Genomic DNA, 229,959 nt, shown 5'->3' with positions numbered 1-229,959 from the left:
TGCGGCACTTCAATGCCGAGCGCCGCGCACACGGTGCGAATGAACAGGTGGTCGGTGAAGGGTTTGCGCAGATAGGCAACCGCGCCCGCGGCAAGCGCTGCGTCGCGCACGCCGGCATCGTCGTGCGCCGTGATGAAGACGATTGGCAACGCTTCGCCCGCCAGCCGGCGCTGGACTTCGAGTCCGCTCGAACCCGGCATCTGCACGTCGAGTATCACGCAGCCTGGGCGATACGACGGCATGGACGACAGCGTGTCCAGAAATTCGTCGCCGCTCGCGAACGTGTCAGCCGCGATCCCGACGGAGCGCAACAACCGCTTGATCGCCCGGCCCACCGATGCGTCGTCGTCAACCACTACAACGAATGGTTTGGCAGTGCCCATTGTCCTCAGTCCGGTGACCGGCAACGCATGCAGCCTTCTGCAAGCGTTCCCTGCCATAGACTAAGAGACGCCACGCCGCGGCGATATTGGACCTTGGTCCCGTACGCGAATGTCGTGCTACTGAGGCACAGGCTTGGGCGACATGCCAGGTTGCGCAACCTTGTCGGCCACGCGCACCAGTTCCGCCAGCGAGCTGACTTCCATCTTCTGCATCACGCGCGCGCGATGCGCCTTGACGGTCTTTTCGACGGTACCGAGCTCGCATGCCACCTGCTTGTTCAAGCGGCCCAGTACGACCAGTTGCATCACTTCGCGCTCGCGCGGCGTGAGCCGTTCGAGGCGGCTTTGCAGTTCGCGCAGTTCGTGCTGCTGTTGCACCGCTTCGGCGGAATGCGCCAGCGCCTGGCTGATCGCATGGAGCAGGTCTGCGTCGCGCACCGGCTTGGTCAGGAAGTCGGCGGCGCCGGCCTTCAGCGCGCCGACCGTCATCGCGATATCGCCGTGGCCGGTCAGAAAAACGGCCGGCAGCGTCGCGTCGAGTTCGCGCTGCAACTCGAGGCCGCTCAGGTCCGGCATCTGCACGTCGAGCACGACACAAGCCGGCTCCGGCACGCTGTGCGGCAGCGCCGCGCAACGCTGCGCCGCGACCTGCGCCAGAAATTCTCGCGCGAGCCCATACGCCTCGACCCGATACCCTGCCGCGTGAATCAGCCGCGACAGCGCGCGGCGCACGCACTCTTCGTCGTCGACCACGTAGACGGTTGCGCCCGGCTCGCGCTGTGCGGGGTTCATTCTGCGGCTCGCGCCGTTTCCGGCTCGCTCCACGGTGGCAACGTCACGTGGAAGGTCATGCCCTGATCGCTATTTTTTTCGGCCCACAAGCGGCCGCGATGCATCTCGACGATCGAGCGGCTGATCGACAGCCCAAGCCCCAGGCCCTGCGCCTTCGACGTGACGAACGGCTTGAAAATGCGCTCGAGACGATCGGCGCTCATGCCATGGCCGCGGTCGCGTACTGCCACGCGGATCATGCCGTCGCGGTCGCGCCCGGCAAATGCCGTCACCACACGATCGAGCAGATCGACGTCGCGCACCGCATCGAAGGCGTTGACGATCAGGTTCAGCATCACCTGCTGCAACTGCACCTTGTCGCCGCGCACAGGCGGCAGATGCTCGTCGACGTCGAGCGACAGATGCACGCCACGCACGATCGCATCGCTGTGCACCAGTTGCACGACGTCGCGCAGCACGCCGCTGATATCGAGGCGCACCAGTTCGAGCTCTTCCTTCTTCACGAAGGCGCGGATGCGGCGTATCACTTCGCTCGCGCGGCAACTGTCGTCGACGATATCGTTCAGGATGTCGCGCACTTCCGCAAGATCGGGCGGATCGTGCTCGATAAAGCGCTGCGCCGCCTGCACATTGCTCAGGATCGCGGTGAGCGGCTGGTTCAGTTCGTGAGCGAGCGAGCCCGCCAGCTCGCCGAGCGTCGACACGCGCGTCAGATGCGCGAGCTCCTGGCGGTCGCGCTTGAGCTCGTAGCTTTCGGTGCGGTCGCAGACGAAACCCAGTGTCGCGGAGGCGTCGTGCCACGCGATCGGATGCAGCACGACCTGCGCCGGGAAGTCGCTGCCGTCGCGCCGCTTTGCGCGCGTTTCGCGCGTCAACGCGGGGGCAGGCGCAGGTGCGGGTGCAGATGGATGTGCCCGAAGCAGGTCCGCCGGCGCCGCCGGTTCGACCGGCAGGCTTTGCGCATCGCGCTGCATGGCACTCCACAGATGCGGCACGAGCATGTCGATGCCAAGGCCCGACAACTGGCCCTGCTGACTACGAAATAGCCGTTCCGCGTGCGCATTGGCGCACATCACCTGCCCTTGCGCATCGAGCACGAAAGCGGCAACCGGTGCGCAATCGAGCAGGCTGAAGCTGTCGAGATACGCATGCGTGCGCCGCTGCGCATGGGGCACGCGCAGCACATGCGCGAGCCATTCCTTCCAGCGCACTGCGCGCAACGCATGCGACGTGACGGCGGGAACGGAAGCGTCGGAGGCGTCGGAAGAGCCGGAAGCGTTGGAGATGCCGGCAGGACTGGAAGAGCGGGATGCCACCGATAGTTGCACCGGGCCGGCGGTGCCGGCAGGTTCAAGCGCCTGCGCAGCCGACTTCGCGCGCCACAGCAGGCGCCGGGTTGACCGATGCAGCGCCGGCCGGTTGGACAACGGATCGAAGCGCGGCGGCAAACCATCGTGCATAGCCCTGCGCGGCGGGCTGAGCAACCTGGCGAAGCAGGCTGCGACTGCGGCGGGGACGGCAAGTATGGCGATGTTCATGGCTTACGTTCCTCGTCGACGCTCGCACAAGACAATCTGATCTGCCTTCCTGACGACAGTGCGCGCGCACCGTCCCAAAGGACGATCTCGCATAGGCGGCAACCGCCGCACGACGCATCTGCCGTTTGAAACAATGACGGCTTGAACCACTTGTTCTGATTGCGCTTAACAGGAAATTCGGACAATGCGCGACAACCGCTGTGCACATCTTATGAACGTTCGCTATCGGCGTATGTGCGATAACGTCGGGTTTTACATCTGTTATCAATTGCACCCGGCAAAAAGTGCAACTTAATCGTAGGCACAAAGCCAGCGTTAGTAAAGGGGTTTGACAGGATAAAACGCCAGACGATTAGAGAGTATCCCTATCTTTACATCACCTCCAGCCTGTGAATCTTAAGAGACGTATTTTGAGACTTATATAATCTTAAAAGAGACGCGCAGATTCGAGAATATTCTTAATACACGCGCCCCGCATAAGTCAAATATCGAGGCCTGCAAAATACCGCTGCATCATTGAACTGGACCAGGCCACGATGCCGTATCGAGCAGCGCGTTCAATACGGCGATCTCGATCGGCTTCACCAGATGCGCATCGAAGCCCGCAGCGAGCGACTGTTCGCGATCGCTCGCCTGGCCGAAGCCCGACATCGCGACCACACGCGTCAGCGACAGCAACGGGTTCGAGCGTAATTCGCGCAGCAAGCCGAAGCCGTCGATATTGGGCATCGCCAGATCGGTCAGCACCAGCTGCGGCAGAAAGGCACGGGCCGCGGCCAGCGCACTCTCGCCGTCGTATGCGACGCGCGCGTCGTGGCCCTTCATTTCGAGCAGCATCGCGAGGCTGTCGGCGGAATCGCGGTTGTCGTCCACGACGAGCACCCGCAGGCCGCCGCCCACGGCAGGCGCAACCGGCAGCGGCGCAACCTCGTCGTGCTCGCCGTGCGCCCCGGCGGCAAGCGGCAGACGCACCGTGAAAGTGCTGCCGCGGCCGCGCCCCGCACTGAAGGCCTGGATCGCGCCGCCATGCAGTTCGACCAGCGACCGGCACAGTGTGAGACCGATACCCAGGCCCGTGTCAGTCGGATTCTGCGCATGCCCTTCCTGCACGAACAGATCGAAGATCGCATTGATTGCGTTGGCCGGAATGCCACGCCCCTCGTCCTTCACGCGAATCACCAGCGAACGCCGCTCGGTCGCGACGTGAATCGAGATCTGTGTGCCGTTCGCCGAGAATTTGGACGCGTTGTTCAGCAGGTTCTGCAACACCTGCACGAGCCGCGTCTGGTCGCCGTCCACCTGCAGCGGCGTAGCCGGCATCACCACGCGGATGGTCTGCGCGCGTGCGTCGGTAAACGGACGCGCGGCCTCGACGCTGCGCGTGACGACCTCCTGGATATCCAGCTGCGCGATGCGCAATTCGATCTTGCCGGTAGTGATGCGGCCGATGTCCAGCAGATCGTCGACGAGGCGAGTCAGATGGCCGATCTGCCGGTCGATTACATCGCGACACTGCAGCAACAACGGATCGGCGTGCGGCACCATCTGCATCGCGCTGACCGCGTTGCGCACCGGCGCGAGCGGATTGCGCAGCTCGTGCGCGAGCGTGGCGAGAAACTCGCTCATGCGGCGGCTCGATACCTCCAGCTCTTCGAGACGCTTGCGCTCGCTCATGTCGCGGGTCACCTTCGCGAAGCCGAGCAGACGCCCGGCACTGTCGCGCACCGCGGTAATCACGACATTCGCCCAGAACATCGAGCCGTCCTTGCGCACCCGCCAACCTTCGTCCTCGATGCGGCCGAGCTTCGCGGCAATCTCCAGTTCGCGCTGCGGCTTTTGTGCGGCGTTGTCGTCGGCGCTGTAGAACACCGAGATCGGCCGGCCGACGATCTCTGCGCGCAGATAGCCCTTGATCTGCATCGCGCCGGTGTTCCACGTCGCGACGTTGCCCTGCGGGTCGAGCATGAAGATCGCGTAGTCCTTCACGGATTCGACCATCAGCCGGAAACGCTCTTCGCTTTGACGCAGCTTGTCCTCTTCGGCGCGCCGCGCGGTCAGGTCGCGCGTGACTTTTGCGAAGCCCCGCACGCGGCCGTCGTCGCTGCGCAGCGCAGTGATCACGACGTTTGCCCAGAACCTGCTGCCGTCCTTGCGTACACGCCAGCCTTCGTCTTCGACGCGGCCGAACTGCTCGGCAAGCTGCAGTTCGCGTGCGGGCTTGCCGGCGGCGTTGTCTTCGTCGGTGTAGAAGGTCGAGAAGTGGCGGCCGATGATCTCGTCCGGTTCGTAGCCTTTGATGTGTTGCGCACCGGCGTTCCAGCTGCGGATGTGGCCTTCGCGGTCGAGCATGAAGATCGCGTAGTCCTTGATGTCCTGGACGATGCGTGCGAAGCGTTCGGAGCTGGCGTCGATCGGGAGCATGCCGGCGTTATCGGCGGCGGCCGGTGCGGTGTCTGATGCGGGGCGGGCGGTGAAGATGCAGTTGTAACCGGCGAGTGTGCCGTTCGGTGCGTGCACCGCGCGCAGCGATACCGTGGCTTCGAGTTCGGCGCCGCTGCGGGTGGTCAGCCGGCGCTCGCTGTCGCAGCGGTCTGCGCGTGCGGCCGCTTCGAGATCGCGGGTGGCTGCGGCGGCCGCATACAGGAACGACAGAGGACGGCCCTCTACGTCTTCGTCCGAATAGCCCGTCAGTTGATGTGCACCCGAGCTCCACGCGATCACGAAGCCGTGCGCGTCCAGCATCGCGAGCGCGGTGTGGTCGAGCGCGACGATAAAAGCTCGCAGAGACTCGCTGTGCGACGCGGCCGCTTCGCTGGAAGCGCCGCGCGAGTCGCCGTCACCGCGTGGCGCGGATTTTCGGTCGCGGGTGTTCATCGGGTGTCGGGCCTAAAAGTCTGAGCTGGGGAAGTGGAAGCTGATGCGTATCTTATTCCCGATTTGAACGGGAGCTGGAATGGGTGGGTAAGGCGGTGCGGTTTTCGCTTACCTGGAGCGGTGAGCAGGTTGTGTACCTGAGCGGTGCGACGGCGTTGCGGATGGGCTCATCATGCAACTGGTACGCAGCAGCTTCATACGGCCAAACTTTCCGAACAGTTGTGCCGGACTGTCATCGAAGTTCAAGCCATGCGGTAATTCGCCCGTCGATTGCCGCATATCGGTCACTTTCCTCGTTGGCGCCGGGCCGACGCGTCAGGGAGCGTGATTAGCGTCCACTATTCGGAGTTGAACAAACGCTGGCGCTAACGCGTTCACATATTTCCCGGCGCGGTGGTTTGCCAGCCAATAACTCGCTGCCACCCGCTGCAGCTGAAATCCACTACGTAGTACCGTCATCGCATGAGGCACGGTCACTTTGCCGCCATCCCAGGCGCAGATCTGCGTTGTGGCGTCATTAGCGGATGCTATTCGTTCGTCATCGGATCGATGATGGTTTTCAACACGAAAGAAGAAAAACTCCGGCGCGTCCCTGTGGCTATAGTGTTTGGATCATGCTGATAAGTGCCTGCCGGGATTGTCCCGGCATTGGCCGGATCGTCACCCGGTGGCGCGAATCCGCTTCGCATGACGACATCAGACCATATTTCAACTGCGGCACAAATCGCGGTCGCGCCGTCTTTCGTGAGTTCACGCTCGAATTCGATCTGTACGTCACACCCGTGAATAGAATCTTCCGGATCGAGTTCCTGCTCGAATTCGAATGGTGGCTGCGTGGTACGGGCTGGCCAGTCGCCTTGCTCGATTCCGAGAAGATGTTGTGTACGTTGGCCGTTCTTTTCCTCCACCAAAGCCAACTCAGGAGCGATGTCAATTGCGAGAAGAAGATTAGCCGCAATGCGGAGCTCTTCGATATGCGAGTCGTCGATATCTAACGCCCAGTGTTGCGTGCCACTCGCATCGTCAAATATCGAAGACACCAGTTCCATGCTCGCCGCGCCCCCACCTCGGGCGTTCGAGGTCGAGAATCCGGCATTGATGTATCGAATGAATAACTCGATTGGGTCCGACATGGTTCGCTCTTCAGACTCACGTGACGTGCCTGCCGCATTTTGATCGAGATAGGCGACTTGCTCGCCGCTTCCGATTATTCGAATCCGCTTCATGCGTCCCCCGTATTCGCGTGCTCGAAGGCGTCGAGCCATTGCTGTGCACCGTGTTCCCGGAAGTCGAATGGCAAGAGTCCGCCTGCAATCGTGTCTATCCGAACCGGTCGAACCAATCTCGCTACTGGCAGGTAGGCTGGCACGTAGTCCGCACGCGAAGTATCTCCTAGTTGCGGGGCAGCACCGGCTTGCAAACAAATCCCATGCTTGAACTTTCGGATCTGCACATCACTACCTTTGAGTCGGTCTTCGATCGCTGCCATCCCACCAATCCAATCGACTTGATCCTCGCTCAGGAATGTGAGCCAATTTGCGCGTTTCAGATACGGTCGCGCTTTTGCTGCCTGATGCCGTTCGATAAATTCAGGATCTCGTCGCCATAGACTGGTTCCGATACCAAGGGAGAGGCCAGCAACATCCAAACCCGGATGACGTTGCAGCAGCGCTGCCACACGTCTATGCGTTTCGGAATCCAGGTCCGGGGTGGGGAAATTTAATGGGAAATTCAGTCCCAATGCGCACGTCCCCGAAATGAACCGGCATTTAGCAACGATGTCAAAGTTGTAAAGCCACTCCGCGACACCACCGTCCTTAACCAGTGGATGATCCAGTGGTAGCGTCAACCTCAATACCGTGTGCGCCGGCAATGAACGCTGATCTGACAATTTCCATTGCTTCAACATCGCCGCGTCCGGTTCTTTGTATGGACGGTGCGCAAGATCGATGCGCATGCTGCTTGCGGTAGCGCCAGCTCCAGCACCATTTGCTAGAAAGCAATAGAACTTTTTCGGAAACGGTATTGGATTCTCACACCACGTGGGCACCAACGTTTCCGCTCGCTTGTTCAGGGGCTTCCAGCGCCCATCTCCCGTGTCGTAGTGAGTAAGCCGATCCGCGAGCACCTCGCGCCCTCTGCGGTAGAAGTCGAGAATTTCAGACCCATCGTCGAACTCCATCGACCACTCAAACAAATAACACGGGCTGATAAGTGCCACCCCGTCTTCTTCAAAGCGAATGTTCTGTATATCTTGCATGCTGGTTATCTGATCCTCTTCACGTTCGCTCCTTTTGATCACGGTCGAACGCGTCAAGCCAGTCCTGTGCACCGTGCGCCCTGAAGTCCGACGGCAGCGAACCGCCGCTTACCGCATCGATACGAACTGGCCGCACCAACATCGCGATGGGATGATACGCATCGACATAGTCATCCCGCGATGTATCGCCGATCTCAGGAGTTGGACAAGCCTGAATGCAAACCCCATGCGCAAATGCGCGTATCCGCGCTTCTGTGCCCGCGAGTTGATCCCTTATTGTTGCCACGCCGCCAATCCAGTCGACCTGATCTTCGCTCAGAAAGGTAAGCCAGTTCACGCGTTTCAGATACGGGCGCGCCTTTGCAGCCTGATGCCTGTCGGCGAATTCGGGGTCGCGTTGCCGCAACTTGTTGCCGACGCCGACCATGATGCTTCGGATATCCAGGCCCGGATACCGCCTCAACAGTGCAGCTACTCGATTTCGACTTTCCGCGCCGACTTCTGATGTCGCAAAATTGATGGGGAAGTTGAGCCCAATTCCGCAAGATCCTGAAATAAATCTGCGCCGCGCAACAATGTCGAATTCGGAGAGCCAATCCACGACATCGCCGCTTTCGACAATTGGGTGATCGAGTGGCAGCGTCATGGAGAGCATGGTGTGTGAAGGCAACGATCGTTGATCGATTGATCTCCACTGCTTCAATGCGGCAGCATCCGGGTCAACGTAAGGTCGATGTGCAAAGTCGATGCGCATGCTGCTCGCTGTCGCTCCAGCATCGGCACCGTTCGCCAAAAAGCAGTAGAACTTTTTCGGGAACGGCGTGGGGTTCTCACACCAGGTGGGTACCAGCGTCTCTGCCCGCTTATTGAACGCTTTCCAGCCTCCTTCGCCGGTGCTGTAGTGAGTTAGTCGTTCACCAAGAGCCTCGCGAGCTCTACGGTAGAAATCAAGAATTTCCGCGCCATCGTCGAACTCAATTGCCCATTCGAACAAGATGCAAGGGCTTATCAGCGTGACACCGCTGTCTTCATAGTTAAGCTTCGCGGTTTCTTGCAGGTAAGTGGTCATGCCACAGCCCTCAACACGCGAACATGGTTCGCATAGTGCCAATATGCCTGCATCAGGCGTTACCACCCGCTCCCGCTACGCGTCACTAAGCTCCGCCGCTTCCGACCAATACCCCGGCGCCATCAATGTGATACGTTGCAGCTGATTATCCAAATTGCTGTAAAGAACGTGCAGACTCGCTTCGTCAAAATGCCAGAGCGCGAAGCCAGTCAAACGCCCGTCCTGATGTCGGTCAGGAGCACGGCCGAGTTTCTGGAAGAGTCGCTCCGGGCTGTCCTCAAAAGCCAGACCATAAGGCAATTCGCCAAGCCATTCGCGCGCCTCGCGATCGCGTGCCCTGAAGAATTTGACTGCACCAAGGCCCAGACCTTGCCCAGCGGTTCGCGGCAGGCGCAACTGCCGGAGGTCCTCGAAGTACAGTTCCAAACCACATTCCAAGGTGAAATCGACCTCCCGCTCTTCTTCCTGCTCTTGCATGCGCGCATCCACGTCCAGTGGCGCAAGGGCTTGCGCGAGAACCGTTGAAGTCGGAGCTTCGCCGAAGAGCTGATGCCAGCGCGCAATCGGCATCGATAGTGCCGTCCGGCTATCCTCCGACCATGCATGAATCGGCAGTGCAATGACGACGCTGTCGATCGCATCGTTCGACGCAGCGTACCGCACATGCAACTTACCGGTGGGCGTATCCCATCGATCGGTTTGCACCGCACTGCGCACCGCGAAATTGCTCAGCTTGCTACGCACCACATCTCGCGAGTCCGTAAAGCTGAGCCCATATGGAAGTGCGCCGCCATACCCATGAATATCCAGACGACCATTGAAGCCCGCCCGATAAAAATACACCTGACAACATATCAGCGGCCCCCGTTTCCAGTCGTACCGGGGCTGAGCCTCGAAATATGGCTTGCTAACGAAACCGAGTTCGATCCCCTGCTTTTTGATCAGCAACCAGTCGTACCACCGGTCCTCTTCCTGGCTATCCAGTTCAGGCCGCTGAAAAGTGGCGAGGTTGTCGAAAAACCGTTCGGCTTCGACGGAATCGGCAGGCACGCCGAGAAATTGCTCGAGACCGGGCACGGACATGAACGCTTCTCCCGCTTCGTCAGGCCGCTGGCGTAAGGCCGATTTGAATCAGCTTGACCTGCTTTCGGTCATCATCATAGTCGACGAAAACTCGCACCCCGCCTGCTATATCCCACGCCTCGGTGTTGAACTCTTCGTCGAACAAAATAGATTGCCCCATGCGTTTACTAATTTCTGCCCGCCCCATACTGAAAGACATGCCGCTAATCAGCGCGCCCTGGAAAGGCGAAAACTCGTCGTCGTCGGGGCCATACAGAAAAATTGCAGTGAGGACCGGCGCATCGCCCTCGATTGTCAAACCATGCTCTTGCGCCGCGTAGTCAGCCTCTTCGAACAGCGCGCTAAAACCGTCCGATTCTTTGTTGAGATATACGCTTGGATCGGAGCGCGGCAACTTGGGCCTCGCTGGAAGTTGCGCAAGCGACAAGAACTGCTGCACGGCCGGGTCGTTTGCCTGCTTGCCGACGAGTCCCACCAGTTTTTCCATATCGAACATATCCTCTCCTACATGTCTTGAACATCAAGCGTAGTTGAATCGACTTCACTCGCTCGCGGTTGCTGTCGTAATCGATAAACACGCGTACGCGCCGGCCAATGTCCCAGGCTTCGGTGTTGAAATCTTCGTCGAATAGCGCTGACGGACCCATGCGTGCAGTGATTGCACTTCTGTTCATATCGAAGGAGATGCCGTTGGGCAATTCGCCTACACTCAGATTTTTTCGGGAGACACGACTATATATCGAACAACTGACGGATTTTTGAGAAACATGATCGTAACCGAAAATCCATTGACGTTTTCCCATGCGTATTCGATTGTGTTCGGTCGCCCAAATTGATCATTTCCATCACGAATAAGTGATGGCGAACCAAATTTCACCAGCACCTCGTCCTGACGAATATCACTCGACAGATCCGGTAGTATTTTTCCAGAATATGGAGCAAATCCCTCCTCTGAGCGGAGGTAGAGGAATATCTCCGAGAATATCATCTCTCCGTCTTCACGAACGCTGCCATGCATTGCCCGATACGAACCGGGTTGAACGAATTCAAGAAACATCCCTTGATCTGGCAGCGAGATGATCTCCGCCGGGTTCTCCGTATCCAGATCGAATACCGGTCGATCCTCGATATTATTTTCGGCTAGAAATTTATCAAACTCTAAATTTTGAGACGGCAAGCCAAAGAATCGCACCAGCTTGGGAATTTCCATTTCACCTCCAAATTGGCACGCTTCCTGGATTTAAATCTGCGGATCGGTAATGCGATGATCTATAAGAAAACTGGCCGAGTGATAGGGATGAAACATCACCGTTACTCTATCCACTCGCTGCTCCTGGATGCTGTAGTACACGTGCAGCAGATAGTCTGGGAAATTCCAAACGTAGTATCCTGACCATTCTTTGACATCTCCAGTCACCGGATTGCCTAACAACTGCAGCAATTCCTCAGGCTTGGAGGAAAATTTGATTCCATGTGGCAATCGACCAGTAAATCCTGGAGAATCAAAAATTCCGCGTCGAAAGTACTTAATACCGGAAAACAAATAAGGACCTGGAGGATCGGGTTTGCGAGGGTCATCAAAGAACAACTCGATGCCCTTGTCCGAGGTGTGGTCAACCACGACGTACCAGTCATCTGGCTTCGCCTTTTTCACTTCTGACAGTCTAAAACGGGACAATGCGTTGACAACAGCCGGATCAGTAATGGATTTTCTAAAGAGCGGGCGAATGAGGTCGAAATCCGGGTAGCCGTAAAGGCTAATTCTTAGATCGGTGGGTACGGGAGAAGTGGGCGGATTCCAGCCAAACTGAACGTGCTTGATCGCACCGTTGGTATCATTATAAAACGCCACAATCCATGTATGCCCGCTATCCCATCTGGCGCACACAACTTTTCCATTCTGGACAAAGCGCCACTGCGGCATACCGAGCCGGCCAACTACAGATTGATGATCATCCGAGAATGAAATATTGGCTGGCAAATTACCTTCATATTTTTTGTGATGATAATATTCCTCGTCATTATAAAATAAAATCGTCGTCAGAATTTTCTCTTCGCCGATATTCGAATTGTCATCGCAATAGAAAGCCTTGTCGCAAAAACAGATGGCGAATCCTTGCTTATAAAAAAACGAGCACCCGAGCCACTCACCATCAAACTTGAATACCGGGTCGCTGCCGAGTGAGGCATCGACTTCCAGCAACCTCAATGCTTGCGTCACCTCCATACCTAGCGCATTTTCAATTTTCAAGATATTCACAGATATCCCTCGACCCTATCACTCAAATTTCCAGTAGCCTGATGACGACAATACCTGACCGCTGATGGCATAAATCCGCGCAATGCCGATCAAATTTTCTCAGGAGATATCACAATATGCCTGGCCGCAGGCGGATCTTTGATGAACCTGATAAATACGCCCAAACCATTGACGTTGTTCCACGTGTATTCGATATTATTGGGCCGACCAAATCGATCCCCTTCATCGCGAGTTCGTGAGGGTGACCCAAACTCTGCAAGCGCTTTTTCCCGCGTAATATCCGACGAAATACCCGGCAACACCTCGCCCGAGTACGGTTTGAACCCTTCCTCGGCAACGATGTACAAGAAAATCTTTGAAAAAATCATTTCACCGGCTTCTCTCGGATTTCCGTACTGCTTCTCATAGTCGTCAGGTTGATCAAACTGAAGCATGAATCCCTGCGCTTCCAGTGTAATAATCTCGAAAGGATTTCCTGACTCGACGTCAAATACAGGCCTCTCAGAAATTCCGTATTCCGTCAGAAATTTGTCAAATGCCAGATTCTGAGCAGGCAGTCCAAAAAATTTCACCAAATCCTGAATTTTCATTTCACTTTCTCTCAGAAATTACTTTTTCAATCAATTTGCCAATATCTCGCACGTAATCTGCATGCGTCCTTTCGACAATCTCTGCAGCCCACTTCTCATACTTCTCCTTACATCTTTCGCCCCATCGCGACGCGTCGTCCAGAAGTTTCTTCGTATCCTTTCTGGCAGCGGCTTGAGCGTCTTTCGCGTCTTCCGCGATCTGCTCCGGATTGTTTCTTCTTCCGTAGGTACGGCTTTCCTGTTGATGATCCGCCTTGTCGATCGCAATAGCTTTGCCTTCGTTGGCAATTAAACCTAGCGTATTCTTGTCGCCGAATAGTCGGAGCAGTTCTTCCTTTGTTAAATCGAGCCCTTCGTCGGCAAGGATTTGCCGCCCAATCTTGTTCAACGCCGCCTTCGACGGCACATGATCACGGTCAAACTTGTTCCCACCGCTCTGCTTCAGCAAATCCCCGTACTTCCCCGAGTCCCCGCACTTCAGCTCGTCTTTCCCCTCGGACTTCGCCCCGTCCTCACCCTCTTTCGCTGCGTCCTTCTCGGCATTTTCGGCCGCTTCCTTCTCCGCCTTTTCAGTAGCCTCTTTCGCAGCCTTCTCCTCCGCCTCTTTCGCTACCTGCTCAGCCACCTTTGCCGATTCTTTAGCCGCCAGCCGCTCCCCTTCCTTGGCGACCAATTCTCCGCCCTTGACCGCATATTTGCCAGCAAGAGCCGCATCGCCCACCACCGGAATCGCAGCGACCGCGGATATCCCGGCATTCACATAGTCGCCTTCGACCGCATAAATGCCCGCATTGAGCAAATCCGGCACCGCGCCGAGCCCTGGAATCAATCCGGCCGCATCAAGCCCGCCATGCACCCATCCGCCGACAGCGCCCCAAAATCCGCCTTCAGCAGCGGTCTCCGGCTTGACCGGCGCATTCGCCGTCACCGTGATCGTAGGCAAGGTAATCGAAGACTTCCCCACCACCTTGCCAACCGTATTCCCACTCTTCGGCGGCGACAAATCGGGCAAATGCAGATCAGGTTTTTGCAACCGGTATTGCCCATACTGGTCGTAGTCGAGCGTCTGCTGCGACAACAAATCGCCTTTGCCGTCCTGCCCCGCCCACTCCTGCATGACCACGCCGTCGGATTCGGGCCAGAAGCCCAAGGTATTTCCGTCCGGCAGCTTGCGGAACCCCTTGGTTATCGTGATATTTAACGGGTCTTGTGCCATGTCGTTAAGGCCCGTTCATCCAGAACAGGTCGTCGTGACGGATAACGAGCTTGCCTTCGGCACGTACCGTCGAGCTGTGCGATTGCGGATAGCAGTTTCCCTTGTCGGTATTGCTCTTCACGCCCATTGCCTTGCCAGCCTCATCGCCCTTGGTTGTCGGCACCTTGCTCATGTCGAACACCACCACGGGGTGACCGTTGGACCGCACGGTGCTCGCCACCTGTACCGCTTCGGACAGGTCTGCAGTCACCGGGTAAGGCACGGGCGGCGTCGCGCTGCCCATCGGCGTTTTGCACACGTCGGGCACGATGCTCACGACCTTCCAGCCGTCCTGCTGACGGGCTATATAGTTCTGCGCCATCGCTACACAGTCTCCTCGCCAGTCACAGCCGCAGGTTCTTCAGATGGAGGAGCGACGAGCGGAGCATTGGCATCGGCCTCATAGCGCGCCTCCACCACGCGCACCGGCGCATCCGCAGGAACACGAATCCGGTAAGTACACGCAAGCACCATCTGCTCCGTATCGAACACCACCGTATCCAGCACCATCCGGAACGGCAGCATGTAGCCGTTGTCGAACCGCATCAGCACAAAAGGCCTGTGCCCCGGCAACGCGACGGACACGTAACCATTGGTAGTCGCGCCCGGCTCAACCAGATTCCACAACTCGATACGCGCCTCAGGCGACAGATAAGCAACCTGCTGATCCGCCGGCGCAGCGCTCCAGTAGCCGAAGTCGAAGTCCTTCGGCAGATACGGCCAACGGTTCTTCAACCACGCATCGTCGTAGTTCCCTGCCTGCGCGAGCCGAGGCGCCCAGGCACGCCCGACAACACCGAAGCCCGCAGGAGCCGCGCCATAGTTGCGCGCGATTTCAGCCATTTGCACCGCATTCGGATTGCCCTTCGGATGCTTGCAGAACACCAGCCTCTGCACAGGTGCATCCACCGGTTCGATCTGCGGTGCAGGCAAACTCGTTGGCTGCGCCTGCCCGGCTTTGCCAAGCCGCCTGAAATAACGCTGGTCAACCCAGCCGCGTCCAAGCGGATTGCTGAAACAGACTTCGTTCAGCAGATGCTCAGGCTGGTCCGCATCACGTTTGTGTTCGGGATTCGGAACCACACTGCGGCCGCCGAACGCATGCTCCCAGTTCATCGTCACGGTCGCGGCCGCCTCGGGCTTCGTCAGCCGCCATCCCCGCCACAACGTCAGGAAGTCCCGCTGAAAATGGCGTGGGCCGGTCACGCGCAGTGTCTTGTCGAACAGCGGTCGAAAGCGGGACGCTTCGGAGCGTCGACGTTGCGCATCGGCTCGCGCAGCCGCCAGTTCCTCGCGTTGCCGCTCGTTAAGCGCCATGCCCAGCGCTAACGGATGCGGCCCGTCAACCGGCACCTCAACCTCAGGCACCGGCTCGCTCACGCGGATGCGTACCGCCCAGTGCGGCGCAGCCACACCGCCTGGCGCGTGAGCCAAGCCGCGCAACAGCACATCGCAACGCGGCTTATACGGCGCAAGATCGCTCTCCTCCCGCACGCTGGATTCGCCCACTTCGCCGACATATTCATCGGCCATACACAGCGGCACCGGTTCGTCGTCGATAGCCACCGCTTCGAAGTTCGAACCCTCGCGGCGCACGAGGCGATACCCGACCTTCATCGCGATGACGCGATGCTCGCGGTCCTCGACGTCGAGCGCGCTGAAGCACAACGCGTCGAACGGCGTGAGATTGCGGAATTCCATGCGCGGGCCGTTTAGTTGATGTCGACGTCTTTGCCGCTGATCTGCACCGGCCCGCTCGCCGAGAACGCGAATGTGCTGCCGTTGATCGTGACGGTGCCATCCGACGTCATCACAAGCGTGGATTTGCCGACGCGCACTTCGAAGCGGTCGCCGGCCTCGATCACATACGTCTTGCCGACCATCGTCTGCTTGCTGAGCCCGACCTCTTCCCCTTGCGCGAGCCCGACGCTGGTATTCATCCCGCCGACCACGGTGACCTGATAAGCGCCGCCGACGGTCAATGCTTTCGCAAGCCCAATCGTTTCCGCTGCGGCAAGAAGAACCGTCTCGGCTTTGGCGCCGTCAATCATCACGGTCTCGTTGCCGCCGACCGTTTCGCTGCGGTTCGCGCCGATCGAAATGGTTTCGTTCAGATCGACCCGCTCGGTGCGGTTCTGGTGAACCGTGATGGTCTCGTTGCCGTCCACGGTCTCGGTGCGGTTGCGGTGCACCTGTGTGGTCTCGTCGCGATCGATGGTCTTCGTCCGGTCATTGCCCACCGTATGCGACTCATCGTTCTCCACCTCGATGCGCTGATCCTTCTCCGCGTGAATCCAGACCTCCTCCGCGCCCTTCTTGTCCTCAAAGCGGATCGCATTCGCGTTATCCGCGCTCGCCCCTTTGCTCGAGCGCGTCAGAATCCCGCTCTGCGTCGCATTGCCCGGCAGCCCCCACGGCGGCATGTTCTCGGCGTTATAAACACGCGACGTAATCAGCGGCCTGTCCGGGCTGCCATCCAGAAACGTCACCACCACCTCGTCGCCGATGCGCGGAATCTGCACCATCCCAAAGCCGCGCCCCGCCCACGGTTGCCCCACGCGCACCCAGCACGAACTGCTGGCATCGCGTTGCCCGAGCCGGTCCCAATGGAACTGCACTTTCACCCGGCCAAGCGAATCCGTGTAAATCTCCTCGCCCTTGGGACCGACCACCACCGCCGTCTGCGGCCCCGCGATAATCGGCTTGACGGTCGTCAGCGCAGGCCGGAACGGAATCTTCTTGCGGATGCACACGAAGCTGTTCGAATACGTCGCCGCGCCCTCGGAGCTCTGATAGTTATTCGCGCCGTGATGACTCACCGACAGCACCAGAAACTCCCGGTCCGAAGCCTGGCCATTGTCGTGGTCGTAATGCCCGCTCAGCGTGAAGGTACGGCCAGCGCTCAGCGTGCGGCAGTTGCTGGTGCCGATAAACGACTTGCCTTCGGCTTCCAGCGCTTCCAGCCGGAAGCGCGCGAGTTCCTCGCCACGGTTGGTCGAATCGAAACCGTGCGCGCCGAGGTAATCGTAGATCTCGTATTTCTGCGCATCGCCCTGGTCCGTCGACGTCTCGCCGGACACATAGCGCCGCGCGCCCGGCGACTTGTAGTCGGCCGTTTTCAGACTGACGCGCCCAGACTCCAGCTTGCGGTCTGCGCGAAACTGCGTGACGACGTTCTCTTCATCGAACATCTCGCCGGTCGCGAAGTTCAGCTGCGATTGACCGTCGATTGGTTTGGCCGTCGTCGAGTCGTCGGTGATGATCAGCGTGTGGCCTTGCTGCGTGTGTTCGAAATAGAAGAACAGGCCATCCTGCTCGAGCAGTCGCATCGCGAAGTTCAGATCCGACTCGCGGTATTGCGTGCAATAGCTATACGGCTTTAAAGCCTGGCGCAGACGGAATTCGTATTTCGCCATTGCGCCGTATTGCGAGAACACCTGACGCAGGATGTCCTGGGAGGTCTTCTCCTGGAATATCCGGATGTCGTAGCGACGGCCAAGCATCCATAGCCATGGGCGCAATGTCGCCGAATACGTAGCCAATCCACCATCGGTTCCGAGGTGAATGAAGCGCGTGACATAACCGTGAAAATATCGCGAGGTGCCATCGGCAAGCGTCAATTCTACCGAGACATCCTTCGCAATCAGATCTTTCAGTTCGATCGTCGCGTCTTGTGACGCAAGCCCCACTTCGATCGTATAGACCTTCGACAGCTCTTCGTAATAACCAAAGTCGTTGACCAGCACCTGCGAGCGGCCCGACAACGGCGTCTTCACCGAGAACAGCCGGTGATTCTGCAAGCTTAGGATCTGAGTGAAATCAGACATCTCCATGACATCCCCCTGGCACACGCACCTTTACAATACGGGCGCGAAATCATGATTTTTCAAGCTTCAGCTTTAGCGGTTAAAATTTGCCCAGCGATTATAGTCGGACTTGTTGGCGCTTCGAACAGTTATCAGAATGCGATTTAAAAGGTTTACCCATTACAGCAATGTGAAATGCATATTCGGTAATTTTTGTCCGCTTTAACGTGGCCTTACCCGAACGATGTAAAAATGGCTCAAACGAATTTCATGCATGCCGTGGGCTGATAAGGAACATATGCAACAGCCTGTCGAGCAGGCGCTCATTCGCTCGCCAATTGTTCTATTCGTCGCCACGGCCGTCACGTGCGGCTTCGTAGCAGCCGGTTTTCCTCAGATCGCCTGGCTGCTCCTTCTTGTCGTGATCGTCGCGCTTGCCAACGCAATATCTGCAGCCTTCTTTGTGACGCGATACACCACCTGGCAACTTGGCACGGCCTGGATGTTCATGCTTAACTTCTGGCTGTTCATTGCCATCATGATCCAGGTTGCACTTGACGCATGGGTGTCGCGACGCGTGCTGATTGTTGTCACAGTGGTTTATTTTGTGCTGCTAGAAATCGTCTATCTGCTTCGCTGCCGGGTAGAGGCACGGCAGAACTGGAAAGACTTCGGAAGTACGCTTACCAGCCTGGTGGTTCGAAGTGGCGAGGTCCGGCGAGTCCGTGCTGCCGGCAAGCCCGCGAAGAGCAAATCATCGTCCGGCATCGCAAGCATGGCCGGAGGATCAGGGGTTGCGGCGCTCGGCCTGGCAGGCGCAGTGTTCGGCCCCACCGGCAAGCAGGCGCTGTTGTTGATCGTCGTCGTTGGCTTTATGGCCGCGCCATTTTTTGTGATGCGATACCTCGCGGTCTACGGCGTGGGCATTCGTGAGGTTCGCAAAGCCGAACGGCAACGCGGCGTGCACTTTAGCTTCGACAATGTCGATGCCCTGCAGGAAGCGCGACGCAAGATTCTGATCGCCCGCTGGCTGAACCCTCGCCTACGCGAAGCTAAGCCAACTCGCGCGCAGCGCCGTTAGCCCTAAACGAAAAACCCCTCGATCTCTTAACGAAATCGAGGGGTTTTGTATAACTGGCGGAAAGGGTGGGATTCGAACCCACGGTACGGCATAACCGTACACCGGATTTCGAGTCCGGCGCATTCGACCACTCTGCCACCTTTCCTAAATTTGTGGCTTACTTCTTAGCCGCTTTACAACTGCGCTTTTACAGCCGCTTCCACGACTTCCAAGGTGACAGCTTTACTGCGTTCAGCGCTTCGCCAAGCGGGTCGCTGCTTGGCGAAGCGAAGATTATAGAACAGTTGAATACGCTTTCCAAGCCCTTTTTGCACAACCATTGATGGGCCGGAAAACTAACCTGCCATCACATCCTGTCAGCTCGCCGCCGCCACTTCGAGCCGCTCGACGCCGCCCAGATACGGCCGCAGCGCCGCCGGCACCGTCACCGATCCATCGGCGTTCTGGAAGTTCTCCAGCACCGCCACCATCGTGCGCCCTACCGCGAGACCCGAGCCGTTCAGCGTATGCACCAGCTCCGTCTTGCCCTGCGCGTTGCGGAAGCGCGCTGCCATACGGCGCGCCTGGAAGGCCTCGGTGTTCGAGCAGCTCGAAATTTCGCGATACGTGTTCTGCGCCGGTAGCCACACTTCGAGGTCGTACGTCTTCGTTGCGGAGAAGCCCATATCGCCGGTGCACAGCGTGATCACCCGATACGGCAGTTCCAGCTTCTGCAGGATCGCTTCCGCATGTCCGACCATCTGCTCGAGCGCGTCATACGAGGTTTCCGGTGCGACGATCTGCACCATCTCGACCTTGTCGAACTGATGCTGGCGAATCATCCCGCGCGTGTCGCGGCCGTATGAACCGGCCTCGGAACGGAAGCACGGCGAATGCGCGGTCAGGCGAATCGGCAATGCGCTCAATTCGACGATGCTGTCGCGCACCGTGTTGGTCAGCGAGATCTCCGATGTGGAGATCAGATACTGCGTGATCGTGTTCTCGCCGCCGCCCTTCTCGACACGGAACATGTCGTCAGCAAACTTCGGCAACTGGCCAGTGCCGTACAGGATCTCCGGGTTCACGATGTACGGCGTGTAGATTTCCGTATAGCCGTGCTGCTGCGTGTGCGTGTCGATCATGAACTGCGCGAGCGCGCGGTGCAGCCGCGCAATCTGCCCGCGCAGCACCGTGAAGCGCGCGCCCGACAGCTTCGCGCCGGTTTCGAAGTCGAGGCCGAGCGGCGTGCCGACGTCTACGTGGTCTTTCACGTCGAAGTCGAACTGGCGCGGCGCGCCCCAGCGGCGCACTTCGACGTTAGCCGTTTCGTCGCGGCCCGCAGGAACGCTATCGTGCGGCAAATTCGGCACGCCGAGCGACAGTTCTTCGATACGTTTCTGAATGACGTCGAGCCGCTCTGCCGACGTCTTCGTCTCGTCGGCGATGCCGCCCACTTCGGCCATCAGCGCCGATGCGTCCTCGCCGCGCCCTTTCATCGCGCCGATCTGCTTCGACAGGCTGTTGCGGCGCGCCTGCAGTTCTTCGGTGCGCGTCTGGATGGCGCGGCGTTCCGCTTCGAGCGCAGAGAACGCTGCGACGTCGAGGGTATAGCCGCGGTCGGCGAGGCGCTTCGCGACGCCGTCGAGGTCTTTGCGCAGCAGCTGGGTGTCGAGCATGACGAGGGGGAAGTTCGTTGTATGAAGCCGCAATTTTAGCGCACCGCGGTGCGCCGCCCATCGATAAACGGCGTCTCATGTCATCCGGCCAGGTCTAGCCTAGTTTTTCTTAGGTTTGTGCTCGGCACGCCACTGCGCATCGAGTTCGGCTAACCGCGTCATCTTCTCGCCGATCTTGCCTTCCAGGCCGCGCGGTGTCGGCTGGTACCAGTGCGGCTCGCGCATGGTGTCGGGCAGGTAGGTTTCGCCGGCCGCATACGCGTCCGGCTCGTCGTGCGCGTAACGGTACTCGTGGCCATAGCCGAGTTCCTTCATCAGCCTGGTCGGCGCATTGCGCAGATGCACCGGCACCGCGCGCGACTGGTCCTTGCCGACGAACGCCCGCGCCGCGTTGTACGCCATGTAGCCCGCGTTGGACTTCGGCGCGACCGCCAGGTAGATGATCGCCTGCGCCAACGCCAGCTCGCCTTCCGGTGTGCCGAGCCGTTCGTACGTCTCGGCCGCGTCGAGCGCGATGCGCCCCGCGCGCGGGTCGGCAAGGCCGATGTCTTCCCACGCCATGCGCACGATGCGCCGCGCCAGATAGCGCGGGTCGGCGCCACCGTCGAGCATCCGGCAGAACCAGTACAGCGCGCCGTCCGGATTGCTGCCGCGCACCGACTTGTGCAGCGCGCTGATCTGGTCGTAGAACGCGTCGCCGCCCTTGTCGAAGCGGCGCAGGTTCTCGGCGAGCGCACTGCCGAGCAACGCGCCGTCGATCTCGGTGGTCTTCTGCTGCGCGGCCGCGCGCGCGACGATCTCGAGGTTGTTCAGCAGCTTGCGGCCGTCGCCGTCGGCCGAGCCGATCAGCGCGTCGCGCGCTTCGTCGGTGAAGGTGAGGCCGCCCAGTTCCTGTTGCGCGCGATCGAGCAACAGGCGCTGTTCGTCTGCATCGAGGCTTTTCAGCACGTACACCGCCGCACGCGACAGCAGTGCGCTATTCACCTCGAACGACGGGTTCTCGGTGGTCGCGCCGACGAACACGAACAAGCCCGATTCGACGTGCGGCAAGAACGCATCCTGCTGGCTCTTGTTGAAGCGATGCACCTCGTCGACGAACACCAGCGTCTGCCTGCCGTGCGCGCGATGCACCTGCGCGATCTCGACCGCCTCGCGAATGTCCTTGACCCCCGACAGCACCGCCGACAGCGCGATGAACTCCGCGTTGAACGCAGCGGCCATCAGCCTCGCGAGCGTGGTCTTGCCGACGCCCGGCGGCCCCCACAGGATCATCGAATGCGCCTCGCCGGATTCGAACGCGACGCGCAGCGGCTTGTTCGGCCCGAGCAGATGCTTCTGGCCGATCACGTCATCGATGGTGCGGGGCCGCAGCCGTTCGGCGAGCGGGATATTGGCACGGGGTTCTTCGAACATGGCGTTTTTGGGGATAATCTCGGCTTTCGGGCGCAATGCGACGCCGCGGCTTCGGCTGCACATGCGGGACGACAGGGGACTGCAAGGACTGCAGGACTTCGGCAGCAGGCCGTGCCACAGCACGCGATCGGCTGCGTGGTTCGGCACGTGATTCGCCGCGTGGCTCGGCAGGCAGTTGCCATGCTGTGCCACACGCGGCTCGTCATGCGGTTTGCCACTGCGGTTTGCCATTATGACAGCCAAGGCAGCCAGTCGAACCGACACAGGCGGTGCATACGGCGCGCGCGAAACGCAACGCCCTATTCCAACACACCTGACGCAGACACAGAGGACGACACCCGATGGCTCAAGACCCGCTCGCCGGCAGCTCCCGCTCCGCCTACGCGCCGCTCACCCCGGTTCCCGAAGCGCGCCGCGCCTTTCGCACCGGCGATGCGTTCGCGCTGTGGTTCTCGCTCGGCATCGGCCTCTTGGTCGCGCAAGCCGGCGCGTTGCTGGTGCCCGGCCTGTCGCTGCCGCATGCGCTGACGGTGATCGTCATCGGCACCGTCATCGGCGTCGTGCTGCTGGCGCTGGCCGGCGTGATCGGCACCGATACCGGGCTGGCGGCGATGTCGTCGCTGCGGCCAACACTTGGCGTGCGGGGCGCGTCGGTGCCGGCGGTGCTGAACGCAATTCAGCTGGTCGGCTGGGGCGCATTCGAAATAATCGTGATGCGCGATTCCGCCGATGCCCTCGCGCAGCAAGCCTTCGGCCTGTCGGCGCCGCTCGTGTGGACGGTCGGGTTCGGCGTGCTCGCCACGCTGCTCGCGATCAGTGGCCCGCTGTCGTTCGTGCGGCGCTTCTTGCGCAGCTGGGGTATCTGGCTGTTGCTGGCAGGCGCAGGCTGGCTGACGTGGAGCGTGCTCGCGCAGCATGACGTCGGCGCGCTGCTGCGGCGGGCCGGCACCGGCGAGATCTCGTCGGGCGTGGCACTCGATCTGGTGGTCGCAATGCCGCTGTCCTGGCTGCCGCTGATCGCCGATTACACGCGTTTTGGCCGGCGCGCCGGCGAGACCTTTCGCGGCACGCTGTTCGGCTATGGCATTGCCAACCTCTGGTTCTACGCGCTCGGCGCGATCTACGGCCTCGCGGCGGGCGGCGGCGATGCGCTGCTGACCACCGCGCTGGCGCGCGCCGGCGGCGGCCTCGCGCTGCTGCTGGTACTGATCGACGAGATCGACAATGCCTTCGCCGACGTGCACTCGGCGGCCGTGTCGACCGGCACGTTCTGGCCGCGTGCGAGCGTGCCGTGGTTGTCCGCCGGGTTCGGCGCACTGTGCACGCTGATCGCGCTGGTCGTGCCGATGGCGCGCTATCAGAACTTCCTGCTGCTGATCGGTTCGGTGTTCGCGCCGTTATTCGGCGTGGTGCTGGCCGATCACTTCATTGTCCGGAAACGGCGCATCGAGGTGGCGGTGCTAGCCGATCCGCAGGGGCGCTATGGGTTTTCGGCAGGCTGGCACGTGAGCGCGTTTATCGCATGGGCGGTCGGCATCGCGTCGTATCAGGCGATCAACCAGTGGCTGCCCAACCTGGGCGCGACGCTGCCCGCGCTTGCGATCGGTGCGTTGTGTTATCTCGCACTGGTGTCGCGTCGCAGGCAGGCGTTCGCCCAGTGATGCGGCAGTAGAGCCGGCGGTAAAGTCGGCAGTAAAGTCTCATTACCCACGCGCGGCGCAATCGCTTTCTCACGACGTCTGGTTCGCACCCGACGATGCCGCTTCCGCGCGGCGCGTGGTCAGGAACTGGCCAAGCAGGATGGTGCGGCGCTCGATCACGTAGTGCGTCAACGCCGCCACCGGAATCACCAGTGCCGCCGCCAGCACGATCGCGTACCACCGCATGTCGGCCGACGGCATCAGATGCACGACGGTCAACAGCACGACAGCATGCGTCAGATACAGGCTGTAGGAGATCTCGCCGAGAAAGGCGATGGGCCGCAGCTTCAGCAGCCGCGCAAACTCCGTCGAAACCAGCGCGCACGCAATCAACCCCGCACTACCCAGCGCGATGCACCAGTCGAAAAAGAACTGCCCAGCGGCGCCGGAGTTGATCGACATCACCGAACGCGACACGAAGTACAGCACCAGCGAAACCCCCAGCACGATGCGCACGCGGCCCGGCTGCATCAGCCATTGCCGCCAGCGCGCGCGATGCGCTGCGAGCAGCGAGCCGACCACGAAGATCGCGAGGTAATGCAGCGTCATCGCCCAGTCGCTGCTGAAGTTGGCACTGCTGGCGCCGGCGCCTTCCACCATCACCAGCGCGAACGCGAGCGCGGATGCGCACAATGCGACGCCGAGACAGGTCACCGCGGGTACCCAGACGGTCCACAGCACGACCAGCGGCATCACCAGCGAGATGCGCATTTCGTAGACGAGCGACCAGATCACCGGATTCATCTGATTCGCCTTGAACTGTCCGATGAACAGCAGGTGATCGGCGATTTCAGTGCCGGTGAATGGTCCGCTCCACACCGCATTGAACCAATTACCGGCCCACCCGACCGGCTGGACAATCATGGCATCGACAATCGAGAAAGTCGCGACCAGCACCGCCAGATACGGCAAATAAATCCGACAAATACGCTTAACGAGGTAATCCCGATACGAGATACCGCGGTTCGAACGTAACTGCAATGTCAAAACGAAACCGCTCAATACAAAAAACAGAATAACTGCCTCATGCCCGAGCGCGAATATCCGCAATGGTGTTTTCGGCACCCAGGCCAGCGGCCCAAGCAGCACAAAATGGTTGACGACTACCATCAGCGCCGCGACGCCGCGTAACGCATCGAGCTGATGATAATGCTGACGATTCGACAAGGTCATTTCTTCCTTCCGATGAATATCCCGCGGCGACGAGCCGGCGAAAGGGGGTCAGGAGTAATCCCCGGCTCAGGAGTCGGTAAGGCTATATTTAATTGGTCAGAGGTTTTATTTGAAGCGCTGAATAACTTTCTAACACTTTTGTTTTTTTATCTTTTTGTCCGGCGACTTTCTGACTTGCAGGTCTGCTTTTTGCGGGCCGCCGCACGTTTGCACAATTAATCGGGGACAAGACAGGCACAGGTAAATGTGGCGGATATACGGCAATCAGGCGATACCAATCGCCGGATGGTTTTGAATATTTTTGAATTACTTCCGCTTTCGTCACACCTTATTTACCGCGTATGGTGGGCGGCCAACCTGTGAATCCGCTGCCCTCGATGAAAGCATTCCGCGCACCCCGCCGGCCCGCGAAACGAGCGGGATGGAAACTCTGGTTTCGCTTCGCTATCGCGTTGTCGAGCGGCGCGCTCGCCTGTGTCGTCGCATGCGGCGCCTCTGCCGCGCCGACCCTCGACGCCCGCACCTCATGGATCGGCAACACCTACGGCTTCGGCGACGGAAGGTGGGCGCAGATCGACATCACCGCGCTTGCGGTCGCCGCCGACGGTACCGTCTATACCAACGCGCCGTGGGACGAAAGCGGCGCGGAAGCCAGCGCCTACAAGGACGGCCACGTGCTCGGCTTCGCCGGCGGCACGCATGGCTGGGGCAACGGCGGCGGCAATGCGGTCGCGATCAACAGCCGCTATGTGTACTTCGCAGTGGCCGTCGACAACGAGCGCGGCCGCCTCGTCGGGCAAGGCATCTGGCCGCAGCCGGGACGCAAATGGTTCGGCATCTCGCGCCGCGAGCGCGCGGACCCGAAGCGCAGCGCGCCGTTCGAGCCGCCGGTCAATCGCACCGATCCGCGCGCGCGGCTTGCGGCGAGCTTTCTGATGGTCAATGAAGTGCCAGGCGGCACGAGCGCGGAGGTCACCGGTCTGGCGGCCACCGATACGCGGCTCTACGCATCGAACCGCGCGCACGACCGCATCGAGGTTTACGACGCGCAATCGATGATGCGCAAGTCGAGCTGGCCGGTGCATGAGCCCGGTCACCTCGCGCTGGATCGCGACGGTACGTTATGGGTGATCACCGATACGCGCAGCGCGCAGCCGCACGTCGCGCATTTCAGCGTGGACGGCACGCGTCTGGACGATACGCTGCCGCTAGCCGACGATACGGTCGCCACCGACGTCACGGTCGACCTGCAAGGACGCGTGCTGATCGCCGATAACGGGCCGCGCCAGCAGGTGCTGATGTTCAGCAAGAGCGCCGGGCGCTACGGGGCGTGCGGCACGCTCGGCGAGCGCGGCGGCATTTACTCAGGCGTCGCCGGACGGCCGGGGCCGCAGCGGTTCAATGGGCTGACCGGCGTGGGCGTCGATGCGCGCGGCAATATCTATGTGGCGAGCAACGGCCTCGGGCCGCGCTACGACGCCCCCGGCCTCACGTTCGGCGCGACGCTCGAAAGCTACGCGCCGGATGGCCAGCGGCGCTGGCAGGTGCAAGGTCTGCTGTTCGTCGACGGCGCGTGGATGGACCCGTCGCGGCCCGACAGCGTCTATACCGGCAACAAGCGCTTCACGCTCGACTTCTCGCAGCCAGCCGGACACGAATGGACGTACGCGGGCTTCCTGTCGAATCGCTTCCGCTATCCCGACGACCCGATTTTCTATGCAGAGCGCTGGCCGCCGGGCTTGCCGTTCGCGCGCAAACTCGCCGGCCACACGTTTCTGTTCACCACCGATATGTACGCGGACCACCTGAAGATCTACCGCTTCGATCCGGCGCGCGAAGGCGAAACCGCGATCCCGTCCGGCTTCGTCGCCACCGACGAACGCGCGGTCGCGCAGGTGCCGAATGCGCCGGGCGGCGGCGAATGGATCTGGCGCGATGCGAACGGCAACGGCACATTCGACAGCAATGAATTCGAGGTCAACTCGACCGGCAAATTGCTGGCGGGCGGCTGGGGCTGGTACGTCGACAGCGCCGGCGACCTCTGGCGCGCGCGCAACGGCACGGGGCTGTACCGGCTGCGTTTCGGCGGGCTGGATGCGGCCGGCAATCCGCTCTACTCGTACGCAAAGATGGATGCGTGGCCGGTGCCGCAGCCGTTCAACGACGTGCGCCGCGTGGTCTACGAACCGGCCACCGATTCGCTGTACGTGACTGGCTACACGCCGCAGGCGGGACCCGATCAGGCTTACTGGAAGGAGGCTGGGCGTGTGCTGGTGCGCTACGACCGATGGTCGACCGGCAAGCCTGTGGCGCGCTATACGGTCACGCTGCCGTGGCAAACGAAATCGAAGCCGGGCTCGACCATCATCGGCATGACGGTGGAAGGCCAGTACGTGTTCGCGGTCGAGCCGGTGGGCAACGTGCACGTGTACGACAAGGACAGCGGCGCGGAAATCGGCGTGCTGAAGCCGGGGCCCGAAGTAGGGCGCACGTCGGGGTTCGTCGATGTATCGAATGGCGTCAGCGCATACCGGCGCAGCAACGGCGAGTATCTGGTGTTCGTCGAGGAAGACGCGCGCGGCAAGGTGACGATGTACCGCTGGAAGCCGGCGCGCTGACCGGTGCTGCCGGCCGCGCGCCCGTTAGCCGTTAGCTTGTTAGCCGTTGATCACATCGGCGCCCTTCGGCACCGTGAACTTGAACGCATCGGCCGGCAGCGGCGGGTTCTTCTGGATATTCGAGAACTTCAGCAGCGTCACGTTTCCGAATACGTCGTGCAGTTCCATCGCTTCGAGGTTGCCGTCGCGAAAGCCGATGCCGACGCGCTGGAACTGCGTGTCCTTCGCCTTGGGCACCAGTTCGAGCCAGTCGATGCCGCCCTTCACGCCCGCGTCCTTCAGCGTGAAATTCTGCTCGAGGTCGTTGCTGCCGAACAGGATCGCCGCCGGGCTCGCGCCGAGCGCGCCGCCGAGCTTGCGCACCGTCACCTGGTTCAGGTCCTTGTCGTACACGTACAGCTTGTCGCCGTCCGCCTGCAGCAGCTGCTCGTAGGGCTTCTGGTATTGCCAGATGAACTTGCCGGGCCGCGCGAATTCGAAGGTGCCGCTCGATACGGTGTTGCCCTTCATGGCCTGGGTCGACAGCGTGCCGCTCGCCGGTTGCGCGTTGCTCGGCGCGCGCACTTCGGTCTGCACGAACTCGCCGCGCGCGGCGTGCACTTGCGCGACGAACTGCCGCAACTGCTCGGCGCCGCTGGCGAACGCCTGCGATGACGCCAGCAATAGCGTCGCGCCGGCCGCCGTGCTGGCAACGCAACGCGCCAGCGTGCGCAACAGGGCGCCGGAGCGGCTCGGGAAGCGGGCTGAAAAGCCGCTTGCGAGGCGGCTAGCGAGGCCGCCCGGGAGACCGCCTGAGAGGTGGTCTGAAAAGCGGCCCGCGAGGTGGACTACGAAGTGGCCTGAAGAGCCGCTCGAATCGGCGAAGCGGGCTGTCTGCCCGTCGACGTAATGCTGCATAGGATGCTCCCCGTGGAATTGGATCAAAAGCGGGATCAGAGACGCGCGGCGGGGCTGTTCGCGGGCTTGGGGGCCGGCCTCTTGGCCCTGGGCCCGACCGGCCAGCAAGCCGCGGAGCCACGAGCCTGAGCCCGACACGCACGGCGCGCCGTCGCCCGCCCGCGCCGCCGCATGTGTCAATCAATCGGCCTCGCGCGCCGGCACCAGGATTTCGCGGTTGCCGTTGGACGACATCGCCGACACCAGCCCCGACTGCTCCATCTGCTCGAGCAGCCGCGCCGCGCGGTTATAGCCGATGCGCAAGTGCCGCTGCACCAGCGAAATCGACGCGCGCCGGTTCTTGACGACGATCTCGACCGCCTGATCGTAAAGCGGATCGGACTCGCCGCCGCCCGCGCCGGTTCCCGCACCGTCGGCCGAACCTTCATCGCCGTCGCCGGCGGTGCCGCCTTCGAGAATGCCCTCGATGTAATTCGGCTCGCCCTGCTCCTTGAGCTTGTTGACCACACGATGCACTTCTTCGTCGGACACGAACGCGCCGTGCACGCGCACCGGCAGCCCGCTGCCGGGCGGCAGATACAGCATGTCGCCCATGCCGAGCAGCGACTCGGCGCCCTGCTGGTCGAGAATCGTGCGCGAGTCGATCTTCGACGACACCTGGAACGCCATGCGGGTCGGCACGTTGGCCTTGATCAGGCCGGTGATCACGTCGACCGATGGACGCTGCGTCGCGAGAATCAGGTGGATGCCGGCCGCCCGCGCCTTCTGCGCGATGCGCGCGATCAGCTCTTCGACCTTCTTGCCGACCACCATCATCAGGTCGGCCAGCTCGTCGATCACGACCACGATATGCGGCAGCCGCGACAGCGGTTCCGGCTCGTCCGGCGTCAGGCTGAACGGGTTCGGGAGTTTCTCTTCGCGCTTGGCCGCTTCGTCGATCTTGTTGTTGAAGCCGGCGAGGTTACGCACGCCGAGCTTGCTCATCAGCTTGTAGCGGCGCTCCATCTCGGCGACGGTCCAGTTCAGCGCATGGCCGGCCTGGCGCATATCCGTCACCACAGGGCACAGCAGATGCGGAATGCCCTCGTAGACGCTCATTTCGAGCATCTTCGGATCGATCAGGATCATCCGGACCTGGTCGGCGCTCGCCTTGTACAGCAGCGACAGGATCATCGCGTTGATGCCGACCGACTTGCCCGAGCCGGTCGTACCCGCCACCAGCAGGTGCGGCATTTTGGCGAGATCGGCGCACACCGGCTTGCCGCCGATGTCCTTGCCGAGGCCCATCGTGAGCGGCGACGCGCCGTCCGCATACACGGCCGAGCCGAGAATTTCGGACAGCCGCACCGTCTGGCGGCGCTGGTTCGGCAGCTCGAGCGCCATGAAGTTCTTGCCCGGAATCGTCTCGACCACGCGAATCGACACCAGCGACAGCGACCGCGCGAGGTCTTTCGCGAGACCGACGATCTGGCTGCCCTTCACGCCGGTGGCGGGCTCGATCTCGTAGCGCGTGACCACCGGCCCCGGATATGCGGCCACCACGCTGACTTCGACGCCGAAATCCTTCAGCTTCTTCTCGATCAGGCGCGACGTGAATTCGAGCGTATCGGCGGAGATGGTTTCCTGGGTGGCGGGCGCCGCATCGAGCAGCGCGATCGCCGGCAGCGTCGAATCGCCGGGCAGATCCTTGAAGAGCGGTACCTGGCGTTCTTTCTCGACGCGCTCCGACTTGGCCGGCGTGACCACCGGCGGCACGATCATCACCGGCTCGTGCTCCTCGATCTTGACGCGGCCCTGCTCGACCTTGCCCTCGCGCTTGACCGCCGCCACCTCGCCGAGCTTGCGGTCGCGCCCGGCCTCGCGGCGCAGCTTGGCGAACGTAACCGCGGAGATGATCGATTCGCCGAGCTTCTCGGCCACCGACAGCCACGAAAAACGGAAATACAGCGACAGCCCGATGCCGAGCGTCAGCAGCAGCGCGAGCGTGCCGCCGGTGAAACCGAGCGCATGCGACACGCCGCGCGCGACCGCCTCGCCGACCACGCCGCCCGGCGCGCGCGGCAACTGCACTTTCAGCGACCACATGCGCAATGCTTCGATGCCGTCGCACGACAGCAGCACCAGCACGAACGCGCCGGCCTCGGCGATCCACGTGGCATCGCGCGGCGCGTCTTCTTCGAGCGCTTCGTTGCGGGTGATACGGCGATAGTTGGCGGAGATGCGCCGCGCCAGCAGTACGACCCACCAGTAGGCGGACAGGCCGAACAGCAGCAGCAGGATATCGGAGGTATAGGCGCCGACGCGGCCGGCCCAGTTCGAGATGTGGTCGACCAGCGCCGAGTGCGTCCAGCTCGGATCGCGCCGGCTGTAGCTGACGAGGGCCATCACCAGGAAGACGCCGACGGCGACCTGCAGAATCCAGCGGATTTCGGTGAAGAGGCGCGACATGCGATGAGGCAATGCCTGCGCGTTCGCGGAATAAGTAGCTTTTGCCATTGATCCTTAGCGTGTGCGGCCGGCAGCCGGCATGCGCGGTGCGCCTGCTGCGCGGTGGCGGGCCCGCCGGGTGCCGCCGGGGCCGCTGGATCGCGCAGCGCCGCGCGCCGTGGCGGCCGCCGGTCGTTCGATCGGGGCTATTGTAAACGTACTGTCGCACGCGAGGCTGTAAGTGACGGTAACGGGCAACAGTCGCCCGCGCGGGCAGCGGTAAATCCGTCCGTGCAGAGCCGCCGCCGCGCGTTCCGCCCTATCGGGCCGATCACAAACCTTGATGACGCCGGGGTTAAGCCTGCCCTTTATAATGCCGGTCTATCACCTCACCTAGTGCGTCATGGGTACTCCACGGCTCGCAGTCAGTGGCCAGACGCTTTTAAGGATTCGATCATGCCAGCAACCCCGACCAAACACGCCAAGGTTCTGATTCTCGGCTCCGGCCCTGCCGGCTACACGGCCGCCGTCTATGCGGCGCGCGCCAACCTGGCGCCGGTGCTTGTCACGGGCCTCGCGCAAGGCGGTCAACTGATGACCACCACCGACGTCGAAAACTGGCCAGCCGACCCGCTCGGCGTGCAAGGGCCCGAGCTGATGGAGCGCTTCCAGAAGCATGCGGAACGCTTCAACACCGAAATGATCTTCGATCACATCCACACCGCGAAGCTGCAGGAAAAGCCGATCCGGCTGATCGGCGATTCCGGCGAATACACGTGCGACGCGCTGATCATCGCCACCGGCGCTTCCGCGCAATACCTGGGTCTGCCGTCCGAAGAGAAGTTCATGGGCCGCGGCGTGTCGGCGTGCGCCACCTGCGACGGTTTCTTCTACAAGCAGCAGCACGTGGCGGTGGTCGGCGGCGGCAACACCGCGGTGGAAGAAGCGCTGTATCTGGCCGGCATCGCGAAGAAAGTGACGGTGATCCATCGCCGCGACAAGTTCCGCGCCGAGCCGATCCTGATCGACCGCCTGCTCGAAAAAGAGAAGGAAGGCGTGGTCGACATCAAATGGAACCACACGCTCGACGAAGTGAAGGGCGACGATAGCGGCGTGAACGGCCTGCGCATCAAGCATGCGCAAACCGGCGCCACCACCGACATCGAACTGCAAGGCGTGTTCGTCGCGATCGGCCACAAGCCGAACACCGATATCTTCGCCGGCCAGCTGGAGATGAAGAACGGCTACATCGTCACGCAAAGCGGCTTGACGGGTAACGCGACGGCAACCAGCATTCCGGGCGTGTTCGCCGCGGGCGACGTGCAGGATCACGTGTATCGCCAGGCGATCACCAGTGCCGGCACCGGCTGTATGGCCGCGCTCGATGCACAGCGCTACCTCGAAAGCATCCACGAATCGATCGGCGAACACGCGATGAGCGCGGAAGCCGAGCGTTGATCGAAACGGTTGTTCGCGGCCGGCGCGGCTAGCCGGTTGCGACGCTGCATCAGACAAGGCCGCTGCGTTTTGCGCAGCGGCCTTTTTGCTGGTTCCCTGTTCTGCTCAAGCGCGCCCGTCCAGGCCGGCGAGCCGGAATACGCTCACCACCCCGTTCATGCGTTCGGCCTGCTCGCGCAGCGAAGCAGCCGCAGCCGCCGCCTGTTCGACCAGCGCCGCGTTCTGCTGCGTGACCGAATCCATCTGCGTGACCGATTGCGCAACCTGCTCGATGCCTTCGCTCTGCTCGGCGGACGCCGCCGAAATCTCGACGGTAATCTCGGTGACACGCCGCACTGCTTCGTTGATCTCGCTCATGGTTCGGCCTGCGCGACCGACCAGTTCCGTGCCGTTGCCCACGCGCTCCACCGAGCGGACGATCAGCGCCTTGATCTCCTTGGCCGCCGCGCCGCTGCGCTGCGCGAGCGTACGCACTTCGCCCGCTACCACCGCAAAGCCGCGCCCTTCTTCACCCGCTCGCGCGGCTTCGACTGCCGCGTTCAGCGCGAGGATATTGGTCTGGAACGCGATGCCTTCGATCACGCCAATGATGTCGGCAATCTGCTGCGAGCTGCCGTTGATCTCGCCCATCGTCGTGACCACCTGCGAGATCACGTCGTTGCCCGTCTGCGCGACGCTGGCGGCTTCGCGCGCGAGATTGGTCGCCTGGCGCGCGTTATCGGTGTTCTGCCGCACCGTCGAGGTCAGCTCAGTCATGCTCGACGCAGCCTGGCCGAGCGACGCGGCCTGTTCCTCGGTGCGCTGCGACAGGTCGATATTGCCGGCGGAAATCTGCTTGGTGGCCGTCGCGATCGACTGCGCGCTGTCGCGCACCGAGGTGATGGTGGTGGTCAGGCGCCCCTGCATCGTGCGCAGGCCTTCCATCAGGCGGCCCATCTCGTCGTGCGAGCGCACGTCGATGCGATGCGACAGATCGCCGTCCGCAATCGCGTCGAAGTGCCGCAAGGCTTCGTCGAGCGGTCCGGCAATCGACTTCTGCAGCGTGTACCACGCGAACGCCGCCATGCCGAGCCCCACCACGAGGCCTACCGCGGCCAGCACCAGAATCTGATGGAAGCGGTTCTGCGCCGCCTCGTACAGCGCGCGCGCCTGCTCGGCCTGCATCGCCTCGAGGCGCGCGGTGCGGTCGGTCACTTCATTGAACGGCGCGGTCATTTTCTTCGCGATCAGCTCGCCGAGCCCCGCGGTGTCGTGCTTGTCGATCGCGGCATAGACCTGCGCGACCGGTCCCGACATCACGTCGGCACGCTTCGCGTCGACCTCTTGCGTCACACGCAGTTCTTCGTCGCCGGCCGGCAACGCGCGATAGGTCTGCCACGCCTTGTCGGCAATGCCGAACTGCTCGCGTGCGCGGGCGACGAGGGTCGCAGCGTCGGGACTGTCCGGCTGCGCCGCGATGCGGTCGAGCACGAGCCGCCCGCGAGAGGTGAAGAAATCCACCTGACCCAGCGCGATCGCCGACGCCAGCTGGTCCGTATAGAGCTCTTTCTGATCGGCGTTGCTCAACGCGATACCAGCCACGCCGAGCGCCGCGCCGACCAGCATCAGCAAACCAAGAAAACCCATCGCCAGAGCGAGGCGAATACGAATGGTGATATTTCGGAACATGAGTACCTCGAACGGGAAAGCGCAATGAAAGCTCGCGCGTGACCGGATGCACGCGGTCAGTTCGGGTTTACGGCAGTACGCGGCAGATATGAAGGTTGACGCGGCAAGTTGCCGCGCGGCATCGCACTGTGCACTTGCACGCTTGTTTGCATAAATGCACGTAGTTTTCGCGAGCGAGCCCCATTACGCGCGGAAGCAATCCCATTTCGAGGTGTTGTGAGTAATGCCGCGCTATCGGGCCTTGTAGCACCATCAGCCGGCTGGGTGAGCTTTGCCTGTTGTGTTCACAACTGTATTAACGTTTGGAACTGGAGAAACAGAACATGAAGATCCGTCTCGCAGCTGCTGTATCCGTGTCCGCGCTAGCCTTCGTTTCGTTTGGCGCGCACGCGCAGATGAGCCATGTCACGCGCGCGCAGGCCAATGCGGAACTGGCGCAATTGCAGGCCGCTGGTTATACCGGCGAAAAAGTGACTTACCCGACGAAACTGCAAGCGCTGCAAACGCGCATCCAGGCAGCCGGCGCCGCAGCGAATGGCGGCACGGGCGCTTACGCCAACCCTGCAGCAAGCGGCATGACTCAATAAGCGAAGTAGTCTTGATTGCAGGCAGCGGATGCGTAGCGCGATGCGCGCGGCTGCCTGCGGCGCCGGTGCATCATATTGCGCATGGTATTGCGCTATGAGCTTCGCGTTGCGTTGCGTTGCGTTGCGTTGCGTTGCAGACAACACAGCCGGCACGAAGCTGACGCGTCAGGAATCGATCAGTGATCCTTGCGGGTTGTGCGCACCACGGATGCGCTGGCTGGCGCACCTGTTTGCCCATCTGCACGCTTCTTCCTGCCCGTGAACATTGCGCCGATCAGATTCTCGCGCGTCCACAGGCTCATGACGATAGCCGCGCCGATATGAATGCACACGCACACTTCGAGCGCAATCGACAGCGCGGTGTGCAATGCTTGCGGCCAGTCTTCGCCCCAGAAGCGCTCGGTGCGCATCAACCAGCCGCTCGCGGCCAGCGCGAAGATCAATCCCCACAGCAGCACCGCCATCAATGCACCAAGCGGATTGTGCGACACATGATGCAACGGCTGGCCGCGCGCCAGCGAACGCAGATAGTCTGCTGTATGAGGCCACGACGGCCACCACACGGAGAAGCGCGCGTAGCGCGTGCCGACGAAGCCCCACACGATGCGCAGCGCCGCAAGCGCCGCCGCCGCGTAGCCGAGCCAGCGATGCAGCGGGTCGGTCGGGCCGAACAGGTTCCACACCACGATGCCCGCGATCGTCCAGTGCGTGAGCCGCACCCACAGGTCCCAGACCTTGATTCGCGCAGTGGACGGGGCGGACATGGTGTGTTCGAACTTCGACCGTGTGCTTCAGTCGACCTCGGACTTCACGACGTCGAGCGTTTTCGTATCGAAGTAGATCTCGACCTTCTTGCCCTCCTTGTTGGTGCCGTAGATCTCGTAGCAATTGCCGTCGACCTTGAATTTCTTGATCTTGTAGCCCTGCCCTTCAAGTTGCGCGCGCGCGTCGGACTCCTTCATCCATTCGCTCTTCGGATGCGCGGTGCAGTCCGCCTTTGCGAATGCGGCTCCGGGGACAGCAATCGCCGTAACGGCAGTAACCGCGGCAACCAGCGTAGTCAGCTTGAGCATCTCGACACCTCGTTTGTTGTAGGGGAAACGAAAGCAACTCTGCCACAAACGAGAACGTCTCTCAACTTCATCTGAACCGCTTCGCAACTTTTGACATCTTCCGAGGGCGCGCCGGACCAACCGCGAAAGGCCCGCAGCACGGCGAATCATCGGATCCCGAAACACAGCCAGCGGTTTTCGCGCCGACCATTTGCCACTATCATGGCGGGACTTTTGCCGAAGTCGCGTCGCCCCCGCCTTACCTTTCCCCCGGTTTCAAGCAGCGCGCCTTTCGGTCAGCCAACGCTGCGCTGACGACTCCCCGTCGATTGGCGCCACCCTGTCAGATGAACAAAGATTCCACGCACACCGCGTTGTTGTGGATCGTCGCTACCGGCTTCTTCATGCAAGCGCTGGATACGACGATCGTCAACACCGCCTTGCCTTCGATTGCCCATAGCCTGGGCGTTCCCCCGCTCGCGATGCAGCCGATCGTCGTCGCGTACACGCTGACGATGGCGCTCATCACGCCGGCCTCCGGCTGGCTAGCCGACCGCTTCGGCACGCGGCGCGTGTACTTCACCGCGATCCTGCTGTTCGTGATCGGCTCGCTGTGCTGCGCCGGCGCGCATACGCGCGGCCAGCTGATCCTCGCGCGCGTGCTGCAAGGTGTCGGCGGCTCGATGCTGCTGCCGATCGGACGGCTCGCGGTGTTGCGCGCGGTCACTGGCGAGGCCTACGTATCGGCGCTCGCGCTGATTTCGGTGGCGGGCCAGGTCGGCCCGATCCTCGGCCCGACGCTCGGCGGCTGGTTCGTCGAAGCGCTGACATGGCACTGGATCTTCCTGATCAACATCCCGATCGGCGCGGTGGGTCTGCTGGCGGTGAACCGCTATCTGCCCGACGCCGCATCGCGCGACGCGCCGCCGTTCGACCTGATCGGTTGCGGTTTGCTGTCGCTGTGCATGGTCGCCTGCTCGCTGGCGATCGACGTGCCGATGCATACGCATCGCGTCGCATGGTCGGTGGGTTTGTTCGTGCTCGGGGTCGCGGCCGCGCTGGTCTACATTCCGTATGCGCGGCGCGCGCCCAAACCGCTGTTCCGGCTGGGCCTGTTCCGCGAACCGAACTTTAGCGTCGGGCTGATCGGCAACCTGATCGCACGGGTCGGCGCAAGCGCGGTGCCGTTTCTGGTGCCGCTGCTGCTGCAACTGCAGCTCGGCTATACGCCGTTGCATTCGGGCTTGATGATGTTGCCCGCCGCGCTGGTCGGCACCGTCGCGAAACGCTGGATCGCACCGCTGATCCGCCGCTACGGCTATGAGACCTTCCTGTTCGTCAACACGATCGTGGTCGGCGCGTCGATCGTTGCGTTCGCACTCTTTTCGCAAGGCACGCCGCTGTGGGTGGAAATCGCGGTGCTGGGCATTTTCGGCGGCGCCAACTCGATGCAGTTCGCGGCGATGAACAGCGTCACGCTCAAAGGCCTGTCGATCGAGGATGCCGGCAGCGGCAACAGCCTGTTCTCGATGGTGCAGATGCTGGCGATTGGGTTGGGCGTGTCGATCGGCGGCGGGCTTGTGAACCTGTTCACCGACGAGTGGCATTCGGCGGGGTTGGCGTTCCGGCTCAGCTTTACGTGCGTCGGGCTGATCACGTTGCTGTCGGCGCTGGTGTTCCGGCGCCTCGACGACGATCCGGGTCGGCCGGTGCCGGCGGCGCCACGCGCCGTGCAGTAGCCGGTTCGCCGCGTCGCGGCTGGCCGTGCGCCGCTGGCCGTGCGCCGCTGGTCGCGCGCTGCTGGCCGCACGCCGCTGGTCGCACGCCGCTGGTCGCACGCCGCTGGTCGCACGCCGCTGGTCGCACGCTGCTGGTCGCACGCTGCTGGTCGCACGCCGCTGGCCGCGCGCTGCTGGTCGCACGCCGCTGGCCGCGCGCCGCTCAATCCGCTGGTCGCGCGCGGGCCTACCGTGTGCACCGGTCCGCGGCAGACACAGGCCGCAGCGCGGACAGGTCGAAGTCCGCTTCCTTCAGGCCCTGCTGGGTCAACGCGACCCAGTGCAGGCTGGTCGGCGATCTGACCAGCCCCATGCTGCCCACCTCGCCCCATTTGATCGGCGAAGGCAGCGTGCCCGCCAGTTCCAGCGATGCCGCGCCGAGCTGCAACGCGAGCAGCCGGCCGTCGCGCGACGGCGTGAAGGCACGCTCGCCGATCACGGTGATGCTGGCTTCGCGCACCGTGGCCGGCATGCAGGCAAGCGTCGCGGTGGTCGCGCCGCTCGCATCGAGCAGTTGCGCGAAGCCCTTGCCGTCGTCGCCGGTTGCGACTACCAGAAAACGTTCGAGTGCAGGCACATACGCGACCGCGTACGTGTAGTAACGCAGCCGCTGCGCCAGCACGCGCGCTTCGGTCAGGCTCCCGTCCTGCGGATTGAAGACAGCTGTCTTGAGCCGCGCATAGGAGGTGCCGCTCACGTATTGCTGCCAGACTAGCAGCGCGCGCGTCGGCGAGCCGGCAATCAGCGGCCACCATTCGCGCACGCGCGGCGCGACGTCGACTGCTTGCAGTTGCTTGCCGTCGGCATCGTAGGTTTTCAGGTACACGCCGTTGCCGGTGCCGAGATTGTCCTGGCCGCCACCGTCCACCCAGTCGTCCGAATAGAACACCACGAAGCGCGTGCCCACTGCCGCGACGTGCCCCGAATGGCCGCCCGATTTGACGTCGTTCGGATACGGCAGCACGCCTTGCAGATCGGACGTATAGACGCCGTAGCGCTGGCTCACTTCGTCGGGCGTATTCCAGCCGTCTTCGAAACTCACCATCACGTGGCCGCTGTCGTTTTCAGCCACCGATACGGGCTCTTGCGCTTCGCCGCGGCTGATGAAAATCCGCGGCTTGTCGAGATTGGCCTGTTGCGGCGACCAGTGCGCGACGTACACGTCGTGGGTCCAGTTGCGGTCGCGGCCCGGCCCGCGCGGCGGCAGACCCGAACTGCTGAAGAACACGTTGGCGTCGCCATGTGCGTCGGCCGCGGCGCCGATGCCGTGCATATAGGCGCGCGGGTCGATCGTGCGCGAGCGGCTCGCGCCCTTTGCCGCAGCGCTCGCCGACAGCGGGCATAAGCACGCATGGGCGCCGAGCAGCGCGGCGATCGCCAGCACAGTTCGCATCATGTTTTCTCGTTCGATGGATAACGGACTTCGCTGCGTTGCGACGTATGTTGAGTTCTTCGCACGACACCCGCCCGCATTCGAGCGTCCTGCCGATGATCGCCCGGCTGGGCACGCCGGCACCGTTATCGAACGCACAGGCGCCCGCACACGCATACGTCGGACACCCGATGATGCGTTGCGCGCTGCAGCCGGGAAAGGAAGGCGGCCACATTCAATGGCGGTCGGTGCGGTAGGTATCAGCCGGTCGCTCCCGGTTGCCATGCGCGCGCGCGGCGTACCCCTTTGCGGGCAAATCGCGCGCAAAGCGCTCATTCAGGCCTAATTCGCGGCGCCGATCATCTGCACATGGCCTGGACACACCGTCGAGCCAACCCACCGATTCAAGCCGTTCGATACCGTCAAGCGAGGCTCAACATGTACACGCACATCCTGGTTGCAGTCGGCACTCAAACCGATTCGGTCACACTGGAAGCCGCTATCCGGCTCGCGCGCGAATGCGGCGCGCGGCTGACCACGCTGCATGTCGTCGATCCGATGCCGGGCCAGGCGCTCGCAGCGGATTGCAATTTCGGTTACACGCGCGACGTGTTCGAAGCGTATGGGCGCGAGCTTGCCGCGCACAACCTCGCGGCAATGCGCGAAGCCGGCTGCGACGGCGAAGCGCACACGCTGACGTTGCCGATGTGCGGCGGCACGATCGGCTGTGCGATCGCCGGCCACGCGCGGCAAATCGGCGCGGATCTGATCATGGTGGGCAAGCCGCACCTGTCGTGGATCAGCCTGTTCGAGGAGAACGTGTACAAGCAGGTGCTGCACTATGCGCAGGTACCGGTGCTGATCGCATCCGACAAGATGCCGGCCGCGGCTGGCCGCACGCTCGCGCTGCGCCAGCCGATGATCGAAACGACCGGCGCATGACGCAGGCAGGGCGAGTCAGGCAAACCGTCGAATTCGACTGTAGTGAGCCAGCTCGTCCGCTCGTCAGGCATCAGGCGCGACCAGACCCGGCCGCTACGCCATGGCCGCAGCCGCAAGCATCAGCCCGCACCGCACGACTCAAGCGCGGTATTCGAGCTTCGGATACCAATCCGTGCCGCGCCCTTCCGGCGTCAGATCGAGAATCGTCCAGAGCGGCATCGGATCGGGCGCACCGCGCGGGTCCTGGCCGGGGTCCGCTGTCTCGAAGCCCATCTCGGCGCCCCAGAAATGGCGGATCGCGCCGTTGCGACGCGTGAACACATTGAGCGCCGGGTCGTCGCCGCCTTCCCGCGAGATCGCGTAATAATCGCGGCTGAACAGCCCGTTCAGATCCGAATACAGCCGCAGGTCGCGCCAGCCGCGCTCCTTCTTGAAAGCCACCAGCCGCTCGAGCGGCGAGCGCGCAATCACCGCGAGCGCGACGCGCTGCTCGATATCGCGCGCCTCGCCGTTCCATGCGCCGAGCAGCGACGTGCACATCGGACACGGCCGCTCGCGCTGCGGCCCGAACATGTAGCTGTAGACCACCAGCGTGTCTTTGTCGCCGAACAGGCCCGCGAAATCGACGGGCCCTTGCTCCCCCTCGAAACGATAGTCGCCACCTACGGTGCCGCCGGGCGGCAGCGTGCGGCGCAACGCGGCCACCTGCTCGATATGGCGGCGCAGTTCGATTTCCTCAGCCAGCAGCGCATTGCGCGCGCGACGATATTCGGCGCTCTCGTTCGGGAACGTGAACGTATTGCGCTGCGCGAGTTCTAGAGCGGGAACCAGCGGGTGGGTCAGTGCCATGACAGTCTCCTTTTGAATGAGGGCTGTGGGTGACGCTTGAAGCAGGGGACAACCGAACACAAAGCACAACCAGACCGTTCAATCGCGATCCGGCGCACCAGGCGGGAAAAACGAGCGAAACGGCCGCGCTTCGTCGACCGCGCGTGCAAACGAAGGCCGCGCCAGCAAGCGCTGCCGGTATGCGCTCAGGTGTGCAAGGCCGGAATCGATGCGATGTACCCAGTCTGCATAAAACAGCGCGGGTGCCGCGGCGCAATCGGCAACACTGAAGCGGTCGGCGGCGGCCCATTCACGCTCTGCCAGCGTGCGTTCGAGCCAGCCATATGCGTTGTCGAGCATCGCGTGCGCTTCGGCCACGCCACGCACATCCCGCTCATCGAGCGGACGCATGCTGTCGAAAACGATCTTCTGCACCGGTATCGACACGTAGTTATCGAAAATGCGTTCCATGTGGCGCACTTCCAGCGCCACGCGCGGGTTGTCCGGCACCAGCTGCACCGGGCCCGGATGGTACAACCCAAGATATTCGATGATGACCGTCGATTCGGTGACGACACGCTCGCCGTCCATCAGCAATGGAAAGCGCTTGAACGGCCATAACGCCGCGAATTGCGCGCCGTTTTGCGGATGCTCCGGGGATAGCGTGCGCCACTCGAACGGCGTGGCGTTTTCGTACAGTGCGATCAGCACCTTCTGGCAGAACGACGAGAAGGGATGGCCGTAGAACTTGAGTGTCATTGCGTGTCACCTCCGGTGAAGCGGTCTGGTTCGGGTATTTATAACCACGACGAACCACCTCGGCCGGAATCGACACCTACGACACGTACGACGGAAAATTTATCGAATCGCCGATACCGCGGGCAACTGGGACTAGCGCTGCGCCGCAGCCGCGCCCGCTTCCAGCAAGATCGACGCAGCTGCGGCGGCCGCCACCTGAGCCCCCAGCACGAGATGCGCTTCGGCCGTATCTTCGATGAAATCGTGGCTCACGCCGCCGATGCTCGGCACGAACAGCATGCAGGCCGGCATATGCTGCGCGATCAGCTGCGCGTCGTGCGCCGCGCCGCTCGGCATATGCACCCACTGCCCCGCCGCCAGCGACTGCGCCGCACGCGCCAGGTGCTGTTGCAGCGCGGCATCCATCGTCACCGGCTCCATCGGATCGTCGAAGCTCGACAGTTCCGTGCGCACCGGGCCGCGCGCGTCGAACTCGCGCACCAGTTCCGCGAGCGCCGCATCCATCGCCTGCAGGCGCTGCGCATTGCTGTCGCGAAACTGCACGAACAGGCTCGCCTCGCCGGGCACCACGCTCAGCGAGCCGGGCTCGAGGTCGATGCGCCCGACCGTCCACACGGTATCGGCGTCGGCCAGCGCGCGAAATGCTTCGTCCATGCGCGCAATGAACGCAACCAGCGCCGCACCCGCATCGCGCCGGATCGACATCGGCGTGGTGCCCGCATGGTTGCGCTGGCCGACGAAACGCACGCGCATCTCGCGCATGCCGACGATGGTCGTCACCACGCCGATGGCATTGCCGCTCGCCTCGAGGCGCCCGCCCTGCTCGATATGCGGCTCCAGATAGCCGGCGTAGCGCGCCCGCTCGAGCCGCACGCGCGGCGCATCGGCGAGCCCGGCTGCGGCCAGCGCATCCTGCAGACGCTGGCCGGTGCGGCTTTGCGCACTGTGCAGCGCCTCGTCGACCGGTTCGCCGACGAAGCTGCGGCTGCCGAGCAGCCCGGAAAACGTGCCCTCTTCGTCGCTCCACGAAGCAACGTCCACCGCGAGATGCCGGGTCTCGTCGGCTTCGGCGAAGGCGCGCGCGATTTCCAGCCCGCAGATCACGCCGAGCGCACCGTCGAGCCAGCCGCCGGTCGGCTGGGTGTCGGTATGCGAGCCGATCAGCAGCGCCGGCCCGGCGTTGCGCGAGCGGCCGAACACCGTGCCGACCCCGTCGATCGTCGCGTCGAGCCCTGCCTCGGTCATCCGGCCGGCCAGCCAGCGGCGCGCGTCGATATCGACCGGCGAAAGCGCGAGGCGCACGACGCCCGGCCCGGTCGCACCGAAGCTGCGCAGCCGCTTCAGGTCGTCGAGCAGGCGCGTGGGGTTGATGTTGGGCACGATGGGGTTCTCCTTCGGAAGGCGGGAAGCGGGAAGCGGAGCGCAACGGGTGAAACGCTGCGGCGCACGGAACCCCGCAGCGGGTGAACGCGCCGGCCTCGAACGAGCCAGCCCGCACGCCGCGCAAAACGCGCAAGCTTACACGTCGCGCGCGCGCACCGCCTGCCCCTGGCGCTTTTTCGCACGGCGGCGCGCGACCATATTCATCGCTTCGACAAACGCCGAGAACGCCATCGCCGCATAGATGTAGCCCTTCGGCACGTGCGAGCCGAAACCTTCCGCGATCAGCGTCATGCCGATCACCAGCAAAAAGCTGAGCGCCAGCATCACGATGGTCGGATTGTGGTCGATGAAGCGCGACAGCGGCCCCGATGCGAACAGCATCGCCGCAACCGCGACGATCACCGCCACGAACATGATCGGCACGTGTTCGGTCATACCCACCGCGGCGATGATGCTGTCGATCGAAAACACCAGGTCGAGCACCAGGATCTGGCCGATCGCAGCCCACGCCGACACGCTCTTCGTCGCGCCGTCCGCTGCGACGCCGCCTGCGTCATGCATCACGTGATGATGCATTTCGCGGGTCGCTTTCCACACCAGGAACAGGCCGCCGCCGATCAGGATCAGATCGCGCCACGACAGACCGCGGCCGAACACGTCGAACACCGGCTCGGTCAGGCGTACGATCCACGCCACCGCGCCGAGCAGCCCGAGCCGCAGCACCAGCGCCAGACCGATGCCGATGCGCCGCGTGCGGCCACGCTGTGCTTCGGGCAGCTTGTTGCTCAGGATCGAGATGAAGATCAGGTTGTCGATGCCGAGCACGACTTCCATCACGATGAGCGTCGCGAGCGCGGCCCATGCGGCAGGATCGGCGGCCAGAACGAGCAAGGTATCCATGCGCTTTACGCCTCCATCACGCGACGATTGCGGGAATTGCAGGCACTGCGCCGCGCTTTACTCCAGCGCGGTCTCGACTTGCAAGGCGGCCCAGCTGATGCTCGACACGCCCTTTTCCATGCTGAGCCGGCTCGCCATCAGTTCGAGCTTGGCCTGATCTTTCGGATGCATGCGCACCGTTGCGGTCACTTCGATGCGCGGCGGCTCGCCTTCGACGTCGCGGCTCGTCAGGCTCTGAAACGACAGCGGTTGCGAATACATCGAATTCGACAGCAGCGTGCGGATATGAATCTCGTCGTGCTCGCGGCACACGACGGTAATCACGTATTCGCGCACGAGATCCGCGCTCGACACCGGCGTTGCGTTGATCGCGCGGCTGAGCTCGCGCAGCAACGTATTGGCCGCCAGCACCGCGAGCGTGCCGGCCAGCGCCGGGCCGTAGTGCCCACTGCCGCACAGCACGCCGACCGCCGCTGCGCACCACAGCGTGGCTGCTGTATTGATGCCCTGAATCGAGCCCTTGTCGCGCATGATCACGCCGCCGCCCAGAAAGCCGACGCCCGACACCACATACGCGGCGATCTGCGTGACGCCCGCGGTGCCGTTACCGGACAGCACGCCGAGCGTGACGAACAGGCACGCGCCGGTCGCCACCAGCGTGATGGTGCGCAAGCCCGCGCTGCGCTGCCGCAACTGCCGTTCGAGGCCGATTGCGACACCGCAGGCAAATGCGGCCAGCAGCCGCCAGACGAAATCGGCAGTCATGGTTGAAAGCGGAAAAGAAGGGAGTGCGACGATTCAGGCCGAACGATAGCCCGAAGTCAGGGGTTTGCGCCAGTGCGGCGGGCGCGGCGGGCGTGGCGGGTGTGGCGGGTGTGGCGGGTGTGGCGGGTGTGGGCAGGCGTGCGTTGAGGTCCGCCGAGGCTGCCGCCCGATGAAAGCGCGCTGCGCTATGCATGCTCCCTAAGCGCGTGGCGATACGCCGTCGCGTGATGCACGGCCATAGGGCCGTGCATCACGCATCGATCGCTGTCGGCCCGCTTGTCGGCCCGCTTGTCAGCCCGCCTGCTTGACGAACGCGTCGAACGCCGCCGCATACTCCGGATGCCAGCGCGACAGCGCAGGCCGGTTCTCGACGATATCGCCAGCCGCCCACAAGATGCGCCGCTCGTCGAGCGAGCGCGCCACGTCGTTGTCCGGGCACAGGATGTAGAAGTCGCCTGCGGTGAGCCGCTCCATCATGAAATCGACTGTCTGCTCCGGCGTCCATGCGCCGGCCGGCTTCTCGGTGCGATCGCGCCGCGTCAGTTCGGTGAACACGAAGCCCGGAATCAGCAGATGCGCGCTGATCTGGCAGTTCGCGGTATTGCGCAGCTCATGCTGAAGCGCCTCGGTGAACGCCTTCAACCCCGCTTTCGCGACGTTGTACGCCGGGTCGCCGGGCGGCGTCGTGATGCCCTGCTTCGAGCCGGTGTTGATCACGAGCCCGGGGCGGCCGCGTTCGATCATCTCCGGCACGAAGGTCTGCGTGCCGTGGATCACGCCCCACAGGTTCACGTTCAGCACGCGCTGCCAGTTCTGGTCGGGACCGAACATGCTGCTGCCGGGCTGGATGCCGGCGTTGTTCATCAGCACGTCGGTGCCGCCGAAGCGTTCGCGCACGACTGCCTGCAGACGGCCGACGTCGTCGACGCGGCTGACGTCGGTGGGTTGTGCGAAGACATCGGTTGCGCCGTTGGCGGCATGTGCGGCGACCTCTTCGACGGCGCGCGCGAGGCGCTCGGCGCCAAGATCGGCGATGCATACGCGCATACCCAGTTGCGCGAAACGCCGTGCGGCGGCCAGACCAATGCCGGAGGCGCCGCCGGTAATCACAGCGACGGCGCCCGAAGTGAAGGCGGGATGAGTCATCGGAATCCTCGTTGACACGGGGGCCGCGACGTCATTGCCGCGGTCCCGGTTGATGTGGACCATGCGGCCGACGATGCTAGCACGAAGCAATGACACCGGTTGGCGGCGCGGGCAGCGACACGCAAGCTCGCAACGCTGCTTTCAGCGTGCCGCCCATCACTCCGCATTGCGCGTGCTTTCCACCAGCTTCACCAGCGTATGCAGCACACGATTGGCCGGCGTCGGCACACCCAGCGCTTCGCCGCGCCTGACGATCAGCCCGTTCAGATGATCGATCTCGCTGCGCTTGCCGCGCGCCATGTCCTGTGCGGTCGACGAATACTGCGTGGGCATCGTCTCTGCAATGCGGCGCACCGCGAGTTCGACGTCACCGGGAATCACAACACCATCGGCCTGCGCCACCGCGACGCATTCCGCCACCACGTCGCGGATCACCGCCGGCACGCCGCCGCGTTCGACCAGTTGGCCATATGGCAGCTGCGCCAGCGCCGACAGCGCGTTATACGCACAGTTGAGCACCAGCTTCGCCCACAGCGCGCCGCGCACGTTATCGGAGATTTCGGTCGGCACCTGCGCTTCGATGAACGCGCGCGCCACCGTCTGGCTGGCAGCCGCAGGCTCGATCACGAGTTCGCCGCGCCCGTGGTGCCGTACATGTCCGGGGCCGGCCATCCCGGTTGCCACGTACACCACCGCGGCCGCCACCGGCTGCGGCACTTGCATGCGCAGGCGGTCGGCATTGTCGACGCCGTTTTGCATCGTCAGCAGCAGCGTATCGGCTGCGAGATACGGTTTGAGCTGCTGGCCTGCGCTTTCGGTATCGGTGGATTTCACGCAGAACAGCACGAGTTGCGCGCCCTGCGCGGCGCTGGCTTCGGTGCTCGCCTGCACTTTCAGGTACTCGTCGAAGTCGTGTCGCTCCAGCCGCAGGCCCGCGCGCCGGATCGCGTCGACGTGCTGCGCGCGGCCGATCAGCACGACTTCGTGGCCGGCCCGCGCCAGCATACCGCCGTAGTAGCAACCCACCGCGCCCGCGCCCATTACCGCCACTTTCATTGCTTGTCTCCCGGAGTGGTTTGCGTGGTGGCCGCCGCGCCTGACGCACGTGCGTCGCGCTGTGCGTCGATCCGCGCGATATGCATCGATGAGCGGCCACCCGAGTCCGGAACGGTAGCACGAAGGCTTGCCGCGCATTTGCAGCGGCAGCGGCGCAGCACCGGCGCCGCGCGTTGCGTGTTGCCGTTGTCTCGTTGCGACCGGCGGCGCGGCGCCGCGCTATCCCGTCCTGAGCGGCTGCGGGCTCGGCAAGCTACCCGTCGCATTGAGCCGCTCATATTCGGCGATCAGCTGCGCGCCGAACAGCAGCAGCGTGGCGAGCGCTTCGAGACTGAACAGCACGACGATCGCGGTGGCGAGCGAGCCGTACACGACGTTCACCTGCGACAGCGTCGCGAAGTACCACACCAGCACGTGCCGGGTGATTTCCCACAACAGCGCAGCGGCCAGCGCCCCCATCAGCGCATGCCGCGGCGTGGGCCTACCGACCGGAATCACCAGATAGATCGAGGTCAGCACGAATACCTCGCCCGCCACGCCGAGTACATACAGCACCGCGCGCACGGCGCCGGTCAGCGAAATCGGCTCGCCGAACAGCACGATGCCGTCGCTTGCCACTACCTGCAGGCTGCTGGTAACCAGCGTGACGATCAGCACGCCGATACCGAGCGACAGGCTGAAGCAATACGGCACGATCGCCGACACCATGAAATGCCGCCGGCGGATCGCGACGCGATGCACGAAAATAATCGACAGCGCATTTTCCAGCACGGTAAACGCCAGCGAACTGAAGAAGATCATCGTCAATAGCAGCAGCCAGCCGACCACGTCGCGATGCGCGAGAAAATTCGCGAGTTCGCGAACCAATGCTTTCGATTGCCCGGGTATCAGCCATTCGAGCAGGCGCGTCAGCGTGTCGAGCAACAACTGCTCGCCGACGAAATGCGAGAACGCGATCGCCACCAGAATCAGCAGCGGCACGATCGACAGCAGCGCGTAATACGCCACCGCGCCCGCCAGCAGCAGGCCCTGATTTGCGCGAAACGCCTTCAGCGCCTGCAACAGGAAGCGGCCCGGATGGGCCGCGACGAAATGCAGGGCGGGGTTATGGATCGTCGTCATCGTGTGGGTCTGCCGTCACTGGCTCGTCACTGGCCGTTAGCGTCCGGCGACACGCCGCACGGTACGCGCGATCCATGCGGTCAGGCCGTTGCGCACCACCAGCGAAGCAATGCGTCGCGGCCCGAGAATCAGCGAGCCGAGCAGAATCGCCGCCAGCAGCGTGACGTTCGGCGCGGTGCTGACCAGCGCCGGCAGGTTGGCCGGTGCAAACGACGAGCGGCGCGGCGCACCCGCCTTCGCCGCAGCCGCCTCGCGCGCAGCCAGCAGATCCGCGCGCGACACGGCCATGCGCGCGAGTACCGCGGCGTGCAGCACCTTGTTGTCCGAGTTTGAGTGCGAGCTCATTTGAGCGCCTCCTTGACCGCATCGAGATCGTTGTGAATTTCGTGCTGCAACGCCTGAAACGACCACACCGGCCGCTGCATGCTGAACACCACGAACGCCGCCACCGACAGCACCAGCCACCCGATCGCCACGCCCCACACCGCGTGAATGAAATAAGGCGTGGCCCAGAAGGTCGCGATAATCGCGATGCACACGAACGACAGCGTCAGCAGCCCCGCGACCGCCAGCGCAACCAGCGCGATCACTTCGCGCAGCAGGCGGGTGCGCGTCTGCGCGAGCTCCAGCGACAATAGCTCGCTATAGTCGGCGAGGCGCTCGACGCAAAAACGGCTGACGTTGCCCCATTGGGTCACCTTCGAATGGATCGACATGGCGATGCTCCCTCGCGTGCCTCCTGTGCTCGCGCCGGCGCGGCGTGACGATGCTCGATGCGGGTAGCCGAAACGCGTGCCCGGCGTGGCACGCGGCCCTGTCCCCACCACGCCCGCGAGGTTCAGCGACGCGCGTCAGCATCGTCGCCGTGATTCCACGACCACAGCGCGCCGAGCGCGAAGCCGACCGCGGCGGTCACCGCGAGCGTCGTCAGCGGCTTCTCGATCATCGAGTCGCGCGCGATCTCCGCGGTATCCGCGCATAACTGCTGCGCCCTGCCGCACAATTCCTTCGCCTTGCCGGACATCTGCATGCCGGCATCGCCGAGCGCGCCGCCGATGGCATCCTGCGCAGTACCGACAGCTTCTCGAATAACCCCTTCCGTCTTTGACGTTTCCATCTGCGCAGCTCCTGTTGATCTGGGTGACCGGAATAAGCGGACCGCGGCCGGTTGCCGGGCGACGCAAAGTGTGTGATACGGCCGGCGCACGTCAGCAAGCGCGCGTCGCCGGCAAGCATGCTGCGCAATATCTGCGCCACCGGGTGCAAGAGAAATGCGAGGCCGTTTGTGCCCCATGACGTGCTCCCCATCACGCTGCACGCGCTGCAAACACTGGACACAAGCGAGCCGATTAAACAGTGGAATGCGAGCCGCGCGGAACAACGGCCCTGGCACGCCATTGCGCCGCTGAAGCTCATCGATGCGCAACGCTGTTCGAGACGACGGCCGTCGCCGCGCTTTCATGCCGACAGGCTCGAAATAGTCCGCGCGCGCAGTTCCAGCCGCAGGCAGGGCGCGCGATACGCGGCAGGCGGTGCCAACGCAGACGCATCGCGTTTGTAAGGCTTACGTGTGCCGCATGAACAAGCGCATCGCGAGAGCGCGCGCCGCTAGCGCGCCCGCTTCGCGCGAGGCGCGCTGGCCTGCGCGTCGTCGACGTCCTGCGGCACTTCGTCTTCGAGACGGCGCTTGCTCGATTGATCAGCAGAAAAGGCGGGCTCGTCCGGCTGATCCGCGCCTTCGGCGACCATCTGGCGGCGCGCCTTGTCCCAATACTCGTCGGCGCGGCCCTCCGGTGCGCCGTCCTGCTCCCACAGCTGGTACGCGCGTTCGCGGATGCTCTGTTCGTTGAAGTCGTCGCTCATGATCGCCACACTCCTGTCACGTTGGTCGGGAAAGCTGGTGCTGGCATGTGGCGGGAACGCGCTGTCCGCAACGCTTCATCGCAGACGCTGTCGACATTTGCCGCTCGACACCGCTGATCGACGTCACGCGCGTCGGTCGCGCACGCGCCACGCGCAGGCACTCACAGCGTCACAGCATCCGTTGTGCCCACGTGCGGCAATGCAACAGCCGCAGCGGCATGGCGGCGCTCGAACGGCCTGCGCACGGCCCGGCCCGCGTGCGACAAATTGCCTGCACGATCTTGCGAGCCCGCGCACGCTATGCGACGCTGCCGTTATCGCGGTACAGCGACGCGGCAACGCACGGCGTGTCACGCACCGCGTGTCACACACCGCATTCGTGCAAACCGGAAAAAACCAGTTCACCAGGGCACACGTGCGTGCCCGAAACAGGCGATGCTGCAGAGTCTCGCGCGCCACGCCCACCGTCGTGCAGTGCACGACGGCGCCGCCGCCGCGTTCATCCAACCTTGTACAACTGGAGGTACATCGACATGTCGCATGGTGACAAGCACAACAAATCGCAGCTATCCACACCGTCAGGCCTTTCGCAGGAAGCCGTGACGAAAGTGTCAGGTGCGCTGAACCTGCTGCTGGCCGATACGTTTGCGCTTTATCTGAAGACCAAGAATTTTCACTGGCATATGTCCGGCCCGCATTTCCGCGACTATCACCTGATGCTCGACGAGCAGGGCGAGCAGGTGTTCGCGATGACCGACGACATCGCCGAGCGGGTGCGCAAGGTGGGCGGCATGACGCTGCGCTCGATCGGCCATATCGCCAAGCTGCAACGCATCCGCGATAACGACGCGGACTTCGTGTCGGCTCAGGAGATGCTGTCCGAGCTGCGCGACGACAATCTGAACATGGCGGCGCGGATGCGCGAAGCGCATGAAGTGTGTGATGACGCAGGCGACGTCGCGAGTGCGAGCCTGCTGGAGAACTGGATCGACGAAGCGGAACGCCGTGCGTGGTTCCTGTTCGAATCGACCCGTAACAGCTGATTGCGGGTGAGCGGCGGGCGGTACACGCGCCGCCGCAACACCATCATTTCGATTACTTCGCGTCCGGCGTAGCCGCGGCCACCAGCGCCGGCGCCGTCGCCGCGTGCTCGAGTTCGCTCGCCGACCAGCCACCGCCCAGCGCGTGAATCAGCTGGACGTTCGCGCTCAACTGCCGCGTCTCGATCTGGATCGACGCGCGCTCTGCATCGAGCGCGGTGGTCTGCGCAGTCACCACGTCGAGATAGCCGACCGCGCCTTGCTTGTATTGCGTGGTCGCCAGCGACAACGCGTGCTCAGCCGCTTCGGCGGCATCGTGCTGCTGCTGCAGCGCCGTGCCGAGATCGGACAGCAGCGACAGGTTGTCTTCCACCTGCTGGAACGCGCTCAGCACGACACCGCGATAACGCGCGCCGGCTTCGTCGGTGGCTGCTTTCGCCGCATCGAGCTGACCGCGCCGGAAGCCGCCGTCGAAGATGTATTGCGCGAGTTGCGGCCCGACCGCCCAGAAGAAGTTCGGCGCACTGAAAAAGCTCGCATACACCGAGCTTTGCAGGCCGCCCTGCGCGCTCAGCGTGATCGACGGGAAATACGCGGCCCGCGCCACGCCGATCTTCGCGTTCGCTTCCGCTACGCGCCGCTCGGCGGCGGCGATGTCCGGCCGCCGTTGCAGCAAGACTGAAGGCACGCCCAGCGGAATCTGCGGCAGCGGGATATCCGCGGTCGATTCGGGCAGCGTGAATTCGGATGCGGACGTCCCCACCAGCACCGCGATCGCATGTTCGAGCAGCGCGCGCTGCGCGAGGTTCTGCGACAGCTGCGACTGCGCGGACGACAGCTGCGTCTGCGCGCGCGCCACATCGAGGCCGGCGACGATGCCGCCGCCGTGCAGCGCCTGCGTCAGCTGCAGCGCCTTCGTAAATGCGACCACCGTCTCGCGCAGCAGGCGCGTCTGCTGATCGAGCCCGCGCAGCTGGATGTAGCTGTCGGCCAGTTGAATCTGCAAGCTCAGTTGCACCGACGCGAGATCCGCCTGCGACGCCAGCGCTTCGTACTTGCCGGCCTTCACTGTGTCGCGGACGCGGCCCCACAGGTCGAGGTCATAATCGATTTCGGCGCCGAGCGTGATCGAGTTGTAATTGTCCGGGCCACCGCTACGCAGCGGCCGCGTCGCCGATTGCCGCTCACGCAGCGGCGCGGCATTGGCGGACAGATGCGGATACAGATTCGCGCTGACCTGCTCGACGAACGCGGTCGCCTGCAGGTAGTGCGCATAGGCCGCCTGCAGATCCGTATTGTTCGCGAGCAGCTGCTTTTCCAGATCGTCGAGATGGGTGTCGCCGTACATCTGCCACCAGCCATCGCGGCTCAGCTGGTCGGCAGGTTTGGCGCTGACCCACGGGCCGGTCGTGCGGTACTCGGCCGCAACCGGCGATGGCGGCACCTTGTAATCGGGTGCCAGCGAGCAGCCGGCGACCAGCGCCGCAGCGGCCAGCGCAAACGGCGTAACAAGCGGCACCGACCACCGTCCGACGGCACGCTGTGCGGTCGAGCGCCGCCCAACCCGCTCCGATAACGCGCGCCGCGCACGCAGTGCAATCGCGTTAACCATGTGCCGGCGCCGCCTTCTTGCCGTTCGTCGCGATCTCTACCGGGTCGCCCTCGGCGAGCCCATCGGGCGGTGCATCGATCACGCGATCGGTCGACGCGAGGCCCGAACCGATCTCGACCGAATCGCCGAGATCGCGTGCGATCGTCACGCGTTTGAACGCCACGTGACCGCCTTCGCCCACCGTCGCGATACGCAGCCCGTGGCTGTCGAATACCAGCGCACTGGCCGGCACGCGCAGCGCATTGGGCGCCACCGGCAGCTTGAACTGCACGCTTGCGAAGCCGCCCGGCAGCAGCTTGCCGTCGGCGTTGTCCACCAGCAGCTGCACCAGCGTCGAGCCGGATTGCGCATTGACCGAGTCGGCCGACGCCACCACGTGCGCGGTGAACTGCTGATCCGGGTACGCCGGCACGGTCAGCGCCGCGGCGGTGCCGGTGTGCACGATCGGCGCGTAGTTCTGCGGCATCTGCACGTACACGCGCAATTGATGCACGTCCGACACCTGGAACAGTTCCTGGCCGACGCCGCCGCTGCCTGCATTGATCAGCGCGCCGATATCGGTATCGCGTGCGGTGATCACGCCGTCGAACGGCGCGACGATGCGCGCAAAGCCCTTGGTGGCGATCAGCCGGTCGAGGTTGGCCTTCGCCGCATCGACCAGCGCCTTCTTGGCCGCAAAGTCGCCGTTGCGCGTATCGACGTCCTGCTGCGCGACCGCGTCGGTGCCGAGCATCGCGCGCCAGCGTTTCGCGGTGGTTTCCGCGAGCGCCGAGTTAGCTTGTGCGGTGGCCAGATCGGCCTTGGCCTGCACCAGTTGCTGGTCGAGCTCCGGCGTTTCGATCACCGCGAGCAGCTGCCCCGACTTCACCTTGCCGCCAATATCGACGTTCCACGACTTCAGATAGCCGCTGACGCGCGCGAAGATCGGCGCACGCGAATACGCCTGCATCTGCGCGGGCAGCGTCAACGACGGGCCGGCCGCATCGCGGATCGGTGTGACGACCGCGACGGTGGGCACCGCCTGGGCGTCGGTCCAGGTCTTCAGCTTGTGCGAGTCGGCCGCGCGGACCGCGAGGCCCGCACCCACCACCACGACCACCAGCACCACGCCGACAATGCCGGCCGTGACGAGCCGGCGGCGCGGCGGACGACCCGCATATTTGGATTCGAAACCGGGTTCAATAGATTCAGACGACATGAGCAGGACCTCCCGAGGCTGGCGCCGGGCTTGCCGCGCGGCCATCGCGCGCGTGAATAATGCTGAAAACGACAGGAACGAAGAAAAGCGATGCGGTTGTCGCGAAGATCAGGCCGCCGATCACCGCGCGGCCGAGCGGCGCGTTCTGCTCGCCGCCTTCACCGAGCGCGAGGGCCATCGGCAACATACCGATGATCATCGACAGCGCAGTCATCAGCACCGGGCGGAAGCGCGTGAAGCCCGCTTCGATCGACGCCTTGACCGCGTCGCCGTGTTCGGCGAGCCGCTCGCGACAGAAGCTGACCACCAGAATCGAGTTCGCGGTGGCCACCCCCATACACATGATCGCGCCGGTCAGCGCCGGCACCGACAGCGTGGTGTGGGTCGCAAACAGCATCCACACGATGCCCGCCAGCGCCGCCGGCAGCGCCGACACGATCACGAACGGGTCGGCCCACGACTGGAAGTTCACCACGATCAGCAGATAGATCAGCACGATCGCGCCGAGCAGGCCGAACAGCATGCCGGCGAACGCGCTGTTCATCGTCTGCACCTGGCCGAGCAGCGCGACTGTCGAACCCTTCGGCAATTCCTTCGCGTGCGCCGCGACGATCTTCTGGATATCGGATGCCACCGCGCCGAGATCGCGGTCCTGCGTCGTCGCGAAGATCTCGACCATCGGGATGATGTTGTACTGGCTCACCACCGAGCTGGTGCTGGTCCGGTCGAAGGTCGCGAGGCCGCCCAGCACCTGCGCGTTCAGCGGCTGGCCCGCGGTGATCGGAATATTACGCAACGCCGACAGCGAATCGAGCGTGTATTGCGGCGTCTGCATCACGATCGGATACGACACGCCGTTCGCGTTGTTCAACCAGTAAGTCGGCGCCACCTGGCTCGAACCGGCGAGGTTCACCACCAGGCTGTTGGTGACGTCGCGCTCGGTGATATTGAGCAGCTGCGCGCGCGTGCGGTCGACGTTTACGTTGAAGCTCGGAATCTGCTGCGACTGCTGGATGCGCGCATCGACCACGCCCGGCACGCGGCGAATGTCGCGCAGCACCGCATTGGTGTACACGTAATTAGCCGACAGGTTGTTGCCGCGCACCTGCAGGTCGATCGGCGCCGGCGAACCGAAGTTCAGGATCTGGCCGATGATGTCCGCCGGCGGGAACGAGAACGTCATGCCCGGATAGCGGCGCGGCAGTTCTTCGCGCATCCGGCGCACGTATTCGTCGGTGGGCGCGTGGCCTTCCTTCAGTTCGATCTGGATGTCGCCGTCCTGCGAGCCGATCGTGCCGGTATTGTTGTACGCGGTATTGATACCGCTGACCGGCTGGCCGATATTGTCGACCACCGTGCCCAGCTCGTCCGCCGGAATGATGTTGCGGATGGTGTTTTCGACGTTGGCGAAAATCTCCGAGGTCTTCTCGACCCGCGTGCCGACCGGTGCGCGCACGTGCATCAGGATCTGCCCGGCGTCGACCGACGGGAAGAAGTTGCGGCCGAGAAACGGTACCAGCGCGAACGACACCAGCACGAAACCGAGAAACACCACAATGAAAGGCTTGCGGTTGTCGAGCGCGAGAATCAGCAGGCCGCGGTAGCTGGCGCGGATTTTCTCGAAGCGCGCCTCGAAGCCCTTCTGGAAGCGTCCAAGCGGACCGGGCTTGCGCGCGTTTTCGCCATGCTCTTCGCTATGCGGCTTGAGCAGGTAGTTCGCCATCGTCGGCACCAGCGTACGCGACAGGATGAACGACGACACCATCGCGAAGATCACCGCCTCGGCCATCGGCACGAACAGGAAGCGCGCGACGCCGGACAGGAAGAACATCGGCACGAACACGATACAGATACACAGCATCGACACGAAGGCGGGCGTGACGATCTGCGCGGCGCCGTCGAGAATCGCGTCTTCCACGGCCTTGCCGTGCTCGAGGTGCCAGTTGATGTTCTCGATGGTCACGGTTGCGTCGTCCACCAGAATCCCGACCGCGAGCGCGAGGCCGCCGAGCGTCATGATGTTCAACGTCTCGCCGAGCGCGGACAGCGTGATGATCGAACCGAGAATGGCGAGCGGAATCGACGTCGCGATAATCACCGTTGAGCGCCAGCTACCGAGGAACAGCAGAATCATCAGGCTGGTCAGCACCGCGGCGATCACCGCTTCGCGCGCCACGCCGCTCACCGCCGCGCGCACGAACAGCGACTGGTCGCCGATCGGCGCGATCTGCAGGTTGTCCGGCAGCGCCGCGCGTGCGTCTTCGACGTGCTGCTTGATGCCGGAAATAATCGCCAGCGTCGACACCGAGCCGTTCTTCAGCACCGACATCAGCACCGAACGGTGACCGTCGACGTGCACGATGTTGGTCTGCGGCGGCGCGCCGTCGCGCACGCTCGCGACGTCGCGGATATATACCGTGGTGCCGTTCACTGCCTTGACCGGCAGGTCGCCCAGTTCGCGGATCGCGGAAGGCGCGTTGTTCAGCTGCAGCACGTACTCGTGGTCGCCCATCTTCGCGGTGCCGACCGGGGTAATCAGGTTCTGCGTGGCGAGCGCGGTGGCCACGTCCTGCGCCGACAGCCCACGCGCCTGCAGGCGCGCCGGATCGACGTCGATCTGCACCTGGCGCGTCTTGCCGCCGAACGGATATGGAATCGATGCGCCGGCCACCGTCACCAGTTGCGGACGCAACTGGTTCAAGCCCAGGTCGCCGAGGTTCTGTTCGCTCAAGCCCTTGCCCGACAGCGCGAGCTGGATGATCGGCACCGTCGACGCGTTGTAGTTCAGGATCAGCGGCGGCGTGGTGGCGGGCGGCAGCTGCTTCAGCTGGGTCTGCGCGACGGCCGTGACCTGCGCATTCGCGGTCGCGACGTTCACACCCGGCTGGAAGAAGATCTTGATGACCGCAAAACCGTTGATCGACTCAGCCTCGATGTGCTCCACATCGTTCACGGTGGTCGTGATCGTGCGCTCGAAAGTCGATGTGATGCGGCCGGCCATCTGGTCCGGCGGCAGGCCCGTGTATTGCCACACGACGCTGATCACCGGAATGCGGATGTCGGGGAAGATGTCGGTTGGCGTCTTCAGCGCGGACAACGGCCCGATGATGAAGATGGCGATCGCCAGCACGACAAAGGTGTAGGGCCGTCGAAGGGCGACACGTACCAGGCCGAGCATGTGAATTCCTGGGTAGAACGGTAACGGTTACAGGGAAAAGCGCCCGATTTTCCAGCGCAATCCGTCGCGGCGCCGAAAACGATGCCTTCGCATCGCAGCGATTATCGCTACGGCGCAGGGCAATTTGATTTCGGCTTCGCGCGGCCGCCGCGTGATCGCCGCGGTTATCGGTAACGCGGCGGACGGCGGATCGAGAGCACGGGGTAATGCGCTTCACTTCTTCGAACGATGCTGCCGGCGCGCCTTACACGGTTCGGCCAGCGGCTGGATCGGGTTCAGATGATTCGCGGCTCAATACCAGTCTTTCCTTCTCCTTACTGCCTGATTGGCTTCATGCACAACCCGCTGCGTGACCTGCTCACGAGCCGCAGACGCGGCCCCGGCAACGGCCGTGCTGCGCTGCCGCACCGCTCGCAAATAGGGGTATGCCGATAGCCAAAGCGCGAATGTACACAAAGGCACGCGATTTTGCAGGGGCTTTGAACGTGAGCGGTACCACGACGGATGCTACTGCAATCAATTTTCGCCAGGGCACCAATTGCCGCAAAGATCGCAAATCCTTGGCTGGACAGCGGGTTGCGCCGCTTTGGCAGCATGCCGCGGGGGACCGATCCTGCCGCGGCACGCAATAGAGTTTTTTTATTACCGTTTATTTTTTCAGCTTTGCGCGGCCTGGCGGCGCGGCGCGGCCTGCTCCGACAGGACGTTACGCTCTGTGGCGCCGGCGCCGGCTAGATAAAACAGAAATAAACCGAAAGCATTTAGAAATGAAGGCGCATTTAAAACTAATGCCTGATTGGTTCAGCGCGTGGTTTAACAGCGCGGTTTCATTTCGGCAGACAACAGGCTTGCAGTTGCTTACTGAACCTGAAGAAGATATCTGTTCCTGCAGACAAGGCGGCGCCAGCGCTTTTTTATTTGCCCGGACTGATGGCGCATGCCTCGCTCCCCCGCATCGCACGTTACGTATACCTGTGCGCTGCGATGTTCAGCACTTCGGCAAGAATCATTGCGCTCGCATTGAGCGGCGCCGGCCGGCAACGGCGCGGCTTGAACACTTCGTCGCCGATGCGGATCGCGCGGCCGCTCATCGCGCACACGCCGCTGACCCGCGCGCGCGCCGCATGCCACAACTGGTCGCCGTACGAGCAGTGCGTCGCATCGTGCCACGCAATGGTCGCCGTGGCCGAACTCGGCCGGTCGATCAGGCAGACCTTCGCGTCGACCCGTTCGCCGGACAGCATCAGCCGGCTGGTCTTGCGTTCGAAGCGCACGTGCAGCGCGGCAAGCCGCGTCACCCACGGGTCCGAGCGGCCTGACATCACCGACAGCATGCCGATGGTTTGCCGCCACGGGTCGCAGATATTCGTTTTTGCGAGCATCGCTCACCTCATCGGTTGGGATATGGGTTAGCCGAACTTGCGCCACATGCCGATCACGCAGCGGTGCAGGCATTGCGCGTGACGCCGCGCCGCCGCGCGCGGCGACAACGTATAAAGCGGTGCCATGTCGGCCGCCGCGGGCCGGCTGTAGACGATCGGACTGACCGTATTCGTCCACACGGCCGTCTCCGGCCACCCAGCCGCTTGCTCGAGCGCGTCATCCGCGCCGGGCGTCCACTCAGGTTTGCGCATCTCCAGTGTCTCCGTGGCGTCGCCCCTCGCCCGCGCGCCAACGCCTGCTAGCGTGCGCACGTGGCAGGAGCGCCGTGTCATTGATTGACGTTCGTCTTTACTTTCCAGCAATACGGCGTATCGCCGACGAAGCGCTTGAATACCGCCGTGAAATGCGACTGCGAGCGAAACCCGCAACTCAGCGCGACGTCGAGCATGCTGTGCCGGGAGCGGGTCAGCAGCTGCTGCGCATGCTCGATGCGCCGGCGCAGCAGATATTCATGGGGGCGCAAGCCGGTGGCGCGGCGGAATTGCGCGGCGAAATGCATGCGCGTCAAGCCCGCGCTTTGCGCCATTTCGGCAAGACCGATCGCATCCGACAAGTGCGCTTCGATATATTCGATGGTGCGGCGCATGCGCCACTGCGGCAGCGCCGACGCTTCGCGGGCCGGGCGCGCGGCAGCCGTGAAGTGACGCGACACCAGCCGCGACACGATGGCGAGGCTCACGCTGTCGGTAAACAGCTTGCCCGCCGCGGCATCGGCGGAGTGCGACACGGCCAGCGCCTGCGCGAGCCGCTCGAGGGTCGGGTCGCGCACGATGCGCGGATCGGCCAGCACGACCTCGCCGGCATGCGCATGGCCGAACAGATCGTCGAAGCACTCGGCCAGCGCCGGCTGCGACACGAACAGATGCAACGCATCGACCGGCGATTCGAAGCGCACCGCCACTGGCACGTCGGGTGCGGTCACCTGCACCGCGCCGGCCGTCACGCGGCCCGACACGATAGTGCGGCCGGCATGTTCGAACCTCAGCGTGGTGCACTTCAGGTTCAACGCGATGCAATGGTAGCCAGGCTGCCCGCGCTGCACCGCTTCGAACGGCTCGGTTTCGGCACGTGTCCAGCGTGTGACAAGCACTTCGCCATACGGCAGCGCTGCGGCGGCCGGTTCGACCGCCGGACTGCGCCAGTGCTGCTCGATCCGGATCGGATTGCCATGTTTGCGGTTCGCCGAGTGCGCGGCAAATCCGGTCTGGCTATACGGTAAGACAATCATTGGAGGGCCTGCATGCGGTGGGTGTCATGCGATTCGGAAACAGACGTTCCCGCGGTCTCTCAAAGGTATCCGAAGCGACTGCCCCCAACCAGCCCTACAAAGGCATGCAAGAAGCCACTGTTGGTTTGGTCAGCTCATCTGCTGGTTTAACTGTTTGATCCATTTGCCTATTGGCGACACGCGAATCGGTTTACGCTGATAGCCTGCGCGTCAGGCCGCTACGGCACGCAACGGCCAGCCGCTAGCGGCCGTCGATGTGGAAATGCTCGATATTCTGTCCGGCCGCAACTGCGCGTTTCAGCCACGGCGGCATGTCGCCCGCGCCGCTCCATGTGTTGCCGTATGCATCGGCATAGCGCGCCGCGTGGCGCGCCCGCACTTCGCCGGCGAGCGCCGCTTCGAGCGCTTCGAGCGAGATGCCCGCGTGGTCCATGCGCCGGTGAATCCAGCGAATCAGGCGCTCGCGTGCCTCGCCGTCCAGTTGTCTTGCTACGCTCGCCATGCATACTCCTGCTACTGTCGAACCACGGCCGCACCGGCATGCCAGGTCCATGCTGGCCAGGGTGCGCGTCCGCGAGGTTATCGATAACGGCCGCACCGCATGGGCGCGGGCCGAACGCCGGATGTCGGACGCCCGCTTGCCGGATTGCCGGGTTGCCGGATGAGGCAAGCCGTTGCGCGTCTTCGTCATCGGTGAGAGTAGCGGCAGTTGCACCCGCTGCCTTTGTCGAACAGCACGAGCCGCTCCAGATATGCACGCCACTTTCCTGAAGTCGCCGCGGCGAGCGTTCGCGCGCGGGCAAGTGCCGTGCGAATTGCACAAAGATGCGCGCGCGATTGCGGCACGCGACACGCGCAGCACGCGCCGTCGGGCATGTCGTGTGCTGCGCCGTGCGATTTCAACAAATCGGGCGTAGCGCTAAAAGGTCGCCGGCCTGCTGTGACTACACTGAATGCCGTGCATTCGCACCACAGGCGCAACCCGGCACCGCGGACCTGCGTGCCAGTCCGACAAAACGATTACGCTGACTTTGAAAAGCCCCCTGCAGGAGGACGCACCCGCTCGTTCGTTGCTTGCCGGGTTCTCGGCTATGTTATATATCGCGCTCTCGACAGAAAGCGAAGCCGGCCGTCGCTGCACGAGGCCGGCCTTGATGACTTCCATTAGATATTGCACTGTGGTGCTGCCCAAGGCAGTGCTGCGGGACGTTCTTCCAGTTGCCGTGAAAGTCCTCAGACGCGCATTAGAACAGGTGCGCCGCCCCGACGCTCGCGCACTCAGGATTCTCGCCGCGGCACTCGCAGGCGCCGTGTTCTTCGCCGATGCGCTGACCCCGCTCGACGCCGCGCTTGCCGTGCTGTACGTACTGGTCGTCATGCTCGCGGCCACGACCGGCTCGCGCCGCGATACGCTGCGCGCCGCATGGCTGTGCGCGGCGCTGACTCTTGCCGCGTATCTGATGACGCACGCGACGCACACGACCGGCAACGCAGCCGCGCGCTGCGCGATCAGCCTGCTGGCGATCGCCGTTACCGCGAAGATGGCGCTGCGCTATCAAACGAGCAGCGCGCGACTCTCCGAGCAGTACCAGTTGCTGAACCTGTCGCACGATGCAATCGTCGTGTACGACATGCAGGAGCGCATCGTGTTCTGGAATCGCGGCGCGGAAAAGCTATACGGCTGGTCCGCGCCGCGTGCGCTCGGCCAGCGGATTCACGCGCTGACGCAGACCCGCTTTCCGGCGGCAGCCGCCGACGTGCAGGACGCGCTGCTCGCAGAGGGTCAGTGGGACGGCGAGTTGCGGCGCACGCGCCGCGACGGCAGCGTGGCGATCATCGCGAGCCGCCTCGCGCTGTTGCGCGACGAGCACGGCGAACCGCGCGCAGTGCTCGCCACCGATAGCGACATCACCTGCCGCACGCATCTGCAAGCCGAACTGCGGCGCAGCCGGGATGAACTGAGCGCGACCATCGAGGCGCTCCCCGGCCTGATCTGGAGCGCCGCCAACGACGGCGAACTGGAGCTCGTCAACCGCCGCTGGGAAGAGCTCGACCTGCCGCGCGGCGGCGCGCTGCGCGGCGCGCGCTACGCATGGCGCACGCTGGTGCATCCGGTCGACCTGCCCAAACTCGAACGCGACTGGCGCGCCGCACGCGCGCAGGGCACGCCGTTCGAAAGCGCGGCGCGCATGCGGCGCCGCGACGGCCACTATCGCTGGATGCAACTGTGCGCGGTGCCGCTGCGCGAAGCCAACGGCACCATCGTGCGTTGGTACGGCATCAATACCGATATCGAGGAGCGCAAGCGTGCCGAGGAAGCGCTCGAGCGCAGCGAAGCGTTACTCGCCTACGGCCAGCGCCTCACCAAAACCGGCAGCATCGCACTGCATGTGCCGGACGGCCAGATGATGTGGTCACAAGAGGCTTTCGGTATTTTCGGCTATCCTGCGAACGTCGTTCCAAGCCTCGAGCTGATCCTCGCGCGCACCCATCCGGACGACGTCGCGCTGGTGCGTCAGAGCTACCGGCAGGTGCTTGCCGAAGTGCAGGGCATCGATATCGAGCACCGCCTCGTGATGCCGGACAACAGCGTCAAACATGTGCACTATGTCGCTCACCTGCGCACCCGCAAGTCGGGCCGCTACGAGTACGTCGGAGCGTTGATGGATGTGACCGCCACCAGGCAGACCGAGGAGGCGTTAAAGCGTTCGATGACCGAGCTGTCGCACGTCACGCGGGTCACGATGCTCGGCGAGCTGACGGCTTCGATCGCCCATGAAGTCAGCCAGCCGATCGCGGCGATCGTCACCTTCGGGCACGCCGCGTTGCGCTGGCTCGAGCGGCCGCAGCCGGATCTCGACGAAGCGCGCGAAGCGGTCAACAAGGCGATCCGCAGTGCCAAACGCGCGAGCGACATCGTCTGGCGGATCCGCTCGATGGCGCAAAAGCGCGAGCCGACGCACGCGCCGCTCGCGCTCAATACGCTGGTCGACGAAGCGGTCGAACTGCTGTGGCGCGAGCTGATCGACGCGCGTGTCGAGCTCGAACTCGACTACGTCGATCCGCCGCCGCAGATCAGCGGCGACCGCGTCCAGCTGCAGCAGGTGCTGATCAACCTGATCATGAACGGGGTGCAGGCAATGGCAGGCGTCGCCGGCCGCGCGAAGCAGATGCGCATCGCGACCAGCCTGTTCGACGAACAATACGTGCTGGTGAGCGTGGCGGATTCCGGCATCGGCATCAGCAGCGATCACGCCGGCAAGCTGTTCGAAGCTTTTTTTACGACGCGATCGGACGGCATGGGCATCGGTCTGTCGATCTGCCGCTCGATCGTCGAAGCGCACGGCGGCCGCATCTGGGCCGAATCGCCTGCGGCGGGCGGCGCCGTGCTGCAATTCATTTTGCCCGTATCCGATGGGAGACAGCAATGAGCAGAGAATCCGCCAACGATGCCGCGCACGTCGCGCACAATGCGATCGACAACGCCATCGTCTATGTGGTCGACGACGACCTGTCGATGCGCGAGGCCGTCAGTACGCTGCTGCGCTCGATCGGCCTGTGCGTGCAAACATTCGCGTGCGCGCAGGAGTTTCTCGCCGCGCCGATGTCGGACGTGCCTGCATGCCTGATTCTCGATGTGCGCCTGAAGGGCCAAAGCGGGCTCGCGGTACAGGAGCAGATCGCCGCGCATCAGATCCGCATGCCGATCGTCTTTATGACCGCGCACGGCGATATTGCGATGTCGGTGAAGGCCATGAAAGCCGGCGCCACCGATTTTCTCGCCAAGCCGTTTCGCGACCAGGACATGCTCGATGCGGTGGCGCACGCGCTCGCGGCCGATGCCGAGCGGCGCCTCGCCGACCGCTCGTTCGCCGGTTTGCGGCGCTGCTACGAATCGCTGACGCAGCGCGAACGCGAGGTGATGGCGCTGGTGGCGAGCGGGCTGTTGAACAAGCAGATTGCCGCGGAGATGAAGCTCAGCGAGATCACCGTGAAGATCTACCGCAGCCAGGCGATGAAGAAAATGGAGGCGCGCTCGCTGGCGGACTTCGTACTGAAGGCGGAGGCGCTCGGCGTGAAGTCCGAGTTGGGTGTGCCGGCGTACGCCGGTTCGCGGGCGATACCGCCGCGGCACTGAAACGCGCGCGGCCACGCTCAACACTCAACACTCGCTGACGACCTTCTTCGCGCGCAAGATCGCCGCCGGGCTCATGCTCAGTTCGTCGACCCCCAGCCCGAGCAGCAGCGGAATCAGCGCCGGCTGCGCCGCCGCTTCGCCGCACACCGCCACGCCGATGCCCGCCTCGTGCGCCGCGTCGCACACCATCGCGATCGCGCGCAGTACGGCAGGATGATCGGTGCGATAGAGCGGCGCGAGCTTCGGGTTGGCGCGATCCACCGCCATCACGTACTGCGTGAGATCGTTGGTGCCGATCGAAAAGAAATCGACCTCCGGCGCCAGCAGGTCGGCGGTCAACGCGGCGGCCGGCGTTTCGATCATGATGCCGAGGCGCGGCAGATCGAACGCGATGCCCTCGCCGGTCAGCTCTTCCGCGCATTGCGCGATCAGCGCCTTCACGCAGCGGATTTCGTCGAGTTCGTCGATCATCGGCAGCATCATCTGCAGATTGCCGCAGACCGCCGCGCGCAGCAACGCACGCAGCTGCGGCTTGAAGATGTCGGGACGGTCGAGGCACATGCGCACGCCGCGCCAGCCGAGAAACGGATTGTCCTCGGCGGGAAACGCGATGCCCGGCACCGGCTTGTCGCCGCCGATGTCGAGCGTACGGATCACCACCGGCTCCGGATCGAACGCCTGCGCGACGCGTCGATATACGTCGTATTGCTCGTCCTCGCTGGGCAGCGTGCGGCGATCCATAAACAGCAACTCGGTACGGAACAGGCCCACGCCCATCGCGCCCGCTGCATGCGCGGCGTCGACTTCGCCCAACGAACCGAGGTTGGCGGCGACGCGGATCGGCCGGCCGCTGCGCGTGAGCGGCGCGACGTCGCGATACACGTGCAGCGTGCTGTGCTGCGCGCGCGCGTCGGCGATGCGCGCCGCGAACTCCGTTTGCAGCGCGTGCGGCGGGTCGAACCAGACGAGGCCCTGGGCGCCGTCTACTGCGACCTGATGGGCGCTGCGCAGGCGCTCGTCGGACACCGGCAGGCCGAACACCGCGGGAATGCCGTGCGAGCGCGCGATGATCGCGAGGTGCGAGGTGGTGCTGCCGCGCGTGCACACCAGCGCGACGATGTTGGCGACGTTCGCGCGCGCCAGATCGGGCGCCGTCAGATCGGCGGCCAGCACCACGCACGGACGGCTCAGGCCGGCGAGGCTCACGTTGTCCTTGCCGAGCAGCCGCAGCGCGACCTGGCGCGTGATGCCGTGAATATCGTCGGCGCGGCTGCGCAGGTATTCGTCTTCGATCGTATCGAACGACGCGGCGAGTTCGGCGCCGACCTGCAGCGTCGCCGCGGCGGCGTCCGCGCCAGCGGCGATGCGCGCTCTGACCGCGCCCGCGAATTCGTCGCTTTGGGCGACGCCGGCCAGTGCCTGCGCGATGTCCTGGTTGCCGCCGATCGATTCGAACGGGTGGCCAAGCGCCGCCAGCGCATCGGCGAAGGCGCGCTCGAAGCGCGCGAGTTCCGCGCCGGTTTCGTGCGCGGCGATCACCTGGCGTGTCGCGCGCAGCGGCTCGGGCAAGTAGACGAAGGCCTCGCCGTACGCGAGGCCTTCGCTGGCGGGCACGCCTTGCAGCGCCTGGGCGACGGCGGGTGCGGCGGCGTGCAAAGCCAGCGCGGTGGGCGACGAAGGCGACGTGGTCGATGCTGAAGCCAAGACCGTTGCGGCACCCGATGCGGCCTGCGCGATGACGGTGACGACGCTAGCGGGCAATGCTGCCGACGTAGCGGCCGGAATCGCGGCATCGAACCTTGCAGTCGGGTCAGTGGCTGCAGCAGCAGGCGTTGCGGTTGACGAAACATCGGCCGTTGCCGCTGCGGGCACGACGGCCACGACATTGGCAATTGCAACAGCGACTGACCGCGCGGCCGGCACTTCCGCAGCATCAGTACCGGCTGCTGTGTGCGGCGCAGCCGCCTGCACGTCCGGCGTCACAGAAGGCGGCATCGCCGGCGCATCCGCCGCGGCCGCCGAGGCCGGCGTCACGCCCGCCGCCGGCTCCGACAAAAACGCGAGCATGCGCGCCACCGCCGCGCGCTCATCCGCGCCGTCCGCGCGCAGCACGATCTGATCGTGCTCGCGAATGCCGAGCAGCATCAGCTTCACCGCGCTCTTCGCGTCCGCGCACGTATGCCCGTGCAGCACCTGCAGCGAGCACGAGAACTGCTTGGCCAGCTTCGCGAATTGCGTGGCCGGCCGCGCATGCAAACCTTCAGTGACCTTCACCACCACTGCTGCTTCAAGCATCCGTGCCACCTTGCGTCATAACCAGCCGCGGCGCGCCGCCGTTGCCTCGCGAGCCTGTCGCCGGCTCAATCAACGATCCGCGATCTCGATCACGGTGCCGCTGCGCATGCACGCCAGCAGCGCGCCGGCATCGACCGGCTGCGCGCAGATCTCGCCGGGCCGTCCGGCCTCGGCGGCGCCATTGAAATTGATCACCACGTGGCCGAGTTCGTTGACCTTGTGCCACGCGCTCGGCCCAACCGCGGTGACGCACGCGCTGACTGCGCCGATGCGCAGTTGCGCACCCACCTGCGGCGCCTGCGCGCGGGCCTCCTCGACCCGGTGCAGCACCGACACTTCGGCCAGTTCCGGCGGCGCGCCGTCGGCGTACAGGATCAGCACACCGCCTTCGAGCAGATCCGCAACTTCCGGTCCGACTACCGAGATCACCGTCTTGTAGTAATGCATCGTTGGCTTTCCTGAAACGGGAATGGCACGGCCACCGCAGGCCGCGCCGCATTCACAGCGCGAAGCTCGCAGCCCACGCGATCAACACCGAAACCGGCCCCATGATCTGCCGGCTGATCAACACCGCCGGCACGCCGACGCGAATCGTCTCCGGCTTCGCTTCACCGAGCGCCATGCCGACCGGCACGAAATCGCAGCCGACCTGCGTGTCGTATGCAAACAGCGCGGGCAGCGCCATCTGCGGCGGAATCGTGCCGTTGCCGAGCGCCGGGCCGATAATCGCCGCGCCGATCACCTGCGCGATCACCGCGCCGGGACCCAGCACCGGCGACAGAAACGGCAGCCCGCAAATCGCCGACAGCACGACCAGCCCGACGATGTTGCCGGCCAGCGGCTCGAGCAGATGCGCGAGGCCGGTGCCGATGCCGGTCGCGTTGATGATGCCGATCAGCATCGTGACGAACGCCATGAACGGCAGCACGTTGCGGATCACCGTGTCGATCGCCTTGCGGCCGCTGTTGAACAGCACGTTGACCACACCGCCCATCGCGCGGCCGATCGACGTGATCAGGCCGACCACGCCGCGGCTTTCATGCTCGCCGGCGGCGGCTGCGGCACCACTGCCGCTGCGTGCGGCCATCGCAAACGCGTCGCCGTGGCTGACCGGCGCGGCCGGACTCACGGCGCGCGCCGACGCCGCCGCACCTGCCGCGGAAGATGCCGCCGCGCCATCGTCTTCGACCAGCGTCAGGTTCTCCACCTGCACGCCCGACACATACAGGTCTTCGGTGATGAACTGCGCAAGCGGCCCCGACTGCCCGACCGGCGTCAGATTGATGGTCGGGATCTTCTTGCGCGGATATACGCCGCAGCGCGCCGTGCCGCCGCAATCGATCACCACCGCGGCCATCTCCGATTCGAGCGGCGGCGTGCGAAAACCGTCGACGACCGTCGCGCCGGTCAGCTCCGCGAGGCGCAGCGCGAGCGGCGGAATATCGCCGCCCGTTACCGCAACGATCTTGTTGCGTTCAGGCGTCGGCGTAATGAAAAGCGGGCCGCCCCAGCCGTTCGGGCCGCGTTCGACCTTGACGGTGCGATAGGCTCTCGTGTCCATGCGTTGTCCCCTTGTGTGTCGGGTCTGAGCGAACGTCGGATGTGACGCGGCCGGTCACAGCTGGATGTTTTCGCGGCGCGCGATGACCCGCGTGATCGCTTCGGTGAGGACGCCCTTCAGCAGGTTCACGAACAAACCCACGATCAGGTAGAACAGCGCGAGCTTCGGAATCGAGAACGGCAGCGGATGGCTTTCCGCGAGTTTGGTGAGCCCGGCAGCCACGCCGAGCCAGACGAATAGTTCGCCGGGGTTGCAATGCGGAAACAGGCCGGTAATCGGATGGCATAGCGACACCGCCGAATCGTAGAACGCGGGCTTGTGGCGCTCTTCGAGAAATACGCCGAAGGTGTAGGCCATCGGGTTGGTCAGGAAGAACATCGCCAGCAGCGGCAGCAGCGTATAACGCGTGATCACGTTCTTCGAGAAGAAGCGCGCGAGGCCCTGCACACGGTGCTCGCCGATCAGCGCGATCAACGTATAGACGGCGGTGAGCAGCACGATCAGCGTCGGCAGGATGCCGGTCACGAAACCGATAAAGACCTTGCCGCCCGCATTGAACACGCCGATAAACGCTTCGGCGAAGTGCGTAAGCCAGTCGAGGATGAACACGGCGACTCTCCCAGTGGGTCCAACACCATCACAGGAAGCTCGGTCGCGTAGCTCGACCGAGCGGGCGGCACAACTCGCAACGCGGCCGCGACAGGTTCTATCGCTGTGGGGTGCGCGGCCGCGCGCGATCGGTATCCGGCAATCTTCGACAGGCAGTGGCGCTCACGCGCATTCAGGCGGCCAGACCTTCGAGCGGCGCGGCAGGCGGCGCGTGCGCGGCGTCGGTGGCTTCGGCCACGCGGTCTGCGCGCTCGAGGGCGGCACGGCGCGCGCGTTCGAGCGCATCGGTGGCGGCCAGCGCCACGCTGCGGCGCAGCCGGCTCGCGGCAAGCCGCGCGATAAATTCGTCGATGGAAAGGTCGGTAAAAAAGCCGTCGTGCGCGCGGAAGCGGCTGAACACGGTGATGCCCGACATGCTGAGGAACTCGCGAATGCGCAGGTCTTCGGTGAGCACCACGATGGCGAGCGCGCCACGCCCCAACGTGACCTTGCACGCGCCGACGCCCAGGTATCCGCTTTGCGAGCGGCGGGCGGCGTCGCGAATCGCGTCGCCGCAGCGGCGCATCTGAAACCATGAACCGACCAGTTGCAACGCCCAGAACACGGCTAAAGCGAGCAACGCTCCACGCACATAGTCCATTGTCGTCTCCGGATTGTTCTGGCGGAGCCCTGGCTGCGCTTTGCCGCGCGTTGCACGTTTTGCACGCTCTGTTGTGCTTTGTCGCGCTACGGCAGGCGTCGCGTGGCCGGCTCTCTACGCATGCATGGTTCGTGTCGCGAGGCGCGCTGCCTGTTAATCGGCATGTGCGATGCGTGCGCCTCTGCACTACTGAACATCATGCCTTTTCAATAATACAATTGTTCACCCCAGACTGAATCGGGGAAAACGCCAGTGGGATGCATTGTCACTCCAAACGCGGGTTACGTGCATCCTTTTCTGTGGTTGCGCTTGCAATGTTATGCGCGACGATCAAAGCTGCATCGTCGCGCGCCTCGACATGCGGCAGGTGTCCGACCTGCGCGAAACGGTGCACCGCCACGCGGCCCGGCAAACCGTCCGCGTGGCGCGGCGGCAAGATGCGGTCCTGCATGCCCCACACCACGCGTATCGGCAGCGTCAGTGCCGCCAGCGCCGTCACCGCGACCCGCAGGTCGAGGCTTTGCGCGCCGTCGGGAAAGAAGCGCTCCGCGAGCGCCGCGAGACGCGCGCGCACGTCGGGGCTCGACAGTTGCTGCTCGGCGGTCGCGACGAACATTTCGTCCATTCGCGCCGGGTCCGCGAATAGCTCTTTGAGCCAGGCGGCAAAGCTCGCGCGACGCGTGGCCTGCGTGATGCCGCGGATGAAGGCGGCGTTGCTGTCCGGACCGAGCCCGGCCGGCGCGAACAGCGTCAACGAACGGATTCGCGTTTGCACCAGCGGACCATAAGCAGCGGTGGCAAGCGCGAGTGCGCCGCCCAACGAGTGGCCGATCAGATGACAAGCTGTAATGCCTTCGGCCGTCAGCGTCGCGTCGATCGATGCGACGATTTCGTCGAGTGAGCCGGCCTCTACCTGCGATTTGCCGTGCGACGGCAGATCGAGTGCGAGGATGCCGGGGTCGGGCGGAATCACGCGGTTCAGTGCGTGGCAGAACGGGCGCCAGCTGTTCAGCTCGGCGGCAAAGCCGTGCAGCAGCACCAGCGGCACGGCGCCCGGCGTGTGCGGACGCAGCCATAGGCGATGCAGTTGGGGGGCGGATTGTTCAGCATGTGGGTCGACCGTGCGTGCGCGCGACGCGTGCGTGATGGATGCGTGCGCAACGTCTTTTGCTTCGATGCGGCCCGACGGGCCTGAGCCGGCGACGTCCTGCAACGGCATGCGCTGCTCGCGCGCGATGCGGCGCGCGGCGGGCGTCGCGCGCAAATGCGTGACGTTCGCTCGCGCTTCATCGGCTGCTTGCGGCGGCACCGCCTCCGCCTGCGCCGCCGGTTCAACGCTCTGCGCGCCCAGGCTGCTCTGCTCGCGCTGCCCTTGCTGAGCATCTAACCCGCCCGCACCGGCCTGCACCACCGCCTGCGCCAGATCAGCCGCGGCCTCGCCATCCGCGTAGATCCACGCGACCGGCGTGCCGACCGGCAGCGACTGCCCGACCGGCGCGCAGATGTGGCGAATCACGCCGCTTACCGGCGCATCCACTTCCATCGTCGCCTTGCTGGTCTCGATCTCGAAGATCACGCTGCCCGCGCGCACTGCCTCGCCTTCGCACACATGCCATGCGGCAATCATGCCTTCGGTCATGTCCATGTCGACGCGCGGCAGGATCACTTCGGTCGGCATCTCAATGTCTCCCGCCGATAGAGCGGTGCGCCGCCGCAACGATATCCTCGACTTGCGGCACCGCGGCTCGCTCGAGTTCAGGGTTATACGGGATCGGACAATCCGCGCCGCCCAGACGAATCACCGGCGCATCGAGATAATCGAAAGCCTCGCTCTCGCACGCAATCGACGCGATCTCCGCACCGATGCCAAGCTGCTGCACGCCTTCGTACACGCAGATCAGACGCGAAGTCTTCTTCACGCTGTCGACGATCGCGCGGCGGTCGATCGGCCGCACGCTGCGCAAGTCGATCACTTCCGCGTCGATGCCCTGCGCGGCGAGCAGGGCGGCTGCTTCGAGCGAACGGATCGCCATCATCGACGTCGCGACGATCGTCACGTCGCGCCCCGCGCGGCGCAATGCGGCCTTGCCGATCGGCTCGGTGTAATAGCCTTGCGGCACCGGGCCTTTGCTTTTGTACAGCAGCTTGTGCTCGAAGATCAGCACCGGGTCCGGGTCGTCGAGTGCCGCGAGCAGCAAGCCTTTTGCATCGTGCGGCGTGCTCGGCTGGACCACCTTCAGGCCCGGCACATGCGCGAACCATGCTTCGAGGCTCTGGCTGTGCTGCGCCGCCGCACCCGTGCCCGAGCCCGCCGGAAAACGCATCACCAGCGGCACCGATACCTCGCCGCCCAGCATGAAGCGCATCTTCGCGGCCTGATTGACGATCTGCTCCATCGCGAGCGTCGCGAAGTCCGAGAACTGGAATTCGTAGATCGGCCGCGAACCGGTCAATGCCGCGCCCACCGCGATGCCCGCGCCGGCCAGTTCGGAAATCGGCGTATCCATCACGCGCCCGGTGCCGAAACGCTGTACCAGATCGCCGGTGACCTGAAACGCGCCACCGTATACGCCGATGTCCTCGCCCATCACGAATACGCGTTCGTCGCGTTCGAGCGCAATCGCGATGCCTTCCTGAATCGCCTGCGCATAGGTCAGTTCACGCACGTTGTCCGTCATCGCTCGCTCCGGCGCCTTGCGTGTAGACGTAACGGGTGAGTTCCGCACGCACGGGCGCAGGACTTTCCTGCGCAAACGCGATGCCTGCTTCGATCTCCTGTTCGACCTGCGCGCGGATCGCGTCGACGGTGGCCGTATCGATCAGGCCGTAGCGAAGCAGTTCGTGTTCGAAACGCTGGATCGGATCGCGTGCGCTCCATGCGTCGATTTCTTCGCGCGTGCGGTAACGGTTGCGGTCGCTCTTCGAATGGCCGCGCAGCCGGTATGTCTCGCATTCGATCAGGCTCGGGCCGTTGCCGCCGCGCGCTCGTGCGATCGCCAGTTCGCTTGCGTCGAGTACGTCGGCAAAGCTGTTGCCGTCGACGGTGACGCCGGGCATGTCGTAGGCCGCTGCGCGCTGCGCGATATGCGGCACTGCGGTCGAGCGTTCGACCGACATCGACATGCCATAGCGGTTGTTCTCGCAGACGAAGATCACCGGCAGCTTCCAGATCGACGCGAAGTTCAGCGACTCGTGAAAGGCGCCTTCGTTGTTCGCGCCATCGCCGAAAAAGCACAGCACTACGGCCGTGCGGCGCTGCTTGTGGATCGACAGCGCCGCGCCGACTGCAATCGGCAGCCCGCCGCCGACGATGCCGTTCGCGCCGAGATTGCCGCGCTTCACGTCGGCGATGTGCATCGAGCCGCCGCGGCCGCGGCAATAGCCGGTTTCCTTGCCGAAGAATTCCGCGAACATGCGTTTCGGGTCCGCGCCTTTGCCGATGCAATGGCCGTGGCCGCGATGCGTCGACGTGATGTAGTCGGCATCGGTGAGCGGCAGCGTCGCGGCGATCGCACTCGCTTCCTGACCGATCGACAGGTGCATCGTGCCGTGAATCAGGCCGCGCATGTAGGCCTGTTCGGCACTTTCCTCGAAGCGGCGCACGAGGATCATCTTGCGCAGCGCGTCGCGCAATATCGCGGGATCGTGACGGCGATATACGGCAGGCGTTGAACTGGCCGATTCCGCGAGCTGCTGCATATATGCCTCCTTGGGATGCATTGCACTGCGTTGTTGCTGTGCCGCTGTGCCGCTGTGCCGCTGTGCCGCTGTGCCGCTGTGCCGCGTTGCCGTGTTGCCGTGTTGCCGTGTTGCCGTGTTGCCGTGTTGCCGTGTTGCCGTGTTGCCGTGTTGCCGTGTTGCCGTGTTGCCGTGTTGCCGCGTTGCCGCGCTGCGCATGTCACGCGCTATCGCGCGTCATGCCGCCGCGATCGCCGCGCCCAGCACCATCTCGTCCTGCTTGCGGCGCAACGCGACGATTGCCGCGCCGCTATCCACCGCGCAATTGCGATACGTCAGCAATTCACCACGCGCGAGCGGCTGCGTCACGACACCGCGCTCAAGCAGCCCGCACGGCACCGCCTGCTGCGCGCGCGCGTCGCCAACCGTCATCGCCCACGCGCGGTACGTGTATTCGCCGATCGCATCGAGCCGCTCGCCTGGCCGCAAGTCCTTCTTCGCGACCGCGCACACTTCGACGCACGGCACCGGCAACGGCTGCATGTCGGCACGGCCGTACAGCACGGCGCGCGCGCAGGTCAGCGGCACTTCGAGGCTAGTCAGGTGGTACGGGCGATAGAACGTGTAGTACGGCCCGTTACCGAGCTTCAGGTCTTCCATCCGCTCGCGCAGACGCGGATGCGCCAGTTCCGCGACGACGAATACGCCCGGCGCGACCCCCTTGCCGATCGTGTAATCAACCACCCCCTTGCGCGACAGGATGCCGCCATCCGCCTGCGGACACAGCACGCTGTGCAGCACGTCGAGCGTGGCGCTCGGACCGTGCATGCCGGGCACATCCGGCGTCAGCCCGGTTGCATTGCCGATCGCGGCCATCTCGACCGCGGTCTTCGAGCCGTCGACGAATTCCACCAGCATGCGCGGGTTCATGTTGCGGCGCTGCGCTTCTTCGAGGTAGGCATCGGGCGTCGCATCGATGTTGAGCGGATTGTTCTTGCCCTTGCCGGCCGCGATCACCGGATAGCCGAGCGCACTGACGAACTGGATCAACTCGATCGTCGAACTCGGCTCGTCGCCTGCGCCGAGCGAATAGACGACGCCGAGGCGTTCCGCTTCGCGCCGCAAATAAGCGCCGATCGTCACGTCCGCCTCGACGTTCATCATCACCAGATGCTTGCCATGCTCCATCGCGGCGAGGCCGATTTGCGCGCCCACCGCGGGCTTGCCGGTCGCGTCGATCACGACGTCGATCAGGCCGCTCGCGCACACTGCTTGCGCATCTTGCGTAATCGCAATCTGACCCGCCTCGATGGCCTGCGCGAGCGCAGCCGGTGTTTGCGCCACGCGATAGCCGCTATCCGCGCGGTTCGCGACGCGCACCGCCTCACACGCCGCATCGACGCGCAATTCGGCAATCGCGCCGATCTCGAGGCCGTGCATCTGGCGCACCTGGGTGACGATATCGGTGCCCATTTCCCCGCAGCCGATCAGGCCGATGCGAATCGGGCGGCCGCTGGCAGCGCGCTTTTCGAGGTCGGCGGCGAGGCCGCTCGGCGTGATGTTGTGCATGGACACGTCTCCTGACAGGGTTCGTGAAACGGCAATGCGTACCGTCGTACGGAATGCTCTTGCACGGCACTTTTGTATTTTATGTTAGCAGTATGTTCATCAAAGGTACAAGGCGGGATCGACGCGAAAATGCGTGCCGAGGGTTGGGACTAACCCCTGGATCACGACGCGCGATGCACGTGACGGTGCAGTGCCGCATGAGCGCGCGCAGCGGCAGGCAACAAGAAAACACGGGGAAAATGAAGGTGTGGAGCGCTACAGCAACGAGGCGAGGAGCACAGCGCGGATGCTTTTCGGTGCGCCATCCAGTCTGGCAGGCATGCTAATTAACGAACGTAATCAGCCAGGAAACCTGCCGAAGAAAAGCGGCCTGCACCGGCGCACATTTTCAGGCCGTCAGCTTCAGCACATCTTTTGCGGTGTATTCGTCGGTGATCAGCACGGTCGGTTTGAGCAGCTTCAACGCACCCGCCAGCGCATGCACCTTGTTCGCGCCACCCGCCGCCAGCACGCGCACCGGCACTTTCCTGATGATGTCGAGCGGCACCGACATCACGCGCTCGTTGATCGGATGATCGACCAGCTTGCCGTTCGCATCGAAGAAATTGAACAGCATGTCGCCCACCGCGCCGGCCTTCACCACCGACGCGCGGTCCGCATTCGAAATGAATTTCGATTGATGCGAGGTCTGGTCGGCACCGGTTCCCGCCGCGCCGAGCAGTACCGCATCGAGCGATTTCGCGAGTTCGAAGATATCGGCCAGCCCGCAGCGCTCGATCAGCGTCTGCCGCGTCGCCGCGCTATCCACCAATAGCGGCGCGGTCATCAGATAGCAGTCGGCCTGAAACAGCGACGCGAGCCGCCACGCGAATTCGGCGGGATTGAACTTGCGCGCCTTGATGATGCCGCCCAGCAGCGACACCACCGACAAGCGCTCGACCGAACGCTCTTCAATGTACGCAAGCGCACTGACGAGCGTACGACCCCAACCGACGCCGATGCGCATATCTGCGCGCACCAGCGACGAAACATAAGCGCCGGTCGCCGCGGCGATCGGCCCGGTCGCATCGGCGCCGCGCGCCGATAGCGGCACGACGATCGCTTCGCCGATACCGAAGCGGCTTTCCAGCGCACGCTCCGCTTCCACACACTCGGCCAGACGGTCGCCGATCGAGATCCGGACCTCGTTGCGTTCGCGCGCAGCGGCGAGCAGACGCACCACCGTCACGCGTCCGACCCCCAGCTTCTGCGCGATTTCGTTCTGCGTCATTTCTTCGACGTAGTACATCCACGCAGCACGCAAACGCAGGCGCCGCGTGGGGTTCTGCTCGTCGATTTCGACACTGGCAGGGGAAACATTCGCCTTCGGCAAGCGCAACTCCTATTATTGAATAGTCGGTATCGACGCTGAACAGTTGTGCTATCTTAACTTCAAATGTTGCATCACTGAGACACGCCATGGAGACGAAATCTCTATTGCCGCAACAGCTCTCGCGCGACATCAGCCAGCTCGGCATCGCGCTGAAGGATTGCGCGCGGCAGCTGCGCTACGCGGCGCGCAATGTGCCCGGTCCGATGCGCGGCGAAGGGCCGGGTCTCGCGCATGCTTCATCGCACATCGCACCCGCGCGGCTTGTCTCGCCACTCTCGCTGGAATCCGTTGCACATCTCGCCGACGATCTGCTCGAAAGCGCCGAATCGTTCGCCGGCCATGCCGTGCCGCCGCTGCAAGACCACTGGAAATCGCCGGTTCCGCTGGCCACGCTCAGCAGTTATCTGCGCACGCCGCGCGACGATACGAAGGCGCAGCGCAAGTTCTCGATGTCGTATTACGCGGCCGCCAAACGCATGATCATGCAATGCGGCGCCACCGATGTGCTGATCTTCGAGCACCGCGTGAGCAGCGCGCTCGACGATGCGCGCACCGCGCTTGCTGTGGCGGGCGAAGCGGCGTTGCCGTCGTACGCCGGTTCCGCCGATGCGCTTGCCGCACTGTGCCGGCCCTGCGCGCAACTCGCGCTGTCGCTGATGGACCAGCAGCCGATCCGCAGCACGCGCTTCGATACGCTGCCTGACGTCAGCGCGCCGTGGTGGCTCGTCACCGAACCGAACGCGTATATGTTCGTGCTGCTGCCGCTGGCATCGCTGTGCAAGGAGGCTTGCGCGAACGCCCTCGTCACCGAGCCCGATGCGGTGCTGCGCTTTTTCTCCGACGTGATCGGCGCGCGCGAAGTTGCGCTGCGCGCCGCACTGAAAGAACGCGACCGCGTCGACGCGCTGGCGCGGGAAATCGAACATATCGTTTCGCATCTGTGCTGAGGCTGCCGCGGCGTTGCCGATCGCTGCGCTGGCATCAGGGTCCGCACCCATGCTGTTATTTGTGCCGCTAGCGGGCGGCATGCTCAAAGGAGCCGCGTCATGTTGCAAGCGCCGCGCAACAGCCACGTTCAACCGCTGCACGTGTGGGAGCATATGCAGAAGCTGACGTTATGCCGGCAGCTGCTGCAGCAATGCTGCGACGAGTATGGCGCGCGGCACGGCATTCGCATCGAGATCGACAGCCGTCAGTTCACCCGCGCGTACTTTGTGTGGATCGACGCGGTGTCGCATAACGACGATTATCGCCGGCGCAATCCGCGCGATTTCTATCAGTTCGCGTACGGTGCGCTGCTGCGCGAACTGCTGCACGAAAAAGCGGTGCGCTGCGCCGAGCATGCGCCGTTGCAGGCGCAAACACCCGTCGACGTCGCGAGCTGGTGGCCGGTCGGCTACATGCTCACGTATTTCTGCATTGGCTTGTTGAAGCGCACATTGCGTGAAGAATGCGGGCTCGACGTCGAGCCCGCCGACGCGCTGTCGCAGCCGGAAGTGTGGCAGTCGTTCCGCGAAAATCTCGTTGAGGAGCCGTCGCTCGCGATTGCGTACTTCGACAAGTTCATGGGCGTCGAGCCGAACTGGCGCGAACCGGGGTTCGTGGCGAACCGCCCGGCGTCCGCGCGCGTCACGCGAATCATGCGACCGGTTTGAGCGCGGCGCGCGGCCGCGCGTGCACCCGATGTGCACCCGGCGTGCAGATTGACTTACGCAAGCACCGCCTTCAACCGCGCGCCGGCCAGCGGCAAATCGCGAATCCGCGCGCCGGTTGCATCGGCAATCGCATTGGCGAGCACGGCCGCAGCCGGCCCTTGCGCCGCTTCGCCGACGCCGAGAAACGGCAGCCCCGGCCGGTCGATCAGATGCACGTCGACCTGCTTCGGTACCGACGAGAAACGCATGATCGGATAAGTGCTCCAGTCGTAACTCGTGATGCGCTGCGTATCGAACTGGGTCTGTTCGTATAGCGTCCAGCTCGCGGTCTGCAGGATGCCGCCCTCGACCTGGTTGCGCACGCCGTCCGGATTGACGATCTGCCCGCAATCGATTGCTGTCACCACACGCTCGATGTCGATCTGTCCGGTGTTGCGATCGATGACGATCTCCATCGCGATCGCGCAATACGCCATCAGGTTCTTGTACTTCGCGAACGCAAAACCGACGCCGCGCAAACCGCCCGCATCACGCCGCCCTTGCGCACTGTCGCGCACGCCGCTGCTGCGCGCACCGCCGCGCTTCTGCCAGCCAAAGCGCTGCGCCGCCAGTGCGATCACATCGCGCGCACGCGGATCGTCGAGATGCTTCAGGCGAAACTCCACCGGATCGGCCTGCGCCGCCAATGCGAGCTCGTCGATAAAACTCTCGATCGCGAAGATGTTCATATGCGCGCCGAGCGAACGCATCGCCGACACGCGGATCGGCATGTCCGGCAGAAAGTGATATTGCACGTGCAGGTTCGGCAGCCTGTACAGCGGAATGCTGTTGCGGTCGCCATCGCCTTCGGGCATCGGAATCGGTTTCGGCGGCGCCGGCTTGAATGGTTGCGCGAGCAACCACGTCGGCATCAGGCGGCCGGCGTTTTCGATCCGGTTGTTGTGCGTGTTGCTCCACATCTCGTAGTTCCAGTCGACGATCGTGCCGCTCGCATCGAGCGACGCGCGCACATGCGCGCTCATCGCCGGGCCGAACGGCTCCCACGTGTGCTCCTGCTCGCGCATCAGCTGCACGCGCACCGGCCGCCCCGGCATCGCGCGGGCGATCAGCGCGGCATCCGCGGCGACGTCGTCGGCACCGTTGTGGCCGTAACAGCCGGAGCCTTCGACGTGAATGCAGCGCACCTGCCCGTTCGGCAGCGACAGCATTTCCGCCAGCCCCGCGCGCAGCGGATAGACGCCTTGCGTGTGCGTCCACACCGTCAGCGCGCCGTTGTCGAACTGCGCCACCGCGCAGGACGGCCCGATCGAACCGTGCGTCATATACGGCTTGCTGTAGCGCGCTTCGAGCGTGCGCACCGCCGTGCCGGGCTGCGCGCCGGCTTGCGGGTTGCCCGGTACCGCGTGCCGATCCGCTACTTCGATTTCCTGTGCGGGCAGTTTCATCAGCGTCGCGTGGATCGTCGCCGGATCCGGCAATGGCGGCCCCGCATGCCATTGCGCGGCGGCCATCAGTTCGCGCATCGCGACGATCGCGCGCCATTCGTCGTCGGCGACCACCGCGAGGTAGCTGCCGTCGCGCACCACTTTCAGCACGCCGGGCAGCGCCTCGATATGCGTCGTATCCAGCGCAGCCAGCGTCGCGCCATAGGCCGGCGGACGCACGACACGCGCGTGCACCATATGCGGCAAACGCAGGTCCTGCACATAGCTTTGACCACCGCTGACCTTGCCCGGAATATCCACGCGCGGCAGCGTGCGCCCGACCACGCGAAATTGCGCAGGCGGCTTGAGCGGCACGCCGGGCCGCGCGGACTGATGCAGATCGACACCGCTCACTGCTTCGCCATACGACAGGAGGCGCCCGTCCGCGGCGACGATGGTGCCGCCCTGCGTGGTCAGCGTCGCGATGTCGACGTTTAGATGCGTGGCCGCGCTTTGCAGCAGCAGCGCGCGCACTTGCGCGGCCGCGTTGAAGATCGCGGTGCCGCTGTCGGCTACCGAGTGGCTTCCTGCGGTATAGCCTTCGTTCGGCGTCTCGCCGGTATCGGCGGTGATCAGCTTGATCTGGTGCGGCTCGACGTCGAGCTGCTCGGCGGCCAGTTGCAGGAACGCAGTGCGGATGCCAGTGCCGAGTTCGGCCTTGCCGGTGCAAACGGTCACGCCGCCTTGCGCGTCGATCCTGATCCACGCGTCGAGCTGCGGCGATGTTTTCAGGCTGCCGGGCAACAGCGGCGCGGCGGCGGTGAAGGTGCCCGCTTCGGTGGTGGTCGTCTGCGCGATCGCGCGTGTGGGCGGCAGCAGCGTGAAGCTGACCAGCAGCGAGCCGGCCGCCAGAAAGCGGCGGCGGTTCATGTCGACCGTTGTTTCGACGTCGGCTTTTACTGGGGCTTCATTCGATCCGCGCCCGCTCATGAATGTGCCCCTGCGCTTGCGGCCGCCTCGAGCCCACCCGCGCCCGCCACTTCGCGGATCGCCGCGACGATCCGCATATGCGTGCCGCAGCGGCACAGGTTCGGCTGCAGATGCGCGCGAATCTGCTCGTCGCTCGGTGTCTTCACACGCTCGAGCAGGCTCTGCGCGCGCATGATCATCCCCGCGATGCAGTAGCCGCACTGCGCCGCCTGCTGGTTGATGAACGCGCGCTGCAACGGCCCCGGATGCGCAGCGCTGCCGAGTCCTTCGACGGTGCGCACCGGCCGCTCGCCGCACGCAACCGCCGGTATCAGACACGAGAATACCGGCTGGTTGTCGACCAGCACCGTGCACGCGCCGCATTGGCCGAGACCACAACCGTATTTCGCACCGTTCAGCTGCAACTGGTTGCGCAGCACGTAAAGCAGCGGCGTCGACGGATCGATGTCGAGCGTATGGCGCACGTTATTGACAGTCAGCGTAATCATGGCTCGACGCCCTCCTTGCGTATCTTTGCGACGGCTGCGGCGTCGAGGTCGGGCCACGGTCCATGCTTGCTGAAACGGGCCCGCGTGTAGTTGGCGAGATCGGCGATCTGCGCGTCGCTGAAGGTTTGCGCGAACGGCGGCATGAAATGCGCGGCCTCGCTGTGCTGCCAGCCGATGCCGTCCAGCATCATGCGCACCGTATTGCGCGGGCTGTCCGCATTCACCGCGGTACCTTGCGCAAGCGACGGCCGATCGCCGAAGATCGACATCGGCGCCACCACGCTATGGCACGACGCGCATGCCGCATTGAATAGCGTCGCGCCGTTGGCGAGCGCCGCGGGCGGCGCCAGTTGCGTCAGGTTCACCGCCTGGTTGTGCGGACCTGCACTCGCACTCGCACCCGCACCTGCACTCGCTGCAACTGCGCCCGCGTTCGCCGGTGCTGCCTGTTGCAGCGACATCAGATAGGTCGCCATCGCTTCGACATCCGCCTGCGGCGCGTTCTCCAGCGACTGCGTGACCGGCAGCATCGGGCCCGCCGCCGCACCATGCTGGCTCGCAAAGCCGGTACGCAGATACGCGACCAGTTGCGCGCGGGTCCACGGTGTCGGCGCGTTCAGCAACGTGGTCAGCGGCGGCGCGTCCCAGCCGTCGATCACGCCGCCGGCAAACATCTGCTCGTGCTTCTCCGCACCAAGCTGGCCAAGCGGCGTGTGGCATGCGCCGCAATGGCCGACGCCATCCACCAGATAGCGGCCGCGCTGCCATTCGACGGTCTGCGTCGGGTCGGTCGTGCCCTCCGCTTCGGCGTTGACAGGCGTGCCCGGCATGGGCCCGCGCTGCAGATACAGCAGATTCCAGCCCGCCACCAGCGGCCGGAAATTCAGCGGAAACACCAGCCGGTTCGCCGGCGCGCTCGCCCGCACCGGATCGCGCGACATCATGAACGCGTAGACCGCGGCGATATCCGCGTCGGTCATATGCGTGAAGTGCGGATACGGAAACGCCGGATACAGATGATGCCCGTCGCGCGACACGCCGTTGCGCATCGCGCGCGTGAACGCCGCGAGCGACCAGCGGCCGATGCCGGTGTCGGTATCGGGTGTGATGTTGGTCGAGTAGATCGTGCCGAATGGCGTGACGAGCGGCAAGCCGCCGGCGAATGGCTTGCCGCCCTTCGCGGTGTGGCAGACGACGCAATCGCCGAGCGCAGCGAGATGCGCACCGCGTTCGATCTGTGCGGCATCCGCTGCAGCCGGCGCCTGCGCAGCGACGGGATCGATCGATCGCTCCCATGCCTGCGAGAGCCCAGCGGCCGCCGCAAGCACGATGGCAACCACGACGATCTTCCCTTTCATCCCGCCTCCAGCGTCGAGTTCACGACGCACCATTGCGATTACGATTACGCAGCGACGCAATGCGCATTTCTTTCAGCAAGCATCCATCACAGCAGCACTACGCGGGCGGCACATCCACAGTGATCTGTGCTTGCCCGCGCAGTGCTCCGTATGATGCGTGCGCTGAAAAAAAGTTGCCAGTGCAAGATGAGGCTAAAGCACGTGATGGGGTGAAGCGATGAAGCGCGCATATCGCGTTGCCTGTCAGCCGCGATATGCGCGTTGCTGCGCGCGTGAGCGTGAGCGTTATCGTGACCTACCAGCTATAGCGATACGCCGCCTGCCCGAACACCTGGCGCCGATAGTCGCCGCCGATGTTGCGCGCATAACTGACGTTCGCATAGAGCAGCGATGCCCGGCCCAGGCTCGCCGATACGCCGACGCCCAGCTCGTACCACGTCTTCGCCAGATGATCGTCGAAGCTTGTGCCCGCCACCGTCGTCGTGCCCGGCGAGAAGAAATCGTGCAGCACGTTCGCCGAAAAATACGGCGTCGCGCTGCCGCTCTTCGTATCGTTCGACAGGTTCGCGTCGAACAGCCGGAAGCCGATCCGGCCGCGCAGCGCATTGGTCGTGTTCCCCGAGATATCGGAGACGCCGTCGCCGAAGTCGTTCAGATGCAGGTACTGGTACAGCAGCTGCACTTGCGGCTCGATCGCGAGCGGTGTCGAAGCGATCGCGAACGGCTTGCCCACCTCGCCCGATGCACCCGCGCCGAAACCGTTCTGCGTCGCGCCATCGCCGAAGATGTCGCCGTACTTGTTGCGGTAGTGCGTGAACTGGCCGACGCCATCGATATAGGTGCCGTCCGGCAGATACTTCGTCCAGTAACCGCCGAGCGTCTGCGCCTGGGTTTCGACCGAGCCGGTGCTGGTGCTCAGGTTGGGATTGATGCTGCGGAAGCTGTCTTCGAAGGTGCCCGACGAAGAGCCGAAGGTCAGCGTCACGCCGGCATGCGTGCTGCCGCCCTTCTCGCCATGCGCGAGGGTCCAGTCCTTGCCGAACTCCGCGAAGAAGGTCCGTTCGTCGGCGGAGAAGCGATCGGAGCTGTTCGCATCGACGTTCGCGCCACCCAGGCGCGCCCAGACGCCATTGCGCTGCTGGTTGCGGTTTTGCGGGTCGCCTTGTCCGGCGTTCGCGATATCGCCGACGCGATCCTGCAACTGGCCCAGCATCGTGAAGCCGTAGTCGGCGTTCAACAACGGTGTCATCGAATAGCCGACCACACCTGGCCGGAACGCGACCGGGCCGCTGCTTGCATCGGTGCCCGGCGCTGCTGCGGCAAAGCTGCTTGCGACGCCCTGTGCCTGCGCCGCCGCCGTGGCGCTTGCCGCAGCCGGCGTGCTGCCGTCTTCGAGCGTGGTGCGCAGGAACCAGCTGTTTGCGCCCGACGCGCCGCCCTTGTACAGCAGGTATTGATACGCGCCGCTTTGCACCGGGCTGGTCAGATGGAACGCGTTGCTCGTCGACGTGCCGTTCACCTGCACCAGCTGGACGCCGTCGCCGCTGGTTGCGACGCCGTTGCGGGTCACGCGCACCGTCAACGCGGTACTGCCCGTGACATTGCCGCCGACCACTAGCTGCGAAGCCGTCCCGCCCGCCTGCAGCTGTTCGTTCATCACCAGCTGCGCATTCGCGCCGCCCGTATAGTTGCCGCCGATCGTAAAGCTGCCCGGCCCCATGCCGGTGAACTGCGGCAACGCGGCGGCCACCGCCAGCGTGCCATTGTTGTTCACCGAGCCGAGCGCCGCGCCATAACCGCCGAGCACCGCGCCAGCGGCCACCGTGGTCGTACCGCTACCGAGCGTCGCGCCGCGGTGCGATGCATCGCCGACGGCGACCGTTGCGCCCGCATCGATCGTGGTCGTGCCGGTGTACGTACTGGTGCCGTTCAGCGCCACATTGCCCGCGCCGATCTCGACGCTCGCGAAATTGCTGATCGCGCCGGCGTAGTTGAATTGCTGCCCCACGCCCGGCGCGATCGTCAGGCTGCTGGTGCCGGTGCCGCCCGAGATATCGCCGTTGATCTGCGCCGCGCCGCCGAGAATCTGCAGGCTGCTGTTGCCGCTGCCGAGATCGACCGCGCGACCGCTCGAATCCGCGGTGATCGTGCCGTAGTCGATCACGCTCGCGTCGTTCGCGCCGGTGAACACCGCCGCCGCGGTCGCACCGCCCCCTTCGAGCAGGCCGCCCGGCAGGTTCACGATGCTCACCGTAAAGCTGTTGCGCGCGCCGGTCACCGCAATCGCCGAATCGGTCTGGCCGCGAATCACACCGCTGTTAACCACCGACGTATTGCCGAAAATCCCTTCGATCGGAATTGCCGCGCCGCTCACCGGATCCTTGTCGATGCCGGCCAGCGTGATGCCGCGACCGACGCCGCCGTTGATGTTGTCGCCCTCGATACGCCCCGAGTTGACGATCGTGCCGCCGCCCACCGTCACGCCTTCGCTGGTGTCGTTGAGCGCCTGCGTCGACAGGATCGTGCCGGTGTTGGTGAGGTTGACGAGGCCGTCCACGTCGACGCCATCGCCGTCGCCGTTAATGCCGTTGCCGACGATCATGCCGTGGTTGACGATCGTCACCAGCTCGTTGGCATTGAAGCCGTCGATGTTGATACCCGAACCGTTGCTGCCTTCGATCAGACCGCCCAGGTTGTTCGTCACGCTGAGTTTGAAGGTGCCGTCGGTGGTGGTATCCGTGTTGCCGCCGGTGATACCGTGCCGCGCGCCGATGATCGAACCGGTGCCCGCCGTGCTTGCGGTGCCAGTGGTTGCGTTCACAACGGTAATGCCGCTGTTGCTCTGCAGATCGACGCCGTCCGAGCTGTCCGTGCTGCCCGGGTTGTTGGTCGACTTGATCAGGCCGTCGTTGTAGACGAAGCCGTTCACGCCGGGGCGCACCGCATCGGCTTCGTTGGCGAGAATCTGGCCTGACGCGAAGTTGTACAGGACGTTGCGGCCGGTCGTGATCGCGTTGAAGTCGATCGCCTGCGAGCCGCCCGCCGATGCGTTGTTCGAATTCAGCGTGCCCGCGTTGAAGAAGACGATGTTGCTGTTCGCCTTGTTCATCTGGATCACGTCCGAATCGTTCGTGAAGATCGTCGCGCCCGCGTTGTTGAACACGCTCAGCGTCAGGCCGCCGGTATTGTCGCGGATGGCGCGGCCGGTATCGGCATCGATCGTGCCGTTGTTGACGATCGTCGCATTGCCGGTAACCGCGATCGCGGTCGTGCCGCCGGTGACATTGAGCGTACCGCCCTGCTCGACCCTGCCGGCGAGGCCATTGGCGAGCACCTGGGCGGTGCCGAGCGTCTGGCCGCTTGTTACATCGAAGGCGGCCGGCGACGGCGCTGCCCATGCCTGGCTTTGATCGAACAACGCCAGGACCCCGAGAACCACGATTGTTTTTTTCATGTAGCGTGCTGTGACGGAGAGGGAGCCGGCACTTCAAGGCGAATTAAAGCGATTTAAATCGATTTAAAAGCCGGCTGAAATGAACAGCCAGCCATTCTTCGGCGCATCCGTGACGGTTCTGTTACAACGCGGCGGGTTATGCGAAAACCGGCGGGGTTGCCGGTTACGGTTGATTACCGGTGGTCTGACCGGTAGTGCGTGACGGGCTGCGGCGTGGGACGCGCTACGCGTCGGGCTGAATCGCCCGCAGCGGAAAGATAAACATCGCGGCCACCAGACCCAGCGCGCCGCCGATCAAGGTCTCCCACGCGCGCGCGAACAGAAACTCGACCGAATGAATGCCGTTCATCGCGAGCGTGACGATCAGCACGAACGCGAACGCGCCGCACGCGACGTCGTAGCGTTCGGGCAGCGCCATCGCGTAGATCACCATCGCGAGCGCGGCGACGGCCCAAGCCACCAGCGGCGCGTGCTCGGCAAGCGGCAGGAATACCAGCCCGAGCGGCACGCCGACCAGCGTGCCGAGAATGCGGCGCCGCACGCGCTGCATCGTGCCGGATGCGGAACCGGCCACCACATAGACCGCCGCGGTAACCGCCCATACCGATTCTTCGAGCCCGATCAGCGCATTGAGCGCCACCACCACGGCAGACGCGGTGGCCGCCTGCAGGCCCATCACGAACTCGGGCTGCCAGCGTCTGGCGACGCCCGCCGGCACCGCGGACAGCGCCGCGAGCAAGGCCGGCCGCTCGGCGGGCCCGCTCAGCATGCGCGGCACGATCGACGCGAGCGCGGCGATCAGCACGGCCACGCCGATCGCCGACAGATCGGCCGGCGTCAGATGGACGCTGTACGCGTACAACTGCCCGATAAAGAACATCGAGCCGAGGCCCGCGCCGAGCACACCGAAAAAACGCTTCATATAGCCGACGAGGAACGCGCCGATCACCAGCGTCGCTTCGTGGCCGCTGCGGCCGAAGTTGTTCGCGAACGGCGACAGCACGACGTACACCGCCGCGCCCATGCCGATCGCCACGCACAGCAAGGCCAGATCGCGGCTCGATTCGCGCCGCGTGGTGCGCGCTTCGTGCACGCTCGCCCATAGCGCGAAAGCGGCAGCGAGCGTGCCGAGCACCGCACCGCCCGGCACGTCGCGCGTGATGTCGTGCAGTGCGCCGAGCGCGGCCGCGATGCCGTAAGCGGTGATCAGGCGCAGCCCTTTGACGCGCCGGTGCGTGCCGGGATCGACGCGGGCCAGCCAGTGGCCAACCGCGCGCAGCGGATGCGCCGCCTGGTGGCGGTAGCGGGCGAGGCCGGTGGGCGCGCGCAGGGCGGCGCGCTCAGGCGTCGTATCGGGTGGCTGGTGGTCATCCATGTGGCCGGCACCGTCGGTTCGTGACACTTGCGACACGGGTCGCACAACAGTGTCTTTATAGACGGTTTTCGGCGCACTGCGCAGTCCGGCGGAATCTGCGCACGCAATCCAGCTACGGCAACGCTGCGCCTACGCGCCGAGCGCCGCCGGATTCAACTCGACATGCAGAATCACCAGCCAGCGCTTCGGGCACCCCGCATCGATCATCAGCACGCGTGTGGTCTTGTCGCCGGCCAGCTCGACGAAACCCTGCTTGCGCGCCGCCGCGAACGCGCGGCGCGCGTCGGCCTGCAGCCACAGTGTCAGCAGCCCGCAGGTCATGCAGCTGAACAGCCACACCATCTGATGCGGCAAGCCCGGATCGACCTGTTGCGCCACGTACTCGAAGATGGTGGTCAACACCTGGTTCACCGCAAAGGCGATCGCAATCACCTTGCACATGCCGCGCAGCATCATCAGCGGCCTCGAGTACAGCATCGGTACCGGCTGGCGGCCGGTGCGCTTAGGTGTGTTCATGCGGCACGCGGAATGGTGGGCGGCAATTCGAGGCGGCGCGACCAGTTCGCGAGCGTGCGCGCGGCCACCGGCGGCTTGCTGAGAATCGCGCTGTCGTAGTCGCGACCGTCGAAACGCTGCACGTCGATGATGCGGAAGCCCTGGCCGCGATAGAACTCGAGCAGATGCTGCGCCGGGTACGGCGTATCGAGCGCGAGTTGCGCATGGCCGCGGATCGCGGCCCAGTGCTCGGCCAGCGCGATCAGCGAAGTTCCGATGCCGCGGCTCTGCCATGCCGGATCGACGCCGAACTGGCGCAGCGTCGCGACATTTTCGACGCGGTAATGTTCGCAGGCGGATTCGGCATCGCGCGCATACAGCGTCATCGTGCCAACCAGATCGTTGCCGCAGGCCGCGACGAAGCAGTCGCCGCCACGCGCGCGCTCGCGTGTCGCCGGCTCGGTCTGGTCGACGCACAGGCAGTTGAGCCCCATCGTGCCGAGCCGCGCGAACGCACGATGCAGCATCGCTGTCAGCTGCTGGTACGAATCGCGCGCCGGATCGAAGCGGCGCAGCGTGACACTGCCTGCGCCGCGCGGCGCAGCGTCGCTGCGTGCGGCGGGTTTAACCGCCGGGTATTGCGTGTACATGCATTCCTTCAGGCGCGGTGTCGCCAGCATCGTCTGCGTGCGGTCGTCGTGCGCCTGCCTCAAAGTCATGGTTGTGATGAGATCGGAGTTCACCGGGCGCTGCGCACTGCGCCCGGCGTTCTGTCTAGCTGGCCGCGCCCACGCATTCGGCACGCAGGTCCTGCAAACGGTCGCGCGCCTGCGCGAGCCGCTCGACCAGTTCGGCCGAAGCACGCGTGATCGGCATGCGGGTCTCGTCGGTCACCGGATGATCGAAGGCGAGCATCGCCTTGATCGCCGCCGGATTCGGCGCCGCGAACAACAGCCGCAACAGCGGCAGCAGGTTCGAGAACAGCGCGAGCGCGTGATCGTCGCGCGCCGCGCGCATCAGCTCGCGCACTTCGACGAGCAGATCCGCGCACACATGCGCGCTCGCCAGCACGCCACCCGCGCCGCCGGCGCGCAGGCAGTCGACGTAAGCATCGTCGCTGCCGCACAGCACGTTCAGCGACAGGCCGCGCAGTTTGTCGAAGTTATCTTTTACGCATTCCTTGATCGCCACCACGTTGTCCAGCTCGAGCAGGCGCTCGACCGTGGCCGGCTCGATCTTCACGCCTGTGCGATGCGGCACGTTGTACAGCACGATCGAGCGTTCGGTTGCGTTCGCAACCTGTTCGAAGTGCCATTGCACGCCGGCCTGATCGGGGCACAGATAAGCCGGCGCCGATACCAGGTAGCCGGCGCAGTTCCAGCGCTCGTAGCGGCGGATTTCCCGCACGACTTCACGCGTGTCCGAGCCGCCTGCGCCGACCAGCACCGGCAGACGCGCACCGACCACGTCGCACAGCGCCTGCAGCACGGTGACGCGTTCGCTTTCGCTGAGCAGCGCCGCCTCACCGGTGGTGCCGAGCGCGACGAAGCCGCTGATCTCGGTACGCAGATAGTAGTCGGCCAGACGCTGCAGGCCTTCGATATCGACTTCGCCGTTGCGAAACGGCGTGACCAGCGGCAACCAGATACCGGAGTACATCAGCGTGCCTCTTTCAGCGAGGCGGTGCGCCTGAGCGAACCGATCAGTGCCTGCGGCACCGAGGCAATCAGCGTGTGCATCGTGAAATCGAGATCTTCGGGCGCAATCGAGAATGTGATGCGCACACCGTCGCGCACGATTTCGGTGCCGACCGCGTACACGCCAAGCGGGGAATGCAGCAGGGACTTGAGTTGCGCACGTGCAGCCTGTTCCGAATCGTGCATCAGGGTGACCGGTAACAGCACACGCGACAGCGGGAAGGGAATGACGTTGTTCTTGAGGACGGGGCGCGCGATCTGTCGCGTGGCGTCGGGGACTTCGGACAGTTGTGTGAGGGCCATGATGGGCATTTACCCCTGCGGGGGTGGTCAAGACAGTTACGAGATTAGTCCTGCGGGTATAAATGCGGTGCAAAAATGCGGCGCATGCGCGAAAAAATTACGTGCCGATGCGCGACGCGAAAGCGCCGTGCAAAACAGCATGCGAAGTGTCGCGCAAGCGCCGCAACAGCCCTCTGCAAGCGACTCGCAAGGCACCGCCAGGCGTGCCTTGCGAGCGACTGCACAACGGCCGCAAAGAGGCGCAGACCGCCGGCCTTGCGGCCGCTGCGCCCGGTTTGCCGTGATCGTCTCAGCGTGCGTCATGGCGCCGTGGCCTCAACAACGCTTCATCTTGATCACGCGCGAAAGTTGTCCTACGGTAAAGCTCGTGTTGCGCGCATACGGCGCGGTTTCGAGCGGTGCGGTTAGCGACTCGTCAGGCGCGTACTGGCCGACGTAGCGAAACCGGTCGGTTTCCGAGCGGATAAACACCGGGATCGGATAATCCTGCCGTGACAGCGTGCGGCCAGCCGCGCGCGAGGACGCGGCGCTGTTGCACAGGATCACGTCCGGCGCCTGCGGGTTCAAGTCCATGCGCAAGCAGGCGGCGACCACCTTGCCTTGCTTGGTCGGCAGAAACGACTGCTTGTTGCCGCCGCACACGGTGTGAATAAATTCACGCGAATAATCTTTGCCGACTTCGAATTCGTCCATAAAGGCCTCCAGAAAACCGCCCTTGGCGATGCCATTGGAGCGGAGACCAGGACGATAGCGAATCGCGCCTAAAACACCTGTAAATTCCCTGCACGGCGCAATAAAGGCCGAGTATTTATTCGTTGCGTGAGCGACGAATCGCGGCGCGTCACTCCGGCTCGCAAACCCGTGCGAGCGCGCGGTCCATCGCCAGTGCATAGAGCGGGTCTAGCGCATGGCTTGCCGCATAGGCTTGCGTGGTGCGCGCGAGTTGCACGCTGCAATCCGTCTGGGCACGCAACGTCTGGGTATCGGCTAGCGTCTTGATGAAGCCTTTCTGCAGGCGGTCGAGTTCCGGACGGATGTCTTTGGCGAGATCCACGCGCTTTTCGTCCGGTGCGCGGCCGTCGCGGTGCCATTGTGCAAGCAGCCCGTATTGCACCAGCTTGTTGGCTTCGATCTGATCGGCGAAGAAGTGCGTGGCGAGTTGCGGCGGCACGCCGAGCGCGCGCGCATCGTCGGCGGCGGCCTTGATCACCTGCGCTTCGCGCGGCAGATCTTCCACCGGCTTGCGCGAATCCCATTTCGACAACGCGACCTGCCGGGCGATGTGCAGACGCGCGACGGTCAGATCGAGCAACGGCAGGAATGCGTCGCCGTCCGCCGGCGCGCTGTTTGCAAGCGGCGCGGCAAAGAGCAGCGCGGCGGCCAGCGGTGTGACGAGGAAACGCGACTTGTAAGAACTGAACCTCAACATCGATGGATCCTTTGCGTGTAAGACAGCCGCGGCGACGGCGACGGCGTTCGTGGGGGCGGATATGCGAGGCTGCGCCCGCATGCAAATAACACCCGGCACACAGGCGCTATTCCCCTGCCCACAAAATTTTCATCCAGCCTGCAGCGGGCCCGGCCCGCGCAGCGGATGTTCGACACGCGTGTCGACGATACGTTCAGAACCGGTAAGCGAGCTTCACGCTCGCCGCCTGCGCCGATGCATGGCGCGTGGCGATCAGCGCGTCGTAGCCAAGCGATACGCTGAGCGCTTTCACCGGCTGCAGACCGATGCTGACGCCCGTGGTCAACAGATTGCGCGGCAAGCTGGTGCCCGGAGCAGCGAACAACGTGCCGTCCTGCGCGCCGACCGTCACCGTGCGTCCGGTGCCGAGCAACTCGTGCGCGTAGCCGACCCGCAGCTCGACGTTCACCGGCCTGAGCGAATCGCCGAAAGCCCTGTCGAATGCGATTTGCGCGTAAGGCTGCAGGCTGCGCAGATTATCGGTGCCGACCGTCAGGTCCTGGCCGTTCGCGCCGCTTTCGCTAAAACCGTTCGCGTGCAAATACGAAAAGCGCAGGCCGATGCGCGGCGTCACGATCACGCCACCCATCGATAGCGGCAGCGCAGCCTGCGCGGCGGCCGTCGCTTCCTGACCGAGATGGTCGCCCTCGGCGGTGCCGGCCGCGCCGAACGGGCGCTTTTGCGACAGGAAATCGAGGCCCGCGCCGACGGTTGCGGACACCTCGACCGGGCCGAGCGTGCGCGCGCCGTAGAACGCCGCGCGCAGCGTATCGGTCGTGCCGGAGTCACCGGTGCTGTCTTCGCTGATGTCGCTATGGTTGTAGCTGCCGGAGAAGCCCACCGTATACGATCCCACCCGCTGATCGGCGCCCGCGATGAAGCCGTAGTTGCGCGCCTCGAAACCGGGCGCGCTGCCGCTGCCATGCACCTTCGTCTGCGAGCCGGTTGCTACGGCCCAGACCGACGCGCGTGACGAGATGCGCGGAGCCGATGCGGCAGCAGCCGTGCCGTCGGCGAACGGCACACGCTCGAGCAGCGCCGCATTGGCCATCTGCGCAGACAACGCGAGCGTCGTGCCGAGCGCGGTATAGATGCTGATGCCGGTCGGCGCGACCACCACTGGCGCGCCGGACAGCGTGCTGCCGTCTGCGCTGCCACCCGTGCCGCCCGTGTCTGCGCCCGGCTCCTGCTGCGCCAGCCCACTCAGCACGAGGTCGACTTCGTTCGCACCGTATGTGACAGCCTGCTGCAGCGAGCCCAGTTGCGCCCCCGCGGCAAGCGTGCTCGACACGTTCGCGAAGCGGCCGCTGACGCCGCCCGCCGCGGCCACGATTGCATAGCTTTTCGGCTGATACGTGCCCGGGTCGTAGACGATCTGCAGACCGCCGTTCAGCGCAGCCGCGCCGCCCACATGCAGTTGCGACCCCGAGGTCGGGCTCACTTCGATCGACAGCGTCGCACCGCTGGCCTGCGCGAAGTTGCCGCCCACGGCGAGCGTGCCGACCGAGCCGCCCGGCATCACGAGCCCGTTGTTGGTCAGATTGCCGACGATCGTGCCGTGGCCGCGCAGCGTGCCCGGCGCGTCGACCAGCACATTGCCGCCCAGTTGTGCGCCGGGATGGTCGCTGTCGCCGACCGCCAGCGTGCCGGACATCACTTCGGTGAGGCCGCTGAACAGATGACTGTCGCCGTTCAGCACCACGGTGCCGACGCCTTCCTGCTCGATCGTGCCGGCGCCGCTGACGTTGCCGCCATAGGTGATCTGATCGGGCCGGTTGAACACCAGCAGGCCGTCGTTGGCCGTATTGCCGACCAGGTCGCCGGCCGCGGTGCCCTGGCCGATCGTCAGCGTGCCGCCTGATGACACGACCGGATTCGTCAGCGATCCGAACAGATGCTGCGTGCCGCCGGACAACACCTGGGTGCCGCTGACGGCCGCGCCGCTCGACACGGTCTGTACGCCGCCGCTCGCGACCACCGAGCCGTTTGCGGTGCCGCCGGACAACACGTCCTGGGTGCCGCCAGAAGCGACCAGCGTACCGGACGTGATACCGCCCGCGCCGACCGCCTGGATGCCGCCGGAGGCCACCGAGGTGCCCGACGCAAGGCCGCCCGAACTGACCGTCTGAGTGCCACCCGATGCGACCGAGGTGCCCGACGTCACGCCGCCCGCGGCGACCATCTGCGTCGCGCCGGAGGAAACCGATGTACCCGACGCGAGACCGCCGGAGCTGACCGTCTGCGTACCGCCCGAAGCGACCGACGTACCCGAGGTCGCCGCGCCGGCCGCGACTGTCTGCGTGCCGCCGGAGGCCACCGAGGTACCCGATGCGACACTGCCCGCGCCGGTCACCGTCTGCGTCGCGCCCGATGCCACGGAGGTACCGACCGTGGTACCGCCGGACTGCACGATCTCGGCGCCACCGCTTTGCACCGTAGTACCGCTCGCCGCGCCGCCGTTCACCACCGCCGTGCCGCCGCTCGACACTGTCGTGCCGCTGGCGGAGCCGCCCGCATTCACGATGCTGGTGCCGCCGCTGTCGACCGATGTGCCACGCGCCGCGCCACCCGACGAGACGGTTTGCGTGCCGCCGCGCACCTGCGTGCCGCTCACCGTGCCGCCCGCGGAGATGTTTTGCATGCCGCCGCTGCTGACCACCGTGTTGCTCGCAGTACCGCCCATCGCGATTTGCTGCGTGCCGCCGGACACCACCTGCGTGCCATGCGTCGAACCGCCCGATGCAACCGTCTCGACGCCCCCATTCACGAGGGTGCCGCTGGTCGCGCCACCGGACACCACCGTCACGCTGCCGCCCGCCTGCACCTCCGTGCCGCTCGCGACGCCGAGCACGGTCTGGCTGCCGTTGCTCGCCACCGTCGTGCCGACGGCCGTGCCGCCGGACGACACGACTTCCGCCCCGCCCGCGCTGACCTGCGTGCCGCTCGCACTGCCGCCGGACGACACGATCTGCGAGCCGCCGCTGCTGACTGCCGTGTCGATTGCCGCGCCGTTGGCCGACACCACCAGCACGCCGCCCTGCGTCACTACCGAATCGATCGAGCTGCCGCCCGACGACACCGTCTCGAGCCCGCGGCTGCCGACGGTCGTACCGCTTGCCGTATCGCCGGTGAGCACCGTCAGCTGGCCGCCGTTTTCGACCAGCACGTTGAGCGCGTTGCCGTCGTCGATCGCGAACATGCCCAGGCTGTTGCTGCCGGTGAGCGTCGCCGACGTATTGGTGATCAGCGCGCCGCCGGACGATTGCACGATGCCGGTGGCCGTGCCGCCACCGGACACGAACAGCGCGCCGCCGCCGTCGACCGTGGTGCCGGCCGCCACAGCGCCGCCCAGCACGACCTGCGAGCCGCCGCTTTGCACCAGCGTCGCGCTGGTGCTCGCGCCCGCTTCGACGGTAATCGTGCCGTTGCTGCCGGCAAACGACGAAAGCGCGGAGGTCCCCGACAGCACGTCGAGCGCACCGCCGTTCTCGACGAACACCCCGTTCGCCACGCCGCCGGAAATATCGAACGCGCCATGCGTGTCGCTGATGCCGCTGACCGTGGCCGACGTATTGGTGACGAGCGCCGCGCCCGCATGCTGCGTCACGTCGATCGCCGTGGCGCCGGCCGACACCGTCAGGCGCCCGCCGCTGCTGACGCTCGCGCCGTCCTCGACGCCGCCGCTTTGCACGATCTCGGTGCCGCGATTGCCGATCTGCGTACCGTTCGCCTGCGTGCCGGACAGCACGGTCAACTGGCCGCCGCCTTCGATCAGCACGTTTTGCGCGACGCCGCCGGCAATCGAAAAGGGATTGGTCGATGCACCGTTCGCGGTGTTCGTGCCTTGCACGGTTGCCGAGGTATTGGTGATCAGCGCGGCGCCTGCCAGCTGCGTGACGCCGGTCGCGCTGCCGCCGGCCGATACGTTCAGCGTGCCGCCGTTGGCGATCGTCGTCGAAGTGGCCGAGCCGCCGGCGAGCACCACCGCCGAGCCCTGGTTGACGATGTGCGTGCCGCTCGCCGCATTGCCCGACAGCACGGTCAGCGTGCCGCCGTTTTCGAGCAGCAGGTTGGTCGCCGTGCCGCTCGAGATCGAGAAGTTGTTGCCATCGCCGTTGATGCCGGTGAGCGTGGTCGACGTGTCGGCGCTCAGTGCCGCGCCGCTCGACTGCACGATGCCGGTTGCGATGCCGCCGCCGGACACCGTCAGCGCGCCGCCTGACAGCACGGTGGTCGCGCTCGCGGTGCCGCCCGACGAAACGGTTTGGCGGCCGCCGTTGCTGACGGTGGTGCTGTTCGCGGTGCCGGCCGATGCGATCGACTGTTGTCCGCCGTTGCCGACCGTCGCGCTGTTTGCAATACCGCCGCTCAGGATGTTTTGCGTGCCGCCCGCCCGCACCGACGTGCCGTTTGCGATACCACCGGCGGATAGATTCTGCTGTCCGCTGTTGCCGACCGTGGTGCTGCTTGCGACGCCGCCGGCCAGCACGTTCTGCGCGCCGCCAGCCTGCACCGACGTGCCGCTCGCGACACCGCCTGCCGATATGTTCTGCTGCCCGCCGGCACTGAGCGTCGCGCCACGCGCCGTGCCGCCGTTCGACACGTTTTGCGTGCCGCCTGCGGACACCGTCGTGCCGCTCGCGACACCACCTGCCGATATGTTCTGCTGGCCGCCATTACTGAGCGTCGCGTTGCTCTCCGTGCCGCCGCTCAGCACGTTCTGCGTGCCGCCCGCGCCGATGCGCGCAGCGCTGTCGTTGCCCTGCAGATTCTCGATGCCGCCCGCCGTGAGCGTCGCGGAAACCGCGCTGCCGCCAGCGGACACCGTCAGCGTGCCGCCGCTCACCACGGCGCTGCTGGCCGAGCCGCCGCTACTGATCACCACATCGCCGCCGGCCGCCACCGTCGTGGTACGCGCGACACCACCGGAAACCACGCTCAATACGCCGCCTGCCGCAACCGTCGCCGACGTGTCGGTGCCCGCCACGCTGTCGACGCCGCCGGCATCGACGCTCGTGCGGGTCGCACTGCCGCCCGCGGAAACATCGATGCGCCCACCCGAGCCGATCGCCGCGCCGCTCGCGATGCCACCGGACGATACAGCGACCACGCCGAGCGCACCGACGCTGGTGCTGCTCGCGATGCCGCCCGCGACGACCTGCTGTGTCGCACCCGTGACCGTGGTGTCGAACGCCATGCCGCCGGACGACACGACTTCGACGCCGCTGCTCTGCAGCGTGGTGCCGCTCGTGACGCCGCCGGCAAGCACCGTGTCGACGCCACCGCTCACCGTCGCGCTGCGCGCGATGCCGCCCGACGAAACCACCAGCGAAGCGCCGGCCGCCACCCCAGTGCCTTGCGCGACACCGCCCGCCTCGACCGTCTGCAGGCCGCCTGCCGCAATGCCGGTGTCAAGCGTCATGCCGCCCGACAGCACATGCTGCGCGCCGCCCGATGCCACAGTGTCGCCGGTGGTCGTGCCGAGCACGTTCTCGCTGTTGTCGATCGTCGCGTTGGTTTCGGTTGCACCGGCGGCAACCGTGGTCTGTGCATGCGCGCCGGCTGCGAACCACGGCGGCACGCTCAGTGCGGCCAGCAGCATGCCCAACAGCCGCGACGCGCAGCGATGGCGCCGGCCGAACGCGCGCAGCGCGCACACGCGGCGCCACGTGAATCGTTTCATGGTGTTCCCCGAATTCCTTGCTGCTTTTTTTGTTGCTTTGTTTTGTGTTGCTTTGTTTTGTGCTGCGTTACTGCGTGTTTGTGCTGCCCGTCATGCAAGCGCGACCGCCGGGTTGGCGGCCGCGAACGCCGGAATGCGCCGGATCGTGTTCATCACCTGTTCCGCGGTGATCAGCCGCGTGCATTCGAATTGCCGCGGCGTGCCCGCATGGCGCGGACACCACAGGAAATCCCCATGATCGAACTGCACCCGCACGTCGTTCCAGCAGCTATTGCACGTGTGGTAATTGATCACGCGGTACGGCGTATCGAACTCGTTGGTCGGATGCGTGAAACCGCTGATCATCACCACCGGCGTGCGCATCGCCCACGCCAGCCACGCAAGGCCGCTGCTCAGGCCGACGAAAAACTCCGCATGCCTGAGCCAGCGCGCACGCTCCGCGAGCGGTTGCTCACCGGTGAAATCCTCGCAGCCGTAAGGTATGTGATTCCACACGACACCGCTGCCGTGGGTCGCCTTTTGATCGATGCAAATTACGCGGTAACCGTGCTGCTTCAGGAATTGCACGATCTCGCGCCAGCCGGTCGGGTTGTTCCAGTATTTGCATTGCGTGGTGCTTTGCGCGGCGATGCAGACGTATTTGTCGGCGATCGGGCGCGTCTGGTCGGGCAGCACGATGTCGGGTCGCGCTTCCTGCGGGTCGACGCCGAGAATGTAGCCGGCGGTGCGGTGCAGCCCGACCAGGCGGAAATCGCAAGGCTGTCGCACGTTCGCGTCATCGGTGAAAAACAGGCCGATGTTGTAGGTCGCGTAGAACTCGCCGGCGTCGATCTCGTCGGGCGTGGCGAATCGGATCGACGGATACGCATCGCTGAATAGCGGGATCAGCGGCGCGCCCATCACGCAGGTCAGCCGGCAGCGGTGCTGCTGCTCGAACTTCGCCACATACGGAAACCAGCCGAGCGTATCGCCGAGCGTGCCGACCGGCAGATGCACCAGCACCTCGCGGCCGCTCAGGTCGAGGCGATGACGGAAGACCTCTTTGCCCTGCGACCAGACTTCGATCTCGAACGGCACGTAATACTTCTTGCTGCTCGCTACGGCGCCTGCCGCCAGTTGAGTTTCGAACAGCGGGTTCGCGGTGGCCGTGTCGCGCAGCACCACGCGCCATTGCCCATCGCCGGCGGGCAGCGTGACGCGGCAGCCGTCGTTGAAGTCGAAGCGGATGCCGGCGGGCCCTAGCTGGGTGGGTATCGCGGGCGGCGGTTGCAGGCTCTGGCCGTGGCTGGACGAGGCGCTGGACGAGGCGCTGGATGAAGCGCCAGGAGCCGCGACAGAAGCCAGCGACGGGTTGTCGGGCTCGGCTGCGGCGGCTGAAATAACCGCGCTGCTGTGCGCTTCAGCGGTGTGAGTGGCTTTAGCGGCGTCAGTGATGTCTGCGCGCTGTGTTGCCGGGCTACCGGCGGACCCCACCGCCGCGCATGCCTGCGTGCCTGCATTGGACATAGTCGTTCCGAAAGGTCACGCCGCGCGGGCGCGGGCATTGGCCTCATATGTTCTTGTTGATCGTATAGCTGCGTATGTGCGGGCCTTTCTTGCACTGCCTTTGCGCTTCTCAACCTATCAAGCGACATCCGGCGGCAAAAAAAGCGGCTCATTTAACCATCGGCTGCGCGCAGCGGCAATAGCCGGCGGCACAGCGTCGCGGGCCGCCCGCCGACACCTTGCCACCCGCTTGACGCCATTGGGCTCAGCGCGCCGCGCAAACAGGCAGGCGCGCGAGAGCGTATAAAGCAATGACGAACACGGGCCCGAAGCAAGCGTACCTATAGACGCTAACGGCACCGTTTCAGGATCCTTCAGCAATAGCCGCCGATCCGGCAAATCAAGGAGATGTCGATGAGCGTAAGCATCGTTCAACTGGGATCGGACCGCGCGCCCGACGAAGGCCTGCGCATCGGCACGGTGCGGCGTCCGCCGCGCGGCGTGCCGAAGAGCGAATTCGGCCCGCGCAACTACTACGACGTATGGCTGCCGATCCTGTCGCCGACCGCGGATCTCGTCGGCGAAGCGCTCGCAGCTGCGACCGAACACGAATGGCAGGCGTTTGCGCGTAAATTCCGCGCGGAGATGAAGCACGGCGACGCGCCGAAAGTGCTGGACCTGCTCGCGGCCATGTCGCAGACCACGAACTTCGCGGTCGGCTGCTATTGCGACGACGAAAACCGCTGCCATCGCGGCATCCTGCGGGAGTTGCTGAAGGAGCGCGGCGCAGCGATCCGCTAGCTGCCGCGCAGGCCGTGCCTGGGGTTGCGCGCAGGCCGCATTCGGGCTGCCCTCGCGTCACACCGGGCGCGCTCAGGCGGGTTGAACCACGCACGCAAATCAAGTCCGCGACACCGGCCGCTTCACATACAGGCTCAGCACCTGCGCCGCCGGCACCGGCCTGCCGAACAGATGTCCTTGCATCACGCTCGCGCCCAGTTCGCGCAGCGCATCGGCCTGGGCCTGGGTCTCGACGCCTTCGATCACACAGGTGAGCCCCAGGTTATCGCACAGATCGACAATGCTCTTGACGATCGCGCGCGCAGTCTGTTCGCGGTCGATATTCACGACGAAGCTGCCGTCCACCTTCACCTTGTCGATCGGCAACCGGTGCACGCTGTTCAGGCTCGAAAAGCCGGTGCCGAAATCGTCGAGCGAAATGCGCGCGCCAAGCTTTCTCAACGCTTCGAGCGCGCTACGCGCCTGCACGAAATCCTGGATCAACGCGGTCTCGGTAATCTCGAAGTCGATCCGGTGCGGCGCCACGCCGCTCGCCAGCGTGGTGCGGATCACGCGCTCGAGCGCACCGCTGGTGGTCAGGTCGCGCGCGGACAGGTTGAACGAGATGCGCATCTTGTCGGGCCAAGTCTTCGCCGTATCGAGCGCCTTGCGCAGCAGCACCTCGGTCAGCGCGTGGATCAGGTCGCAGCGCTCGGCCACCGGAATGAACATCGAAGGCGTCACGACACCGAGCGTCGGGCTGGTCCAGCGCGCGAGCGCTTCGAACGCCATGATCTCGTGCGACTCCGTATCGAGAATCGGCTGGAATTGCAGCGAGATCTCGCGTTCGAAATCCGCGCGCCGCAGCGCTTCTTCGATCTTGTTCAGATAGCGGATCTGCGTTTCGTGCTCCGGCGAAAAGATCACCGTGCCGCCGCGCCGGTGCTCCTGCGCAAAATAAAGCGCGTAGTACGCGCGCTCGACCAGCTGCGTGGCGCTCGCGCCGGCCTCCGGAAAATGCGCGAAGCCGACCGACGCCGACATCCGCGCGGAGCCATCCGGCAACACGTACGGGCGCTCGATAGCGTTGCACAGCGCCGCACCCAGCTCGAGCAGGTCGCGATACGCGGTGGTGCCCGCCACCAGCAGCGCGAACTCGTCGCCGCCGACACGCGCCACCGTGATCTGCGGGCTTGTCAACGTGGCGAGGCGCTGCCCGGTTTCCTCCAGCACGCGGTCGCCGAATACATGGCCATACATATCGTTGATGCGCTTGAAGCCGTCGAGATCGATGATGCCGATTGCAAGACCCAGGGGCTCGCCCGCCTGCGTTTGCGCCTGCATCTGCAGTTGGGCCGTCAATTGCGCGCTCAGGTCCGCGAAGAAGCGGCGCCGGTTCGGCAGGCCGGTCAGCGTGTCGCGGTTGGCCAGCCGGAAGTTTTCGTCGGATAGCTGTTGCGTTTCGAATTGCTTGGCGCGCAACTGGATTTGCGATTCCACCAGTTCGGTAAAGCCGCGGTAATAGATCAGCAGGATCAGCACCATCGCCACGGCGACCAGCACCATGTTCACCGCAATCGCGATCAGTACCGGGTTATGCGTGGCCGCAAAAAATATCGCAAACGGCACGATCACGACGCAGGTCAGCAATAGCGCGGCGAGCCGCATATGCATCAGGCAGAACGCGCAACCGATCACGGTGACGATCATGTAGAGCGCCACATGGCCGCGCGCGTACGCATCGCCATACTGATACAGCGACAGCGCCCACCCGGTGAACCCGGCGCCCATCACCGAGACCATCCAGACGGTCGAGCGCAGGCGCCGCGCCAGCGCGGCGTCGCTTAGCGTCAGATGCCGCGAGCGCAGCCACAACGCAACCCGCGCCGCGCAGAACAGGCACAGCAGCAGCGGCACATACAGCGACAGATAAAGCGGCGCGACTGCAAAATGAGTAATCGCGACAGCCACTGTATTGACGATCAATACCGCATACAGCAAAGGCACCTGCTGTAAAAACGCGCGATATTGCGAGCGTCTGAGTTCAATTCGAGCCGCGGGCGTAGTACACGGACAAGATAATCTTTCGATAAAAGACATACTTATCTCTTGGTGCATTTTCGCAACGTGTCGTGAGAGGTCTCCGTGTACAGGCACGTGGCGGATGGAAGCGCTTGCATGTTTTCCGCATCAGGCCACGCGTGTCTGCGTTCTTTTGAAGCAGCCGCAGTTCGAAATACTAAGCCTATTACGCGTTAAACCGTCAGCAAAATTTGATCCTTGTGCGGGTAATATTTTTCCGGCAATGCGATTTAATACGCCGTTATTACCGCGGAGATTCGTAACGCATGAAAAGCGCTATAAAGACGTCCGGGATTGCCCGCACGTCGGCGGGCGTATGCCGGAATCAGGCGCCCGTTGCCAGGTCGCCGTCGGCGCCGCCGAGCGGCAGCAGCGCGGGGTTTTCCATCATGAAGATGTGCGGCGCGACCCGATGGCGCGCCTTGAAGAGACGGATGAAATGCGCATCCATGTGGATGCTTTGGATGCCGATGTAGAGACACCGCGCATATCGCGGGCGCGCGGCCACCCGCATCCTTACGCTCCGCTATCGGCGCGCACACCACCGGCGCGCAACGACTGCGTCGCAACCGGCTCGGCCACCATGCGGCCTTCGGCCGGCAGCGCCCATTCGAGCCAGCGGGCACGATGCAGCACCACCAGCAGGAACGCCAGCGCAGCCAGCGCGCCAAAGGTCGCGAAACCCATCTGGTAGCTGCCGGTACTTTCCTTCGCCATCCCCATGATTACCGGCAGATAGAAACCGCCGATGCCGCCCGCTGCGCCGACAATGCCCGACATCAGCCCGGTCTTGCCCTTCCAGCGTTGCGGCACCAGCTGGAACGTCGCACCGTTACCGAGGCCAAAGCACAGATACATCGCCACCAGCAGCACGATGCCGGCGCCGAGCGGCGGCATCCACGCGGCGAACACGAAGTCGAAAAGCGAGATCGCAGCAAGCAGCATCACGAGTGCGCGCACACCGGAGATACGGTCGGCCACCAGCCCGCCGAGCGGCCGCACCAGCGCGCCGATAAACGCCAGCAGCGACATGAACAGGCCTGCTTCGAGCGCCGGCATCTGGTACAGCGAGATCAGCAGCGTCGTCACATACGACGACATACCGACGAAACCGCCGAACGTGATGCTGTACACCAGCATCACGACCCACGTATCGCCTTCGACCAGCACACTGCGATAGTGGCGCGGCAGCACGAAGATCGCGAGCAGTGCGCCGAGCACCGGCAGCAGCAGCACGCCGGTCTTGCCCGCACCGAAGAGGCCCGCATGCACCGCGAGCACCAGCGCGACGAGGCCGCCCAGCGTGATGAAGAAGCTGCCGAACGCGCGCCGCGCGCTGCCTGCCTTCACACCGAGGTCGTGCGCCCAGAAGAACAATGCCGTGGCCGCCAGCGCCAGCAGCGGCAGCGCCGCGCCGGCCGCCGTCGCCCAGCCGAAGCGCGCTGCGAGCCCCGGGAACATGAAGCCGTCGAGCACCGCGCCGATATTGCCGGCCGCAGCCAGACCCAGCACCAGCCCCTGCACCTTCGGCGGATAGTTGCTGCCGGCCATCGGCAGCGCGACCGCGAAGCTCGCACCGCCGACGCCGAGGAACACGCCGAGCACCAGCAGCAGCGTGTACGACGGCGCGCCCGGCATCAACAGCAGCACGACCGACGGCACGGCCGACAGCAGCACGCCCATCAGCGCGATGCGGCGCCCGTCGCAGGCCTGATACAGATTGCCGAGCGTCACCCGCAGGATCGCCGCGGCCAGCACCGGCACCGCGACGAGGAAGCCCAGCTCCGCGGGCGACATCGCGATGTCCTTGTGAATGAACGGCGCGAGCGGCCCGAGCATCACCCACACGGTAAAGCCCGTATCGAAGTAGAAGAAGCACGCGAGCAGCGCGCGCCAGTTACCGCTCGTCAACGAATTCAAAAGATTCTTCATGGTCTCTCTCAGAGGGCGGATGCGAATCGAAAAGCGCCGGCGGATCGACCGCTTACCGCGCTTACCCGTTTAACGAGCGCCCAAAAACAAAAGCGTCCCGAACCCCGTGCGCACGATCGCTTTCGCGTTTCGCGCTGCACGTGGTTCGGGACGCCGTTGCCCCTGATGGTCCGCCCTACGCGAACGGACCTGCTCGAACTGGAAAAATGGAAGCCGCCGTTGGCCTCGGAGGCGTTAAATGCAATAGGTATGCCATCGAGGCCGCAGCGCTATGCGGCGGCGTGCGGCGAGCGCCGGTGTGCGGCCCGCGCGCTATGCGCAATCGCTTGTCAGGCGGGGCTGTGCGCGGAGAAGTTCAAGCGCAGGGACAAGCCGGAAAAAATCGCGGCGCGGCGGCAATGGCGCCCGCTCGCACGGAATGGGGCCGCCTTCACGCGGCGCACGCGCGCACGCTGTCGAAGCGCTTTCGTGCTGCGCCGTGGTGCACCGCACCACGGCCGTGCGCGGTGCGAGCGGGCCATGCCGGGGCGCGGCGGGCCCTGCTTCGCGCAGCGTGCCGCGACTGCGGAATCAGCGCTGGTTCGAACCCGAAATCACGTCGATCCACACGGCCAGCACCAGAATGCCGCCCTTCACGATCATCTGCCAGTACGAATCGACGTCGAGCATCGACATGCCGTTGTCGAGACTCGCCATCACCAGGGCGCCGATCAGCGCGCCATATACGGTGCCGGAGCCGCCGCGCATCGACGTGCCGCCGATAAAGCACGCGGCAATCGCATCGAGTTCGCCCATCGTGCCGGCCGACGGCGAACCGGCCGCGAGGCGCGCGGTGTTGACGAGCCCGCCAAACGCGCACATCAAGCCCATCAGCGCGAAGATCGCGAGCTTCACACGGTTCGTGTTGACGCCCGACAGGCGCGTCGCTTCCAGATTCGAGCCGACCGCATAGATGCGTCGGCCGAACACCGTCTGCGTCGCGATATACGTGAAGATGCCGAGCAGCGCGAGCAGCAGCAGCACTGGCACCGGAATCCCGCCGTAACGGTTCAGCGTCGCCACGAAGCCGAGCAGGATCAGCCCCGCGGCGACGATCTTCACGCCGTCCTGCCACACCGGCACCACCGGCAGCTTGTACTGCAGCCGGCTGCGCCGGTGCCGCACGGTCAGCAACGCAAGCAGCACGAACAGCACGACCGCGAGCGTATCGCCGGCCACGCGTGGCAAATAGCCCTGGCCGACGAACACCAGGTTGTCCGACACCGGTGCGATGGTCGAGCCGCCGGTCACGCCGAGCAGCACGCCGCGATACGCGAGCATGCCGCCAAGGCCGACGATGAACGACGGCACGCGCCGATAGGTCGACCACCAGCCGTTGAACATGCCGACCGCTACGCCGAGCAGCATCACCGCGGGCAAGGTCGCCGCGAGCGGCCAGTGATAGGTGACGTCGAGAATCGCCGCCACGCCGCCGAGCAGACCGAGCAGCGAACCGACCGACAGATCGATTTCGCCGGCGATGATCACAAACACCATGCCGCACGCGAGCATGCCGGTGATCGACATTTGTCGCAGCAGGTTCGACAGGTTGCGCGGCGTGACGAACGCGCCGTCGGTCAGGAACGAAAAGAAAATCCAGATCGCGGCGACGGCGGACAACAGCGCCAGCAGCTTGTAGCGCGCGAACAGCTGCTTGATGCGCTGGCCGGACGCCAGCGACGCGCCGTGCGCCGCGCGGTTTTCTGCGGATGTGACATCGGGAGTCATGCGACGCTCGCAAGGTTGGTTGGATCGTTGCGCCCTGCAGTGGGCTCTGCGGTGAGCGCGGCCGCGAGGATGTGCTCCTGCGTCAGCCCGTCGTTGACGAAGTCGCCGCGCAGGTGGCCTTCGCCGATCACCAGCACGCGGTCGCTGACGCCCAGCACCTCGGGCAATTCCGACGACACGACGATGATCGACACGCCGCGCCGCGCGAGCGCGAACATCAGCTTGTAGATTTCGTATTTCGCGCCGACGTCGACGCCGCGGGTCGGCTCGTCGAGAATCAGCACGTCGGGGTTGGTCAGCAGCATGCGCGTGAGCACCGCCTTTTGCTGGTTGCCGCCGGACAGGCTCGAGATCGGCAGCATCGGGTGCGCGGCGCGCACCGACAGGCGCTGCATTTCGGCACGGATCGTGTCGTGTTCGGATGCGGCATCGATTCGGCCGCCCTTCGCGAAACGCGCGAGCACCGCCAGCGTGATGTTGTGGCCCACGCCGAGCTGCGGCACGATGCCGTGGCGCTTGCGGTCTTCGGGCACCATCGCGATGCCGGCGTCGATCGCATCGGCCGGCGTGCTGATTTTCAGGCGCTTGCCGTTCATCCACACTTCAGCCGAAGCGGGGCCCGCATAGGCGCCGAAAATCGCCTGCATCAACTCGGTACGCCCGGCGCCCACCAGCCCGGCGACGCCGAGAATTTCGCCTTTGCGCAGCGTGAACGACACGTCGTCGACACGTTTGCGGTTGGTATTGGTGACGTCGAAACAGGTCACGTGACGCGCTTCGAACACCACCTCGCCGATATCGTGCGGCTCGCGCGGAAACAGGTTGGTGATCTCGCGGCCCACCATCATCGCGATGATGCGGTCGGTGTCGATCTGGGCCATCGGCTGGGTCGCGACGTGCCGGCCGTCGCGGATCACGGTGACCGTGTCGCAGACCGCTTCCACTTCGTCGAGCTTGTGCGAGATGTACACGCAGGCCACGCCGCGCTTTTTCAGGTCGCGCACGATGTCGAGCAGGATTTTCGTTTCCGCCGAAGTGAGCGACGAAGACGGTTCGTCGAGAATCAGCAGCTTCGCGCGCTTGTTCAGCGCCTTGGCGATTTCGATCAGTTGCTGATGGCCGCCGCCGTAGTTCATCACCGGTTGCGCGACGTTGATGCCGTCGATGTTCAGCTCGCGCAGCAACGCGTCGGCGCGCTGGTACATCGCCGCGTAATTCATGCGGCCGCCCGGCAGCGTGATTTCGTTGCCGAGGAAAATATTCTCCGCCACCGACAGCTGCGGCACCAGCATTAATTCCTGGTGAATGATCACGATGCCGGCGTGTTCGGTGTCGCGAATGCTTTGGGCCTGCAGCGGCTTGCCTTCCCACAGGATTTCGCCCTGCCAGTCGCCGTACGGATAGACGCCGGACAGGATCTTCATCAGCGTCGATTTGCCGGCGCCGTTTTCGCCGCACAGGCCGACGCATTCGCCGGGTGCGACGACCAGATCGATGCCGTCGAGCGCCCGTACACCGGCGAAAGATTTGGCGATGCCGCGCATTTCCAGCAGCGCTTGTGCCATGTCTCGTCCTGGATGCGTGGATGGATCAGGGACGCACGCGCACCTCGCGATGAGATGCGCGCGCTCTACCGGGGCTCGCTTGCTGACTCGCTTGTCGACTCGCTTGCTGACTCGCTTGTTGACCCGCTAGCCAGCGGCCCCGGTTTTCAGCCTCAGTTGCCGGCCAGCTGCGCCTGCGTGTAGAAGCCGTCCTTGATCACCACATCGACATTGCTCTTGGTCAACAACGTCGGCTGCAGCAGCACCGTGTCGACCTGCTTCTTGCCGTTGTCGTACTTCGCATTGAACGACGGCTGGGTGCCCTTCGCCAGCGCGACCGACAGCTTGGCCGCTTCGCCGGCGATCAGCTTCAGCGGCTTGTAGACCGTCATCGTCTGCGTGCCCGCCACCAGCCGCTTGACCGCCGCGAGGTCCGCGTCCTGACCCGACACCGGCACCTTGCCCGCCAGATGCTGCGCCGCCAGCGCCTGAATCGCGCCGCCCGCGGTGCCGTCGTTCGATGCGACGATCGCGTCGATCTTGTTGTTGTTCGCAGTCAGCGCATCCTCGGTGATGCGCAGCGCCGTCGACGCGCTCCATTCCGGCACCCACTGCTGGCCGACGATCTTCACGTCGCCGCGATCGATGGCCGGCTTCAGCACTTTCATCTGGCCTTCGCGCAGCATCTTCGCGTTGTTGTCGGTCGGCGCGCCGCCGAGCAGGAAGTAGTTGCCCTTCGGCTGCGCGTTGAAGACGCCCTGCGCCTGCAGTTCGCCGACCTTCTCGTTGTCGAACGAGATATACGCGTCGACGTCGGCATCGAGAATCAGGCGGTCGTACGACACCACCTTGATGCCGGCCTTATGCGCCTCGGCAATCACGTTGCCGAGCGTCTTCGAATTGAACGGCACGATCACGATCACATCGACGCCGCGCGAGATCAGATTTTCGATCTGCGAGATCTGACGCGCTTCGCTCGCATCGGCCGATTGCACCGATACTTTCGCGCCGAGCTTCTGCGCGGCTTCGACAAAGTAATCGCGATCGCGCGACCAGCGTTCGACGCGCAGATCGTCGATGCAAAAGCCGATTTCGGGTTTGTCCTTGCTTGCATGCGCGAGTGGCGCAAGCGCGGTGAGGCCGGCAAACATCGCGGCGCAAACCAGCGAATTGACAACGGAACGACGCATAGCAGATTTCATGTCTCACTCCTTTTATGGTTGGTTGCCGGCGCATTCCCAATATGCGAGAGAAGGAAGGTGCCAGCGAAAACCTGTGGATGCGCCGCGAATTCGTGTTCGCGGTCGTCGGTTGTAAGAAGCTGCCTGCTGAAACTGCCCCGGGAGTTGCCCGCTCGGGCGCGCTCGTAGCGTGGGCTGCACAGGCGTGCCGGGCAATTGCGAAATTGACCGGCCCTGGTAACGTTTTTTACCGACCTGAAGCGATCCACTCGCGACCGGCTCGCGGGTATGCGAGCCGGCTCGCGCGGGGGTCGTTCAGTCAGGCGCCGTCAGTCAGGTGCAGTTAGCGCACCGGGTCGTAGATCGCCTGGTTGACGACGCTTTCAAGCCGCTCCTGCTGGCCGCTCAAATGCCGCGGTGCGATGCCGCGCGTGGTCGCATCGTGCGCCAGCGTTTCGAGCGTGAAGCCACCGGCGAGCACCTTGCGGCCGAAGTCGGTCTCCCATCCTGCATAACGCTGCTGCTTGAACGCTGCGAGCGTATCGCGTTCGACGAGGCGCGCGGCACGCTCGAGCGCCACTGCAATCGTATCGACCGCGCCGATGTGCCCATAAAACAGGTCATCCGGGTCGACGCTCTGACGCCGCACTTTCGCATCGAAATTCATGCCGCCGGTCGTAAAGCCACCGTTGCGCAGAATTTCGTAGAACGCCAGCGTGAGTTCTTCGACGCTGTTCGGAAATTGATCGGTATCCCAGCCGTTCTGCGGATCGCCGCGATTTGCATCGATGCTGCCGAACACGCCGAGCGCGAATGCCGTGGCGATTTCATGGTGGAACGAATGCCCCGCCAGCGTCGCATGATTGGCCTCGATATTCACGTGAATCTCGTCCTGCAAGCCGAATTGCGTCAGAAAGCCATGCACGGTGGCGACGTCGTAGTCGTATTGATGCTTGGTAGGCTCCTGCGGCTTCGGCTCGATCAGCAGCGCGCCCTTGAAGCCGCGCTTGTGCTTGTGCTCGACCACCATGCTCATAAAGCGGCCAAGCTGCTCGCGCTCGCGCTTCAGGTCGGTGTTCAGCAGCGTTTCGTAACCTTCGCGGCCGCCCCACAGCACGTAGTTTTCGCCGCCCAGACGCTGCGTCGCTTCCAGCGCTTCGAACACTTGCGTGGCCGCAAACGCGAACACGTCGGGGTTCGGATTGGTCGCCGCACCCGCCGCATAACGCGGATGCGAAAACAGGTTGGCCGTGCCCCACAGCAGCTTCACGCCGGTCTCCTGCTGCTTGCGTCCCAGATAGTCGGCGATCGCGCGAAAGTTGCTCACATATTGGCCGATGCTCTCGCCTTCCGGCGCCACGTCGTTATCGTGAAACGTGTAGAACGGCGTGCCGAGCTTCGCGAACAGTTCGAACGCGTGATCCGCCTTCAACTGCGCGCGTTTCATCGCATCGCCCGCGCCGTGCCACGGGCGCTCGAAGGTGCCCGGGCCGAACATGTCGGTGCCGGCCCAGCCGAAGGTATGCCAATAGCAGACGGCGAGCCGCAAATGATCTTCCATCCGCTTGCCGAGCACCAGCTTGTCGCGATCGTAGTGGCGATAAGCGAACGGGTTTTCCGTGTGCGGGCCTTCGTAGCGCACCGCGGGCAGATGTTCGAAATAGGACACGCGCGTCTCCTTGTTGATATGTTGCGTGCGTATCGTTTGGCGACAAGCGGTTTGGCGACAAGCGTTGGACGACAGCACGAGTGACGTCATGCTGCCAGCCTCGTGCATCGCGCGGCAATTGCGAAATCCGCCAGCGCGCTTGGTGATTCTTGCGGTCGGGTAAAAACGGCTGGCGGCCGTAGCGCGGCAACGCCTAGAATAAGCAACACACTTAATAACGAAGCGGCGCCGCGCAATGCGCCGCTTCGCATCAGGAGACGACGGTGCGGCGGCCTTCATGCGGCGCAGCATCGTGCGGAGAAGCAATGACACGCCAGCAAACCGCTCAACGGTCGCACCGGATCGCGTTGCTGTTCAATGCGAACAAGGTCTACGACCGCGAGATCATTACCGGGATCGGCAAATATCTGCTGTCCACGCGCGTCGCATGGGACCTGTTTCTCGAAGAGGATTTCCGCGCGCGGCTCGACGGCATCGAACACTTCGAAGGCGACGGCATCATTGCCGACTTCGACGACCCTGCCGTGTGCGCCGCGTTGAGCGATTGTCCGCTGCCGGTGGTCGCGGTCGGTTCGTCGTATCAGGACGAAGCGAAGTATCCGACCAATCTGCCGTACATCGCAACCGACAACCGCAAGCTGGTGTCGCTTGCATATTCGCATCTGATCGGCGCCGGCTTGCAGCGCTTTGCGCTGTACAGCCTGCCCGAATCGCCGACCAACCGTTGGGCGCAGGAACGCGAACTGGCCTTCAATGCGCTGCTGGCCGCCGACGGTATCAGCGGCGACGTGCATCGCGGGCTGCCGACCAGCGCGCCGGTATGGAACCAGGCGAGTGCGCAACTCACTGCGTGGCTGCAAGCGCTGCCGAAACCGGTCGGCGTGATCGCCGTCACCGATGCGCGCGCGCGGCAACTGCTGCAGGTGTGCCTGATTTCCGGCATCGCGGTGCCCGAAGAAGTGGCGATCATCGGCATCGACAACGATCCGCTCACGCGCTCGCTCACACGTATTCCGATTTCATCGGTGATCCAGGGCACCGAGGAAATGGGCCGCACTGCCGCGCATTTGCTGCATCAGATGCTGGGCGGCGCGCGCTTTGCCGGGCGGCGCATCCTGGTGCCGCCAGTCGGAATCAACGTGCTCGAGTCGACGCGCCATCAGCCGGTGTCGAGCCCGTATGTGATGCGTGCTCGACACTACATCCGTCAATACGGTTGCCAGGGCATCAAGACCGAACAGGTGGCCGATTACGTCGGCGTGTCGCGGTCGTCGCTCGAAGAACACTTCCGGCGCGAGCTCGGCTGCACCGTGCATCAGGAGATTCTCAATCACAAGCTCGAGGTCGCGAAACAGTTGCTCGCGCAACCGGATGTCTCGAGCAGCGAGGTCGCGATCCGCTGCGGCTTCACGTCGCTGCAGTACATGTACGCAGTGTTCCGCCGCGAACTCGGCTGTACCCCCCGCGAGTATCATGAGCGCCTGCAGGCCGCGCAGGCAACGCAACCCGGCTGACGCCCCGAACCCGATCCTTCACCCATGAATCTTGCAGAATCGCGCAGCTCCGATCGCGTCGCCCAGGCACGCATCACCGTCGATCGCTGGGGCTCGCTGCCCGGCGGCGACGCCGTCCGTCTCTTCACGCTGCGCAACGCGCACGGCATGCGCGTTACGCTGAGCGATCTCGGCGCGACGCTGGTGTCGTGGCATGCGGCCGACCGCGCCGGGCGCATCGCCGATGTCGTGCTCGGTCACGATACGCCCGCCGAATATCTGGCATCGACGTCGTTTTTCGGCGGCACCATCGGCCGCTGGGCGAACCGCATCGCGCACGCGCGTTTTGCGCTCGATGGCGTCACGTATCAGCTCGATCGCAACGAAGGCGACAACCTGCTGCACGGCGGCGCGAGCGGTTTTCACCGCGCGCTGTGGGAGGTGCGCGAAGTGGATGGCGCGCTGGTGTTTTCGCACGAATCGCCGGAGGGCGACGCGGGCTTTCCGGGCACGCTGGCGGTGACGGTGCGCTACGCGCTCGACGACGACGGTGCGCTGACGATCGACTACGACGCGAGCACCGATGCACCGACGCCGGTCAATCTGACCAATCATGCGTATTTCAATCTGGCCGGCGTGCCGGTCGAGCCGGCTCTCGATGTGCCGGACATTCGCGGCCATCTGATCGAAATCGACGCAGACGCGTTCCTCGAAGTCGACGCCGCGCTGATACCGGTTGGGCACACCAGCGTATCCGGCAATGCGTTCGACTTTCGCACCGAAGCGCCGATCGGCACGCGGCTCGACTGGCCGCACGCGCAGCTCGCGCGGGCGACGGGCTTCGATCATTGCTACGTGCTGAACCGCGCGGACGGCACGGTGCGGCGCGTGGCCGTGCTTTACGATCCGGGCAGCGGCCGCGAGTTGAGCGTCGAAACCGATGCGCGCGGCCTGCAGTTCTACTCGGGCAATTTTCTGCAAGGCGTGGTGGCGCGCGGCGGCAAGACGCTGCGCAAGCATGCGGCGCTGTGCCTCGAAACCGGCGGCTTTCCGAACCAGATCAATATGGACGATGCCGCCGACGTCGTGCTGCGGCCCGGCGAGCGGTACCGGCACACCACCGTTTATCGGCTCGGAGTGCGATAGATCGGCAGTGGCGCTGCACGTGGTTGCACGAACCGCTGCACAAGCCGCTCGCGCGCACCCGATGCGCGCACGGTAACCCTTCGAAACATTACAGGATGCTTCGAACACCTTGCGAAGATTGCGGCATTCGGATTGGCGTGAAATGATAGCGACTCTCATCTGAGTCATCTGAGCGCCAGCCAGCCCACCGCTCGCGTTTCCGCCTTCGGCGCAAACCGCGGCTAGCCAGCCGGACAGCCATCGAAGCGCGACGTACCTGCGGGTGGTTTGACACCCGACACCCGGTACGCCATGCGCCGCCGGTGGCGTCTTCATTCGTGGCAGTACGGCCCGCACCCCCTGCGTTGCGCGCACGAGCGCGGGCGCCGCGTGCCGTCTAGCCCGTTCGTCATCCACGCTGTCCAGTTTGCGGAGCCACCCTTGAATACCACCGACACGCTCGCGTCGGGCGCACCGCCCGTCACCCGTCTCGCGACTGCCGAAGGCACCGGTCAGTACGCGCAGCAACCCCGTTTGCGCCGCCTCACGTTCATTCGCTGGCTGCGCAAGATTCACGGCTGGATCGGCTTATGGGGCGCAGCTCTCGGGCTGTTGTTCGGCACCACCGGCTTTTTTCTGAATCACCGCGCCGGGCCGTTGCGCGTGTCGACCGGCACGCCGCAGGTCGAGGAGTTGCAGGTGCAAATGCCGAAGCCCGCGCCGAAATCGCCGCGCGAGCTGGCCGAATGGTTGAAGCAGGATCTGAAGATTGTGGGCAAGCCCGGCCGCGCGCAGAAAGAGCCGGCGCATCCTGTCGCATGGGGCGACCGCAGCGCGGTTCAGCCCGAACACTGGCAACTGTCGTTCGCTTCGCCGCAGCAGATGACGTCCGCCGACTACTGGGTCGGCAACGACTACGTCACCGTCAAGCGCAACGGCAACAGCTTCCTCGCCACGCTGACCAACCTGCATAAGGGCGTGGGCATGAGCGTCGGCTGGGTGTTGCTGGTCGATACGCTGGCGGGCAGCATCATTTTGCTGTCGCTCTCCGGCGTGCTGTTGTGGACGCAACTGAATACGCGGCGCACGATCGGCGCGGTGCTGGTGCTCGGCTCGATCGTCGCCGCGGTGTGCGTGGGGCTTGCCTGAGCGAGCGACGCTCGATGCGTGGCCGCCTGATGCCTGCGGCTTCCGACACCGCAGGCATATCCGCGATTTGCTAGCGGACGGCGCCATGCAACTGGCCGCCCGCGCTAGCCCGACGCGTCGCTCAACTCAATGGCTCAGCTAGCCGCGCGGTACATCGGCGCGCCGTTACGCGCACCCAGCAAGCCACCGTCCACCACCATTTCCGTCCCGGTCATTCCCGATGCGTCGTCCGACGCGAGGAACACCACTGCGGCCGCCACTTCTTCCGGTTCGGACAGACGGGCCATCGGAATCGTAGGCGCCAGCGCCTTTTCGGTCGCGTCGAGCGTCGCGCCTTCACGGGCGCCACGGGTCCAGATCGACGTGCGGGTGGCGCCCGGAATCACCGTATTCACGCGAATCCCACGCTCCACCAGTTCCGCGGCCAGCACGCGCGCCATGCCAGTCACGCCGGCCTTCGACGCCGAATACGCCGACGAGCCCGGCATCCCGAGTTCACGCATCACCGAGCCGTTCAGCACGAACGAACCACCTTCGCGCATCAGCGGTAGCGCGGCTTGCACGGTCAGGAACACGGCGGTCAGATTGGTGCGCACGATCAATTCGAACGCTTCTGCCGCGGTGCTGCCGACCGGCGTCGGGCCGCTGATGCCGGCGTTCGCGAACACCACGTCGAGCGAACCGAAGGCTTCGGACACTTGCTTGACGATCGTGTCGAGTGCGGCCGGGTCGTTCAGGTCCGCCTTGATACCGATCGCATTCGGGCCGAGTTCGCGGACCGCTTCGTCGAGCTTGTTGCCGTCGCGGCCGGTAATCGCGACGCGCGCGCCTTCCGCGATCAGCAGTTTTGCAGTCGAAAAGCCGATGCCGCCGTTGCCGCCCGTGACCAGTGCAGTTTTGTTCTGAAAACGCATGATGACCTCCAATCAGGTTGATGTGCCGGCCGCAGCACGCTTGCCGCGGCGGTTAATGATTGCGGTTGCAATCTTTGACGTAATGATATCGATCGCAATCAATATCTCCAAGCGCAATTTTTGCAACACTCTGTCTGGTCACATGATCTGAACGTCGAACCAGATAAAGGGGCTTATCAGTGGGCGTTGCGCGCCGGGGCAAGCGATCGCGTGCGTGGGTGCCGATCGGGTCTGGGGCCAGATGCCACGTGTTGCCGCGGCGGCTTCAACGCAACAGTATTTTTGAGATTTGCGCCTGCGCATCCCTGTCACAGAGGTTTTATAATTGCGCGTGCAATGAATTTGCAGCTGCCCTCCTACGCTCAGCAAACGCGTCGATGGCGCTGCCTGGAGTCAGGCGATGAAAGTCAGCAAGGAACAATCGGCGTTAAACCGCGCGAAGCTGGTCGAGACAGCCGCGCGGCTGATCCGCGAGCGCGGCATCGACGGCGTCGGTGTCGCGGAGATCGCCAAGGAGGCCGGTTTGACGCATGGCGCGCTGTATGCGCATTTCGCGTCGAAGGAAGCGCTGGCGGCCGAGGCGCTGTCGTTCGGGCTGGAGCGCGGCCACAGGCGCATGAGCGTCGCGCGCGAAGGCCGTCACCCGGGCTTTTCCGAGCTGCTCGACAGCTACCTGTCGGAGCGCAGCCGCAACGATATTGCGGAAGGTTGTGCGATGGCCGCGTCGATCAGCGAGATCTCGCGGCAGGATGTGTCAGTCAGTGCGCGCTTTGGCGATGGCTTCGAGCGGATGTCCAGGCTGATCGGCTCGAAACTCGACGCCGGCTTGCCCGACGCGGAACGCCGCGAACGCGCGCTGGCGGTGACGGCCGCGATGATCGGCGCGATTTCCGCGTCGCGCGCGGTGATGAAGGCGCGGCCGGAACTGGCCGACGAGATTCTGCGCGCAATGCGGCACGCTGTGGATCTGGTGGCTGGCGAAACGCGCGGGGACAAGAAAGACGGCAAGAAGGCAATCGCGAAAGCGTCAGCGTGAACATCGGCGCGCGTGTGGGCACGCGCCGCCGTGTCGCCAGTCGCCGGTCGCTACAGCAAACCTAGCGACGAAGCCTTCAACGTCGCCGCCGCCCGTGTCGAACACGCGAGCTTGCGGAACACGCTCTCGACATGCGTGCGCACCGTGCTCGGGCTCAACTCCAGTTCGCGCGCCGCTTCCTTGTTGCTGGCGCCGCGGCTGATCGAACGCAGCACGTCGATCTCGCGTGCGGACAGCACGGTCAACGCTCGCGCGCGCGCCGGCACCGCACGCGTCGCCGCAGCGTCCGGTGCATGCAGACACGCCAGCAACGCCGCTACCACGTCCGCGTCAAAACGCCCGCGCGCCGCCTCGTCGCGCAGAATCTGCGACGCTTCGCTCTCCGGCAGCGCGGCGCGCCACGGCCGCGTGGCACGCAGCGCGGTCCATGCGACTGCCGCCGCCAGCACGCGCGCTTCGAGCGGCAACGCGTCACGCCCGAGGCCACGAAAGTAACCCGAGCCGTCCGCGCGCTCATACGCATACGACGCGAGCTCCGCCGCGTCGGCGAGCGCGCCGGTCTGCTTGCCCGCGCGCGCGGTCCAATACGGCACGAGCCGCACGCGCTCCCACGCGGAGGCCGACAGTTGCGCCGGCGCATTCCACAGCGCATTCGGCACTGCCGCGCGGCCGATGCCGTGAATCAGCCCGGCCTGATACGCGCGGCGCTGCGCGAGCGGATCGGCGCCAAGCTGCGCGCAAACCCGCGCGGCGAGCGTCGCAACCGCACGCGAATAGCCGGTCATCCACGGCAGCTTCAGGTCGATCACATCGGCGATCAGCTCGGCCGCGGTTGCATTGGCCATCGCCGGCGTTGCCAGCGCCGCATCGAGTTCGGCCGCCGGCATCCGGCCAAGCGTGTCGAACCACTGCGACGCATGCGTCGCGGCCAGCGTCACCAGCGCTTGCGGATAGCGTGCACCGCCGCGTTGCGCGATCAGTTGCTGCGCACCCTCGAGCCCATGCACGCGCGCGAAGATCTCCAGATCGCACGCAATGCCGATCATATAGACCACCGGTGGCACTGCGTCGCCGGCCAGCACGCCCGGCACGCCGCCGCCGTCCCACGCTTCGAATACATGCCGCAACGCGGTTTCGGTGGTGCCTGACAGACCCAGCGTGCGCGCCACTTCGCCCGACACCTCACAGTGAATCTGCGCGAGCGGCGTCAACGCGGCGTGGGTGCCGCCAAGCGCGGCGAGCGGTTGATCCCATTGCGGCTCGGCTGCCAGCATCGCAGCACGGCTGCCGATGTCGTCGCCGAGTACATCCGCGAAGCCGGCTGCGTTCGCGGTACAACCCGACCAGCGCAATAGCGAGGCCTCGACCACCGCGCAGCACAGCGCATCGTCGGCGCCGGCCGCGCGTGCGAGTTGCGTGGCGAGCCACGCGGCGCGCAGCGAGTGATCGGTCGGCTGCCCCATGCTGAGATCGCCGATGAATGCCAACGCCTTGACCGCATCGAACACGCGGATCTCGGCGCCCGGGTGTTGCGGACAGGCCGGTGTGTTCATGAAAAGCTGGCCCTCGGGCCGGATGAAATGGAAGAACCAGCGAACTATACCGGAGCGGTCCGGCGCGCTTCGCCCCGGATACGCGAAAGCATTCAATCTGCTTACGTTGCGCGCCGATGCCCGGGGTCGGTCATCCGACCGATACCGCCCTTTTCGTGTGGCTGCGATGCTTACGTCCATCCCAACCCGTTAAGGAAACCGAGATGAAAACGCTGCTGAAGAAGACCGTTGCTTCCGTGCTGATGATGGGCGGCCTGTTCGCGATGCAAGCGTCGCACGCTGCTCAACCGCAGGACCTGAAAGGCAAGAACGTGGTGCTGGTGCATGGCGCGTTCGCCGATGGCGCCGGCAGCTGGGACAAGGTGATTCCGCTGCTCGAAGCGCGCGGCCTGCATGTGGTGGCGGTGCAAAACCCGCTGAGCTCGCTGCAATCGGACGTCGATGCGGCAAAGCGCGTGATCGACCAACAGCAGGGACCGGTCGTGCTGGTCGGCCATTCGTGGGGCGGCACGGTGATCACCGAAGCCGGCAACGACGACAAGGTCGACGCGCTGGTGTACGTCGCCGCGTTCGCGCCCGACAACGGCCAGTCGATCAACGACATGGTGAAGGGTCAGCCCGCACCTTCGTGGGCGAGCGAGCTGCAGAAGGATTCCGCCGGCTACCTGACGCTGTCGACCAAGGCCGTGCTGAACGACTTCGCGCAAGACCTGCCGGTGCCGCAACGACGCCTGATCGCGGCCACCCAGGGCCCGCTGAACGCCGCCTGCTTCGACGACAAGGTCAGCACCGCGGCATGGCATAACAAGCCGACCTCGTTCGTGATTCCCGGCCAGGATCATATGATCGATCCGCGTCTGCAAGAGGCCGAAGCGCAGGCGATGCACGCCAGCGTCACGCACGTGAACGGCAGCCACGTCGTGATGGTCAGCCAGCCGCAAGCCGTGGCCAACGCGATCATCGCGGCCGCCAGCAAGATCCAGTAAGCGTTGCTGCTGTCAGCGCTCGCGCCGTGCCGCGCGGGCGCTTTTACCGTTGCGGCTTTGGCCGATAAAAGGTGCGCCCGCAATCATGCCGGCGCACTTCGCACAACAAATCTCAAAAGCGCAGCGCGCGCATTGCACTCCGGCGTGTGATCGTCTTTAGTAAAAGAAGCTCGGCGCTCGTGACGTCCGATGCCTTCCACGTGAAAAGGAGCAGACCGTGCACAAACTGAATGCCACACTGGGTTTCGCCGCCGCGCTGACGCTCGCGCTCGCCGGTGCTGCCGGCTCTGCGCAAGCGCAGGGCCTGTCCGTGCAGGACGACGTGCACGCGCCGCAAAACAGCACGAAGCTGATGCCGAATGCGGCGCTCGGCAGCGAGTATCCGACGCATGGCAATCGCCAGGCCGGCGAACTCGAACTGAACCCGACCGATCCGCGCGCGCAACTGGTGAATGGGCAGCCGAATAACGCCGGGGCCGGCGGCTATGGCTCACCGTTGGCCGGGCGGCGCGATAACGTGATGCCGATGCAAGGCGCGGTGCAGCAGATGCCGACGCCGCGCAATACGACCGACTGAGCGACCGACTGAGCGGGTGAACGAGCGGCCGGCTCAGCGACCCACCGCGCGACCAACGAAAAAAAGCCCGCGCTTTTGCGCGGGCAACCTTCCTGCGGAGAACCCTGTTAGCCGCGATGCAGCAGCATCGGCATCATTTCTTGTAGATCCGTTTGCGCGTCTCTTCGAGCTGCGCCAGGATCGCATCGAGTTTGGCCGGATCGGAGATGAACTGCTGCATGCCCTTCATCCCTTCGTCGGCCATTTCCTTCGTCATATCGCGGTCGTAGAACTGCGCGATACCGCCTTTGGTGTTCGCCAGAATCTGAAAGCCGATCTTCGAGATCGGGTCTTCCGGCTCCGGCGATTTGCTGTTCGCCGATAGCGAGCCGAGTCCCTTCGCGAGTTCTGCACCGATTTGCGGCGTCTCGACGAACGCGAGGAACGCGTGCGCATCGGCCTTGTTTTTCGCGCGCGACGGAATGTGCAGCGATTCGACCGGACCGTCTTCGGCGGTCGGCACGTTCGGGTCGATGATCGGGAACTGGAAGAAGCTCATATTCGGCTTCACGTTGGCCGGAAAACCGCTGGTGATAAACGTGCCCATCAGCATCATCGCGGCCTTGCCCTGGAACAGGAACGGTTGCGCGGCGTCCAGATCGTACGACAGCGAGTTGTCGATGAAGTCGTGATCGTCGATCAGCTGCTTCCACGTGGTGTAGACCTTTTTCACGCGCGGATCGGTGTACGGAATCTCGCCGGCCATCAGTTGCTGGTGGAAGGCGTTACCGTTCAGACGCAGGTCCAGATAATCGAACCAGCCGGCCAGCGTCCATGCATCGCGCCCGGCCACCGCGAACGGCGTAATGCCGGCGGCTTTCAGCTTGCGGCACGCGTCCTGCAGCTCAGCCCAGGTTTTCGGCTCGGACGTAATGCCGGCCTTCTGGAACAGGTCCTTGCGATAGAACATGCCCCACGAGTAATAGACGGTCGGCGCCGCATACTGCTTGCCCTGATACGACGACGCCTCTTTGGTCGACGCATACATGTCGTTCCAGCCGTTCTTCGCCCAGTCGCCGGACAGGTCTTCGAACAGGCCGCGCTTCGCGTAGTACGCCATGCGCTCACCGTTGTGCCAGTTGACGATATCCGGCGCGACGGTGGTCAGCCAGCCGGGCAGCTGCACCTTGTAGGCTTCCTCATCGACGAACGATGCCTTGATGTCGACGCCCGGATGGGTCTTCTTGAACTGGTCGAGAACCGACTGCCACACCGCGCGCTGGCTCGCGCCTTTGAACGCGATGTTGATGGTCAGCGTGCCGGCCGCGGCGCTGGCGGGAAACGACAATGCAGCCGCGCTTGCCGCGGCCGCTATCGCGATCGCGGCGGCTGCGCGCACGCTGCGTGCCTTCAGTGCTTTTAGGGTCATGCGTTGTCTCCAATGGTTTTTGCTTTCTGGGGCACTGCTATTGAGCTGCGATTTCAGCTCCGGTATGCGGCCACGCCTTGCGGTTCCACTTCGCGCGCGCCGATCACGAACGCCGCCGCGTCGACGCCATCGATCGTATGTGCCTGCGCGCCGTAATTGAACACGTAGGTCAAGCCGCCGCGCCGGCTCACGCGCAGGCTGTCGCCAAGCGCGAGCGGCACGAGACCCGCTTCCAGCGCGATGCGCGCAAGCAGTTGCTCAGTCAACTGCGCATCGAACACGCTCGCGAAATAATGCGCCGCACCGTGCCGCACGTACGCAGGGTGACCGTCGGCAAAGCGCGCGCGCACGTCGATCACGCTGTCGCCGGTGTCGATCAGGTCGCGCCAGCAGCGTCCGTGACCTTCGAGCGCGGCATCCACGCGCACGCTCTCGGTCACGTTCGGCCGCAGCGATTCGACGCGCCACACACGCATCGGCAACAACGCGGCAAGCGGGCCCGGCGGCAGGTTCGCGGGAATCTGCAGATCGCGCGTCTTCGAACCGCTGCGCGGTCCGAACACCACATGCGCCTGCGACGCCGCCACGCGCGTGGCGAAATCGTCCGGCACCACCGGCAGCGGCGGCACCACCACGAGCTTGTATGCGTCTAGCGATGCCGTCGCCGGAATCACGTCGACATCGAAACCGAGTGCACGCAGCGCCGAGTAATACTCGAACGCGAGCCGCGGATAATGGAAATCGGCGCCCTGTGGATGAATCTCGAACAGCCACTTCGCTTCATAGTCGTAGACCAGCGCGACTTTGGCGGGCACTTTCGCATCGGCACCGGCATCCACCGCCGGCACCGCACGAATTTCCTCCGCCACGCGCGCCGCTTCGCTGCCGCCGATATCGAGCCGGTTGTCCGGCGTATTCAGCCCCGCGTGCATCTGCTCCTGCGCGAACGGCGCCTGGCGCCATCTGAAATACGACACGCAACCCGCGCCGTGCGCGAACGCTTCCCAGCTCCACAGCCGCACCATGCCCGGCAGCGGCGCCGGATTCCAGTGCGCCCAGTTGACCGGCCCCGGCTGCTGCTCCATCACCCAGAACGGCAGCTTCGACATGCCGCGGTACACGTCGTGATTGAACGACGCGAAATCCGGATGACCGGTGCGCAGCCATTGCGCCTTCAGTTCCGGCGCGAACCATTGCTCTTCGAGTGCGCCGAGCGGATAGCTGTCCCACGTCGCAACGTCGAGATCGGCGGCGACCTTGTAGTGATCGAACTCGGTAAAGAGCTGCATGAAGTTGTGCGCGATCGGCCGGCCCGGCGAATGCGCACGGATGATCTCGACCTGCATGCGGTTGTAGCGCGCCACCTCATCCGAAGCGAAGCGCCGGTAGTCGAACCGGTGCGACGGATGCGCTTCGGTGACGGTGCCGACCGGCACGTCGATTTCGTCGAAGCTGCGGTACTCCATGCTCCAGAACACCGTGCCCCACGCGCGGTTCAACGCCTCGATGCTGCCGTACTGCGCCTTCAGCCATTCGCGGAAACGCGCGAGCGCGGCCGGCGAATAGCTGACCACGGTGTTGTGGCAGCCGTATTCGTTATCGGTCTGCCAGTAGCCAACAGCAGGATGTTTGCCGTAGCGTTCGGCCACTGCACTGCAGATCGTGCGCGACGCTTCGAAATACGCCGGCGACGAGAAATCGTAATGACGGCGCGAGCCGAAACCGCGCGTGCGGCCATCGGCGCCGACCGGCAGGATCTCCGGATGACGATCGATCAGCCACTTCGGCGGAGTCGCAGTCGGTGTGCACATCACCACTTTCAGGCCCGCGTTGCCGAGCACGTCGACCGCGCGATCGAGCCAGCCCCAGTCGTATTCGCCAGGCGTGGGCTCCATGCGGCTCCACGCGAATTCGGCAATCCGCACCTGCTCGATGCCGAGTGCCTTCATGCGGCGCGCGTCGTCTTCCCACAGCGACTCCGGCCAGTGTTCCGGGTAATAGCAGACTCCAAGACGCATCGCAGGTCCTTTTACGCGTAGTGTGCGACGGCCGCCGCGCCGGGCGCGGGCACGGCGAAGCCGTCTTCGGTGAACAGATGGCAGGTGGCGGCGGGCGCGCGAAAGCTCGCGCGCGCACCGATCTCGACGCTCGTACCGCCGGCCACCTTCGCAATCAGCGTGTCGCCGCCGGGCTGGTCGAGGTGCACGTAGCTGTGCTCGCCGAGATGCTCGACCAGCGACACCTGGCGCGTGAGCGTCGCGTCGCGTGCATCGTCGGCCGCGGCGCGCGCCGCATCGAGCAGTTCGAGATGTTCGGGGCGCACGCCGAACGTGACCGGCTGCGCGGGCTGCAAGCCGCTGCCGTTGGCAGCCACACGCAGGCGTTCGTTGGTATGGGCAAGCGTGACGGTCACGTGCTGCGCGTCGGCCGCGGCGACCGTGGCCGGCAGGAAATTCATTCGCGGCGAACCGATAAAGCCCGCGACGAAACGGCTATTGGGCCGGTGATACAACTCGAGCGGCGCACCGACCTGCGCAATGCTGCCGTGGCGCTCGGTATCCTTGCCCGCGTGCAGCAGCACGATGCGGTCGGCCAGCGTCATCGCTTCGGTCTGATCGTGCGTCACGTAGACCACGCTCGCCTTCGCAAACTGCCGGTGCAGCTTTGCGATTTCGATGCGGGTCTGGCCGCGCAACGTAGCGTCGAGATTCGACAGCGGCTCGTCGAACAGAAACACACCCGGCTCGCGCACGATCGCGCGGCCAATCGCCACACGTTGCCGCTGCCCGCCGGACAGCGCACGCGGGCGGCGATCAAGCAAGGCTTCGAGTTGCAGGATGCGGGCGGCCTCGCGTACCTTGCGGTCGATTTCGCTTTTCGGCACCTTCGCGAGCTTCATGCCGAACGCCATGTTCTCGTAGACGCTCATATGCGGAAACAGCGCATAGCTCTGGAACACCATCGCGACGCCGCGTTCGGCCGCGGGCACGTCGTTGACGAGCTTGCCGCCGATCGACAGGTCGCCGTCGGTGACGTCTTCGAGACCGGCGATCATCCGCAGCAGCGTGGACTTGCCGCAGCCCGACGGACCGAGGAACACGCAGAACTCGTTTTCGCCGATCTCGAGATCGACGTTGCGGATCACCGCGGCGCCCTCGCCGTACGCTTTCTGTACGCCGCGTAACGAAATACTCGCCATCGTCTCCACTCCATGTTTAAATCGGCGGAGCCGGAGATTAAGCGCTTAACCAAGAGGCCCGAAAAAACGATCGCAATGGCGATCGCCGGGCTCGATGGCTTTGTCTCCGCTCTTGTGCTTGTTTGTGCGGAGATGGTGCCGTGCGCCGCGCCGCAACGCAAATCGTGAGAAAACATCCCACATACTGACGAATCGAAGCCGATGTCCACCTTGAGCGAAGTCGCCGCGCATGCCGGCGTCACCTCGGCCACCGTATCGAACGTGCTGCGCAACCGCGGGCGGGTCGGCGAAGCGACCCGGCAGCGCGTGCTGGCCGCCGTCGAGGCGCTCGGCTACCGGCCGCATCTGGCGGCACGCGCATTGGCCGAAGGCCGTGCGCCAACCATCGCGCTGATGGTGTCGAGCATCGCCAATCCGTTCTATCCGGAGTTCGCGCTGGCGGTCGAGCGCGCGGCGCGCGAGCGCGGCCGTTACGTGATCATCTGCAACACGAATCAGGACCCGCTGGCGGGCCGCGCATATCTCGAGCAGATTGCCGGCACCTTGTCGGAAGGCGTGCTGGTGATGAACGCGAATCTCGATCTGGTCGACCTGCATCGAACCGCGGCACGCGGCACGCCGGTGGTGTTGTGCATGTGGGAACGGCCAAACGATCCGCCGGGCTTGCCGTGCGTCGCGGTCGATTTCCGGCGTGCGGGCGAACTGGCGGCGCAGCATCTGCTGGAGCTCGGGCATCGGCAGATCGCGGTGATCGTCGGAAGCAAGAGGGCGGGCATTCATGCGGCGCGTTACGAGGGCTTTGTCGATGCGCTGCGTGCCGCGGGTGTGAAACTGCCGCGCGCCTGCGTGCGGTACGCAGCCGATACGATTGAAGGCGGCTATGCGGCGGCGCGCGAACTGCTCGACGCGCATCCGGCCACTAGCGCGATCTTCGCGACCAACGATTTGCCCGCGCTCGGTTCGATTCACGCGGCGCTCGATGCGGGGCGCGATGTACCCGCGGATCTATCCGTAATTGGCATCACCGATATCCAGCCGGCACGGCAGTCGCGTCCGCCGCTCACCACGGTGGCGGTGCCGACGGTGGAAGCGGCACACCAGGCGGTTGCGTTGTTGCTGAAACTGATCGAGCAGCCGCCGCGCCGCGGACGCAATGCACAGCAAGATGCGAGTGTGTGCGAGACGTCGGCGCCGCAGCTGGTGGTGCGCGGTTCGACCGGCCCACTCCAACCACTCCAACCGCAGCGGCGCGGTCAGGCCCGACGTGCGACTTGAGCGATATGGCTCAAGCGCTGCGAGTTGATTGACCTTTGAATCTATCCTACACCGGTCGGCCCATTCAGCACGACGCGCACCTTGCGCGCCAGTTCGGTACGCTGATACGGCTTGTGAATGATCGCGAATTCCGCACCATTCGAATCCTTGCGTTCTAGCGACGGATCCGCATAACCGGTAGTGAGCAGCACCCTGATGTGCGGTTGCAGCCGCTGCGCCTCGCGCGCGAGCATTACACCGTTCATGTTGCCAGGCATGATCAGATCGGTGAACAGCAGGTCGATTGCCAGCCCATCCTGCAGTGCGCTCAACGCCTGTTTCGCGTCGAGCACCACTCGCGTGCGATAACCAATCTGCTGCAGCATCGCCTGTGCGACCTCGGCCACTTCGACGCGATCGTCGACGATCAGCACCATCTCGTTGTGCGCCTGCTCGATCGCTTTAGGCGCGGCCGGCCGCGCGAGCTTCGCATCCTGCGCGGCGGGGAAATAGAGCCGCAGCGTAGTGCCCACGCCAAGCTCCGAATACAGGTTCACCGCGCCGCCCGACTGCTTCGCAAAACCGTACACCATCGAAAGGCCGAGCCCCGTGCCCTTGCCCTCATCCTTGGTCGTGAAGAACGGATCCATCACGCGGTCGACGATTTCCGGCGCGATGCCGGTGCCATTGTCGGAAATCGAAATCGACACGTAGCTGCCCGGCGGAAGATCGGCAAAGCCGATCACCTGCGGCCGGTCGATCTGCAGGCTTTGCGTGCGCACCGTCACGATGCCGTCGCGGCGCTTGGCCAGCGCGTCGCGCGCGTTGAGCAGCACATTGAGCAGTGCCACTTCGAGCTGGCTCGAATCGAGCCGGCAATTGCTGAGGTTTTCTTCAAACTCGGTCTTCAGCGTGACATCCTCGCCGAGCGTGCGCCGCGCGAGTTCGACCATGCCGTCGGCCAGCGCATTCAGATTGACCGTGCGGCCCACCAGCTTCTGCTTGCGCGCAAACGCGAGCAGATGCTGTGTCAGCGTGCTCGCCTTGGTGACCGCGCCGCGCATCTTGTCGAGATTGCGCAGCATGCCTGCACCGTCCACCTTGCGTTCGAGGCCCAACTGCATCACGTCGACGTAGCCCGACATCACCTGCAGCAGGTTGTTGAAGTCGTGCGCGATGCCGCCGGTCAACTGGCCGAGCGCTTCCATTTTCTGCGCCTGATGCAGCGCGTCCTCGGCGTCGCGGCGCCGGCTTATATCGAGCTGCGAGCCGAAGTAGTACACCAGTTTGCCCTGCTCGTCGAACACCGGCGAGATGAACAACGCATTCCAGAAGGTCGTGCCGTCCTTGCGGTAGTTCAGGATTTCGGTGGCCATCTCGCGGCGCTCCGCCACCGCGCGCCGCACTTCGTCGATCGTCGATGGATCGGTTTCGGGACCCTGCAGCATGCGACAGTTGTTGCCGATGATCTCCGGCAACTCGTAGCCCGTCATGCGCAAAAACGCATGGTTCGCGAACAGGATCGGCTGACCCGGCGCGTGTGGATCGGTGACGACCATCGGCATGCGGGTGGTCGAGACGGCTGCGAAAAAGACATCGTCACGGTGATCGGATATCTGGTGCGCACCGCTGCGAATCGTAGTTTGTGTACGTGGCGTATCCATAGAGCTAAGCGCAACACGTACGATGCGCCGCGCACATTGCAATGCGTCGCTTGCGGTATCGGCATGTCGCACTCCACGGGTAGTGGCGATACCCAACCTCTGCGATTTCCATGCCCGACCGTCGCGTCGCATCGGTCGTGCGCCTGCTGCCGAGCTGTCGCGACCCGCGGCAAACGCCGGCCCGCCAAAGGCTTGCGCGATGCCCGCGAGGTGCCTGGCATCGCCAATGCGCATGCGGCGCAAACGTTACCCAATGCCGGTTGTGAAGGCCCCGCTCGCGCTGTGCTCTGCAAATTTTTCAAGCGCCCCGTCCGAACTGCGCGGCACACGCGCTGCGCCGTTACCCGCTATGCTTCGGATTCTGCGTCGATTCGCATCCCCTTTCCTTTCGTTCTCATTGCGGAGAGTCGTTTCATGCAATATCGCAAATTCGGCCGCACAGGTCTGACCGTATCCAATCTGTGCCTCGGCACGATGACCTTCGGCCTGCAAACCGAAGAAGCCGCGTCGCACGCCATTCTCGACAAGGCCACCGATGCCGGCGTGACCTTCATCGATACCGCCGATGTGTATCCGCTCGGCGCGACGGTCGACCAGACCGGCCGTACCGAAGAAATCATCGGCCGCTGGCTGAAGGGCAAGCGCAGCCGCTTTATCGTCGCGACCAAGGCCTACAACAAGGTCGGCCCGTCGGAGTGGGACCAGGGCTCGTCGCGCAAGCATCTGCTCGATGCGATCGACAACTCGCTGCGCCGCCTGAACACCGACTATGTCGACCTGTATCAGCTGCACAACGACGACCACAATACGCCGCTCGAAGAAACGCTCGAGGCGCTCGAGACCATCGTGCGCTCCGGCAAGGCGCGTTATATCGGCGTGTCGAATTTCCTCGCGTATCGGCTGGCGCGCGCGCTTGGCCGCGCGGATGTGCTGCGCGTGGCGCGTTTCATCTCGGTGCAGCCGCGCTACAACCTGCTGTTCCGTCAGATCGAACGCGAGCTGCTGCCGCTCGCCAGCGAGGAAGGCCTCGCCGTGATGCCGTACAACCCGCTCGCCGGCGGCCTGCTGACCGGCAAACATCGCCACGATGCGAAGCCGAGCGAAGGCCGCTTCACCGCAACCGTCGGCAAGGCCGGCGAAATGTACTCGGAACGCTACTGGCACGAGCGCGAATTCGCGACCATCGACAAGCTGACGAAGCTGGTCGCGCAAGGCGGGCATTCGCTGGCGCAGACTTCGATTGCGTGGGTGCTGGCCAATCCGGTGGTGTCGTCGGCGATCATCGGCGCGAGCCGGCCGGAACAGCTCGATGAAACGCTGGCCGCTGCGGATATCGTGCTCGACCCGGAACTGAAGAAGCAGCTGGACGAAGCAACGGTGGAATACCGTTGGGGCGACGCGGCGCGTTAAGTTCGGCGCATGCGGTGAAGCGTAGCGGTGTGCGCGGTTCATAGGCCGCGCATCGCTCGTTCGTTCGTCTTCGAAAGCAGAACGCAAAGTGGCGCGCCTGTGTGCAACGGCGCGCCACTTTTGCATCAATCGTCCATCGCGCTTGCCTGCTATCTGCTGGATGCGCGCGGCCGGTTACTGTCCGCGCGTCTCGCGCACTGCCTGCGGGTACCACAGCTTCGCGCCGCCTTCGAGGCCCGCCGAATTCGACACGATCGAAACGTTCGCCGGCAGCTTGAACTTCAGGTTCACTGCATTGCCGCCGCCGATCAACAGCCTGTCGTAGTTCACCACCTTCGCCAGAATCGCGATGATCTTCTCGACGCGCTTGTTCCATTGCTTGTCGCCGGTTTCGTCGCGCGCCGCACTGCCGATGAACTCGTCGTAGGTGCGGCCCTTGCTGACCGGATGCTGCGACAACTCCAGATGCGGCATCAGCTCGCCGTCGCGAAACAGCGCCGTGCCCGCGCCGGTGCCGAGCGTCAGCACCAGTTCGATGCCCTTGCCTTCGATTACCGCGAAGCCTTGCACTTCGGCGTCGTTGATCATGCGCACCGGCAGGCCGCCAAGCCGCTCGGCCAGCGACGCGGCAACCGGCACGCCGTGCCAACCCTTATCGCCCAGATGCGGCGCGGTCAGGATCAGGTTGTCGCGCACCACGCCCGGGAAGCCGATCGAGATGCGCGTCAGCTGATGTTGCGCGCGCAACGGTTCGACCAGCGTCGCGAGTGTGTCGACCAGCTGATCCGGCGTGCACGGGTGCGGCGTGGCGACGCGCACGCGCTCGCCTAGCATCGTGCCGGTCGAGTCGAGCACCGCCGCCTTTAGCCCGGTGCCGCCGACGTCGATCGCCAGAATGCGCTCGTGTGCGGCGTCTGGTTGCAGCGCGGTGTGGTGATGTGAAGCGGGACGCGTGGCGCTCGACGGTTTGCGCGGTGCTGCTTTTTTCGCTGCAGGCGTGCCGGCGGCCCGGGTTGCCGATGCTTTCTTCGCGGCGCCGCCTGCAGAGGCTTTTTTCGCTGCAGCAGCACCCGCCGTTGCAGCCTTGCCAATCGCACGCGTGGGCGCCTTGCTGGCGGGCGTCTTCTTCACGGAGGCCGTGCTGGCCGCCCGGCTCGTCGGTGCCTTCTTCGTCGCTACCTTGCTGGCCACCCGACTCGTCGAGGTTTTCTTCGCGGCCGCCGTAGCAGTGGCGCCCGCGCGTCGCGCGGCCGTCTTCTTTGCCGCTGCGGCGCCAGCCGTGCGGCCAGCCGGCGCCTTGCGCGCGACGTCCTTCGATGCGCCCTTCGGCGTGCTCTTCACCGCACCCGTCACCGCACTCTTCGCCGCGCGGCGCACCGCCGTCTTCACCGCGCGCTTCGCAGAAGTCTTGCTGGTTGCCATCGTGGTTTCCCCCTTGCTATTCAGACTGTCCGATCGTTGTACGTGCAACGTGTTCTACGTTCCGCGTTCAACGTTTGGCCGGCGCATCGTCGAGTGGACGCCACGCGCGTCCATCGCTCGCCAGCAGTTCGTCCGCCTGCACCGGCCCGCTACTGCCGGCCGCGTAGCCGTGCACTGGAATCGGTTTATCGGCCGGATGCAGCACTTCGTCCACCGCAGCCCAGCTCGCCTCGATACCATCCGCGCGCTGGAACAGCGTCTCGTCGCCGAGCATGCAGTCGTACAGCAGCGTTTCATAGCCGACGTTCGCCCGTTCCGCAAAGAAGTCGCCGTAGTCGAACGACGAACGCGCATGGCCGATCTGCATCGTCGGCCCCGGCACCTTCACGTTGAAATCGAAACTGGTGCCGTGCGCCGGGTCGATGCGGATCGTCAGCACGTTCGGTGTCAGCGTATCGACAGGTGTGTCGCGGAACATCAGGAACGGCACGCGCCTCAACTGCACCGCAATCTCGGTGCGGCGCGTGGCCAGCCGCTTGCCGGTGCGCAGATAGAACGGCACGCCGGCCCAGCGCCAGTTGTCCAGATACACGCGTGCCGCCGCATAGGTCTCGGTCGTGCTGTCGGGCGCGACCTTCTGCTCCGCGCGATACGCGACACCCGCCGGCCCTGCCTCGTATTGGCCGAACACCACGTCTTCGCAGCACAGCGGCTGGATCGCCGCGAACACCTCGGCCTTCTTGTCGCGCACCACTTCCGCATCGAATGAATTGGGCGGCTCCATCGCCACCATCGCGAGCAGCTGGAACAGATGGTTCGGCAGCATGTCGCGAAACGCGCCGGTGCGCTCGTAGAACGGCCCGCGTGCCTCGACGCCGAGCGTTTCCGCCGCCGTGATCTGCACGCTGTCGATATATTCGCGCCGCCACACCGGCTCGAACAGCGCATTCGCGAAGCGCACCGCGAGAATGCTCTGCACGGTGTCCTTGCCGAGGAAGTGATCGATCCGGTACACCTGCTGTTCGCCCGCGTACTGCAGGATATGTGCGTTCAGCTCGCGCGCCGACGCCAGATCGTTGCCGAACGGCTTTTCGATCACGAGGCGGCGAAAGCCGTGCCCCTGCTGCTCGTCGAGCAGGCCAGCGTTGCCGAGTTGCTCGACGATCGGCTTGAAGAAGCCTTCACCTACCGCGAGGTAGAACAGCGCATCGCTCACTCCCGTTTTGCCGAGCTGCTGCTTGACCTTCTCGAAGGTGCCGGCGTCGCTGAAATCGCCGGCCACGTAGTCGAGCCGCTGTGCGAGCCAGTTCCATGCATCGTCGTCGAGCTTGTGCTGCGACGAGCGCTCTTCGGCGAACTGCTTGAGCGACGTGTGCAGTTCGTCGCGCCAGTCGTCGAGCGCGCGCTCGCCGCGGTTCACGCCGACGATGCGCATGCCGTTGTCGAGCAGGCCGTCGATCACGAGGTTGTACAGCGCGGGCATCAACAGGCGCTTGGTCAGATCGCCGCCGGCGCCGAAGATCACCAGCGTGCATGGCGGCGCCGGGCGATTGCCGGCCGCGGCGGCCGGATTGCCGCCGTTGGCAGCGCCGGCGTGCGCGGCTTGCAGCTTCTTTTGCGCGCACGCGCTGCGCGTTTCTGGGGTATTGCGGACACTCGAATCGGACGGCATGACGATCCCTCGCATACGGAAGCCAACGATTGGCGATACGGAGATGACCCGCGAGCAAGCCGCACAGTTCCATCAATCGCGCGGCGCGTCACGGCACGCAAGACTTCTGTAAAGCTGCGCGCGCCGCTCGCGGCATCGGCTGGATGCGTGCAAAGTGGCGCGCGCAGCACTGCGGTTACTGCATGTGGCAACGTCGTGTGGCGACCTCGTGCGGCGGCTAGCTCACAGGCAGCCTGATGCACCTACCTCACTTCGCCGCCACTTCCTGCTCGGCTTCGCCGGGCACCGGCACCACGCCGGAGCTCGCCAGTTCGCGCGGCTGCAACAGCAGCGCGACCAGCCCGCTCCAGCCGGTCTGATGCGACGCGCCGACGCCGCGCCCGGTGTCGCCGTGAAAGTACTCGTGAAACAGCACGAGGTCCTGCGAACGCGGATCGGCCTGCAACTGGGGATAGGCTCCCATCACCGGCCGCTCGCCGTTCTTGTTCTTCAGGAACAGTCTGGTGGTGCGTTCGGCGAGACCGTCGGCAATCTCGCGCAGCGACGCGCGATTGCCCGAGCCGGTCGGATACTCGACGCGGAAATCGTCGCCGTAGTAACGGTGAAACTCGTACAGCGATTCGATCAGCAGATAGTTGACCGGCATCCAGATCGGTCCGCGCCAGTTCGAATTGCCGCCGAACACACGCGAGTCCGATTCGGCCGGCAGATACTTGACGCAGAACTCGCGGCCATCGTGCTGATAAACGAAAGGCTCGTCGCCATGCACACGCGACAGCGCCCGCACACCGTAGTCGGACAGAAACTCCGATTCGTCGAGCGCGCGGCGCAGCAGCGATTTCATCCGGTGCCCGCGCAATAGCGACAGCAACAGGCTATTGCCCTTGCCCGGCTCGTTCCAGCGCGACACCAGCCGCGCCAGATCGGTACGGTGTTGCAGGAACCAGACCAGCCGCTCGCGCAAGCCAGGCAAGTTGTCGTGCAACCGCTCTTCGAGCACGTGCACCGCGAACAGCGGAATCAGGCCGACGATCGAGCGCACCCGCATCGGCACGTTCGAGCCGTCGGGCAGCCGCAGCTTGTCGTAGAAGAAGCTGTCCTGACTGTCCCACAGCCCGGTTTCGCAGCCGTCGTCGCAACTTACCGCTTCCGCGATGTACAGGAAGTGCTCGAAGAACTTGATACCGATATCGACGAACACGTGGTTCGCATACGCGAGTTCGAGCGCGATACGCATCAGGTCGAGCGCATACGCGGCCATCCACGCGGTGCCGTCCGCCTGATCGATATGGCCGCCGGTCGGCAGCGGCGACGAACGGTCGAAGATACCGACGTTGTCGAGACCGAGAAAGCCGCCCTGGAAAATGTTGCGACCGTCGGCGTCCTTTCGGTTCACCCACCACGAGAAATTCAGCAGCAGCTTGTGAAACACCAGTTCGAGGAAATCGCGATCGCCCTTGCCGGTCAGCTCGCGATCGATTTCATAGACGCGCCATGCGGCCCATGCATGCACCGGCGGATTGGCATCGCTGAACGCCCATTCGTACGCGGGCAGTTGCCCGTTCGGATGCATGTAGCGGTCTTTCACGAGCAGCAGCAACTGACGCTTGGCGAACGCCGGGTCGATCAGCGCGAATGCGGTGGCATGAAACGCGAGATCCCATGATGCATACCACGGGTACTCCCACTTGTCCGGCATCGATACGATGTCGGCGTTGCACAGGTGCCGCCAGTCGGCATTGCGGCCGCGCCGGCGGCCCGGCGGCGGCACCGGCTGCGCCGGGTCGCCGTCCATCCAGCGTTGCACGTCGAACTGGTAATACTGCTTCGACCACAGCATGCCGGCCAGCGCCTGACGCTGCACGAGGCGCGCGTCGGGGTCGTCGATGTCCTGCTGCAGCGCGCCGTAGAATTCGTCCGCTTCGGCGATGCGGTGCGCAAACAGCGCCTCTGCGTCGAGCGGCACTTCGTCGGGCGTCGATGCGCAACGCCAGCGCAGATACACGACCGCGTGACCGTGTGCATCCAGCGACAGCGGCATGTGCGCGCCCGCCTTCGAGCCCGCATCGCGATGCACCGCTTCGCGATCGCCGTGCACGAGGTAGTCGTTGAAGCCGTCCTTGAACGGTCCGATCGCGTCCATGCCATACAGCCGCTTGACGTTGGTCTCGTTCTCGCAGAACAGCCAGTGCACGCCGGTGCAATCGGGTGCGTCCTTGATCCACGCGGTGACGATGATCCCTTCATGGCCCGGATGACGGCCGAACAGATAGCTGCGGTCGCGCACCGTCTCCAGCATCAGCGAGGGTTTGTCCGTGAGGCCCTTCCAGGACCATTTGTTGCGCGCCCAGATCTGCGGCAGCAGGTCGAGTTCGGCAGCGACGTCCGCGCGATTTTCGACGCTCACGCGCATCACGATGTCGTCGGCGGTGTGCTTCGCATATTCGACGGTCACGTCAAAATAGCGCGAATCGTCGAACACGCCGGTATCGAGCACTTCGTATTCCGGCATGTCGGCGCCGCGGCGCCCGTTTTCATCGACGAGATCTGCATACGGATACGCCGCGTGCGGATACTTGTAGAGCATCCGCATATACGAATGGGTGGGCGTGCCGTCCAGATAGAAATACAGCTCCTTTACGTCTTCGCCGTGATTGCCTTGCGAATTGGTCAGGCCGAACAGGCGTTCTTTCAGGATCGGGTCGCGCCGGTTCCATAGCGCGAGCGACACGCACCAGCTGAGCGTGTCGTCGCCGAAGCCGGCGATGCCATCCTCGCCCCAGCGGTACGCGCGGCTGCGCGCGTGATCGTGCGGGAAATAGTCCCAGGCAGTGCCGCTGGTGCTGTAGTCCTCGCGCACCGTGCCCCACTGGCGTTCGCTCAGATACGGGCCCCAGCGTTGCCAGCGCGGACATTCAGCCGAATGCAGACGCTTGCCTTCAGCAGTGGCAAGCAGATTGGCTGCGCGAATCGACGGCATGGCAGCGTCCTCCTTGATGTGCCGGTTACGTGGCGCTTTATGTGGCGACGGGAAGCGACATCGTAGCGCGCTTTGCGCGTGGGTGCGTTTTCAGTGCTGTGACGCAAGCAGCGCGTCGAGGCGCAGCCGTTCACCGAGCGACCACGCCTGGAACGGCGTGCCCGCCGGATGGTGCGGTGCGTCGCCGTCCGCCACCTCGCTCAAGTGATCGAGGCCGGCGCGTTGCAGATGCGCGTCGAGTGGTGCGATAAAGCGCAGACGTGCTTCTTCGCGTGCGGCCGCGTCGGGTCGATGCACACGCAGCCACGCTTCGACGAACGGGCCGAGCAGCCATGGCCACACGGTTCCTTGATGATAGGCGCCGTCGCGCTCGAGCGGGCCGCCCGCATAGCGGCCGCGATACGCCGGATCGAGCGGGCTCAGCGTGCGCAAGCCGAGCGGCGTCAGCAGATGTTCGTGCACGCGGTCCACCACCGCGCGCGCGGCCGCGCCTTCGAGCAGCGGGAACGGCAGGCCGCCGACCGCGAAGATCTGGTTCGGCCGCAGCGCACGGTCGATACGGCCCGGCTCGTGATCGGCGTCGACCACGTCGAACAGCGCGCCGGTGGTCGCGTCAATGAATCGTTCGACGAAAGCCTGCGACGCGCGCTCGGCCGGCGCGCGCCATTGCGGGTTCCACGTTGATGCGATGCGCAATGCGTTGATCCATAACGCCTGCACTTCGACCGGCTTGCCGATGCGCGGCGTGACGACCCAGTCGCCGACCTTGGCGTCCATCCACGTCAGTTGCACGCCGGGCACGCCGGCGCGCAGCAGGCCATCGTCGTCGGCGCGAATGCCGAAGCGTGTGCCGCGGGTGTAGCCCGCGAGGATCGTGTCGACCGCCTGTTGCAGCCGCACGCGGGTGGCTGCGCTGGCATGCTGCGCAGCAAGATAATCGTGCACCGCGACCGCGAACCACAGCGATGCGTCGACCGAGTTGTACTCGGGCGTGTCGCCGTAATCGGGGAAGCGGTTCGGCAGCATGCCTTCGGACAATGTGCCGGACCATTCGAGCAGGATCGCCGCGGCTTCGTCGTAGCGTTGCGACGCGAGCAGCAGGCCGCGCATCGCGATGAAGGTGTCGCGGCCCCAGTCGGTGAACCACGGGAAGCCGGCGACGATCGTGCGGCCGCTGGCGCGTGCGACTACGTATGCATCGGCAGCGCGGTGCAGAAGCGACGGGAAGGCGGCGCGGCGGGCGTGTTCGGTACGCGTGAGTTGTTCTGCGTAGGTCGAGACTTCGAGCGCGTTGATGGCAACGTTGGCCGCGCCGGAAGCAGCGTTCGCATCGAGCACCAGCACCGCCTCGTTACCCGCCGAAAGATCGAATGAAAATACGCCGGGCGTCGCCAGATCTTCGCTGAAGTCGAGGCCGCGCTCGCGTTCGCGGTCATAGCAGAAGTTGCGATACCAGTCCGGCGCGGACGCATAGCTGCCGTTCGAGGCCGCATGAATCGCCGGCAGATCGCCGTACGTACGCCAGCTGACAACCGCACCGTTCACATCGGCCGCGAAATTGAACGCACCGTTTTCATGGTGCAGCGCATGATAGTCGCGGCCCGATAGCAGTGGACGCACGTGCAGCGTGCAGTTGCCAACGCCATTAACGTTGCCACTACCGCCACCCGCACTGGCAGCATCGCGCTGCAAACGCCAGCGCAGCACCGTCTCGCGGCTCGCCTTCGCAACCAGCACCTCGAAGCTCACCACGCCCAGCGCGCCGCACGCAATACGCCACGTCGGCCAGGGCTCCGTGGTGAAACCATCGAGACTCATCGTGATATCCGGCGCGATCACCGCCGGCGCATAGCGCTGCATGGTCAACGGATAATGCATGCCATCCGCCTCGAGCCACGCTTCGACGCCGTTCACCAGCACGACGCGCCCAGCCGGCGGCCGCGTCGCCGCCAGCAGCAGCGCGTGATAGCGACGCGTGCGATACATGCCGACCGTACCCGACGCGAAACCGCCGAACCCGTCCGCTTCCAGCCATTCGTCTTCCAGACGCTCGACGGCAAGCGGCCGTTCGATACGTGTCATCGGTTCTCCCTGTCGCCTGCCGGCAGCACGACCCACACTTCGAGCCCGCCGCCGTCGCGCGGATGAAATTGCAGCGCGCCGCCGTGCAGCCGCGCAATGCGATCGACGATCGCAAGGCCCAGGCCCGTGCCGCTCGTCTGACCGTGCGCGTTCCTGCCGCGTTGAAACGGCGCCTTCAACTGTTCGAGCTCGGCAGCCGACAAACCGCTGCCGCGGTCGCCCACCGCGACATACACCGCGCCGCCGTCGCGCCACGTGCGCACCGCGAAACCGCTGCCGCCATACTTGATCGCATTCTGCATCAGGTTCATCAACAGCCGCATCATGCTGATCGGCCGGAATGGCACCGGCGCCAGATCGGCCAGCGTCAGTTCGAAATCATGCCCGAGCCCCGCGAAATCCGCAGCGAGCTGGCTGACCAGCGCGTTCAGATCGCCCGGCTGCGCCGCCTCGCGCTCGCCGCTGCCGGCGTAATCCATGAATTGCTGCAGGATCGTTTCGATCTGGTCGAGGTACGACTCCGCGGCATGGGTGAATGCTTCGTCGCCGGGGCCGGCGCCCGCTTCGCCGGCCATCGCCATCGCGAGGCGCAGCTTGGTCAGCGGCGTGCGGATGTCGTGCGAGATGCCGGCCAGCATCACCGCGCGGGTCGCCTCGGCTTGCTGCAGCGCGTGCATCATCTGGTTGAAGGCGGCGCTCACCGCGGCGATTTCGGTGGGGCCGTCGAGCGGCAGCGGCGGCGGCGCCTCGCCGGCGCTGACCCGCCGCGCCGCCTGCTCGAGATGCTGCAACGGCCGGTTCAGGTGGCGCTGGATCCCAAAGCCGGTCAGCGCGGCCAGCACGCCGAGGCCAAGCGCGAGCAACAGCGCCGTGAATAGCCGCCCGCCCTGCGCTTCTTCGGGCAGCAACAGCGCAATCCAGTATGGGTCGCCGCCCACGTGCACGCGAATCCACATGCGCGGCGCGCTGTCGGCTTGCCAGCGCACGTCGCTGCCGGCCGGCAGATAGCGATGCAGCGCCTGCATGAAAATGCCGAGCTCATGGGTGCGATAGAAATCGAGCGCCCGGGTGCGCGGCTGCGGCGTCGCATCCGGCGGCAGCTCGGTGTGCGCGTCGAGGCGCGCGAGCACCTCCGCACGCGAAGCCGCCGGCGTATGCGCGAGCACGCCGTCGAGGGTCGTCACGTAGGCGCCGAACACGGCAGCGGCGCGCTCGACGCGCGGCCGCTGCACGTAATGCAGCAGCACGCCCAGCGAACATACTTCGCTGACGGCCACCAGCACGATCAGCAGCAGGATGTTGCGCGCGAGCAGCGTGCGCGGCAAAAGACGCGATGAAAGACGTGACATGACGCTGGCAGCGGGTTTGATCGACCCGGCCGGATCAGTTGATTCGGCCGCGGCATCCGCGTCGGCCGGCGTCATGATTCGACGTCCGCCAGCAGCATATAGCCGACGCCCCACACGGTCTTGATGAAGCGCGGCTTCGACGGATCGCCTTCGATGATCTGGCGCAGCCGCAGCACCTGCACGTCGATGCTGCGGTCGAGCGCGTCGTGGTCGCGGCCGCGCGCCCGCGCGATCAGGTTGTCGCGGCTCACCGCGCGGTTCGGCGACGAGCCGAGCGCGGACAGCAGCAGCATCTGTGCGGAGTGCAGTTCGACCGGCTCGCCGCCGCGATACAGCAGGCCCTTGGCAACGTCGAGCTGATAATCGCCGAAGCGCAGCCGCTGCGTGGTGACGGTCGGGTCGCCGGCGGCGATTTTCTGCCGGCGCAGCAGCGCGTTGATGCGCGCCACCAGTTCGCGCGGCAGGAACGGCTTGGCCAGGTAATCGTCGGCGCCGGTCTCGAGGCCGAGCACGCGGTCGAGCGGATCGCCCTTTGCGGTCAGCATCAGGATCGGCAGCGTCTGCCCTTCGGCACGCAGCCGCGCGCAGATTTCGAGGCCGTTCTCGGCGCCGATCATCAGGTCGAGCACCAGCAGGTCGAACGGCTCGCGCTGCAGATAGCGCGACAGCCGCTCGCTGTTTTCGACCACCCGCACCGAAAAGCCCTGCGAGGTCAGAAACCGCTGCAGCATGTTGCGCAGTTCGGCTTCATCGTCTAGCACGATGATTCTGGGAGATCGGTCCATCGCGGCGGGCTCCTTCGGCATGGTCGGGGGTCTGCTACCGATTCTTCGACAGCAGGGTCCGGAAGCTTCGGCGCCATCCGGACGCTACTGCTTGCGTTGCGACATCATGAACTGCTCGATCTGCGGCAATGTTACATAGCCAACCTTCTGTGTGTCGATCTCGTCGAAATGCTGGGCGACGCGCGGCATGCCGGTGGCGGCCTGATCTTTGGTCAGCTTACCGTCGTGCGTGGTGTTCGCGCTGGAAAAACGCGACTGCAATTGCTCCATTGCACGCTCCATGCGCGCGCCGCCGGCCATCGGTGCCGGGGCGCCTGCGGTTGCGTTTTGTGCGGTTGCGTTTTGTGCGGTTGCGTTTTGTGCGGTTGCGTTTTGCGCCGGGGCGCTCTGCGCGAAGGCGGCGGTCGATGCGATACACAGAACCAGGGTGGCGAGAAACTTCTTCATGACTAACTCCGTTGAGTGGGGCACCGGCGTCGTCGGCGTGCTTGCTGCGAACCGCGTAGTGACAGGCCGAATTCTTGTCGCTCGCCGCCGCGAAGGCAATTTCAAAGATATGTCACCGCATGTCGCGCCGGCGAGGCCTCGCTGTGGCGTGCGGCTGGCGTGCGGTGGCGTGGCGTGACATCGGATGAAACATGTTTTCGCTGTCGTTGCGCGGCGGCATTCCTTATCGTTCGTAACGGATTTGCGCTGGATTCGAGCTGGATTTGCACCCGATTTCACGCCGCACCGATCCGCCATGCCGTGTCCCGTCGAAGGAGTGTTCCCGTGAGTATCCGTTCCGTCTGTACGTCCGCTGCCGCCGCACTCGGCATTGCCTGCTCGTCGGGCAGCTTTGCGCGAACCGTGTTCGTGCATGCCGCTTATGTGCCGACCGCCGTGGTTTATGTGCCGCCGCTGGTTGCGCAGTCTCCCGTCTATGCACCGACGCCCGGCTATGCCGTGCCATCGGTCGCCATCGTCGTGCCGGTTCTGCAGCAGCCCGTGCCCGCTGGCGCGGTGCCGATCCCGATCCCGATGCCGGTTGCCGTGTCGCCCGCGCCGGCCGCCATTACGCCAGGCTATGCGCTCGTGCCGGCGCAAAACATCGCTTATGCACAGCCGGTGCTCGCGGTACCCGCCATCGCGGTCGCACACTGACTGGTTGCGCTTGCATCGATTCGCGCTGCGTGTGGCGCATAGCCGCATGTGTCGCGCATGCGGCATATAGCGTCCATCCGTCGCACGCGTCGCGCCGCGTCGCACGCGCCGCGCGGGCGCATTGCCCCGCCCTACTGCTGCTGCGCGCTGCGAATCGCGTCGAACGCCGCCCGCAGGTTCTGCGCCTTCGTGCCCAGCACCTTCGGCACCTCGTCGAGCCGCACCGATTCCGGCGCCGTATCGCCGGGCCGCGGCGGATTGTCGATCGCGAACAGCAGCGTCTCGTTATCGCCTGACGCGCCGATCGCCTGCACCGTCATCGTCTTGAACGAGATCTTGCTGATGCCCGCCACGCGCTTGACACCGTTGATCGCCATCCCCACCGGCGTCAGGTTGCGCAGACGAAAGCCCTGCTTTTCGAGCCGCACGTCGGTCAGCGCGATCTGCAGGATCAGCGAGTCGGGCTGGGGTGCACTGACCACCGTCATGTTCTGCATCACGTCCTGAGTCAGGATCTGCGCGAACGCCTGGGTGACCTGCGCCATCTCGGCCGGGTCGATACCCTTGTACGGCGAATCCGGCGACAGAAACACTTCGATCGGCGCGATATACACGCTATGCAGCCGCGCGCGCTGCGCGGGGTAGTCGGGTGCGAGATAGCCGCTCGTACCGGGAAACTGCGCGACCGGCACCAGCTTCACACTCGCCGGTATCAGATATTCGGCGTGCGCTACCCCACACAGCACGCCTGACGACAGCGCCAGCGCGGCGCCGGCACACCCTAGCAATCTGCGCCCGTTCATGTTCGCTCCTTGTCCCCGCGGTTGAAATCATCATAGGCGATTCGCCGTGCGCAACACGCGCCGGGCGGAATACCGTTCAAAAAAAAGCGGTAACGCATTCGGACACGCCTGCCCTGCAGATTCAACCCGCTTCATGTCGTACGTATTGCCGCGCGCGCGACAAGCCATGCTAGGCTATGCGCCGAACCGGCAGCCGCAGACGCAGGCGCGGTCGCAGCCGTTCTGCATCCCGAAAAGAATCAGCTTAGCTACCTTGAATATCGAGATCCGTGCGCCGGGACACCGCGCACGCGGAATATGGTGGATTGATGACAAAGGACAGTAATTCGCTCTACGTTTTATCAGCACGTTTATGCGCGACGCGTGGCGGGGTCGCGAGTGCCATCGCAGCGGCCATCACGCTGACTGGCTGCATGGTCGGACCCGACTACCGCACGCCGGCGCCACCGCCGGCCGACCGCTACACGTCCACGCCTTTGCCGCAGCAGACGGCATCGGCACCCGATGTCTCCGGCGCGCCGCAGCGCTTTGCGCCGGGCGACGAGATTCCGGCCGCATGGTGGGCGCTGTTCCATTGCGAGCCGCTCGATGCATTGGTTCGCACGTCGCTCGCGAACAGCCCGAACATCGCATCGGCTCGCGCGGCGCTGCGGCAGTCGCGCGAAAACCTGCGCGCGCAGTTCGGCAGCGCGCTGCTGCCGAAGGTCGACGCACAGCTCAATGCGACGCGCGAGAAATTCAACGGCATCACGTTCGGAGCGCCGGAGTTCAGCGAAGATCTGAATCTGTACAACTCGTCGGTGTCGGTGTCGTACAACCTCGACGTGTGGGGCGGCGCGCGCCGCCAGGTCGAAGCGGCCCGCTCGCAGGTCGATTACCAGCGTTACCAGTTGCAGGCCGCGTGGCTTGCGCTGACCGCGAATATCGTCACCGCGGCCGTCAAGGAAGCGTCGCTGCGCGCGCAAATCGAAGCGACCGAAGCGATCGCGAGCGACCAGGACGCGCAGCTCACGCTGCTGAAAAAGCAGTTCGAGCTAGGCGGCGTCGGCCGCACCGACGTGCTGAACCAGCAGACCTTGCTGGCGCAGACGCGCGCAACGTTACCGCCGCTGCTGCAGCAGCTCGACCAGACCCGCCATCAGCTTGCGGTGCTGTCGGGCAACCCGCCGGGCGACCCGAGCCTGCCCGAGTTCCGCCTCGCGATGTTCTCGCTGCCGCAGACGCTGCCGGTCAGCCTGCCGTCGGCGCTGGTGCAGCAGCGGCCCGACATCCTCGCCGCCGACGCGACGCTGCATGCCGCCAGCGCGCAGATCGGCGTGGCCACCGCGGCGATGTTTCCGCAGATCACGCTGTCGGCCAGCTACGGCACGCAGTCGCTGACACCGGCCGACCTGTTCCGCGCGCAAAGCACGGTATGGAGCGTCGGCGCAGGCCTGCTGCAACCGCTTTTCCACGGCGGCGAACTGCTCGCGCAGAAACGCGCGGCGGTGGCCGCCTATGAACAGGCCGAAGCCCAATATCGGCAGACGGTACTGCTCGGCTTTCAGAACGTCGCCGATTCGCTGCGCGCGCTCGAGCACGACGCCACCGGCCTGCAGGCGCAGCACGAAGCCTGGCAGTCGGCGAGCGATGCGCTCGAGATGGCGCGCGGCCAGTACAAGCTGGGCGGCATCAGCTATCTGACGCTGCTCGTCACGCAGCGCCAGTTCCAGCAAAGCGTGGTGGATCTCGCGCAGGCGCAGGCCGCCCGCTATGCGGACACCGCCGCGCTGTTCCAGGCGCTCGGCGGCGGCTGGTGGAACGCCCCGGTGCCGGAGACGGCCGCCGTGCAATGAAGCTCGCGCGGCCCGCGCCGTGCCTACCCCGCGCTTATCCCGCGCCTACCCCGGATAACAGCAGCACCGCCGCCGGGCGCCAGCAACTGCGCCGCGGCCGGCGCTTCAAGACGAGACGTGCAAGGACATAACGATGAGCATAAACGGACCGATCGTGAATCAACCACCCGGACCGCCGGAGCGTACCGGCGCAGCGCCGAAAAGACGCATGACGAAGCGGATGATCATCATGCTGATCTGCGTCGGGCTGCTGCTCGGCGGGATCGTCGGCTTCAACCTCTTCAAGGCGCACATGATCGCGAAGTTCATGGCCGCCAATGCGCTGCCGCCCGCGACGGTGACCGCCACCCAGGCCCGCTTCCAGAGCTGGCAGCCGCAGCTGGCGGCGGTCGGCAGCCTGCGCGCGGTGCGCGGCGTCGACGTGACTACCGAAGTGCCGGGCCTCGTGCGCGAGATCGCTTTTTCGTCCGGCCAGGAGGTCAAGGCGGGCCAGGTGCTGGTGCGCCTGAACGACGATTCCGACGTCGCGCTGCTGCGCTCGCTGCAAGCCAATGCCGAGCTCGCGCAAACCGTGTACAAGCGCGACAAGGCGCAGTTCGAGATTCAGGCAATCGCCAAGGCCCAGCTCGATGCGGATGCGGCCGACCTGAAGAGCAAGAACGCACAGGTCGCGCAGCAGGCCGCACTGGTCGACAAGAAGACGATTCGCGCGCCGTTCGCGGGCCGTGTCGGTATTACGACGGTCAATCCGGGCCAGTATCTGAACCCGGGCGATGCGATCGTCACGCTGCAGGCCATCGATCCGATCTATGCGGACTTCTATCTGCCGCAACAGCAACTCGGGCAGCTCGAGGTCGGCCAGATCGCGAAGATCGACACCAACGCATATAGCGGCCGCACCTTCGACGGCAAGATCCGCTCGATCAATCCGCGCGTCGACAACACCACGCGCAACGTGCAGATCGAAGCGAGCGTCGATAACCGCGAGCGCAAGCTGCTGCCCGGCATGTACGCGAACGTGAAGATCGAAGCCGGCGGCGAGCAGCGCTACCTGACGCTGCCGCAAACCGCGATCACGTACAACCCGTATGGCGCGACGGTGTTTCTCGTCAAACCCGGCACGCACAAGGATGCGCAAGGCAAGCTGCAACCGGTCGCGCAGCAGGTGTTCGTCACGCCCGGCCCGACCCGCGGCGACCAGGTCGCGATCCTGAAGGGCGTCGACGAAGGCATGCAGGTGGTGACCAGCGGCCAGCTGAAGCTGAAGAACGGCACGCCGCTCGTCATCGACAATCGTGTGCAGCCGGCCGACAGTCCGAATCCGACGCCTCAGGAACAATAAGGGGCGGGCCACGATGAATTTCACCGATATCTTTATCAAGCGGCCGGTGCTGGCCGTGGTGCTCAGCCTGCTGATCCTCGTGCTCGGCGTGCGGGCGCTGCTCGATCTGCGCGTGCGCGAATATCCGCGCACCGAGAACGCGGTGGTCACCGTGATGACCGCGTATTACGGCGCGAGCGCCGACACCATCGCCGGCTTCATCACGCAGCCGCTCGAATCGGCAATCGCGCAGGCGCAAGGCATCGACTATATGTCGTCGGCGAGCAGCACCGGCGTGTCGACCATCACCGTCACGCTGCGGCTGAACTACGACTCGAACCGCGCGCTGACCGAAATCAACACGCAGATCGCGTCGGTGCGCAACCAGTTGCCGCCGCAGGCGCAGCAGCCGGTGCTGACGGTGCAGACCGGCGAGACTACCGACGCGATGTACATGGGCTTTTACAGCTCCGTGCTGCCGAGCAACAACGTCACCGATTATCTGTTGCGCGTGGTCAAGCCGAAGCTCGATTCGATCGAAGGCGTGCAGACCGCCGAGATTCTCGGCGGCCGGCAGTTCGCGCTGCGCGCATGGCTCGATTCGGCGAAGCTCGCTGCGCACAACGTGACCGCGCAGGACGTGTTTACCGCGCTCGGCAACAACAACTATCTGGCGACGCTCGGCACCACCAAAGGCCAGATGGTGACCGTCGACCTCAACGCGGGCACCGACCTGCACACCGTCGACGACTTCAAGAAGCTGGTGGTCAAGCAGAAAGGCACAGCCATCGTTCGGCTCGAAGACGTCGGCAACGTGGTGCTCGGCGCCGATAGCTACGACTTCAACGTCGCGTTTTCCGGCAAGCGTTCGGTGTTTATCGGCATCAAGGTCGCACCGGACGCGAATATCCTGGACGTCGCCAAACGCGTGCGCGCCGCCTACCCGGGCCTGCAGGCGCAGTTCCCGACCGGCATGACCGGCGACATCGTGTACGACGCGACCGACTTCGTTAACACGTCGATCGAAGAGGTGATCAAGACGCTGGTCGAAGCGCTGCTGATCGTCACCGCGGTGATCTTCCTGTTTATCGGTAGCTTCCGCGCGGTGATCGTGCCGGTGATCGCGATGCCGCTGTCGCTGATCGGCACCTTCTTCGTGATGCAGGCGCTCGGCTACTCGATCAACCTGCTGACGCTGCTGGCGCTGGTGCTGGCAATCGGCCTCGTGGTCGACGATGCGATCATCGTGGTCGAAAACGTCGACCGCCATATGAAGGAGGAAGGCCGCTCGCCGTTCGAGGCCGCGCTGATCGCGGCGCGCGAACTCGGCGGGCCGATTCTCGCGATGACGGTGGTGCTGATCGCCGTGTATGCGCCGATCGGTTTCCAGGGCGGGCTGACCGGCGCGCTGTTCACCGAATTCGCGTTCACGCTGGCCGGCGCGGTGACGGTGTCCGGCGTGATCGCGCTGAGCCTTTCGCCGATGATGTGCGCGCGCTTCTTCCGGATGGACCAGGAGTCGGGGCGCTTCGCGCGCTTCGTCGACCGGCAGTTCGAGCGCGTGCATCGCGGCTATGCGCGCCTGCTGCACGCAACGCTCGATACGTGGCAGGTGTTTATCGTGATGGGCGCGCTGCTGCTGGGCGGCACCGTGTATCTGTTCATGACCTCGCAATCGGAACTGGCGCCGCAGGAAGATCAAGGCATCGTGCTGTCGCAGATCCAGGGGCCGCCGAACGCGACGATCCAGCAGATGCAGACCTACGCCGACCAGGTGTTCGACGTCGCGAAGGGGCTGCCCGAGTACTCGCAGATGTTCCAGCTGACCGGCGCGCCGACGCTCAATCAGGGCATCGGCGGCGTGCTGTTCAAGACATGGGACCAGCGCAAGAAAGGCGCGACGCAATTGCAGCAGGAATTGCAGCAGAAGTGGAACAGCATTGCCGGCGCGCGCGTCGCCGCGTTCCAGTTTCCGCCGCTGCCGGGCGCGCAGGGCTTGCCGGTGCAGTTCGTGATTACCACCACCGAGCCGTTCGAGAACCTGAATGAAGTCGCACAAAGCGTGCTCGCAAAGGCCCAGCAAAGCGGCATGTTCTTCTTTGTCGATAGCGATCTGAAACTCGACAAGCCGGAGAGCGTGCTGGTGGTGGACCGCGACAAGGTCGCCTCGCTCGGCATGACGCAAGCCGATGTCGGCGCGGCGCTGGGTGCGGCGCTCGGCGGCAACTACGTGAACTACTTCTCGATTTCGGGCCGCTCGTACAAGGTGATTCCGCAAGTGGTGCAGACCGACCGGCTGAACCCTTCGCAGGTGCTCGATTATTACCTGCGCACGCCGGATGGCAGCGTGATTCCGGCTTCGACGGTGACGCACCTGAAGCAGGACGTGGTGCCGGAATCGATCAACCACTTCCAGCAGCTGAACTCGGCGACGATTTCCGGCGTGACGGTGCCGGGCGTATCGCAGGGTGAAGTGCTCGACTTCCTGCGCAAGGCAACCGCCGATGCGGCACCGTCCGGCTATGCGGCTGAATTTTCCGGGCTGTCGCGGCAGTTCATTCAGGAATCGGGCGGCTTCGTCATCACGCTGCTGTTTGCGACGATCATCGTGTTTCTTGCACTGGCCGCGCAGTTCGAAAGCTTCCGCGATCCGATTGTGATTCTGGTGTCGGTGCCGATGGCGTTGTTCGGCGCGTTGATCTTTATCAACCTCGGGCTTTCGACGCTGAACATCTATACGCAGGTCGGGCTGGTGACGCTGATGGGGCTGGTCAGCAAGCACGGCATTCTGATCGTGCAGTTCGCGAACCAGTTGCAGCGCGCCGGGAAATCGAAGCGCGAAGCGCTGGAAGAAGCGGCCGCCGTGCGTTTGCGGCCGATTCTGATGACCACCGCGGCGATGGTGCTCGGTGTGTTGCCGCTCGTGATCGCGTCGGGTGCGGGCGCGGCCGGGCGCAATGCAATGGGGCTGGTGATCTTTACCGGGCTGTCGATCGGTACGTTGTTTACGCTGTTCGTGGTGCCGGCGATGTATATGTTTATCGGCGCGGATCACCATCGGGATCGCGCAAAGGACACGCCGCAGGCGGTGTGAACCTGACGGGTGGTTGGCCTGACGTTCGGGGCGTGTTGCGTGTTTGCGCGGCACGCCCTTTTTGCAATGCTGAAGCGCCTGTCGCGCATCGCAACGCGCTCACGCGCGCGGCGATGCCGATGGCGCGTCGAGCGCCGCACGGCTTGCCCGACCCAGAAAGAACAGCAGACAGGCCGCTGCCAGCGTCAGGCTTGCTGTGCTGGCCCACCAGAAACCGGGCGCACCGCTCAACGCAACCGGTACCACCCGCAGCACATCGAATGCGGTCAGATAGCCGCCGCCGAGGCCCACGCCATACAGTGCAAACGCGTACACGAGCGTGGGTACGACGGTGACCTGGTAGCCGCGCAGTGCATACGCCGCACTGACCTGCAGCGCATCCGCGAGATGGTAGATCGCAACGATCTGCACCAGCGGCAGCGCGATGGCGGCCACGTCTGGATTGTGCGTATAGGCATCGACGATCGCATGGCGTGCCGTCATCACGACGCTCGTCACCAGCACGGCGCAGCCCGCCGCGAGCAGGATGCCCGCGCGCGCGACTGAACGCGCGCCGGCCGGCGACCCGGCGCCGAGTTCTTGCGACACCAGCGACGAACTGGCAATGCCGATCGCAAGCGGCGTCATATACAACACGGCGCCGAGATTCACTGCAATCTGATGTCCGGCCAGCACGGTGGCCGAAAACCGTGCGATGAACAGCGTCATGAAGGTATAGGACGTCACTTCGATCAGGCTCGCCAGCGCCATCGGCACGCCGAGCCGCAGCAACGCGAACTGGGCCCGCCAATCCGGCCGCGACAGTTGCGTGAAGACGCCGAACCGGCGATAGAACGGGTGCCATTTCAACAGCGCGATACACGCCAGCACGCCGAACCACAGCACGGTCGCGCTCGCCGCGGCGGCGCCGGTGCCGCCCAGGCCGTGCAGCCCGAAGCCGCCGAAAATGAGCCATGCGTTCAGCGGAATCTTCAGCACCAACGCCGATAGCCAGATCATCAGCGCATACTGCGGCCGCGACACCGCATTCGACAGCGACATAAACAGCCCGAAGCCGATGCTCGCCGGGAACGCCAGCGACAACACATGCAAATAGGCCTTGGCGCGCGTGCTTACCGGCGGCGACGCGTGCGCGATGCGCAGCACGAAGTCCGGATGCCGAAGCACGAACCAGCCGATCGTCATCAGCGCCAGCGCGAGCCACGCCGCTTCGCGTACCTGCACACCGATCCTCGCGTAGTTTGCGTCTCCATACAGACGGCCGACGATCGGCTGCAGCGCGTAAAGAATGGTGGCGAGACCCATATACACGGCGATGTTCACCGACGCGCCGAGGCTCAACGCCGCCAGCTCGATGGCCGAATAATGGCTGACCATTACCGTATCGAGCACGCCGAAGGCAATAAACGCGAGTTGCCCTGCCAGCATCGGCGCCGCCAACGCGGCGACGCGCCGGAGATCGGCAGTCAGGCCGCCGCGCGCGGTGCAGCACACATGCGCCGACATCCGTGTCAGCGGCGCGCCGCAGCGACCGTACGCGCGGCGACAAGCGAAAATCCGAATCTCCGAATCCGCGCGCTATCGCTCGCATTGATGTCGTTCGCCATCTGAACCCCTGCTCCTAAGATCGTTCGCCGTGCCGGTGGTCATTCACACGAGCCCATCGACATATAACAGCCGGACAGCACGAATTATTTCGTGATTCGCGCAATGTTTTCGCACGCGCGGCTGCGCCAACCCAAGGGCGTCGCAGGCGATGGAATAGTGCCCGCCCAATGGTTGTTTTTCAGACATGAGCGAAGCGAGCGTGTGGTTACCGATACCACGATCCGGTCGCATCGCATGGGCAACGAAGTGCAGCAACACTAGAGGTGGTTATCAATGTCGAACGCCGCGCAACATCCGAAGTCGCCTGCCGTACCGGCCGTCGAACAAGGCATTACGAACCGGATACTTTCGTTTGTGCACCATGCTCCCGCGAGCGTGCTGTTCGTTGCCGGCGAACAGCAGTGGACCGCAAGCCAGGTGGCAGGCGACGCATTGCAGCTGGCTCATGGCATGCTCGCCTCAGGCGTGAAGCCCGGAGACCGGGTCGTGATCCAGCTCGGCAACCGGCCCGAGGCAGCGGTGATCCTGCTCGCGTGCCTCGCGGTCGGCGCGATTCTGGTCCCGCTCAATCCAGCGTACAAGCCGGCCGAAATGGACATCTTTCTGCGCAAGCTGCGGCCGTCGCTCTATTTCTGCGAAGCGCCGTATTACGCTTCGGTGGTGGATATCGATTCGTCCGTGCTGGCGATGCACCACCGTTTCGTGGTGGGCGAAGATACCGCACGCACGGGTCTGGCCTCGTGGCAAACGCTCAAGCGCGACGAAGGCGAAGCGCTGCCTTACGTCGATCCGCACGCGCCGGCCGTGCTGCTCCATACGTCGGGCACCACCGGGATCCCGAAGCTGGTCGCGCACACGCCGGTTACGCTGGCGTACATCATCGAGCGCATCGAGTCGTTCGGCTTTAACGACTCCGCCAGAATGCTCGTTACCTTGTCGGCGTTTTACGCTTCGGGGCTCATCACGCTGCTCGGTTGCATGGCGTTCGGCATGACCGCGGTGCTGCTGGACGGCTACGATCCCGATGTGTCGCTTGACGCAACTGAAAAATATCGTTGCACGGCAGTGTTTCTGACGCCGCACATGGCCAACTCGTTCGCTCAGGCACAACGTGCGCGCCCACGCGACGTCAGTGCACTCGAGCTCAGTATTTGCGGTGGCGACGTTTGCCATCCGTCGATCAAGCAGGAGTTCGCCGAACTGTTCGGCGTGCCGCTCAGCAGCGCGTGGGGCATGACCGAATCGATCGGCACGCTATCGGCAGGGCAGACACCCGGCACGTACGCGCCCGCGGCCGATTGCACGATGCTGGTCGACGACGACGGCCACGCGGTCGCGCAGGGTGTCGAAGGCGAACTGCTGATCCGCGGCAACAATCTGTTCAAGGGTTATTGGCAGGCGCCGGGGCAAGTCGACGACGGGCGCAGGAACGGCTGGTTCCCCACCGGCGACATCATGCGTCAGGACCACAACGGCGATCTTCACTATGTGGCGCGCAAGAAGGACCTGATCATCAACGACGGAGACAACATCGCACCGGCCGAAGTGGAACAGGCGCTGCTGCTGCATCCTGCCGTGTCCGAAGCGGCGGTGATCGGCATGCAGGACGTTTCGCTTGGCCAGCGTGTAGTCGGGTTTGTCGTGCTGAAGCGGGCGGCGGTTGCAGATCCACAGGACATCTTGCGCGAGGTCGCCACGCGGCTTGCCGGCTACAAGGTGCCCGAGCGGCTGCTGGTGGTCGACGAGATTCCACGCAACGGGATGGGTAAGGCGATTCGCCCGCGGCTCGCGGAGCGCGCGGCGCGCGAGATGCAGGTGCGCGATAGCGTGTGACGGAGTGCGGGCGTGACGGATGGCTGGCGTTGCGTGAGTTGAAGGCGTGCTGCGTGTGACGGGGCGGCACGCCTCTTTACAGGAAGAGGCGGCGATCGACTGCGAACCGTTGTTTGTCAATCGCCCGTACCTTAGCCATATCCGCATGCAGCGGGTTCAGGATCAGGTTCATGTCCTGCGGACAAACCACCGACGGCACTTTCATCGCGAGACACTTGCCGTCTTTCAACCATTGCCGTGCGATCTCAACCGTCGACGAAGGCTCGCTATCGAGTGTGTTCCAGTCGGCCGGCAACTCCGGTGTGTACGCTTGCGACCAGGCACCGTCTGGAACGTCCAGCGTGACCATGTAGAAATGAGCAGCCGGCAACAGACCTGCAGCGTGCACGCGCGCTTCGAGCACCGCAGTCGACGCGTGGCAGCAGGTGTAAAGCGCAGGCCACCCACGTGGATTCCATCGGCCGCCTGCAAGCGCTGCACCGTTCCCCGTCAGATCGTCGGCGCGGTATTTACCGCGCCTTTCTTTTGCAAGCCGATAAACCTTCATACGCCAACGCCGTGCTCCAACCGCAACAGAATATCGCGGACGCGGTCGTAACCACTTTGCGTGTCGAGCATATCGAGCGGCGTCTGCCCGCGCAATTCGGCATTCTCCGTGCGCAGCCACTCAGCGGCAAGCGCGGCATCTTCGAGTACATCCTTCGCGTTCGCAAATGCCAACACCACGCGCGCCGCGCGGTCCGATTCGCTTGAACTGAGCCGTTCGCCGGCCGCAATCTTGCGGTTGATCGTGCTGCTCGGCAGCCTGAGACTTGATAGCAACGACTGCAGCGGCATACCGAGCAATTCGCTGGCGATCCGACTGATAACGATCGCTTCCATGCCGTCGCGAATCTGCTGCGCTTGCTCGATCTGGTCCATTTGCAGGAACAGTTCGAAATCTTGCTTTTTTGCACCGAGCCCATGCTTTGCAGACTTTGCATGTGCGGATGCAAGGGCTCGCGTGGACGCCGCTTCCGCTTTTGCGCGTTGCGCTTTTGCCCGCCCACTAGCAGAACGTGTTGCTGGCATCTCGCCCCCCAGAAAAGAAACTACAACTGGCCCATCGTACCACTCTCCCATTTGGTTCTCAATCGGACCCATTTGAGAAACGTCCTACCGGCTCCGAAAGGAATCACCCTCTGCTAATCCCGCACCCGCCGCGCCCGCGCAATCCCTTCCAGCGAATACACCGCAAGCGCAATCCAGATCGCGCCATAACCCAGCAATTGCGGGCCGCCGAACGGCTCGCGATAAATCACCACGCCGATCAGCAACTGCAACATCGGCGTCACATACTGGATCAACCCCAGCATCGACAGCGGAATCCGGCGCGCGGCCGCGGCAAACAGCAGCAGTGGAATCGCGGTGATCGGCCCGGCAAGCACGATCAGGATCTTGACGCCCAGCGATGCCGCCGCGAAACCGCTGTCGCCATGCAACGACACGGCCGCCAGATACAGCAATGCAACCGGCAACAACAGCATCGTCTCCAGCGCGAGCCCTTCGAGCGCACCGAGCTTCGCGGTCTTGCGCAACAAACCGTAACCGCCGAAGGTCAGCGCGAGCGCAATGCTGATCCACGGCGGCCGGCCGTTTTCCCAGCTCAGATACAGCACGCCGGCGCACGCAATCGCCACCGCCACCCACTGCAGCGGCCGCATCCGTTCGCCGAGCAGCGCCAGACCGAACAGCACGCTGATCAGCGGCGTGACGAAATAGCCGAGACTCGCCTCGACGATATGCCCGCTATTCACCGCCCAGATATAGATGCCCCAGTTGCCCGACAGCAGCGTCGCGCTGCCCGCGAAGCGCGCGAGCAACCGCCGGTCGCGCAGCACCGGGCCTAGCCAGCGCCACTGCATGCGCACGCTCAGCACGATAAACAGAAACAGCATCGACCACGCCATCCGGTGCGCCAGAATCTCGAGCGATGGGATAGAGTGCAACGCTTTGAAGTAGACCGGAAACAGCCCCCAGATAAAGAAGGCAAGCAATGCGTAGACGACGCCGGGATTCATGTGTTCTCAGGGAAACGGCAAGCGGACCGCGAAGCACGGATGCGGCGCCGCCGGCATGGAAAGGCATGCGACAAGAACGGCAGAACGTTATTGTAAGCTGCACGTCACGCGATCCCAACGCGAGCGCGCGGGTTTTGCGACAATACCGGTCTTTCCACGCGCCACAACCGTATTTTTCGCAAGAAAACCTGCGCTACGGCGCAACCTGCAAATCTTAAGACCGCCCGCGCGGTCCTCGCGATGTCACTTCCCCATATCAATCTGATTTATTCCGGCTCCGGCCTGTTCGTCGGTTTTCTGGTCGGCTTGACCGGCGTCGGCGGCGGTTCGCTGATGACGCCGATTCTCGTGCTGCTGTTCAACATCCATCCGGCCACCGCGGTCGGCACCGATCTGCTGTACGCAGCGGTGACCAAGGCGACGGGCACCCTGGTGCATGGCGTCAAAGGATCGGTGGATTGGCTCGTCACGCTGCGGCTCGCGGCAGGCAGTGTGCCGGCCGCCACGCTCACGCTGATTCTGCTGCACCGCTACGGCATGGATTCGCCGCGCGGCAGCTATCTGATTCAGGTGGTGCTCGGCGCGGCCTTGTTGATCACTGCGGTGGCGCTGGTGTTTCGTCCGCAACTGGCGAAGTTCGCCGGGCGGCATCGTGTCGCGCCGAGCCAGGCCAGCACGCTCGCGCTGACCATCGTCACCGGCGCAGTACTCGGTGCACTCGTTACGCTCACTTCAGTCGGCGCGGGCGCGATCGGCGTGACCGTGCTGTTGCTGCTGTATCCGGCGCTGCCCACCTCGCGCATCGTCGGCTCGGATATCGCGCACGCGGTGCCGCTTACCTTGCTCGCAGGCGCGGGCCATTGGCTGCTGGGTTCGATCGACTGGTCGTTATTGCTGTCGCTGCTGGTCGGCTCGCTGCCGGGCATCGTGATCGGCAGCCTGCTGTCGGCCAGGGCACCGGACAAGCTGTTGCGCAACCTGCTCGCCGCCACGCTGACGGTGGTCGGCGCGCGCCTCGTGATGGCGTGAGCTCATTTGAAGAAACGGCAGTTCAGGTCCGTTTCGAATTCGCGCACCCATTGCCCGGCGCTGTCCTCGTGATAGGACTGCGCCCAGCCGCCACGCCGCACCGTCACGAGCCGCCGTTCATGCGTGACGTCGTGCGGATCGAGGGTGGCGGTGACATTGAAGTGCACAGGCGCGAAGCCGTGTCGCGCGCATACCAGCTCGAAAGCTGCCCGCTCGCCGATCGGCAAGTCGGTGTAGGCAAATAACATCGTGTCCATGGCATCCGAACTCCAGTTCCGATAACCCACAGTACGACACCGCCCAGGTAAATTGTGTGTCATGCCGCACCAGCGGCTCGTTTATGCGAAGCGGCCCGCTTGCGCAGCGAGCGTCAGCGCACGCAAAACACCCGCGAAACAGGCGTGAAACGAGCGCAAAACCACGTACGCCAAGCGACGACGAGCTCACGTGAATATCTGCATGGCCTTGCATCGCGCCAACGCAATCACGTCGGTGCGTAATGCGGATTGCATAGTCTTTCGTCAGCGCGGCACATTGACGATCCCCGCCGCCACCCTGATCCCGTTCGAGCCGGGGCTCGCCGCAATCGACGGCAGATTCGCCAGCGATAGCGCCGGCGCCGCACCATCCGTGCCGCCGCGCGGCACGGTGCGGATCACCTGCGAAGGCGGCAGCGCCGCGCCGCTTTTCAGGTGACTCCACATCAGGTTGAGCGCCTGCAAGTTGTAGTAATGCAGCGGGATGTAACGCGTATCGAAGCCCGCTGTGCTGAGAAACGCGTCGAAGTGCTGCGCGTTGGTCACTTCGTAAAACGACAACTGGCTCCTCGAACCTTCGGCCAGGTTGTTCATCGCCAGATACGGCCGCGACGCGTGATTCACCGGCACCAGCGTATCGCTGCGCCCTTGCACGATGATCGTCGGTTTGCCGCGCAGGTTCGCGTTCACGCGAATCGCGTTGACGCTGGTTTGCATCCGCACGTCGCCGTTGGCCCACAGCGCGCGCAGGCATAGCGCGCCATTGAAGCTCGCATCGGCGGTGGCCAGCCGGTGATCGGCGCCGAGCGGCGTCACGTTGAACGCGAGGCTGATGCCGTTGGTCGGCGGCACGCCGTTGCCGAGACCGAACACGCTCAGCATCACCGCAGCGGTCGGTGTCACGCCTGCGCTGCCCTGCACGTTGGTCGGACTGAAACTGAAGCCGCATAGATTGTCGAGCACGCTCGAGCGCGTGTACGCATTCGCATAGCTCACGGCAACCGCCGGCACCGCCTGCGAATTCCACATCGATGCCTGCAGCAGGTCGGAATCGGTTTCATAGCCGGCTGCATGCAGAAGGTTCAGCGCATCGGCGGACCGTGAAGCGAGGTCGTTGCCGCTGATGAAGCCGTTGCCGACCAGCGAGGCGCAGCGCGCCGCACGAATCGACTGGGTGGTCGTCAGCGGCAAGGTGGACAGGTACGGCGAGCCGACCGCGGCGACCGACGCCGCGGCGCACGGCTGCAGCAGATTGGCATAGGTCATGTAGTCGGCGAGCGGCGCGCCGGCGGATGCGATGCGCACGCCGCCTTCGATCACCTGCGCGTTCGGCGACAGGTTCAGGTTGATCTGCGGCTCGCCGACCACCACCGCGGTGATCCAGCCTTGCGTATCCTGCTCGGCCGCCGCCAGCGACGCGCCGCCGCCGTTGCTGACCGACGCGGCAATCGTCGTGATGCTGCCGCGCTGATAGCGCACGCCGTGCTGCGAGCCGTTGATGAGCGGCGCGAACTGCTGGTTGAGCGCCCAATACGCGAACTGGATTGCTTCAAGCGTGTCGGTGCCCCAGTCCTGTTCGGGGTTCTGCTGCGAGTGCGCGTGCTTGAATGCATAGCGGTTCGGGAACGCCTGATTGAACGCCGCGAAACTGCTGGGCGAACCGCTCGCGGTGAACAGGCTCCTCGCTCCCGCGGCCGGCGCGCCGGCGAGGCGCCCGTCGATCAGCGTGATCAGATTGGTGGCGAGTTCATGCGCGCCGTTGCCGCTGCCCTTGTCGGTGTAGGCGACCGCACAGCCGCGCTTCAAACCCCATTCGCCCGCGGCGGAAATCGCGCCGTACACGCCGCGCGAACCGGATGAAGTCGCAGTAACGATGCAGGGATTGGCTGGATCGAAGCTCGCCGGTATCTGCACGAGCAGCGACACGTTCTGCAGGCCGCTGCCGTTGTCGGCGTAGGCGAGGTATTCGGTGCCGGCGATTTTGCCTTCGCCTAGCGTGTCGTTGCCGTTCAGGTCGATATTGGGCCCCCAGAAGCGCCCGTAACCGCCGTTCGCGGTGATGTCGACCAGCGCCCGGTAGTTCGACCAGATCGCGAGCCGGCGCAATTCGGCGGTGGTCGGGTTCGACGGATTCCCAAAGCCCGGCGCGTTGGCGGCCAGACCACTCTTGCCGAGGCCGGCGGTTAGCAGATCGTCGCTGTTGCCGTCGTAGGACGTGGTGGTCACGCTACTGGCTGCGACGAAACCGGGCAACAGGTTGGGCGATGCGTTGTTGCCGTCGCTGCTGCCGCAGGCGGCGACGACGGTGATGCAGCATGCAACAGCGATGAGGCGGAATGACAGGAGGGCTGGCATCGTGGTCTCCCTGGCTGTGTGCTTCACGGGGCAGCGCGTGCGGAAAACAATGCGCAACGGGGCCGCTGCGGTTTCGGTACAGGTTCGCGACATGCGCCACGCGCGGCGCATAAAAAACAAAACGGGCTGCGGCGCGCGGCCCAAGCCCGTTCATCATATCGATCCGTAAGGCCGCCGCACAGGATTTCGCAAGCGAATCCGCGCGACGGCACAGCGCCCGTTACTGCTGTTGCACGTTCAGCTTGTTGCTGACCGAGCTGACGCCTGCCACGCCCTTCGCGGTGTCGCCGGCCAGGTCGATCTGCTGCTGGTCGGGCACCGTGCCGGTCAGCGTCACTGCGCCGCCGCGTGCGCGCACCGCGATGCTCGATACGTCGAGACCCTTCGCCTTGGCGAGCGCCGCGCGCACCTTGCGGCCGAGCTGGCCGTTCGCCTTCTTCTGCGCCTTCGCGCTGGTGGCAGCCGGCGCTTGTGCACCTGCTGCGGCATCGCTGGCCTGTGCGTACACGCTGCATGCGACCATCAATGCCACCACCCCACCCAACGCCTTCAGAACTACCGGTTTCATGCTTTCTCCTTGGTTATTTCGCCTGGTTACTTCGCTTTGGTGCCGCGCTTCGGGCCGCATTGCGAATGCGGCGCCGTACGGCTTCGTCACGACTACATGCGGCCGCTGCGCGCAAGCGCACGAATGCGCAGCGCGACGACGGCCGGCTGACGGCGGTAACGCGGCTGACGAGAGACGAGAGGCAGGAAAGGCGGCCGCCTTTAGGTGTGTACGTCTGGCTCACACGTGGTGAGCAGATGCGCATATCGACGATGCGCGAGGCGGTTCGGCCTGATGCCGCGCGGTGCGCGAGGCGCGCCCGGTTCCCACGAACTGGAACGCGCCGCGCCGGACCGGGCGCGACAGCGCCGCCAATTTAATCTAGCTGCGCGAAATTCGCAAAGTTTTTAGCGCGTGACGTGCGGGGCGTTGTTTTGTTGTGCGACGCGCCGCTTGCTGCGTTCGCTTGCTGCGTTCGCTTGCTGCGTTCGCTTGCTGCGTTCGCTTGCTGCGTTCGCTTGCTGCGTTCGCTTGCTGCGTTCGCTTGCTGCGTTCGGCTGCTGCGTTCGCTTGCTGCGTTCGACTGCTGCGTTTGCCCCGCCGCGTTCGGCTGCTGCGTCCGGCTGCGGCGTTCGACTGCTGCGTTCGGCTGCTGCGTTTGCCCGCCGCGTTCACCTGCCGCGTTCACCTGCCGCGTTCACCTGCCGCGTTCACCTGCCGCGTTCACCTGCCGCGTTCACCTGCCGAATTTGTCTACGTTGAGCTTGCACGCGTTCGCGACGCGCTTCGCACTCACGAATTGTTACGGGTTTGTGCGCCGCCGGCGCGCCGCGTTGCGCCGCCGCGCCGGCAATCTCATGTACCATCGGCGCGAGCGCGCGGCCTACGGGCCGCCGCGCCACCGCTTCGCGCGGCGCACGCGCCGCATCGTTTCCCGCTTCAGCCGCGACGATTTCCAATGACAGCACCCAACGGCCCGCCACGTCCCCGCCTTGTCGCCCGCTTCGTCGCGATCTCGTGGCGCGACCTCGCGATTACGTTCGGGCCGATCCTCCTGATCAGCGCACTCGCGATCTGGGCCGCGGTACGCCTGATCCAGCCTGCCCCGCCGAACACGTTGATCATCAGCGCCGGCCCGCAGGGCAGCACCTTCTGGAATGCCGCGCAACGCTACAAGGAAATTCTTGCGCGCAACAGCGTGAAACTCGAGGTGCTCGAGTCGGAGGGCTCGGTCGACAATTTCAGGCGGCTTACCGATCCGCACGGCAAGGTCGACGTCGCGTTCGTGCAAGATGGCATCGCGCATGGCAACACCGACGGGCTGATGTCGCTCGGCAGCGTGTCGTACGTGCCGGTGGCGATTTTCTATCACGGGCCGAGCGTCGCATGGCTGTCGCAGTTCAAGGGCCAGCGCATCGCGATCGGCGCCGAAGGCAGCGGCACGCGCGAACTCGCGCTCGCGCTGCTGGCGGCCAACGGCATCACGCCGGGCGGCGCGACGAAGCTGCTGCCCTTATCCGGCGACGACGCCGCCAAAGCGCTGGTCGAAGGCCGTATCGACGCGGCGTTCCTGACCGGCGATTCCGCACAGCCGCCGGTGATGATCCGCCTGTTCCGCACGCCGAACATCCAGTTCTACGACTTCACGCAGGCGCCGGCGTATGCCGGGCGCTTTCCGTATCTGACGCAGATCCAGCTGCCGATGGGCGCGCTCGATCTGGGCAAGAACGTGCCCGCGCAAACGCTGCAGATGGTCGCGCCGACTGCCGAACTGGTGGCGCGCACGTCGCTGCATCCGGCGCTGTCCGATCTGCTGATCGAAGCCGCGCGCGAAGTGCACGGCAAGGCGAACGTGCTGCAGCGCGCCGGCGAGTTTCCAGCGCCGCTGGCGCACGACTTCCCGATCAGCGACGACGCCGCGCGCTATTACAAGTCGGGCAAAAGCTTTCTGTACCGCTCGCTGCCGTTCTGGATCGCGAGCCTCGCCGACCGTCTGCTGGTGGTGCTGGTGCCGATCATCGTGGTGCTGATTCCGGGCTTGCGGCTGGTGCCGTCGCTGTATGCGTGGCGGGTGCGCTCGCGCATTTACCGCTGGTACGGCGCGCTGATCTCGATCGAGCGCGGCGCGCTGAGCGAAACCTCGCAGCCCGAGCGCGACGCGCTGATCGAGCGACTCGATGCGATCGAGGAATCGGTCAACGGGCTGAAGATGCCGCTCGCGTATGCGGACCAGTTCTACGTGCTGCGCGAACATATCGGCTTCGTGCGTGAACGGCTCACGCGCCCGCGCGACCTGCACGCGGACAGCAACCATCCGGGAGGCCTGGCCGGCGCGCATGGCGAAGCGTCACACGAAACGTGGCAAGATTCCGGGCGCGACGCGGATGCGGCGGCCGCCGCCGGCGCCGCTGCGGTGAGCGGTACCGCCGCGGGCGGTACGGGTACGACGGCGCACGGCGCGATCGCGGCCGGCACAGGGGCGGCCGGCACAGGGGCGGCCGGCACAGGGGCGGGCGAGACAGCGGTGAGCGCCGCAGCGCCGGCCTCTACGCCGGACGCCGGCGCAGCACCCTCAACCACGGCCGACGAAGCCCATCAGCACGACGACATACATACCGCACCGGCTGCGGGCCGCGCCGGGCCGTCTCATACCGCTTGAACGGCGCGCGGCCACGCGTCGGCGGCTGCCCGAGCCACGCGTCGCTGCGCCGCCGCGAACGCGGCCCAGCATGGGTGCAAAGCCACCGGATACGCCCGATCCGCCGCCGCGCCCCGACATTCGCCCTGCGCACCGATGGTGCGCGGCTTCGGCTTTGCGTAAGATCGAGGCAACTGTGCAGACGCCGCTGCCGTAGCGGCGGTTCGTCTGCGAAACTGGAATCCCGGGAGACATCATGACCGATGGCATCGACGCCACGCAGCCGCTGTGGTTTTACGACTTTGTCTCGCCGTTTTCATATCTGCTGCTCGAACAACATGACAAATGGCCGGGCCTGCCGTTCGTGCTGACGCCAGTCGTGCTGCAGGACCTTTATCAGCACTGGGGCCAGCGCATCGCGTACGACGTGCCGGCCAAGCGTGTGTTCACCTATCGCTATGCGCTGTTCCGCGCGGAGCAGCTGGGCATTCCGTTCAAGATGCCGCCGCTGCATCCGTTCGATTCGACCATGCCGATGCGGCTGGTCGCGGCGATCGACGGCGACATCAGCGTGGTGCGCGAGATTTTCCGCTTCATCTGGCGCGAAGGCCGCGACCCGTCGACGCCGGAAGGATTCGCCGCGCTATGCGAGCGGCTTGGCGTAACGGACGGCGCCGAGCTGATCGAGCGCGAAGAATCGAAGGCGCAGCTGCGCCGCAATACCGACGACGCGATCAAGCTCGGTGTGTTCGGCGTGCCGACCTTCTGGCTGAACAAGCAGTTGTTCTGGGGCGAGGATGCGCTGCCGATGGTGCTGTACTGCGCGCGCACGCCGAACTGGCTCGAATCGAAAGAGGTCAAGCGGATTACGAATCTGCCTTCCGCGTATTCGAAAAAGTAAGCAGCACGGGCCAGGTGTGGGCCGCCGCACCTGCGCCGGTAATGCCCGCCATATCGGGCGCGCTATGCCGCAAGCGGCCGCCAACGCCTAAGGTTATGCATCCGAGGACCCTGCCCGCGCCGTGCATCAATAGCGTCACCTGCAGCATGCGGTCGATGCACGGCGCGGGCAGGCTTCGCCCGACCCGGCCGCGCCGATGAACGACTCCGCTTCCGACGATTCCACCGCTACGCTCGACATCTGGCTGGTGCGCGTGCTGCGCACGCTGCTGGTCGAGCGCAGCGTCACGCAAACGGCGCTGCGCCTGAACCAGACCCAGCCGGCCATCAGCACGGCCTTGCGCAAGCTGCGCGAAACGCTGAACGACCCGATCCTCGTGCGCGGCAAGTCCGGCATGGTGCCGACCGAATATGGCGAGTCGCTGCTCGCGTCGGTGCAAAAGGTGCTGCGCGATGTCGACTTCGTCGCGACGCCGCACGGCGACTTCGACCCGGCGCGCTCGCGCCGCACCTTCCGGATCGCGGCGCCCGACTATCTGAACGACTTCTTCATGCCGACCGTGATCGCGCAGTTTCGCGAAGCGGCGCCGCACGCACGGCTCGAAATCGAATCGCTGAGCCCGCGCGTCGATCATGCGGCGGCGCTCGATGCGGGCGAGCTCGATCTGGTGATCGGCAACTGGCCGAAGCCTGACGAACGCTTCGAACGCAGCGACCTGTTTTCGGACACGGTGGTTTGCATGATGCGCGCGGATCATCCGCTGGCCCGCGCGCCGCTGACCCGCGATGCGTACCTGGCCGCGCCGCACCTCGTGCCCGCGCCGTATAGCGGCGGGCGCGGCGGCGCGATCGATACGGGCTTCGCGCGCGCCAAGGCAGCGCGCCGGATAGTCGCGACGCTGCCGTATTTCGGGCTGGTGCCGCATGTGCTGCTGCAGTCGGATCTGATCTTTACGACGACCCGGCGCTTCGCGCTGCATTACGCGCAGTTGCTGCCGCTCGCGGTGGTCGAGGTGCCGATTCCGTTTCCGCGCATCCGCTGCTATCAGATGTGGCATCCGCAGGCGGACCGGCCTGGCGATATCGGCTGGCTGCGTGGGTTGATGGCGCAGGTGTCGGCGGATCTGGTGGTGTCGAGGCCGCGGCGCCGGGCGAAGGCGGCCTCGAGCTCGGTACCGAAGCGGACCGGCGGCGCGGCACGGGGTTGATGCCTGGTGTCGGGCGGTGGCGGCTGCACTACGGCAGGCCACGCGCAGCAAGCAGCAGCATCCGCGTCACACGCCGATAAAAACTTCGCGCGACACAGCCGCCGCACCGCGGGGCGGCAACTCCTCCGGTTCATCATGTTGCGCGCCGCGCACCTGCAGCAATTCAGCGCACACCGCCAGCGCGATCGCGAACGGCGCCTTGTTTTCAATCCCGCCGATGCCGATCGGGCAGATCATCTCGTCGAGCCGGTGCGGCGCGACACCACGCTCGATCAACCGCCGTTCGAATTTCACGCGCTTGGTCTGCGAGCCGATCATGCCGAAGTACGCGAAATCGCGCCGCCGCATGATGCGCGCGGCCAGCGAGAAATCGAGCGCGTGATTGTGCGTCATCACGAGGAAATACGTGCCGGCCGGCGCGCTGTCGACGATCGCATCGGGCGTGTCGGTCGCCTCAATCTGCACGTTGGCCGGCACTTCGTCGGCAAACAGTTCGTCGCGCTCGTCGACCCAGTGCACCACACACGGCAGCGTGCCGAGCAAGGTCACCAGCGCATGGCCGACGTGGCCGGCACCGAACAGCACGATATGCATCGGCGGCGGCATCATCGGGGGGCGGGCATTCATCGCTTCTCTCCTCGCAAACCGGCGCGTCTCAACACCGCTCGCCACGGGCCGCGCGCATCGCGCCAACTGCCTTCAGGATCGCTTCGCCAGTAGCGGGCGCATCGAGCGGCGGATTGACCTTGTAATCGGCGACACTCGCCACCGCGTCGCGAATCGCGAAAAACACCGAGAACGGCAGCAGCAGCGGCGGCTCGCCGACCGCCTTCGAGCGGTGAATGCTGTCTTCCGGATTGCGGTTCCTGAACAGGTTGACGCGAAAGTCCGCCGGCATGTCGTTGACGGTCGGGATCTTGTAGGTGGACGGCGCATGCGTCATCAGCTTGCCGCCGGCGTTCCACCACAGTTCCTCGGTGGTCAGCCATCCCATGCCCTGCACGAACGCGCCTTCCACCTGGCCGATGTCGAGCGCAGGGTTCAGCGACGCGCCGACGTCATGCAGCGCGTCGGCGCGCAGCACGCGCATTTCGCCGGTCAGCGTGTCGATCACCACTTCCGAAACCGCTGCGCCGTACGAGTAGTAATAGAACGGCCGGCCCTGCAGCGTCGCCTGATCCCAGTAGAGCTTCGGCGTCGCATAGAAACCGTCGGACCACAATTGCACGCGCGCCAGATACGCCTTCGCGATCACTTCGTCGAACGGCACGATGGCTGCGCCGACCACCACGCAGTCGTTCGCGAAGCGCACCGCCGCGGGCTTCACGTCGCCCGCGCCGTAACGCTCGGCGGCAAATGCCGCGAGCCGTTCGCGCAACTGTCGCGCGGCGTCCTGCGCGGCCTTGCCGTTCAGATCGGTGCCGGTCGAAGCCGCGGTCGCCGACGTATTCGCGACCTTGCTGGTGTCGGTGGCCGTCACGCGCACGCGCTTGAAACGGATGCCCAACTCGTGCGCAACCACCTGCGCGACCTTCGTGTTGAGCCCCTGGCCCATCTCCGTGCCGCCGTGGTTCACCAGCACCGAGCCATCCGTGTAGATGTGCACGAGCGCGCCGGCCTGATTGAAATGCGTGACGTTGAACGCAATGCCGAACTTGACCGGCGTCAGCGCGAGACCCTTCTTCAGCACCTCGTTCTGCGCGTTGAATTCGCGCACCGCCGCGCGGCGCGCGCGATAGTCGCTGGTCGCTTCGAGTTCGTCGAGCAGTTCGTGCAGCACGTTGTCTTCGACGATCTGGCCGTACGGGGTCTGGTTGCGCTCGTTCTTGCCGTACAGGTTGCGGCGCCGTACATCGAGTGAATCGATGCCGAGCGAGCGCGCCACGTCGTCGACGATGTACTCGATCGCAAACGCGCCCTGCGGCCCGCCGAAGCCGCGAAACGCCGTGTTCGACTGCGTGTTGGTCTTGCCGCAGAAACCGGCGATCGCCACGTCCGGCAGCCAGTACGCGTTATCGAAGTGGCACACCGCGCGCGTCATCACCGGGCCCGACAGGTCTGCGGAAAAGCCGCAGCGCGAGGTCATGTCGACCGACACGCCTTCGAGCATGCCTTCGTCGCTGAAGCCGACTTCGTATGTGTAGTGGAAATCGTGACGCTTGCCGGTGATCATCATGTCGTCGTCGCGGTCCGGGCGCAGCTTGACCGGGCACAGCAGCTTCCATGCGGCAAGCGCCGCGCAGCACGCAAACAGCCCCGACTGCGATTCCTTGCCGCCGAAGCCGCCGCCCATCCGCCGGCATTCGACCAGCACGTTGTGCGACGCGACGTTCAGCGCATGCGCGACCAGATGCTGCATCTCCGTCGGATGCTGCGTCGAACACCACACATGCATGCCGTCGTCGTCTTTCGGCACGGCGTACGCGATCTGCCCTTCCAGATAGAACTGCTCCTGGCCGCCGAGCAGCATTTCGCCAGCAACGCGATGCGCGGCGCGCGCGATCTTCGTGCCGGCTTCGCCGCGCGCGAGCTTCAGCGGCGGTATCACGCTCTGGTTGGCGGCGCGCGCCTGTTGCGCGGTCAGCACTGCGGGCAACTCTTCGTAGATCACCTCCGCGCGACGCGCCGCGAGACGCGCCACGTCATGCGAAGTTGCGACCACGATGAACATAGGCTGGCCGACGTACTGCACGATGCCGTCCGCGAGAATCGGATCGTCGCCTTTGACGATCGGCGCGCAATCGTTGTGGCCGGGAATATCGTCGGCGGTGAACACGGCGATCACGCCCGGCGTCGCACGCACCTTCGCGAACGAGATCGACACGATCTTCGCGTGGGCCTTCTGCGACATCCCGAGTGCCGCGTGCAAGGTGCCGGCGACGGTCGGAATGTCGTCGGTGTAAGTAGCGCGGCCGCTCACGTGCAGATGCGCGGATTCGTGCGGGCGCGACACGTGGACCTGGGTGAAATCGGCGAGTTCCTGAACGTCTTTCAGGAACGGTTCGGCTTGCTGGTTCATTCGAACGGTTCTCCGTCTTCGATATGGGGCGGCGTTGCGTGCGTTTCAGACGGCGGCGCCAGCGGCTTGAACCGCGCGCACGTCGAGCGCGGACTTCGCCAGCGGGTCGTGCGGACGCGTTTCGAGCCAGAAGCGGTATAGCGTGTTCTGCGCGGCCTGCAGGCGATAGTCGCTGGTCGCGCGCATATCGCTGAGCGGCTGGTAGTCTTTGGCGAGCGCGAGTAGCGCGGCCTGTGCGGTCGCCTCGTGCCAGTCCGCGTCGGCCAGCACGGCTTCCGCGTGGCTCGCGCGCTTCGGTGTGGCGGCTATGCCGCCGAACGCGATGCGCGGCTCGCGGATCAGCTCACCATCCGCGATAAACGAGAACGCCGCGCAGACCGCCGAGATATCGGAATCGAAGCGCTTCGAAATCTTGTACGTGCGAAAGCGCAGGTTCGCGCGTCGGCCGGTGCGCGTCGGCACCTTCACCGCGGCGACGAATTCGTGTTCGGCCATGTCCTTCTTCTGGTACGCGAGGTACAGGTCTTCGAGCGGCAGTTCGCGTTCGAGCGCGCCGCCGCGCAGCACGACGCGTGCACCGAGTGCGATCAGGCCCGGCATCGAATCGCCGATCGGCGAGCCGTTCGCAACGTTGCCGCCGAGCGTGCCTGCATTGCGGATCGGCAGCGACGCGAAGCGTTGCCACATTTCGATCAGTTCCGGGTAATGCTTCGCGAGTTCGGCATAGGCTGCTTCGACCGTGACGCCCGCGCCGATGCGCAGCCAGCCGTCTTCGTATTCGATCTTCTGCAGTTCGGCGACCTGGCCCACGTAGACGATGTCGCCGAGTTCGCGCATCTGTTTGGTCACCCACAGGCCGATGTCGGTGCTGCCGGCGAGGATGCGGATGCCCGGCTGCACTTCCTTGATCTGCGCGAGTGCCGCTACGCTGCGCGGCGCGGAGAAACGCTGGCCGGCGTGCTGGTAGTCGAAGGTCGCGTCGCGTTCGAGCGACTGCAGCGTGCGCGACAGCGCCGCGGTGTCGACCGGCGCGGCCGGTGCGGGCAACTCGAACATCCGCATCGCGGCATCGATGATCGGCCGGTAGCCGGTGCAGCGGCACAGATTGCCGGTCAGCGCGTTGGCGACCTGCTCGCGGCTCGGCACCGTGCGGTTGGCGCATGCGTATTCGTGGCCGTGTTTCTTGTACAGCGCCCACATCGACATCACGAAGCCGGGCGTGCAGAAGCCGCATTGCGAGCCATGGCATTCGACCAGCGCTTCCTGCACCGGGTGCAGCGAGCCGTCGGGCTGGCGCAGGTCTTCGACGGTGAAGAGTGCTTTACCGTCGAGCGTCGGCAGAAACTGGATGCACGCGTTGACCGCCTTGAAGCTGACGCCGCCCAGTTCGTCGCGCTCGCCGACCACCACCGTGCACGCGCCGCAATCGCCTTCCGCGCAGCCTTCCTTGGTGCCGGTGCAGCGCGCGTCTTCGCGCAGGTATTGCAGGACGGTGCGGGTGACGGGCGCGTCGCTGATTTCGCGGATCGCGTTGCGGTGATAGAAGCGGATCGGCTGGTTCATGTCTCGGTGCTATTGGGTTTTGGCGGTGTTTCGCGGGTCTGCGCAGAGCGGGCGGGCGACGCGGCAGGGAATGGTTTGAAAGCTATCACCCCAAATTGCGCGAACCCATAGGCAGCCAAGCATGCAGGACATATCGCCAAAGCGATATTGAGATGGAAAAAGGGTGAGGTGCGCTTATAGTGCAGTGGCGGTTTTGAGGTGTTTCGTTTTTGGATGCGCTGCTTCGGTCAGGTGCGGCTGATGGTTTTTCGCGAGTAGCGGCGCATTTGCCCCAAATAGATTGACTTATTTTTAAGCGCCCTCTCCATCCAAACCGGTTCCGTGGGAAAATAGCGAACTTCTGCGGTTTTCAAGTCTCGTTTTCCCCTATGTCCTCCGAGTCAACTACGTCGCGCAGTGAGTTTGCAACCACGTTGCAGATCATTCCGGTCGTTTTCTTCACTTTTCTCTGCTATCTGGCCATCGGCATTCCGCTCGCGGTGCTGCCCGGTTACGTACACGACGATCTCGGTTACAGCACCATCATTGCCGGACTCGCGATCAGCGTGCAGTACCTCGCAACGTTGGCGTCGCGTGCGCTGGCGGGTCGTCTAGCCGATTCGCTCGGGCCGAAGAAGACGGTGTCGATTGGCCTGACCGCGTGCGGCGTGAGCGGCGTCGCGCTACTGCTCGCCGCGCTGTGCGGCCATTGGGCCGCGCTAAGCATCGGGTTGCTGGTGATCAGCCGGCTAGTGCTTGGCGTCGGCGAAAGCCTGTGCGGCACCGGCGCGATCCTGTGGGGCATCGGCCGGGTCGGCACCGCAAACAACGCGCGTGTGATCTCGTGGAACGGTATCGCCACGTACGGCGCGCTCGCGATCGGCGCGCCGCTCGGCGTCGCGCTCGCACATGCAACGGGTTTTGCCGCGCTCGGCGTTGCAGTAATCGCGCTGGCGGCCATCGGCTATGCGCTCGCGCGCCTCGTGCCGGCGGTGCCGGTCGTGCACGGCGAGCGTATGTCGTATCGCAGCGTGTTCGTGCGCGTGCTGCCGCATGGCCTTGGCCTCGCGCTTGGCTCGGTCGGGTTCGGCTCGATCGCCACCTTCATCACGCTGTTCTATGCAGCGCGGCACTGGCCGAACGCGGCGCTGTCGCTGACGCTGTTCGGCACGATGTTTATCGGCGCGCGTCTGCTGTTCGCCAACACGATCCAGACCTACGGTGGGTTTCGTGTGGCGATCGCTTCGTTTATCTGCGAAGGCGCCGGCTTGCTGCTGCTATGGCTCGCGCCGGTGCCGCACATTGCGATGGCGGGCGCCGCGTTGACCGGCTTCGGCTTTGCGCTGGTGTTCCCGGCGCTGGGCGTCGAGGCCGTCGGGCTGGTGCCGCCGGCCAGTCGCGGCGCGGCGCTATCCGCGTATTCGGTGTTTCTCGATCTGTCGCTGGGGATTACCGGGCCGCTCGCCGGCTATATCGCCGGCGCATTCGGTTATCGCTCGGTGTATCTGTTTGCGGCCGTGGCGGCTGTGGCAGCCGTCGGTCTGACCGCGATGCTGCATCAGCGCAGCATGCGCGGTCGCGGAGCTTCGGCCGCAATGTAGGGCCGGGCAGCTCACGTAGAGGTCTGCTAGGGTTTTCGGTACCTGCGGGCGTTTGCGACGCTCGCAGGCGCGGGTACCTGCAGATGTCGGGCGGGCGCCTCATACGCGCCCGCTCCGCTACGCGCGCAGTTCCGCCTTCATCCCGGCCGACAGCGACTTCTCCAACGCTGCCACCCCCGCCGGCAAATCCACCGACACACCCAGATCGACCATGGTCCGCCCGAGCGCATGCACGGTGCGGAACAGGTTGTGTTCGCGACATTGCTCGCCCATCTGGCCGATGCGCACGATCGGCAAACCGAACGAGCCGGAAATCTCCACCTGGTGGTGCCGCGAGATATGCCCGCAGATATCGCCCGGGCTCAGCCCCTGCGGCACTTCGATACCGACTACCGAATTGAGCCGGCAGGCCTGCGGCGTCCACAGTCGCAAGCCCATTGCGCTAACCGATTCCTGCAGCGCGAGCGAGCACTTCAGATGCCGCGCGAAACGCTTCTCCAGCGTCTCCGCACACACCAGCCGCAACGCTTCATGCAGTGCAAGCACGCCCGACACCGGCGCGGTGTAGTGATATCCGGCGTTGTGCCAGAAATTCTCGGCAAGCGACGCATCGAGACACCAGTGCGCATTCGCGTGCGTACGGCCCTTCACGCGCTCCCATGCGGCATCCGAGAACGCGATCAGCGACACGCCGGGAATCGACGACAGCCCTTTCTGCCCACCGGTGATCACCGCGTCGATGCCCCATGCGTCCATCTCGAGCGGCATCGTGCTGAGCGTGCACACCGCATCGACCACCACCAGCGCGCCGGCCGCCTTGGCAAGCCCCGCGATCTCGCGCAAATGATGGTTCCACACGGTATTCGAGGTCTCGCCCTGCACGATCGTGACGACCTCCGGCCGCTCGCGCGCGATCGCCGCGGCGACGTCTTCGAGGCTGGCCACCGTGCGGTCCGGCACCTCGAGCAGCGACACTTGCGCGCCGACCCGGCGGCCCATCTCCGCCATCCGCTCGCTGAAGAAGCCGTTGCGGATCGCGAGCATCCGCGTGCCCTGCCACGCGAGGTTCGAGATCGCCATTTCCATCGCCGCGGAGCCTGGGCCCGCCACGCCTAACACCCACTTCGAATTGGTCTGGAACACGTAGCGCGCCATCGTCTTCACCTGCCCGACCACCTTCGCCATCGTGCCGCCCAGATGGTTGATGACGATCGCATTCGCCTTCGCGACGGCGGCCGGAATCGGCACCGGGCCGGCGCCCATCATCAGCAGCGGTTCTTCGGGGAGGATGGCGTCGAGCGATTCGACTTCGGGACAAGGCACGGACGTGGTAGTTGACATGATCGGTACGCGTAAAGCCAGATGAAGGCGGGTGAAAAGCGTGCGAGAGCGCGGCGCGCCAACGAGCAGAAATGGGCAAAAAACCGCCGCGCTGCCGGCACGGCTGCTGTCGCAAAACCATGGAAAACCGGCCCGTCGGCGTGCTGCCGGCGGGCCGGTCGTCCGATCATTCACTGATCGGCGCGAATGTGCAAGTTTTTTGACAGCGCCTGCGCTTCGTGCCGCGCTTCGTGTCGCGAGGCTCGCCGCGCATACCCACCACACGTCACGAGCTGCATCCCACAGGCCTTATATGCCGCGCTACTTCACCCGGTCCTTGTCGAGCCCCTTGCCGGTCGCCGCGTTATAGCGCTCGACATAGTCGTTCATCAGCTTGCGCAGCGCGCGGCCGATCTGCCGGTAGTCCGACTCGTTCAGGTTCGCCAGCGACACGCGCCCCGACGGATGCTGCGTGCCGAAGCCGCGCCCCGGCAACAGTACGACGCGCGCCTCGCGCGCGAGCCGGAACAGCAGTTCGGACGGCTGCGTGTTCTTCTTGATCCACTCGACAAAATCCTTGCCATACGCGCGCTCGCCGAGAAACTCGATATCGAGAATCGTGTAGTAGTCGACCTGGTTCGGATCGTCGTCGTCGAAGCTGATGCCGACCTCTTCGTACAGCGCGCGCTTGCGGCTGCGGATCAGACGCTTCAACGCGCACTTGTATGCGTCGGGTGTGTCCATCAGCGAGAACAGCGAGAACAACACCATCTGCACCTGCTGCGGCGTCGACAGGCCGGCGGTGTGGTTCAGCGCCACAGTACGGCTATCGGCCACCAGCCGGTCGATGAACTTCAGCTTGTCGGGCTCGGTCGTGATCGATTCGTAGCGCTTGTGCAGTTCCTTCTTCGCGTCCTTCGGCAATTCGGCGATCAGCCGGTCGAGCACGTTGTCGCGATGCGTCGCGATCGTGCCGAGGCGCCAGCCGGTCGCACCGAAGTACTTCGAGTACGAGTAGACCAGAATCGTGTTCTTCGGCGCGAGTGCGAACAGCGACACGAAGTCGTCGGCAAAGGTGCCGTACACGTCGTCGGTCAGCAGGATCAGGTCCGGGCGCTCCTTGACGATGTCTGCAATCTGCTCGAGGCTCGCATCGCTGATCTTCACCGAAGGCGGGTTGCTCGGATTGACGAGGAAGAACGCCTTCACCTTCGGATCGCGCAGCTTGTCGAGTTCGGCCTTCGAGTACTGCCAGTTATTTTCGACGCCGGCATTCAGGTTGATCACGTTCAGCTGATAGTCGTTCAGACGCGGAATCTCGATGTACGGCGTGAAGATCGGCATGCCGAGCGCGATCGTGTCGCCGGCCTTGATCAGCCGGTTCTCGCGCATCGTGTTGAAGATATAGGTCATCGCCGCGGTGCCGCCTTCGACCGCGAAGATATCGAACTCGCCGACGAACGGGTGCTTGCCGATCATCTCGCGCCGCAAATACTGCCCGACGATCACCTCGGAAAGCTTCAGCATGCGGTCCGGCACCGGGTAGTTCGACGCCAGAATGCCCTCGCACATTTCATACAGGAAGTCGCCCGCCGACAGACCCATCTGGTCGCGCACATACGACACTGCACCGCGCAGGAAGTCGATGCCCGCCACGCCCTTGCTTTCGCGCAGGAACAGTTCGAAGCGCTCGGTCAGCCCATCGCGCTTCGGAAACCCGCCGATGCCCTCCGGCATATGCGCGAACGAGCGCTCGGCCTCGCGCATCGCGAACAGGCCGAGTTGCCAGAAGCCATGCCGCGGAATGGTGGCGAGAAAGTTCGGATTGCCGCGGCCGGCGTTGAGCATCGCGGTGTTCGCCGGCCGTTCGACCGCGCCGCCGGCCGCCTTGATCAGTTCGTCCTTCAGCTCGAATGGGCTCAAGGCCGCCAGCTTCGCCTGTTCGGTGCTGCCCGATTTGTCCTTTGCCATGATGCTTTCTCCAGTGAGAGAGACAGGTGTCATGCGTTGCCGAAGTCAAACCAGCCCGACCACCAGCGGTCCGAGCAGCGTCAGCAGTACGTTCGCGATCGCGTAGGTAATCGCGAACGGCACGGTCGGCACCGCGCTTTCCGCTTTGTCGAGTACGCCGCCGAATGCCGGGTTCGCACTGCGCGAACCGGATAGCGCGCCGGCGAGGATCGCCGCATTGTTGTAGCCGAGCACGTAGCGGCCGAACAGCATCGTCAGCAGCAGCGGCACCATCGTCACGACCACGCCCAGCAGGAAGATCGTCACGCCGCTTTCCTTCACCGTGACGACCGCCTGCAAGCCCGAGTTGAGCCCGACCACCGCGACGAACGCGGCGAGCCCGAAGTCCTTCAGCAATTGCGATGCGGCCGGCGGCATCACGCCGTACATCGGATGCTTGCCGCGCATCCAGCCGAACACGAGGCCCGACAGCAGGCAACCGCCACCCGAGCCGAGCGTGAGCGGCACGCCACCGACGTTCACCACGACGAGGCCGATCAGCAAGCCAAGCACGAGACCCACGCCCATGTAGATGAAATCGGTCTTGATCGAATAAGGCAGTTCGTAGCCGGCGGCTTCGACGGCGCGCTTCGTGTCTTTCGCGGAACCGTAGAAGGTCAGCACATCGCCGTGCTCGAGCTGCGTATCGGGCAGCACCGGCACCGGCTGGCCGACCCGCGTCACCTCTTCGAGAAACACGCCGTGACGCAGATCGCGATCCACCGTTTCGCGCACATGGGCGATCGTCGTGTGGTTCAAGCCTTTGCGCGTGAAGACGGCCTGGCGGGTCTGCATCACCAGCGCGACGTCGCGGGTATCGGCCACTTCCGGTCCGATCAGCGGCGCGATGCCGACCATACCCTCGCGGCGCCCGACCACCAACACCACGTCGCCTGCGGCCAAGGTGAGGTTCGCTGCCGGATCGAGCGCTTTGCCGGCGCGATGGATGCGTTCGATCGTGATCAGATCCTGCTGGGACACTTCGAGCTCGGCGAGCGTGCGCCCCGCCGCGTGCTCGACGCGAAACGCGCGCCCGACCAGCTCCGGCAGCGCGGCGAGCTGTCCGGGGCCGCGCACCGATGCACCGCCCGACAGCGCCTGTTCGGCATCGAGCGACGCCTCGCGTAAGCCACGGCCCATGAACTTCGGCAGGATGTTCACGCACACGATGATCGCGCCGAGCGAACCGAACACGTAGGTCACCGCATACGCGATCGCGACATCCGATTGCAGCGTTTTGGTCTCTTCGGCGGACAGGCCCAGGCGCGCGATCGCATCGCCCGCAGTGCCGATGATGGCCGACTGCGTCAGCGCGCCGCCCGCCAGCCCGGCGGCGAGGCCCTTGTTCAGATGGAACAGCTTCGCGCAGATCAGCACCGTGATCAGCGCGACCACCGCCATGAACACCGCCATCGCGATTTCGCGCAAGGTCTTGCGGTTCAGCGAGTTGAAGAAGCCGGGCCCGGAGTCGTAGCCGACCGCGTAGATGAACACCGCGAACATCACCGCCTTCACGCCGTTGTCGATCGTCACGCCCGCCTGGCTGATCACCACCGCGGCAAGCAGCGAGCCGCCGACGCCGCCCAGCTGGAATTTGCCGAAGTTGATCTGGCCGATGAAATAGCCGGCCGCCAGCGCGAGAAACAGCGCGATTTCAGGGGATTTCTGGAAGATGTGGTGTAGCCAGTCCATCGGCAGGTCTCTCGTTGAAGTACCGCACGACTTGGAAGTTGCGCATCGCGTGCGTCGGCACGCGGCCTGTGATGAAGATGAAGCTGTGCGCAGCCGGTGTTGCGTATTACCTTGCGTATTACGTTGCGCAACGCGCTGCGTAGGCATCGGCACACACGCCGACGCAGCATCGGGGCCTCGCCCGCTGCGCTGCGCGGCGCTATCCGAACTTACCGGCCAGCCCGACCACGATCGGCCCCATCAGCGGCAGCAGGATGTTCGACAGCGCATATGTAATCGTGTAGCCGATCACCGGCGTGGAATTGCCGGCCACACCGGTGAGCGCGCTGATCGCCGGCGTACTGCACTGCTGCCCGGCGATCGCGCCGAGCAGCATCGGCGCGTCGAGCTTGAGAAACACGCGGCCGATCCACAGCGATAGCAGCCCGGGCACCAGCACCATCAGAATGCCGACCAGCGGCAGCGCGAGACCGTATTCGCGCACCAGCCTGATCGCATCGGGCCCGGCCGACAAACCGACCGCGGCAATGAAGGTGGCGAGGCCAAAGTCCTTCAGGATCTGCGCGGCCGCGGAAGGCAGCGAGCCGACCAGCGGATGGCGCGAGCGAACCCAGCCGAACAGCAGCCCCGACAGCAGACAGCCGCCGCCCGTGCCGAGCGCGAGCGACACGCCGCCCACCGTGCCGCTGAGATGCCCGAGCGCCATGCCGATCAGCACGCCGAGGCCGAGGTAGACGAAGTCGGTCTTCTGCGTCGGCACCAGCTCATAGCCGAGCCGCTTGATGCCGCGCGCGACGTCCGGTTTCGCACCGACGATGGTCAGCACGTCGCCGCGGTTCAGCACCGTGCCGGGCAGCGCCGGAATGCGCGCATCGAGCCGGTTCACCGCGGCGATGTAGACGCCGCGCCCCTCGGTGCGCGACGCCTGCTCGCGCACCTGCGCGATCGACTTGTTGTGCAGGTCGCTGCGCGTCAGCACGACGTCGGCGCGTTGGCCCAGCACCACGTCGAAGCTGTTGCCGCTCACTTCGTCGCCGATCTGCGGCGCCGCTTCGACGATCGCCGCGCGCCGCCCGCACACCAGCACCAGGTCGCCGGCTTCGAGACGCGCCGCGGGGTCCGCATCCATCAACACGCCACCGCGTTCGATCTGCTCGATGGTCAGGTTGTTGCCGTACTGCTGCTCGAATGCGCCGATCGTCACGCCTGCAGCCGGTCCGACCCGAAACGCGCGGCCCACCAGTGCCGGCGCCGCGAGCCGCTGCCCTTCGTCGAGCGCATCGCCGCCGCCCAGTTCGCGCCACACGCGCTCTGCTTCGGCACGCAGGTTGATGCGCAGCATCAACGGCGCAATCTGGCTCGTGAACAGCACGATCGTGATAAGACCAAACAGATAGCTGACGCTGTAAGCGGTGACGATATTGGCCTGCTGTCGCAGCGTCTCGGCTTCGCCCAGACCGAGCCGGCCGAGCGCCTCCGACGCGGTGCCGATCACCGCCGATTCGGTAACCGCGCCCGCCAGCAAACCGGCCGCGGTACCGGCATCGAGATGCATCAGGCGCACCGCGAGCATCACCAGCACCAGCACAGCGACGATCTCGACGATCGACAGCAGCCCATAGCGCCAGCCGCGTCCGATGTTGGCGAAGAACTGCGGGCCACCGGTAAAGCCGAGCGCGAAAATAAACAGCGCAAACGCAATGTTCTTCAGATCCGGGGCGATGCGCGCGCCGCTCTGGCCGAGCACCAGCGCGACGATCAGCGTGCCGCATACGCCGCCCAGCTGGATCGGGCCGACCCGAAACGAACCGATCAGGTAGCCAAGCGCAAGGCTGATGAATAACGCAATTTCCGGTTGAGACTTGAGCAATTCAGCGATCATTTTCCATTTCCGGGAATCACCGATCGATTTCGCAAGTTTCTTAACGGCCGTTGAGAATTAATCAGAAATCATCACGCCCATTTAATAAAATAGGCATGAGCGCACACAGCCGGTATGGCGCGACGCAACAGTTACGTATTGATGCGCGAAACCGGCCTGGCGTGGCTCGAGGCGAGCAGCCGGCGACGCAAGCTGCAGGCGGCTTTCAGCCGCTTTCGGTATGGCAGGTAGACATCGCTTCCTCGTCAGGTTGCAGAACCACGTCGGGACCGCGAATCAGGCGGGCGGCCTTTCCCGTCCATCGAATCTATGCGGAATCTATCGAAGTGATTCCGTGGCGCCATGAGGTGGAACTCGAGTTGAACTCGGGTTGAACTTTTCACTAGCGCGAAACGCTGATGCCGTTTTAATAAATATTGTAATTGGGCACGACTGTCAATATTATTTTTGGGCCGGAGCACACCCGGCAAACCGCTGTCGTCCAGCGCCGTCCGGTTCGGCCGCGCGCATACAAGACACATTGTCATGAACCAGATCTATGCGATGCGGGTGTTTGTCAGAGTGGCCGAAATGCAAAGCTTCCGGCTCGCGGCGCAACAACTGCAGGTATCGAATGCACTCGTCACACGGTTGATCGTCACGCTCGAAGCCCATCTGCAGGTCCGTCTGATCAACCGCACGACACGCAACCTGGCGCTGACCGAAGCAGGTGTGCTCTATCTCGAAGGCTGCCGCGCCCTGCTCGAAGAACTCGATTGTCTGGATAGCGCCGTCGCCTCCGGCGAGCGCGAGCCGGGCGGCCTGCTGCGCGTCACCGCGACAGGCGCGCTCGCGCCGCAAATGCTGGCGCTGCTGGTCGAGGGTTTCCGCATGGCTCATCCGAAGATCAAGGTGCAGCTCACCGTCGCCGAGCAGTTTGCGAGCTTTGTGGACAATAGTTGCGATGTCGGCATCGTCAGCGCGTTCGATGCGCTCGGCGTCGGGGTCGACTGTGCGGAGATGCTGCTTGAAACCCAGGCGTTCGCAGTATGCGCGACGCCCGCGTGGCTCGCCAGACATGGCAGCATCGCCAGCCCGGAACAGCTGGCGCAGCACCCGTATATCGCGTTGTCCGTCGCGCAGCGCAGCCAGGCATGGCGCTTCGCACAGCCCGGCCGCGACACGCGGGTAGTCACGCTCGAACCGGTATACACGGCCAACAGCGCGCCGCTCGTGCTGCTGGCGGCGCTCGCCGGCCTCGGCATTGCGGTGCTGCCGGCGCAACTCGTCGCCGGCGCCTTGCAAGCCGGCGCACTCGCGCGGTTGTTGCCCGACTTCACGATCGACGACCCGCATACGCGCGTATCGCTCGTCTATCCACGCCGCCAGCACCTGCCGGCGCGCACGCGCGCGTTCGTCGACTTCGCAGTCGAGCACGCCGCCGGCCAGGCCGTGCGAGCCGCCCAGCCCGAAGCCGCCGATTCTCTGGATGCTACGCCGCAGGTGTAGCGGCACGCATGCGCGACGTTTGCGATAGGTGGCGGTCCGGCGCCCCGGCGACCGGTAGCGGCAGGAAACGATAGATAGCGATCTGCAGCAAAGATTTGCAGCAAAGCATCACTTTCGGGAGCAGCAATGCGCATGATCCTGTTCAGCAGCCGGCAGTATGACTACGACACATTCAAGGAAGCCAACGCGACATTCGGTTATGACCTGCATTTTCAGGAGTCTTATCTCGACGGCGATACCGCCGTGCTCGCGCACGGTTACGAGGTGGTCTGCCCGTTCGTCAACGACACGCTCGATGCCGCCGTGCTGGACCGGTTGCGCAACGGCGGCACACGCCTGATCGCGCTGCGCTCGGCCGGCTTCAATCACGTCGATCTGGCCGCAGCGAAGCGCCGCGGCATCGCCGTCGTGCACGTGCCGGCTTACTCGCCGCACGCGGTGGCCGAGCATGCGGTGGGCCTGATCCTCGCGCTGAACCGGCGCTTGCCGCGTGCCGCGACGCGCACCCGCGAAGGCGATTTTTCGCTGAACGGGCTGCTTGGCTTCGACCTGTACGGCAAGACGGTGGGCATCGTCGGTACGGGTGTGATCGGTCGCGCCTTCGGACGCATCATGGCGGGCTTCGGCATGCAGATCGTCGCGTACGATCCGGGGCCGCCCGCCGATGAACTGCTCGCGCTCGGCGCGCGCTATATGCCGCTCGATACGCTGCTTGCCAGCGCCGATATCGTCAGCCTGCATTGCCCGCTGCTGCCCGCGACGCATCACATGATCGACCGTCACGCGCTTGCCAGGATGAAGCGCGGCGCGATGCTGATCAACACCGGCCGCGGCGGGCTGGTCGAAAGCAATGCGTTAGTCGGTGCACTGAAGACTGGCCAGCTCGGGCATCTCGGGCTCGATGTGTATGAAGAAGAAGCCGGACTCTTTTTCGAGGATCACTCGAATCTGCCGTTGCAGGACGATGTGCTGGCGCGACTGTTGATGTTCCCGAACGTGATCGTCACTGCGCATCAGGCGTTCTTCACGCGCGAGGCAATGAACGAGATCGCGCAGACCACGCTCGGCAATGTCGCCGCGTGGCTGGCCGGCACGCCGCGCAATGTCGTCGAAGCGGCGGAGCGCGCCTGAGTGCTGTTCCATCGCATCGACATCGGGCGCGGCGGCATTACCGCCATCGCCAACGCCAACGCTAACGCCGGCACGGTCGCTAACGCCCGTCGCTATCGAGTTCGCGGATGCGCGCGATGTGCGCCTCCGCGGTGTCGTGCTGCGCGTCCCCGGACGCGCTGAAGGTGGTCATGCTCGGCCGTAGCGCAGTGCGTGCGTCATCCGGCGCGCCGCAATACTGACGCAGCAGCGCGGCTTCGCGCTCGTGCACTTCGACCGGCAGCCAGCGCGCGCCAGCCGAAGCCAGATAGCGCGCGCGATGCTGGCCGTTGCGAAACGCAACCACGCCTTCATGCTCGAGCGCGAACCAGCCCAACAGGCCCGGCGAGCGGCGCGCCGAGATCGTCACGTAAGGCATTTCAGGAATGCGCGCGTTGTCGGGATCGAGAAACTCGCGGATGCCGCGCACCTTGCCCATATGCCATTCGTGTACCGGGCGCAGCACGTAGTCGGTATCGTCGCGGTCCGCGCATTGCATCAGCTTGCGCACGTCGATCAGCACGACTTCATGGCGTGTGCCGTCGGTAGCGAACACCCGCTTCAAGCGCACGTGATCGTACGAAGCGTGGTCGTTAAGTGGGACGATCCACACGGGTTCGCTAACAGACGAGACAGAATTCGACATCGACGGCAGGGGCATAAGAGCAAACGTTGAGTGTCTCCTGCGTACGCGGTGCGAAGATGCCCGGCACGCTAATAGGAGATTACGCTACGAGTGGATTGTGAAAAGGCCGTGTCAGCAACGCAAGCGGTTTCGCAATGCTTGTGTGGCTTTTCAACCATGCCGTGCGCAGGCGATGCACGTCATATCGATGGAGACAGCAATGACCCCGGAAAGATTCGGCCCGCATGTGCGCATCGAGGCGATCGATGCGGTCGCAACCATCGTGCTCGAGCGGCCGGCGCGACGCAATGCAGTGGACCGGCCCACCGCCGATGCATTGCGCGCTGCGTTCGAACGATTCGAAGCCAATCGTGCATGGCGCATCGCGGTGCTGTTCGGTGCCGGTGGCACGTTTTGCGCGGGCGCCGATCTCACCGCACTCGACGACGATGCGCGCCGCAACGAATTGCATGCGGACGGCAGCGGCCCAGGTCCGATGGGACCGACCCGCATGATGTTGAAGAAGCCCGTGCTCGCGGCAATTGCGGGCCATGCGGTGGCGGGCGGTCTCGAACTCGCGGCGCTGTGCGATCTGCGGATCGCCGAAACGGATGCGGTGCTCGGCGTGTTTTGCCGGCGTGTCGGCATTCCGCTGATCGACGGCGGCACGATCCGCTTGCCGCGTCTGATCGGCATGTCGCGGGCCCTCGATCTGATTCTGACCGGACGCGCGGTAAGCGCCGACGAAGCGCTACAGTTTGGTCTGGTGAACCGTGTGGTGGCCAGCGGCACGGTACGCGCGGCCGCCGAGCAACTGGCCGCGGAACTCGCTGCATTACCGCAGGCGGCGCTGCTGGCGGACCGGCGTTCGGTCTATGAGCACAGCCTGCTCGACGATGTGAGCGAGGCACTGCGGCGCGAAGGCGCGCTTGGCTATCCGGTGGTGTTTAGCGAAGGGATGGCGGGCGCGGCGCGCTTCGCCGGCGGTGCGGGACGGCACGGAGATGCGCTTGAGCCGACGGACCCGTGAAGAAGACCGATGAATAGATTCGTCGTACAAGCCCGCGCGTCGCACGCCAGCAGCCCAGATACGCCAGCACTTCCGTGCGCTGCGTACAGCCACACATCCGTTCGCATTCAACGAAAAACAACAACACTCCTTACATTGTGCCGCGCCCGCCAATTGGCTTAGGTACAATCCCCTACTGATTTTCCCGTACCGATGCCCGCCTTCTGCGAGCCGCATTCCATGCAATGCGGCCCGTAACGCGCAGGGCGCCTCGCCTTGCGTCTCCGATCATGCCCTTGCCCCTGCTCGCCTTAGCCGTTGCCGCATTTGGTATCGGCACTACCGAATTCGTCATCATGGGGCTGCTGCCCGATGTCGCGCGCGATCTCGCGGTGTCGATTCCAGCCGCCGGCATGCTGGTCTCCGCGTATGCGCTAGGCGTGACGATCGGCGCGCCGATCGTCGCGATTGCCGTGGCGAACATGCCGCGCAAGAAAGCCCTGATGAGCCTGATCGGCGTGTTCATCGTCGGCAATCTGCTGTGCGCGCTGGCCCCCACCTATGCCGTGCTGATGGCCGCGCGCATCGTCACCGCGTTCTGTCATGGCGCGTTCTTCGGCATCGGTTCGGTGGTGGCCGCCGGGCTGGTCGCGCCGAATCGCCGCGCCCAGGCCATCGCGCTGATGTTCACCGGCCTGACGCTGGCCAACGTGCTCGGCGTGCCGCTCGGCACCGCGCTCGGCCAGGCAGTCGGCTGGCGCGCCACCTTCTGGGCGGTGACCGGCATCGGCATCCTCGCGGCCGCGGCGCTCGCCGTTTGTCTGCCGGCGCGCATCGAGATGCAGAAGGCCAGCCTGCTGCACGAATTCAAGGTGCTGAAAAACCCACAGGTGCTGATGGTGCTCGGCACCAGCGTGCTCGCTTCGGCCAGCCTCTTTTCGACCTTCACGTACATCACGCCGATTCTCGAAGACGTCACCGGTTTCACACCGCATGCGGTCACGCTCGTGCTGCTGCTGTTCGGGCTCGGTCTGACGGTCGGCAGCACGCTCGGCGGCAAGCTGGCCGACTGGCGGCCGGTGCAGTCGCTGCTCGCGTTTCTGCTGGCGATCGTCGCGATTCTCGTGGTGTTCGCCGCAACGATGCATGCGGCCATGCCGGCGCTGATCACCGTGTTCCTGTGGGGCGTGCTCGCGTTCGCGATCGTGCCGCCGTTGCAGATGCTGATCGTCGATCGCGCAAGCCATGCGCCGAATCTCGCGTCTACGTTGAACCAGGGTGCGTTCAATCTCGGCAATGCGACAGGTGCGTGGCTCGGCGGCATGGCGATCGGCGCCGGCGCGCCGCTGACTTCGCTGCCGTGGGTCGGCGTGGCGACCGCGTCGGGCGCGGTGGCGCTGACGCTGTGGTCGGTGTCGCTCGAGCGGCGGACGCGCGTGGCGCTGCCGGGCTAAGACGTCTCCACGCGGCGCGGCGCGGCGCCGCACATGACGCCGTAGTAGCATCTCGCCCGATGAAAGTCGTCTTCTCTCGCGATTTTGTCGCGCTCATTCTCAGTGTCGCCGTGGTCGGACTCGGCAGCGGCGCCACGCTGCCGCTCACCGCGCTCGCCCTCACCCAGGCAGGCTACGGCGCCGATATCGTCGGCCTGCTGACGGCTGCCCAGGCAGGCGGCGGCCTCGTCGCTGTGCCGGTCGCCGGCTGGATCGCCGCGCGTTGTTCCGCACGCACGGTGATTACCGGCGCGATGCTGGTGGTGGCGTTCGCCACCGCCGCGATGCAGTTCACGTCGAGTCTCGCGCTGTGGGCAGTGTTGCGCGTGCTGTGCGGCGCCGCGCTGATGTTGCTCTTCACGGTCGGCGAAGCGTGGGTCAACGAACTCGCCGACGATGCGTCGCGCGGCCGTGTCGTCGCGATCTACGCAACCAACTTCACGTTGTTCCAGATGAGCGGGCCGGTGCTGGTGAGCCGCATCGCACCGTACGCGGAGTGGCGCTTCCTGCTGTGCGGCGCGATCTTTCTCGCCGCGTTGCCGCTGTTGGCGTTGATCCGCGTGACGCCGCAAGGCGCGCGCAACGCCGAGCCGCACGACAGCTGGCGCCGCGTGCTGCCGAAGATGCCGGCGCTGGTGATCGGCACCGGCTTTTTTGCGCTGTTCGACACGATTGCGTTGTCGCTGATGCCGCTGTTCGCGATGGCGCACGGCATTCGTGCGGACATCGCGGTGCTGTTCGCGTCCGCGCTGCTGCTGGGCGATACGACGATGCAGATACCGATCGGCTGGCTGGCGGACCGGGTTGGCCGCGCGCGCGTGCATATCGGCGCCGCGCTGACGGTCGTGGTGCTGTTGCCGCTGTTGCCGTGGGCAGTACATCTACCGTGGTTGTGCTGGCCGTTGCTGTATGTGCTCGGCGCGGCGGCCGGTGCGATTTATACGCTGTCGATCGTCGCGTGCGGCGAACGCTTTCGCGGTGCGGCGCTGGTGTCGGCGAGTTCGCTGGTCGGTGCGTCGTGGAGTGCGTCGAGTTTCGCCGGCCCGCTGATCGCCGGCGCGTTGATGAAGCGCGTCGGCTATGACGCGGTGATTGGCGTGCTGCTGGCGAGCGCGCTGGCGTTTCTTGTTGCGGTGCTGTGGGAACGGCGGCGCGTCGACACCGGTGAAGCGCCAGCAGCTCGCTGACTGGTCCGGCGCTCGGGCTTTGCGCTGACGCGCTGATTGGCCCGACGCGCTCGCTTGGCGCACGCCGCACTGACCGGCCAACGCGCTCGCTTTACGCACGCCGCACTGACCGGCCGACGCGCTCGCTTTACGCACGCCGCACTGACCGGCCGACGCGCTCGCTTTACGCACGCCGCGCTGACCGGCCAACGCGCTCGCTTTACGCACGCCGCGCTGACCGGCCCGACGCGCTCCCCCTTTACACCTGCCGCGCCGGCAACACCTCGCCTGTGCAGGTCCCGAACCCCACCCGATACCCATCGCCCTGGCACCAGCCCGCCAGCGTCAGTTCATCACCGTCTTCGATAAACGCGCGCGTGCCGCCTTCGTTGAGCTCGAGCGGCTGTTTGCCGTTGTACGTCAGCTCGAGCAGGCTGCCGTACGAATCCGCAGTCGGCCCGCTGATCGTGCCCGAGCCCATCAGGTCGCCGACCCGCGTGTTGCACCCCGACACCGTGTGATGCGCAAGCTGCTGCGCCATCGTCCAGTACATGTGGCGGAAATTCGTGCGCGCGATGGTCGTCGCTGCGCGTGCCGTGCGCGCGCGCAAGCGCACTTCCAGTTCGATGTCGAAAGCGTGCGCGCCGTCGTGCCGCAGATACGCGAGCGGCTGCGGTTCCTGCACCGGCTGCGCGACGCGGAACGGCTCCAGCGCGTCGAGCGTGACGATCCACGGTGAGATCGTGGTGGCAAAGGTCTTGGCATTGAACGGCCCGAGCGGCACGTATTCCCATTGCTGGAAATCGCGCGCGCTCCAGTCGTTGAGCAGCACCATGCCGAAGATATGCGCGTGCGCGTCCTCGCATGCGATCGGCTCGCCCAGCGCGTTGCCGCGGCCGACGATAAAACCCGTCTCCAGTTCGATGTCGAGCTTGCGGCACGCGCCGAACACCGGACGTTCGGCGTCCGGCAGCTTGATCTGCCCATTCGGCCGGCGCACCGGCGTGCCGCTCACCACCACCGACGAAGCCCGTCCGTTGTAGCCGATCGGCATCTCCAGCCAGTTCGGCAGCAGCGCGTTTTTTGGATCGCGGAACATCGAGCCGACGTTGGTCGCGTGCTCCTTCGACGAGTAGAAGTCGGTGTAGCCCGGAATCGCGATCGGCAGATGCAGCGTCGCCGCGGCTTGTGGCACGAGCGCGCGGCTGCGCAATGCGGCGTCGTCGCGCAGGGTGGCGGTATCGCGCGCCAGCAGTGCGCTCAGTTGAATTCGTACGCTGCGCCACACATCGCGGCCCAGCGCGATGAAGTCGTTCAGCGTGTCGCGCGCAAACACACCGCGTGCTGCGCCCTGCGCTACGGGCAGCGCAATCAGTCCCGCGCTCTCCAGCACCGCCAGATCGACGATGCTGTCGCCAATCGCGACACCCGCGCGCGGCGCCGGATTGCCCGCATCGCTGAAGATGCCGAACGGCAGGTTCTGGATCGGGAAGTCACAGGCTGCGTGATTCGCCGCGTCCAGCCAGCTGCGGCGCGACGCATCGACGGTGGCGCGCAGTTCGCTTTGCAGCGTGTTTTGCATCGGGTTCGACAGTTCGCTTGCCACGCTCATTGCTGCTCCGGGTTGAAGTGTTTGGTCAGGCCTTGCCAGCACTGGTAGTAGTTCGCCTGCAGTTGCGCGGTCTCGAGCGCAAAGCGCGTCGGCCGGATCAGCGTGCGCGTTTCGAACATGAACGCCATCGTGTCGCCGACCTTGTGCGGCTTCGACGTATCGCTGTGCGAAGCCTTCTCGAAGGTGTCCGCATCCGGGCCGTGGCCCGACATGCAGTTGTGCAGGCTCGCGCCGCCCGGCATGAAGCCCTCGGCTTTGGCGTCGTACACGCCGTGCACCAACCCCATGAACTCGCTCGCGACATTGCGGTGAAACCATGGCGGGCGGAACGTGTCTTCAGCCGCCAGCCAGCGCGGCGGGAAGATCACGAAATCGAGCGTGTCGACGCCCGGCGTGTCGCTCGGCGCCTGCAACACCAGAAAGATCGACGGGTCCGGGTGGTCGTAGCTGATCGAGCCGATCGTGTTGAAGCGCCGCAAGTCGTACTTGTACGGCGCGTAGTTGCCGTGCCACGCAACCACGTCGAGCGGCGAATGATCGATGTCCGCGCGCCACAGGTGGCCGTTCAGTTTCGCGACCAGTTCGAACGCGCCTTCGCGGTCTTCATAGGCGGCGTGCGGCGTCAGGAAATCGCGCGGGTTCGCGAGCCCGTTCGAACCGATCGGGCCGAGATCAGGCAAGCGCAGCAGCGCGCCGAAGTTCTCGCAGATATAGCCGCGCGCGGCGCCGTCAGGCAGCGTCACCGTAAAGCGCACGCCGCGCGGAATTACCGCGATCTCGAACGGCTCGAGCTCGAGCTTACCGAGTTCGGTCGCGATCGATAGACGCCCTTGCTGCGGCACGATCAGCAGCTCGCCGTCGGCCGAGTAGAAGTAGCGGTCCTGCATCGAACGGTTGGCCGCGTACAGGTGGATCGCGCAACCCGTCATCGTGTCGGCGGAGCCGTTGCCGGCCATCGTCACCCAGCCGTCGATGAAATCGGTCGGCTCGCTGGGCAGCGGCAGCGGGTCCCAGCGCAGCTGGTTCGGCGGCGTCGGCGGCACCTCGGCGAAGTTCGCGACGAGCCGCTGCGACGGCAGCGCGGTGAACGGCTGGTGGACCGCGGCCGGACGGATCCGGTACAGCCACGAGCGGCGGTTGTGCGCACGCGGCGCGGTGAATGCGGTGCCCGACAGCTGCTCCGCGTAAAGCCCGTACGCGGCGCGCTGCGGCGAGTTGCGCCCGTGCGGCAACGCGCCGGGCAAGGCCTCGGTCGCGAATTCGTTCGCGAAACCGGACTGGTAGCCCGCGTCGATTTCGCGTCGCATCGATGGTTCCATGCTGTTGCTCTCCGTTGAATGGCCGATCGGCCGACGCATGCGCACAAGCCCTCGCAACGCGTCGTCGAGAATTTACGTATGGTAAAACTAGTTACGATTAGTGAAATTAACGTAAACCCGAATACAGCCCCAATTCCCAGGGTTTCCAAAAATGCATATGAGCATTTGGGTGGTCGGGATTTCGCGGTCGCTGTTACCATCGATGTGTGCGGTTTCGGCCGCGAAATTCGAGCGCGACCCATCGCACCACCGGCCCCCATGATTCCGTTGAACGTGTCTGACCTCGTCGCCCGGGCGTCGAGCCACCCTTTTCTCGGCGAGCATCTGCGCATGGGCAGCGGTCTGCGCAGCGACCATGCAGTCGCGCACTATGCGAACTTCGAGATCGGCACGGCCTACGAGCCGATTTTCGACATCAGCGTGCACGCGCTCGCGCAGTCATTGTCGGCGGCGCCGGAAAGCGTGGACCGCTTCGGCGATGAGCTCGGTTTTCAGGCAGTGACGCAGCAACTGGACGGCCTGCAGACCGACACCTTCGATCCGTTCGAACACGTGACCGAAGACCAGCAACTGGTGGCGCTCGACCGGATGTCGCGCGCCATGCACGCGATCAACTTCTTCGGCGCGCAGCGGCATGGGCTGCTATTTCTGCGCGTGCACGAGCGGCTGCTGAAGAGCGTGCGCTACGACCACGGGCGGCATTTCTCGACAGTGCTGATTTCGTTCGGACTCAATCCTTCGCGCATCGTGATCGAGCTGCCGGCTGCGGCTGTCGCGCATCGAACCTTTCTCGGTTATCTGACGAAGAGCTACCAGCACTACGGCTTCAAGGTGGCGGGGAATCTGCCGAACGCGGGGCAAATCCTGTCGGTGTCCGATATGGCGCGGCTCGACTTCATCAAGATGGACGCGGGCTCGGCGCTGCGCGATGCGATGGTCAAACCGCTGGTTGGGTATGCGAACCGGCTGCGTATTCCGCTTATTTTCAGCCGGGTGACGACGGAAGCACAGTTCGAGCTGCTGCAGCAGTACGACGTGCGTTTCGTGCAGGGGCCGCTGTTTTCGATTAATGAGAATCGGGCTGCTTGAGGTGAGGTGACGGGGCGTCAGATGCCGGGCGCTTGCGCTGCGCGCGCCGCCGTATCGCCCAGGCGTTGCGCCAACGCGATCAGACGCGGCGCGACGCGCTCGCGAAACGTCTCCTCTCCCATCGACGACGCCGGCCCGCTGCAACTCAGCACCAGCCAGCGGCCGTCGCGCGGCTCGCGAAACGGCACCGCGACCGCATTCACATCGTCGTGCCACGCGCGAAACGAGTAACAGCAGCCTTGCGCGTCGAACGCGTCGATCTCGACGCGCGCTTCGTCGGCCAACGCCGGCCCCGCTTGCCCCGCCGCCTGCATCAATTCTTCGAGCAGCGTCGCGCGCGCGTCGCGCGGCTGCACCGCCAGATACGCACGCCCCATCGAACTGGTCAGCATCGACAGCTTCGAACCCGCCGCCAGCCCGAGCGTCAGCGCGGTTTCGCTGCGGATCGTCTCCAGGTACACCATGTCGAGCCCGTCGCGGCAGCCAAGCGACACGGCCGCGCCGACCTCGCGCGCAAACTCGCGCAGATGCGGCCGCGCCAGTTCGAGCGTATCGGTGCCCGACAGCAGCGCGAAGCCTAGCGACAACACGCCCGCGTCCAGCGCATATTTGCCGAGCGTTTCGTCCAGACGCAGATAACCCAGCACGGTCAACGTATAGGCGAGGCGGTTGACGGTCGCTTTCGGCAGCCCGGTGCGCTCGACGAAATCGCGGTTGCCGAGCAGCGTCTCGCCGGGCCGGAAAGCGCGCAGCAGATCGAGCCCGCGCGCCAATGCGACGACGAACTTGCGCTCGTCGATTGGGTTCGCATGGCTGTTTGCCTGTGCGGCCGCGTCGGCCGGAGGTGATTCCGGAGAATCGGCAGGGGTCGCTGCAGGAGGTGCGGTGCGCGGCATCGGATGCTACACTCGAAGTTCATTTGCAAAACATTGTTTCGCACAGCGGAACCTAAGTCAAGCCACAAATCACGTCCGTCACGTATTCAGGAGAAACCGCCATGGCCGCCGCGCAATTCAACTGGGAGGATCCGCTGCTCCTCAACCAGCAACTCACCGATGAAGAACGCATGGTGCGCGACGCCGCACAGGCCTACGCGCAAGACAAGCTCGCGCCGCGCGTGCTCGACGCGTTCCGCCACGAGAAAACCGATGCGGCGATCTTTCGCGAGATGGGCGAAATCGGCCTGCTTGGTCCGACCATCCCCGAGCAGTACGGCGGCCCGGGTATGAACTACGTGAGCTATGGACTGATCGCGCGTGAGGTCGAGCGGGTCGATTCCGGCTACCGGTCGATGATGTCGGTGCAGTCGTCGCTGGTGATGGTGCCGATCTACGAATTCGGCACGAACGCGCAAAAAGAAAAATATCTGCCGAAGCTCGCGAGCGGCGAATGGATCGGCTGCTTCGGTTTGACCGAGCCGAATCACGGCTCCGATCCGGCCGGCATGGTCACGCGCGCGAAGAAGGTGAACGGCGGCTATTCGCTGTCCGGCTCGAAAATGTGGATCACCAATTCGCCGATCGCGGACGTGTTCGTCGTGTGGGCCAAGCTCGAGGAAGACGGCAAGGACGAGATTCGCGGCTTCATTCTCGAGAAAGGCTGGAAAGGGCTCAGCGCGCCGGCGATTCACGGCAAGGTCGGGTTGCGCGCATCGATTACCGGCGAAATCGTGCTCGACGAAGTGTTCGTGCCGCAAGAAAACCTGATGCCCGATGTGAAAGGCCTGCGCGGCCCGTTCACCTGTCTGAACTCGGCGCGCTACGGCATTGCGTGGGGCGCGCTCGGCGCCGCCGAAGCCTGCTGGCATTCGTCGCGGCAGTACGTGCTCGACCGCAAGCAGTTCGGCCGGCCGCTCGCCGCGAACCAGTTGATCCAGAAGAAGCTAGCCGATATGCAGACTGAAATCACGCTCGGCCTGCAAGGCGTGCTGCGCCTCGGCCGCATGAAGGACGAAGGCACCGCGGCGGTTGAGATCACGTCGATCATGAAGCGCAACTCATGCGGCAAGGCGCTCGATATTGCCCGCATGGCGCGCGATATGTTGGGCGGCAATGGGATTTCCGACGAGTTCGGCGTCGCGCGGCATCTGGTGAATCTGGAAGTGGTCAACACTTACGAAGGCACGCACGATATTCATGCGCTGATTCTTGGTCGCGCGCAGACGGGGATTCAGGCGTTTTTCTGATCTGGATTCGCTTCGCGCTTGCTGGTGGCTTGCTGGTGAATAGTCGGTAAACCGCGGGCAACTCGCGCGCAACTCGCGGGCAAATTTAAGATTTGTCCAATTTGGTGGGGTGGATCGGTCGCTTAAGGTGTCGGCAGCATTTTCGTCGCGCGGCTTTGCTGGGTTCGAGGCAAGGTCTGCAAACGGAAGCCGCCGCACCGAACCGGAGATCCCCCATGCCCATGCGCGACACCACTGCTATCCGCCACGCCCAGCGCGGACTGAACGAATCGAGCTTTAGTCAGTTGGGCGCGCCGGTCTGCGACGGACCGGAAGGCGTGCGCTTCGACTTCAACTATGGCTGCCGCGTGCAGGTGCCCGTCGATGGCTGGCGCGTGCGGATGACCGATCTCGATACGCACAACATCGTGTTCGACGAGACGGTCGAAGCCGGCGTGCCGGTGTCGAGCCGGCGCAAGTATTTCGTGCGGATGCTGCTGCAGGTGTTCGACGGCACGCGCTGCGTGTTCGAGCATCCGTTCGACGCGGCCCGTAAGCCGGTACTGGTGCGCATCGCATCGGGGGCGCTCGGCGATTCGCTCGCGTGGGTGCCGGTAATCGACGCGTTTCGCGAACGGCACCGCTGCGATCTGCATGTGGTGCTGCCGCGCCATTTGCATCCGCTGTTTCGCGCGGGCTATCCGGGGCTGAGCTTTTTCGGCGAAGACGAGCTTGCGGCGCGCGCTGCAGCGACCACGGAGATGCCGGACTTCTATGCGACCTATCACGTCGGCCTGTTCTCCCCGTACGACGAACGCGACCACCAGCCGACCGATCCGCGGATCAGCAGCATGCAGGACGCCGCCGCATACATGCTCGGCGTGCCGCCCGGCGAACGGCGTCCGCGGCTGATCCTGGACGACGATGCACGGCGCATCGCGCAGCCTTACGTGTGCATCGCGACGCAAGCCACCGCGCAATGCAAATACTGGAACAACCCGCGCGGCTGGCCGACGCTGATCGCGCATCTGAACCGGCTCGGCTATCGCGTGCTGTGCATCGACCGCGACCGCGCGTATGGCCTGCCCGGCGCGCTGAACCACATGCCGGCCGGTGCCGAGGATTTCACCGGCGAGCGGCCGCTGCAAGAGCGCGCGAATCTGCTTGCACATGCGGATTTTTTTATCGGGCTGGGTAGCGGGCTATCGTGGCTCGCGTGGGCGGTTGGCACGCCGGTCGTGCTGATCAGCGGCTTTTCGCATCCGAAGACCGAGTTCGATACGCCGTGGCGCGTGATCAATTTCCACGCATGCAATAGCTGCTTTAACGACACTTCGTTCGAATTCGATCCGGACGACTTCAACTGGTGTCCGCGCCGGACGGACAAGGCGCAGCGGTTCCAGTGCACGTCGGCGATCAGTCCGGAATTCGTGATGCGGGCGGTGGATAGCCTGATCGACGAGCGGTGTCTGGCCTGAGGGGAATTGCTGAGGTAGCCTGGGTTGCTAGCGTTGAGGTTGCCGACGTTGCTGGCGTTGCTGGCCTTGCCGGCCTTGCGTCGGATGCCGCGTCGCATGACTGCGACGCGGCGGTCTTGCTACCACGCCTGCCTGCTTACTTGTTCGGCTGCGGCGTCATGCGCAGATACGGACGCAGTGCCTTGTAGCCCTTCGGAAACTTCTGCTTGATCAGCTCTTCGTCCTTCAGCGACGGCACGATCACCACGTCGTCGCCCTGTTTCCAGTTGCCCGGCGTAGCAACCTGATAGTTGTCGGTAAGCTGCAGCGAGTCGATCACGCGCAATACTTCATCGAAATTGCGGCCGGTGCTGGCCGGATAGGTGATGATCAGCCGCACCTTCTTCTTCGGATCGATCACGAACAGCGAACGCACCGTCAGCGTCTCGTTCGCATTCGGGTGAATCATGTCGTACAGTTCCGACACCTTGCGATCGCCGTCCGCCAGAATCGGAAAGCCGACGCTGGCCGCCTGGGTCTCGTTGATGTCCTTGATCCACTCGAGGTGCGACTTGGCATTGTCGACCGACAAGGCGATCGTCTTCACGTCGCGCTTGTCGAACTCGCTGGCAAGCTTCGCGGTCAGACCCAGCTCGGTCGTGCAGACCGGCGTGAAGTCGGCCGGATGCGAGAACAGCACGCCCCAGCTGTTGCCGAGCCATTCGTGAAATTTGATCGTCCCGATGCTCGAATCCTGTTCGAAGTCGGGGGCAATGTCGCCAAGGCGTAGGCTCATCAAAAGCTCCTTTGAAGTGTTTCGAGCGGCCCGCGCATCGGCGGCCGGCAGGTGAAAAGAATTAGAGCATAACGGACTCTACCTTCCGAAGTGAAAGAACTGCCCGTCACACACTTATGAGGTTTTGTAATTTTCGTCACGATAAGTGAAACTTAGCGGGTCAGATCAGGTTCCCGCCGCATAATAGTAGCCTGTGTCGCCCGTGGACGAGCCGGTGGACGCGCTGGTGGACAATGCGGGGCGTCGAGCTTTTGCGGTGGGCCTGTATCGCGGCCGACCGCGCTTGCGCCGCATGTGTCGTAGGCCTTGGCTGCATTTGTGCCAGGCTTGTGTCAACCTTCGCCGCGCTTCTGCCGTGTTTCCGCTGCGCGCTTTTCCAGGCTTATCGTGGCAAAGCTGCCGCGGCAGTTTGCCGCGAACGCCGGCGACGAGGCTCGCCATCGGCCGGGAACGGATTCTGCATGCTGGACTGCAGTCCGGCCGTGTCCGTCCACCGCGCTCGCCAGCGGCGGTTTCTTTAGTTACGATTCCACGCGTAACGTGCACGAAGGGAGCATTCAATGTCGGAAGTCAACAAGGAGAGATTGATGTCGGATATCAAAACAGTTCTCGCAGATGCTGAAGATCTGCTGAAGCAGGCCGCGAGCGCTACCGGCGAACGCGCTTCCGAACTTCGCGAGACCGCCCTCTCGCGGCTCAAGCAGGCGAAGGAAAAGGCAGCAGACGTGCAGGTCGTGGTCGTCGAAAAAGGCAAGAAGGCCGCGCGCGCGACCGACGACTACGTGCACGAGCACCCGTGGGCATCGATCGGCATTGCGGCCGGCGTCGGCGTGCTGGTGGGTTTGCTGATCAACCGCAAGTAACGTCAGCGCAGCCGCGAAAACGAATACGCACATGCTCGTGCCGCTGCATGCGGGCGCGAGCGTGGTAGCGACTGCAATGGCGATCGCAGCGAAAGCTGCTGCCACGTCTTTCGCGGCGGCCAGCACTACAGTCGAGCCCGGTGGCGCGTGATAAAACGCATCGCCGGTTACGCGACTGACATGAACCGGCCGGCGCGCGCGCCGTGCCGGGTCTTTCCAGCGCATCTCACGGGGTAACGCGCTTACGCCATGACCACCGATACCCAATCGCAGCGCGCAGACCGCAGCCCGGTACGCCGCATCCTCGGTTCGTTCTTCTCGATCCTGCAATCGCGGCTCGAGCTCATCGGCATCGAACTCGCGGAAGAGAAGGATCGCCTGCTCGCCGTGCTGTTTCTCGGGCTGGCGGCAATGATGCTGGCGATGATGGCGCTGATCGCGCTGACCGCACTGGTCGCGATCGCGTTCTGGGACACATACCGCTGGCAGGCACTGGCTGGCATTACGATCGTTTATGCGCTGGCCGCACTGGTGTGTGGGTTGCGTGCACGCAGCAGCCTGCACAATTCGCCGGCCGTGTTCGAGGCAACGCTGCACGAATTCGAGAAAGACCGCGAGACTTTCCGCAAGCATTCGAACTGACATGCCGATGCACCGACCGGCCGCCGGCTTTGTCGACACTTCTGACGCCCACGAGACGCTATGAGCCAAGTTCACTCCGATGCCGCTTTCCGCCGTCAACGTACGCGCGGCAAAGACCTGAGCACGCCGCAAATGCGGGCGCTGCGCAAGGAGTTGCTGATTGTGCGCGCGGAGGTCGAACGGATGGAGCTCGCCCAGGCGACGGTCGAACTCCGCCAGGCCGTTATTCATTTCAGCTGGCTCAAGTTCCTGGTACCCGGGTTCGCGAGCATGCGCTGGGGCGTGCGCGGCGCGGCTAACAAAGGGCTCGGGGCATTGCTGAAACAGTACCCGTTGCTGAGTTCGATCGCGTCGCTGCTGCTTGCCAAGCCGTTGCGCACCAGCGTGGCCGCCACCGCCAAGCCGGTGTTGAAATGGGGCAGCGTTGCGCTTGCCGCGTGGGAAGCGTACCGGATCTGGCAACAGGTGCGCCGCGAGACCCGCCGCGGGGGCAGTGCTGATGCTGGCAGCGGTGCTGGCGGCAAGGCGCGAGACGCGGATACCGGCAACTGACGGTACCGGCCGTACCGGCGGAATCAGCGGAACTGACAGAACCTGCAGATTACTGGCGCGCATTCCAGCAACTCCCTGAGTCCACCAGCAATGCCCCGCTGCCGGTCGCGCGGTTCGTGCGCGATCCGGTTGCGTCGAGCGCGAACGTGCCGCACGGGTCGTCGCGCATCGGGCCGGCGTCCGACGGCGTGGCGTGCAACGCATACCCACCATTGACGTCGTCGGCCGGCAGCACGTGCAGCCGATAGATTGGCGTGCCCGATTGCGGCGCCTGGTCGAGACCCGGCGGAAGTGTTGCAGTCTCGCCGCTGCGTGCGTTGATTTCGACGAACTGCGCCGCGCGGTACAGCGCCGACGCCGCGTCGGTACGATGCGCACGCATCACGTGGGTGCGATACGACGGCACCGCGAATGCGGCGAGCACTGCGACGATTGCGAGGGCGCTCACCAGTTCGAGGAGTGTGAACGCTTCGGTGTAAGGCTTCATGCGGGTTTCCGGTGTGGGTGGTGGTCGGTGGTGGTCGGTGTCTAGTCGCGACGATGCGTCAACGCAAAGGCGGCGGAAAACACGCTGGCCGCGTTTGCCAGGTCTATAACTGTGCGTGCGTCAGAACGGCCGCGCCGCGATGCGCCGCCAATGACGCTCGACGGCTCCGTCTTCGACGACCAGTTGCAATTGCAACCAGGCTTGCGACTCCTGCGTGCGGCCATAACCTCGCGCGGTGACGAGCCATGCCCGCGCGGCGGGACGCGACGACAAACGCCACGCTTCGACCAGACACCGCGGCGGCTGAACCGAACCGGACCAACGCACGACAGGCGCGATCGAGAAAGCGTCAAAGCTGGCGGCAAGCTTCCACCCAGTGGGCTCGCCGTCTGCCGAAAGCTGCGCAGCTGACACGGTTCCCGCGACAACGCCCTGTGCACAACGTTGCAACGCCGCGTCGGCTGCATGAAATGCACTCAGTTCATCGTGCAGATTCACTGCGCCGCGGGCAGCGGTGATCGATGCTTCGAACCACGCCGCGGAAGTTGCCAACATCATCGACGACAGGATCAACACCACCGGCAGGGCCGCACCACGCCTGCTGCGGCGGCTATGCGACCGACGGGCTTGCCGCTTGCGGTAACCGCCGCACCGATCCTGCAGGACACCGCCGCGCGCAGCATGTAATGCGCGATCGTTCATTCTTGACTCCGTTCGTTATCGACAATGTTGCGAATCGCGACGCGTCGCCAGAACGCCTGGCGAGCTCGCCGATCTGCGCCGATCGACGACACACCTTCGCAATCGACATAGCGGCCGGGCTGTGTATCGCGCATGCCACGCACCAGCACGCACAGATCGACCGCGACGATGCGGCTCCATTGCGCGGGCGCAAGCGCAGCCGCCTCTAACGGGGCCAGCGCGCCTGCCAGCCAATACCTGAAGCGCAGCCGCTCGACGCCCTCGACGAGCGGTTGCGAGGAGCCGACCTTGCCGCTTCCCTCGCAATACAGCTCGGGCTCACCAGTCGACCCACTTGCCTTGGCGTAAAAGCGGTTGACGACCGGCACTCCGGGTGCCGTGACAAGCACCTTGGCCACGCCCTGGCCAAGGCAGTCGGTGGACTGCCCGCTGATCGACGGCCATGTCGACACGGTGTCCGCAACGTAGCGAATCGCAATGCCGTCAGAGCGACCGGGCAGCGTTTCGCACGTCAGTCGCTCGTCGGCGCCGACCGGACGAGCGCCCGAGCAGCCGAACAGCGCCGCCTGACCGGAGGCGCCCAGCTGCAGGTCGTCCGCTGGCGTGAAGCCCGCCATCTGCAACTGCTGGCCGATCAACGTCAACGCCGTCATGCCGGCCTCGCGCAACTGCGCCGCATCGGTCGCATGCTGATACGTGGCCCTTTGCGACCGGTACAGCGAAACCGCGCCCGCCGTCACGACGAGCCCGAGTGCAACGGCGATCGTCAGCTCGAGCAGCGTGTGCCCGCGGATACTGGAAACGCGCCGCATCATTCTGCGAAGGCCAGTACGACACAGCCGGTATTGGCCGGTACCGCCACGTCGCCGCAGGGCACGGGCAGATCGATCACGTCGCCGCTGTGCGGCAGGTTCGCATGGACATCCCACGTCACCTGCACAATGGAAGCATCGCCGCCGACACCGCTCATCGACACGGCTCCGTGCGGCAGCAGGCTTGCGGCACGCGTCTGCCATTGCTTGAACGCGGCAGCGGCAGCCGCACCATCGCGCGACCCTGGACGCCGTGCTTCGATTGCTGCGTCGGCAATCAGCACAGCCTGCTCGCGCATTGCATTCGCGCGCGCATCGCGCGTCGCCCACAGTTGCGCGGCAAGCACACCGAGTGCCGTAACCGCGGTAAGGAGCACGGCCAACATCACCTCGAGCAAGGTCGTACCGTGCATGCGCGCTCTGCAATTGGCCTTCATGCTGCGGCTCCGCACGGGCCGGCAGAGATGCGCGCCCTGCCACCGGCTGCAATGCGGATACAGCGGCGCCAGTCGTCTCCCTGCGTGGCCTTCGAGCCGCTACGCGGCGCGAACTCGAAGCTGCGAAAGCTGCCGATGGTTTGGCCAGCAGGAGGCGTAAACGACAAATTGGTTAGTGCGCCGCTCACGCTGACCGCCGCAACTTCCGGCTGCACGCGCAGCGGCAGAAACACACCGGCCCGTTCGATCATCACCGCCCAACCGCACGACCAGTCGAGCACGCCTGAGCGGCAGGCCTGACCGGCCGCAAGACAGCGCCGGGCGGCATCGATGCGACATACGGTTACGCGCACACCGCGCCTGATCGCTTCGCTTCGTGCATAGGCCAGTGTGGAGAGCAGCGCATGCGCCCGCCCATCGACCTGATCGCGCACCTGCCACGCCACGAATGCGGGCGTAGCAAGCACGGCAATCACCGCCAGTAGCGCAATCACCACCAGCGTTTCGATCAGCGTGAAGCCACAGCGGGAATACATCGGCCAGAAATCGGTTTTCATCGTCGCCTTCCGTTTCAAACAGGAACGCGAGCAATCTACCGGTGCGCCAGTGCGCAAACAATCCGCCGAATGGCCAGGTGGCGGACGCAAGCCTGCTCACGCGACAATGCGCAGGTTGCGAATCCGCAAAAGCGGGAAAGGAAGTGTGATGCAGCTATACGAACGATCAGCGCTTGCGCCGAAGCTTGGGCACAGCCGAGTCAGGCGGAGCGGAGGGGCCGCGGCGAAATTCTTCGATCACGTCTTCGAACTCGGAGACGTCTTCAAAGCGCCGGTAAACCGAAGCAAAGCGCACGTAAGCGATCGTATCGAGCGCGCGCAGCTCGTTCATCACGAGCTCGCCGAGCCGCTCGCTGCGCACTTCACGCTCGCCGCTACCCAGCAGCTGGTATTCGATGCGCGCCACCGCTTCGTCGATCGCATCGGCAGCGACCGGGCGCTTGCGCAGCGCGAGCTTCATGCTCGCCACGATCTTGCGCCGGTCGAATTCGGTGCGCGTGCCGTCCTTCTTCACGACCGACGGGAGCGCGAGCTCGACGCGCTCGTACGTCGTAAAACGCTTGTCGCAAGCCGGACAGCGACGGCGGCGCCGGATCGCGGCGCCGTCTTCAGACACCCGCGAATCCACTACCTGCGTGTCCTCATGCCGACAGAAGGGGCAGCGCATGGTTGCCTAGCGATATACCGGGAAGCGCTTGGTCAGTTCGCTCACCTGGGCACGCACGCGCTCGATCGCGGCGGTGTCTTCCGGATTGTCGAGCACGTCGGCAATCAGGTGGCCCACCTGTTCCGCTTCCTTCACGCCGAAGCCACGCGTGGTCATCGCCGGCGAACCGAGGCGGATGCCGCTGGTGACGAACGGCTTTTCCGGATCGTTCGGAATGGCGTTCTTGTTGACGGTGATGTGCGCCGCGCCGAGCGCCGCTTCGGCAGCCTTGCCGGTGATGTGCTTGGCGCGCAGGTCGACCAGCATCACGTGGCTTTCGGTACGGCCCGACACGATGCGCAGACCGCGCTTCACGAGCGTTTCAGCCAGCACGCGGGCATTGTCGAGCACGCCCTGCTGGTATTCCTTGAACTCCGGCGCGAGCGCCTCTTTGAACGCGACGGCCTTGGCCGCGATCACGTGCATCAGCGGACCACCCTGAATGCCCGGGAAAATGGCCGAATTGATCTGCTTCTCGTACTCGGCCTTCATCAGGATCACGCCGCCGCGCGGGCCGCGCAGGCTCTTGTGCGTGGTCGTGGTGACGAAATCAGCATGCGGCACCGGGTTCGGGTACACGCCGGCAGCGATCAGGCCGGCGTAGTGCGCCATGTCGACCATCAGGTATGCGCCCACCGCCTTCGCAATCTTCGCGAGCCGCTCGAAGTCGATGCGCAGCGCGAACGCCGAAGCGCCGGCAACGATCATCTTCGGCTTATGTTCGTGAGCAAGTTTCTCGGCCGCTTCGTAGTCGATGTCTTCAGCTGCGTCGAGCCCGTAGCTGACCACGTTGAACCACTTGCCCGACATGTTGACCGGCGAGCCGTGCGTCAGATGGCCGCCGTGTGCGAGGCTCATGCCCATGATCGTGTCGCCCGGCTTCAGCATCGCGAAGAACACGCCCTGGTTTGCCTGCGAGCCCGAGTTCGGCTGTACGTTAGCCGCTTCGGCACCGAACAGCTGCTTGACCCGGTCGATCGCGAGTTGTTCGACCACGTCGACATACTCGCAGCCGCCGTAGTAGCGCTTGCCAGGGTAGCCTTCGGCGTATTTGTTCGTGAGTTGCGAGCCTTGCGCGGCCATAACGGCCGGACTCGTGTAATTTTCCGACGCGATCAGTTCGATATGCTCTTCCTGACGGCGGTTTTCCTGTTCGATCGCCTGCCAGACTTCAGGGTCGACGTTCGCGATGGTGCTGTGGGCTTTGTCAAACATACGCTTTCCGTTAACAGTATTCAGGTTGACCGGATCGTACGCGTAACGTGCACAAAGCGCGCATCGGGTATGCGGCGCTGCTGGCAGCTGGAAGCCTTGAGGCGCGGAACGGCGATAAGCCGCACACACGAGGCAGGCCAGCGACCGGCGGCGCAAACCGAGGCACAAACGGTGCACAAAGCGGTGGCGCGCGGATCACGGCTGCCCAGGCGAACGGCAAAACGAAACCCCGCGCTTCACGGTGGGATGCTCCACCTTGAACCCATGGGGTTCTATCGCCAGTCACGCAGGGGTGAGCGCGTTAGTTTATTGGAAGAGGATCGAATAGGCAACCGAGGCAGCGGCACCGAAAACAGGTCGAAAAAGCCTGACAAAATGGTCCGGGCCGGAGGCCGGGATGGGTCGGTACAGCCAGGCGGTTCGGGCCTGCGTCAACGCTGTACCATCGGCGGTGCCGCAAGCTTGCCGCGTCGCCCGGCCGCCGCGCGTGCAGTGGCTGTGCACGCGGCTGCAGCCTGCCAGCAGCCCGAGACGCCACCGCCGCCGCCGCAGCTACCGCTGCCATCGCCCGCGCGACGCCTCGCGGCCGGCCATTTGGCCAGGTTGCCCGGCCGCCGCGATGCAAGTAGGCTTGTCGCCTTTGTCAACTCACCAGGAATAACCATGATTGTGTTCGTCACCGGGGCGTCCGCAGGATTCGGCGCCGCCATCGCCCGCGCCTTCGTGAACGGCGGCCACCGCGTCGTCGCCACCGCGCGCCGCAAAGACCGTCTGGACGCGCTCGCCCGCGAACTGGGCACCAACCTGCTGCCGCTCGAGCTCGACGTGCGTGACCGCGCCGCCGTCGAAGCCGTGCCGGCCGCGCTGCCGTCCGAGTTCGCGGCCGTCGACGTGCTCGTCAACAACGCCGGCCTCGCGCTCGGGCTCGAGCCCGCGCAGCGCGCCAGCCTCGACGATTGGGAAACCATGATCGACACGAACTGCAAGGGCCTCGTGCAAGTCACGCGCGCGCTGTTGCCGGGCATGGTCGAGCGCAATCGCGGCCACGTGGTGAACCTCGGTTCGGCCGCGGCCAACTGGCCGTATCCGGGCGGCAATGTGTACGGCGCAACCAAGGCCTTCGTCCAGCAGTTCAGCCTGAACCTGCGCTCCGACCTCGCCGGCACCGCACTGCGCGTGAGCTGCGTCGAACCGGGCCTCGTCGGCGGCACCGAGTTCTCGAACGTGCGCTTTCACGGCGACGACACGCGCGCTGCGGGCGTCTATCAGAACGTGCAGGCGCTGAGCCCGGAAGAAATCGCCGGGTCGATCTACTGGCTCGCCACCCTGCCCGCGCACATGAACGTCAACACGATCGAGCTGATGCCGGTCGCGCAGACCTTCGCGCCGCTGGCAATCCATCGCGGCTGACCGCGAGACCCTGCCACGTGGGCAGTCCATCGCAAAAAAGCGGCCCGCTTTCAGGTTCCGGTAAAATGCGCGACATGAATATGCCAAACAGCCAGCCCGGCGGCGAAATCGGCCTCAGATGGCCGATTCGCGTGTACTACGAAGATACGGATGCGGGCGGCATCGTGTTTTACGCGAACTACCTGAAGTTTTTCGAACGTGCGCGCACCGAATGGCTGCGCGCGTGCGGAATCGAGCAGTGCAGGCTTGCCAGCGAAACCGGCGCGCTGTTCATCGTGCGCCATACCGCCCTCGACTACCGGGCGCCCGCGCGGCTCGACGACGTGCTGACCATCGTCAGCCGTATCGAGCGGCTCGGCCGCGCGTCAGTCGAGTTCGAGCAGCAAGCCTGGCGCGACGATACGCTGCTCGCCACCGGCACGGTACGCGTCGGTTGTGTCGACGCCGCCGGGCTGCGGCCCACTGCAATTCCTCCGTCCGTACTAGCCGCTTTGCGGCGCGGTTTGGGCATGACAGAACGAGGCGTGTCAACGGCCAGCGTGTGAGCGCCGTTTTAGCACTCGCCAAGTGAACTCGTAACGGTCAAAACAAGACCAAGCATGGTTCGGCGAAAGGGTTCGCCGAAGCTTCCGGTTTCCCCACGGAACGCTTCGAACCGCCTTGCAGCCGGACGCCCCTTGCGGGACGTTACTGCGAACCTCTATGAACACTACTCAAGATCTATCGATCGTTTCTCTCGTTCTCAATGCGAGCGTGCTCGCGCAAGCGGTGATGGCGCTGCTGCTGCTGCTATCGCTAATGTCATGGACCTTCATCTTCCGCAAGTGGTTTGCGATTCGTCGCGCTCGCGGCCAGACCGAGCGCTTCGAGCGCGACTTCTGGTCCGGCGGCGACCTGCAGGCGCTCTATCAGAGCGCGGCGAACAACCGGCACAAGATCGGCGCGCTCGAACGCATCTTCGAAGCCGGCATGCGCGAGTTCCTGAAGGGCAAGGAAAAGCGCCTCAACGATCCCGGCGCGATTCTCGACGGCGCACGCCGTGCGATGCGCGCCGCCTTCCAGCGCGAAATGGACGTGCTTGAAGCGAACCTCGCTTTTCTCGCGTCGGTCGGCTCGGTGAGCCCTTACATCGGTCTGTTCGGCACGGTCTGGGGCATCATGAACGCCTTCCGGGGCCTCGCCAACGTACAGCAGGCTACCCTTGCGAACGTCGCGCCGGGCATTGCCGAGGCACTGACCGCCACGGCTATCGGTCTGTTCGCCGCGATTCCTGCGGTGGTCGCGTACAACCGCTACGCTCACGACATCGATCGCCTCGCGATCCGCTTCGAGACCTTCATCGAAGAATTCTCGAACATTCTGCAGCGTCAGGCGCATTAAGGAGTCCACGATGGCCGGTTCCTCAACTCGTTCCAGCATGCGCGGCAGCCGCTCGCGTCGGGCGATGGCCGACATCAACGTCGTGCCGTATATCGACGTGATGCTCGTGCTGCTCGTGATCTTCATGGTGACCGCACCGCTGGTCGCGCCTTCGATCGTCAACCTGCCGACCGTCGGCGGCGCCGCGCCGCAGCAGCAGACGCCGCCGGTGGTCGTCAATATCCGCGCGGACGGCAACATGAGCGTGCGCTACAAGGACGACAACGGCACGACGCAGCAGGAAAACATGACGAAGGCCGATCTGAACGGCTTCGTTGCCGACCGTCAGCAAACGCATCCCGACCAGCCGGTCGTGATCGCTGCAGACAAGACCGTGAAGTACGAAGTCGTGATGAACGTGATGTCCGAACTGAAAGCTCGCGGCGTCAAACGCGTTGGATTGCTCGTCAAATCGCAATGATCCGCCAGAAATCCGCCTATCCGTTGCAGCCGCCGCGAGAACGCAGCACGTGGCGCGCGTTCGCGCTCGCCGCGGTGATGCACGTGCTGCTCGGATTCTTCCTGTATCACGGCATTCAATGGCAGAACAGCACGCCAGCGGGCGCCGAAGCCGAAATCTGGACCGAAGTGCCGGACCTGCCGACGCCGCGTGTCGCGCCGCCGCCGCCCGTACCGGTCGCACCGCCGCCTCCGGTGAAAGACGAAGAGGCCGACATCGCGCTGCAGGAGAAGAAACGTCAGCAGCAACAGGCAGCCCGCGAAGCGCAACAGCTCGCCGAACAGCAGCGCCAACAGCAACTGCAGGCTCAGCAGGAAGCGGACGCGAAGCGCCAGCAGCAGCTTGCAGCCGATCAGGCGGCGAAAGCAGCAGCGCTGAAAAAGCAGCAGCTACAACAGCAACAGGCCGACCGTCTGAAACAGCAACAGCTGGCCGAGCAGCAAAAGCAGGATCAACTGAAGCAAGACCAGTTGAAGAAACAGCAGGACGCGCAAAAGCAGCAGGACCAGGCAGAAGCGCAAGCGAAGGCCGACGCGCAAAAGGCGGCCAAAGCAAAGGCCCAGGCGCAGGCCGACGCAGCGAAGAAGCTTGACCAGGAGCGCCGTACCCGGCTTGCACAGATGCAAGGTCTCGCCGGCGGCGACAGCTCGAGCGGCAACGGTCTCGCGAAGAGCGGCACCGGCACCGGCAGTGGCGGCACGGCAGCTTCGCCGGGCTACGCGGAGAAAGTACAGCGGCGCGTGCGCCCGAACATCTCGTGGCCCGGCGACACGCAAGGACTCGAGACGGTCGTCTCGGTGCGCTGCGCGCCGACCGGCACGCTGCTGTCGGCCACGATCACGCGCAGCAGCGGCAATTCGCAGTGGGATGACGCGGCGCTGCGCGCAGTTCAGCGTTCGGATCCGATGCCGCAGGACGTAAACGGCAAGACGCCGCCGAGCTTTACGATTACGCTGCGTCCGGCGAGCTGATGGGATGCAGTGAACGATGCAGTAACCGACGATGCGAAGCGACCTGCATGAACAGCAGATGCAGCAACGGCAGCAGATGCAGCAGATGCAGCAGGTGTAATCCGCGCAACGGTGTGGAACGGAGCAAACGAGGCCCTTAAGGCATGCACAAAGCCCTCGCCCGATGCGGCGCGAAGCGGCGTATCCGGGAACGATTTCTGCATGCTCGGGTCTGTTTGCTGTTGTGATGCGTTTTGTTTTTTTGGGAATCGATAAAGCATGAGTGTGATGACGAAGCTAGGCCTGCGAACACTGGTGGCGTCTTGCCTGATTGCGGCAGGCGGTGCGGCACATGCACAGCTCAACGTCCTCGTTACGGGCGTCGGGTCGACGCAGTTTCCGATCGCGACGGCGAATTTCGCCGACGAAGCGAGTTCCCCACAGCCGATCAGCACGATCGTGCGTCAGGATCTGCAACGCAGCGGCAAATTCACGAATATCGATGCCGGCAGCGCGCCAGTTTCGGATGGCGATACGGTCGACCTCGGCAGCTGGAAGGCCAAAGGCGCCGACGCGTTCGTGTCCGGCAGCGTAACGAAGCGCCCCGATGGCCAGTATGAAGTGCGCTTCAAGCTGTACGACACGGTCAAACAGGAAAACCTCGGCGGCCTCGTGCTGGTCAGCCCCGAACGCGGGCTGCGCATGAGCGCGCACAAGGTGGCCGACTACATCTACGCCAAGCTGATGGGCTCGCGCGGCGTGTTCGCCACGCGCCTGTCGTACGTGATCAGATCCAGCGACGGCAAATACCGGCTGCAGATTTCGGATTCGGACGGCCAGAACGAGCGCAACGCGCTCACCAGCCCCGAGCCGATCATCTCGCCTGCCTGGTCGCCGGACGGCACCAAGGTCGCGTACGTTTCGTTCGAAAAGAAGAAGCCGATCGTCTACATCCACGACCTGCCCACCGGCCGCCGGATCGTCGTTTCGGACCAGAAGGGCAACAACAGCGCACCGGCGTGGTCGCCGGATGGCCGCACGCTTGCCGTCGCGCTTTCGCGCACCGGCAACACGCAGATCTTCGCGGTGAACGCCGACGGCAGCGGCCTGCGGCGCCTCACGCAAGGCAGCTCGATCGACACCGAGCCGACCTTCACCGCAGACGGCCAGTCGATCTATTTCACCAGCGACCGCGGTGGCCAGCCGCAAATCTACAAGATGCCCGCACAGGGCGAGAATGCCGGCACCGCGCAGCGGGTCACATTCACGGGCAATTACAATACGAGCCCGCGTGTGAGCCCGGACGGCAAGCAGCTAGCGTATATTTCGCGCACCGGCGGCGGCTTCAAGCTGTACATCCAGGATCTGCAGTCGGGTGTCGCTACGGCGCTGACCGACACGACGCATGACGAATCGCCGAGCTTCGCGGCGAATGGTCAATACCTCCTTTACGCCACACAGGTGAACGGCCGTGGCGTGCTGGCCGCAGTATCGACCGATGGTCGTACACGGCAGGTCCTGTCCGTTCAGGGCGGCAGCGTGCGCGAGCCGTCCTGGGGCCCTTTTATGCAATAACACACAAGGAGAGTTAAGCATGATGTCCAAACTTCGTCTTACGTTCGCCGCGCTGGCGGTAGTGGGTGCACTGGCTGCCTGCAAGTCGACGCCGCCCGCTGCAACCACGTCGAACACCGGCGGCGCCATCGGCACGCAGCCGAACCCGACCGACGTCGCGCAAGTGAACGTCGATCCGCTGAACGACCCGAACAGCCCGCTCGCCAAGCGCAGCGTGTACTTCGACTTCGACAGCTACTCGGTGAAAGACGAATATCAGTCGCTGCTGCAGCAACACTCGCAGTACATGAAGAGCCATCCGCAGCGTCACGTGCTGATCCAGGGCAACACCGACGAACGCGGCACCAGCGAGTACAACCTCGCCCTGGGCCAGAAGCGTGCTGAAGCCGTGCGTCGCGCGCTGTCGCTGATGGGCGTGCCGGATTCGCAAATGGAAGCCGTGAGCCTCGGCAAGGAAAAGCCGCTGGCAACCGGTCACGACGAAGCATCGTGGGCGCAAAACCGTCGCGCCGACCTCGTCTACCAACAGTAACAACGGGTAACGGAGCCGTATGACACACCGTTTCTCCTGGCTGCGGCTCGCCGCGGCCGCCTGCGCTGCGGGTGCGACTTTCGCAGCCGCGCCGGCGCATGCCGGCCTGTTCGACGACGATCAGGCCCGTCAAGCGATTCTCGATCTGCGCACCAAAACCGACAGCCTGTCGAACCAGCTGTCGGCCGCGCAGCGCACGATCCTCGATCAGTCGAACCGTCTGGACCAGATGAACCAGCAGGTCGCGACGCTGCGTGGGCAGACCGAGGACCTGACGAACCAGTTGACCACGTTGCAGAAGCAGCAGAAGGACTACTACACCGACCTCGATGGCCGGCTGAAGAAGTTTGAGCCGCAGCAGCAGACGGTCGACGGCGTGCAAGGCTCCGTGCAGCCGGGCGAAACGGATGCGTTCAACGCGGCTTCGCAGCAGTTCCGCAGCGGCGATTTCAAGAACGCGGCGGCATCGTTTCGCAGCTTCATCGCGAAGTACCCGCAAAGCCCGTATCAGCCGACCGCGCAGTACTGGCTCGGCAATGCGCTGTATGCATTGCGCGACTACAAGGGCTCGACAGCCACGTGGCAGGGTGTCGTGAAGAACTACCCGCAGCACCCGCGTGCGCCTGAAGCGCTGCTCGCGATCGCGAACAACCAGCTCGAGCAGGGGCAAAAGGCCGCCGCCAGGAAGACGCTCGAGCAGATTGTGTCGGATTACGGCAATTCGGATGTTGCGCAGTCGGCGCAGAGCAAGCTGTCGCAGATCAAGTAGCGCGCGCGGCGAGTACCGTAGTTCGCGGCGGTTGTTGAAGACACACTGCGGGCGCTACGTCGATGGTGCGCTTGCTTGACACCGCGGCAAGCCTATCGCTATAATCTCGCTTCTCTTTTTGGGTCGTTAGCTCAGCTGGTAGAGCAGCGGACTTTTAATCCGTTGGTCACAGGTTCGAATCCCGTACGGCCTACCAAAAGATTCAAAGGGCTTAGCTTCGGCTAAGCCCTTTTCATTTGGCCGCGTCATTTTGGCCCGCCTCATTTGTGCGCCGTTTTGCCTGAACCCGACGACGCCCCGATAAACACCCCCACCGCGGCCACCGCCATTGCGACCCATGCCAACGGCGGCATAGCTTCCCCGAGCAACAGCCACGACATCGCGGCAGCCAGCGGTGGCACGAACAGAAACAGCGTCGCCACACGCGAGACCTTACCCGCGCGCGACATCGCCAGTAGCAGCGAAATCGCCACCAGCGAATTGCCGATCACCAGATAAGCCAGCACCGCCACGAATTCACCGGTCCACTGCACGCGAGCATGCTCGAGCCACAACGCGGCCGGCCCGCAGGTCACGAAACCGACCGTGTACTGCACGAGATTCGCGGTAACCGGATGCTGTGGCGTGCCGTAGCGTTTCTCGTAAAACATCGCCGCCGTGATGCCGAACAGCGCACCGGTGATCAGCACGATGCCCGTCAGCGATTCGACTTCGACGCGCGAGCGCACGACGATCACACCCGCCGCGCCGGCCAGCCCAAGAAACAGCCCGACCCACTGCCGTAGCGCGATATGCTCGCCGACCAGTTTCGGTGCGAGCAGCGACACGAGCAACGGTTGCAGCGAAGCGATCAGCGCGGCGAGACCTGCCGAAATGCCCGCATTGAACGCGAGATAGCTCAAGCCGAAATACAGCGTCTGGATCAGAAAGCCCGCGACGATCAACTGACGCCACGCCGCCGCGTTGCGAGGCAGCGGCGGCCGCAGAATCACAAAGAGCGGCAGCAGAACGGCAACGCTCAAACCGAAGCGCAACGCGAGCAACGCCATCGGCGACGCATAACGAAGCCCCATCTTTGCGAGTGGAAAGCCGGTGGACCACAGCAACAGGAACAGTACCGGCGCGATGCGGGGAAGCCAGTCCGCGGCCGTGCGTGTTCCGGGGGAAGATTTCGACACTGCGACGCCGCGATCTCGCATGGACTATCCGACAAACGAAGACTTGCTGCACAGCATCGGTATGCGGCTGGATAGCCGCTGTTTGCGATGCCCGCCGAGGGCGACAGTGTCGCACCAATCGACAACACCTGTCGAAGCGCGCACCGGGCCATGCGAATGAAGAAGTACAGCGACGCGACACACGCGTCGACCAGCGAGACAGTCAGCCGGTATGCTCAGGCGCGCTCAGGTACTCTCGCGCTCGATGATCTCAAAGCCGAGATCGAGCCGCGCAGGCGCCGCCGCGGCATCACCCCCACGCAAGCGCTGCAAAAGATACTCCGCGCTGCGCCGGCCGATGTCGAGCCGCGGCAGATTCAGGCAAGTGAGCTTCGGCACGGTGTGCTGCAGAATGTCCAGGTCGTCGAAGCCCGCAATCGCGACGCGCTGCGGCACCTTCCAGCCGCGCCGCTGCGCTTCGAACAGCGCGCCGACCGCCAGCACGTCGCCGGCGAAAAAGATCGCATCCATGTCGGGCACGCGCTGCATCAACTCGACCATCGCGTCCGCGCCCGGCGTGAGCCCCTGCTGCGCTTCGCACACCAGCGCGGGGTTGCGCTCGCGCCCGAGCGCGGTCAAGGCCGCGTGGTAACCCTTCAGGCGTTCCTTCGAACGCGGGTTGTTGCGCATCGGCAAGCTGACGAAGCCGATGGTTCGATAACCGCGCCCGGCCAGATACAGCGTCATCTGCTTCGCTGCATTGAAGTTCGAGTAGCTGATCACGGAATCGAGCGGATTGCGCACGAGGTCGCCGGTTTCGATCACCGGGATGCCAGCCTGATGCAGAATCTGCACCGCGCGCGGCGTATGCACGGTGTTGTGCAGCAACAGGCCGCATACGCGCTGCGCAACGAAGGCGCCAATCAGCGCCTCTTCCTCTTCGAGCGAATGGCCGCTGTCGGCGATCAGCAGATGCATGCCGGCTGCGCGCAGCACGTCCGAGGTGCCCTTCATCGTATGTGAATACAACGAGTTCTGGATGCTGGGCACGATCTGCCCGACCACGTTCGAGCGGTTCGACGCGAGATTGGACGCGATCGAATTCGGCACGTAACCGATCTCGCGGATCGTATCGAGCACCAGCTTGCGCGTTTCCTCGGAGAGTTTGTCCGGCTCGTTCAGTGCGCGCGACACCGTCATCAGCGACACGTTGGCGGCCTTCGCGACGTCGATCATGCGCACCGCCGTGCCGCCCGCGCGAGGCTTGCCTGTGGTCGGCCGGGTCTTGCCGCCGGAGGCGGCGCGTGCGCGCTTTTCCACTGATAGACATCCATGCGGTACGGTTGCGATGCGGGATTGTATCTCACGCTATTGCACGTCAGCGCGTCAGCTGCGTTGCGCCGCGGCGGTATTGCAACGCGGACAAAACGCCTGATTGAATGTGCCGCGCACGAGGTGCAGCAGACAGCGAAGCGTGCCGCTCGCAGTAACCGGTCGTATCGCTGCTGAATCCCAAACTGCGGGCCGGCCTCCGCCTGCACGCGTATTTGCGTTTTCCACCCCCGCTCCGGACAATGCCGCTCAGCAAAAGAAAAACGGGAACATGCGAGACGGCGGGCAAGCGAGAAAGAGAAGCGCGAAAGAGAAGCGAGCAAGCGAATGGAACTGCGTCAACTGCGATATTTCATCAGCGTCGTCGAGCACGGCAGCATGGGCAAAGCCGCGCTCGAACTCGGCATCGTCACGTCTGCGTTGAGCCAGCAGATCAGCCGTCTCGAGAGCGAACTGGCGACGCGCCTGTTGCAGCGCACCTCGAGCGGCGTCGTGCCGACCGATGCCGGCCTCGCGTTCTGGCGCCAGGCGCAGCTCGCGCTGCGGCACGTCGACGACGCCGCGCTCGCCGCGCAGCAGGCGCGCCTGTCGGGCCACGTGAGTGTGGGCCTCGCGCCAAGTACGAGCGGCGTGCTTGGCCTCGCGTTCATGCGCGCGATGCGCGAGCGCTACCCGGAGGTGCGTCTGCGCATGGTGGAGAGCCTGTCCGGCTATCTGTCGTCGATGCTCGGCGCGCGGCAGATCGACCTTGCGATTCTCTTTCACGAGGAACCGGCGCAGCGCTGGAGCGTGATGCCGCTGCTCGACGAGCGGCTGTTCGTAATCGGCACACCGGACCTCGCGGGCATGCCGCGCGGCAAACAGGTGCGCCTCGCAAAGCTCGGCACCTTGCCGCTGATCTTGCCGAGTGGCCCGCACGGGCTGCGTACGCTGTTGTCGGCGTCGTTCAGACAGGCCCGATACGAACCGCGCATCGTCGCCGAAGTGGACGGCCTCGCGATGCTGATGGATGCGGTGCGCGGCGGCCTGGGCGCGACGATCCAGCCGGGCGCGGCGCTGGCGCGCGCCGAATATGCGGGGCTCGTCAGCGTGCCGCTCGCCGACGCGAACGCCGTGCGGCCCAATCTGCTGGTCAGCGTCTCCGACGACGAACTGTCGCCGGCCGGACTGGCGGCACGTGTCGTACTGGCCGAAACCGCGCGCGAACAGGTCGGCGCCGGGCACTGGCTCGGCGCGACCTTACGCTGACCGTGCCACGCGAGGTCTTCACAAAAACTGAAGACCCATTGCCTGCCGCCTGATTGCGACATCGCGCCGCGCCGACTACATTCGGAGCCACAAAGGAAGGAGGCTCATCAACCATGGTCGACGTTCTCGTCATCGGGGGCGGCAATGCCGCGCTATGCGCCGCGCTGATGGCGCGCGAAGCCGGCGCCTCGGTGCTGCTGCTCGAATCTGCGCCGCGCGCGTGGCGCGGCGGCAACTCGCAGCACACGCGCAATCTGCGCTGCATGCACGACGCGCCGCAAGACGTGCTGGTCGAAGCTTACCCGGAAGAAGAGTACTGGCAGGATCTGCTGAAGGTCACCGGCGGCATCACCAACGAAGCGCTCGCGCGCCTGACGATCCGCGCTTCGTCCACCTGCCGGCCGTGGATGGTCAAGCACGGCGTGCGCTTCCAGCCGCCGTTGTCGGGCGCGCTGCACGTGGCGCGCACCAATGCGTTTTTCATGGGCGGCGGCAAGGCGCTCGTCAATGCGTATTACCGCAGCGCCGAAGCGCTCGGTGTGCAGATCCGCTATGACACGCCGGTCGATTCGATCGAGTTGCAGGACGGCCGCTTCGTCGCCGCGAACAGCGGTACCACGCGCTTCGAAGCGCGCGCCTGCGTACTGGCGGCCGGCGGCTTCGAATCGAACCGTGCGTGGCTGCGCGAAGCATGGGGGCAAAACGAGCGCGGCGAATGGCCCGCGGACAACTTCCTGATTCGCGGCACGCGCTTCAACATGGGAGTGCTGTTGCGCTACATGATCGATGCCGGCGCGGACATGATCGGCGACCCGGCGCAATCGCACTGCGTAGCGATCGACGCGCGCGCGCCGCTGTACGACGGCGGCATCTGCACGCGCATCGATTGCGTATCGCTTGGCGTGGTGGTCAATCGCGATGCGCAACGCTTCTATGACGAGGGCGAAGACTTCTGGCCGAAGCGTTATGCGATCTGGGGTCGCCTCGTCGCGCAGCAGCCCGGCCAGATCGGCTATTCGATCATCGATTCGCAAGCGGTGGGGCGCTTTATGCCGCCGGTGTTTCCAGGCACACAAGCGGATACGCTGCCCGAGCTCGCGCGCCAGCTGGGACTGCCGGAAGCACCGTTGCTCGCCACCATCGACGCATACAACGCCGCGTGCCAGCCCGGCACTTTCGACCACACCGCGCTCGACAACTGCCACACCGCCGGTCTTACGCCGCCGAAAACGCACTGGGCACTGCCGATCGACAAGCCGCCGTTCTATGCGTACCCGCTGCGGCCCGGCATCACGTTCACCTACCTCGGCCTGAAGGTTAACGATCGCGCGCAGGTGCACTTCAACGGCATGCCGAGCGACAACCTGTTCGTGGCCGGCGAGATGATGGCGGGCAATGTGCTCGGCAAGGGTTATACGGCGGGCGTCGGCATGTCGATCGGCACCGCGTTCGGCCGCATCGCGGGTACCGAAGCCGCACACGCGGCGCACCACGCGCCAACCCTGCAAACAAGAGAGACAACGCACGCCGCCGGCGCATCGAAGGGAGTTCACCGTGCACAAGCCTGAAGCACTCGCGCATGACGCGCAGCCGCTCGCATCCGGCAACGACGGCAATGGCGGCAATGACGGCGACCAGCCCGCACACTCTGCGAACAACAAGCCGCATCCCGTGATTCGCATCCAGCCGCTGACCGCCAACGAAACCGAAGTCGCGCGGCAGATGCAGATCTGCAATGCATGCCGCTATTGCGAGGGCTTTTGCGCGGTGTTCCCGGCGATGACGCGCCGCCTCGAGTTCGGCAAGGCCGACGTGAACTACCTCGCGAACCTATGCCATAACTGCGGAGCGTGCTATCACGCGTGCCAGTACGCGCCGCCTCACGAGTTCGCGGTCAACGTGCCGCAGGCGATGGCGAAGGTGCGCCTCGACACGTATAGCGAATACGCCGTACCCGCTGCATTGGGCGCGCTGTACAAGCGCAATGGCCTGACCGTCGCGCTTGCGCTGGCCGGCGGCCTTGCACTGTTTCTGGCATTGGGTGTCGCGCTGCAGGGTGCCGCGTTCGGCACGCCGCTCGCCGGCAACTTCTATGCAATCTTTCCGCACAACCTGTTGGCGCTGCTGTTCGGTGCCGTGTTCGCGCTGGCCATCGTGTCGCTCGGCATCGGCGTGACGCGCTTCTGGAAAGACGTGTCGGCAGGCACGGCGTCAGCGGCGGCGGTTGCGGAAGCAACCCACCACGTGCTGAGCCTCAAGTACCTGGACGGCGGCCATGGCGACGGCTGCAACGAAGCCGACGACCGCTTCACGCTCGCGCGCCGCCGCTTTCATCACTTCACGTTCTACGGCTTCATGCTGTGTTTCGCGTCGACGGTGGTCGCAACGTTTTATCACTATTTGCTCGATCTGCACGCGCCCTATCCGCTCGTCAGCCTGCCGGTGCTGCTCGGCACGTTCGGCGGGATCGGCCTGATTGTCGGACCGGCCGGCCTGTTGTGGCTGAACCTGCAGCGCCACCCCGAACACGGCGATGCCAGGCAGAAACCGATGGACCGCGGCTTTATCGCGCTGTTGCTGCTGACCGCGGCGAGCGGTCTCGCGCTGCTTGGATGGCGCGACAGCACGGCGATGGCCTGGCTGCTCGCGGTGCATCTGGGCATCGTGATCGCGTTGTTCGCCACGCTGCCCTACGGCAAATTCGCGCACGGAATCTATCGGTCGGCAGCGCTATTGAAGTCTTCAATCGAAAAACGGCAAGCGAACAATTTGAAGCTCGGATCGGAATGAGTTAGCGTACGGGGCGCGCTCACAGCGAGGCTCGTTTCTTTCATTAATGAAAGGAAACAGCCTCGCTCAAGGTTCAAACTAAGCTATCCGGAAACATCATGGAGACAAATATCGTGCCCCCCTCGACCACCCCGGCCTCGCTTGCCACACAGTCACCTCGGTCGAAGGTCGCTGCGGTACTGCGCGTGACCAGCGGCAACTTTCTTGAGCAATTCGACTTCTTTCTGTTCGGCTTTTACGCCACCTACATCTCGAAAGTATTCTTCCCGACCGACAGCGAATTCGCTTCGCTGATGCTGACCTTTGCGGTGTTCGGCGCCGGCTTCCTGATGCGTCCGCTCGGCGCAATCGTGCTGGGCGCCTACATCGACAAGGTCGGCCGCCGCAAAGGCCTGATCGTCACGCTCGCGTTGATGGCAAGCGGCACGATCCTGATCGCCTGTGTGCCCGGCTACGCGACGATCGGCGCGCTCGCGCCGCTGCTGGTGTTGCTCGGCCGGCTGCTGCAAGGCTTCTCGGCGGGCGCGGAACTGGGCGGCGTGTCGGTCTATCTGGCCGAAATGGCCACGCCCGGCCGCAAAGGCTTTTATGTGAGCTGGCAGTCGGCCAGCCAGCAGGTTGCGATCGTCGTCGCGGCGGCGCTCGGCTTTGCATTGAACCGCCTGCTGCCGCCCGACACGCTGCATACATGGGGCTGGCGTGTGCCGTTTTTCATCGGCTGCATGATCGTGCCGTTCCTGTTCATGCTGCGCCGCTCGCTGCAGGAAACCGAAGCGTTCCAGAAGCGCACGCATCATCCGAGCGTGAACGAGATCTTCCGCTCGATGGCCGATAACTGGCGCGTGGTGCTCGCCGGCATGCTGCTGGTCGCGATGACCACCACCACGTTCTATCTGATCACCGTCTACACGCCGACTTTCGGCCGGACCGTGCTGAAGCTGTCGACTGAAGATAGCCTGATCGTCACGCTGTGTGTCGGCGTGGCGAACTTCATCTGGTTGCCGATCGGCGGCGAGTTGTCCGATCGCATCGGCCGCAAGCCGCTGTTGCTCACCATCACGATCCTGACGATCTTCACCGCCTATCCGTCGATGTCGTGGCTCGCGTCGGCGCCGAGCTTCGGCCGCATGCTGGCGGTGCTGATGTGGTTCTCGTTCTTCTTCGGTATCTACAACGGTGCGATGGTCGTGTCGCTGGCCGAGGTGATGCCGGTGCAGGTGCGCGTCGCGGGCTTCTCGCTGGCATATAGCCTCGCGACGGCAATCTTCGGCGGCTTCACGCCGGCGGTGTCGACCTACCTGATCGAAGTGACGCACGACAAGGCCGCGCCCGCGTACTGGCTGAGCTTCGCCGCGGTGTGCGGGCTGATCGCGACACTGTCGCTGTATCGACGCGGCGGCGTCGCCGAGCGGATGATGGACGCCGCCTGAGGCGCGCGCGATGAGTGACCCGATCCCGTTCGAGCATGAGCGCTTCAGGCATGCCGCGGCCCACTATCTCGCGGGCCGCGCCGCTTACTCGCCGCGCCTCGTGCGGCGCGTCGCGCAAGCCTGCAACCTCGACGGCTCGCAACGGCTGCTCGATCTCGGCTGTGGGCCGGGGCAGTTGTCGCTTGCCTTCGCGCCGTGGCTTGCCGACGGCCTCGCGCTGGACCCCGAGCCCGAGATGCTGCGCATCGCGGCGGAACTGGGTGCGGGCATTGCGCCGAATATCGCGTACCGTGCGGGCAGTTCGTACGACCTGTCGCCTGCGCTCGGCGCGTTTGACCTCGTCGTGATCGGCCGCGCGTTTCACTGGATGGACCGCGCCGACACGTTGCACCGCCTGGACCAGCTGATCGTGCCGGGCGGCGCGCTCGCGCTGTTCGCGACGTCGCAGGCCGACGGCGACGGCGCGCCGTGGCTGGCCGCGTACAAAAGCCTGCTCAACGAATATTCGCAGGCGGACCCGGCCCGCGCGCGGCGCAAGGCGGACGATTGGGTCGGCCATCAGGCGGTGCTCAGGCAATCGCCGTTCGCCGCGCTGGAGCGGATCTCGACTATCGAACGCCGGCGCGTGTCCGTCGACGCGTTGATGCTGCGGCCGCAGTCGATGTCGAGCCTGTCGCGCAGTCACCTTGGCGAGCGGCTCGATGAACTGCTGGGCCGCCTGAAACCGCTGCTCGACGCCCATGCGCGCGACGGCTGGCTGGAAGAATGGGTGGAGTCGACTGCGCTGATTGCGCGGCGCTGACGGGCACGAGGTGCTGCGGCTGAAGCATCGATGGATCATCAGTATCGCGATCCATCGGATTGCAGACCGCTTGTCGCATCGAGTCGCATCGAGTCGCATCGAGTCGCATCGAGTCGCATCGAGTCGCATCGAGTCGCATCGAGTCGCATCGAACCGATCCGGCCAGCACGCGCTCACTGGAGCCCCTGCCGCTCCGGCATTCAGGACGCATGAGCTAATAACAAAAATAACCTTGCCGCACCACAAGCCACGTCGCTAGCATCACGCCTTTTGCGCGTTTTGCGCATCCGCAGCATGCCCACTTCCCTCGCTCCAGAACTTGCCGCTGCCCCGGCACGCGCTGCCGCTCAAGCCGGCCGCCCGGTGATCCGCTCGGCGGCCGACGTCTCCCACCTCGTGAACCAGGGCGCCGCAACCGGCAGCGATGCGCGCATCGTCGTCGCGATCGCGCTTGGCGGCGTGTTCCTCGATGCCTACGATCTCGGCGCGCTTGCGTTCGGCCTGAAGGACGTTGCGCGCGAATTCTCGCTGACGCCGACCGGCACCGGTCTGGTGGCCTCCGCGATCACGTTCGGCGCGATCGTCGGCGCGTGTCTCGGCGGTTTCCTGACCGACCGCATCGGCCGCTACCGCGTGTTCATGGCCGATATGTTCTTCTTCGTGGTCGCCGCGCTGGCCTGTGCATTTGCACCGAACGCGTGGGTGCTGGGTGGCGCGCGCTTCGTGATGGGTCTGGGCGTCGGTATCGACCTGCCCGTGGCGATGGCGTTTCTCGCCGAGTTCTCGCGGCTGCGCGGGCGCGGCAACAAGGCCGCGCGCGTCGCGATGTGGTGCCCTGTGTGGTACGCGGCGATCAGCGTGTCGTACCTGCTGGTGCTGGCCTTCTATGCGACGCTGCCAGCCAGTCATCAAGGCCTGTTGTGGCGGCTGATTCTCGGCTTCGGTGCGGTACCGGCGCTGATCATCATTGCGATTCGCAGCCGCTACATCAGCGAATCGCCGGTGTGGGCCGCCAATCAGGGCGACCTCGCCGGCGCGGCGCAGATCCTGAAGCGCTCGTACGGTATCGACGCCGAGGTTGCCCCCGCAGCGCAACTCGCCGATGCTGCGGCACAAGCCACACCCCACCGCGGCGCATCGTGGAAGAACTACGGCACGCTGTTGCGCGGCGTCTATCTGCGGCGCACGGTACTCGCGACGGTGATCGCAGTCGCCTCGTCGTTCGCGTATAACGCGGTCGCGTTCGGCTTGCCGGTGATCATTTCGAGCTTCCTCGCGCAATCGATGCTGACGACGATTCTCGCGTCGCTGGTGCTCAATCTCGGCTTCGCGTTCGTCGGCGGCGTGATCGCGGTACGCACCGTGCCGAAGACCGGCGCCTGGAAACCCACCGTGCTCGGCTACACATTCCAGCTGGTCGCACTGATCGGCCTCGCGATGGTCGGCAAGCCGGCCGGCGGTATGCAGGTCGCGCTGGCTGTCGCGCTACTCGGCGCGTTCCTGCTCGGCCAGGGATTCGGTCCGGGCTCGCATAGCATGACGTTCGCGTCGCTCAGCTATCCGACCTCGCTGCGCGGCGTCGGCGTCGGCTTCAACCAGACGCTGATGCGCGCCAGTTCGACGGCCTCGCTGTTTCTGTTCCCGGTACTGGCCGCCGCGCTCCACACGCGCGTGTTCTGGATTATCGCGATTGCGCCGCTCGCCGGGCTGATCGCACTGCTGGCGATCCGCTGGGAGCCGTCGGGCTACGACGTCGACGCAGAAGACTTCGCGCCATCGGCTGCAGCATCGAGCGCATCGGCACTCGCAGGACACTAGGCGCCAGCCATACGTCGATGTGATTCACAAGGGCCGCCGGGCATCAACGGCGGCCCTTTTTCATAGGCATCCGCCCGGCGCGTGCGCACGCTGCACGCCGACCTTTATTGAGAGAAAAAGCCATGCAATGATCGCGCGCCGCTTCGCGATGCGGGTTGCAACAGTTCCATGACGTTGCCCGCGCGAAGCCCATCGATGGCGCTTTCCGGTTGGTGACGATGTTGAATTTCCTGTTGGGTCTGTTCTGGAGTCTGGCGTTGCTCGCCGTTGTGTTGTGCATTTGTTGCGCGCTCAACTACCTGGCTCCACACGCGGCGCTCGACGGCTGCCGCGTATTCGCACTGATCGCACTGATGGCGGCGTGCACCCTCGCATTCGATTCCGTATTGACCTTCGTCGTGTTTGCCGATGCGCAGCAGCGTTACGGCCGCTTCAGCACCGGCGATGCCTTCGCCGGGCGCGCGTTGGCCTATGCAAGCGTCGGCGCCGGCGCGCTATGCGCGGCCCGCTGGCTCGCCGCGAAACGCAAAGCGCGCTCACAAGATGTCGACAGCATCGAAATCGCGCGCCTTGCGCGCCCCCGCCTGCCGTCCTGACAGCGCCAACGCCGCTCGGCAGATCAGCCCAGGTCGCCCCTGGATACGCGTCTATCGAGCCGCAGGCGTTGCCTGCAGGCGCGGCGCAGCATGGCCGTGCGTGCGGGAATCTTCCTTGCTATGGGGCACGCCGTCGGCTATAACTCCCGGAGTGCGCGGGCCTTGAACCACGCCTGTCACGTTCACGCAGTGTGCCCTTCCTTTGCTGGCCGTTCGCGGTATTTACACATAACCATGCAAGACTGAGCGCCGCTCAGTGCCGCATCGCATCAGCCGGTACGGCTAGCCGTTACGGCAGCCGTCGAGCATGCGCAAACCACACAACCGACGCAACTGAATCGAACGAGGACATCGTGGACCTTGAGACCGTACGCGTATTCCTGATGACCCGGGGCATCGACTTCGGGACCAAGGTACTGGCCGCCATCGTTTTGTGGATCATCGGCCGCTGGGTAATCGGACTCGTGATCCGACTGCTGGGCGCGATGCTCAAGCGCAACGGTCGCGTCGATCCGACGCTCGCGCATTATCTCGGCTCGATTCTCGGCTCGGTGCTGAACCTGCTGCTGGTGCTGGCGATCTTGCAGGTGTTCGGCGTGCAGACCACGTCGTTCGCAGCCTTGCTCGCGGGCCTCGGCCTCGCGATCGGTACCGCATGGGGCGGACTGCTCGCGCACTTCGCAGCAGGCGTATTCATGCAGGTGCTGCGGCCGTTCAAGGTCGGCGACTTCGTCACCGCGGGCGGCGTGACGGGCACGGTTCAGGAGCTGGGCCTGTTCGGCACCACCATCATCACGCCCGACAACGTGACGACGATCGTCGGCAACAACAAGATCTTCTCGGACACCATCTCGAACTACAGCGCGCTGCCGGTGCGGCGCGTCGAGCTGACCGCGAAGATCGCCAACGGCGTCGATCCGATCGATGCGGCGAACCGCTTGCGCGAGGCAGTCGTGAAGATTCCGAACGTGGTGGAAAGCCCGCCGCCCGATATCGAAGTGCTGTCGTTTACGCCGGAAGGGCCGCTGCTGTGTGTGCGCCCGTATGCGCACAACAGCAACTACTGGCAGGTTTACTTCGATACGAACCGCGCGATCGTCGAGACGTTCAGGAACGCTGGATATCCGACGCCGGAGACACCGGTGGTACGGCGTACGGTGGCATAAGAAGGCATACCCGAAGCCATACCCGAAGGCATGCCCGGCGCGGACGCCGGGCGCGGGTTCATCAATGCCCGGCGTCAGGCTTGCGCGGCGTCCCCGAAGCCGCATCGCGGCGGCGCGTCATCTTCCACAGCGCACCGAGCGCAACCGGCACCACGGCCGCGCCGATCCCGACCAGCACGATCACGTTCAGGTACTGGCGGATAAACGGGATATTGCCGAAAAAGTAGCCCAGCAGCACCAGCAGCAACACCCAGAACAGCGCACCCGCGATGTTGAACAACTGGAAGCGCTGCACGCTCATCTGCGATGCGCCGGCCACGAACGGCGCGAAAGTCCGCACCACCGGAATGAAGCGCGCCAGCACGATGGTCTTGCCGCCATGGCGCTCGTAGAAGTTATGCGTCTTGCGCAGCGCTTCGCGATCGAGAAAGCGTTCGAGCACCGGTATATGCGAGTCGAACACCTTCGAGCCGAGCGAGCGGCCGATCAGGTAGTTGACCGTGTTGCCCGTCACCGCCGCCACTACCAGCAGCACGATCAGCAAACCGACGCTCATCTCGCCGCTTGCGCAGAATGCGCCGCCAATAAACAGCAGCGAATCGCCAGGCAGAAACGGCAGCACCACCAGACCGGTCTCGCAGAAAATAATCAGGAACAGCACCGCATACACCCACGATCCGTACTGGCGAATGAACTCGCCGAGGAACGTGTCGATATGCAAGACCAGGTTGGCGAACTGCAGCAGCGTATCCAAAAAAGCATCCTCTCAATAGTGCGCATCGCGTGGAGCCGGTGCGGCGATCGTTGTTGATGCGGCGGCACGTCAGACGCTGTCGGACGCGGTGTTGGCGAGCGCGTCGCGACACGCCTGTACCGCCCCATTGACCGCGCCATGATACCGAAAGTGCCATAGGCAATATTAAGAAAATATGAGCACGGCGCTGAAGCGCTCCGAGCATCGCGGTCAGTGCGCGGCGAATCGCTATAATTCCGCCATGTCCGAATTCAGCGAAAAGTCAGCCGGGCCGGCCACGGAAGCTTCCGTGGTGCCGGCTGCCGCGCCCGCCGACGCGGCCCGTCCGGTACGTGCGCACGAAGCGGTACGCCCGCTGCGGGCGATCCAGCCGCTGCCCGATCAGTTGATCAGCCAGATCGCGGCAGGCGAAGTGGTCGAACGGCCTGCGTCGGTCGTCAAGGAACTGCTTGAAAATGCGCTCGACGCCGGCGCGAAGACGCTGCGCATCCTGCTCGACGAAGGCGGGGTGAAGCGCATCTCGATTACCGACGACGGCTGCGGCATTCCCGAAAACGAGCTGGCGCTCGCGCTGATGCGCCACGCGACCAGCAAGATCCGCTCGCTCGCCGAGCTCGAATCGGTCGCGACGCTCGGGTTTCGCGGTGAAGCACTTGCATCGATCGCGTCGGTCGCGCAGATGAGCATCACGAGCCGCACGGGCGACGCACCGCATGCCACGCGTATCGATGCGTACACTGGCACGTTGGCGCCCGCGGCAGGCACCCAGGGCACCACCATCGAAGTGCGCGAGCTGTACTTCAATACGCCCGCGCGCCGCAAATTCCTGAAGAGCGAACAGACCGAACTCGGCCATTGCCTCGAAATGGTTCGCCGCGTCGCGCTGGCGCGGCCGGATGTGACGATTTCGGTGCTGCATAACGGCCGCGCGGTCGAGCACTGGAATGCCAGCGAGCCGGCGGTGCGGGTCGCGAAGATTCTCGGCGAGACCTTCGCCACCGCGCATCTGCCGCTCGACGAAGGCGCCGGGCCGCTCGCCGTGTATGGGTGCGCGGGCCTGCCGACTGCGAGCCGCGGCCGCGCGGACCAGCAGTATTTCTTCGTCAACGGCCGCTTCGTGCGCGACAAGCTGCTCACGCATGCGGCGCGCGCCGCGTATGAAGACGTGCTGCATGGCGACCGCTATCCGTCGTATGTGCTGTTTCTCGATCTGCCGCCTGAAGCCGTCGATGTGAACGTGCATCCGTCGAAGATCGAAGTGCGGTTTCGCGATTCGCGCTCGATTCACCAGTTCGTGTTCCATGCGGTGCAGCGCGCGCTGGCGAGGCATGCGGGCGCTTCGCCGGAGACCACGGCGGGCGGGCATGCGGCACATATTCAGGCGGCTGGCCCGGCTTCGTTTGGCGCGACTCCGCTGGGCGGCGCAGGCGGGTTCGGCGGCGGCATTGGCGCAGGCGCAGGCGGTGCGGCCGGTTTCGGCACTGGCAGCAGCGGTGGCGCAGCCGCGGGCGGCACCCCTGGCGCCAGCGGCTTCAGCGCAGCGCAGCAGCCCGGCGCCTTCTGGATGCGCGATGCGCGCATGAAGCAAGGCACGCTGCCGGTGGCGCAGCCGCTCGCGCTGTACGACGCGCTATTCGGCCGTAAGGACAGCGGCGCCGGCACACCGCACGGCACGACGAGCTTCGAAGTGCGCGACGAAAGCGATCTGCCGTCGCGCTTCGGACCACAAGCTGCATCGCCCGCACCTGGCTTCGACACCTCCGACGAACAACCGCTCGGCTTCGCGCTCGGTCAGATCCACGGCATCTACGTGCTCGCGCAGAACGTGCGCGGCCTTGTGATCGTCGATATGCACGCGGCGCATGAACGCATCCTGTACGAGCAGTTCAAGCACGCGCTTTCCGAGCGCACCATCGCGGTCCAGCCGCTGCTGATTCCGCAATCGATGCAGGCCGATCCGGTCGAGATCGGCATCGTCGATGAAGAGCGGGAAACGCTCGATGCGCTCGGCTTCGATCTGGCCGTTCTGTCACCGACTTCGATCGCGATTCGCGCCGTTCCCGCGTTGCTGAAAGACGCCGATCTGGCCGTGCTCGCGCGCGCGGTGCTCGCCGATCTGCACGCGTACGGCGGCTCGCGCGTGCTGACCGAACGTCAGCACGAACTGCTCGGGACGCTCGCCTGTCATCACGCGGTGCGCGCGAACCGGCGCCTGACGCTCGATGAGATGAACGCGCTGTTGCGGCAGATGGAAGCCACCGAACGCGGGGATCAGTGCAATCATGGACGGCCGACGTGGTTCCAGTTGACGCTGCCGGATCTCGACCGTTTGTTCATGCGCGGCCAATGAGCGGGCGGGATCGGTTGAATGCCGGCTGCGCGCGTGCGGGCATGACGTGCGCAGTGCAGGCGCTGCGCGATGGCAACGCAAGCGAACGGCATCGCTGCGGCAGCGGAAACGGGCTTGGCGCGCGCAGGCAGCACGAGCCGTACGGCGAGCCACACGGCGTGGGCACTTTCAGCAGCGGCACAGCATGACATCGGCAACCCCTCTGCCGGTCGCCTGCCTGCTCGGCCCGACCGCGTCCGGCAAGACCGCCGCGGCACTCGCGTTCGCGGCGCGGCATGCGAGCGAAATCGTCAGTGTCGATTCGGCGCTGGTCTATCGCGGCATGGACATCGGCACCGCCAAACCCAGCGTCGAAGAACGCGCGCAGGTGCCGCATCACCTGATCGATATCGTCGACCCCGTCGACGCGTATTCCGCTTCGGACTTCCGCCACGACGCACTGCGCGCGCTCGATGAGATCGTCGCGCGCGGCCGCACGCCGTTGCTGGTGGGCGGCACGATGCTGTACTACAAGGCGCTCACGCAGGGGCTCAACGATCTGCCCGGCGCGCATGCCGAACTGCGCGCGGAGCTCGAAGCCGATGCCGCGCGCGACGGCTGGCCCGCGCTGCACGCGCGGCTCGCCGCGGTCGATCCGCGTACCGCGGCGCGGCTTGCTCCGAACGACGCGCAGCGCATCCAGCGCGCACTCGAAGTGTTCATGCTGAGCGGACAGCCGATGTCCGATCTGCTCGACGCGCCCACGCGCGTCGATGCGCAGGCGGCGCGCTATCGCTTCGTGCCGGTCGCGCTGGAGCCGTCGGACCGCGCGGTGCTGCACGCGCGCATCGCGGTGCGCTTTGACGCGATGCTGGCCGGCGGTTTCATCGACGAGGTCGAGCGGTTGCGCGCGCGCGGCGATCTGCATCCCGGCATGCCGTCGATGCGCTGCGTCGGCTACCGGCAGGCATGGGAATACCTCGACGGCGCCATCGACCACGCGACGATGCGCGACAAAGGCGTGTTCGCGACGCGCCAGCTGTGCAAGCGCCAGTTGACGTGGCTGCGCGCGATGCCGGAGCGCATCGTGATCGATTGTTGCGCGGCGGATGCGACGCAGCGGGCGTTGGCGGCGCTCGAACGGGTGATTGCGGCTTAGCGGCAGCTGAGCGCGCCTGTAATGCCGCCCGGCGCGTTACTCGGCAGCGGCCCCCAGCGAGGCCGGCGTGCCCGCAGCGCCGCTCTGCGCCCCCGCTGCCGCCTCCTCTTCCTGCCATCCTCCACCGAGCGCGAGAAACAGGTTCACCCGGTCGACCGCCACCGTCGATTCCGCCGCCGCCACCTGTGCATTGACCGTGGTCAGCGTACGCGTCGCATCGAGATCGGAGATGAACGACTCGCGGCCTTGCGTGTACAGCTGATGCGTCTCGCCCGCCGACTTTTTCGCCGAAGCCGCCGCCGTACGTAACGCATCTGCGCGCGCATAGTCCGCGCTGTAGGTGGTCAGCGCGGACTGCGTTTCGCGCAGTGCGTTGAGCACCACCGAATCGAAACGCGCGAGCGCGCCGGCCGTCTGCGCCTCGGCCTGGCGTACCTTCGCGCGCTGGCCGTTGACCGGAAACTGCCAGCTGATCAGCGGCCCGAACGACCAGAACGCGGTCGGCGCCGTGCCGATATCGGACGTGAGCCCCGAGAAGCCGGCATTCGCGCCCAGGCTGACGGTCGGGTACAGCGCCGACGTGGCCACGCCGATGCGCGCCGTCGACGCGGCCAGCTTGCGCTCCGCCTCGCGCACGTCGGGCCGGCGCTTGAGCAGCGCGGCGCCGTCGCCGACCGGAATCGGCTGGCTCACCTGCGGCAGCTTCGTGCAGTTCAGCGCAGCCGGCGGCAACGCGTCGGGCGCACGCGCCAGCAGCATCGCGAGGCGATATTGCGCGACCTTGCGGCGCGCCGTGAACTGCGGAATCTGCGCGTTGGTCGTCTCGACTTCGGTCTGGCCGCGCGTGACGTCCGGCACGTTGCCGCGGCCCGCGCGCTGCAAACGGCGCGACACGTCGAGCCGTTCCTTGTCGAGCGCCAGCGATTGCCGTGCGATGTCGAGCTCCTCCGCTGCCGCGCACGACTCGACGTACGAGCGCACCACGTCCGCGACGATCGTGATGCGCACGAGGTCGCGCGCCGCTTCGACTGCGTCGTCGTCGCTCTTCGCGGCTTCGACGCCGCGTCTGAGCTTGCCGAACAGGTCGATTTCGTACGACACGCTGACGCCAAGCTCCGCCAGCGTGAACGGCGGCAGTTTGTTGCTCGGCACCAGGTACTGTTCGGGGGAAAGCTGCGAGCGCGCTACACCGTCCGTCGTATTTCCGGAGAAGCCGCCCTGCTCGCGCGCGAACTGTACTTCGGCGCGCGACGCGGCGAGATTCGCGACCGCCACGCGCAGGTCGCGGTTTTCGGCGAGCGCGCTCTCGACCAGTTCGTCCAGCACCGGGTCGTCGTAGAGCCGCCACCAGTTCGGCGGCACCGGCTGCTGCGTGACCAGCGGATCGTTCGAGCCGTCGATCGGCGCGTTCGCGTACGGCGCGTTGACCAGTGCGGTTTTCGGCAGCGAGTAGTCGGGGCCGACCGTGCAGGCGCTGGCGAGCGCGCCGAGCATGGCGCATAGCGTCGCGCGCCGGGTCAGCCGCCACGCGCTCGCCGGGTTCATTGCGCGGCCCCTGCGGGAGCGGCGCGCCGCGTCGACGAGTCGGCTGCCGCACCGACCGCCGATGCCGATGCCGTCGCCGATGCCGACTGCCCAACCGGCGCCGACGCCGCCGGTTTCTCCCCCCACACCCGCGAGCCGAGAATGCGCGGTTCCGCGCCGCGAATCGCCACCGTTGCGGTGCGTCCGGCGATCATGCGGAAATCGTCCGGCACCTCGTCGAGCGCGACGCGCACCGGAATGCGCTGCGCGAGCCGCACCCAGCTGAACGCCGGATCGACGTTCGGCAGCAGATTCGACGGGCTGTTCTCGCGATCGCGGTCTTCGATCGCCGCGACGATACTGACCACGTGCCCGCGCAACAACGCCGGTTCGCCCATCACGTCGATATCGACCACCTGCCCGATATGGATGTGCCGCAGCTTGGTTTCCTCGAAATATCCGTCGACGCGAAACGAGTGCAGATCCACCACCGACAGCACCGCCTTGCCCGCCGTCGCGTATTCGCCCAAACGCGGCGCGCGGTCGTTCACATAGCCGTCGACCGGGCTCACGATCGTGGTGCGCTGCAGGTTCAGCCGCGCGGTATCGACCGCGACGCCCGCTTCATCGAGCTCGGCGCGCGCCTCGTCGGTGCGCGCCTGGCTCGCCTGGGTGGTCTCGACGGCCACCAGTTCGCCCAGCTTGCGGTTGCGCGTATCCTCGCGGCGGGCCTCGTCGTAGGTCGCGCGGCGCCGCGCCTGGGTGGCGATCGCTTCGCGCAGCGCGAGCGAGTAGCGCGCCTGATCGATCACGAACAGCACCTGGCCTTTCTTGACCATCTGGTTGTCGACCACGTGAATGTCGGTGATCCAGCCGGATACGTCGGGCGCGATCTGGATCACGTCGGCGCGCACGCGGCCGTCGCGGGTCCATGGCGAGAACATGTAATAGTCGATCACTTTCCACAGCACGAGCGCGGCCAGCACGGCCACGACGAGCGAGAACAGCACCGAGAAGAAAGAGAAACGTTTCACGCGATAAACCGTCTGGAAAAGGCGACGATGGCGCCGAAGATAAATATGTACAGGCAAAGGTCGAACATCGCGCGATGCCAGACGAACCGGTAAATCCCCGTCAGCGCGAGCAACGTGACCAGCACGCGCTTGATCACATACGCGAGCAGCATCAGCACCAGCACCGCTGGTACAAACACGCCGAGAATGTTGATTTCACCGATCATGACTGCCTTGTACGCTGCGTGGGTGAACAAAGCTTAGCGGCATTCATCGGGCACCCGGCGAGTCCAGCCGCGCCGGCACTTTCAGCGTCGGCGGCGCCATCGACAGGCGCAGGCCGACCAGCGCGTGCAGCGCGTCGCGCAGCCGGATCTCCGCTGAAAAGCTCGGCACTTCGGGCGGGACACCAGGCGTAACCGAAGCGCCTGGGGTGCCCGGCGCCGGCCGGCTGCGCTCGGCAATGCGCTCGACGGCCACATCGATCGCATCGACCATCGCGGGCGGCACCGGCTGGCGTTTGCGCTTCGCGATACACAGCTCGTAATACGCGCTGACGTTGGCGAGCACGTCGTCGATCACCGATGTCACGTCGGTCGTCACGCTGTCGCGAAAGTGGCGCAGGTCGAACGCATTCGACGCAACGCGCAAATCGCGAAACGTCTCGATCGATGGGTGATGGTGCGGGCCAGAGGTCGCGAGGCGCGGCAGCAGCTGCATCAGACGGTCGACCATGCGCGAAAAAAAGGTCCGCTCGTCATCGACCGGCAGCGGCCCTGCGGCGCGCGCGACGTCTGCCCATGTCGAGCGCAACAGCCGCTGCGCCGCGATCTCGACGCCGAACGGCCGCGTCACGCGAGTCCACACGAACGCGAAGATCAGGCCGGCCAGCACCGCGAGATTGTTGTTGATGAAGTCCGGCACGTTCGCATCGTACGAGCCGCTCAGGCTGAGGAAGGTTGCCGTGAACAGCCCGACCAGGATCGCGATCTGGCTGAACTGCGGATACACCATCAGCGTGCCGACCAGGATGAACGGCCCGGCGAAGGTCAGCACCAGCATTTCGAATTGCTGCACGTGCGGCAGCAGCACGAACAGGAAGATGCCCGACGCGATGATCGAAATGAAGGTGGCGATGAAGAAGCGATAGATCGCCGGCGCCGGCTCGTCGAGACCCGAGAAGAAACACACCGCGACCGCTGCGAGCGACACCGCGCTCGCGCCGTCGTGCCAGCCCGACTCGATCCACAGACTCGAGGCGACCATGATGAAGCCCATCGCCGCGAGCGCCGAGATAACCATGAACGTGTGGTCGACATAGAAGCGGTCGCCGGCCAGCAGCCAGTGGCGATAGCGATAACGCGGCTGCCACGTGCCTTCGGGATGGTCGATCAGCGCACGCAGCGCATGACAGTCCTGCCAGATGTCGATCACCTGCTGCACGCGCCATAGCGCGTTCGACAGCAGCGCGCCGTCCCAGGTCGACAGCCCGGCCGGCGGCGCGAGCCGCAGTGCGGCGATGTGCGCGCGCAGGCTGGTCGCCTCGGGGTCGCTTTCGGGCGCGTCCTGGCGGCCGCGCCGCGGTGCATTGACCCACCTGACGACCTCGGTGATCAGCGGCTCGAACTGCGGCACCCGCGCCGCCGCCGCAGAATGCCGGAACGCGCTCAGCGGGTCGGTCAGCGTCGACAGCACCGGCAGGAACACCTGCATGCGCTCCTTCAGCGAATAGCCGCGCTCGAGCACCTTCGGGCTCGCATGATCGTAGGCGAGCTGGCTCAACAGTACGTCGAGCTGCTTGACGATCGCGGCGAGCCGCTGCTGGCGCGGCAACATCACGGCCGACTCGACCTTGCCCTGCAGCGCGTCGCGCAGCGCCTGAGCCGCGTCGGCGAACCACGCATCGGTACGCGCGGTCAGCGTCGGGCCGAGCTTGTTCGGAAACACGATCGAACCGACGATGCTGATGCAGACGATGCCGAGCGTGATCTCTTCAGTGCGCGCGATCGCGACGTTGAAGATGGTGGTTGGATGCGTGACGGTTGGCAGCGCGATCAGCGGTAGCGTGAAGCCGGCCGACAGGAACACATAGGAACGCGCGGTACGGTCGGACAAGGACATGTACAGCATCGAACCGGTCCATAGCGCGACCAGCGCGCTGAACAGATACGGCGATTCGACGAATGGCGGCACCAGCAGCACCGCGGCGGACGCGCCGAGCGCCGTGCCGAGAGCCCGGAACAGCGCCTTCGAACGCGTTGCGCCGACGAACGGGTTGGCCACGATGTAGACCGTTGCCATCGCCCAGTACGGACGCGGCAGCGGTACGGCGAGCGCGATATACAACGCGAGCATCGCCGCGGCAAAGGTCTTGACTGAAAACAGCCAGTCGTTAGCCGACGGAAAGTTCATGGAAACCGGATTGCAGGTGCTACGGCAGGCTGGCTTTTCGCCAGGCGAATGCGACGCAACTCACCCGACTTTACCGGGTTGGGGAAGTCTGTGCTGTTAAACGAAAACCTGCTTTCTACAGCGCACTGCCATTTTCCAATCGCACGCTTTTATCGAAAGACACCGGGCATTCGGCGAATCTATCCGCAGTTGAGCCGCGCTGCAATCGTGCGTTGCCACACTGCTGGCGAGTGCCGACACAATGGACAAGCGGCTGATATTGCAGTAGGAAGAAAGTTGATACGCGCGCAGCCGTCCTGACGAAGCACGTTGCGGGCATCGCGCGCGGCGAAGGAAGTTACGACGCGCTGGGAAGCTGGAAGGAATCCGGAAGGAAGTTGGCGGCAGGAATGCACGCCGATATTGCACGCCGATGATCGGAGGCTGACGACTGCACGCCAATGACTGCACGCCGAACGCAGTGCCGGTCGACGCGGGCAGCACGCGTATGAAACGCGCGCCGTCGGCGTCGGACCTTACAGCTTTACTTCAGATTTTCAGATCACCACCGTTTGCGCTTCGCCTTCGTTGCTTTGCCGCACGGTACCGATCTTCCACACCTGCTCGCCCGCAGCGGACAACAACCCGATCGCCGCCTGCGCGTCCTGCGCCGACACGATCACCGCCATGCCGATGCCGCAGTTGAACACGCGATGCATTTCGGCATCCGCGACGCCGCCGTGCTTCTGCAGCCATGCGAACAGCGGCGGCAGCGGCCATGCGCGATGATCGAGCTCGGCGGTCAGGCCAGGCTGCAGCACGCGCGGAATGTTTTCCACCAGACCGCCGCCGGTGATGTGCGCCATGCCCTTCACCGTCAGCTGCTCCATCAGCGCGAGCAGCGGCTTCACGTAGATGCGGGTGGGCGCGATCAGCGCATCGGCAAGCGGGCGGCCGTCGAAATCGGCGTTGAGGTCCGGCTGCGCGCGCTCGATGATCTTGCGCACCAGCGAGTAGCCATTCGAATGCACGCCGCTCGACGCCAGACCCAGCACCACGTCGCCCGGGGCAATCGTGGTGCCGTCGATGATCTTGCTCTTTTCGACCGCGCCGACCGCGAAGCCCGCGAGGTCGTATTCGCCGTCCGGGTACATGCCGGGCATTTCAGCGGTTTCGCCGCCGATCAACGCGCAGCCCGCCAGTTCGCAGCCATAGGCGACGCCTTTGACCACGGTTGCCGCGGTGCCCACTTCGAGCTTGCCGCACGCGAAATAATCGAGGAAGAACAGCGGCTCGGCGCCTTGCACGAGGATGTCGTTGACGCTCATCGCGACCAGATCCTGGCCGACCGTGTCGTGCCGGTTCAGCATGAAGGCCAGCTTCAGTTTCGTGCCGACGCCGTCGGTGCCCGATACCAGAACCGGTTCGCGGTATTTTTTCGGCACCTCGAACAGCGCGCCGAATCCACCGATGCCTGCCAGCACGCCATCGCGCAGCGTTTTCTTGGCAAAGGGCTTGATCGCATCGACGAGCGCATCGCCCGCTTCGATGTCCACGCCGGCGTCGCGATACGACAAACCTTGGGCGTCAGGAGCGGATTTCGGTTGATTCATAAGGAACGAGCGAGAAGGTCGGTAAAATGCGATTTTACCTGATGCCGGCCCACGGGCTGGATTTCGCCCACGTCAGCTCAAGGGCGATCCTCAGACCGCGCCGCGCAGCCTCGGCGCGGTCACCAACAAGGCTCAAGCCAGGGAACCATTACATTGCAGCAAAACGCTCCGATTTTTTCGCCGTACCAGCGCCGCGCCTTTATCTGGTGTGCGATCGCGCTCATCGTCGGCCTCCTGATCTGGCTGTTGAGCCCCGTGCTCACGCCGTTTCTGCTCGGCGCGATTCTCGCCTACATCCTGCATCCGGGTGTCTCGTGGCTCACCCGCCGGCGCGTGCCGCGCAGTCTCGCCGCGCTGCTGATGATGCTGTTCTTCACGCTGATGGTCACCCTGCTGGTGCTGCTGGTGCTGGTGGTCGTGCAGAAAGAGGTGCCGCAGTTGCGCCAGCAGGTGCCGGGGCTCTTCGTGCATCTGAATGCGTGGTTAAAGCCCAAGCTGATCATGCTCGGGCTGGGCGATTCGCTCGATTTCGCCAGCGTGCGCGATATGGTCACCAGCCAGCTCGAAGGTAGCGCGCAAACCATCGCCGGCTACGCATGGACGTCGATCCGTACCAGCGGCAACGTGATGATCAGCCTCGTCGGCAATCTCGTGATGGTGCCGCTCGTGCTGTTCTATCTGTTGTACGACTGGAACGCGATGCTCACGCGCATCAAGCATTTCATCCCGCGCCGCTGGCTCGTGAAGACCATCCGGCTGTCGCAGGACATGGACCAGATGCTGTCGCAGTACTTGCGCGGCCAGTTGCTGGTGATGGGCGTGCTCGCGGTCTACTACTCGATTGCGTTGTGGGTGGCTGGCTTCGAAATCGCGCTGCCGGTCGGCATTTTCACCGGGCTCGCGGTGTTCATTCCGTATGTCGGTTTTGCGACCGGCCTCGTGCTCGCGCTGATTGCGGCCGGCCTGCAGTTCGGCAGCTGGTATGGTCTCGGTGCGGTCGCGCTGGTGTATGGCGTCGGACAGATTCTCGAAAGCTTTATCCTGACGCCGCGTCTGGTTGGCGAGCGCATCGGCCTGCATCCGCTCGCGGTGATCTTCGCGTTGCTCGCGTTTGGGCAACTGTTCGGCTTTTTCGGCGTGCTGCTCGCGCTGCCAGTGAGTGCGATGCTGTCGGTCGCGTGGCGCGAATTACGGCAAGGCTATCTGTCGAGCTCCCTTTATAGAAACTGAGCGGAACCTGAGCTTGTCACGCTTTCTCAGGTATTCCGGCTCTCTCATATCGATTTGAACGTGCTGCGTCAACTCACGCTCGATCTCGGCACGCCGCCGCCATCGACCTTCGACAATTTTTTCGCCGGCGGGAACGACGAACTCGTTACCCGCCTGCGCGGGCTCGACGCCGCGCTCACCGCCGGGCCGCTCGCGGACCGCACGTTCTACGTGTGGGGCGAGACCGGCAGCGGCCGCACGCACCTGCTGCAGGCGCTGGTGCATGAGGCGCCGCCCGGCCATGCGCGCTATGCGGGCCCGCACAGCAGCCTCGATGCGTTCGGCTTCGACCCGCGCGTCGCGCTGTATGCGATCGACGATTGCGACAGCCTGTCCGCGTCGCAGCAGATTGCGCTGTTCAATCTGTTCAACGAAGTGCGCGCGCATCCGGCGAGTGCGCTGGTCGCCACCGGCAACGCGGCGCCGATCGGCCTCGCGGTGCGTGAAGACCTGCGCACGCGGCTTGGCTGGGGGCTGGTGTTCCATCTCGCGCCGCTGTCGGACGAAGGCAAGGCCGCGGTGCTGAAGCACGCGGCGCGCGAGCGCGGCATCGCGCTGGCCGACGACGTGCCCGCCTACCTGCTCACGCATTTCCGGCGCGACATGCCGAGCCTGATGGCGCTGCTCGACGCGCTCGACCGCTTCTCGCTCGAGCAGAAACGCGCGGTGACGCTGCCGCTGTTGCGCACGATGCTCGCGTCGCCCAACGCCGACGGCGGCGCCGACAGCCCCCGTCAGCCGACCGCATGATCCGCTTCAAGTAAAATGGGCCCCCATGGCTAACCTTGCACTCTTCGACCTCGATCACACGCTCATCCCCACCGACAGCGACCACGAATGGGGCCGCTTCATGGTGAAACTCGGCATCGTCGATGCTGAAAGCTTCGCACGCGAAAACGATCGCTTCTTCGCCGACTACAAAGCCGGCAAGCTCGACATTCATGCATACCTCGTGGCCATGCTCACGCCGCTCGCGAAGTACTCGCGCGAGCAGCTGAAAGCGTGGCACGACCAGTACATGCACGAGGTGATCACGCCGACCATCGTGCCGGCCGCAATGGCGCTGGTGCGCCAGCACCGCGAAGCCGGCGACCTGTGCTGCATGGTCACCGCCACCAACGAATTCATCACTGGGCCGATCGCGCAGGTGTTCGGCGTAGACAAGCTGATTGCCTGCGAAGTGGAAACCGTCGACGGCCATCCGGCGTCGGCTTTCACCGGCCGGCCGACCGGCACGCCGAGCTACCGCGAGGGCAAGATCGTGCGCACCGAAGCGTGGCTCGCATCGCTTGGCAAGACGTGGTCCGACTTCGAGCGCAGCTATTTCTACAGCGATTCGCATAACGATATCCCGCTGCTCGAAAAAGTCACCGACCCGATCGCGACCAATCCCGACGACACGCTGCGCGCGCATGCCGAAGCTCAAGGCTGGCGCATTCTCGAACTATTCCAACCCACGTGATCAAAAAACTCATTCGCAAGCTGTTCGGACAGGAACCGGCCTCCACCGACGAGACCGCCGCCACGAACACGGACGAAACCACCGCAGAGGCCGCCCAGGCTGCCGATAGCGCGGCCGCACGCGGCACCGCTGCCGCCACCCGCAGCCGCCGCAAGCCGGCGCGCGGCGCCGCACAGAGCGCAGCCGAAGCCGGTCTGCCGAACGTGCCCGACGTGCCGGTGATCATTCCGTCGGACATCCACGGCATCGACCCCACGCTGATCTCCCGCAATGCGATTCGCGTTACCGAAGGCCTGCAGCAAGCGGGCTTTCGCGCGTTTATCGTCGGCGGCGCGGTGCGCGATCTGCTGCTCGGGATTGCGCCGAAAGACTTCGACGTGGCCACCGATGCGACGCCCGAACAGGTGCAGAAGCTGTTCCGCCGCGCGCGCATCATCGGCCGGCGCTTTCAGATCGTGCACGTGCAGTTCGGCCAGGAAATCATCGAAACCTCGACCTTCCGCGCGCTGGTCGATCCGCCGCCGGCCGACGCCGCGCCGCCTAGGCGCCTCAAGCGCGACGAGCTTGATCGCCGCACCCATGCAGTCGATGCAAGCGGCCGCGTGCTGCGCGACAACGTGTGGGGCGAGCAGCACGAAGACGCGACGCGTCGCGACTTCACGATCAACGCGATGTATTACGATCCGGCCACCCAGACCGTGCTCGATTATCACAACGGCATGGCCGATGTGCGCGCGCGTCTGTTGCGGATGATCGGCGACCCGACCACGCGCTTTCGCGAGGATCCGGTGCGCATGCTGCGCGTGGTGCGCTTCGCGGCGAAGCTCGACTTCGAAATCGAAGCGCACACGCGCGCGCCGATCCAGTCGCTTGCCGATCTGATCAACAATGTGCCGGCCGCGCGCCTGTTCGACGAAATGCTGAAGCTGCTGCTGTCGGGCCACGCGCTCGCCTGCCTGCAGCAACTGCGTAAGGAAGGCCTGCATCACGGCCTGCTGCCGCTGCTCGACGTGGTGCTCGAGCAGCCGCACGGCGAGCGCTTTATCTCGCTCGCGCTGAACAAGACCGATGCGCGCGTGGCGGCCGGCAAGCCGGTTTCGCCGGGCTTCCTGTTCGCCACGCTGCTGTGGCACGACGTGCAGCAGCGCTGGCAGCAATACGAAGCGAACGGTGAATTTCCGGTGCCGGCCCTGCATCACGCGATGGATGACGTGCTCGACATGCAGACCGAGAAGCTCGCCATCCATAAGCGTTTTTCGGCCGATATGCGCGAGATCTGGGGGCTGCAGCTGCGTCTCGAGCGCCGTTCCGGCCGCAGCGCGCTGAAGCTGCTCGAACACCAAAGATTTAGAGCGGGGTATGATTTCCTCCTGTTGCGCTGCGAGTCAGGCGAACTGGATCAATCGGTCGCCGCGTGGTGGACCGAATTTATCGACGGAGACGCTGCCGCGCGTGAGACCTTGCTCACGCAAGGCGGGAAGGACCGGACGCCCAAAAAACGACGGCGGCGCGGAGGTAGCGCCAGAAGCCGCAAGACGGGCGACGGAATGGAGGGCGGCACGCCCACAGGAAACCGCGAAGCAGACGACGTGAACCCGCATCGGGACCCGGACGGGAACCCGAACGGTGGTGGCACACACGAAGACTGACTGACGCGGTTCCGGTGGAAGCCGTCGAACGCAAGTTGTAGGAAGTGACGCCATGACGGTTGCCTATCTGGGTCTCGGCGCGAATCTAGGGGATCCGCGCCAGACCCTGAAAGACGCAGTAGTGTGCCTCGCGCAGCAGCACGCTGTCGCCGTGCTCGCGAAGTCCAGTTTGTATCGCACTGCCCCCATCGACGCGGGCGGCGACGATTATTTCAACCTCGCCGTGAAACTCGATACGGCGTTGCCGGTGCGGCATTTGCTCGCGCTGTGTCACAAGATCGAACATCACTTCGGCCGTGAACGGCCGTTTCGCAACGCGCCACGCACGCTCGATATCGACATCTTGCTGTACGGCGAGCATTGCATCGACGAGCCGGATCTGACCGTGCCGCATCCGCGGCTCACCGAGCGCGCGTTCGCGCTGGTGCCGTTGATCGAGCTCGACGAGTCGCTGATCATTCCGCAGCGCGGGCGTGCGCAGGATTTCTTGCCGGCGGTGGCTGAGCAGCGTATCGAGAAGGTCAAAGCAGCGTGCCAATGTCCGTTGCTTGGCGCGATAAGCGGCAGCAAGGAATCCGATCGGGGCGGCTGCCCATGAGTGCTTCGCCGTTCGCGTCGTCCGCTCCGCTTACCGTTACTGCGCCGGATACGCGTCCGCCGCACGCGTACATCGCGATCGAAGGGCCGATCGGCGTCGGCAAGACCTCGCTGGCGGAGCGGCTCGCGCAACGGTGGTCGATGCACGCGATGTTTGAGCGGCCGCAGGACAATCCGTTTCTCGATCGTTTCTATCGCGATACCGCGCGCTATGCGCTGCACGTGCAGTTGAGCTTTGCGCTGCAGCGTGCGCAACAGGTGCAGGAAATCGGCGCGTTGCATGCGGCGGGCACGCCGCTCGTCACCGATTTCATGACGCAGAAGAACGGTATCTTCGCGCGGCTCACGTTGAAGGAAGACGAGTGGCAGCTGTACCACGCGCTCGCGAGGCGGCTCGAAGCGCCGGGCCCGGCGCCGGATCTCGTGCTTTATCTGCAGGCAAGCCCCGAAGTGCTGTTCGAGCGCATCCAGAAGCGCGCGGTACCGATGGAGCTGCAGATCACCGATGCGTATCTGCGCGCGCTGTGCGACGCGTACAACCAGTTTTTCTATCACTACGACGGCGCGCCCGTGCTGACCGTCAACACCGAACACCTGAATCCGCTCGAATCGAACGCCGATCTCGAGCTGCTGGTCGAACGTATCGAGACGATGCGCGGCCGCAAGGAATTCTTCGTCAAAGGCACGACGCTGTAGCGCGGCCTTC

At 64.7% G+C, this 229,959-nt stretch carries 191 protein-coding genes, 2 tRNA genes and 1 riboswitch (1 of these 194 cut by a window edge); of the genes, 70 read left to right on the top strand and 123 right to left on the bottom strand.

Going from position 1 to position 229,959, the window contains the following annotated elements; translation table 11 throughout:
• The 16 genes from ACYVNQ_RS27720 to ACYVNQ_RS27645 all read right to left on the bottom strand — a co-directional run.
• Positions 1 to 383 carry the 5' portion of a response regulator transcription factor gene (locus ACYVNQ_RS27720; RefSeq protein WP_460906877.1) on the bottom strand. 4 nt of this gene lie to the left of the window's left edge, so the window shows 383 of its 387 coding nt (coding positions 1–383); the start codon lies at positions 381 to 383; its stop codon lies beyond the left edge, outside the window.
• A 117-nt stretch (positions 384 to 500) separates the two neighbouring features.
• Positions 501 to 1,175 carry a response regulator transcription factor gene (locus ACYVNQ_RS27715; protein WP_460906875.1) on the bottom strand — a complete coding sequence of 225 codons (675 nt, stop codon included), beginning with the start codon at positions 1,173 to 1,175 and terminating at the stop codon, positions 501 to 503.
• Positions 1,172 to 2,713: a sensor histidine kinase gene (locus ACYVNQ_RS27710; protein ID WP_460906873.1), complete on the bottom strand. Its 1,542-nt coding sequence runs from the start codon at positions 2,711 to 2,713 to the stop codon at positions 1,172 to 1,174. The genes ACYVNQ_RS27715 and ACYVNQ_RS27710 overlap by 4 nt, the downstream gene beginning before the upstream one ends.
• 513 nt (positions 2,714 to 3,226) lie before the next feature.
• Positions 3,227 to 5,587: a PAS domain S-box protein gene (locus ACYVNQ_RS27705; protein ID WP_460906871.1), complete on the bottom strand. Its 2,361-nt coding sequence runs from the start codon at positions 5,585 to 5,587 to the stop codon at positions 3,227 to 3,229.
• Between the two features lie 527 nt (positions 5,588 to 6,114).
• Positions 6,115 to 6,813 carry a hypothetical protein gene (locus tag ACYVNQ_RS27700; RefSeq protein WP_460906869.1) on the bottom strand — a complete coding sequence of 233 codons (699 nt, stop codon included), beginning with the start codon at positions 6,811 to 6,813 and terminating at the stop codon, positions 6,115 to 6,117.
• Positions 6,810 to 7,904, bottom strand: coding sequence for a type VI immunity family protein (locus ACYVNQ_RS27695; RefSeq protein WP_460906867.1), 1,095 nt, complete (start codon positions 7,902 to 7,904; stop codon positions 6,810 to 6,812). Before ACYVNQ_RS27695 ends, ACYVNQ_RS27700 begins: the two co-directional genes overlap by 4 nt.
• Complete coding sequence (locus ACYVNQ_RS27690; protein ID WP_460906865.1) at positions 7,867 to 8,916, bottom strand: type VI immunity family protein; 1,050 nt, start codon at positions 8,914 to 8,916, stop codon at positions 7,867 to 7,869. Before ACYVNQ_RS27690 ends, ACYVNQ_RS27695 begins: the two co-directional genes overlap by 38 nt.
• Positions 8,917 to 8,991: 75 nt before the next feature.
• The gene (locus tag ACYVNQ_RS27685; protein WP_460906863.1) at positions 8,992 to 9,999 is read right to left on the bottom strand and encodes a hypothetical protein; all 1,008 of its coding nucleotides are present in this window, start codon (positions 9,997 to 9,999) and stop codon (positions 8,992 to 8,994) included.
• Between the two features lie 19 nt (positions 10,000 to 10,018).
• On the bottom strand, positions 10,019 to 10,495 hold the full coding sequence (locus ACYVNQ_RS27680) for a hypothetical protein (protein ID WP_460906861.1): 477 nt from the start codon (positions 10,493 to 10,495) through the stop codon (positions 10,019 to 10,021).
• A gap of 213 nt (positions 10,496 to 10,708) precedes the next feature.
• Positions 10,709 to 11,209: a hypothetical protein gene (locus tag ACYVNQ_RS27675; RefSeq protein WP_460906859.1), complete on the bottom strand. Its 501-nt coding sequence runs from the start codon at positions 11,207 to 11,209 to the stop codon at positions 10,709 to 10,711.
• Between the two features lie 30 nt (positions 11,210 to 11,239).
• Positions 11,240 to 12,259: a hypothetical protein gene (locus tag ACYVNQ_RS27670; protein WP_460906857.1), complete on the bottom strand. Its 1,020-nt coding sequence runs from the start codon at positions 12,257 to 12,259 to the stop codon at positions 11,240 to 11,242.
• 89 nt (positions 12,260 to 12,348) lie between these two features.
• Positions 12,349 to 12,849 carry a hypothetical protein gene (locus ACYVNQ_RS27665; protein WP_460906855.1) on the bottom strand — a complete coding sequence of 167 codons (501 nt, stop codon included), beginning with the start codon at positions 12,847 to 12,849 and terminating at the stop codon, positions 12,349 to 12,351.
• A 1-nt stretch (position 12,850) separates the two neighbouring features.
• Positions 12,851 to 14,065: a hypothetical protein gene (locus ACYVNQ_RS27660; protein ID WP_460906853.1), complete on the bottom strand. Its 1,215-nt coding sequence runs from the start codon at positions 14,063 to 14,065 to the stop codon at positions 12,851 to 12,853.
• 4 nt (positions 14,066 to 14,069) lie between these two features.
• Positions 14,070 to 14,426 carry a DUF4150 domain-containing protein gene (locus tag ACYVNQ_RS27655; protein ID WP_460906851.1) on the bottom strand — a complete coding sequence of 119 codons (357 nt, stop codon included), beginning with the start codon at positions 14,424 to 14,426 and terminating at the stop codon, positions 14,070 to 14,072.
• 2 nt (positions 14,427 to 14,428) lie between these two features.
• The gene (locus ACYVNQ_RS27650) at positions 14,429 to 15,805 is read right to left on the bottom strand and encodes a DUF2169 family type VI secretion system accessory protein (RefSeq protein ID WP_460906849.1); all 1,377 of its coding nucleotides are present in this window, start codon (positions 15,803 to 15,805) and stop codon (positions 14,429 to 14,431) included.
• Positions 15,806 to 15,816: 11 nt separating this feature from the next.
• On the bottom strand, positions 15,817 to 17,937 hold the full coding sequence (locus ACYVNQ_RS27645; protein ID WP_460906847.1) for a type VI secretion system Vgr family protein: 2,121 nt from the start codon (positions 17,935 to 17,937) through the stop codon (positions 15,817 to 15,819).
• Between the two features lie 271 nt (positions 17,938 to 18,208).
• Between ACYVNQ_RS27645 and ACYVNQ_RS27640 the strand changes: the two genes are divergently transcribed.
• Positions 18,209 to 18,991 (top strand): hypothetical protein, encoded by a 783-nt coding sequence (locus ACYVNQ_RS27640; RefSeq protein ID WP_460906845.1) that lies wholly within the window; start codon positions 18,209 to 18,211, stop codon positions 18,989 to 18,991.
• A 54-nt stretch (positions 18,992 to 19,045) separates the two neighbouring features.
• On the opposite strand, the gene ACYVNQ_RS27635 is transcribed toward ACYVNQ_RS27640, so the two are convergent.
• The 3 genes from ACYVNQ_RS27635 to ACYVNQ_RS27625 all read right to left on the bottom strand — a co-directional run bounded on the left by ACYVNQ_RS27635 (position 19,046) and on the right by ACYVNQ_RS27625 (position 22,059).
• Positions 19,046 to 19,136 (bottom strand) — tRNA-Ser (locus tag ACYVNQ_RS27635).
• A gap of 211 nt (positions 19,137 to 19,347) precedes the next feature.
• Positions 19,348 to 20,646 (bottom strand): serine--tRNA ligase, encoded by a 1,299-nt coding sequence (gene serS / locus ACYVNQ_RS27630; protein ID WP_460906843.1) that lies wholly within the window; start codon positions 20,644 to 20,646, stop codon positions 19,348 to 19,350.
• A 99-nt stretch (positions 20,647 to 20,745) separates the two neighbouring features.
• Complete coding sequence (locus ACYVNQ_RS27625) at positions 20,746 to 22,059, bottom strand: replication-associated recombination protein A (RefSeq protein ID WP_460906840.1); 1,314 nt, start codon at positions 22,057 to 22,059, stop codon at positions 20,746 to 20,748.
• 341 nt (positions 22,060 to 22,400) lie between these two features.
• Between ACYVNQ_RS27625 and cytX the strand changes: the two genes are divergently transcribed.
• The gene (gene cytX / locus ACYVNQ_RS27620; RefSeq protein ID WP_460906838.1) at positions 22,401 to 23,720 is read left to right on the top strand and encodes a putative hydroxymethylpyrimidine transporter CytX; all 1,320 of its coding nucleotides are present in this window, start codon (positions 22,401 to 22,403) and stop codon (positions 23,718 to 23,720) included.
• 69 nt (positions 23,721 to 23,789) lie between these two features.
• Here the strand turns inward: cytX and ACYVNQ_RS27615 are convergent, their stop codons facing one another.
• The gene (locus ACYVNQ_RS27615; RefSeq protein WP_460906836.1) at positions 23,790 to 24,932 is read right to left on the bottom strand and encodes an acyltransferase family protein; all 1,143 of its coding nucleotides are present in this window, start codon (positions 24,930 to 24,932) and stop codon (positions 23,790 to 23,792) included.
• Positions 24,933 to 25,309: 377 nt separating this feature from the next.
• On the opposite strand from ACYVNQ_RS27615, the gene ACYVNQ_RS27610 reads away from it, so the two are divergent.
• Positions 25,310 to 27,550, top strand: a complete 2,241-nt coding sequence (locus tag ACYVNQ_RS27610; protein ID WP_460906834.1) for a hypothetical protein — start codon at positions 25,310 to 25,312, stop codon at positions 27,548 to 27,550.
• Positions 27,551 to 27,589: 39 nt separating this feature from the next.
• On the opposite strand, the gene lolA is transcribed toward ACYVNQ_RS27610, so the two are convergent.
• Both lolA and ACYVNQ_RS27600 read right to left on the bottom strand, forming a co-directional pair.
• Complete coding sequence (gene lolA / locus ACYVNQ_RS27605; protein WP_460906832.1) at positions 27,590 to 28,447, bottom strand: outer membrane lipoprotein chaperone LolA; 858 nt, start codon at positions 28,445 to 28,447, stop codon at positions 27,590 to 27,592.
• Positions 28,448 to 28,627: 180 nt separating this feature from the next.
• A complete protein-coding gene (locus ACYVNQ_RS27600; protein WP_460906830.1) occupies positions 28,628 to 30,943 on the bottom strand; it encodes a DNA translocase FtsK in 2,316 nt (771 codons plus the stop codon).
• 387 nt (positions 30,944 to 31,330) lie between these two features.
• On the opposite strand from ACYVNQ_RS27600, the gene trxB reads away from it, so the two are divergent.
• A complete protein-coding gene (gene trxB / locus ACYVNQ_RS27595; protein ID WP_460906828.1) occupies positions 31,331 to 32,332 on the top strand; it encodes a thioredoxin-disulfide reductase in 1,002 nt (333 codons plus the stop codon).
• Positions 32,333 to 32,437: 105 nt separating this feature from the next.
• Here trxB and ACYVNQ_RS27590 read toward each other — a convergent pair whose 3' ends face one another.
• The gene (locus ACYVNQ_RS27590) at positions 32,438 to 34,000 is read right to left on the bottom strand and encodes a methyl-accepting chemotaxis protein (protein WP_460906826.1); all 1,563 of its coding nucleotides are present in this window, start codon (positions 33,998 to 34,000) and stop codon (positions 32,438 to 32,440) included.
• 323 nt (positions 34,001 to 34,323) lie between these two features.
• On the opposite strand from ACYVNQ_RS27590, the gene ACYVNQ_RS27585 reads away from it, so the two are divergent.
• On the top strand, positions 34,324 to 34,587 hold the full coding sequence (locus tag ACYVNQ_RS27585) for a DUF4148 domain-containing protein (RefSeq protein ID WP_460906824.1): 264 nt from the start codon (positions 34,324 to 34,326) through the stop codon (positions 34,585 to 34,587).
• A gap of 176 nt (positions 34,588 to 34,763) precedes the next feature.
• Here the strand turns inward: ACYVNQ_RS27585 and ACYVNQ_RS27580 are convergent, their stop codons facing one another.
• Both ACYVNQ_RS27580 and ACYVNQ_RS27575 read right to left on the bottom strand, forming a co-directional pair.
• A complete protein-coding gene (locus ACYVNQ_RS27580) occupies positions 34,764 to 35,351 on the bottom strand; it encodes a cytochrome b/b6 domain-containing protein (RefSeq protein ID WP_460906822.1) in 588 nt (195 codons plus the stop codon).
• A 27-nt stretch (positions 35,352 to 35,378) separates the two neighbouring features.
• The gene (locus ACYVNQ_RS27575; RefSeq protein ID WP_460906820.1) at positions 35,379 to 35,660 is read right to left on the bottom strand and encodes a PepSY domain-containing protein; all 282 of its coding nucleotides are present in this window, start codon (positions 35,658 to 35,660) and stop codon (positions 35,379 to 35,381) included.
• A 326-nt stretch (positions 35,661 to 35,986) separates the two neighbouring features.
• Between ACYVNQ_RS27575 and ACYVNQ_RS27570 the strand changes: the two genes are divergently transcribed.
• Entirely contained in the window at positions 35,987 to 37,378 is a 1,392-nt protein-coding gene (locus tag ACYVNQ_RS27570) for a DHA2 family efflux MFS transporter permease subunit (RefSeq protein ID WP_460906818.1), read from the top strand.
• A gap of 226 nt (positions 37,379 to 37,604) precedes the next feature.
• On the opposite strand, the gene ACYVNQ_RS27565 is transcribed toward ACYVNQ_RS27570, so the two are convergent.
• The gene (locus ACYVNQ_RS27565; protein WP_460907717.1) at positions 37,605 to 38,810 is read right to left on the bottom strand and encodes a hypothetical protein; all 1,206 of its coding nucleotides are present in this window, start codon (positions 38,808 to 38,810) and stop codon (positions 37,605 to 37,607) included.
• Positions 38,811 to 39,227: 417 nt separating this feature from the next.
• On the opposite strand from ACYVNQ_RS27565, the gene ACYVNQ_RS27560 reads away from it, so the two are divergent.
• Complete coding sequence (locus ACYVNQ_RS27560) at positions 39,228 to 39,731, top strand: universal stress protein (protein ID WP_460906816.1); 504 nt, start codon at positions 39,228 to 39,230, stop codon at positions 39,729 to 39,731.
• A gap of 138 nt (positions 39,732 to 39,869) precedes the next feature.
• Here the strand turns inward: ACYVNQ_RS27560 and ACYVNQ_RS27555 are convergent, their stop codons facing one another.
• From ACYVNQ_RS27555 to ACYVNQ_RS27505, 11 genes are all read right to left on the bottom strand, one after another.
• Positions 39,870 to 40,580 carry a DUF899 family protein gene (locus tag ACYVNQ_RS27555; protein ID WP_460906814.1) on the bottom strand — a complete coding sequence of 237 codons (711 nt, stop codon included), beginning with the start codon at positions 40,578 to 40,580 and terminating at the stop codon, positions 39,870 to 39,872.
• A 78-nt stretch (positions 40,581 to 40,658) separates the two neighbouring features.
• Entirely contained in the window at positions 40,659 to 41,318 is a 660-nt protein-coding gene (locus ACYVNQ_RS27550; protein ID WP_460906812.1) for a glutathione S-transferase family protein, read from the bottom strand.
• 132 nt (positions 41,319 to 41,450) lie between these two features.
• Entirely contained in the window at positions 41,451 to 42,698 is a 1,248-nt protein-coding gene (locus ACYVNQ_RS27545; protein WP_460906810.1) for a Zn-dependent hydrolase, read from the bottom strand.
• Between the two features lie 138 nt (positions 42,699 to 42,836).
• Positions 42,837 to 43,601: a TerC family protein gene (locus tag ACYVNQ_RS27540; RefSeq protein WP_460906809.1), complete on the bottom strand. Its 765-nt coding sequence runs from the start codon at positions 43,599 to 43,601 to the stop codon at positions 42,837 to 42,839.
• Between the two features lie 57 nt (positions 43,602 to 43,658).
• Positions 43,659 to 44,366, bottom strand: coding sequence for an MgtC/SapB family protein (locus ACYVNQ_RS27535; protein WP_460906807.1), 708 nt, complete (start codon positions 44,364 to 44,366; stop codon positions 43,659 to 43,661).
• 291 nt (positions 44,367 to 44,657) lie between these two features.
• Positions 44,658 to 45,512 carry an SDR family NAD(P)-dependent oxidoreductase gene (locus tag ACYVNQ_RS27530; protein WP_460906805.1) on the bottom strand — a complete coding sequence of 285 codons (855 nt, stop codon included), beginning with the start codon at positions 45,510 to 45,512 and terminating at the stop codon, positions 44,658 to 44,660.
• A gap of 156 nt (positions 45,513 to 45,668) precedes the next feature.
• Positions 45,669 to 46,568 (bottom strand): ketopantoate reductase family protein, encoded by a 900-nt coding sequence (locus tag ACYVNQ_RS27525; RefSeq protein WP_460906803.1) that lies wholly within the window; start codon positions 46,566 to 46,568, stop codon positions 45,669 to 45,671.
• Positions 46,569 to 46,787: 219 nt separating this feature from the next.
• Positions 46,788 to 47,690, bottom strand: a complete 903-nt coding sequence (locus ACYVNQ_RS27520) for a YihY/virulence factor BrkB family protein (protein ID WP_460906801.1) — start codon at positions 47,688 to 47,690, stop codon at positions 46,788 to 46,790.
• A gap of 36 nt (positions 47,691 to 47,726) precedes the next feature.
• On the bottom strand, positions 47,727 to 48,035 hold the full coding sequence (locus tag ACYVNQ_RS27515) for a hypothetical protein (RefSeq protein ID WP_460906799.1): 309 nt from the start codon (positions 48,033 to 48,035) through the stop codon (positions 47,727 to 47,729).
• The gene (locus ACYVNQ_RS27510) at positions 48,032 to 48,406 is read right to left on the bottom strand and encodes a phage holin family protein (RefSeq protein WP_460906797.1); all 375 of its coding nucleotides are present in this window, start codon (positions 48,404 to 48,406) and stop codon (positions 48,032 to 48,034) included. Before ACYVNQ_RS27510 ends, ACYVNQ_RS27515 begins: the two co-directional genes overlap by 4 nt.
• A 122-nt stretch (positions 48,407 to 48,528) precedes the next feature.
• On the bottom strand, positions 48,529 to 48,807 hold the full coding sequence (locus ACYVNQ_RS27505; RefSeq protein ID WP_460906795.1) for a CsbD family protein: 279 nt from the start codon (positions 48,805 to 48,807) through the stop codon (positions 48,529 to 48,531).
• 117 nt (positions 48,808 to 48,924) lie between these two features.
• On the opposite strand from ACYVNQ_RS27505, the gene ACYVNQ_RS27500 reads away from it, so the two are divergent.
• Positions 48,925 to 49,251, top strand: coding sequence for a hypothetical protein (locus tag ACYVNQ_RS27500; RefSeq protein ID WP_460906793.1), 327 nt, complete (start codon positions 48,925 to 48,927; stop codon positions 49,249 to 49,251).
• 47 nt (positions 49,252 to 49,298) lie between these two features.
• Here the strand turns inward: ACYVNQ_RS27500 and ACYVNQ_RS27495 are convergent, their stop codons facing one another.
• Positions 49,299 to 49,553 carry a DUF2934 domain-containing protein gene (locus tag ACYVNQ_RS27495; RefSeq protein WP_460906791.1) on the bottom strand — a complete coding sequence of 85 codons (255 nt, stop codon included), beginning with the start codon at positions 49,551 to 49,553 and terminating at the stop codon, positions 49,299 to 49,301.
• Positions 49,554 to 50,086: 533 nt separating this feature from the next.
• Between ACYVNQ_RS27495 and ACYVNQ_RS27490 the strand changes: the two genes are divergently transcribed.
• Entirely contained in the window at positions 50,087 to 50,596 is a 510-nt protein-coding gene (locus ACYVNQ_RS27490) for a Dps family protein (RefSeq protein ID WP_460906789.1), read from the top strand.
• A gap of 52 nt (positions 50,597 to 50,648) precedes the next feature.
• On the opposite strand, the gene ACYVNQ_RS27485 is transcribed toward ACYVNQ_RS27490, so the two are convergent.
• The 7 genes from ACYVNQ_RS27485 to ACYVNQ_RS27455 form a co-directional block, all read right to left on the bottom strand.
• Positions 50,649 to 52,205, bottom strand: a complete 1,557-nt coding sequence (locus tag ACYVNQ_RS27485; RefSeq protein ID WP_460906787.1) for an efflux transporter outer membrane subunit — start codon at positions 52,203 to 52,205, stop codon at positions 50,649 to 50,651.
• Positions 52,198 to 53,403: an efflux RND transporter periplasmic adaptor subunit gene (locus ACYVNQ_RS27480; protein WP_460906785.1), complete on the bottom strand. Its 1,206-nt coding sequence runs from the start codon at positions 53,401 to 53,403 to the stop codon at positions 52,198 to 52,200. Before ACYVNQ_RS27480 ends, ACYVNQ_RS27485 begins: the two co-directional genes overlap by 8 nt.
• Complete coding sequence (locus tag ACYVNQ_RS27475) at positions 53,393 to 56,581, bottom strand: efflux RND transporter permease subunit (protein ID WP_460906783.1); 3,189 nt, start codon at positions 56,579 to 56,581, stop codon at positions 53,393 to 53,395. The genes ACYVNQ_RS27480 and ACYVNQ_RS27475 overlap by 11 nt, the downstream gene beginning before the upstream one ends.
• Positions 56,582 to 57,543: 962 nt before the next feature.
• The gene (locus tag ACYVNQ_RS27470) at positions 57,544 to 57,963 is read right to left on the bottom strand and encodes a DUF3331 domain-containing protein (protein WP_460906781.1); all 420 of its coding nucleotides are present in this window, start codon (positions 57,961 to 57,963) and stop codon (positions 57,544 to 57,546) included.
• A 27-nt stretch (positions 57,964 to 57,990) separates the two neighbouring features.
• Complete coding sequence (locus ACYVNQ_RS27465; protein ID WP_460906779.1) at positions 57,991 to 58,215, bottom strand: hypothetical protein; 225 nt, start codon at positions 58,213 to 58,215, stop codon at positions 57,991 to 57,993.
• A gap of 77 nt (positions 58,216 to 58,292) precedes the next feature.
• A complete protein-coding gene (locus ACYVNQ_RS27460; RefSeq protein ID WP_460906777.1) occupies positions 58,293 to 59,252 on the bottom strand; it encodes a helix-turn-helix domain-containing protein in 960 nt (319 codons plus the stop codon).
• 241 nt (positions 59,253 to 59,493) lie between these two features.
• Positions 59,494 to 59,754 (bottom strand): H-NS family nucleoid-associated regulatory protein, encoded by a 261-nt coding sequence (locus tag ACYVNQ_RS27455; RefSeq protein ID WP_460906775.1) that lies wholly within the window; start codon positions 59,752 to 59,754, stop codon positions 59,494 to 59,496.
• A gap of 652 nt (positions 59,755 to 60,406) precedes the next feature.
• Between ACYVNQ_RS27455 and ACYVNQ_RS27450 the strand changes: the two genes are divergently transcribed.
• Entirely contained in the window at positions 60,407 to 62,683 is a 2,277-nt protein-coding gene (locus ACYVNQ_RS27450; protein ID WP_460906773.1) for a PAS domain-containing sensor histidine kinase, read from the top strand.
• Complete coding sequence (locus ACYVNQ_RS27445) at positions 62,680 to 63,390, top strand: response regulator transcription factor (RefSeq protein WP_460906771.1); 711 nt, start codon at positions 62,680 to 62,682, stop codon at positions 63,388 to 63,390. The genes ACYVNQ_RS27450 and ACYVNQ_RS27445 overlap by 4 nt, the downstream gene beginning before the upstream one ends.
• Positions 63,391 to 63,414: 24 nt before the next feature.
• Here the strand turns inward: ACYVNQ_RS27445 and ptsP are convergent, their stop codons facing one another.
• The 10 genes from ptsP to ACYVNQ_RS27395 form a co-directional block, all read right to left on the bottom strand.
• Positions 63,415 to 65,685 (bottom strand): phosphoenolpyruvate--protein phosphotransferase, encoded by a 2,271-nt coding sequence (gene ptsP / locus ACYVNQ_RS27440; protein WP_460906769.1) that lies wholly within the window; start codon positions 65,683 to 65,685, stop codon positions 63,415 to 63,417.
• A 69-nt stretch (positions 65,686 to 65,754) separates the two neighbouring features.
• Complete coding sequence (locus ACYVNQ_RS27435; protein ID WP_460906767.1) at positions 65,755 to 66,132, bottom strand: PTS glucitol/sorbitol transporter subunit IIA; 378 nt, start codon at positions 66,130 to 66,132, stop codon at positions 65,755 to 65,757.
• Between the two features lie 52 nt (positions 66,133 to 66,184).
• On the bottom strand, positions 66,185 to 67,246 hold the full coding sequence (gene srlE / locus ACYVNQ_RS27430) for a PTS glucitol/sorbitol transporter subunit IIB (RefSeq protein WP_460906765.1): 1,062 nt from the start codon (positions 67,244 to 67,246) through the stop codon (positions 66,185 to 66,187).
• A gap of 54 nt (positions 67,247 to 67,300) precedes the next feature.
• Entirely contained in the window at positions 67,301 to 67,855 is a 555-nt protein-coding gene (srlA, locus tag ACYVNQ_RS27425; RefSeq protein ID WP_460906763.1) for a PTS glucitol/sorbitol transporter subunit IIC, read from the bottom strand.
• 172 nt (positions 67,856 to 68,027) lie between these two features.
• A complete protein-coding gene (locus ACYVNQ_RS27420) occupies positions 68,028 to 68,495 on the bottom strand; it encodes a transcriptional regulator GutM (protein ID WP_460906761.1) in 468 nt (155 codons plus the stop codon).
• A 265-nt stretch (positions 68,496 to 68,760) separates the two neighbouring features.
• The gene (locus ACYVNQ_RS27415) at positions 68,761 to 70,173 is read right to left on the bottom strand and encodes an acetoin dehydrogenase dihydrolipoyllysine-residue acetyltransferase subunit (protein WP_460906759.1); all 1,413 of its coding nucleotides are present in this window, start codon (positions 70,171 to 70,173) and stop codon (positions 68,761 to 68,763) included.
• Between the two features lies 1 nt (position 70,174).
• Positions 70,175 to 71,173 carry an alpha-ketoacid dehydrogenase subunit beta gene (locus ACYVNQ_RS27410; protein WP_460906757.1) on the bottom strand — a complete coding sequence of 333 codons (999 nt, stop codon included), beginning with the start codon at positions 71,171 to 71,173 and terminating at the stop codon, positions 70,175 to 70,177.
• Positions 71,154 to 72,194: a thiamine pyrophosphate-dependent dehydrogenase E1 component subunit alpha gene (locus ACYVNQ_RS27405; protein WP_460906755.1), complete on the bottom strand. Its 1,041-nt coding sequence runs from the start codon at positions 72,192 to 72,194 to the stop codon at positions 71,154 to 71,156. The genes ACYVNQ_RS27410 and ACYVNQ_RS27405 overlap by 20 nt, the downstream gene beginning before the upstream one ends.
• A gap of 216 nt (positions 72,195 to 72,410) precedes the next feature.
• Positions 72,411 to 73,742: an NAD(P)H-dependent oxidoreductase gene (locus ACYVNQ_RS27400; RefSeq protein WP_460906753.1), complete on the bottom strand. Its 1,332-nt coding sequence runs from the start codon at positions 73,740 to 73,742 to the stop codon at positions 72,411 to 72,413.
• Positions 73,743 to 74,130: 388 nt separating this feature from the next.
• Positions 74,131 to 75,114, bottom strand: coding sequence for a sugar-binding transcriptional regulator (locus tag ACYVNQ_RS27395; protein ID WP_460906751.1), 984 nt, complete (start codon positions 75,112 to 75,114; stop codon positions 74,131 to 74,133).
• A gap of 86 nt (positions 75,115 to 75,200) precedes the next feature.
• Between ACYVNQ_RS27395 and ACYVNQ_RS27390 the strand changes: the two genes are divergently transcribed.
• Positions 75,201 to 76,061, top strand: a complete 861-nt coding sequence (locus ACYVNQ_RS27390) for a hypothetical protein (protein ID WP_460906749.1) — start codon at positions 75,201 to 75,203, stop codon at positions 76,059 to 76,061.
• Positions 76,062 to 76,160: 99 nt separating this feature from the next.
• Positions 76,161 to 76,769 (top strand): hypothetical protein, encoded by a 609-nt coding sequence (locus ACYVNQ_RS27385; RefSeq protein ID WP_460906747.1) that lies wholly within the window; start codon positions 76,161 to 76,163, stop codon positions 76,767 to 76,769.
• A 53-nt stretch (positions 76,770 to 76,822) separates the two neighbouring features.
• On the opposite strand, the gene ACYVNQ_RS27380 is transcribed toward ACYVNQ_RS27385, so the two are convergent.
• The 13 genes from ACYVNQ_RS27380 to ACYVNQ_RS27320 form a co-directional block, all read right to left on the bottom strand.
• On the bottom strand, positions 76,823 to 79,183 hold the full coding sequence (locus ACYVNQ_RS27380; RefSeq protein ID WP_460906745.1) for a xanthine dehydrogenase family protein molybdopterin-binding subunit: 2,361 nt from the start codon (positions 79,181 to 79,183) through the stop codon (positions 76,823 to 76,825).
• A complete protein-coding gene (locus ACYVNQ_RS27375) occupies positions 79,180 to 79,671 on the bottom strand; it encodes a (2Fe-2S)-binding protein (protein ID WP_460906743.1) in 492 nt (163 codons plus the stop codon). Before ACYVNQ_RS27375 ends, ACYVNQ_RS27380 begins: the two co-directional genes overlap by 4 nt.
• Positions 79,668 to 81,029 carry a cytochrome c gene (locus ACYVNQ_RS27370; RefSeq protein ID WP_460906741.1) on the bottom strand — a complete coding sequence of 454 codons (1,362 nt, stop codon included), beginning with the start codon at positions 81,027 to 81,029 and terminating at the stop codon, positions 79,668 to 79,670. Before ACYVNQ_RS27370 ends, ACYVNQ_RS27375 begins: the two co-directional genes overlap by 4 nt.
• A 295-nt stretch (positions 81,030 to 81,324) precedes the next feature.
• Positions 81,325 to 84,483 carry an autotransporter family protein gene (locus ACYVNQ_RS27365; RefSeq protein ID WP_460906739.1) on the bottom strand — a complete coding sequence of 1,053 codons (3,159 nt, stop codon included), beginning with the start codon at positions 84,481 to 84,483 and terminating at the stop codon, positions 81,325 to 81,327.
• Between the two features lie 223 nt (positions 84,484 to 84,706).
• Complete coding sequence (locus tag ACYVNQ_RS27360) at positions 84,707 to 85,858, bottom strand: FUSC family protein (protein WP_460906737.1); 1,152 nt, start codon at positions 85,856 to 85,858, stop codon at positions 84,707 to 84,709.
• A 129-nt stretch (positions 85,859 to 85,987) separates the two neighbouring features.
• Positions 85,988 to 86,374: a hypothetical protein gene (locus ACYVNQ_RS27355; protein ID WP_460906735.1), complete on the bottom strand. Its 387-nt coding sequence runs from the start codon at positions 86,372 to 86,374 to the stop codon at positions 85,988 to 85,990.
• Positions 86,371 to 87,003: a GNAT family N-acetyltransferase gene (locus tag ACYVNQ_RS27350; protein ID WP_460907715.1), complete on the bottom strand. Its 633-nt coding sequence runs from the start codon at positions 87,001 to 87,003 to the stop codon at positions 86,371 to 86,373. The genes ACYVNQ_RS27355 and ACYVNQ_RS27350 overlap by 4 nt, the downstream gene beginning before the upstream one ends.
• Before the next feature lie 124 nt (positions 87,004 to 87,127).
• Entirely contained in the window at positions 87,128 to 88,012 is an 885-nt protein-coding gene (locus ACYVNQ_RS27345; RefSeq protein ID WP_460906733.1) for a 4-hydroxy-tetrahydrodipicolinate synthase family protein, read from the bottom strand.
• Complete coding sequence (locus ACYVNQ_RS27340; RefSeq protein ID WP_460906731.1) at positions 88,012 to 88,362, bottom strand: hypothetical protein; 351 nt, start codon at positions 88,360 to 88,362, stop codon at positions 88,012 to 88,014. The genes ACYVNQ_RS27345 and ACYVNQ_RS27340 overlap by 1 nt, the downstream gene beginning before the upstream one ends.
• Before the next feature lie 306 nt (positions 88,363 to 88,668).
• Positions 88,669 to 89,046, bottom strand: coding sequence for a DUF6697 family protein (locus ACYVNQ_RS27335; protein ID WP_460906729.1), 378 nt, complete (start codon positions 89,044 to 89,046; stop codon positions 88,669 to 88,671).
• A 148-nt stretch (positions 89,047 to 89,194) separates the two neighbouring features.
• Positions 89,195 to 89,782 (bottom strand): chorismate mutase, encoded by a 588-nt coding sequence (locus ACYVNQ_RS27330; protein ID WP_460906727.1) that lies wholly within the window; start codon positions 89,780 to 89,782, stop codon positions 89,195 to 89,197.
• A 193-nt stretch (positions 89,783 to 89,975) separates the two neighbouring features.
• On the bottom strand, positions 89,976 to 95,504 hold the full coding sequence (locus ACYVNQ_RS27325; protein ID WP_460906725.1) for an AIDA repeat-containing protein: 5,529 nt from the start codon (positions 95,502 to 95,504) through the stop codon (positions 89,976 to 89,978).
• Between the two features lie 90 nt (positions 95,505 to 95,594).
• On the bottom strand, positions 95,595 to 97,010 hold the full coding sequence (locus ACYVNQ_RS27320; protein WP_460906723.1) for an autotransporter strand-loop-strand O-heptosyltransferase: 1,416 nt from the start codon (positions 97,008 to 97,010) through the stop codon (positions 95,595 to 95,597).
• 393 nt (positions 97,011 to 97,403) lie between these two features.
• On the opposite strand from ACYVNQ_RS27320, the gene ACYVNQ_RS27315 reads away from it, so the two are divergent.
• Entirely contained in the window at positions 97,404 to 97,790 is a 387-nt protein-coding gene (locus ACYVNQ_RS27315; protein ID WP_460906721.1) for a DUF488 domain-containing protein, read from the top strand.
• Between the two features lie 99 nt (positions 97,791 to 97,889).
• On the opposite strand, the gene ACYVNQ_RS27310 is transcribed toward ACYVNQ_RS27315, so the two are convergent.
• The 7 genes from ACYVNQ_RS27310 to xylA form a co-directional block, all read right to left on the bottom strand.
• Positions 97,890 to 99,776: a putative bifunctional diguanylate cyclase/phosphodiesterase gene (locus ACYVNQ_RS27310; protein ID WP_460906719.1), complete on the bottom strand. Its 1,887-nt coding sequence runs from the start codon at positions 99,774 to 99,776 to the stop codon at positions 97,890 to 97,892.
• A gap of 400 nt (positions 99,777 to 100,176) precedes the next feature.
• The gene (locus tag ACYVNQ_RS27305) at positions 100,177 to 100,365 is read right to left on the bottom strand and encodes a hypothetical protein (RefSeq protein WP_460906717.1); all 189 of its coding nucleotides are present in this window, start codon (positions 100,363 to 100,365) and stop codon (positions 100,177 to 100,179) included.
• A 2-nt stretch (positions 100,366 to 100,367) separates the two neighbouring features.
• Positions 100,368 to 101,783, bottom strand: a complete 1,416-nt coding sequence (locus ACYVNQ_RS27300; protein ID WP_460906715.1) for an MFS transporter — start codon at positions 101,781 to 101,783, stop codon at positions 100,368 to 100,370.
• Between the two features lie 570 nt (positions 101,784 to 102,353).
• The gene (locus ACYVNQ_RS27295; protein WP_460906713.1) at positions 102,354 to 103,550 is read right to left on the bottom strand and encodes a sugar ABC transporter permease; all 1,197 of its coding nucleotides are present in this window, start codon (positions 103,548 to 103,550) and stop codon (positions 102,354 to 102,356) included.
• The gene (xylG, locus tag ACYVNQ_RS27290; RefSeq protein WP_460906711.1) at positions 103,547 to 105,115 is read right to left on the bottom strand and encodes a D-xylose ABC transporter ATP-binding protein; all 1,569 of its coding nucleotides are present in this window, start codon (positions 105,113 to 105,115) and stop codon (positions 103,547 to 103,549) included. Before xylG ends, ACYVNQ_RS27295 begins: the two co-directional genes overlap by 4 nt.
• Before the next feature lie 152 nt (positions 105,116 to 105,267).
• A complete protein-coding gene (xylF, locus tag ACYVNQ_RS27285) occupies positions 105,268 to 106,296 on the bottom strand; it encodes a D-xylose ABC transporter substrate-binding protein (protein ID WP_460906709.1) in 1,029 nt (342 codons plus the stop codon).
• Between the two features lie 322 nt (positions 106,297 to 106,618).
• Positions 106,619 to 107,944, bottom strand: coding sequence for a xylose isomerase (gene xylA / locus ACYVNQ_RS27280; RefSeq protein ID WP_460906707.1), 1,326 nt, complete (start codon positions 107,942 to 107,944; stop codon positions 106,619 to 106,621).
• Between the two features lie 305 nt (positions 107,945 to 108,249).
• Here xylA and ACYVNQ_RS27275 point away from each other — a divergent pair, with 305 nt between their 5' ends.
• The 3 genes from ACYVNQ_RS27275 (at position 108,250) to ACYVNQ_RS27265 (ending at position 111,711) form a co-directional block, all read left to right on the top strand.
• Complete coding sequence (locus tag ACYVNQ_RS27275) at positions 108,250 to 109,458, top strand: XylR family transcriptional regulator (protein WP_460906705.1); 1,209 nt, start codon at positions 108,250 to 108,252, stop codon at positions 109,456 to 109,458.
• A 24-nt stretch (positions 109,459 to 109,482) separates the two neighbouring features.
• Positions 109,483 to 110,583, top strand: a complete 1,101-nt coding sequence (locus tag ACYVNQ_RS27270; protein ID WP_460906703.1) for an aldose epimerase family protein — start codon at positions 109,483 to 109,485, stop codon at positions 110,581 to 110,583.
• 420 nt (positions 110,584 to 111,003) lie between these two features.
• Positions 111,004 to 111,711, top strand: a complete 708-nt coding sequence (locus ACYVNQ_RS27265) for a PepSY-associated TM helix domain-containing protein (RefSeq protein WP_460906701.1) — start codon at positions 111,004 to 111,006, stop codon at positions 111,709 to 111,711.
• Between the two features lie 134 nt (positions 111,712 to 111,845).
• Here ACYVNQ_RS27265 and ACYVNQ_RS27260 read toward each other — a convergent pair whose 3' ends face one another.
• Positions 111,846 to 112,625 carry an SDR family NAD(P)-dependent oxidoreductase gene (locus ACYVNQ_RS27260; RefSeq protein ID WP_460906699.1) on the bottom strand — a complete coding sequence of 260 codons (780 nt, stop codon included), beginning with the start codon at positions 112,623 to 112,625 and terminating at the stop codon, positions 111,846 to 111,848.
• 400 nt (positions 112,626 to 113,025) lie between these two features.
• On the opposite strand from ACYVNQ_RS27260, the gene ACYVNQ_RS27255 reads away from it, so the two are divergent.
• Positions 113,026 to 113,661 (top strand): TetR family transcriptional regulator, encoded by a 636-nt coding sequence (locus ACYVNQ_RS27255; protein ID WP_460906697.1) that lies wholly within the window; start codon positions 113,026 to 113,028, stop codon positions 113,659 to 113,661.
• 50 nt (positions 113,662 to 113,711) lie between these two features.
• On the opposite strand, the gene ACYVNQ_RS27250 is transcribed toward ACYVNQ_RS27255, so the two are convergent.
• Complete coding sequence (locus tag ACYVNQ_RS27250) at positions 113,712 to 115,214, bottom strand: HD domain-containing phosphohydrolase (protein ID WP_460906695.1); 1,503 nt, start codon at positions 115,212 to 115,214, stop codon at positions 113,712 to 113,714.
• Positions 115,215 to 115,417: 203 nt separating this feature from the next.
• Here ACYVNQ_RS27250 and ACYVNQ_RS27245 point away from each other — a divergent pair, with 203 nt between their 5' ends.
• A complete protein-coding gene (locus tag ACYVNQ_RS27245) occupies positions 115,418 to 116,200 on the top strand; it encodes an alpha/beta fold hydrolase (RefSeq protein WP_460906693.1) in 783 nt (260 codons plus the stop codon).
• 226 nt (positions 116,201 to 116,426) lie between these two features.
• A complete protein-coding gene (locus ACYVNQ_RS27240) occupies positions 116,427 to 116,777 on the top strand; it encodes a hypothetical protein (protein WP_460907713.1) in 351 nt (116 codons plus the stop codon).
• A 133-nt stretch (positions 116,778 to 116,910) separates the two neighbouring features.
• On the opposite strand, the gene ACYVNQ_RS27235 is transcribed toward ACYVNQ_RS27240, so the two are convergent.
• The 3 genes from ACYVNQ_RS27235 to ACYVNQ_RS27225 all read right to left on the bottom strand — a co-directional run bounded on the left by ACYVNQ_RS27235 (position 116,911) and on the right by ACYVNQ_RS27225 (position 121,384).
• The gene (locus ACYVNQ_RS27235) at positions 116,911 to 118,170 is read right to left on the bottom strand and encodes an ABC transporter substrate-binding protein (RefSeq protein ID WP_460907711.1); all 1,260 of its coding nucleotides are present in this window, start codon (positions 118,168 to 118,170) and stop codon (positions 116,911 to 116,913) included.
• Between the two features lie 68 nt (positions 118,171 to 118,238).
• Entirely contained in the window at positions 118,239 to 120,203 is a 1,965-nt protein-coding gene (locus tag ACYVNQ_RS27230) for a beta-galactosidase (protein ID WP_460906691.1), read from the bottom strand.
• 11 nt (positions 120,204 to 120,214) lie between these two features.
• Positions 120,215 to 121,384, bottom strand: coding sequence for an ABC transporter ATP-binding protein (locus tag ACYVNQ_RS27225; protein ID WP_460906689.1), 1,170 nt, complete (start codon positions 121,382 to 121,384; stop codon positions 120,215 to 120,217).
• 201 nt (positions 121,385 to 121,585) lie between these two features.
• Here ACYVNQ_RS27225 and ACYVNQ_RS27220 point away from each other — a divergent pair, with 201 nt between their 5' ends.
• On the top strand, positions 121,586 to 122,659 hold the full coding sequence (locus ACYVNQ_RS27220; protein ID WP_460906687.1) for a LacI family DNA-binding transcriptional regulator: 1,074 nt from the start codon (positions 121,586 to 121,588) through the stop codon (positions 122,657 to 122,659).
• A gap of 41 nt (positions 122,660 to 122,700) precedes the next feature.
• On the opposite strand, the gene ACYVNQ_RS27215 is transcribed toward ACYVNQ_RS27220, so the two are convergent.
• A complete protein-coding gene (locus ACYVNQ_RS27215) occupies positions 122,701 to 124,302 on the bottom strand; it encodes a histidine kinase famiy protein (RefSeq protein ID WP_460906685.1) in 1,602 nt (533 codons plus the stop codon).
• A gap of 414 nt (positions 124,303 to 124,716) precedes the next feature.
• On the opposite strand from ACYVNQ_RS27215, the gene ACYVNQ_RS27210 reads away from it, so the two are divergent.
• Complete coding sequence (locus tag ACYVNQ_RS27210) at positions 124,717 to 125,712, top strand: aldo/keto reductase (RefSeq protein ID WP_460906683.1); 996 nt, start codon at positions 124,717 to 124,719, stop codon at positions 125,710 to 125,712.
• A gap of 174 nt (positions 125,713 to 125,886) precedes the next feature.
• Here the strand turns inward: ACYVNQ_RS27210 and ACYVNQ_RS27205 are convergent, their stop codons facing one another.
• The 7 genes from ACYVNQ_RS27205 to ACYVNQ_RS27175 form a co-directional block, all read right to left on the bottom strand.
• Positions 125,887 to 126,636, bottom strand: coding sequence for an ROK family protein (locus ACYVNQ_RS27205; protein ID WP_460907709.1), 750 nt, complete (start codon positions 126,634 to 126,636; stop codon positions 125,887 to 125,889).
• A 565-nt stretch (positions 126,637 to 127,201) separates the two neighbouring features.
• Entirely contained in the window at positions 127,202 to 128,806 is a 1,605-nt protein-coding gene (gene zwf / locus ACYVNQ_RS27200) for a glucose-6-phosphate dehydrogenase (protein WP_460906681.1), read from the bottom strand.
• Between the two features lie 247 nt (positions 128,807 to 129,053).
• Positions 129,054 to 131,786 carry an MGH1-like glycoside hydrolase domain-containing protein gene (locus ACYVNQ_RS27195; RefSeq protein ID WP_460906679.1) on the bottom strand — a complete coding sequence of 911 codons (2,733 nt, stop codon included), beginning with the start codon at positions 131,784 to 131,786 and terminating at the stop codon, positions 129,054 to 129,056.
• 90 nt (positions 131,787 to 131,876) lie between these two features.
• Entirely contained in the window at positions 131,877 to 133,868 is a 1,992-nt protein-coding gene (locus ACYVNQ_RS27190; RefSeq protein WP_460906677.1) for an amylo-alpha-1,6-glucosidase, read from the bottom strand.
• Positions 133,865 to 135,217, bottom strand: a complete 1,353-nt coding sequence (locus tag ACYVNQ_RS27185; RefSeq protein ID WP_460907707.1) for an ATP-binding protein — start codon at positions 135,215 to 135,217, stop codon at positions 133,865 to 133,867. The genes ACYVNQ_RS27190 and ACYVNQ_RS27185 overlap by 4 nt, the downstream gene beginning before the upstream one ends.
• A gap of 71 nt (positions 135,218 to 135,288) precedes the next feature.
• Positions 135,289 to 136,002 carry a response regulator gene (locus ACYVNQ_RS27180; RefSeq protein WP_460906675.1) on the bottom strand — a complete coding sequence of 238 codons (714 nt, stop codon included), beginning with the start codon at positions 136,000 to 136,002 and terminating at the stop codon, positions 135,289 to 135,291.
• Between the two features lie 84 nt (positions 136,003 to 136,086).
• A complete protein-coding gene (locus ACYVNQ_RS27175; protein WP_460906673.1) occupies positions 136,087 to 136,449 on the bottom strand; it encodes an EF-hand domain-containing protein in 363 nt (120 codons plus the stop codon).
• A 324-nt stretch (positions 136,450 to 136,773) separates the two neighbouring features.
• Between ACYVNQ_RS27175 and ACYVNQ_RS27170 the strand changes: the two genes are divergently transcribed.
• Positions 136,774 to 137,145: a hypothetical protein gene (locus ACYVNQ_RS27170; RefSeq protein WP_460906671.1), complete on the top strand. Its 372-nt coding sequence runs from the start codon at positions 136,774 to 136,776 to the stop codon at positions 137,143 to 137,145.
• A gap of 131 nt (positions 137,146 to 137,276) precedes the next feature.
• Here the strand turns inward: ACYVNQ_RS27170 and ACYVNQ_RS27165 are convergent, their stop codons facing one another.
• The gene (locus tag ACYVNQ_RS27165; protein ID WP_460906669.1) at positions 137,277 to 137,948 is read right to left on the bottom strand and encodes a DUF3313 family protein; all 672 of its coding nucleotides are present in this window, start codon (positions 137,946 to 137,948) and stop codon (positions 137,277 to 137,279) included.
• Between the two features lie 308 nt (positions 137,949 to 138,256).
• Between ACYVNQ_RS27165 and ACYVNQ_RS27160 the strand changes: the two genes are divergently transcribed.
• From ACYVNQ_RS27160 to ACYVNQ_RS27150, 3 genes are all read left to right on the top strand, one after another.
• The gene (locus ACYVNQ_RS27160) at positions 138,257 to 139,783 is read left to right on the top strand and encodes an efflux transporter outer membrane subunit (protein WP_460906667.1); all 1,527 of its coding nucleotides are present in this window, start codon (positions 138,257 to 138,259) and stop codon (positions 139,781 to 139,783) included.
• 208 nt (positions 139,784 to 139,991) lie between these two features.
• Positions 139,992 to 141,125, top strand: coding sequence for an efflux RND transporter periplasmic adaptor subunit (locus ACYVNQ_RS27155; RefSeq protein WP_460907705.1), 1,134 nt, complete (start codon positions 139,992 to 139,994; stop codon positions 141,123 to 141,125).
• A gap of 13 nt (positions 141,126 to 141,138) precedes the next feature.
• A complete protein-coding gene (locus ACYVNQ_RS27150; protein WP_460906665.1) occupies positions 141,139 to 144,198 on the top strand; it encodes an efflux RND transporter permease subunit in 3,060 nt (1,019 codons plus the stop codon).
• 99 nt (positions 144,199 to 144,297) lie between these two features.
• Here ACYVNQ_RS27150 and ACYVNQ_RS27145 read toward each other — a convergent pair whose 3' ends face one another.
• On the bottom strand, positions 144,298 to 145,704 hold the full coding sequence (locus ACYVNQ_RS27145; protein WP_460906663.1) for an MATE family efflux transporter: 1,407 nt from the start codon (positions 145,702 to 145,704) through the stop codon (positions 144,298 to 144,300).
• Positions 145,705 to 146,079: 375 nt separating this feature from the next.
• On the opposite strand from ACYVNQ_RS27145, the gene ACYVNQ_RS27140 reads away from it, so the two are divergent.
• A complete protein-coding gene (locus ACYVNQ_RS27140) occupies positions 146,080 to 147,639 on the top strand; it encodes a class I adenylate-forming enzyme family protein (RefSeq protein WP_460906660.1) in 1,560 nt (519 codons plus the stop codon).
• 76 nt (positions 147,640 to 147,715) lie between these two features.
• On the opposite strand, the gene ACYVNQ_RS27135 is transcribed toward ACYVNQ_RS27140, so the two are convergent.
• Genes ACYVNQ_RS27135 through rarD form a run of 3 tightly spaced genes read right to left on the bottom strand, consistent with a single transcriptional unit; the run spans position 147,716 to position 149,699 of the window.
• Complete coding sequence (locus ACYVNQ_RS27135) at positions 147,716 to 148,186, bottom strand: RES family NAD+ phosphorylase (RefSeq protein WP_460906658.1); 471 nt, start codon at positions 148,184 to 148,186, stop codon at positions 147,716 to 147,718.
• A complete protein-coding gene (gene parS, locus ACYVNQ_RS27130) occupies positions 148,183 to 148,782 on the bottom strand; it encodes a type II RES/Xre toxin-antitoxin system antitoxin (protein WP_460906656.1) in 600 nt (199 codons plus the stop codon). Before parS ends, ACYVNQ_RS27135 begins: the two co-directional genes overlap by 4 nt.
• 41 nt (positions 148,783 to 148,823) lie before the next feature.
• The gene (gene rarD / locus ACYVNQ_RS27125; protein ID WP_460906654.1) at positions 148,824 to 149,699 is read right to left on the bottom strand and encodes an EamA family transporter RarD; all 876 of its coding nucleotides are present in this window, start codon (positions 149,697 to 149,699) and stop codon (positions 148,824 to 148,826) included.
• Positions 149,700 to 149,939: 240 nt separating this feature from the next.
• On the opposite strand from rarD, the gene ACYVNQ_RS27120 reads away from it, so the two are divergent.
• Positions 149,940 to 150,728, top strand: coding sequence for a sulfite exporter TauE/SafE family protein (locus tag ACYVNQ_RS27120; protein WP_460906652.1), 789 nt, complete (start codon positions 149,940 to 149,942; stop codon positions 150,726 to 150,728).
• A gap of 2 nt (positions 150,729 to 150,730) precedes the next feature.
• On the opposite strand, the gene ACYVNQ_RS27115 is transcribed toward ACYVNQ_RS27120, so the two are convergent.
• The 3 genes from ACYVNQ_RS27115 to ACYVNQ_RS27105 all read right to left on the bottom strand — a co-directional run bounded on the left by ACYVNQ_RS27115 (position 150,731) and on the right by ACYVNQ_RS27105 (position 153,908).
• Positions 150,731 to 150,985 (bottom strand): hypothetical protein, encoded by a 255-nt coding sequence (locus ACYVNQ_RS27115; protein WP_460906651.1) that lies wholly within the window; start codon positions 150,983 to 150,985, stop codon positions 150,731 to 150,733.
• Positions 150,986 to 151,249: 264 nt separating this feature from the next.
• A complete protein-coding gene (locus ACYVNQ_RS27110) occupies positions 151,250 to 153,340 on the bottom strand; it encodes a D-(-)-3-hydroxybutyrate oligomer hydrolase (RefSeq protein ID WP_460906649.1) in 2,091 nt (696 codons plus the stop codon).
• A gap of 220 nt (positions 153,341 to 153,560) precedes the next feature.
• Positions 153,561 to 153,908: a BON domain-containing protein gene (locus ACYVNQ_RS27105; RefSeq protein ID WP_460906647.1), complete on the bottom strand. Its 348-nt coding sequence runs from the start codon at positions 153,906 to 153,908 to the stop codon at positions 153,561 to 153,563.
• 737 nt (positions 153,909 to 154,645) lie between these two features.
• On the opposite strand from ACYVNQ_RS27105, the gene ACYVNQ_RS27100 reads away from it, so the two are divergent.
• The 4 genes from ACYVNQ_RS27100 (at position 154,646) to ACYVNQ_RS27085 (ending at position 158,633) form a co-directional block, all read left to right on the top strand.
• On the top strand, positions 154,646 to 154,849 hold the full coding sequence (locus ACYVNQ_RS27100) for a hypothetical protein (RefSeq protein WP_460906645.1): 204 nt from the start codon (positions 154,646 to 154,648) through the stop codon (positions 154,847 to 154,849).
• On the top strand, positions 154,846 to 156,546 hold the full coding sequence (locus tag ACYVNQ_RS27095; protein WP_460906643.1) for a TAXI family TRAP transporter solute-binding subunit: 1,701 nt from the start codon (positions 154,846 to 154,848) through the stop codon (positions 156,544 to 156,546). The genes ACYVNQ_RS27100 and ACYVNQ_RS27095 overlap by 4 nt, the downstream gene beginning before the upstream one ends.
• Positions 156,547 to 156,781: 235 nt before the next feature.
• Positions 156,782 to 157,426 (top strand): 2-hydroxychromene-2-carboxylate isomerase, encoded by a 645-nt coding sequence (locus tag ACYVNQ_RS27090; protein WP_460906641.1) that lies wholly within the window; start codon positions 156,782 to 156,784, stop codon positions 157,424 to 157,426.
• A gap of 196 nt (positions 157,427 to 157,622) precedes the next feature.
• A complete protein-coding gene (locus ACYVNQ_RS27085) occupies positions 157,623 to 158,633 on the top strand; it encodes a LysR substrate-binding domain-containing protein (protein ID WP_460906639.1) in 1,011 nt (336 codons plus the stop codon).
• A 66-nt stretch (positions 158,634 to 158,699) separates the two neighbouring features.
• Here the strand turns inward: ACYVNQ_RS27085 and xdhC are convergent, their stop codons facing one another.
• Genes xdhC through xdhA form a run of 3 tightly spaced genes read right to left on the bottom strand, consistent with a single transcriptional unit; the run spans position 158,700 to position 163,215 of the window.
• Entirely contained in the window at positions 158,700 to 159,260 is a 561-nt protein-coding gene (gene xdhC / locus ACYVNQ_RS27080) for a xanthine dehydrogenase accessory protein XdhC (protein ID WP_460906637.1), read from the bottom strand.
• 28 nt (positions 159,261 to 159,288) lie between these two features.
• Entirely contained in the window at positions 159,289 to 161,652 is a 2,364-nt protein-coding gene (gene xdhB / locus ACYVNQ_RS27075; RefSeq protein WP_460906635.1) for a xanthine dehydrogenase molybdopterin binding subunit, read from the bottom strand.
• A 45-nt stretch (positions 161,653 to 161,697) separates the two neighbouring features.
• Complete coding sequence (xdhA, locus tag ACYVNQ_RS27070; protein ID WP_460906633.1) at positions 161,698 to 163,215, bottom strand: xanthine dehydrogenase small subunit; 1,518 nt, start codon at positions 163,213 to 163,215, stop codon at positions 161,698 to 161,700.
• A gap of 368 nt (positions 163,216 to 163,583) precedes the next feature.
• On the opposite strand from xdhA, the gene ACYVNQ_RS27065 reads away from it, so the two are divergent.
• Positions 163,584 to 164,795, top strand: coding sequence for an MFS transporter (locus ACYVNQ_RS27065; protein WP_460906631.1), 1,212 nt, complete (start codon positions 163,584 to 163,586; stop codon positions 164,793 to 164,795).
• 117 nt (positions 164,796 to 164,912) lie between these two features.
• Here ACYVNQ_RS27065 and ACYVNQ_RS27060 read toward each other — a convergent pair whose 3' ends face one another.
• Positions 164,913 to 166,136, bottom strand: coding sequence for a pyridoxal-phosphate-dependent aminotransferase family protein (locus ACYVNQ_RS27060; RefSeq protein ID WP_460906629.1), 1,224 nt, complete (start codon positions 166,134 to 166,136; stop codon positions 164,913 to 164,915).
• A gap of 71 nt (positions 166,137 to 166,207) precedes the next feature.
• On the opposite strand from ACYVNQ_RS27060, the gene ACYVNQ_RS27055 reads away from it, so the two are divergent.
• Positions 166,208 to 166,339, top strand: coding sequence for a hypothetical protein (locus ACYVNQ_RS27055; protein ID WP_460906627.1), 132 nt, complete (start codon positions 166,208 to 166,210; stop codon positions 166,337 to 166,339).
• 97 nt (positions 166,340 to 166,436) lie between these two features.
• Here ACYVNQ_RS27055 and ACYVNQ_RS27050 read toward each other — a convergent pair whose 3' ends face one another.
• The 3 genes from ACYVNQ_RS27050 to aspT (ACYVNQ_RS27040) all read right to left on the bottom strand — a co-directional run bounded on the left by ACYVNQ_RS27050 (position 166,437) and on the right by aspT (ACYVNQ_RS27040) (position 171,699).
• Positions 166,437 to 168,086: a bifunctional aspartate transaminase/aspartate 4-decarboxylase gene (locus tag ACYVNQ_RS27050; protein WP_460906625.1), complete on the bottom strand. Its 1,650-nt coding sequence runs from the start codon at positions 168,084 to 168,086 to the stop codon at positions 166,437 to 166,439.
• Positions 168,087 to 168,131: 45 nt separating this feature from the next.
• A complete protein-coding gene (gene aspT / locus ACYVNQ_RS27045; RefSeq protein WP_460906623.1) occupies positions 168,132 to 169,817 on the bottom strand; it encodes an aspartate-alanine antiporter in 1,686 nt (561 codons plus the stop codon).
• Positions 169,818 to 170,016: 199 nt separating this feature from the next.
• Positions 170,017 to 171,699, bottom strand: coding sequence for an aspartate-alanine antiporter (gene aspT, locus ACYVNQ_RS27040; RefSeq protein ID WP_460906621.1), 1,683 nt, complete (start codon positions 171,697 to 171,699; stop codon positions 170,017 to 170,019).
• Between the two features lie 525 nt (positions 171,700 to 172,224).
• Here aspT (ACYVNQ_RS27040) and ACYVNQ_RS27035 point away from each other — a divergent pair.
• Both ACYVNQ_RS27035 and ACYVNQ_RS27030 read left to right on the top strand, forming a co-directional pair.
• Entirely contained in the window at positions 172,225 to 173,187 is a 963-nt protein-coding gene (locus tag ACYVNQ_RS27035) for a LysR family transcriptional regulator (RefSeq protein ID WP_460906619.1), read from the top strand.
• A gap of 126 nt (positions 173,188 to 173,313) precedes the next feature.
• Positions 173,314 to 174,318, top strand: a complete 1,005-nt coding sequence (locus ACYVNQ_RS27030; protein WP_460906617.1) for a 2-hydroxyacid dehydrogenase — start codon at positions 173,314 to 173,316, stop codon at positions 174,316 to 174,318.
• Between the two features lie 79 nt (positions 174,319 to 174,397).
• On the opposite strand, the gene ACYVNQ_RS27025 is transcribed toward ACYVNQ_RS27030, so the two are convergent.
• Entirely contained in the window at positions 174,398 to 174,997 is a 600-nt protein-coding gene (locus tag ACYVNQ_RS27025; protein WP_460906615.1) for a plasmid fertility inhibition factor family protein, read from the bottom strand.
• A gap of 184 nt (positions 174,998 to 175,181) precedes the next feature.
• Here ACYVNQ_RS27025 and ACYVNQ_RS27020 point away from each other — a divergent pair, with 184 nt between their 5' ends.
• The 3 genes from ACYVNQ_RS27020 to ACYVNQ_RS27010 all read left to right on the top strand — a co-directional run bounded on the left by ACYVNQ_RS27020 (position 175,182) and on the right by ACYVNQ_RS27010 (position 178,650).
• Entirely contained in the window at positions 175,182 to 175,991 is an 810-nt protein-coding gene (locus tag ACYVNQ_RS27020; RefSeq protein ID WP_460906613.1) for a crotonase/enoyl-CoA hydratase family protein, read from the top strand.
• A 269-nt stretch (positions 175,992 to 176,260) separates the two neighbouring features.
• Entirely contained in the window at positions 176,261 to 177,424 is a 1,164-nt protein-coding gene (locus ACYVNQ_RS27015) for an MFS transporter (protein WP_460906611.1), read from the top strand.
• Between the two features lie 59 nt (positions 177,425 to 177,483).
• Positions 177,484 to 178,650: an MFS transporter gene (locus ACYVNQ_RS27010; RefSeq protein WP_460906609.1), complete on the top strand. Its 1,167-nt coding sequence runs from the start codon at positions 177,484 to 177,486 to the stop codon at positions 178,648 to 178,650.
• Positions 178,651 to 178,888: 238 nt separating this feature from the next.
• On the opposite strand, the gene fahA is transcribed toward ACYVNQ_RS27010, so the two are convergent.
• Both fahA and hmgA read right to left on the bottom strand, forming a co-directional pair.
• Positions 178,889 to 180,241 (bottom strand): fumarylacetoacetase, encoded by a 1,353-nt coding sequence (gene fahA / locus ACYVNQ_RS27005; protein ID WP_460906607.1) that lies wholly within the window; start codon positions 180,239 to 180,241, stop codon positions 178,889 to 178,891.
• Entirely contained in the window at positions 180,238 to 181,560 is a 1,323-nt protein-coding gene (gene hmgA, locus ACYVNQ_RS27000) for a homogentisate 1,2-dioxygenase (protein ID WP_460906605.1), read from the bottom strand. The genes fahA and hmgA overlap by 4 nt, the downstream gene beginning before the upstream one ends.
• A 258-nt stretch (positions 181,561 to 181,818) precedes the next feature.
• Here hmgA and ACYVNQ_RS26995 point away from each other — a divergent pair, with 258 nt between their 5' ends.
• On the top strand, positions 181,819 to 182,649 hold the full coding sequence (locus ACYVNQ_RS26995) for an EAL domain-containing protein (RefSeq protein WP_460906603.1): 831 nt from the start codon (positions 181,819 to 181,821) through the stop codon (positions 182,647 to 182,649).
• A gap of 17 nt (positions 182,650 to 182,666) precedes the next feature.
• Here ACYVNQ_RS26995 and ACYVNQ_RS26990 read toward each other — a convergent pair whose 3' ends face one another.
• The gene (locus tag ACYVNQ_RS26990; RefSeq protein WP_460906601.1) at positions 182,667 to 183,545 is read right to left on the bottom strand and encodes an IclR family transcriptional regulator; all 879 of its coding nucleotides are present in this window, start codon (positions 183,543 to 183,545) and stop codon (positions 182,667 to 182,669) included.
• Between the two features lie 101 nt (positions 183,546 to 183,646).
• On the opposite strand from ACYVNQ_RS26990, the gene ACYVNQ_RS26985 reads away from it, so the two are divergent.
• Complete coding sequence (locus ACYVNQ_RS26985) at positions 183,647 to 184,834, top strand: acyl-CoA dehydrogenase (RefSeq protein ID WP_460906599.1); 1,188 nt, start codon at positions 183,647 to 183,649, stop codon at positions 184,832 to 184,834.
• Between the two features lie 215 nt (positions 184,835 to 185,049).
• On the top strand, positions 185,050 to 186,291 hold the full coding sequence (locus tag ACYVNQ_RS26980) for an autotransporter strand-loop-strand O-heptosyltransferase (protein WP_460906597.1): 1,242 nt from the start codon (positions 185,050 to 185,052) through the stop codon (positions 186,289 to 186,291).
• A gap of 136 nt (positions 186,292 to 186,427) precedes the next feature.
• Here the strand turns inward: ACYVNQ_RS26980 and ACYVNQ_RS26975 are convergent, their stop codons facing one another.
• Entirely contained in the window at positions 186,428 to 187,066 is a 639-nt protein-coding gene (locus tag ACYVNQ_RS26975; RefSeq protein WP_460906595.1) for a peroxiredoxin, read from the bottom strand.
• 560 nt (positions 187,067 to 187,626) lie between these two features.
• Here ACYVNQ_RS26975 and ACYVNQ_RS26970 point away from each other — a divergent pair.
• From ACYVNQ_RS26970 to ACYVNQ_RS26960, 3 genes are all read left to right on the top strand, one after another.
• Entirely contained in the window at positions 187,627 to 187,929 is a 303-nt protein-coding gene (locus ACYVNQ_RS26970) for an ElaB/YgaM/YqjD family protein (protein WP_007584918.1), read from the top strand.
• 249 nt (positions 187,930 to 188,178) lie between these two features.
• Complete coding sequence (locus ACYVNQ_RS26965) at positions 188,179 to 188,571, top strand: phage holin family protein (RefSeq protein WP_460906592.1); 393 nt, start codon at positions 188,179 to 188,181, stop codon at positions 188,569 to 188,571.
• Between the two features lie 60 nt (positions 188,572 to 188,631).
• Entirely contained in the window at positions 188,632 to 189,123 is a 492-nt protein-coding gene (locus ACYVNQ_RS26960) for a DUF3318 domain-containing protein (RefSeq protein ID WP_460906590.1), read from the top strand.
• A 49-nt stretch (positions 189,124 to 189,172) separates the two neighbouring features.
• Here ACYVNQ_RS26960 and ACYVNQ_RS26955 read toward each other — a convergent pair whose 3' ends face one another.
• The 7 genes from ACYVNQ_RS26955 to glyA all read right to left on the bottom strand — a co-directional run bounded on the left by ACYVNQ_RS26955 (position 189,173) and on the right by glyA (position 194,039).
• Positions 189,173 to 189,610, bottom strand: coding sequence for a type IV pilin protein (locus ACYVNQ_RS26955; RefSeq protein ID WP_460906588.1), 438 nt, complete (start codon positions 189,608 to 189,610; stop codon positions 189,173 to 189,175).
• A 120-nt stretch (positions 189,611 to 189,730) separates the two neighbouring features.
• On the bottom strand, positions 189,731 to 190,312 hold the full coding sequence (locus ACYVNQ_RS26950) for a pilus assembly PilX family protein (RefSeq protein WP_460906586.1): 582 nt from the start codon (positions 190,310 to 190,312) through the stop codon (positions 189,731 to 189,733).
• A complete protein-coding gene (locus tag ACYVNQ_RS26945; RefSeq protein WP_460906584.1) occupies positions 190,309 to 191,127 on the bottom strand; it encodes a PilW family protein in 819 nt (272 codons plus the stop codon). Before ACYVNQ_RS26945 ends, ACYVNQ_RS26950 begins: the two co-directional genes overlap by 4 nt.
• Complete coding sequence (locus ACYVNQ_RS26940; protein ID WP_460906582.1) at positions 191,124 to 191,561, bottom strand: type IV pilus modification PilV family protein; 438 nt, start codon at positions 191,559 to 191,561, stop codon at positions 191,124 to 191,126. Before ACYVNQ_RS26940 ends, ACYVNQ_RS26945 begins: the two co-directional genes overlap by 4 nt.
• Positions 191,558 to 192,118: a GspH/FimT family pseudopilin gene (locus ACYVNQ_RS26935; protein ID WP_460906580.1), complete on the bottom strand. Its 561-nt coding sequence runs from the start codon at positions 192,116 to 192,118 to the stop codon at positions 191,558 to 191,560. Before ACYVNQ_RS26935 ends, ACYVNQ_RS26940 begins: the two co-directional genes overlap by 4 nt.
• Positions 192,119 to 192,284: 166 nt before the next feature.
• On the bottom strand, positions 192,285 to 192,785 hold the full coding sequence (gene nrdR / locus ACYVNQ_RS26930) for a transcriptional regulator NrdR (RefSeq protein WP_460906578.1): 501 nt from the start codon (positions 192,783 to 192,785) through the stop codon (positions 192,285 to 192,287).
• A gap of 6 nt (positions 192,786 to 192,791) precedes the next feature.
• Positions 192,792 to 194,039: a serine hydroxymethyltransferase gene (glyA, locus tag ACYVNQ_RS26925; RefSeq protein WP_460906576.1), complete on the bottom strand. Its 1,248-nt coding sequence runs from the start codon at positions 194,037 to 194,039 to the stop codon at positions 192,792 to 192,794.
• Positions 194,040 to 194,235: 196 nt separating this feature from the next.
• Positions 194,236 to 194,335, bottom strand: a riboswitch (ZMP/ZTP riboswitch).
• 367 nt (positions 194,336 to 194,702) lie between these two features.
• Between glyA and ydfG the strand changes: the two genes are divergently transcribed.
• The 9 genes from ydfG to ACYVNQ_RS26880 all read left to right on the top strand — a co-directional run bounded on the left by ydfG (position 194,703) and on the right by ACYVNQ_RS26880 (position 201,350).
• The gene (ydfG, locus tag ACYVNQ_RS26920) at positions 194,703 to 195,449 is read left to right on the top strand and encodes a bifunctional NADP-dependent 3-hydroxy acid dehydrogenase/3-hydroxypropionate dehydrogenase YdfG (protein ID WP_460906574.1); all 747 of its coding nucleotides are present in this window, start codon (positions 194,703 to 194,705) and stop codon (positions 195,447 to 195,449) included.
• A gap of 65 nt (positions 195,450 to 195,514) precedes the next feature.
• The gene (ybgC, locus tag ACYVNQ_RS26915; protein WP_460906572.1) at positions 195,515 to 195,994 is read left to right on the top strand and encodes a tol-pal system-associated acyl-CoA thioesterase; all 480 of its coding nucleotides are present in this window, start codon (positions 195,515 to 195,517) and stop codon (positions 195,992 to 195,994) included.
• A gap of 157 nt (positions 195,995 to 196,151) precedes the next feature.
• Entirely contained in the window at positions 196,152 to 196,829 is a 678-nt protein-coding gene (gene tolQ, locus ACYVNQ_RS26910) for a protein TolQ (protein WP_460906571.1), read from the top strand.
• Between the two features lie 10 nt (positions 196,830 to 196,839).
• Complete coding sequence (tolR, locus tag ACYVNQ_RS26905; RefSeq protein ID WP_460906569.1) at positions 196,840 to 197,289, top strand: protein TolR; 450 nt, start codon at positions 196,840 to 196,842, stop codon at positions 197,287 to 197,289.
• The gene (tolA, locus tag ACYVNQ_RS26900; RefSeq protein WP_460906567.1) at positions 197,286 to 198,299 is read left to right on the top strand and encodes a cell envelope integrity protein TolA; all 1,014 of its coding nucleotides are present in this window, start codon (positions 197,286 to 197,288) and stop codon (positions 198,297 to 198,299) included. Before tolR ends, tolA begins: the two co-directional genes overlap by 4 nt.
• Before the next feature lie 258 nt (positions 198,300 to 198,557).
• Positions 198,558 to 199,853, top strand: a complete 1,296-nt coding sequence (tolB, locus tag ACYVNQ_RS26895) for a Tol-Pal system beta propeller repeat protein TolB (protein WP_460906565.1) — start codon at positions 198,558 to 198,560, stop codon at positions 199,851 to 199,853.
• 19 nt (positions 199,854 to 199,872) lie between these two features.
• Positions 199,873 to 200,385, top strand: coding sequence for a peptidoglycan-associated lipoprotein Pal (pal, locus tag ACYVNQ_RS26890; RefSeq protein ID WP_460906563.1), 513 nt, complete (start codon positions 199,873 to 199,875; stop codon positions 200,383 to 200,385).
• A gap of 19 nt (positions 200,386 to 200,404) precedes the next feature.
• A complete protein-coding gene (gene ybgF, locus ACYVNQ_RS26885; protein WP_460906561.1) occupies positions 200,405 to 201,154 on the top strand; it encodes a tol-pal system protein YbgF in 750 nt (249 codons plus the stop codon).
• Positions 201,155 to 201,274: 120 nt separating this feature from the next.
• Positions 201,275 to 201,350: transfer RNA gene (locus ACYVNQ_RS26880), tRNA-Lys, on the top strand.
• 64 nt (positions 201,351 to 201,414) lie between these two features.
• Here ACYVNQ_RS26880 and ACYVNQ_RS26875 read toward each other — a convergent pair.
• Positions 201,415 to 202,332: a DMT family transporter gene (locus ACYVNQ_RS26875; RefSeq protein ID WP_460906559.1), complete on the bottom strand. Its 918-nt coding sequence runs from the start codon at positions 202,330 to 202,332 to the stop codon at positions 201,415 to 201,417.
• A gap of 225 nt (positions 202,333 to 202,557) precedes the next feature.
• Positions 202,558 to 203,631, bottom strand: coding sequence for a LacI family DNA-binding transcriptional regulator (locus ACYVNQ_RS26870; protein ID WP_460906557.1), 1,074 nt, complete (start codon positions 203,629 to 203,631; stop codon positions 202,558 to 202,560).
• A gap of 339 nt (positions 203,632 to 203,970) precedes the next feature.
• Between ACYVNQ_RS26870 and ACYVNQ_RS26865 the strand changes: the two genes are divergently transcribed.
• The 8 genes from ACYVNQ_RS26865 to ACYVNQ_RS26830 all read left to right on the top strand — a co-directional run bounded on the left by ACYVNQ_RS26865 (position 203,971) and on the right by ACYVNQ_RS26830 (position 213,493).
• The gene (locus tag ACYVNQ_RS26865; RefSeq protein ID WP_460906555.1) at positions 203,971 to 204,891 is read left to right on the top strand and encodes a LysR family transcriptional regulator; all 921 of its coding nucleotides are present in this window, start codon (positions 203,971 to 203,973) and stop codon (positions 204,889 to 204,891) included.
• Positions 204,892 to 205,004: 113 nt separating this feature from the next.
• Positions 205,005 to 206,459: an FAD-dependent tricarballylate dehydrogenase TcuA gene (gene tcuA, locus ACYVNQ_RS26860; RefSeq protein WP_460906553.1), complete on the top strand. Its 1,455-nt coding sequence runs from the start codon at positions 205,005 to 205,007 to the stop codon at positions 206,457 to 206,459.
• Positions 206,446 to 207,681 carry a tricarballylate utilization 4Fe-4S protein TcuB gene (gene tcuB / locus ACYVNQ_RS26855; RefSeq protein ID WP_460906551.1) on the top strand — a complete coding sequence of 412 codons (1,236 nt, stop codon included), beginning with the start codon at positions 206,446 to 206,448 and terminating at the stop codon, positions 207,679 to 207,681. The genes tcuA and tcuB overlap by 14 nt, the downstream gene beginning before the upstream one ends.
• Positions 207,682 to 207,779: 98 nt before the next feature.
• The gene (tcuC, locus tag ACYVNQ_RS26850) at positions 207,780 to 209,111 is read left to right on the top strand and encodes a tricarballylate/proton symporter TcuC (RefSeq protein WP_460906549.1); all 1,332 of its coding nucleotides are present in this window, start codon (positions 207,780 to 207,782) and stop codon (positions 209,109 to 209,111) included.
• Between the two features lie 10 nt (positions 209,112 to 209,121).
• Positions 209,122 to 209,913 carry a class I SAM-dependent methyltransferase gene (locus ACYVNQ_RS26845; protein ID WP_460906547.1) on the top strand — a complete coding sequence of 264 codons (792 nt, stop codon included), beginning with the start codon at positions 209,122 to 209,124 and terminating at the stop codon, positions 209,911 to 209,913.
• A 294-nt stretch (positions 209,914 to 210,207) separates the two neighbouring features.
• Entirely contained in the window at positions 210,208 to 211,731 is a 1,524-nt protein-coding gene (locus ACYVNQ_RS26840; protein WP_460906545.1) for an MFS transporter, read from the top strand.
• A 212-nt stretch (positions 211,732 to 211,943) separates the two neighbouring features.
• Positions 211,944 to 212,327 carry a hypothetical protein gene (locus ACYVNQ_RS26835; protein WP_460906543.1) on the top strand — a complete coding sequence of 128 codons (384 nt, stop codon included), beginning with the start codon at positions 211,944 to 211,946 and terminating at the stop codon, positions 212,325 to 212,327.
• A 353-nt stretch (positions 212,328 to 212,680) separates the two neighbouring features.
• Complete coding sequence (locus ACYVNQ_RS26830; RefSeq protein ID WP_460906541.1) at positions 212,681 to 213,493, top strand: mechanosensitive ion channel family protein; 813 nt, start codon at positions 212,681 to 212,683, stop codon at positions 213,491 to 213,493.
• A gap of 61 nt (positions 213,494 to 213,554) precedes the next feature.
• Here the strand turns inward: ACYVNQ_RS26830 and ACYVNQ_RS26825 are convergent, their stop codons facing one another.
• Positions 213,555 to 214,247: a DedA family protein gene (locus ACYVNQ_RS26825; RefSeq protein ID WP_460906539.1), complete on the bottom strand. Its 693-nt coding sequence runs from the start codon at positions 214,245 to 214,247 to the stop codon at positions 213,555 to 213,557.
• Between the two features lie 241 nt (positions 214,248 to 214,488).
• Here ACYVNQ_RS26825 and mutL point away from each other — a divergent pair, with 241 nt between their 5' ends.
• Together mutL and miaA are read left to right on the top strand one after the other, a co-directional pair.
• The gene (gene mutL / locus ACYVNQ_RS26820; RefSeq protein ID WP_460906537.1) at positions 214,489 to 216,597 is read left to right on the top strand and encodes a DNA mismatch repair endonuclease MutL; all 2,109 of its coding nucleotides are present in this window, start codon (positions 214,489 to 214,491) and stop codon (positions 216,595 to 216,597) included.
• Positions 216,598 to 216,781: 184 nt separating this feature from the next.
• A complete protein-coding gene (gene miaA, locus ACYVNQ_RS26815; RefSeq protein WP_460906535.1) occupies positions 216,782 to 217,735 on the top strand; it encodes a tRNA (adenosine(37)-N6)-dimethylallyltransferase MiaA in 954 nt (317 codons plus the stop codon).
• Positions 217,736 to 217,771: 36 nt separating this feature from the next.
• Here miaA and ACYVNQ_RS26810 read toward each other — a convergent pair whose 3' ends face one another.
• The 5 genes from ACYVNQ_RS26810 to purM all read right to left on the bottom strand — a co-directional run bounded on the left by ACYVNQ_RS26810 (position 217,772) and on the right by purM (position 224,276).
• Positions 217,772 to 219,280 (bottom strand): efflux transporter outer membrane subunit, encoded by a 1,509-nt coding sequence (locus ACYVNQ_RS26810; RefSeq protein ID WP_460906533.1) that lies wholly within the window; start codon positions 219,278 to 219,280, stop codon positions 217,772 to 217,774.
• A complete protein-coding gene (locus ACYVNQ_RS26805; RefSeq protein WP_460906531.1) occupies positions 219,277 to 220,293 on the bottom strand; it encodes an efflux RND transporter periplasmic adaptor subunit in 1,017 nt (338 codons plus the stop codon). The genes ACYVNQ_RS26810 and ACYVNQ_RS26805 overlap by 4 nt, the downstream gene beginning before the upstream one ends.
• A complete protein-coding gene (locus tag ACYVNQ_RS26800; protein WP_460906529.1) occupies positions 220,290 to 220,499 on the bottom strand; it encodes a DUF1656 domain-containing protein in 210 nt (69 codons plus the stop codon). Before ACYVNQ_RS26800 ends, ACYVNQ_RS26805 begins: the two co-directional genes overlap by 4 nt.
• A gap of 43 nt (positions 220,500 to 220,542) precedes the next feature.
• Positions 220,543 to 222,684, bottom strand: coding sequence for an FUSC family protein (locus ACYVNQ_RS26795; RefSeq protein ID WP_460906527.1), 2,142 nt, complete (start codon positions 222,682 to 222,684; stop codon positions 220,543 to 220,545).
• A 536-nt stretch (positions 222,685 to 223,220) separates the two neighbouring features.
• A complete protein-coding gene (gene purM, locus ACYVNQ_RS26790; protein ID WP_460906525.1) occupies positions 223,221 to 224,276 on the bottom strand; it encodes a phosphoribosylformylglycinamidine cyclo-ligase in 1,056 nt (351 codons plus the stop codon).
• Between the two features lie 153 nt (positions 224,277 to 224,429).
• Between purM and ACYVNQ_RS26785 the strand changes: the two genes are divergently transcribed.
• From ACYVNQ_RS26785 to ACYVNQ_RS26760, 6 genes are read left to right on the top strand one after another with little or no spacing between them, the layout of a single operon-like run.
• Positions 224,430 to 225,506, top strand: coding sequence for an AI-2E family transporter (locus ACYVNQ_RS26785; RefSeq protein WP_460906523.1), 1,077 nt, complete (start codon positions 224,430 to 224,432; stop codon positions 225,504 to 225,506).
• A 54-nt stretch (positions 225,507 to 225,560) separates the two neighbouring features.
• On the top strand, positions 225,561 to 226,295 hold the full coding sequence (gene hda / locus ACYVNQ_RS26780; protein ID WP_460906521.1) for a DnaA regulatory inactivator Hda: 735 nt from the start codon (positions 225,561 to 225,563) through the stop codon (positions 226,293 to 226,295).
• A 25-nt stretch (positions 226,296 to 226,320) separates the two neighbouring features.
• Positions 226,321 to 227,007, top strand: a complete 687-nt coding sequence (locus tag ACYVNQ_RS26775; RefSeq protein ID WP_460906519.1) for a histidinol-phosphatase — start codon at positions 226,321 to 226,323, stop codon at positions 227,005 to 227,007.
• Positions 227,004 to 228,656 (top strand): polynucleotide adenylyltransferase PcnB, encoded by a 1,653-nt coding sequence (gene pcnB / locus ACYVNQ_RS26770; RefSeq protein ID WP_460906517.1) that lies wholly within the window; start codon positions 227,004 to 227,006, stop codon positions 228,654 to 228,656. The genes ACYVNQ_RS26775 and pcnB overlap by 4 nt, the downstream gene beginning before the upstream one ends.
• Positions 228,657 to 228,708: 52 nt before the next feature.
• Positions 228,709 to 229,254, top strand: a complete 546-nt coding sequence (folK, locus tag ACYVNQ_RS26765) for a 2-amino-4-hydroxy-6-hydroxymethyldihydropteridine diphosphokinase (RefSeq protein ID WP_460906515.1) — start codon at positions 228,709 to 228,711, stop codon at positions 229,252 to 229,254.
• Positions 229,251 to 229,949: a deoxynucleoside kinase gene (locus tag ACYVNQ_RS26760; protein WP_460906513.1), complete on the top strand. Its 699-nt coding sequence runs from the start codon at positions 229,251 to 229,253 to the stop codon at positions 229,947 to 229,949. Before folK ends, ACYVNQ_RS26760 begins: the two co-directional genes overlap by 4 nt.
• Positions 229,950 to 229,959: the final 10 nt, after the last annotated feature.

Source organism: Paraburkholderia jirisanensis, from assembly GCF_054782355.1.
This window is presented reverse-complemented; position numbering and strand designations above follow the sequence as displayed.

What these genes read in the sequence shown, in the direction of transcription:
- ACYVNQ_RS27380 (WP_460906745.1), bottom strand. Translation starts at nt 79,183, where the DNA reads ATGAGCGGGCGCGGATCGAATGAAGCCCCAGTAAAAGCCGACGTCGAA.
- ACYVNQ_RS27475 (WP_460906783.1), bottom strand. Translation starts at nt 56,581, where the DNA reads ATGCTCGGCCTGGTACGTGTCGCCCTTCGACGGCCCTACACCTTTGTC.
- ACYVNQ_RS27575 (WP_460906820.1), bottom strand. Translation starts at nt 35,660, where the DNA reads ATGCTCAAGCTGACTACGCTGGTTGCCGCGGTTACTGCCGTTACGGCG.
- ACYVNQ_RS27710 (WP_460906873.1), bottom strand. Translation starts at nt 2,713, where the DNA reads ATGAACATCGCCATACTTGCCGTCCCCGCCGCAGTCGCAGCCTGCTTC.
- rarD (WP_460906654.1), bottom strand. Translation starts at nt 149,699, where the DNA reads ATGAATCCCGGCGTCGTCTACGCATTGCTTGCCTTCTTTATCTGGGGG.
- ACYVNQ_RS27035 (WP_460906619.1), top strand. Translation starts at nt 172,225, where the DNA reads ATGAACCAGATCTATGCGATGCGGGTGTTTGTCAGAGTGGCCGAAATG.
- ACYVNQ_RS27650 (WP_460906849.1), bottom strand. Translation starts at nt 15,805, where the DNA reads ATGGAATTCCGCAATCTCACGCCGTTCGACGCGTTGTGCTTCAGCGCG.
- ACYVNQ_RS26995 (WP_460906603.1), top strand. Translation starts at nt 181,819, where the DNA reads ATGATTCCGTTGAACGTGTCTGACCTCGTCGCCCGGGCGTCGAGCCAC.
- ACYVNQ_RS27400 (WP_460906753.1), bottom strand. Translation starts at nt 73,742, where the DNA reads ATGCACAACATCACGCCGAGCGGCCTCGCCGCCGACCTCGAAAAGCGC.
- ACYVNQ_RS27185 (WP_460907707.1), bottom strand. Translation starts at nt 135,217, where the DNA reads ATGTCACGTCTTTCATCGCGTCTTTTGCCGCGCACGCTGCTCGCGCGC.
- ACYVNQ_RS27660 (WP_460906853.1), bottom strand. Translation starts at nt 14,065, where the DNA reads ATGGCACAAGACCCGTTAAATATCACGATAACCAAGGGGTTCCGCAAG.
- ACYVNQ_RS27360 (WP_460906737.1), bottom strand. Translation starts at nt 85,858, where the DNA reads ATGGATGACCACCAGCCACCCGATACGACGCCTGAGCGCGCCGCCCTG.
- zwf (WP_460906681.1), bottom strand. Translation starts at nt 128,806, where the DNA reads ATGCCGTCCGATTCGAGTGTCCGCAATACCCCAGAAACGCGCAGCGCG.
- ACYVNQ_RS27435 (WP_460906767.1), bottom strand. Translation starts at nt 66,132, where the DNA reads ATGCATTACTACAAGACGGTGATCTCGGTAGTCGGACCGGAAGTTGCG.
- ACYVNQ_RS27535 (WP_460906807.1), bottom strand. Translation starts at nt 44,366, where the DNA reads ATGACTGCCGATTTCGTCTGGCGGCTGCTGGCCGCATTTGCCTGCGGT.
- lolA (WP_460906832.1), bottom strand. Translation starts at nt 28,447, where the DNA reads ATGCAGCATTACGTCGACGGGCAGACAGCCCGCTTCGCCGATTCGAGC.
- miaA (WP_460906535.1), top strand. Translation starts at nt 216,782, where the DNA reads ATGACATCGGCAACCCCTCTGCCGGTCGCCTGCCTGCTCGGCCCGACC.
- ACYVNQ_RS27500 (WP_460906793.1), top strand. Translation starts at nt 48,925, where the DNA reads ATGCTGCGCAATATCTGCGCCACCGGGTGCAAGAGAAATGCGAGGCCG.
- ACYVNQ_RS27015 (WP_460906611.1), top strand. Translation starts at nt 176,261, where the DNA reads ATGCCCTTGCCCCTGCTCGCCTTAGCCGTTGCCGCATTTGGTATCGGC.
- parS (WP_460906656.1), bottom strand. Translation starts at nt 148,782, where the DNA reads ATGGGTCCGATTGAGAACCAAATGGGAGAGTGGTACGATGGGCCAGTT.
- ACYVNQ_RS27450 (WP_460906773.1), top strand. Translation starts at nt 60,407, where the DNA reads ATGACTTCCATTAGATATTGCACTGTGGTGCTGCCCAAGGCAGTGCTG.
- ACYVNQ_RS26950 (WP_460906586.1), bottom strand. Translation starts at nt 190,312, where the DNA reads ATGAACGATCGCGCATTACATGCTGCGCGCGGCGGTGTCCTGCAGGAT.
- tolA (WP_460906567.1), top strand. Translation starts at nt 197,286, where the DNA reads ATGATCCGCCAGAAATCCGCCTATCCGTTGCAGCCGCCGCGAGAACGC.
- ACYVNQ_RS26760 (WP_460906513.1), top strand. Translation starts at nt 229,251, where the DNA reads ATGAGTGCTTCGCCGTTCGCGTCGTCCGCTCCGCTTACCGTTACTGCG.
- ACYVNQ_RS27465 (WP_460906779.1), bottom strand. Translation starts at nt 58,215, where the DNA reads ATGCGCAAACCTGAGTGGACGCCCGGCGCGGATGACGCGCTCGAGCAA.
- ACYVNQ_RS27270 (WP_460906703.1), top strand. Translation starts at nt 109,483, where the DNA reads ATGAATCTTGCAGAATCGCGCAGCTCCGATCGCGTCGCCCAGGCACGC.
- mutL (WP_460906537.1), top strand. Translation starts at nt 214,489, where the DNA reads ATGTCCGAATTCAGCGAAAAGTCAGCCGGGCCGGCCACGGAAGCTTCC.
- tolB (WP_460906565.1), top strand. Translation starts at nt 198,558, where the DNA reads ATGAGTGTGATGACGAAGCTAGGCCTGCGAACACTGGTGGCGTCTTGC.
- ACYVNQ_RS27090 (WP_460906641.1), top strand. Translation starts at nt 156,782, where the DNA reads ATGACCGATGGCATCGACGCCACGCAGCCGCTGTGGTTTTACGACTTT.
- ACYVNQ_RS27220 (WP_460906687.1), top strand. Translation starts at nt 121,586, where the DNA reads ATGTCCACCTTGAGCGAAGTCGCCGCGCATGCCGGCGTCACCTCGGCC.
- pal (WP_460906563.1), top strand. Translation starts at nt 199,873, where the DNA reads ATGATGTCCAAACTTCGTCTTACGTTCGCCGCGCTGGCGGTAGTGGGT.
- ACYVNQ_RS27645 (WP_460906847.1), bottom strand. Translation starts at nt 17,937, where the DNA reads ATGGAGATGTCTGATTTCACTCAGATCCTAAGCTTGCAGAATCACCGG.
- ACYVNQ_RS26935 (WP_460906580.1), bottom strand. Translation starts at nt 192,118, where the DNA reads ATGAAAACCGATTTCTGGCCGATGTATTCCCGCTGTGGCTTCACGCTG.
- ACYVNQ_RS27485 (WP_460906787.1), bottom strand. Translation starts at nt 52,205, where the DNA reads ATGGTTAACGCGATTGCACTGCGTGCGCGGCGCGCGTTATCGGAGCGG.
- ACYVNQ_RS27250 (WP_460906695.1), bottom strand. Translation starts at nt 115,214, where the DNA reads ATGAACACACCGGCCTGTCCGCAACACCCGGGCGCCGAGATCCGCGTG.
- ACYVNQ_RS27065 (WP_460906631.1), top strand. Translation starts at nt 163,584, where the DNA reads ATGTCCTCCGAGTCAACTACGTCGCGCAGTGAGTTTGCAACCACGTTG.
- ACYVNQ_RS27685 (WP_460906863.1), bottom strand. Translation starts at nt 9,999, where the DNA reads ATGTCCGTGCCCGGTCTCGAGCAATTTCTCGGCGTGCCTGCCGATTCC.
- ACYVNQ_RS27460 (WP_460906777.1), bottom strand. Translation starts at nt 59,252, where the DNA reads ATGATTGTCTTACCGTATAGCCAGACCGGATTTGCCGCGCACTCGGCG.
- ACYVNQ_RS27230 (WP_460906691.1), bottom strand. Translation starts at nt 120,203, where the DNA reads ATGCGTCTTGGAGTCTGCTATTACCCGGAACACTGGCCGGAGTCGCTG.
- ACYVNQ_RS27325 (WP_460906725.1), bottom strand. Translation starts at nt 95,504, where the DNA reads ATGAAACGATTCACGTGGCGCCGCGTGTGCGCGCTGCGCGCGTTCGGC.
- ACYVNQ_RS27490 (WP_460906789.1), top strand. Translation starts at nt 50,087, where the DNA reads ATGTCGCATGGTGACAAGCACAACAAATCGCAGCTATCCACACCGTCA.
- ACYVNQ_RS27300 (WP_460906715.1), bottom strand. Translation starts at nt 101,783, where the DNA reads ATGAAGAATCTTTTGAATTCGTTGACGAGCGGTAACTGGCGCGCGCTG.
- ACYVNQ_RS27540 (WP_460906809.1), bottom strand. Translation starts at nt 43,601, where the DNA reads ATGGATACCTTGCTCGTTCTGGCCGCCGATCCTGCCGCATGGGCCGCG.
- ACYVNQ_RS27455 (WP_460906775.1), bottom strand. Translation starts at nt 59,754, where the DNA reads ATGGCGAGCGTAGCAAGACAACTGGACGGCGAGGCACGCGAGCGCCTG.
- ACYVNQ_RS27680 (WP_460906861.1), bottom strand. Translation starts at nt 10,495, where the DNA reads ATGTTCGATATGGAAAAACTGGTGGGACTCGTCGGCAAGCAGGCAAAC.
- ACYVNQ_RS27140 (WP_460906660.1), top strand. Translation starts at nt 146,080, where the DNA reads ATGTCGAACGCCGCGCAACATCCGAAGTCGCCTGCCGTACCGGCCGTC.
- ACYVNQ_RS27245 (WP_460906693.1), top strand. Translation starts at nt 115,418, where the DNA reads ATGAAAACGCTGCTGAAGAAGACCGTTGCTTCCGTGCTGATGATGGGC.
- ACYVNQ_RS27570 (WP_460906818.1), top strand. Translation starts at nt 35,987, where the DNA reads ATGAACAAAGATTCCACGCACACCGCGTTGTTGTGGATCGTCGCTACC.
- ACYVNQ_RS27345 (WP_460906733.1), bottom strand. Translation starts at nt 88,012, where the DNA reads ATGTACTCCGGTATCTGGTTGCCGCTGGTCACGCCGTTTCGCAACGGC.
- ACYVNQ_RS27020 (WP_460906613.1), top strand. Translation starts at nt 175,182, where the DNA reads ATGACCCCGGAAAGATTCGGCCCGCATGTGCGCATCGAGGCGATCGAT.
- ACYVNQ_RS26945 (WP_460906584.1), bottom strand. Translation starts at nt 191,127, where the DNA reads ATGATGCGGCGCGTTTCCAGTATCCGCGGGCACACGCTGCTCGAGCTG.
- ACYVNQ_RS26775 (WP_460906519.1), top strand. Translation starts at nt 226,321, where the DNA reads ATGGCTAACCTTGCACTCTTCGACCTCGATCACACGCTCATCCCCACC.
- ACYVNQ_RS27715 (WP_460906875.1), bottom strand. Translation starts at nt 1,175, where the DNA reads ATGAACCCCGCACAGCGCGAGCCGGGCGCAACCGTCTACGTGGTCGAC.
- tolR (WP_460906569.1), top strand. Translation starts at nt 196,840, where the DNA reads ATGGCCGGTTCCTCAACTCGTTCCAGCATGCGCGGCAGCCGCTCGCGT.
- xdhC (WP_460906637.1), bottom strand. Translation starts at nt 159,260, where the DNA reads ATGAATGCCCGCCCCCCGATGATGCCGCCGCCGATGCATATCGTGCTG.
- ACYVNQ_RS27260 (WP_460906699.1), bottom strand. Translation starts at nt 112,625, where the DNA reads ATGCGTTTTCAGAACAAAACTGCACTGGTCACGGGCGGCAACGGCGGC.
- hmgA (WP_460906605.1), bottom strand. Translation starts at nt 181,560, where the DNA reads ATGGAACCATCGATGCGACGCGAAATCGACGCGGGCTACCAGTCCGGT.
- ACYVNQ_RS27550 (WP_460906812.1), bottom strand. Translation starts at nt 41,318, where the DNA reads ATGACACTCAAGTTCTACGGCCATCCCTTCTCGTCGTTCTGCCAGAAG.
- ACYVNQ_RS27615 (WP_460906836.1), bottom strand. Translation starts at nt 24,932, where the DNA reads ATGACCTTGTCGAATCGTCAGCATTATCATCAGCTCGATGCGTTACGC.
- ACYVNQ_RS26975 (WP_460906595.1), bottom strand. Translation starts at nt 187,066, where the DNA reads ATGAGCCTACGCCTTGGCGACATTGCCCCCGACTTCGAACAGGATTCG.
- ACYVNQ_RS27600 (WP_460906830.1), bottom strand. Translation starts at nt 30,943, where the DNA reads ATGGCAAAAGCTACTTATTCCGCGAACGCGCAGGCATTGCCTCATCGC.
- ACYVNQ_RS27525 (WP_460906803.1), bottom strand. Translation starts at nt 46,568, where the DNA reads ATGAAAGTGGCGGTAATGGGCGCGGGCGCGGTGGGTTGCTACTACGGC.
- ACYVNQ_RS27420 (WP_460906761.1), bottom strand. Translation starts at nt 68,495, where the DNA reads ATGGACTATGTGCGTGGAGCGTTGCTCGCTTTAGCCGTGTTCTGGGCG.
- ACYVNQ_RS27030 (WP_460906617.1), top strand. Translation starts at nt 173,314, where the DNA reads ATGCGCATGATCCTGTTCAGCAGCCGGCAGTATGACTACGACACATTC.
- aspT (WP_460906623.1), bottom strand. Translation starts at nt 169,817, where the DNA reads ATGGACTGGCTACACCACATCTTCCAGAAATCCCCTGAAATCGCGCTG.
- ACYVNQ_RS27320 (WP_460906723.1), bottom strand. Translation starts at nt 97,010, where the DNA reads ATGTCCAATGCAGGCACGCAGGCATGCGCGGCGGTGGGGTCCGCCGGT.
- ACYVNQ_RS27385 (WP_460906747.1), top strand. Translation starts at nt 76,161, where the DNA reads ATGTTGCAAGCGCCGCGCAACAGCCACGTTCAACCGCTGCACGTGTGG.
- ACYVNQ_RS27225 (WP_460906689.1), bottom strand. Translation starts at nt 121,384, where the DNA reads ATGGCGAGTATTTCGTTACGCGGCGTACAGAAAGCGTACGGCGAGGGC.
- ACYVNQ_RS27690 (WP_460906865.1), bottom strand. Translation starts at nt 8,916, where the DNA reads ATGACCACTTACCTGCAAGAAACCGCGAAGCTTAACTATGAAGACAGC.
- ACYVNQ_RS27330 (WP_460906727.1), bottom strand. Translation starts at nt 89,782, where the DNA reads ATGTTGAGGTTCAGTTCTTACAAGTCGCGTTTCCTCGTCACACCGCTG.
- ACYVNQ_RS27275 (WP_460906705.1), top strand. Translation starts at nt 108,250, where the DNA reads ATGACACGCCAGCAAACCGCTCAACGGTCGCACCGGATCGCGTTGCTG.
- ACYVNQ_RS27370 (WP_460906741.1), bottom strand. Translation starts at nt 81,029, where the DNA reads ATGAAAGGGAAGATCGTCGTGGTTGCCATCGTGCTTGCGGCGGCCGCT.
- ACYVNQ_RS27025 (WP_460906615.1), bottom strand. Translation starts at nt 174,997, where the DNA reads ATGCCCCTGCCGTCGATGTCGAATTCTGTCTCGTCTGTTAGCGAACCC.
- ACYVNQ_RS27530 (WP_460906805.1), bottom strand. Translation starts at nt 45,512, where the DNA reads ATGACTCATCCCGCCTTCACTTCGGGCGCCGTCGCTGTGATTACCGGC.
- ACYVNQ_RS27175 (WP_460906673.1), bottom strand. Translation starts at nt 136,449, where the DNA reads ATGAAGAAGTTTCTCGCCACCCTGGTTCTGTGTATCGCATCGACCGCC.
- ACYVNQ_RS26845 (WP_460906547.1), top strand. Translation starts at nt 209,122, where the DNA reads ATGAGTGACCCGATCCCGTTCGAGCATGAGCGCTTCAGGCATGCCGCG.
- ACYVNQ_RS27255 (WP_460906697.1), top strand. Translation starts at nt 113,026, where the DNA reads ATGAAAGTCAGCAAGGAACAATCGGCGTTAAACCGCGCGAAGCTGGTC.
- ACYVNQ_RS27085 (WP_460906639.1), top strand. Translation starts at nt 157,623, where the DNA reads ATGAACGACTCCGCTTCCGACGATTCCACCGCTACGCTCGACATCTGG.
- xylF (WP_460906709.1), bottom strand. Translation starts at nt 106,296, where the DNA reads ATGAAATCTGCTATGCGTCGTTCCGTTGTCAATTCGCTGGTTTGCGCC.
- ybgC (WP_460906572.1), top strand. Translation starts at nt 195,515, where the DNA reads ATGCGCGACATGAATATGCCAAACAGCCAGCCCGGCGGCGAAATCGGC.
- ACYVNQ_RS27405 (WP_460906755.1), bottom strand. Translation starts at nt 72,194, where the DNA reads ATGCAGCAGCTCGCGGAATCGGCCAGTTCAACGCCTGCCGTATATCGC.
- ACYVNQ_RS27505 (WP_460906795.1), bottom strand. Translation starts at nt 48,807, where the DNA reads ATGGAAACGTCAAAGACGGAAGGGGTTATTCGAGAAGCTGTCGGTACT.
- ACYVNQ_RS27160 (WP_460906667.1), top strand. Translation starts at nt 138,257, where the DNA reads ATGACAAAGGACAGTAATTCGCTCTACGTTTTATCAGCACGTTTATGC.
- ACYVNQ_RS27350 (WP_460907715.1), bottom strand. Translation starts at nt 87,003, where the DNA reads ATGTACACGCAATACCCGGCGGTTAAACCCGCCGCACGCAGCGACGCT.
- ACYVNQ_RS27315 (WP_460906721.1), top strand. Translation starts at nt 97,404, where the DNA reads ATGAGCGTAAGCATCGTTCAACTGGGATCGGACCGCGCGCCCGACGAA.
- ACYVNQ_RS27340 (WP_460906731.1), bottom strand. Translation starts at nt 88,362, where the DNA reads ATGCCCATCATGGCCCTCACACAACTGTCCGAAGTCCCCGACGCCACG.
- ACYVNQ_RS26965 (WP_460906592.1), top strand. Translation starts at nt 188,179, where the DNA reads ATGACCACCGATACCCAATCGCAGCGCGCAGACCGCAGCCCGGTACGC.
- ACYVNQ_RS27675 (WP_460906859.1), bottom strand. Translation starts at nt 11,209, where the DNA reads ATGGAAATTCCCAAGCTGGTGCGATTCTTTGGCTTGCCGTCTCAAAAT.
- ACYVNQ_RS27295 (WP_460906713.1), bottom strand. Translation starts at nt 103,550, where the DNA reads ATGACTCCCGATGTCACATCCGCAGAAAACCGCGCGGCGCACGGCGCG.
- ACYVNQ_RS26795 (WP_460906527.1), bottom strand. Translation starts at nt 222,684, where the DNA reads ATGAACTTTCCGTCGGCTAACGACTGGCTGTTTTCAGTCAAGACCTTT.
- ACYVNQ_RS27135 (WP_460906658.1), bottom strand. Translation starts at nt 148,186, where the DNA reads ATGAAGGTTTATCGGCTTGCAAAAGAAAGGCGCGGTAAATACCGCGCC.
- fahA (WP_460906607.1), bottom strand. Translation starts at nt 180,241, where the DNA reads ATGAGCGTGGCAAGCGAACTGTCGAACCCGATGCAAAACACGCTGCAA.
- ACYVNQ_RS27470 (WP_460906781.1), bottom strand. Translation starts at nt 57,963, where the DNA reads ATGCTCGCAAAAACGAATATCTGCGACCCGTGGCGGCAAACCATCGGC.
- ACYVNQ_RS27215 (WP_460906685.1), bottom strand. Translation starts at nt 124,302, where the DNA reads ATGGATACGCCACGTACACAAACTACGATTCGCAGCGGTGCGCACCAG.
- ybgF (WP_460906561.1), top strand. Translation starts at nt 200,405, where the DNA reads ATGACACACCGTTTCTCCTGGCTGCGGCTCGCCGCGGCCGCCTGCGCT.
- ACYVNQ_RS27585 (WP_460906824.1), top strand. Translation starts at nt 34,324, where the DNA reads ATGAAGATCCGTCTCGCAGCTGCTGTATCCGTGTCCGCGCTAGCCTTC.
- ACYVNQ_RS26955 (WP_460906588.1), bottom strand. Translation starts at nt 189,610, where the DNA reads ATGAAGCCTTACACCGAAGCGTTCACACTCCTCGAACTGGTGAGCGCC.
- xylG (WP_460906711.1), bottom strand. Translation starts at nt 105,115, where the DNA reads ATGGCACAAGCGCTGCTGGAAATGCGCGGCATCGCCAAATCTTTCGCC.
- ACYVNQ_RS27150 (WP_460906665.1), top strand. Translation starts at nt 141,139, where the DNA reads ATGAATTTCACCGATATCTTTATCAAGCGGCCGGTGCTGGCCGTGGTG.
- ACYVNQ_RS26800 (WP_460906529.1), bottom strand. Translation starts at nt 220,499, where the DNA reads ATGATCGGTGAAATCAACATTCTCGGCGTGTTTGTACCAGCGGTGCTG.
- xdhA (WP_460906633.1), bottom strand. Translation starts at nt 163,215, where the DNA reads ATGAACCAGCCGATCCGCTTCTATCACCGCAACGCGATCCGCGAAATC.
- ydfG (WP_460906574.1), top strand. Translation starts at nt 194,703, where the DNA reads ATGATTGTGTTCGTCACCGGGGCGTCCGCAGGATTCGGCGCCGCCATC.
- glyA (WP_460906576.1), bottom strand. Translation starts at nt 194,039, where the DNA reads ATGTTTGACAAAGCCCACAGCACCATCGCGAACGTCGACCCTGAAGTC.
- srlE (WP_460906765.1), bottom strand. Translation starts at nt 67,246, where the DNA reads ATGGACACGAGAGCCTATCGCACCGTCAAGGTCGAACGCGGCCCGAAC.
- ACYVNQ_RS27700 (WP_460906869.1), bottom strand. Translation starts at nt 6,813, where the DNA reads ATGAAGCGGATTCGAATAATCGGAAGCGGCGAGCAAGTCGCCTATCTC.
- ACYVNQ_RS26985 (WP_460906599.1), top strand. Translation starts at nt 183,647, where the DNA reads ATGGCCGCCGCGCAATTCAACTGGGAGGATCCGCTGCTCCTCAACCAG.
- ACYVNQ_RS27120 (WP_460906652.1), top strand. Translation starts at nt 149,940, where the DNA reads ATGTCACTTCCCCATATCAATCTGATTTATTCCGGCTCCGGCCTGTTC.
- xdhB (WP_460906635.1), bottom strand. Translation starts at nt 161,652, where the DNA reads ATGAACCAGCAAGCCGAACCGTTCCTGAAAGACGTTCAGGAACTCGCC.
- ACYVNQ_RS27495 (WP_460906791.1), bottom strand. Translation starts at nt 49,553, where the DNA reads ATGAGCGACGACTTCAACGAACAGAGCATCCGCGAACGCGCGTACCAG.
- ACYVNQ_RS27365 (WP_460906739.1), bottom strand. Translation starts at nt 84,483, where the DNA reads ATGAAAAAAACAATCGTGGTTCTCGGGGTCCTGGCGTTGTTCGATCAA.
- ACYVNQ_RS27155 (WP_460907705.1), top strand. Translation starts at nt 139,992, where the DNA reads ATGACGAAGCGGATGATCATCATGCTGATCTGCGTCGGGCTGCTGCTC.
- ACYVNQ_RS27665 (WP_460906855.1), bottom strand. Translation starts at nt 12,849, where the DNA reads ATGAAAATTCAGGATTTGGTGAAATTTTTTGGACTGCCTGCTCAGAAT.
- ACYVNQ_RS27055 (WP_460906627.1), top strand. Translation starts at nt 166,208, where the DNA reads ATGGGCAAAAAACCGCCGCGCTGCCGGCACGGCTGCTGTCGCAAAACC.
- purM (WP_460906525.1), bottom strand. Translation starts at nt 224,276, where the DNA reads ATGAATCAACCGAAATCCGCTCCTGACGCCCAAGGTTTGTCGTATCGC.
- ACYVNQ_RS26865 (WP_460906555.1), top strand. Translation starts at nt 203,971, where the DNA reads ATGGAACTGCGTCAACTGCGATATTTCATCAGCGTCGTCGAGCACGGC.
- ACYVNQ_RS27410 (WP_460906757.1), bottom strand. Translation starts at nt 71,173, where the DNA reads ATGACGGACAACGTGCGTGAACTGACCTATGCGCAGGCGATTCAGGAA.
- ACYVNQ_RS27145 (WP_460906663.1), bottom strand. Translation starts at nt 145,704, where the DNA reads ATGTCGGCGCATGTGTGCTGCACCGCGCGCGGCGGCCTGACTGCCGAT.
- ACYVNQ_RS26940 (WP_460906582.1), bottom strand. Translation starts at nt 191,561, where the DNA reads ATGAAGGCCAATTGCAGAGCGCGCATGCACGGTACGACCTTGCTCGAG.
- cytX (WP_460906838.1), top strand. Translation starts at nt 22,401, where the DNA reads ATGGCTCAAGACCCGCTCGCCGGCAGCTCCCGCTCCGCCTACGCGCCG.
- ACYVNQ_RS27010 (WP_460906609.1), top strand. Translation starts at nt 177,484, where the DNA reads ATGAAAGTCGTCTTCTCTCGCGATTTTGTCGCGCTCATTCTCAGTGTC.
- ACYVNQ_RS27480 (WP_460906785.1), bottom strand. Translation starts at nt 53,403, where the DNA reads ATGTCGTCTGAATCTATTGAACCCGGTTTCGAATCCAAATATGCGGGT.
- ACYVNQ_RS27190 (WP_460906677.1), bottom strand. Translation starts at nt 133,868, where the DNA reads ATGACACGTATCGAACGGCCGCTTGCCGTCGAGCGTCTGGAAGACGAA.
- ACYVNQ_RS27060 (WP_460906629.1), bottom strand. Translation starts at nt 166,136, where the DNA reads ATGTCAACTACCACGTCCGTGCCTTGTCCCGAAGTCGAATCGCTCGAC.
- ACYVNQ_RS27335 (WP_460906729.1), bottom strand. Translation starts at nt 89,046, where the DNA reads ATGGACGAATTCGAAGTCGGCAAAGATTATTCGCGTGAATTTATTCAC.
- ACYVNQ_RS27195 (WP_460906679.1), bottom strand. Translation starts at nt 131,786, where the DNA reads ATGCCGTCGATTCGCGCAGCCAATCTGCTTGCCACTGCTGAAGGCAAG.
- ACYVNQ_RS27655 (WP_460906851.1), bottom strand. Translation starts at nt 14,426, where the DNA reads ATGGCGCAGAACTATATAGCCCGTCAGCAGGACGGCTGGAAGGTCGTG.
- ACYVNQ_RS27115 (WP_460906651.1), bottom strand. Translation starts at nt 150,985, where the DNA reads ATGGACACGATGTTATTTGCCTACACCGACTTGCCGATCGGCGAGCGG.
- ACYVNQ_RS27625 (WP_460906840.1), bottom strand. Translation starts at nt 22,059, where the DNA reads ATGTTCGAAGAACCCCGTGCCAATATCCCGCTCGCCGAACGGCTGCGG.
- ACYVNQ_RS27165 (WP_460906669.1), bottom strand. Translation starts at nt 137,948, where the DNA reads ATGAACGGGCGCAGATTGCTAGGGTGTGCCGGCGCCGCGCTGGCGCTG.
- ACYVNQ_RS27640 (WP_460906845.1), top strand. Translation starts at nt 18,209, where the DNA reads ATGCAACAGCCTGTCGAGCAGGCGCTCATTCGCTCGCCAATTGTTCTA.
- ACYVNQ_RS27355 (WP_460906735.1), bottom strand. Translation starts at nt 86,374, where the DNA reads ATGAACACACCTAAGCGCACCGGCCGCCAGCCGGTACCGATGCTGTAC.
- ACYVNQ_RS27445 (WP_460906771.1), top strand. Translation starts at nt 62,680, where the DNA reads ATGAGCAGAGAATCCGCCAACGATGCCGCGCACGTCGCGCACAATGCG.
- tolQ (WP_460906571.1), top strand. Translation starts at nt 196,152, where the DNA reads ATGAACACTACTCAAGATCTATCGATCGTTTCTCTCGTTCTCAATGCG.
- ACYVNQ_RS27560 (WP_460906816.1), top strand. Translation starts at nt 39,228, where the DNA reads ATGTACACGCACATCCTGGTTGCAGTCGGCACTCAAACCGATTCGGTC.
- ACYVNQ_RS27095 (WP_460906643.1), top strand. Translation starts at nt 154,846, where the DNA reads ATGACAGCACCCAACGGCCCGCCACGTCCCCGCCTTGTCGCCCGCTTC.
- ACYVNQ_RS27105 (WP_460906647.1), bottom strand. Translation starts at nt 153,908, where the DNA reads ATGAAACCGGTAGTTCTGAAGGCGTTGGGTGGGGTGGTGGCATTGATG.
- nrdR (WP_460906578.1), bottom strand. Translation starts at nt 192,785, where the DNA reads ATGCGCTGCCCCTTCTGTCGGCATGAGGACACGCAGGTAGTGGATTCG.
- ACYVNQ_RS27555 (WP_460906814.1), bottom strand. Translation starts at nt 40,580, where the DNA reads ATGGCACTGACCCACCCGCTGGTTCCCGCTCTAGAACTCGCGCAGCGC.
- tcuC (WP_460906549.1), top strand. Translation starts at nt 207,780, where the DNA reads ATGGAGACAAATATCGTGCCCCCCTCGACCACCCCGGCCTCGCTTGCC.
- trxB (WP_460906828.1), top strand. Translation starts at nt 31,331, where the DNA reads ATGCCAGCAACCCCGACCAAACACGCCAAGGTTCTGATTCTCGGCTCC.
- tcuA (WP_460906553.1), top strand. Translation starts at nt 205,005, where the DNA reads ATGGTCGACGTTCTCGTCATCGGGGGCGGCAATGCCGCGCTATGCGCC.
- folK (WP_460906515.1), top strand. Translation starts at nt 228,709, where the DNA reads ATGACGGTTGCCTATCTGGGTCTCGGCGCGAATCTAGGGGATCCGCGC.
- ACYVNQ_RS27705 (WP_460906871.1), bottom strand. Translation starts at nt 5,587, where the DNA reads ATGAACACCCGCGACCGAAAATCCGCGCCACGCGGTGACGGCGACTCG.
- ACYVNQ_RS27590 (WP_460906826.1), bottom strand. Translation starts at nt 34,000, where the DNA reads ATGTTCCGAAATATCACCATTCGTATTCGCCTCGCTCTGGCGATGGGT.
- ACYVNQ_RS27375 (WP_460906743.1), bottom strand. Translation starts at nt 79,671, where the DNA reads ATGATTACGCTGACTGTCAATAACGTGCGCCATACGCTCGACATCGAT.
- aspT (WP_460906621.1), bottom strand. Translation starts at nt 171,699, where the DNA reads ATGATCGCTGAATTGCTCAAGTCTCAACCGGAAATTGCGTTATTCATC.
- ACYVNQ_RS26980 (WP_460906597.1), top strand. Translation starts at nt 185,050, where the DNA reads ATGCCCATGCGCGACACCACTGCTATCCGCCACGCCCAGCGCGGACTG.
- ACYVNQ_RS27515 (WP_460906799.1), bottom strand. Translation starts at nt 48,035, where the DNA reads ATGAGCTCGCACTCAAACTCGGACAACAAGGTGCTGCACGCCGCGGTA.
- ACYVNQ_RS26810 (WP_460906533.1), bottom strand. Translation starts at nt 219,280, where the DNA reads ATGAACCCGGCGAGCGCGTGGCGGCTGACCCGGCGCGCGACGCTATGC.
- ACYVNQ_RS27520 (WP_460906801.1), bottom strand. Translation starts at nt 47,690, where the DNA reads ATGACGACGATCCATAACCCCGCCCTGCATTTCGTCGCGGCCCATCCG.
- ACYVNQ_RS27180 (WP_460906675.1), bottom strand. Translation starts at nt 136,002, where the DNA reads ATGGACCGATCTCCCAGAATCATCGTGCTAGACGATGAAGCCGAACTG.
- ACYVNQ_RS27210 (WP_460906683.1), top strand. Translation starts at nt 124,717, where the DNA reads ATGCAATATCGCAAATTCGGCCGCACAGGTCTGACCGTATCCAATCTG.
- ACYVNQ_RS27110 (WP_460906649.1), bottom strand. Translation starts at nt 153,340, where the DNA reads ATGCCAGCCCTCCTGTCATTCCGCCTCATCGCTGTTGCATGCTGCATC.
- ACYVNQ_RS26990 (WP_460906601.1), bottom strand. Translation starts at nt 183,545, where the DNA reads ATGCCGCGCACCGCACCTCCTGCAGCGACCCCTGCCGATTCTCCGGAA.
- ACYVNQ_RS27050 (WP_460906625.1), bottom strand. Translation starts at nt 168,086, where the DNA reads ATGGCAAAGGACAAATCGGGCAGCACCGAACAGGCGAAGCTGGCGGCC.
- ptsP (WP_460906769.1), bottom strand. Translation starts at nt 65,685, where the DNA reads ATGCTTGAAGCAGCAGTGGTGGTGAAGGTCACTGAAGGTTTGCATGCG.
- ACYVNQ_RS26970 (WP_007584918.1), top strand. Translation starts at nt 187,627, where the DNA reads ATGTCGGAAGTCAACAAGGAGAGATTGATGTCGGATATCAAAACAGTT.
- ACYVNQ_RS27415 (WP_460906759.1), bottom strand. Translation starts at nt 70,173, where the DNA reads ATGCCGACCGAAGTGATCCTGCCGCGCGTCGACATGGACATGACCGAA.
- ACYVNQ_RS26840 (WP_460906545.1), top strand. Translation starts at nt 210,208, where the DNA reads ATGCCCACTTCCCTCGCTCCAGAACTTGCCGCTGCCCCGGCACGCGCT.
- ACYVNQ_RS27610 (WP_460906834.1), top strand. Translation starts at nt 25,310, where the DNA reads ATGAAAGCATTCCGCGCACCCCGCCGGCCCGCGAAACGAGCGGGATGG.
- ACYVNQ_RS26960 (WP_460906590.1), top strand. Translation starts at nt 188,632, where the DNA reads ATGAGCCAAGTTCACTCCGATGCCGCTTTCCGCCGTCAACGTACGCGC.
- ACYVNQ_RS27510 (WP_460906797.1), bottom strand. Translation starts at nt 48,406, where the DNA reads ATGTCGATCCATTCGAAGGTGACCCAATGGGGCAACGTCAGCCGTTTT.
- ACYVNQ_RS27580 (WP_460906822.1), bottom strand. Translation starts at nt 35,351, where the DNA reads ATGTCCGCCCCGTCCACTGCGCGAATCAAGGTCTGGGACCTGTGGGTG.
- ACYVNQ_RS27390 (WP_460906749.1), top strand. Translation starts at nt 75,201, where the DNA reads ATGGAGACGAAATCTCTATTGCCGCAACAGCTCTCGCGCGACATCAGC.
- serS (WP_460906843.1), bottom strand. Translation starts at nt 20,646, where the DNA reads ATGCTCGACACCCAGCTGCTGCGCAAAGACCTCGACGGCGTCGCGAAG.
- ACYVNQ_RS27305 (WP_460906717.1), bottom strand. Translation starts at nt 100,365, where the DNA reads ATGCGGGTGGCCGCGCGCCCGCGATATGCGCGGTGTCTCTACATCGGC.
- ACYVNQ_RS27565 (WP_460907717.1), bottom strand. Translation starts at nt 38,810, where the DNA reads ATGCGAACTGTGCTGGCGATCGCCGCGCTGCTCGGCGCCCATGCGTGC.